This is a genomic window from Psychromonas sp. L1A2 (assembly GCF_009828855.1).
In the GTDB taxonomy this organism is placed as follows: Bacteria; Pseudomonadota; Gammaproteobacteria; order Enterobacterales; family Psychromonadaceae; genus Psychromonas.
Genome location: NZ_WUAG01000002.1, coordinates 980414 through 1211099, shown reverse-complemented (window position 1 = coordinate 1211099; position 230686 = coordinate 980414). Strand labels below are relative to the sequence as shown.

Genomic DNA, 230686 nt, shown 5'->3' with positions numbered 1-230686 from the left:
GAATAGAGCTTACATCAGTGCATTACTCACCATTTTAATGTGGTCTTCTTTAGCGGTATTAACCGTAACGATCACACATATCCCATCATTGCTTTCAGTAGGGTTAGTGCTGATTTTCGCCTCAATCCCTGGTTTGAAATATTGGCGTCAATGGAAGTTACCGTGGAAAGTGTGGTTAAGTGCGGTTATTGGTATGTTTGGTTACCACTTTTTATTGTTTGATGCTTTTTCTCGCTCACCGGCGATGAGCGTTAATATGATTCAATACCTGTGGCCGCTATTTATTGTGTTGGGGACGCCATTATTTAGCAAATCTCGCCTTAATTTTGGTCATGTTATTGGCGCGATTTTAGGATTTGGCGGGGTATTGCTGACGCTTGCTCAAGAACCGATTGCCTTTAATGTTGCTGACCTGTTTGGTTATGGCGAAGCCTTTATTGCGGCATTGTTATGGGCTTTTTATACATTATCTAATCGTCGTTATACTAAAATGCCAATGTCAGCGGTGGCTGGGTTTTGTTTATTCTCGGGCATTTTAGCGTTAAGCAGTTATGCATTAACAGCAGACATTCAAGCGGTGATCCCGTCAGGCAGTGACTTATTAGTCATTGGTTTGTTAGGGCTTGGGCCAATGGGGCTAAGTTTCTATACTTGGGATTATGCTATTCGTCATGGTGATACACGTGTGATTGGCGCGCTTGCCTATTTAGCGCCTTTATTGTCGGTTATTTGGATGGCGATGTTTATTCCAGAAGTCACCTTAAAGCCTGTTCACCTTGTTACCTTAATCTTAATTATTGGTGGCGCATCACTAGGTCAGTATGTTGAGAAGCGTAAACTAGCTGCTTTATTGGTGGTTAATAGCGGTGAGCCTGCTGTTAAAGGTTAAAGGTTAAATAATAGAAAAACAGTAAGATCATTTCATCACGTTATCGTTTATGCTCGCATAAATTGGTTAGCGCAAATAAATGTCGGGTTTATTTAAGCTGTTATTTATTTTTTATTTAATCTAAAACGCTTAATTTTTTTACAGGAATTGCCTCTAAATGGTTAGAGGTAAACGGAGGGGAAGCACAGCCTTAGTGCACAAAATATAACCAGTGCACTTTTGTCGATCATAAATATTGTATGCTTTCTAAGTAATTTTGATGTTTTACTCGGTTTAAATAATCCAATGGAGTGGCATTAACAAGCTTTTTAAACTCTCTTAAAAAATGCGATTGATCGCTAAAACCTAAATCACAAGCTAAGTCAGAAAAGGTGACTTTTTCACGATGATTAAGTCCATAAACAGCAGACTGACAACGAACAATTCGACAAAAAGCTTTGGGAGACATGCCCATATCAGCCCCAAACTGTCGCTGTAAAGTACGCGCACTGTATCCCGTTTTATCTTCTAATTCATTAATACGAACCGATCCCTCACTATCATAAATATTACGTAAGACTTGCGCGGTTAACATTGACGGTTTTCGTTCATTTTGCCTTTCAATAAATTTTCCAAAAACAGCTGACTGTTCAGAGAAATCAGTACTATTAACAATTTCATTAAATAATTGATTTGCTTGAGGAACAACATCTAAAAGATCGTAATGACGCCCTATTAATTCAGCGGCAGATAAATCTAAAAAATCTGGCATCACACCAGATACAAATCGCGCGCCAAAATATCGATGATCCTTATTTAATTCAATGGTTATTGCTTCTAACGGAGTTCCAAAAACGGCTGCATTGGGGTTGCTGCCATCACAATCAAAGAGTATATCGACACAACCATCTGGAATCGCAAAAGTCTGTTCTACGGACGCTTTCGGTTGAAAACTATAGAAATGAGAAATCGATTGGTGATTAGACCCTGATATCGAAAATTTCTCCGCTGCATTCATCACTAACCAAGGTTGTTTAGAGCGAATTCGAGCGAGATGACTAACAAGTGAATTAGTTGACATGTATAAATTCCATTTATCAAAAATGCCTAAGATATATTCCTCATCTGCAAACCTAATGCCAATTAATTTCACTCCTAGTAACAACAGAACGATTATTAATCCCATAAAAAACCGTGTCGTAAAAGTTCAATACGCACAAATTTTAGAGGTCTAGGATAAAAATCACCTACTGCTCATCAAGCGTTAATCCACTGATAAAGATATGTCATTGGATGTAATCAACGTAATTAGACAGACGTAAAAAAAAATTTTGTAAGTAATCCTATTCCAAGAAATTAAGGTGATGTTATGTCAGAAAATACTCAAATCGATTTTATATATCTTTCAGAACCAGACATGATTAAAGCAGGTGTTAAGAATATGCCTGGCTGTGTTGATGCAATGGAAGAGATGTTCGCACTACTTCATAAAGGCGATTATCGTATGGCTGGCGCAAATAATGATTCTCATGGCGCCATGGTTACTTTCCCTGAAAATCCAGAAATAGCGACGATGCCTCGTCACACTCCAGACCGTCGTTTAATGGCAATGCCAGCTTACCTTGGCGGTGATTACCAAACCTGTGGCGTGAAATGGTATGGCTCTAACATTGCTAACCGTGAAAAAGGACTGCCGCGTTCAATCTTAATGTTCACACTTAACGATACTGATACTGGTGCTCCGTTAGCACACATGTCTGCAAACTTACTTTCTGCCTATCGCACTGGCGCTGTCCCTGGGGTGGGGGCTCGTCATTTAGCGCGTAAAGACTCAAAGGTGGTTGGTCTTCTAGGACCTGGTGTTATGGGTAAAACATCAATTGCTGCTTTCATGGCTGTATGCCCACAAATCGACACGCTTAAAATTAAAGGCCGAGGTCAAAAAAGTTTAGATAGTTTTCTTAGCTGGGTGAAAGAGAGTTTCCCTCAAATCGCTAATGTACAAGTTGTCGATACCTTGGAAGATGTTGTACGAGATGCGGATATCGTTACTTACTGTAATTCAGGAGAAACCGGTGATATTTCTTCATATCCAGTCATAAAACGTGAATGGGTGAAACCTGGCGCTTTCATTTCAATGCCTGCTTACTGTCGATTAGATCAAGGCTTAGAAGAAAGTGATGTGAGAAAAGTCATGGACAACATCGGGCTTTATGAAGCTTGGCATGAAGAAGTACCAAAACCTGCACACATGTACATTCCAATTATTGGCTGTCGTTTCATGGACATGATTGACGAAGGTTTAATGACCAAAGATCAACTTGAAGATCTTGGTTCGATTGTCACAGCGACAAGTCCTGGGCGACAAAACGATCAAGAAATTATTGTGTTATCGGTAGGCGGTTTACCTACTGAAGATGTCGCTTGGGCAACCAAAATTTACCACAACGCAATGAAACATAATATCGGTATAAAACTCAACCTCTGGGAAACGCCAGAGCTGAGCTAGTCGTTATAACCATCATTATAAAAAAGCGTGAACACCGATAAAGGTCAATTCACGCAAGCTTTACTTTAACGTGGAAAACTAACATGACACAAACTCAAATAGAAAAAACTCATATAGAAAAAACTCATATAGCAAAGATAGTAAAAGTAAAAACAGGTTCAAAATTTGAAGAGATAGGTAGTTATTCTCGTTTGGTTTCTGTTGATAACTGGATTTACGTTTCAAATACAGCTGGGCGAAACCCTGAAACCAAAGTGATACCTGAAGATGCTTTAGAGCAAACAGAGCAAGTCTTTAGCAATATTAAAGCCGCATTAGAAGCCGTTGGCTCAAGTTTAGCTGACGTCGTTTTTTCTCGTGTATTTATTCAAGATCCTGAAGACGTTCATGCTGTTATGCAATTAATCGGCGAAAAATTCAAAGGTATTAACCCTGCGACAACAGTCACTTGTCCGCCATTAGGCTCAACCGTTTATAAAATGGAATTAGAAGTAACCGCTTATCGTGGTGCGGCAACTGCAGATATCCAAGAGATCACTATTTAAAATAGAAATGCTTACAACGTGTAGGAAACAAGCTCATGACAAAAACACTTGATGCAATAAATACAACGGACGTTCTTCCAGAGTCCACAACGGTTGTCATTATTGGTGGAGGCATTATAGGCGTGACAGCCGCACTGACATTAGCTGAACGTAATATCAAAGTGGTGCTGCTAGAAAAAGGCCATATTGCTGGAGAGCAGTCTTCACGTAATTTAGGTTGGATCCGCAAAACAAGTCGACATGCTGAGGATGTTCCACTCGCAATGGCTGCAGATCGCTTATGGGCTGAAATGCCACAGCGCATTGGCCAAAGTGTTGGTTACAAACAGGCGGGCATTATCTTTTTAGCCAAAACAGAGCAGCAATTGGCAATGCATGAAGCATGGTTGAAATCAGTTAGTGCGTTGTCTTTAGATTCAAAAATGATGACGGCTCAAGAAATTGATCAAACGGCACCCGGCGGTAAAGGTGATTGGAAAGGCGGCATTTATACGCCTTCCGATGGTCGAGCTGAACCGGCTATCGCAGCAACGAATATTGCTAAAGCGGCGATGGAAAAAGGCGCCATCATGTTACAAAACTGCGCAGTACGTACGCTTTCAACATCAGGTGGAAAAGTATGTGGTGTGGTGACAGAACAAGGAGAGATTCGTTGTGATCAAGTCTTACTGGCTGGTGGTGCTTGGTCGAGACGCTTTCTAAGTAACGTAGGGGTTTCATTACCGACACTGCCACTTAAATGTTCTGTACTTCGTACTAAACCGATGGAAGGACCAACTGATATTGCGGTAGGTGGTCCTGATTTTTCTTTCAGAAAGCATCAAGATGGCGGTTTCATTATCACGCAGCGTTCAGCATTAGATGCGCCACTTACCTTAGATCATCTATTAATTGGGTGGCGTTATTTTGAACAACTACGTACACAACATCGTTTTTTACGTCCTGCTTTAGGGCGAGAATTCTTAAAAGATCTTTCATTGGGCCGTCGCTGGAAAAGCGATAGACGTTCTCCTTTTGAAGAAGTTCGCACCAACGATCCTGAACATTCGTCAGCTATCAATCAAGAAGCACTCGCTAACTTAAGTGCAGCTTGGCCAGTTTTTAATAAAGCAGAAATTGAAGAAGAGTGGGCTGGCATTATCGATGTCACGCCCGATTCAAATCCAGTCATTGACCGTATCAAAGCTATTCCTGGTTTAACCATTGCAACAGGGTTTTCAGGCCATGGTTTTGGTACTGGGCCCGCGGCTGGTCAGTTAGCGGCAGATATTGTTTGTAATACCCCTCCACTCGTTGATCCAAGCCCTTATCGCTTCGACCGACTTTAACATCATAAAAACGTTTTACTCAAAAGAGGAACAGAAACATGATAACTATAACAGATTCAGATAACGTCAATATGGCTGCGAAACCGGCTGCTAATAAAATGACAAAATTAGGATTACCAACAATGATGGCCATATGTATAGGCTTAGTCATTGTTCAAGGTGCTATGATCTCCGCACTTCAAGGCTTAGGCATTGGTGGGATGGGGTTTATTGCCGCAATGGTTGTTGCACTTATTTTAGCGCAATTTAATGCGATGAGTTTCTCTGAATTATCGCTGATGTTTCCTCAGGCTGGGACTTTAGCGACTTATACACAAAAAGCTATTGGTCACTTTCCTGCTATCGTGGCTGTGTTTGCTGGCTATGTTGTTGTAGCTGTCTTAGCCTTACCCGTTGAGATGTTTTTAGTTGATGCAATGTTAGGCGAATTACTGCCAGGTGTATTACCTGAAAAAGTAGTACCAATGATTATTTTAGTTATTTTCACTGTCACTAATCTGATTGGGACAGATGTTTTTGCTAAAGCGCAAAATTTCTTGGCATTTGTATTAGTGAGTGCATTAGTACTGACTGGGTTTGTGGCTATTACTGGTGCGAGTCAACCTCATCCTGAGTTAGTTGGGGCCACTGTCGATTGGGGTTTTGCAGGTATAATGGATGGTAGCTTTATTGGGTTAGTTGGCTTGGCATTATGGACAATGGTTGGCGTGGAATATATCTGCCCAATGATCAATGAAGTTAAGAATCCTCATAAAAACATTCCACGAGCAATGCACCTGTCATTATTTATGATCTTTTGTATTTTCTTAGCGTTTATCTATGGTGCAAGTTTATTTTTAAATGTTGAAAGTTTAGTGAGTTCACCACTTCCATTTTTAGATTATGCAAATGCGGTATTCGGCAAAAGTGGTTTAGTCATTGCGACTATTATGGCCTTAGCTGCAACTTGCAGTACTATGAATACGATATTAGCGGCAGTACCAAGAATGTTACAAGGCATGGCAGAGCAGAAACAAGCTTTCCCTCAACTTAAAGCAACCAATAAACACAACGCACCTTGGGTAGGTATCCTGATGATCGCTGTACTAACGACAATCCCTTTCCTATCATTAGGTATTGATTCTTTAATAGTGTTAATTATTGCTGCAACAACCAGTTTTTTATTAGCTTATAGCGTAGCGCATATCAATGTCATGGTATTACGTAAACGCATGCCAAATCACCCTCGACCATACCGCACACCTTTCTTTCCTGTGCCACAAATATTAGGTTTAATCGCAATGTTATTTGTCGCTTTAAACAACTCACCAAGCCCAGAAATGACACAACTTGTGTACAGCATCACTGGTGGAATACTAGTAGTCTTAAGTATTATTGGTGCGTTATGGGTGAAGTTTTATATGAAACGTAACTTATTTGAACCAGATATGGATTAATGCAACAAGTTAACATAAATAATAATAAAGCCGTTTATGTTTCAAATGCCAACATTCAGAAATGATGTTGGTATTTTATGTTTATGATTTTTTTAATTGTTTAACTAACCCACCAAGTATAGCCAACCCTTCTAATATCTTATCGATATTGATCGCTGAAAATCCCAGTCTAATATAATTTTTAGGGCCATCTTTTTGCATGAATAAAGTATCACCAGACTCGATTAAAATACCTTCTTGTGCTGCTTCTTTACGTAATTGATGACTAGTAATGCCTGCGGGTAAACCTATCCAAAAACAAAAACTGCCAGCCGTAGAGTGAACCTCACAATCAGACAGGTGTTGCTCAATACCTTGTTGCATCTGTAGCCATTTTTTTTCATAGGTACGGCGCATACGGCGTACATGACTATCGTAATAACCTTGGCTAATAAACAAAGCTGCAATTCGTTGATTGTTTGAAGGAGGGTGACGGTAATGTAAAATGCGTAATTGACGCAACTCTGCTACCAATGAACTATCTGCGACTAAATAGCCGATGCGGATACCCGGTGTCAGTGATTTAGATAAACTGCCAACATAGACAACGCGTCCATCTTGATCAAAACTTTTAAGTGCCGGTAAAGGCTCTGCGATAAAGTTAACCTCACTTTCATAGTCATCTTCAATCACTATAAAGTCGTCTTTACAAGCCTGTTCAAGCAAGGCTTTACGTCGTTCAATAGTCATGGTCACAGTTGTTGGATACTGGTGACTGGGTGTTACACAGACATAATCACAATGGCTAAGTTGTTCGCCTATTTGAACACCTTCATTATCAACCTCAAGTGGACTCACTGGACTGTCACATAATGAGATAACGTGACGTAAGTTTGCATAGCCTGGGTTTTCTACACCAAAGGTAATGTCTTTACCTGCCAATAAAGAGGTTAATAAAAATAATGAATTCTGGGTGCCTAGGGTTATTAGAATTTCTTCTGGTTTGGCGCTAATGCCTCGTTTTGAGAGGATCTGTTGGCGGATTTGAGAGACAAGTTGTGGGTCATCAATATCGATGAAACCTTCTACCCATTCATGTAGCTTACCTTTGCTTTCAGCTATTCGAGAGCATTCTCGCCATTGATAAAGTGGAAACTCGTTAACATCGATGTGCCCATAAATAAAAGGATAAGGGTATTTTAACCAATTTTCATCCTTATTTAATGATGATAACTGACTAGGCTGTTTCTGTAATCGTGTAGACCAATTAGGTTGGCGATTAGTACGCGCAGTATCAGGTGTTGATGGTTGCACTGAATTAGGGATGCGTTGCACCATTAATAGATCAGGGTGAACAAAAAAACCACTACGTTTACGTGCAACTAAATAACCTTCATCCACTAAGCTTTCATAGACTAAAACAACCGTGTTTCTTGATACTTTAAGTAGCTGAGCCATCTTTCGACCAGAGGGTAAAGCTTTGGTACCAAAGGCATCTTGTTCAATTAACTCCACTAATTTTTCACGGATCTGCTGTTGATAAGTACTGTTTTGATGCAGTTCCATATTTATTAAAAAATCAACCATGTAACACCTGCTTAAAAGTTGGAGCGAATTTTGTTTATAGCTTTGTAGTTAACTAACAATATTTATGTTTTTTACGCAATTTTTAAGCCAACGTGTCTATGCAGATGATGTTAGCAAAATAATGTGGACCACGAATTTAAAAAACTGGCTCTGTATCTTATTTTTTGCACCGCGTAGTTTAAATAACGAAACCAACATCGCATCAACCGCATCAGTTAAATAAGGAATTTTAATATGAGAAAGTGTAAATCAATCAAATTAATGACAACAATGGCCGCGCTATTTTTTGCATCAACAGTGAGCGCAAAAGATGTCACTATTGGTTATATGGGCATGAATAACCCTTGGAAGCATGCGATTAATGAGAAGTTAATTGAGAAAGAAACAGGTTATAACGTGAAATGGAGACGTTTTGATTCTGGTGCAAAAGTGATCACGGCAATGGCTTCTGGTTCAATTGATATTGCTTCTGCTGGATCTAGCCCTATTGCTGCCGCGGTAAGCCGTGGTATCAACATTGAATTAGTTTGGATTTTAGAAAATATTGCTGATGCTGAAGCATTAGTGGTACGTAATGATAGTGGTATTACTGCACCCTCTGACCTAAAAGGTAAGCGCATTGCAGTACCGTTTGTATCAACTACACACTTTCATGCACTGTTTGCATTAGAGCAATTTGGCTTATCAGATAAAGACGTAAAACTCACTAATATGCAACCTAATACTATTAATGCTGCATGGCAACGAGGTGATATTGATGGAGCGTTCATCTGGGATCCTGTATTAGGCAAGATTAAAAAAGATGGCCATGTACTAATTACTTCAAAAACGCTAAGTTCGTGGGGTAAACCTACTTTTGATGGTTTAGTAGTTGATAAAGAATTCGGTAAAGAAAATGCTGAGTTTATGGCTAAAATCCTAAAAATAGCAGGTGACCTTGACCAGCAATATCGTAGTAGCAAAGACACCTTTGATGCTTCTCATCCCATCGCAAAATCAATTGCAAAAATATCTGGTGGTGACATTAACCAAGTTGCAAGTGTATTAGACCTTTATGAATTCCCTGATTTTACTCAGCAATTATCATGTAATTGGCTTGGTTGTGGTGTCGATGGTGGCGCTGCTAAGTCATTAAAATCAACGTCAGAGTTCTTGAAAAAAGAAAAGAAAATTAACGATTTAATGCCTGATTATAGTGTCTTTGTTAATCCTGAATATGCGTTAGCAGCATCAAAGTTATAATTCGTCATTTACCTAATTAACTTAAGCAAAGCTATCTAGGAGCGTTGTAATGAACACATTGAAAGTTTGTGAAGTATCAGTTGTCTATCCGGGCTCAGACGGCGGTGAATCAGTAACTGCCTTATCTGATGTTAATTTAACAATGGAACAGGGCGATTTAGTGGTTGCTTTAGGAGCCTCTGGTTGTGGCAAAACAACGTTACTGAACCTGATTGCTGGTTTTATTTCTCCAAGCAAAGGTTATTTGACCTTAGGTAGCAGCACAGTAAAAGGTTATCCAAGGGTGTTGTGTGGCAAGGATATTGGCGATGAAGTGACAGGACCAGATGCCGATCGAGGTGTTGTATTTCAAAAACATGCGCTACTACCTTGGTTAAATGTCATCGAAAATACTGAGTTTGGCTTAAAGTTACAAGGTGTCGATAAACACACGCGTCGCGAACGTGCCGCAGAATATTTGAAACTGGTTGGTTTAGAAGACTTCCATCAACATAAAGTGTATCAACTTTCCGGTGGTATGCAGCAACGTGTAGGGATTGCTCGCGCGTTAACTAACGATCCTAAAATGTTGTTGCTGGATGAACCGCTAGGTGCATTGGATGCGCTAACACGTGAATCATTACAAGAATTATTGTTAGATGTTTGGCGTAAAACCAACAAGATGATGTTCTTTATTACCCATAGTGTTGATGAAGCCTTATTGTTGGCAACGCGATTAGTGGTTATGTCACCTAGACCGGGCCGTATCACGCATCAATTTGATTTAAACTTTAATCAACAATTCTTAGATTGCAGGGATGCAAGAAAAGTTAAATCTAGCCCAGAATTTATAGCAATGCGTGAACAAGTGTTAGCAATCATTCATGGCGACGAGTTGGCGGTAGCCTAAGGAACTATTATGACCAGTATGACGAAATCAATGAATGCAAGCTCGACAGGTTCACCTAATAAAAAAGGAACGGATAGTAAACCTGATGCTGAACCGCAAATGGTGGATAGTAAAGAAGAGCGTGAAAGTGCAGCAGCTTCGGTTTCATTGCTAGATAAACTACAACTTAACATTAAGAAAATGACTGCGCCAAGTGCAGTGCAAAGTGGTGAATACTTTGGAACGCCTGGGGCGGGAGATAGCCGTTTAATTGGTGTTTGTTCAACCTTATTCTTTATTGCTCTTTGGGCTATCGCCACTGAAGGTGGATTTATTAAACCTATCTTTTTACCGTCACCTTTGGACGTGGTGCAACGTTTAATCGATATCACGGTTGATGGTTTTGCAGGGGCAACATTAGTAGAACATCTCAATGCGAGTTTAGTGCGTATTTTTGGTGCCTTTATACTTGCTTGTTTGATCGGGATCCCACTGGGGATCACCATTGGCTGTAACCGAGTTTTTCGTGGTATTTTTGATCCTTTAATTGAATTCTATCGCCCACTTCCTCCATTAGCTTATTTACCGCTGATTATCATTTGGTTAGGCATTGATGAATCGAGTAAAGTAACATTGATTTTCTTAGCGATGCTATCGCCGATTGTGTTAAGTGCGCGTGCTGGTGTAACGTCAGTTCGTATTGAACAGATTCAAGTGGCTTACTCAATGGGGGCAACACCTTGGCAAGTGATCACTCAAGTCATCGCTCGAGGTGCAATGCCGGACATTATGACTGGTATGCGTATCGCAATAGGCTTTGGTTGGACAACGTTAGTGGCCGCTGAAATGGTTGCTGCAGAACGTGGTATCGGCTTTATGGTACTTAATGCCTCTGAGTTTTTAGTGACTGATGTGGTGATTGCAGGGATTATTGTGATTGGCATTATCGCTTATTGTTTTGATCTCTTGATGCGTTATTTGGAAGCTAAATTGATTCCTTGGAAGGGTTATAATTAAACGTATATTTTTCAGAAGCGGCCTATCATCTAACAGGTTAAGTCTCGTTATTTAGCCATAAAAAACCGTTATTATATTGTAATAGCGGTTTTTTTATTAGCTGTTACAAATAAAATTAGAGGTGAACTATATGAAGGATCGTTTTTAAAGATCTTCTAAAGTTAAAAGCGCTAGTTAGATGCATTGCTAGCTCAAACCATACATAGAGAGAATTACAGCACGGGCACAAACTATTGTTTACAGGGCTTTAAAGCGTTAATAAAAGGCTCTTTGAATAAGACAATCTGAGGATTTACATCCTGTCGTTTAGACCCTAAATAAGAGACGGTAATAAAAGTTGTGTATGAATTAAGATTGTTTCTATTTCGCCAGATAGCCCTTACTTTTTTAGTTTCTTCACATACATCTTAAAACCCTTACTATTATTAAAATCCTACCTATTAAGCAGTTTAACCATTCAGTAACCCATCAAGAACCAACGTGTAGCCTATTCGCTTAGACCTAGTTCATTGGTTGTTTAACTGCGGTTTAGTATTAAACACTCTTTTAATAAATTTAAAGATTTATCAACAATAGTTTGAATAAGTTTAAATAGCTTAATTCAGTCATTAGTAGGATTAGTAGGATTAGTAGGATTAGTAGGATTAGCAGCATATAACTTCAATTAAGTTGGCTGGTGGCATAAAGGCTATTAAAAGAGTCCATAATATGACGAGTGGTTAATTGAAAGGGGGGCATGATTGGGGGTGAATAAGCTAGGGATAAATAAACTGGGAATGAATAAAAAGGATGACGTTTTGAATAAAGAATTACCCTGAAATATCTAACTGAGATCGCTAGTTAAAAAGTTATGTTAATAAGGTATGCGTTGAGTTTGCGATACCCAGTAAAGCCACTACTACCATAATAGGTAATGCAAAACTTTTTAATGATTGAGGTGGCTTTCGATTAAACAAGTATTGTCCATAATAGACGGCTAATAACGTTGGAATAGTCAATATTAATAAAGCATTAGGTAAAGTTTCATCGACTAACCCACCACTAATAAGCGTGATCACCGCTAGTGCTTCACTTGCGATAAAAAACAAGATCATCGTCGCTCGTTGACTACTCGTTGGTAAATTACTCGATAACATGTAATACACAATCATTGGTCCACCAATTGAGGCACTAGCCGTGCCAGCGCCAGAGGCTAAACCAAAGCCAACCTTAGTGATGCTTTTCTCGGCATCGAAGGGTCTATAACTTGAAAAGAGTAAAGCGGCTAAGGATAAAATACCTAAACATATTAATAACTTTAGTGTCTCTGCTGGAATTAAAAGCAAAAAAACATATCCAATAGGAATGCCTAATATAGAGCCTAGGATTAGTTTCTTTAATGCAGGGAAATGAGCTTGCTTAACTGCTTGTCGCCATAAATTTAAGCTACAAAGAAGATCCAACGATAATACAATGGCAACACTCTGTTGCGGCTCAAAAAAGAAATTTAAACCGACTACCGCGATCACTGCAAAACCAAATCCACTATACCCACGCACCACTGCCGCAAACATGACGACAGGTAATACATACCAAATTTGTTCCACGGATCTTCCTTAGATTTATCGAATATTGACCACACTATTGCAATATTAACAATCAATTTATAGAGCCAAAAACGAGTGATTGTGGTTCCACTGACATTGCAAATTAAGAAATGCTTTAAAAGCGATTACTGGCTCTATCGAATAAAATGGCTGGTGCTAAAGAAGAGGCTAATTTGTAAGTTAGTGTGGGTCATCGAAAATGGATATTTAACATAGGAGAAGAGCATGATGGACTCACAAACAGCGCAATTAATCGAAAAAGATCGTAATCATGTGTGGCATCATTTGAGTCAACACAGTGTTTTAAAGCAACAAGATCCGATGATCATGGTAAAAGGAGAGGGCTCTCATGTTTGGGATGCCAAAGGCAATCGTTACTTTGACGCCTCTTCGGGTGGGGTTTGGTGTGTCAATGTTGGGTATGGTCGCACTGAAATAGCTAATGCAGTACGTGACCAAATAGAGAAGCTTAACTTCTTTGCCAGTACCGCAGGTACAGAGCCTGGAGCAGAGTTTGCTGAAAAGTTATTAGAAAAAATGCCGGGAATGAGTCGTGTGTATTACGCAAGTTCGGGGTCTGAAGCGAATGAAAAAGCGTTTAAAATAGTCCGCCAGATTTCTCAGCAAAAATACGGTGGCCAAAAAAATAAAATTTTATACCGTGAGCGTGATTATCATGGCACAACGATGGGCGCTTTAAGTGCAACAGGCCAAGAAGAGCGCCGTTTACATTACGGGCCGTTCTTATCTGGTTTTGTTGAGTTTCCACATTGTTGTGAGTATCGAAGCCAGTTTGGCGAGGTAAAAGATTACGGTATTTTAGCGGCTAAAGAATTAGAAAAAGTGATTTTACGTGAAGGGCCAGATACCGTTGGCGCAGTTACTTTTGAGCCAATCACTGCTGGTGGAGGCGTGATTACACCACCTGAAGGTTATTGGCCTGCGATAGCGGAAATATGTAATAAATATAATGTATTAATACATATCGATGAAGTGGTTTGCGGCATGGGCAGAACGGGTAAATGGTTTGGTTATCAGCATTACGGTATTAAACCTGATATCGTAACCTTAGCAAAAGGCATTGCATCAAGTTATGCAGCCATCTCTTGTGTTGTCACCACAGAAGACATATTCGATGAATTCCTTGCTGATAGTCGCGACCGTGATGCTTATTTTCGGGATGTGAGTACTTATGCCGGTTGTACTGCAGGACCCGCGGCAGCATTAGCTAATTTAGCAATATTGGAACGAGAAGATCTTATTAATAATAGTGCGATCATGGGCGAATATTTATTAGAAAAATTCCATGATTTAAAAAGCAAACATGACATTATTGGTGATGTTCGTGGACAAGGCTTGTTACTCGGTATTGAATTAGTCAGTGATCGTGAAGCTAAAACACCTGTAGCAGAAACAGAGACAATCAAAGTTGCTGGATTATGCATGAAAAAAGGGTTAATTATTGGGCGTACAAATCGTTCTTTTAAATTATTTAATAACACACTCTGTTTTTGTCCAATGTTAACGTTAACCCATAAAGAAGCCGACTTTATTGTAGAAATATTAGATCAAGTTTTTACAGAGTTAGCTGATTGCTAGCCGACTGTTAGTTGATAATTAGCTAGTGGTTGGAATAGTTATACCAATGGAATTAAATAAGTGATCAGAGATTGCGCAGGAAAAATTAACACTAATAAGGCGTGAGTTGTAGGAGATAGTTGTTCTCACTTCAAAACTCACAACGCAGTTAGGGGGGATTTTAACCAGCAAGAATGATCACCTTATTAATTCTTTTGGTATTAATTAACAGTATTGTTAAGCCTCTTTCAGATTGAGAGAGGTGATTAATTGAATATTATTGTTTCACTACTCCTCAATTCGCACAATAAATGGCATATTAGTAAAACTTACCATATTACTTTCAAAGGAATATTTTATGACAGCTCATCAACACCCTGTAGTTTTAATTACTGGCGCGACATCTGGATTTGGTTTGGCAACGGCGAAAAAGTTTGCTGAGAATGGTTATCCACTGATTTTAACAGGACGAAGAGAAGAGCGTTTACAAGCCTTAAGTAGCGAATTATCACCACTCACTGACGTTCATTATTCTGTGTTAGATGTAAGGGATAGTGAAGCAGTTGTTGAGTTTGCTAATAACCTACCTGAACGCTTTAAGCAGGTTGCTATTTTAGTTAACAATGCAGGGCTTGCACTAGGTGCAGAGTCAGCAGATAAAGCGAAGTTATCAGACTGGCATACGATGATCGACACTAATGTTACCGGCTTAGTTAATGTCACACATAGTTTATTACCTGTATTGAAAGCACAACAGTCTTCAACGATTATCAACCTTGCGAGTATTGCGGGTAACTGGCCTTATCCAGGCAGCCATGTTTATGGCGCAAGTAAAGCGTTTGTTGCACAGTTTTCTAGAAACTTACGTAGTGATTTTGCGGGTACAGGTATTCGTGTAACAAGTTTAGAGCCTGGTTTATCTGAGAGTGAATTTAGTTTGGTGAGATTTAATGGCGATCAAGATAAATACGACTCTATTTACGAAGGTACTAATGCAATACAACCTGAAGATATCGCTAATATTATCTTTTGGATTGCTGAGCAACCTGCACATATCAACATTAATAGTTTAGAAGTCATGCCAACATCTCAAGCGTGGGATAGTTTTAAAATCGTTAAGCAGTAGGATGCACCTAAATAGTAGGTGCAGCTAAACAGTAAAGTGTAGTTAGACTCAAAGTAGAGCACACTGGCTAAACTGACAATGTGAAACAAGGTTAATATTGGATAGGGTTGATATATCGAGTATAGATATATCAACCTAATCAACCTAATTATTGGAGTGTAACGTTAGCGATTAGTTTGGGATGTTTATCGAGGTTAAGTACTTCACTTCTTCCATTACCACGTAGGTTTTAGAGCTTTTTATATCTGGTAGAGAAAGAAACGTTTCGCTAAGTACCTTACGGTATGCCGACATATCCGCTACACGTGTCTTTAATAAATAGTCAAAATCGCCCGAGACAAGGTGACATTCTAATATCGAATCTAACTTTTTTGCCGCTTCATTAAAACGTTCAAATACATCAGCACTAGAGCGTTTAAGTGTGAGCTCAATATAAACTAATAACGACGCATCTAAGTATTGAGGATCAAGTAAGGCGGTATATGATTTAATTATTTTTTGTTTTTCTAAGCGTTTAACTCTTTCTAAACAAGGCGTAGGGCTAAGTCCTACTTTATGAGAAAGCTCAACATTAGAAATCCTGCCATTCTTTTGCAACTCTCGTAATATATTACGATCAATTCTATCTAGTGACATCGACTGCATCCAAACTCTATGCCAGAGTAATTAACTGCTATAAGACTAAAAGTTAGTATTATAATCTATAAATTTTAAAATTAATAAATAAATAGAGTAAATAAAACTATTTATTAATGCATATACTGTTTCCGAAAGCTATTTATTGAACAATAAGTGGTCGATAAGTGAGCGCTTTTATTGTTTGCACAGTAATGCTTTGCAATCAACTTTTTCATATTAATAAATTAGAGAATTTTAACAAGCTTAAATCAACTATAACTCGAATATTACCCAAACATTACCCAAATATTACAAGGAGCAGTATATGATTATTGGTGTACCGAAAGAGATCAAAGTTCATGAGTATCGTGTAGGGATGACCCCAGCAAGCGTTAAAGAATTAACTTCAGCAGGCCATACTGTATATATCGAACAATCAGCTGGTGAAGGTATCGCTTGTAATGATCAAGAGTACATTGAGGCGGGTGCTAGTATTTTAAAAACAGCGGAAGAGATATTTTCAATCGCTGAAATGATTGTAAAAGTAAAAGAGCCGCTTGCTGTAGAACGCGCCTTACTTCGTCCAGACCAACTATTATTTACCTACCTTCATTTAGCACCCGATATGGCACAAACAGAAGACCTAATTAAGAGTAAAGCGGTTTGTATTGCTTACGAAACAGTAACCAATGCCAATGGTGGGTTACCATTATTAGCACCGATGTCTGAAGTGGCTGGTCGTATGTCTATCCAAGCGGGTGCTGCATGTTTAGAAAAATCTAACGGTGGTGTTGGCTTATTGTTAGGTGGTGTAGCAGGCGTTGCTCCTGCAAAAGTGGTTATCATTGGTGGTGGTGTAGTTGGTTGTAATGCGGCGCAAATGGCTATCGGTCTGGGGGCTGATACAACGATTGTTGATAACAATATCGATACATTACGCAAAGTAAACACACAGTTTGGTTCAAGTATTAAAACGGCTTACTCAAATAAATATAACCTTGAATCACTAGTGTTAGATGCTGACTTAGTGATTGGTGGCGTGCTTATTCCTGGTGCTGCTGCACCTAAGTTGGTTAGCGCTGAGATGATTAAAAAAATGCGTCCTGGTTCTGCGGTGGTTGATGTGGCGATTGACCAGGGTGGTTGTTTTGAAACGTCTAAAGCGACTACACATAGCGAGCCGACTTACATTGTTGATGATGTTGTACATTATTGTGTTGCCAACATGCCTGGTGCCGTAGCAAGAACCTCTGCATTTGCACTTAATAACGCAACGTTGCCTTACATTTTACGACTAGCGAACTTAGGTTACAAAAAAGCATTATTAGCAGATGCACACTTGAAAAACGGTTTAAACGTCATCCACGGTAAAGTAACAAATACTAGTGTATCTGAAAGCTTGAACATCCCTTTTGTATGTCCTGATGAAGCATTAGCAACGCCTTACGTCGCAGCCTAAATTTAATATTTTCTTTTTAATAAAACGCCATTTAATGTTTATTAAGTGGCGTTTTTTATGTGTGCAAGACAGGTTTTCTTATGAAGTAGTTTATGCTAATGAGTAAAGCTGCTTCATTTTTTTATTGAGTTGATTTTAGTTGGTTGGTGTTCGATGGTTGGTTAAACCAATGTGGAGTGCGATTAATAATCGCAACTAAGGCAAGCATAATAGGTACTTCAACCAATACTCCGACAACGGTTGCTAAGGCGGCACCTGAATGCAACCCAAACAATGAAATAGCGACAGCAACAGCCAACTCAAAGAAATTTGATGTACCAATTAAACTAGCTGGACCTGCAATGTTATGTGGTAGTTTCATCCACTTAGCGATAGCGTAGGTAATAATAAAAATACCGAAGGTTTGCAATGTGAGTGGAATAGCAATTAAGAAAATAGTTAACGGTTCAGCAATAATAGTGTTCGCTTGAAAGCCAAATAATAAGGTGACTGTCGCTAATAAACCAATCATTGACCAAGGTTTCAACTTCGCCAGTAAAGTCGATAACGACTGACCGCTTTTATTATTGAGTATTTTTCGTGTTATTACTCCTGCAACCAAAGGTAGTAGAACATAGAGAAGTACTGAATATAATAAAGTTTCCCAAGGTACTTGAATATCACTGACACCTAATAAAAATGCAGAAATAGGAGCAAATGCAAAAATCATAATTAAATCATTAACAGACACTTGAACCAAAGTGTAATTAGGATCGCCTTTAGTTAATTGTGACCAGACAAACACCATTGCAGTACAGGGTGCTACCCCTAATAAAATCATCCCTGCAATATATTCCTGTGCTGAAGCAGGATCGACTAAATCGACAAAAAAGATCCGGAAAAATAACCAACCAATAAGGGCCATGGTAAATGGTTTGATAAGCCAATTAATGATGATGGTTAACACAAGTCCTTTAGGATTTTTACCTACATCTTTGATTGAAGTAAAATCAATTTGTACCATCATTGGGTAGATCATTACCCAGATAAAGACTGCAATAACCACGTTGACATGGGCTATCTCAAGGTTGGCTATTTGTTGGAACACCTCAGGCTGCCATAAACCTAAGATCACTCCAGTTATAATACTGATTGCAACCCAAACAGAAAGGTAACGTTCAAAAATACCCATTAGAATTCTCCTTATTAATTAACTTAAATTTTATTAACGTTGTACTTATTAATAAAAGCCCTTTTTAAAAGTCATTAGCAAAAGCTATTAATAAACATTATTAATAAAAATTACTGACAAGCGTTGTTTTTATTAGGTTCCTGCTTCATTTCTTCTAATCGCTGTAATGATTTTATTACTTGCGTCATATTGTTTTCTGCCGTTTTAGCTATAACCGATTTAATCCATAAAGGCAGTTGTTCGTTCACTCGATAAAATACCCATTGCCCTTGTTTACGAGTGCTTAGGATTTTTGATTTTTTTAATACTGCGAGATTGCGAGATACTTTAGGCTGACTTTCTTCCTGTAATGCATACATCAAATCACACACACAAAGTTCACCATAATAATGCGTTAATATGATGGTTTTTAAACGAATCTCGTCGGTTAAGCATTTATAAAAAGAGATCGGATCAACCTGCTCAATTTCTTCACCCTTTGCTAATATTGCAGCTGACTTTTCATTGCATTTTAATAACATGTTGATACGTGAATTAAGTTGCTCAAATAGCGTTATAAAAGAAGATAATTCTGTTTTAGATTGATAATTCGAGATATGCCAAACTAATTGTTGCGACGCACTCAGATTGCCAATATCAGATGCAGTTATTGCTTTATTAAGTAGGATCACATAGTCAAAATGTTGTTCAGAATATTTCGTTATTGATGGCGAGTTGAATTTTGTACTCTCAAGTCCGAAGCTTTTCATTACCTGTAACGTATTACTTTCAATTTCTTTGCAATCGAACTCAGAAGAAGGAATGGTAGAAATACCAATATCGGCATTAAAAACATCAATATTATCAATGTTTTTTAATCGCAATAATGCGGCTGCCACTTGAGAATGCATTGAATTATTGGCACTGATAAAAATAACACGCAATTTATGCTTATTTTTCATGGTTAAGTTTATGTCCATCAAAAGAGAGTATATTAAAAATATTAACACTATATATGAATAAATGTATATATGTTTTTTTGTATATAAGGAGGGCCTTTCTTAATAGACAAATGCTTAATAGGTAAATAGTTAAAAAACATTTAAAAACTGAATAACAGAAGATACAAATAAAAAGGCAGGCAGTACAAAGAAGAAAATAAGAGAGAAGGCAATAAAATAAGTCTGTAAAAAGAAGTAAAATTAAAAGACTAAAGTGTTAGCCTTTCAATTTATTAACGGGCCCGCTTAACTTATTTAATGTGCTGATAGTGTCTGATATGAATATCATAGCTATAAGCACATTAACGTTAACCTTGCGTTTCAGGGGCTGTGCGATTAATGATTGCGAAAGTCCGTATTAATAACAATCACAATAAATAGCTTATCTATTTTACTTGTTAAAACAGCCCACTTCCTCGTTATAAATTTCGTAAAGGGAACAGCCATTAAAGAATTAACATCTTTTGGTTAATTCTCCGATAGACGATTAACGAAGTTAATCTTCGAAAGGCTCAATTTACGCCTTGAATTGAACTGTTTTTCCAGCGCAAAATTTAGATAACATATTTAATGTAATCGGTATAAGCAATAATCACTCAGCAATAATTCGCCAGCAATAGCCTATCCTGCAATATTAACCACAACACGACCACGTACTTTACCTGATATCAGTTTTTCTGCGGTTTCAATCGCTTCATCTAAGGTGATTTCTTTAGCGATATCATCAATAACGGCGGGTTCTAAAATAGTTGCAAGGCGTTCCCATGCTTCAATTCTATCGGCAGTAGGGCGCATAACACTATCAATCCCCGCTAACGTCACACCACGTAAAATGAATGGCATCACTGTTGTTGGTAAATCCATGCCTTGAGCCAAACCACAAGCGGCAACCACGCCACCGTATTTTAAGCTTGCACACACATTAGCCAGTGTATGGCTACCAGCAGAATCAATGGCTGCTGCCCAACGTTCTTTTGCTAACGGACGTCCTGGCTCTGTTAATGTTGATCGGTCAATAACCTCTGCTGCACCTAACTTTTTAAGGTATTCCGATTCTTCAAGGCGACCTGTTGATGCGATAACGTTGTAACCTAATTTAGCTAATATGGTAATAGCAAAACTACCCACGCCGCCATTGGCGCCAGTGACTAAAATGTCGCCTTTATCTGCTGTGATACCATTTTTTTCTAGTGCAATAACACATAACATAGCCGTGTAACCTGCAGTGCCAATAGACATCGCTTGGCGGGCCGAGAATGCCTTAGGTAAAGGGATTAACCATTCGCTTTTTAAACGTGCTTTCTCTGCTAAACCACCACAATGCGTTTCACCAACGCCAAAGCCATTTAATAAAACGTTATCACCAACTTTAAATTGCTCGCTGTCACTTTGTTCAACGGTACCGACTAGGTCAATCCCAGGTACCATTGGAAAGCTACGAACCACGGGGCCTTTACCTGTAATAGCAAGAGCATCTTTATAATTTAACGTGCTATAAGCGACTTTGATGGTGACATCACCTTCTGGCAAAAGACTGTCATCGATGCCTTTCACGGCAGCTCTGTAACCTTGTTCATCTTTCTCGACTAAAATACCTTTGAACATATTGATTCCTTTTAGACCGATCGTCTATTAATGATTTAAAAAGCTTTAATTAAGAATGTTTTAATTAAAGACGTAAAGTTAAAAGTTTAAAAATGAATGTTTTTCATCGAGGTAAACCTGCAATGAAGTTATCTAAATAGTTATCTAATGGTGTGGTGCTTTGCACTAGTCGCGTTCGGCTTACTGCACCTTCCCAACCTATCCAAAAATACTCTGCTAATTGATCACAATCAGCGGTTGTTGATAAGTCACCCTGAGTTTGCGCTAACTTAAAGCATTGGCTTACACGAAGTTGCCAAACGTCGAAGATATCTATTAATATTTGTCTAAAGCTTTCAGGCAATAAATCAACTTCTTGCCCTAAATTCCCTACTAAACAGCCACGTTTAAAGTGATGGCGTGTTAATCCTGCTTTAGCATTATCGGCAAAGTGTTTAATTCGATCTAACGGCGGGTAATTTTCATCTAATAGATAAGTATCTAATTTATTAGCAAAGTAACTTGCGTAGCTTTCAATTACTGCTAAACCAAAAGCTTCTTTACTTGAAAAGTAATGATAAAAAGATCCTTTAGGCACACCGACTCTTTTTAAAATAGGATCGATACCTGAAGAAGCAAAACCACTTTCTGTTAATTGTTCAAGACCACTGCGGATTAATTCAGCCTTAGTGTCACGATTTTCCTGCGCACTTTTTAATGGTCGACCACGTCGTGGTTTTGTTGTTATTGATGTCATAGAACAGCCATAGATAATGTTATATAGATATAATAGACCGATCGTCTAATTAAATGCAAAGGGTTTGTAATAGGCTGATATTAATGAATGGACTTACCATGAGGAAGATCAATTTAAGGCGATAGAGGGAATGAAAAAATGCCACGGTTCAGAGCACATTACAGAACATCAAAGAGCATCAAAGCAGGCAATAGTACTATTCACAAAGTCTCAATCGGTAACCTATTTAGACTATTGTTAGTAGGCTACCGAATAGTTTTAGTTCAAGCTAATTAACAGAAAATTATGCTTCATTGATTTCTTTATAGTGGCTTGAAAAATCAATAAACTGTCCCGCAGGCATCGGCTTACTAAAATAATAACCTTGCACATAATCGCAGTTTAATTCTTTTAATATTGTTAATTGTTCTGTTATCTCAACACCTTCTGCAACCACATCTAAGCCTAAGCTATGTGCAATTGCAATGCTTGCTTTTACTAAATCACGGTCTTCTTTATTTTGAGTAATACCATTAATGAAGCTTCGATCGATTTTTAACACATCAAAATCATATTGGCGTAAATAACTGAGAGAAGAATAGCCCGTACCAAAGTCATCCATTGATAATTTGACGCCTAACCTCTGTAATTCCAGTAATGCATCTGAAATATAAGATTGTCCAGTCATTAACACGCCTTCAGTAATTTCTAGTTCTAAACGTCCTGCTTCAATATTGGCTTCATCAAGTGATTCTTTAATAAAAGGGATCAGATTTTTGTCTCGGAACTGGCGAGGCGATAAATTAACTGCAATAGTATATTGCTCACCTTCACTAGTTTGCCATTGGTGTAAGAAATTAAGCGCTTGTTTAACAACGTATTGGCCAATCACTACAATCAACCCAGTATGTTCTGCAATTGGGATAAATTCATCGGGAGTAATATTGCCTAATGCAGCACTATGCCAACGCAGTAACGCTTCAGCACCAATGACTTTATTGGTTTTTACATCTAATTGAGGTTGATAATAAACTTCAAATTCATCACGTTCTAGTGCGCCGTGCATCTGCTCTTCAATTTCAAAACGACGTATCATTGCAATATTCATTTCTTTAGTAAAAAAGGAATAGGCATTACGCCCTAATGATTTCGCTTGATACATTGCCGTATCAGCATTACGCAATAAATCCGATACCGTATACCCATTTTCAGGTGAGACTGCGATACCTATACTTAAAGTGAGGATTAATTCTCTGCCATCAATTTGGAAAGGTTCTCTAAACACCTTGAGTAAGTTGTCAGCGATTGTTCGCGGATCATTTTCATCGTTTAAACCTTGAGATAACACAATGAACTCATCTCCGCCTAAACGGCCTATTGTGTCTTCTTTACGTATTGCCCTCGTTAACCTAAGCGCTGCCTCTATTAATAATTTATCGCCTACCTCATGGCCTAGCGAGTCATTTACTTTTTTAAAGTCATCTAAATCAAGAAAAAAGACAGCGATATTTTTATGGCTTTTCTCAGAGTCGATTATCATTTGTGATAAACGATCAAGTGCTAAAAAACGGTTTGGTAATAGCGTCAACGTATCGTAGTAAGCGTGTCTACGTATAACCTCTGACGATTTGTGTTGTTCAGTGATATCTCGAACAATCGTTAGTATCTGTTCATATTGCGGTAAGTAGCTCATTCTCGCTTCAAAGTAAGTGAGCCCGTGAGGCAGCGTTAACTCATATTCAAACGTCAATGCACCAGTATGTTGTGTCACTTTTTTAATATATCGATCAAATATTTTAGAAACGTTTGCGGGTAGGGTCTCGGAGATCGATTTACCTACAAATTCATTGGGAGAGACGAAGAGGTTTTTATGATTACTCGCATAGTAATCGATGATTGAACCATTCCTTTCCATCAAGAAAAATAAGTCAGGAGTCGCTTCAAAAATGGTTTCAAGCATATGTTCTTTAAACACAACTTGAGCTTCAGCGTTCCGAACATCAGTTAGATTGATATCAACGCAATACATCTGTCTTTTATTAAACTGATTGGTAAACATCACATGGCTTGAAAACACATTAACGTCGTGGCCATCTTTGTCGCGTAAAATGATTTCTGAGGCAGGAATTTCTATGTCTTTTTTTACCCAGTCATTATGTGCTGCAATAACAAACTCAGACATAGGTGTCGGGATAATCAGTTTCTCTATTTTTTCGCCCAAAGCCTCTTCTTTACTGAAGCCATAAAGCTTTTCACTACCAGCATTCCAATATATAACACGACGTTCTTCATCGTAGCCTTGCACTGAAATAGCATCCACAGCATCGAACAACTGATGTAACGTATCATTAGTCGTATTTTGATTGAATAGATTACTGATTTCTACCGATCTCATATATTGGGCTCATATTAGATTTAATAAAAATGGAAGTTATATACATACTATATCTTAATAGCTATTTTTTCATTAATAAATTATATTTCTATGATCATGAACAAAGCTATTTGATATAAGTTGTGGTTAGTTAAATGCCTAGCTAAATGGTTTGTTGAGGGTAAAGTATTAAACGAGGATCTCGCACTTAGTGGTCGGATCTTTGGGATGTGGTTTTGCTCTGGATGTAGCTTTGTTCTGGATTTAGTTTGTCTGTGCGCGTAGAGGGTTTATTAAAAATTACTGTTCGGTATTTCGCCTTATTGATTATTTTACTTTTTGAACTTCTGAAGCTTTACCCATAACACGCAAAAAACTGCCACAGATCCCTTTCTGTTCCAAATAATCGACTCATTTTTATTGGTCCGTTTAGGATGTGCAAAGGGCATACAGAACTTAGCCCGCTCATAATACTATGCTGTCGTATAAATCGCTCCATGCACTAGCCTCAACTAAGCCAAACATCTTGTTTAGCTTTACTTAAAATAAGTAAATTAATTGGGAAAGCTTAACGGCGGATAGTCATAGCCACATTGAGTATCGAACTTTATTATTAACTGTTTGATATTATTAAGATCAATCATTGGATGCCCCGTACTTTAAGTTAAATTAGTGTGGTTGATATAATCTAAACCTTATATTGAGTCTTGTAATATTAATGTTTAGATGGCCTCTCGTTACTGCTTTAGTTACTTTGACGCGGAAGCTAACGGGTATATATAGACTGCTTAACTATTAAACCTTAAGATATTCCGGAATAGAACAATAAACAAAGATGTATATAATAATTACATTCAAATTCAACTTAGGAAATGAAAAAGTATGATGGAACATCCAACTTGGGAACTCCCGATCAACAACAAAGCAGCGCTAATTTTAACACCTTGTCCTGGTACAAAAGGGGTATCATTGAGTGAAAGTGTTGCACAGCTTAAGTCTCAAGGTGTCACCGCTGTCGTTACGGCTTTAAGCACACAAGAGATGCTTGAAAGTGGTGTAGGCGCGTTGTCTGAAGAGGTTGCGAATGCAGGTTTACAGTGGTTTCATACTCCAATAAAAGACGATTCAGTCCCTAACGTAGCATTCCACTCGCGTTGGAAAGGCATTGTACCCTCAATTCGTAAAGCATTAGATAATGGTAACAAAGTAGCGATACATTGTATGGGAGGATCTGGCCGTACTGGGTTACTTGCTGCGCATATTTTATTAGATCAAGGTTGGGAGTTAGAAGATATCATCACTCAGGTTCAATTCCTAAGACCGGGAGCGTTTACTAAAGATGCACAAGTTGAGTATATTCAAGAGTTTGCGAAGAAGTAAACCTATTTAGTCTTTTAGGTTTTGGTTCTATCTCGTTCCCATGGTCTCCGTGGGAACGCATATTTACTTGAAGAATTAACATAGCTTAGTTCGTCTGCGCTCATCGTGGCGTTTGATTTTTAGTTGCAGTGTTTTCACCCTGTCGGCGACCCCCTTTCTTTTACCTGAAAGGCTTTTTACCCACAACACGCAAAGAAACTGGCCACCGAATCACTTTCTTATCCAATCAATCCATTTATTTTAAACGTACCGTTTCGGACGTGCAAAGGGCATGCAGAGCTTAGTTCGCTCATAATACTATGCTGTCGCATAAATCGCTCCATGCACTAGCCTCAACTAACCCAAATATCCTGTTTGGTTTTACTCAAAATAAGTAAATTAATTGGGAAAGCTTAACGACGGGGAGTTGTAGCCATATTTGCGAATGTCTTAAGCTTAGCTTTTTTGAATAATTGTTAATTGAATAATGTTTTAGTGTTATTGCTTCGTCTGCGCTCCTACTTCCTTTGAACAGCAAAGAAAGTAGGCAAAGAAAGCTGTCACCGATCGCTTTCTTATCCAAGTAATCCACTTATTTTTAACGTACCGTTTCGGACGTGCAAAGGACACGCAGAGCTTAGTCCGCTCATAATACTATGCTGTCGCATAAATCGCTCCATGCACTAGCCTCAACTAATCCAAACATCCTGTTTGGTTTACTCAAAATAAGTAAATTAATTGGGAAAGCTTAACGACGGGGGAGTTGTAGCCATATTGAGCATCGAACTTTATTGTTAACTATTTGAGATTATTAAGCTCAACCATTGGATGTCCCGTACTTTATTAAATAAAACAATAAGTTAAAAACTTTTATTTATCATGAGTTTACAAAAAACGAGTTATTCTACAACCTCAACGCCGCGCTAAGTGCCTTTTGCGAATGATACTGACTCAATTTTTTTAGTAGGAAAATTATAATGGAGCAATATAAAACCATTACTTATTTCATAATCATCAGTATCAAAATGATGTTGATAAGTGAAATCCATAAACTCATTCACGATCTCCGAATAATTAACACCATCAAAGTATTTAGGAACCAATAATCTAAATTTTTTACCGTCATGTGCTTCGGAAATTATTGAGAATGCTATTGAATAAGGATTGTCAGGATTTAGCTTTCCTTCTGTAGCATACAACGTGGGTTCAATTCTTTGTTTAACGAGTACATCTTCTCCCACTTTAGATATCATGTTTTTTAAAGCCGTATAATGATCTTTACCGGCTTCCTTTAAAAAACCATCAAAATACGATTTAGCAATATAAGCAAGAACCAGAGGCGGGATTAACCATTCATAGCAAGCCATTCCATCTTGAAGCGGGTGAGTCTCTCCTTTAACTAAAACTCTTAAATTATCATTTTTTATTTCTGATACAAAACTACTAAATAATTCACTTTCAATGTTACAGTCATGAATTAAAGTGATATGAACATTATTCATAGGTTATCCTTGGCACATAAAGAGGCTGTAGAATTTCTCTTTTTTCAAGAAAAACAGCTATTTTTAAAATTTAATAATCAAATAAAAAAGTTAAAAATAGAAATTTTTTATAAACTTACAAAGCCGAGTTATTCTACAACCTCAACGCCGCTTAGTGCCTTTTTAGGTGGGGATTTCAAGAATTTCTTTAATATCTTCCATTTGCTTCCTCTTTCGTCTATCAGATTTCCCTTGAATTAGTGGCTGAGAATATTTGTATAGCACTTCGTTAGGAATAAGAATGACATCACATTCAATATCACCATCTTGCTCTCTTTTATTTAGCCGGTGATTACCATCAATTACCCAACACTCATTTTGTATGCAAGCGATCAATATTGGTTGAGTTTTTCGAGACTCATTCATCGAGTTAATATGTTCCATTTTAATTTCGTGTGAAGTATTAAACTCCAAAATATCAATCACACTAGCACTAACCAATTTTAGTTCTATGTTCCTTTGAAGCGAAGTAAGGTAGCCGATCAATTCGTGAATGCGTATTTCCAAATGCCATTTTAAAATAATGTACACTTCATCTGGAGCACCTTTATCAATTTTGAATATACTACTAACTCTCCGCAAAGATCAGGAACCTAACGAGGCTGTAGAATTACTCTATTTTTGAGAAAACACAGCTATTCTTGAAATGTATTAATCAAATAAAACAACAAGTTAAAAATTACAATTTCTTATAAATTTACAAAGAACGAGCTATTCTACAACCTCAAAGCCTATTTTAGTTCTGTTTAAAGCTCTTGTTAGCACGTTGTACACGATTATGAAAATGAATCAAATGACCACGAGCAGTAGTAACCGTATTGTGGCTTTTTTGAATATCAGACAATTCAAATTTACGGTAAGTTGATTTATCTTTAGAACAAGCAACCCCTTGAGATGGAGATGCATGTAACCAACTTGCATGAGCAAAATCATTTCGAGAACTGCTACTACTTATTAGTAATTTATTAAGTTCATTTAATGACACCATTAACTCGTTATGATGACTTACTAAACCTTTATAAAGCTTAATAAGCTCTTTTGCTTTGTCACTGTACATCTGACATAATTTTTTGGTATTGATAGCAATATCAGACATTTCATATGCTTCAGTCAAATACATAGATATTTCATCTTCAAGTGCATTGAACTCCATCACGAACAGACCTAATGGAGCACTTATAGCATTCAAATATTGCTGTAGTTCTTCTTCAGTTTCATACACGTCAATGTGCTCAAAAATACAATTATCTCTAATTTTATACGACACACTATGCTCCAGGTGCTAACAGCGTCATTAAGCAGAATAATCCCGTATTTTCGGTGGAAATGCGGAATACATTAATTTAGTAATTTTTTTAAACAATACGCTACTGCAATAGTAAATCAAACATTTAAAGTTATCTTTAACCTTAAATCAAATATTAATCATGTAGATAGGTGAAGCTATTCCGCATTAACAACGGAAAGGCAGAATGAGGTTTATTGTTTATATTTAACAGGGTTTTTTATTTTATTACTGGAATAATAAGAAACTCTATATGGCTGCATTAATTTCCCATTTTCGTTTTTCTGAATCAATCACTGCCTTTAGCAAGCTAAGGCATGGAGCGACTTATGCGGCAGCATAGTTTATGAGCGGGCTAAGCTCTGCGTGCCCTTTGCCGTTGCTAGCTTAGAGCGCGGCAGGGACGCCGCGTATGAGCGGTGCGTAAAGAAGGTAGTGATTTATTCAGATTAAAAAAACGTTATGGGCGAGTTTCTTTTGGTTCTGTTTTCTTTGTTCGTATAAAGAAAATGAACTCGCCGACAGGGCGAAACATCAAGCTGGAGATATCAATGTACCTCGATGAGCGCAGACGAACGATATCACCAAGAAAAAAACAGCCTCAACGAGCGCAGCGAAACATCACTCAATGTGGCTACAACTCCCCGCCGTTGAGCTTTCCCAAGCGATTAAGCTCTTTCTGCAACAGCAAACAGGACGTTTGCTGTAACTTCATTCGGCGCATGGACGCGCCGTATGAAGTGGTGCATAAAGAAAGAGCTTCATTGATTGGATAAGAAAGCGATCCGGTGACAGTCTTTTTGCTTACTTTTTCTGCTGTTCAGAAAAAGTAAAGTCGCCGACAGGGCGAAAAGACAGCTAACAAAGTTCGAATTGATCCGACGAGCGCAGACGAACCCCAAAGCACAAACAAAAAAGGATCACCCTGCATTCCTTTGCTGCCTCACCCTTCTAAGATCCTCAAAGCAATCGCCGCTGCCGACGTGCGGTTATCCACCCCTAACTTCTTATAAATTTGCTCTAAATGCTTATTCACCGTACGTGGGCTCATTTCTAAAATCTGTGAAATTTCCCAACTGGTTTTACCGTAAGATACCCAATACAACACCTCAGATTCACGTTTGGTGATCGGGAGGTTATCTTTCAAATCCTGTGGTGATTTTTGTGTTTTAGTTTGTACGATGCGTAACAAATGCATTTGCTGTTGTTGGCGCTCGTAAGCTATGCTCATTTTCTCGGAAAAGCAGTCTACTTTTAACTCTTTGCTGGTATCACCTAATAACCAACTTTCAATTAAAGTCGCTAAGGTTGCCCACGGGCTGGCGTCGCCTTTGGAAATATCATCGACCAATTCATGTACATGCGGCGTTGCCCAAGATAATCGGCCTAATTGGCTAACACAAAATACCGTTTTGCCGGCGTGGTCTAAGGCATCTTGTGCACTTAATGCGAGTTTGGCGGTTTCAACGTGGCGTTTGATCCGCACAATCACTTCATCTGGCGAAATGGGTTTAGTGACGTAATCCACACCACCTGCTTCAATGCCTTTCACTATATCTTCGACGTCGGTTAATCCAGTCATGAAAATAATAGGGGTGTTAGGTAAGAGTTCTTTTAAACGTCGGCAAGTTTCAAAGCCATCCATCTCTGGCATCATCGCATCTAATAGCACTACATCTGGTGGAACTTTTTCTGCGATGGCGAGTGCTTGTTGTCCGCTTAAGGCGACTAATGCGGTATAACCTTGACTGTTCAGTGCCACATTGAGCATGCCTAATGATTCTGGTGAATCATCGACAACCAATACAACATCACTGCTTTTATGATCCATGGTTTAACTCGTTTAAATATTCAATAATTTTAGGGAAATTACAGACTTCAACATACTCAAGTATCTGCGACGCACTGTCTTCTGGGTAGTGATATTCAGCTTGTATTTCTTCAAATTTATTCTTAAATCCAGACAGATAGCCAATCTCTGCAAGGGCAATTAAGGCTTGATATTGCTCACTGGTGACGCTGGGTTTATTACTCTTATTAGCCTCGTTGGACGTTATGTTATCAGTGTTTTTATACTGCCATTGTAGGTTTAATAATTGTGCTATTTTACCTAATAATGCATCTAAATTAAGAGGTTTGGCAATATAACCATTATGATAACCTTCAGCTTGTAGATTGTACTCCGCATCACGGGCATTGGCTGACACCATTAATACGGGCATTTGATAATGCTGTTCACGTAGATTTTTGACCATTTGCCAGCCGTTAATGTCTGGCATTTGCACATCCATTAACACTAAGTCGATATCATTATCCTGCAGTAATTCAAAACCTTGCTGTGCATGCTCGGCTAATAACACCTTAAAGCCGATCGGCTCTAATAAATTGAACATTAAATCACGTTGGTTTTTATTATCGTCCACCACTAATACGGTTTGCTTCGCGCCGTTATAGCCTACTGCTTCTGATTTAGTCAGTTCTGGCTCTTTAGGATCTTTGTTGAGCTTAAATAACATCAGCTTGAAGTTGAAGGTTGAGCCTTGTCCAACACTACTCGTTAAGCTTATTTCACCCCCCATTAGTTCAGCTAATGAACGTGAGATGGTTAATCCTAATCCCGTTCCACCGATAGATTGAGTATGGGTATTGCGAATTTGCTCAAAGGGTTTAAATATTAAATCTTGATTACTTTTGGCGATACCTGCGCCAGTGTCGATAATACTAAAGTTAGCGACTTCACTGCGGTAGGTGACTTTAAAAGTAACTGAGCCTTTTTCTGTGTATTTAATGGCGTTAGAGATCAAGTTGATCAGTATTTGTCTAAAGCGTTGTTTATCTGTGGCGACATAATCGGGTAGGTTGGCGCTGGCGATATAATGGAATTTAATGCCTTTTTTACTGGCTTGCATTTGGAACATATCCACCAGCTGTTGCAAAATAGCTTTGAGATTAAACTCATCACGTTGCAAGGTCACACGTCCCGCTTCAATCTTGGAGACTTCTAATAAGCTTTCAATTAAGTCGGCTAAATGCTCTCCGTTACGTCTCACAATTGAGATACTTTCACGTTGTTTTGGCGGTAATACTTCATCGCGCATTAACAGTTGTGCATAACCTAACAGTACATTAAGCGGGGTGCGTAACTCATGACTTAACGCGGCAAGATAACGACTTTTAGCTTCATTGGCCGACTCTGCTACTTCTTTTGCGCTTTGTAAGGCTTCTGAGGTTTGTTCGTGAGCATCCACTTCTTTAGCTAAAGCTTTAGTCTGTGAACGTAACTCTTTTAATGCACTGTGATTGCCGTGACGCGCGAGGATAAATAACCAACTGACGATACCAATGATGATAATTAATAGGAAAAATATCTTAATTAAGGTGCTCGCAAAAACCTCTTTCACTTCTACTTCATCGAGTGGAACTTGTAGATATACCAACACTAAGATCCCCGCGCCAACAAAACCAAGACCTAAGGTGAGTGCGATGAATTGCATTAGTGGTGTGGTTAATACTTTAAGTACTTTGGCACTTAAAAAACGCGTGAAAAAATCATGGGCTTGTTGTGAAAGGGTGGCGTCTGGTCGACATTGATCTGCACATCGCACATCTAGGCTACAGCATAAGGAACAAATAGCTTTGCCATAAGCAGGGCAGAAAGTGATGTCTTCATGGTCAAAGCTATTTTCACAAATGTGGCATTGCGTAAAGGTTTTGATTTCAGGTTGTTGGTTGGCCGCTAAATAGTATTTTCCTTTGGTTAACCAGCCAATTAAAGGCACCGTTATAAATGGCAAAAAACACGCAATAAAAGATGCTAACGCTTCAATGGTTTCACCATAAATACCCATGTGAGCGGTAAAGCCTGCTATTGATGCAATCAACATTGAACCAACACCTACGGGGTTAATATCATAAAGGTGAGAGCGTTTAAATTCGATATGACGAGGGCTGATGCCTAAGGGTTTGTTGATGATAAGGTCTGCTACTACTGAGCTTAACCAAGCCAGTACAATCACCGAGTAAACTGACAACATACTGGCGATGGTTTGGTAAATGCCCAGTTCCATCAGCAATAGGGCAATGGCCACATTAAACACCATCCACACTACGCGTCCTGGATGATTGTGTGTGACGCGAGAAAAGAAGTTAGACCATGCTAATGAACCTGCATAGGCATTGGCAACGTTAATTTTTAACTGTGATAACACCACAAACGTACAAGCTACAAAGACACTAATCGACGGGTTATCAAACACATAACTGTAAGCAAGTTGATACATGTGAGCAGGGTCGCTGGCGAGATGTGGTGCAACACCTTGCTTTAATGCAAAGTAGGCTAAGAAAGATCCTAAAAATAGTTTAAGCGCGCCAAATAACATCCAACCTGGACCACCTGCAATCAGTGCTAACCACCAACGCCAAGCGTCTTTTTTTGGTTTTTCAGGTAAGAACCTCAGGAAGTCGACTTGTTCACCGATTTGCGCGACTAACGCTAATAAAACGGCTGAAGCGCCACCAAATAATAATAGATTAAATGAACTGCCTGATTCGCCAGCTTCACCTGTAAAGCTGATCCAATCGCTGAATTGCGTATCGTTGTGAGTAAACACAAAGAACAATGGTAGTAGTTGCAGTGCCACCCAAATCGGTGACGTCCAGACTTGAAAGCGACTGATATAGGTAATGCCGTGGGTCACTAAGGGGATAATTAATAAGGTACTGACGATATACCCTGCGGGTAAGGGCAAGCCAAATAGTATTTTTAATGCCATCGCCATAATCGCAGCTTCAAGCGCAAAAAAGATAAAGGTAAAGGAGGCGTAAATAAGTGAGGCGATACTGGAACCAATATAACCAAAACCAGCACCTCGGCTGAGTAAGTCGATATCGACACCATATTTGGCGGCATAATAACTAATAGGCAGGCCGGTTAAGAATACAATTAAGGTGACCGCTAAAATCGCCCAAGCGGCATTTTCAAAGCCATATTGAAGGGTGATTGCACCGCCAATCGCTTCTAAAACAAGAAACGAAACTATCCCAAGCGCCGTCATTGAAATGCGGTTTAATGACCACTTTCTTGCGCGTTTAGCGGTAAAGCGCAGCGCAAAATCTTCCATCATCTCATTGGCAACAAGCTTGTTATAAGTTCTGCGTGCTTTAATTATTTTTTGGTTTGATTGCATGACCGCTTCTTTCGCTATTTATTGGCTATCCGTACCCGTACTAATAACTACTCAGCTCTTAGCATATCGTGCGCGCGTACCTTACTTCAATAGTTGTTGTTTTTATATGCGCATAATTACGTAGTCCATTGCGCGCTTTTGCGCATTTAATGCTTGCTCTAATTACTGGATACTAATCCCACTTGAAATAGGTTGGGATTGAGATTTTTATTCCGTTAAAAAGATTAATCATTGGATACTAAAAAGGGAAAGGAACTATCTATGAAACTGAAGAAACTAATTGTTGCAAGTTCGATTGTTGCAACTGGCTTAATGACTAACTTTGCTTATGCTGCTGATAGCATCAAAGTCGGTGTTTTACATTCTTTATCAGGCACAATGGCAATTAGTGAAACAACACTAAAAGACACTGTATTGATGATGATTGAAGAGCAAAATGCAAAGGGCGGTTTATTAGGTAAGAAAATTGAGCCTGTGGTGGTTGACCCTGCGTCAAACTGGCCATTATTTGCAGAGAAAGGCCGTGAATTATTAGCAAAAGATAAAGTCGATGTTATTTTTGGTAGCTGGACTTCAGTTTCTCGTAAATCAGTATTGCCTGTGCTTGAAGAGCTTAACGGCTTAATGTTTTACCCAGTTCAGTACGAAGGTGAAGAGTCTTCTAAAAACGTATTCTATACCGGTGCTGCGCCAAACCAACAAGCGATTCCTGCTGTTGATTACTTGATTAATGATCTTGGTGCTGAGCGCTTTGTCTTGTTAGGTACTGATTATGTTTATCCACGTACTACTAACAAAATATTAGAAGCATACTTGATGTCTAAAGGCATAAAGTCTGAAGATATCATGATTAACTACACGCCATTTGGTCATTCAGATTGGCAAAATATTGTAGCTGAAGTAAAACGCTTTGGTTCTGAAGGCAAACAAACAGCTGTAGTTTCAACAGTAAACGGTGATGCAAATATCCCATTCTACAAAGAGTTAGGTAACCAAGGTATTTCTGCTGAAGATATCCCTGTTATTGCGTTCTCTGTTGGTGAAGAAGAGCTATCTGGTTTTGATACTAAACCGTTAGTAGGTCATTTAGCCGCTTGGAACTACTTCCAAAGTGTTGAAACAGAAGAGAATGAAGCGTTTATCGCACAATGGAAAAAATACATTGGTGATGACAAACGTGTAACAAATGACCCAATGGAAGCAACTTACATTGGTTTCAAAATGTGGGTTAAGGCTGTTGAGAAAGCCGGTACTACTGATGTTGATGCAGTTGAGCAAGCAATGATCGGTATCGCTGTACCTAACTTAACGGGCGGTATTGCGGTAATGAATCCTAACCACCATTTATCTAAGCCTGTATTAATTGGTGAAATCCAAGAAGACGGTCAGTTTGAAGTGGTTTGGTCTACGCCTGATACTGTGATTGGTGATGCATGGTCAGATTTCTTACCAAGCTCGAAAAACCTAGTCTCTGATTGGACTGCTCCAATCAAATGCGGCAACTTTGATGTCACTACTGCAAAATGTTCTGGTCAACAATTTTAGTCATAACGTTCTAACTTACTAATTTAAATTATTTAACTTATTTAACTTATTTAATAAATTCATGTAGTTAAATTCATATAGTTAAGTTCATATAGTTAAGTTCATGTAGCTAAATGTAAGAACGATTAGATGGGAGGCTCAGCCCTCCCATTTTTATGCACTGAAGAAATCAATATTAAGGAACAGCTCATGTTGCGTCTATTTCCCCTTTTACTTTTCTTTGTTATGTCATTCAACGCCTCAGCCGCTGTTAGTGAAACACAACAATCAGCTCTTCCTGCATTAGTAGAGCAGTTACCAAATACTAAATTAAACAAAATGGCGTCACTGATTGAACAAATCGCGGCGACATCAACACCACAAGTCAGTAATATTTTACAACCTTTGATGGACGGCGATCTGTATTACCTTAAAGCCGATAAACGCGTTGTCTCTGTCTTTAAAAACCAACAAAAACAATATGAACTGACGGATGTGTTAACTGCTGAAGTGTTACCTGCGGTGAGTAAATCAGCGATTAAAAAAGTAAGAACCAATAACCGTTTACGTGGCCAAATTCGTGACTTATTAGCCAACCTTGATTTAACAAGTACTGATGCTGATACCCGTATTACCGCTTTAAAACAATTATTAGATAACCCAAACCAAACCGGTTTGACTGCGGTTAATAAATTAATCAAAAGCGAGAAAGATGATGATGCTCGTGAATTGATGTCAGTTATCTTATTAGTTGATCAATTAGAAACGGGTTCAACGTCGGAGAAATTGTCTGCGGCTAAACAACTGTCAGATCGTTTAGAACCGACTGTTAAGAATGCCTTAGTTAAAGAGTTAGATAGAGTTAAAGAGTTAGATAGCATCTCTGCCGATTCAGCTTCTACTAGTTCAACATCTACTGACACTGAATCTAGCAGCGTAGAAGCACAAAGTGCAGAAACAAAAGAACTTAAAACAGTATTAACCAATGCCATAAGCAGCATTGAACAACAAGCGAGTGTGTTTAGCTTAGCTGAAAATTTATTTTTTGGGTTAAGTCTTGGATCCGTCTTATTACTGGCGGCGATTGGTCTTGCTATCACCTTTGGTGTGATGGGTGTTATCAATATGGCGCACGGTGAAATGATGATGTTAGGTGCTTATACCACTTATGTTATCCAACAAACTTTCCCTCATTTAATTGAATACTCGTTATTAATGGCTGTACCTGCTGCATTCCTTGTATCTGGTTTTGTTGGTGTATTAATTGAACGTGGTGTGATTCGTTTCTTAAAAGGCCGCCCATTAGAAACCTTACTGGCTACTTTTGGTATTAGCTTAATTTTACAACAACTAGTACGTAGTGTGTTCTCTCCACTTAACCGCCAAGTTGAAGCACCACAATGGATGAGTGGTTCGTTAGAAATTAACCCTATCTTGTCGTTAACCTATAACCGTTTATACATCATCTTATTTGCGTTAATGGTGTTCTTCTCACTGTTAATGATTTTGAAAAATTCTTCATTAGGGTTACACGTTCGCGCTGTTTCTCAAAACCGAGATATGGCAAGAGCATTGAGTGTTAAAAGCTCATGGGTTGATGCGATTACCTTTGGGTTAGGTTCTGGTATTGCGGGGGTTGCAGGTGTGGCATTAAGTCAGTTGACGAATGTTGGACCGAACTTAGGACAGGCTTATATCATCGATTCATTCTTAGTGGTGGTATTCGGTGGTGTAGGTAACTTATGGGGCACGTTAGTAGCAGCAATGACCATGGGAACATTTAACAAAATACTAGAACCATCAATGGGGCCAGTGCTTGCCAATATTATTGTTTTAGTCAGTTTAGTGTTGTTCATTCAAAAGCGACCTAAAGGACTGTTTCCGCAAAAAGGGAGATCTGCAGAATAATGAATACTTTACTGAATTCACCTAGCGTGAAAAACATAACTAAAAAAATGAGTAGTTTGCATTTTGTTATTGCGATCTTATTTGTCTCAACATTGTATGTCAGCGTGTGTAACTTGATGTTTGCCGAGGGCTCACTACTGCATGTGAGTGATTACACGGTGAGTTTATTAGGTAAGTATCTTTGTTATGCCTTACTCGCCTTAGCGGTTGATTTGGTATGGGGATATTGCGGTATTTTAAGTTTAGGCCACGGCGCATTCTTTGCCTTAGGTGGCTACGCGATGGGCATGTATTTAATGCGTCAAATTGGTGATCGTGGCGTTTACGGTAACCCTGAACTGCCCGATTTTATGGTGTTCTTGAACTGGACTGAATTACCTTGGTATTGGGCGGGATCTGATAACGCCTTGGTGATGATTTTATTAGTCTTTGCTGGTCCTGGTTTATTAGCTTTCATCTTTGGTACGTTAGCATTCCGTTCACGTGTAAGTGGTGTGTACTTATCCATCATGACACAAGCGATGACTTATGCATTGCTACTGTCTTTTTTCCGTAATGAAATGGGATTTGGTGGTAACAATGGTTTAACGGATTTTAAAGAAATCTTTGGATTCTCATTACAGTCACCGAATACTAAGTTGGCTTTATTTGTGGCGACAGCAGTAATGTTAGCCATTGGTTATGCGCTCAGTCACTTTATTGTTAATTCAAAAATGGGCCGTGTGGTCACTGCGATTCGTGATTCAGAAGATCGTGTGCGTTTTGTAGGTTATAAACCGCAACATTATAAAGTATGGATCTTCGTAGTATCAGCAATGTTAGCGGGTGTAGCAGGTGCGCTTTATGTACCACAAGTGGGCATTATTAATCCGGGTGAATTCTCTCCATTAAATTCCATTGAGATTGTTATTTGGGTGGCAATTGGTGGACGAGGTACTTTATACGGCGCATTAGTGGGCGCGATTGTGGTGAGTTATGCCAAGACGCGTTTTACTGCGATTATGCCAGAAGCATGGTTATTTGGATTAGGTGGTTTGTTTGTATTGGTTACTTTGTTACTACCAAAAGGCCTTGCAGGGTTAGTGACAAACTTAATGGATAAAATAGATCCACCAGCAACAGAAAAGAAACCGAGCAGCTCTGATAAAAACGACTTTAATAAAAGTAAGTCGGATGATGCAACACTAGCAGTGGAGAATAAATAATGATTGTAGATAAACATGGTTCACCGCTGTCATCAGTTGATAATTTAAAGCCAGATACACGCCACGGTATGATTTTATACGTGGAAGATGTCAGTGTGAGTTTTGATGGTTTTAAAGCGTTAAATGACCTTAATCTTTATATTGGTGATGGTGAGTTACGTTGTTTAATCGGTGCAAACGGCGCAGGTAAAACCACGCTAATGGACGTTATTACTGGTAAAACGCGTCCTGACAAAGGGAAGGTGGATTTTGGTCAGCAAATTGACTTATTAACACTCGATGAATCTGAAATAGCACGTGCAGGTATCGGCCGTAAATTTCAGAAACCAACGGTATTTGAAGCACTCAGTGTCTTTGAAAATATCGAGTTAAGTTTGTCTGGCGATAAAGGTATTTGGAGTGCGTTGTTTCATAAATTGAGTGGCGAACAACAAGATAAAATAGATGAAGTCTTACAAACCATTGGTTTAACAGTCGAGCAGCATTATCCAGCAGGGCGTTTATCTCATGGCCAAAAACAATGGCTAGAAATTGGTATGTTATTAGCCGCTGAGCCGCGTTTATTGTTAGTTGATGAACCTGTTGCTGGTATGACCGCACAGGAAACCGAGCGTACAGCTGAGCTATTAACATCACTTGCAGGCAAGCATTCAGTAGTGGTAGTTGAGCATGATATGGCCTTTGTGCGTTCTATTGCACGTAAAGTGACGGTATTACATCAAGGGAGCGTGTTAGCGGAAGGGTCGATGGATGAAATCCAAGCAAATAAAGATGTACGTGAAGTTTATTTAGGTGAGGAGCAAGCTTAATCATGATTGAATTAACCGCAGTAAATCAAAAATATGGTGGCACACAGATCCTATGGGATCTCGACCTTAAGATTAAGAAAGGCTCTCGTACTTGCATCATGGGGCGTAACGGTGTGGGTAAAACCACGTTATTAAAAACCATTATGGGATTATTGCCTATTAGCTCAGGTAATCTTGTAATTAATGACAAAGATATGAGTAAAAGCAGTGTTGAGCAACGCCCTGAGATTGGCGTTGGGTATGTGCCACAGGGGCGTCATATCTTTCCGCAATTGACGGTTGAAGAAAATCTAAAAATCAGTTTAAATTGCTCAAGACAAAAAAGTAAAACAATTCCAAATCATATCTTTAAGCTTTTTCCTGTACTGGAAGAAATGTTGCATCGCCGTGGTGGTGACCTGTCTGGTGGCCAACAACAGCAGTTAGCGATTGGACGTGCTTTAGTGCTGAATCCGGATATCTTGATATTAGATGAGCCCAATGAAGGTATTCAACCTAATATTGTGCAATTAATTCGAGATGTGTTATTAAAGTTAAATAAAGAACAAGGCATGACCATTATTTTAGTGGAGCAGAAGTTACCTTTTGCTCGCGCAGTGGGAGAAAACTTCCACTTAATGGAAAAAGGTCAAGTAATAGCATCGGGTCCAATGGATGAACTTGATGATGAATTAGTCAGTAAGTATCTCGCCGTTTAAAACGGTGAAGCTGAATCGCTAATGTCAATATAAGTTAAAATAAGGGAACAATGATTACAACCGCGCCACTCTCTTCAGCTGCTACCGTAGCGACGAATATCAACGCTAGCAAGCCAGTGAAAAATCACTGGCTTGCTCATTTGCTCTTAGAATTCAGTAACACTCCCGTCGGAACACAATTGACTCGTACACAACGTAAAGGGCCGCTTTCAGTTCAAAAAGCCTTTTACCCAGAAGGACGAGATTGTGCGCATATTTACTTGTTACATCCACCTGCTGGCATTGTATCTGGTGATGAATTACGTATTAGTGTGGCAGTAAAGGAAGATGCTCATTTACTGTTTACCACACCTGGAGCGGGGCGCTTTTATCGTGCTCGAACCAACCTTGATATCGGCGATACAAAACAAGCACAAATCACTCAGTTAACCTTAGAGGCTAACGCTAAGTGTGAAAACTTCCCGCAGGAAACCATTGTTTACGAAGGAGCCGATGGTTTTAATACTGTTGATATCAAGCTCACTAGCAGCAGTGTTTACCTTGGTTGGGATATTACTTGCCTTGGATTACCTGATTCAGATGAACCCTTTGTAGACGGAAAATACTGTCAATTAAATCGCTTATATTGCGATGACATCTTAATTTACCATGACCGCATTGCGTTATCTCCCGCTAATCAACTTTTAACGCATCCCGCTGGGTTAGCCAACAACAGCGTATTTGCGACTTTTTTAGCTTATGCGCCGCAAACATTAAAACAACCACAGCAACGCGCCGAGTTGGTGGCCTTATTACGTGACACAGTAATGGAGCAAAACGCACAGTCATTGATCAGCATTAGTGATATTGATGGTTTATTAGTAATCCGCTATCTGGGTGCTCATGCACAACAATGCAAACAATTATTCATTAGTTTATGGGAAGTATTACGGCCTTTATTGATCGATAAAATCGCGATACAACCGAGAATCTGGCATACCTAAAAAGACTTTTGTATAAAGAAGAGAGCTTATTAATAGCTTGGCCTAAATTAAAAGAGAAAATGATATGGATTTATTACCAAGAGAAAAAGACAAATTACTGCTTTTTACTGCCGCATTGCTAGCAGAGCGTCGTTTAAAACGTGGTGTAAAACTAAATTATCCTGAAGCGATGGCTTACATCTCTATGGAAATCATGGAAGGTGCACGTGACGGAAAAACCGTGGCTGAAATGATGGATTACGGGCGTACGTTATTAACCCGTGACCAAGTGATGGATGGCATTGCTGAGTTGCTTCCTGAAGTACAAGTTGAAGCAACCTTCCCTGATGGGACGAAGTTAGTCACTATCCATAACCCAATTATTTAATGGAGTAGCTTATGATCCCCGGCGAAATAAAAACGGATAGCGGTAATAGAGAACTCAATGTTGGCCGTGAGCAGTTAAAAGTGACGGTTGCAAATTCAGGTGACAGACCGATTCAAGTTGGCTCGCATTATCACTTTTATGAGGTAAACAGAGCGTTGGTTTTTGATCGTGAAATCACTAAAGGTTATCGTTTAGATATTACCTCAAGTACTGCGGTTCGTTTTGAACCGGGACAAAAGCGAGACGTTACGCTGATACCTTATCGCGGTAAGCGCCGTGTATTTGGTTTCCGTGGTGATATTCAAGGCGACCTCCAAGTCGAGACTAAAAGTAGCATTGAGGGAGAACAATAATCATGGCTAGCATTGATAAACATTCTTACGCACATATGTTCGGTCCAACGGTCGGCGATCGTATTCGTTTAGCTGATACAGACTTATGGATAGAAGTAGAAAAAGATTTTACTGAATACGGTGAAGAGGTCACTTTTGGTGGCGGAAAAGTGATTCGTGATGGAATGGGACAAAGCCAAGCAGCTTGTTCTGAGACCGTTGATCTTGTGATCACTAATGCCTTGATCCTTGATCATTGGGGTATTGTAAAAGCGGATGTGGGTATTAAAGACGGCCGTATCGCTATTATCGGTAAAGCCGGTAACCCTGATATTCAAGACAATATTGATATCGAAATTGGTGCAGGTACAGAAGTCATTGCAGGCGAAGGCCAAATCTTAACGGCTGGTGGCATAGACGCACATATCCATTTTATTTGCCCACAGCAAATTGAAGAAGCACAAATGTCAGGCGTCACGACCATGATCGGTGGTGGAACTGGCCCTGCGACAGGTACCAAAGCGACTACCTGTACTCCTGGCCCTTGGAATATCCATAAAATGCTGCAAGCAACTAATGACTTCGCAATGAATTTTGGGTTCTTAGGCAAAGGTAACGTCAGCTTACCGAAAGCATTAGAAGAACAAATTGAAGCGGGGGTGTGTGGTTTAAAACTGCATGAAGATTGGGGCACAACACCAGCTGCGATTGATAACTGTTTGTCGGTTGCTGAGCGTTATGATGTACAAGTTGCGATTCATACTGATACGTTAAATGAGTCAGGTTTTTTAGAAGATACATTAGGCGCATTTAAAGGTCGCACTATTCATACTTACCATACTGAAGGTGCTGGTGGCGGTCATTCTCCTGATATTATCCGTGCTTGTGGTGAGCCAAATGTATTACCTTCATCAACTAACCCAACGCGCCCGTATACGATTAATACCATTGATGAGCATTTAGATATGTTGATGGTATGTCATCATCTCAACCCATCTATTCCTGAAGATGTTGCCTTTGCCGATTCGCGTATTCGTAAAGAAAGTATTGCCGCAGAGGACATAATGCATGACTTAGGTGCAATCAGTATGATTTCGTCTGACTCACAAGCCATGGGACGTGTTGGTGAAATGATCACACGCACTTGGCAAACTGCCCATAAGATGAAACAACAACGTGGTCCGTTAGCACCTGATACAGAGCGCAATGATAACTTCCGTGCTAAACGTTACATTGCCAAATACACAATTAATCCGGCCATTAGCCATGGTATTAGCCATGAAGTGGGGTCGATTGAAATAGGAAAAATGGCCGATTTAGTGTTATGGAAACCCGCCTTCTTTGGTATTAAACCTTCGATGATTTTAAAATCTGGTTTTATTGCCGCAGCACCAATGGGTGATGCGAATGCATCAATCCCAACACCACAACCAGTTTATTATCGCCCAATGTTTGGTTCATTTGGCAGCGCAGCAGCACAAACGTCAATGACCTTTTTATCGCAAGCGGCGATTGATAAAAATGTACCTGAAATAGCGGGAATGACACGTTTAGTCGGTGTGTGTAAAAACACCCGTAATATTGGCAAAAAAGACATGATCCATAATGATTGGATGCCGAATATTGAAGTGGACTCTCAAACCTATGAAGTGCGTGCAAACGGTGAGTTATTGACGTGTGAGCCGGCGACAGAGCTACCTCTTGCACAGCGATACTGCTTATTCTAACTTTTTACTGCGTAGGAGAACTTTAGTCTGCATTGTCTGCACTTTTATTTGAATCACATATGGAACATATGCTCATAAAATAAAAGTTTGACGGCTTTGCCTAAAGCCCTCCTACTGTGTAAAAAGAGTAAGTAGATTAAAAGTTATTACATTGGTTTTAGCGAAAAAGAAAAAGAGATAAACAATGTTACAAGTATTTGAAAGGTTGGATCATACGCATGATGAGATTAATGATTCGATTACATTGGATCATGATACGCGTAAGAAATCACGTATCAAAGGGGTTACAGACAAAGGTGCAGATATTGGTATTTTTGTAGAGCGTGGACATCCTTTGTTAGTTGGTGAAATATTAAAAACAGAATGTGGTTTATTGATTGAAGTAAAGGGCCAAGCGGAAGCCGTTTCAACTGCGCTTAGCACAGATTGGTTAACCTTTAGCAAAGTCTGCTATCACTTAGGAAATCGCCATACGACATTGCAAGTCGGTGAGTTATGGGTACGTTTTAAACCGGATCACGTGTTAGAAGAACTTGCTGAAAACTATGGCTTAACAATCGATAAAACACCGGCGGTATTTACGCCTGAAAATGGTGCTTACGGTAAGCGTAGTGGGCATTCGCATGGACACTCTCACTCTCATGAACATTCAGATTCAGAGCATCGCCATGAACATTAATATGGCCAGTCCAGTTAAGCTTAATCGGCTGCTGCAATTATGCAGTGCCAATCTACCGGTTGGCGGTTTTTCATTTTCACAAGGGTTGGAATACGCGATTGAAATGAGCTGGATAAACAATCAAAAAACGACTTTTGAGTGGATTGAGTTAAACCTCAATGAATCCATTGCCCGTACTGATTTAGCCTTATTAAAACGATTGTATCTCGCCTTAGAAAATAATGATTTTGACAACTTTAAACTGCATAACCAGCATTTAATTGCTTGTCGTGAGAGTAGTGAATTACGTCTTGCCGATGTCGCAATGGGCAAAGCATTGATTCGTTTATTAAAGCAATTAGATAGCGTTGATAGCGAACCTTATAGCGAACTATTTCAACAGCCAGAGAGTAGTTTTGTCAGTGTGTTTGCGATTGCAGCGTACCTTTTTAAATTAGATTTAATCTCAGCGCAAAGTGGTTATTGCTGGACGTACCTTGATAACCAAGTAGCAGCTGCAACAAAGCTGGTGCCATTAGGGCAAACTCAAGCACAAAATTTACTGTTTGAATTAAGCGATAAAGTGGAAGGGGCTATCAATGTTGCCAACCAGATTGAAGATGATGATATCGGCGCAAGCTTACCGCGATTGGCGATGGCAAGTGCTTGGCATGAAACACAATATACGCGACTGTTCCGTTCTTAAAGTAACAGCTTAGGCTTAAGCAGTTATCTGTTTTAAGTGTTTAAAGTAATTTTAGAAATATGAGAGACATATAATGAGAAAAAAACAATTATTACGTATCGGTGTTGGTGGTCCAGTCGGTTCAGGTAAAACCGCTTTATTAAGCCAATTGTGTTTAGCACTGCGCGACAAATATGAAATGGCTGTCGTCACGAACGATATTTACACACATGAAGATGCACAATTTTTAACACGTAATGATGCGTTAACGGCTGACCGTATTATTGGCGTAGAAACAGGTGGTTGTCCGCATACGGCAATCCGTGAAGATGCCTCAATGAACCTAGCTGCTATTGATGAATTACATGAACGTCACCCTGATTTAGATTTTGTATTAGTGGAAAGCGGCGGCGATAATTTGAGTGCAACATTCAGCCCTGAACTATCAGACTTAACTTTATACGTGATTGATGTGTCTGCAGGTGATAAAATTCCACGTAAGGGTGGCCCAGGTATTACTAAGTCTGATTTGTTGATCATTAATAAAATTGATGTTGCTGATTTGGTTGGTGCGTCATTGGAAGTAATGGATCGAGACGCGAAGAAGATGCGCGGTGATAAACCATTTATTTTCAGTAACATGAAAACACAACAAGGGTTAGCTGAGATCATCGAGTTTATTGAAACGCAAGGTATGCTCAAATAAGCACCATTTTATATCTATTATTTTGGAAAGGAATAACCATGAAATTTTTTACTTTAATTTTTACCTTGTTACTAAGCACTCAAGCTTTTGCTCATACAGACCATGCACTAGGCGAAGGTGCAATACATTTACTTTACCATGCTGTTTTTTGGGGATTATTTGCTGTTGTAGCAGTGAAAGGTGTGCTTTATTTTAAAAACAAGAAAAAGTCTAAGCAATAAAAAATTGTTTAATTAGTCTTTTGTTGACGAGGCAATGTCGTCATTCTTGATGTTGCCTCGCCTACTTATCGATGAGTTATTTTCTATTATTCACTTTAGGGGCTTTTAGTATTGGCTTGTCTGCGCTTATTACGCTTCTTTAAACCACCCACAGTCCGTGTATTTTCTACCGTGTTTATAAAAAAATAACGTAAATCCTAAGAATATAAAGAGAATGAAAGCTGGCTTCTTACCTTTGGTGTAGTTGGTGTAGTTGGTGTAGTTGGTAATAGTTGACTAAATTAGTACTTTGACATTGCGTGCAGTGTTCTGGTGTTTCTTCGAAAGCAGAATCTACATCCTCTGAAAAGTTTAATGCTAAGATAGCCTTTGCTCCAACTTCAAACTCCTCAGGCACGTATAACCTAAGTCCCCCTATAGCATCAGAATAAAGCCATTGCATATTAACCGTGTGTTCATCAGCTAGATGCGCAGGTTACCTTCACTCTCTAAACTTGCTTTAGTTATATGTGCATCCAAAAGAAATGAATAGTTAGATATGACTACAAACCGACTCATAACGCACCATCACTTTATTGAGAGTGAGGTGACTAGCTTAGTTGAAATAGTCAGGAGATAAAGCAACTTATATAAATCGAGTTTATATCTGATATTTAATGCTTTTTATCCTAATGATCTGTTGACTTAATCTAGGAATTCTATACTATTGAACTCAGCAGAAATAAAGCCTATTGTTTACATTCTCCATTACGTTGTCTTATTAATAATACCTCGTCTGAAGTTTTTAAGTTCCAGTCTAATTTTACGCTATTCAAGCCTATTGAAGGCAATTTTTATTAAATTTTACAGGATATTATTATGTCTAAAGTTCAAGGTACGGTTAAGTGGTTTAACGAGTCTAAAGGTTTTGGTTTCATCGAGCAAGCGTCTGGTCCAGACGTATTCGCACACTTCAGTGCAATTGCAAGCGAAGGTTTCAAAACTTTAGCTGAAGGCCAAAAAGTAGAATTCACTGTAAGCCAAGGTCCTAAAGGCCCGCAAGCAGAAAATATCGTAGCTCTATAAGCTCTGATATTTTAGTGCATTAAAGCACTAATAATTCTAAGAGAATGGTGAATCTGAAAAGATTCGCCATTTTTTTTGCTTTAAAAAAAGTGAACATATAGATCACCAATCAATCGCTGTTAACCGTTTAAACTAACTTCTGAATATATTGAGGTAGAGCGCATATGGATGGTGTTTTCTAGGTGATATTAATCATCAACATGAAGAGCTGTTCAATTTATAGATTTTAGATTTAGAAGGTCTAGAAGATCTAGAAGGTTTATAGGTTTAGAAGATTTAGGACTTTAGAAAGCTGGAGGTTTTATATGTTTTAAACAACGCTAATACTAATTCCAGTCAGTATACGATAGAGGATTAACCTGTAAGGTATTGAGTGGAATTATTATTGTAATAATACCAAAAGAATTAATAAGGTGATCATCCTTGCTGGTTAAAATTACCTCTAACTGCGTTGTGAGTTTTGAAGTGAGAACAACTATCTCCTGCAACTCACGCCTTATTAGTGTTAATTTTTCCTGCGCAATCCCTGATCACTTATTTAATTCCATTGGTATAAATAGTTATAAAGCATGTTAATCGTGCTACTTATGAAGCAGCACATTTAATCTCGCACCTTAATGGTAGTGCGAGTTCTATGAAGATTGAATCGTGATAAGTCTTTCTGAGAAAGGTAATAAGGTTAGAGGGACCTTATTTTATTTACATATATAAAAATATTTATTCAGCACTGATATTGTCTATTCAGCCTGATTGTTAACCGAGCGGGGCTATTCTGCTCTCGTTAAAAGCGTTGATATACTTCTACTATTTTTCTGATGTATCTTTCTGTTCATTTACTTGTTGCTGATCTTCGTCTTTGTTCTGTTGGAACCAAAATCTTTTTCTACCTGTAGAGCGAGCCATATATTTCCTTATGGAGTTAATACCAATTACCTAAAATAGAATGTCTAATGTTCGGTGTTGGCAATTTCCGTTGTAACCGTCATATTATTACGCGGTATTTTAGTAACGGAATAGTTATAAATATTATTGTGCAAAAATTGCGTGCGCTGAAGTTGGAATTATTGAATGGTTTGAGAAGTTAAAGATAATACTAAGGACAACGGTGACGATGTAACTGAGGATAACTTGGACTTTATTTGACATTAATAACTCTGATTTTCCAGAGCGAAATGAATAATAATGGATTACTTTTTAAATAGCTAGTTTTATTTGTTTTATTTTCAAACAATATGTTTATAAAAAAGATATTTAGTTGTTAAGCTTGATTTTGATGAGACCATTTTTTGCTAGCGAAATTCTTAATGTTAATAATAGGCTAATGGTAAGAGAGATGCTTAACATGATTAACATCGCGATAAATATAAGCAGTTGATACTTAATTGCTACCATTGGCGTTACGCCACCGAGTATTTGCCCTGTCATCATACCTGGTAAAGAAACAATTCCCGTCGTTGCAATTGTTGCTAAGATTGGGGCTTGTGCTTTTTTTAATGATTGTTGTAAAAAAGGAAAAGCGGCCTGATAAGGAGACGCGCCTAAAGCAAGTGCTCCTTCATATTCATCTTGCTGTTGTTTAAAAGCGCCAAATAGATGTTGTAATGCCACGATGTTAGCGCTCAAACTATTCCCTAATAACATGCCTGCTAATGGGATCATATATTGAGCGCTGTACCAAGGTGCTGGTTGGATAATGAGTAAGGATAACACTAATAAAATAGGGAGTACTGCACAGCTAAGCGCAATACTATTCGCAATAAATAAGTAGCGGTTATTTAAGCCGCTTTTGGTGATAATGCTGTAGCTACCGACTGTGATCATGACAATCAGCCAGCCAGTATTTAATAGAATACTATCGAGTTCAAATATATATTCGAGGTAAAAGCCAACCAACAATAGCTGTAAAAATAGTCGTACTAATGCAATGACGGTACTTTTGTTAATACCGAGTTTGAAGTGAGCATTAATAACAATAGGGATAAACAGTAATAAGCTAAATAGCCCGAGTTGTAACCAACTTATATCGATACTTGTTTGCATATTAAATGCATTACCTCATCAGGTGAGCTTATCGAACAGTCGCTCAATCTTAAACGACTGTTATGTTAGTTATTATTGGTCTTCTAGCGGCAGCCAATCTACGGTCACGCCTGATTGAGTAAACATCTCTTCACTGAGTTTAATTTTGTCTCCCCAACGTGATAAAAAGTCTTCACTTTGTGCTGGGCAATGCACTGCTTTAATCCCTGTTTGTATTATTTTTGCTGCGCAATTTGGACATGGAAAATGCGTAACCCAAATTTCACAGCCGCTTAAATCTCGTTTGGCATAGAGTATTGCGTTTTCTTCCGCGTGTAAGGTTTTGAGTAACTTAATTTCTCGATTATCAGTTTCAGCACTATCTGAAATACCTTGTGGGTAACCATTAAAACCTAGTGAAACAATACGGTTATGTTCGGTGATCACTGCACCAACTTGAGTCGATGGATCTTTACTCCATGATGCAACAAGTTCTGCCATTTGAATGAATCGTAGTGCCCATTTAGAAATCATATGCAATTTAACCTTTTATCATTAGTGTGTCGTTATGTCGCATTGCTTTGTCTTGCTCTGCTATGTGCGGATCGGTGTCTATGCATTTTGCATAAACTATACCGGTTAAATCTTTACCTTTATGCCTAGAATCTGTTTACCTCACGACTTGCTGATTTTTTGCACCTTGAACGGTAACGGGTATATATTACATTTTTGCTATTAGCTCGCGTAGTTAGTTTGAACTTTATGTTAAGTTTTTCTTAACGACTAATTAAATTCTTTCGAATATATTTAATCTTAGTGTTTTTATATTATCTGATCATGAAAATGAGGAGGTAATATATGATAGCTGATATTAGCAAAATACAATTTAATAAACACTTTATTCTATTTAGTGTATTAGCAACTTTATGTTTATTTCCTGTTATCTCCTCGCCTATTGCATTAGTACTTGGATTCACTGTTGCGACTCTTGGTTTAGTCCCTTCACAAATCGATATTGGTCAGTTGACTAAAAAACTATTGGCGCTATCAATCGTTGGTTTAGGATTTGGTATTAATGTTGACCAAGCGATTGAAGCTAGCTCTGCTAATATTGGTTTAATTGTTGGTTCTATTTTTAGTACGCTATTAATCGGCATGCTATTAACTAAGTTATTTAAAATAGATGCTAAGACAGGGCACTTAGTTGCTTCTGGTACGGCTATTTGTGGTGGTAGTGCGATTGCTGCTGTTGCACCAGCTATTCAAGCTAATAATGAACAAACATCACATGCTTTGGCAACGGTGTTTATTCTTAATAGTATCGCTTTATTTGTATTTCCATTGGTTGGACATGCGCTAGGAATGAGCCAATATAATTTTGGTTTATGGAGTGCGATTGCGATTCATGATACTTCTTCCGTTGTTGGTGCTGCCTCAGCTTACGGTGATGAAGCACTACAAATTGCAACAACGGTAAAATTAGCTCGCGCGTTATGGATAATTCCAGTCGCTTTTATTAGTGCACTTATTTTCAAAGGTGATAGCAAGAAGATTACTGTGCCGATGTTTATTATCTATTATTGTGTGGCGATTGCAGTGGCACATTTTTTACCGCAGTTTGATGGTTTATACCAAAACCTATTTTTTGCTAGTAAACGTTTGCTTGTGCTTTGCTTATTTTTAATTGGTTGTGGAATCACGATAAAAACCATTAAAAGTGCAGGTTACAAACCGATGTTATTAGGTATTTTATTATGGGTAACGGTAGCAACAGTCGTTCTGGCTTATATTCAATTTAACCCGTCATAATATGTCTAGACACTGACTAGGATTCATTTTATGCTAGCCCTAATTATCATTTAGGGTACTAGCATCATGACAAAAATAGAAAAAAGCAACGATAAACAAAATAACGAACTAAAGCCAGAATCAGGTTTGAGTAACTTAGAACGTCGCTTTTATGAAATTCGCAATAACAAAGTTTTTGAACTGTTTGTTATTGGAATTATTATTTTCTCTGCATTGATGATTGGCGCAAATAGCTACGAAGTTTCCTCTACTACACTACAGTTTTTATCGGTATTAGATGTCGCCATTACGGTTATATTTTTAGTCGAAATCATTATTCGTTTCATCGGAGAACCTAATAAAAAACGTTTCTTCCATAATGCTTGGAATGTCTTTGATACTTTCATTGTTTTAGTCAGTTTGATTCCAATTGAAGATAGTGAGTTGGCTATATTAGGTCGATTAGTCCGTATCTTCCGTGTGTTACGTATGGTTTCTATCATTCCTGAACTACGTATTTTGATTAACTCTTTGATCAAAGCCTTGCCGCAATTAGGTTATGTGATGTTACTGATGTTCATCATTTTTTATATTTACGCGGCTATCGGCACAACTTTCTTTGCTAACATCAACCCTACTTTATGGGGCGATATTGCAGTTAGTTTATTAACGTTATTTCGAGTCATGACCTTTGAGGATTGGACTGATGTTATGTATGAAACCATGGCGGTTTATCCGTTATCGTGGAGCTTTTATTTGAGCTTCATCTTCTTTACTGCTTTTGCTTTCTTGAATATGGTGATTGGTATTGTGGTAAATGTATTGGAGCAAGAACGTCAATTAGAAGCCGATATAGAAAATAAAGTCTCTGAACAACCTACACTACTTGAATTGAAAGAAGAGCTTGCTGAAATCAAAGCGCTATTGAAAAAGCAGTAAGTTAAAGTCATCAGTAGAGATAGAAGCAGCAGAAAAAGTTACAACAGCGTTCATTAAAGGGCGCTGTTTCTGTTTGGTTATTCGTGTGGTGATTGATCACTTTTCTGTGTGCTGACAAAATAAAATAACAGTGAAAAAGCCAGTAATGAAAATGCAGCGGCAATAATGCCATGGCTTAAAATAGCGACGATGATCGATATGATCACCAAAGTAATGATAAGTTGTGCTTTAAACATAAATACTTCTATCGGTTGTGTTAAATGCTGTTGTTAGTATGTTGCTTACGAATGCCGCCTTACTATGTAGTTTAAGTATGTAGTTTGAACATATAACTTTACTACGCAACTTAGCGAACGGTGTCTATTATTAACAAGCTGAGTGGAAAGCGATAATACAAAATTGTTCTAACTAATATCAATCTGCTGTAATTAACCGTTATCATTGGTTTATCTATTATTCATTCCTATTTTAAACCACTCATTTTAGGGTGTAATTTTGTTTTGGTGCGAAGTAAATTACTTGCAGTTAACCTCAGTAACGAACAAGCTAATGAAAGATAAGGCAGAATATCTACATTATTTAATATCATTCTTTATGAGTGATAAAACAGGATAAACATGAGAAAGACAGATAAAAAAATCGACAACAAATTACGTGGTGTATTAACCGATGTCTGTGATATTGCTTTGGAGACGATACCAGGTTACCAATGGATAACCCATACGGTGAAATACGATGCCTTTCCGGCTTCTTTGCAAGTCAGTTGTGGATTTACATCAGATGATGCAATCGAGCAGTTACAGCGTGAACAACAAGACACGGTATTAAAGAAACTGATCTTTAATAAGCTAGCAGCAGTGGACATTAATTTAAAAGATATGAATAAACAGGTGAAGCTCGTCGTAGCAAAGTGATGTTGTTTAAATCGTCTTGTGAAAAGTTGTTAAGTAATGAGGTTTGTATATTACTACTAAGCCACCGTGGCTTAAGCAATGCTATTAGTAAATAGCCGCTAAGCATAAGCACTTATTAATAATGAAATAAACCACTAGCTCAGTACGTAAAAACATACTAAGTTAGTGGCAATGTTAATGATTAACTAACCTTTGTAGATTTTTGGATTAAATACATCACGTAACCAATCCCCTAATAGGTTAATCACCAAGACTAGGCTGATTAATACAATACCTGGGAAGATGGTTATCCACCATGCACCAGAGAATATGTATTTAAAGCCGATGCTGATCAGCGCACCTAATGAAGGTTGGTCTACTGGTAAACCAAGACCTAAAAAGGATAGCGCCGCTTCTGACATGATAGCATTCGCCACTTGTACTGTTGATATCACTAGAATCGGTGATAGACAGTTAGGTAGGATATGGCGGAACATAATACGCATCGACCTAAAACCCATTACTTGTGCAGCTTCAACATATTCCTTTTTCTTTTCAGCTAACACTGAGGCTCTTATAGTACGTGCGTATTGAGGCCATTCAGCAACCCCAATAATCACCACCAACATGATCACTGCGTAATCAGCAAAAAATTCTGCACCGAAACTGGCTTTAAAAATAGCGGTAATAATGATCGCGACCATCATGGTTGAAAATGATAACTGCACATCGGCAAAACGCATTAAGAAGCTATCAATACGTCCACCGAAATAACCTGCTGATAAACCAATCACAATACCTAATGTTAGCTGTACTGCCACGGCTAAAAAGCCAATCGTTAAAGACAATCTTGAACCATATAAAATGGTCGACAAGATATCGCGACCTTGGTCATCAGTCCCTAATAAGAATCGCTCTTCGCCGCCCTCTAACCATGATGGTGGTAACTCTGAGTCCATCAGGTCGATGGACATTAAATCATAGGGATTAGTTGGTGCAATGATTGGTGCAAACAACGCAGCAAGAAAAAAAGTTAAGAATAATGCAAAGCTAAACATCGCGACTTTGTCACGCTTAAAGTGATAAATGAAATCTGAATCTTTTAATCGTTTCCAGCGTGAAGGCACTCTGTTCTCTTGAGTTAAGCTAGTCATATTATGCTCCTTTACCAGTGATGTTGACGGTTGGGTTAACCACGCCGTATAACAAATCAACGATAGTATTAGTAACCACAAAAAGAAGCCCAACAAAAATAACGTAAGCTGTAATAAGGGGCGTATCAACACGGTTAATCGCTTCTAAAAATAAGAAACCGGTACCTGGCCATTGAAAAACGGTTTCCGTTAAAATGGTATAAGCGACCATCGTTCCAATTTGTACACCGCCAACCGTTAATACCGGTAACATGGTGTTCTTTAAGGCATGCTGATAATAAATTTTATTCATTGCTAACCCTTTAGCGGTCGCAAATTTCACGTACTCTGAGCTTAATGCTTCTAACATTTCTGAACGCACTAAACGAATAAACAACGGCAACATAATAGAAGCCAATGAAATACAAGGTAACACTAAATGCAATAAACCATCGGTTGTTAAAAAGCCTGTTTCCCAGCCAAGTATTGAAACAGTTTCGCCTCGACCATAGGAAGGTAACCACTGTAATTCAATTGCAAATATATACATTAAAATGATTGCAGTTAAAAAAACCGGAATGGAAATACCGACACTACTGAGTGCCATGATCATTTTTGTCCACACGCTTTTGGGATGGATCGCAGAATAAACACCGAGCGGAATAGATACTACAACAATGATAATAGCTGCACCCAAAACCAGCTCTAATGTGGCTTGTAATTTATCTAAAATAACATCAACAGCAGGACGTTTAAAGAAATATGAGTTGCCTAAATCTCCTTGTAATGCGCTGGTAATGAAACGGGTATATTTTGTTATGTATGGGTCATTTAACCCAAGATCATCTCGTAAAACTTGTCGCTCTGCTTCTGATACGGATTGGCCTACCATTTCTCGAAGTGGATCGCCTAGGTTATCTTGGATTGAAAATGCGACTAGGCTGATCACAAACATTACTATTAATGCTTGGAAAAGTCGCTGGACCAAAAAGGTAAACATTAGTTGTTTCCTATAAAATGATTAACGGCCCAAACATTGGGCCGTTTTGTATTGATTAACATTGATTGAAAAGAAGTTGTTTATGTAGAGGCCTTTATTCAACGACCTCTATTTAACCCTCTTTATTGAACAACCCTTACTTAATAACTCTTATTTAACAACTAAGTCACCAAGGTATGGGAAGTTCATTGAGTTAACGATAGGTGTAATATTTACGTTAGATTTTGCACCCCATGCAAGGTTCTGCCAATGAAGCGGAACAAATGCTGCTTCGTTATAAAGAATTTTTTCAACTTCTTGTAACATCGCTCCACGTTTTGCAGGATCGGTTTCAACATTTGCTTTCTCTACTAACTCATCTACTTTAGCATTTGAGTAATGGCCACAGTTATATGCACCTTTACCTGTTTCTGTATTACGAGTCATAGTTAAGAATTCTGAAAAGTTTGCTGAATCTTCAGTATCAGCATGCCAACCGAGCATCATCATATCTGCAGAACATTTATCAAACTCAGGCCAGTATTGTGCTTTAGGCATGGTTTTTAAATCAACAGTAATACCGATTTTAGCTAACATAGACGCTGCTGCTTGAGCAATTTGAGCATCGTTAACGTAACGGTTATTAGGTGCCATCATTGATAATTTAAAGCCTTTCTCGTAACCCGCTTCTTTCATCAATTGTTTTGCTTTTTTCAAGTCGTAACGCGGTACTAAACTTGCGTCGTAACCAGCATAACCTTCAGGGCCTTGTTGACCAGCCGTTGTTGCAAAACCTTTCATTATTTTTTTAACGATAGCGTCATTGTTAATTGCGTAAACAATTGCTTGGCGAACGCGTACATCTTTTAATGCTTCATTTGAGTTTTGGTTCATCTGTAGCGAGATAATACGTGTTCCTGGTAGCGTTACTAAATCGATGTTTTTAGTTTGCTCTACTCGTTTTTGATCATTCGGTGCGACTGGATAAATCATATCTACATCGCCCGATAATAAGGCTGCAACACGGGTTGCGTTTTCCTTAATTGGCATTAATGTTAAATTATCAACGTTACCTGGTGAGTTTGTATCCCAGTATTTATCAAAACGTTTGAATTCTACTTTCACACCTTGCTCACGAGAAGTCACGATAAACGGACCTGTACCTGACACATGTGTTGATGAAAAAGAATTACCGTGTTTAACAATGATTGATTTATCGATACCATCGACTTTACCTGAATAGAATTTACTATCCATTGGGAATAAATAAGTTGCAGTATGTAAAACTAGCGGGAATGGTTCATAAGACACTAAGTCGAAAGTGTAATCGTCAATTTTAGCTACTTTTTCAAATGGTTCGAAGATAGCTTTAAAATCTGCAGACGTTTTTAAACGGTTAAATGTCCATACAACATCATCTGTTGTAAGTTTATTTCCTGAATGGAAAGTCACGCCTTTACGTAAAGTAAAACGAAATGTCTTTTCATCAATACGTTCCCATTTTTCAGCTAAACGAGGTTCAAATTTAAGCTCTTGAGTGAAACGGAGTAGCGGATCAAATAACATGTGTGACATTTGCAACACACCCTCTGAAAGCTGTTCATGTGGATCAAGTGTTACTGGATCTGAACTGTAGGCAATGGTGATATCAGCTGCAGCGGCTGAAAAGCTCAAACCTGTAGCAAGTAATGCAATCGCTAATTTTGTTTTTAAAAACTTCATTTATAACTCCTTTTATGAAAAACAATGTTCGATATTTAATTTTTAATTAATGCTGTTTTAATTAGTTTTGTTAATTTTAAATAACGCTTCTTAATCCTTTAAACTCAGGCATTAATGAAATTAAATGCTTGCTATAAGGGTGTTGAGGCTGTGTAAATAATTGCTCACTTTCATTTACTTCTAATAACTTACCCTGTTGCATAACACCGATACGGTCACATACTTGACGTATTACTGGTAAATCGTGGCTAATAAACAACATGGTAAGGTTTAGCTCATCTTGCAAATCTTTTAGTAAGTTAAGGATTTGCGCTTGTACTGATACATCTAATGCAGACGTTGGCTCATCACAAATCAATAAGCGTGGACGCGTTGCTAAAGCACGTGCAATAGAAATACGTTGACGTTGTCCGCCAGAAAATTCGTGAGGGTATTTAACACCGGCCATTCTTCCTAACCCAACATGGTCTAATAGATCGAATACAATGCTTTGTATTTGGGATTCATTGGCTGCTAGTTTATGAAAGCGAATTGGCTCGGCGATAATGTCGTAAATCTTCATACGAGGATTCATTGAGGTGTATGGATTTTGAAATACCATTTGCATTTGGCGTCGGAAAGGTCGTCGTTCGCGTTCTGATTTTATAGCGGTTAAATCTATTCCTTCAAAGGTTATTTTACCTTCGTTAGGCGGATATAAACCAGTAATGACTCGTGCAATTGTTGATTTACCTGATCCTGATTCACCGACTAAACCAAAGGTCTCACCTTCATTAATGCTAAAGCTAACATTTTTGTTGGCTTGCACGTATTCACGCTTACTTTCAAAGAACGAGTCTTTAGTGATAAAACGCAAACTGACATCTTCAACATTTAATAGGGGGCCATCGTAACTGCGCTGTTCTTCGCTTTGCCCTAACCAATGGTTTTTAATATCTAACGCTTGATGCTCTTTTGCTTCTTCGATGTAGCTTACTAATGGAAAGCGGTCTAGCTTCCTATCTGAGCGTGGTACAGCAGAAATCAAGCTTCGTGTATATTCATGATCTGGATCACCGAGTACTTTAGCTGTTTCACCAAACTCAACCAGATCACCGCGATACATTACCGCCACTTTATCCGTTACATTTGAAACAACGCCCATGTCGTGGGTTACCAACATACAACCTACATTTTTTTCGATACAAAGATTACGAATCAAGGTGAGGATTTGATCTTGAATTGAAACGTCTAATGCGGTGGTTGGTTCATCAGCAATAATTAAATCAGGTTCACCTGATAATGCGATCGCAATAACAACTCGTTGGCGCATACCGCCAGAAAACTGATGTGGATATTGTTTGATGCGTACTTCTGCTTCTGGAATGCCGACTTGTTGCATTAAATTAATGGCACGTTTTAAGGCTTCTTCATTACTGACATTAAGATTTGCATGGATAGTTTCAAGTAATTGATGCTCAACAGTGAAGAGGGGATTTAGCGATGTCATTGGATCTTGAAAAATAAAGCCAATTTTATTACCACGGACTTTACGCATTTGCTCTAACGTTAAGCCTGAAATTTTTTCACCGTCTAAAAACACTTCACCACCAGCGATAATACCTGGTGGGCTTAGTAAATCGATGATGGCGTTGCCTACGGTAGATTTACCTGCGCCAGATTCGCCAACAACACCGACTATTTCTCCTCGGTTAATAGAGAAAGAAAGTGACTTTACGGCTATATGTGTACCAAAGCGTGATGGATATTCTATGCGTAAGTCTTTAACTTCTAATAATGCCATGTTAGTAATCCCTTACTATGTGAAAGGACTTTTGTTTGATAAAGCCTTGCATATTTATATTTTTTTGTGATTTGAAACACATTTCTCACGCCCTTTATCTAACTAAGTGTCATAATTTTCAATCGATCACCTTAATTTATGTGATCCACATCTACAATTATTAAATACTATTTTTGACTACTTGGTCAAAAATAAAAGTAATAAATTATCTTTTTTGTTCGTAATTATGATTTTAATTGCTAATAGTTGACTGAATGGTTAGTTAATTCATCTTTGATACTATTTATTTACTTAATTTTTAAGCTGTCATTTTTTATGTTCGACTTGCAAAATTTGATTGCTTAATTAGATTCAAAACCTATAACACTTCGATTCATTCCTATTCAATGTTATATTCACCCTTTGCTTTTAATTATTTTTATTTAGGCTCGTTATGAAACACCAACAAGCAGTTTTTTTACAAGAAATGGGTATTACCCACTGGCAAGTAAGAAAACCAACATTATTTAAAACAGAGGAAATGCTTAAGCAATTAAACCTTTCTGTTTGTAAATTACTTGTGGTGTGTACAGAGGCAGATAAAAGTCATGAATTGATGCCTGCTATTCTCAATGCCTTTAATATTAACGCTGATAGTGTTGTGTATTGTTCTCTTGCTCAATTTGAAAGCCAACAAGGGACATTGCCCAATTTAATTTGGTCAACCATCGGTGAAATTGAAACTTCAGTAGCACATCAGTTGTTACATTCTCCCTCTTTAGCGACGCTAGCAGTTAATGGTAATGCTAAAAAAGTACTTTGGAAGCAATTCTGTGCCTATCAACAGTAATCAATCTATTATCGCGATGGCGGTGACAGATATACCGGCAGTATTTGCTATCGAATCTTCTGCGCATAGTCATCCATGGTCAGAAAAGCTGTTTTTAAGTAACTTTGGTAAACGTTATATCAACCATGTAATGATGCTCGATCAAGAAATTGTTGGTTATTTCATTGCGAGTTATGTTGCTGGTGAAGTGACGTTATTAAATATTGCTGTTTCTCCTTCTCATCAAGGGCAAGGTGTTGGGCGTGCTTTATTATCTTATTTAAAAACATTTGCTAGTACGTTATCGCAAGAAGAAATCTGGCTTGAGGTCAGAGCCTCAAATCAAACTGCCATTAAACTTTATGAAAATTTAGATTTCGTTGAAGTTGATGTACGAGCTGCTTATTACCCCACACATAACGGCCGTGAAGATGCCCTTATTATGTGTTGTTACTTATAAACGCTATGTGTTGTTACTTATAACAAACATGTGTTGCTACTTAAAACAGCTATGTGTTGTGCTTATAATAAGCATGTGTTGTAACTTATAAACAGCCATGCGCTGTTATTTATAATTGGAAATTTCATGATATCTAAAAATCAGTTAAAGCTTATTCACTCATTAGAGCAAAAAAAACAACGTAAAAAGTCTGGCCTATTTTTAGTACAAGGCGAGAAAAATGTGGGTGAGTTATTTAATTCTGATTTTGAAATAGTGAATATATTTGCAACAACGGAATATATTAATAAATATGCCGCGTCATTAAGTGCTCAACAATTGGTTAGTTTAACTGTTGAAAGTACAGTAGAAGAATTACAGAAAGCAGGCACGTTGAAAACTAATAATAGCGTTATAGCCATTGTTAAGTGTAAAGCTTATGAAACGCCAACGATTAATAATGATGAGTTAATTTTGGTGTTAGATCAGGTCGGTGATCCAGGTAATTTAGGGACTATTATTCGCGTCGCTGATTGGTACGGTATTAAACATATTATTTGTAGTGCTGACTGTGCAGACCTTTATAATCCTAAAGTGATTGCGGCGACAATGGGATCTTTCGTACGCGTGCAGGTTAGTCATGCTGACTTGTGTGAATATCTATCGTCACAAGATAAACCTGTCTACGGTGCATTTTTAGAGGGAGAAAACCTCCATAAAAGCCAATTACCTAATAGTGCATTTATTGTGATGGGTAGTGAGTCTCATGGTATTTCTGAAAGTGTTAGTAGATTTATTACGGATAAAATAACTATCCCTAATTTTGGTCAAGCTGAGTCATTAAATGTAGCGATGGCCACTGGCATTATTTTAGATAACTTTATGCGATAAACAATAGGCGTTAAAAAATAGATGCTAAAAAGCAGTCATTAAAAAACCGTTATTAAAAAGCAGATATGAAAAAGATACTTTCAGAGTACAGACGGTAAATTAAAAAATGTTAAATCAAAGGCCTTAAATATTAATTTCTAAAAATCTATTATCAACCATGCACATGTCTTTTTATTGAAAGTGAAGTTTTTATCGCTAACGTCATTAATAAATACTCATATTAAAATCCGATCTCAAGTGTCGGATTTTTTTCGTTTTAAATCCGTATATTCAATGCTTTATGACTATTTTATCTGGATTTTTGATCATTGTTTGTTCACTTTATTTATCATTTATTAAAAAAACTTTATCTAAAATGTTGACATGTGATAATGATATCTATTATCATTAAGTTGTTGGCAGAGAGACACACTTTCTTGTTTATTATTGTTCAGTCATTTTATATTTCTTTCGTCCAGAAGAAGTGAAAATGAATATAGTTCAGTGTTGAATAAACAAGATTAAGTATTCTTTGTCCGTGGTAATGATAGGAATCGTCCTATTCTTTTTTCATTATCAGAAACCATCATTATTCATTTCGGTTTCTATTGCCGTTGATAATGGATGATGAGACTGACTTTCATCGCACAGTGAAAGCTTGGTCATTAAGGTAGGCTTTTGATGATGAAAAAGCGTATCTACACCGCAGGTTAAAAGCCACCTGTTGGTGAGTAGTAAAAAGTAAAAAAGTAAAATGGTAAATTAATATTGCAGCTATAAAGGCGGGGGGTTGGAGTAGTTGCAATATTAATCCCATATTCATGTTTAACATCGCTAACTATCTTCTATATTTCCTATAACTTAACTTCTTTCTATATTTATTTTCGTTACAGCTTACTTTGAATACTACTAACTTCTATCCGGTTACTTTACCTCGTTTGACTTTTACCTTTTTAAGCTCGTCTTCTAAGGCAGCAACTAAAGTTTTAATACATTTCATTCGTTAGAAGGGGTAAGAGGGGATTTGCATTTCCTGCACAGGTAGCTTGTACCTTTTTTAATATTATTGTGTCGACGTATGGTCAATTGATGTTCTGAGCATAAGCAACGATAGGGAAATAATTGTCCTTGTACATCGCTAATATCTAACTGATGGGTAGTATTCGCAGGTAATTTAAATACTTGAGTCATAATATTTTGCCATTCTTTACCGTGAGGTCGGACTCTTCCAAATAGCTGATACGTGATTAGATGGGCAATTTCATGTGCCACTACGTGCTCTATAAAAATAGTTTTATTTTGCAGGTACAAGATAGGGTTAAATTTGATCAGGTTTTTTTGTAGATGAGCGGAGCCAGCACTACGACCTCGTTGGTTAAATAAATAACTAGGACGGGGAAAAGCGCGATCAAAAAAGCACTCGGCTAAAATGAAACAATCTTCACCTTTCACTGCGAGTGCTTTTTTATCTTCAAACGTAAGCATAATTAAACATTAAATCGTTTTTATAAAACGGTTAATTAAAATGCTGCTGCTTTTAGCGCTTCAACTTTGTCTAGCGCTTCCCAAGGGAAATGCTCACGACCAAAGTGACCGTATGCAGCCGTTTCTTTATAGATAGGTTTGATCAAATCTAACATTTCAATTAAGCCGTAAGGACGTAAGTCAAAATGTTCGCTTACTAAGCTAACGATTAAACCTTTTGCTACTTTTTCAGTACCGAATGTTTCAACACTGATTGATGTAGGCTCTGCAACACCAATTGCGTAAGATACTTGAATCTCACAACGATCTGCTAAACCAGCAGCAACAATATTTTTTGCTACGTAACGAGCTGCATAAGCGGCACTACGGTCAACTTTTGATGGATCTTTACCTGAGAATGCACCACCACCGTGACGTGCTGTACCACCGTAAGTATCTACGATAATTTTACGGCCTGTTAAACCACAGTCACCTACTGGACCACCGATCACGAAACGACCTGTTGGATTAATGTGGAATTTAGTACGTTCAGTTAACCATTCAGCAGGTAAAACTGGCTTAATGATTTCTTCCATTACTGCTTCAACTAAATCTGATTGCTTAATATCTTCACGGTGTTGTGTTGAAAGTACAACAGCATCGATACCAACAATTTTACCTTGGTCATAAGCAAATGTTACTTGGCTTTTTGCATCAGGGCGTAACCAATCTAGTTGACCACTTTTACGTACTTCAGCTTGTTTTTTAACAAGACGGTGAGCGTAAGTAATAGGAGCAGGCATGAATACTTCTGTTTCATTGGTTGCATAACCAAACATTAAACCTTGGTCACCAGCACCTTGCTCACGAGGATCAGAACGGTCTACACCTTGATTAATATCAGGAGATTGTTTACCTACTACATTCAAAACGGCACAAGAATCTGCATCAAAACCCATTTCTGAGCTTGTGTAACCAATTTCACGTACGGTATCACGTGTGATTTGTTCAATATCAACCCATGCATCAGTAGTGATTTCACCACCAACCATAACCATTCCGGTTTTTACGTAGGTTTCACAAGCAACACGTGCTTTAGTATCTTGTTTTAAAATGGCATCAAGTACGGCATCAGAAATTTGATCGGCAATTTTATCTGGATGACCTTCAGAAACAGATTCTGAGGTAAATAAGTCACGTGACATGTGAACTCCTATTCGGGCTATTTAATTAAATTATTTTAGATGTTTTTACATCTAGACGTCCATCTTACATTTTTTTGTGACGGATAACACCCTATTCTTTTTAAATAAGATAGAACTGATTACCTACATTGATGGTCGAAGTTGCTTAAAATTACTGTTTTATTTTCTTAAAGATACTTTGTCTATGGGTTATACTCGCACTCATTTTAATTTTGCGGTTATGTTTTCCCTGTCTAATCGAGATCCTTTATGCCTTTATTGTTTCAATGTAAAAACATGTTTAGAAAAGCACTTTTTTTTATTAATAATCTTCCTCGCCTACATTTTTGGGCCATTATTGCGCTGTTCTTTTTCTTATTGTTTGTGAGCTTGATACCGCCTAGCGATCATAGTAATAAAAACATTAAGAGGGAGCTAACCTTACCAATTAGCGATTCATTGAAAGGTGGGTATGCTATCGCAGAACCTCAGAATGTAATTCGAGATAATAGCGATAAATTATTTCCTGATTTCTCTGGTAATCGTGAAGTTGAAATAACCATTTCCTCTGGCGATACGTTAAGTGAGATCTTTTCTAATGAAAGTATTTCAGCAGCCGTTTTACAAGAGTTATTAGAAGCGGATACTGAATATTTACGTCTTGCTAATTTAATACCCGGTCAAGTCGTACAATTATTGGTTAGTCCCGATAATCAATTACTCGCATTAAAAATCATTATTGACCGTGCTAATACCTTAAGTTTTGTTTTGAAGGATGGTGTCTACACTTCCAACCTAGAAATAAAGGAAGGCGAATGGCGTAATAGCTATTATCAGGGTAGTGTAACTGGTAGCTTTTATGTCAGTGCTAAAAAAAGTGGTCTATCGGCTAGCCAAATTCAACAAATATCAAGTGCATTATCAGAGCAGTTCGATTTTAATCGTCAGTTACGTGTTGGTGATACTTTCCACGTGTTAGTTGCAAAGCAATATATTGAAGGCGCTTATAGTTTTGATAGTGAAGTATTAGCTATTATTATTAAAACTCGTTCACGCAATTACACGGCATTTTTAAATGAAGATGGTCGTTATTATGATAAAAAGGGCAGGGGTTTAAGTAAAGCTTACCGCCGTTACCCAGTGAATGGTAAACCTCGTATTAGTTCTCGTTTTAATCCTAAGCGACTACACCCTATAACAAAACGTGTTAGTCCACATAATGGAACTGACTTTGCTGTGCCTGTAGGTACAAATGTATATGCTACTGGTGATGGGGTTGTACTTCGTGCTGGTTATCACCCTGCAGCAGGTAACTATATTGTGATTAAACATGGCCGTAAATATACGACTCGTTTCTTGCATTTAAGTAAAATATTAGTGCATAAAGGGCAGCGTGTTGCGATAGACCAATTAATTGCTAAGTCCGGTAATACAGGACGCTCGACAGGTGCGCATCTGCACTATGAGTTCCATGTCTATAATAAACCGGTTAATGCGATGACAGTTGATCTACCATTGTCACAAGAAGTGCCTAAAAAAGAGTTAAAAGCATTTAATGCTCGTAGAGATCTTTCTTTACGTGAAATGGGTGAACTTTAACGAATACATGACAATGCTTAATGATGAATATTAAGCATTGTTTATTAATGGTTTATAACAGATAGAGCTTAGTAGTTATGTTATTAAAAAGTGAAGCATACGAATCTTGTATAGGTTATTTTGCTGATAATTTAAATATCTTCGAAGGGGCTGCAAGCTCTGGGAATGGGCAAGTTATTGCCGATATCGTATTAGATGAAGTAGCGAATTTATTGATGACATTTTGTCAGCAACAACCTCAGTTGAGTAATGAAACGCGCTTAGTAGTCGTTGCTGAAGGCGATAGAATTGTTGATGATATGGAACAAATACTAGGTAAATGCTGGGAAAATTGTGCTTCAGAGGAACAAGCGCTTTTTATTAAAGAATATTTTTTATTAGTTAAAAATAGCTTAGATTCTCAAGTACCACACTTGTAAGAAGAACACTTGTTTTTTGTGGTATAAGCCTTTAGCTTATTACTTGAATTCAAATACTAAAAAACAATCTGCATAGATTGTTTTTTAGTTTCAATTCATTACTTTTTAAATCTCAGCTTCATCATGAAAACAAAATTATTCGATTTACTATGCAAGAGTATGGTTTAGGTGTACGACTTCCAATAATTGATCTTCTCGTTCGAATCGACTTTCCATTATTTGACCCAGCTCAGATAAATCTCTATCAAAGTTTAATAGCGTTTTATCAGATGCATTTTCTGCATAAGTATCATTAAAATTTAAAGCTGTATCAGTTGTTGTGGTGATTCTAGAGTATAGCTCTTGTGCTATTTTTAAATTCTCTTCGCCACTTAATTTAGATTTTTCAATGATTTGTTCATAAACTTCAAAGTGGCCTGTTGAAGCATAATCTAATAAACCTTGGCAGAATTCAGTGATTAAGGCTTGATTTGGTAAGCCTTGTTTTTCTTTTTGATATGGCGGTAGCCCTGCTAGTTTACAGTATAAAATAACCAATTTTTGGCGCTCATCTAGCCAGTTATCTAAAACAGCAAGTGTGCCACCCCATTCTTCTTTTGCTTGCTTTATTTTTTTAAGCATAAAAACCTCTTTTAAATGAACTAGCTATAAAATTAACTAGGTAAAAATTAAGTCAAATAGCGGCATCCGTCAATATAAATTTAGTTTATATAGGTAACCACATCATTACTGTGAGCTTATACCCAATGTAATAGCTTGAAATACACATATTTTACATTAATCGTTGTTATGACTTTTAATTTGTAAGATTAATGTGTTGTTACCTTGATAAGATAAAAATAACGCTTGTTCAATAGCGGCTTGATATTGCACTATATTATTTATCACTCCCGAAAATGAGTATTCAGAATGTCAGAGTTAAAAACCGCGTTACACGACAGCGCATGGTGGTTTGTTTTATCAGAAGGAAAATTAGTTGCCTTAGATAAAGGAGAGCTGATCCCTTTTGGGTGTATTGAAGAATTACCTTTTCCTGATCACGTTACAGATAATAAGCGTTTATTAGGAACCTATAATAGTTACTCGTGTTATTTAGTAGAAGTCGATAATCATTTAGATATGGGGTTAGGCGAATATGTTAGCTTACGTTCATTATTAGGAAAAGTTCAGGATTTGTTATTTGAGATGGCAGGGCGTGCATTTCAAGTTGCTTTATTTTATAAAACCCATCGTTTTTGCGGCCAATGTGGCAATCCAATGCAAGAGATTGATTGGGAAGTTGCGATGAAATGTTATCACTGTCAACATCGTGCTTATCCGCGAGTGTCTCCTTGTATTATTGTGGCGATTCGTAAGCAAAAAAAGATCCTTTTGGCTTTACATAACCGCCATCAAAAAGACAATTACCCTGTTTACACAACCTTAGCTGGATTTACTGAAGCAGGTGAAACCTTAGAAGCTTGTGTAGCGCGTGAAGTTTTTGAAGAGGTCGGCCTTAAGGTTAAAAATATTCAATATGTTACCAGTCAACCTTGGCCATTTCCTCATTCGTTAATGATGGGATTTACCGCTGATTACGCATCAGGCGAAATAAAAATTCAGCCCGAAGAGTTAATTGAAGCAAATTGGTACGATATCGATGATTTACCTCTAGTACCAAAACATGGGACAATCGCGCGAAAATTAATTGAAAAAACAGTAAAGCGATGCCGTTAAATTTAATTTTAGGTATCGAAGCGATAGGTAATACCAAATTTATTTATGCGAAGAGATAAGGTATATTCTATCAATAGATGGAAATGATTACTCGATAGGCTATCAATAGCTAAAACAGGATAAGGTTACAAATGACAGAATTAAAAAATGATCGTTATATTCGCGCTTTGCTAAACAAAGAAGTAGATAAAACTCCCGTGTGGATGATGCGTCAAGCAGGTCGTTATTTACCAGAATATAAAGCAACACGTGCTCAAGCAGGTGATTTCATGTCTTTATGTCGTAATGCTGATTTAGCTTGTGAAGTGACTTTACAACCTTTACGTCGTTTTGATTTAGATGCAGCGATTCTATTTTCTGATATTTTAACAATCCCCGATGCAATGGGCTTAGGTTTATATTTCTCTGAAGGTGAAGGCCCTCGATTTGAGCGTCCTATTAGCTGTAAGAAAGATGTTGATAATCTAATCATGCCAGATCCTGAAGGTGAACTTCAGTATGTAATGAATGCGGTTCGTACCATTCGTCGTGATTTAAAAGGCGAAGTGCCATTAATTGGTTTTTCTGGTAGCCCGTGGACGTTAGCGACTTATATGGTTGAAGGAAGCGGTTCAAAATTCTTCACTAAAATTAAAAAAATGGCATTTGCAGAACCACAAACATTGCATCTTTTATTAGACAAATTAGCCGATTCTGTGATTGATTACTTGAATGCGCAAATTGCCGCAGGTGCTCAGTCTGTAATGGTATTTGATACTTGGGGTGGGATTTTATCGCCACGCGATTATAAAGACTTCTCATTGCAATATATGCATAAAATAGTGGATGGTTTAACGCGTAACTATGATGGTCAAAAAATTCCGGTTACTTTATTTACAAAAAATGGTGGCCAATGGATCGAACAGATCGCCGATACTGGTTGTGATGCAATTGGCTTAGATTGGACAATTGATATTAAAGAAGCGAAAGCACGTGTTGGGTCGCGTGTTGCACTTCAAGGTAACATGGATCCATCAATGCTATATGCATCACCTGAACGTATTCGCCAAGAAGTGGCGACTATCTTAGAAGGTTTTGGAACAGGTAATGGCCATGTGTTTAATTTAGGTCATGGTATTCATTTAGATGTGCCACCTGAAAATGCGAAAGTGTTTGTTGATGCAGTGCATGAGTTAAGTGCGCCTTATCACAAATAAAAACTGTTAATATTTTATTCACTAAAAAAACATACTTCGGTATGTTTTTTTGTTTCTAATCACTGCTTATTCATCATATGGTTATGCACGGCATCCTAATATTGATTGTCGGTTAAGGTATTCTTTTCTTTTGAAAATAGCCGTTTATTCTATTGGAATCATAAGTACCTGCCTGAGTGCTGCTTTATTCTCTCCTTTGATTAAATCAGCTAACGTGTATTGATCTAAACAATCAAAGAAAGATTCCATTGCTTGTGCAAACATTCTTTTTAACTGGCAACTTGACGTGATCACACATTGGTTATCTTTTCCAAAGCATTCAACCAATGTTGAACCTTGTTCTATAGAGCGTACCAACTGGCCTATATTTATATTTTCAGGCGCGGTATTAAGCTTTATTCCTCCATTTTTCCCCCGGGTTGCATTGATATGATTGTTGGCACTAAGTTCCTGCACTACTTTCATCAAATGATTTTTTGATATTTGATATCGCTCAGCGACTTCTTTAATAGTAATAATGTGGGAAGTTTCTTTTGCAGCCGCAAGGTAAATTAATACTCGTAATGAGTAATCGGTAAAACGAGAAATGTTCATATAAAGCACCTATGTGATGATATTTAATAATGGCATTATTTTGTCTTTACCGCCTTAATATCTTAAAGAATTATTTTAAATACATCGATTTAAAAGATACATATAGTTTACATCTTTAATTTTGTATGTAAAATCGCCTCAAATAAGATTCATTTAAAATGCATCTTTAATTTGTAAGTTAAATAAAGGGTTTTTATTTTAGAGGTTTTTGAGTTTAAGGTTGTTAATTAAAGGCTAAATACTCATCAAAAGGAGCATGTTATGGGAGAGTATAAAAAATTGTGGTGGACCCTCTTAGGGGTGCTTGCCATTACCTTTTCATTATTAGGTTACTACGGAACAGAAATTTATCGTACCGCACCACCGATACCAGCATCATTTGTTTCTGAACGTGGTGATATTTTTACAACGGAAGAAAAAATATTAGACGGTCAAACGGCTTGGCAATCAGTCGGTGGGATGCAGCTAGGATCAATATGGGGCCATGGTGCTTATCAAGCGCCCGATTGGACAGCGGATTGGTTACATCGAGAACTTGTTAATTGGTTGGATTTAGCTGCAATGGATGAGTTTGCTAAACCTTTTGATCGATTAACCGGAGAGCAGCAAAACACATTACAATATAAACTTAAAAATGATTACAGAACAAATACCTATGATCATGATAAAAATACAGTCACGTTATCAGTAAGGCGTCTGCAAGCGATTGAGCAAACGGGTGAATATTATAATGCGCTCTTTGGCGGTGCACCTGAATTACAAAAAACGCGTGAAAATTATGCCATGAAAGAGGTGACATTACCAAGTGCAGAGAGAAGGGAGCGTTTAACTGAATTCTTTTTTTGGACCGCTTGGGCTGCCTCAACTGAACGTAGTGACGGTAATGCAACTTATACAAATAATTGGCCGCATGAACCATTAATCGATAATAAACCCACTACTGAAAATATTTTATGGTCTGTTGTGAGTATTGTATTGTTGGTTGCCGGTATTGGTGCTTTAGTATGGGCTTGGGCATTTTTACGAAAAGAAGATGAAAGTGAACCTGTTGCGCCACTCAATGATCCTATCTTATCTTTCGCGTTAACAGCTTCGCAAAAAGCATTAGGCAAATATTTATTTCTGGTTGTGGCTTTATTTACTTTTCAAATTTTTATGGGGGCACTCACCGCGCATTATACCGTTGAAGGTCAAGGCTTTTACGGTATTCAAACTTCAGAATGGTTTCCTTATAGTTTAGTGCGTACTTGGCATATTCAATCTGCTTTATTTTGGATCGCTAGTGGCTTTTTAGCGGCAGGATTATTTTTAGCACCAATCATCAATGGAGGTAAAGATCCTAGATTCCAAAAACTTGGTGTTGATGTGCTTTTTTGGGCACTGGTTCTAGTTGTTGCTGGCTCATTTATAGGCAATTACTTAGCGATTGCGCAAATAATGCCAGCACATTTAAATTTTTGGTTAGGCCATCAAGGTTATGAATATGTTGATTTAGGACGATTATGGCAAATTGGTAAATTTATTGGGCTGGTATTGTGGTTAACGTTGATGATGCGTTGTATTACGCCGACGTTGAAACAGAAAGGTGATAAAAACTTATTAGTTTTATTTATGTTCTCATGTATCGCGATTGGTTTATTTTATGGGGCAGGTTTCTTCTACGGTGAAAGAACACATCTCTCTGTGATGGAATATTGGCGTTGGTGGATTGTACATCTATGGGTTGAAGGTTTCTTTGAAGTTTTTGCTACTACTGCGTTGGCATTTATTTTCTTTAATATGGGATTAGTTTCTCAACGTATGGCGACAGTGGCTTCATTAGCATCTGCCTCATTATTTATGTTAGGGGGGATTCCGGGTACTTTCCATCATTTGTATTTTTCTGGTACAACCACACCTGTTATGGCAGTTGGTGCAACCTTTAGTGCACTCGAAGTTGTGCCACTAATTGTGCTTGGATACGAAGCTTGGGAGCACTATAAGTTGCAAAATCGTGCGCCTTGGATGGACAGTGTGAAATGGCCTATTATGTACTTTGTTGCTGTTGCTTTTTGGAATATGTTAGGTGCTGGCGTATTAGGGTTTATGATTAATCCGCCAATTTCTTTATATTACATTCAAGGTCTTAATACGACGGCAACCCATGCACATGCTGCATTATTTGGTGTGTACGGTTTCTTAGCGCTCGGCTTTACCTTATTGGTATTAAGATACATTCGCCCTCATTTGAAATTTAATGAGCGTTTAATGAAGGTTTCTTTTTGGTGGATGAATATAGGCTTAGCATTGATGTTATTTACTAGTTTACTACCCATTGGCATTATTCAATTTATTGCGAGTGCATCAGAGGGGCTTTGGTATGCGCGTAGTGAAGCCGTTATGCAAAGTGATACATTAGTTACATTGCGTTGGGCACGTACCATCGGTGACATCGTGTTTATGATTGGTGCATTAGCGGTCACTTGGCAAGTGACTAAAGGTGTCTTTTTTTCGCCAGAAAAAATAGTGAAATCGAAATGTTAACTTAAGCCTCTTTGATTGGTGTTGCGACGTTTGTATTGCTTAAAAGTCATGATACCAATTAACGTTATAATGAATAAAAATGACGCTTGTTAGCGTAATGCCGATCAGTTCATGAAAGTTAGTTTATTGTTAGCTGAATAAGATAAAAATCCTATGACTCAAAAGGTCATGGGATTTTTTATGGGGTTTTCAGAAGCACTCGCTCGCACTTAGATTAATTGTTTTACCGAATTTTCTTCTTTGTCAGACATCTTAGAGCCATACATTATTGAATCTTGCCTAAGCGTATAAGCTTATGATCGATATACTTATCGTTAGGGAATTGAATCAGGTTATCGCGAAGTGAAAGCGCATATGCTTGAAAGCCGTTTTACATTACGTACCAATCTACCTGAATTAATTGCTCAAGAGTGATGGGGTGTTTTACTTGCTTATCATTTAATTCGTTACAAAATGATACTGATGGCGAAATTATTTAAAGGTGTTTTTGCTAATCAATTGAGCTTCAGAGATGCGTCTTCCCGTATTATTCATACTCTGACCATGATGCCGATATATACACCAAGAAATGTCCCAAAGATAGTGATTGATATAGAAAGAAATGCCGCCTAGTTTAAGCAGGAGGGAAAGCGAGAACGAAGTTATCCTAGGTGTTTAAAAGCCTCTAAGAATCGATATCCAGTTGCTAAAAGCAAATATGCCGTTCATCTTAAGTGAACGGCATTATGCTTCGGCATGTTTTTTTGTTTCTGACGCTAACGTTACTTTTTTGTATCTTGTTGTTACTTCACTGTTTTAAATATTTAATGGATTTGTACATAAAATGAACGATATACTGATGCCTATTCACCACTTGTAAGTGACAATGTCAGCACTATAAATGGAGGTAAGATGACGATTTTTGTAAAGCATCATCAACTTAGTATTCGACCTTTTGTTGAATCAGATAAAAGTGACTTTATCGATATTTTACAACACCGAGCTTGTATGAAATATAGCATTACTGGTGTGTTATCAAAACAACAGGCCGATGACTGCTTCAATATGTTCATGAGTAATAAAAAACATAAAATGTATGCCATTGAAGATCTAAACAATGGAACAGTCATTGGTTGTACTGGCTTACAGGATTGTTTTATTGATGAAACAGTAGAGCCTTCATTTATTCTTCGTCTTTTACCTGATTTCCATTACCATCAAGATCTACTCCCTGTATTACAACCGTTTATAAAACAATTAATTGTTTTATACCAATTGCCTTATCTACAAGCTGTCGTGGCGAAAAACAATCAATTTAGCACTCAATTAATGGCTGATTTGAACTTTGAAAAAATTAAAGCAATTACTTGTCGAGGCATTGACAGTTATTTACATAAAACTCATTAAACACGTAGTTATCGATTATTTTGCATAAATAGTTCAATTTTTTGTGTTTTTATTCAACAAAACGAATAAAAGTCATTTCAATTCGGGTAGAATGCCGCCCAAGTTTAACTTTATAAAAAAACTCCAGTCATTTGAGTTTTTCACCCATGAAAACATTAACCGAGGAATGTGGAAGATAATGGAAAATAACCGAACAATTAAACGCGCACTGATCAGTGTTTCTGATAAAACTGGTATTGTAGAATTTGCACGTGAATTAGCGGATAAAGGCGTTGAGCTTTTATCAACAGGCGGTACTTGTAAATTATTAGCTGAAAATAATATCAAAGTAACAGAAGTATCTGATTACACTGGATTCCCTGAAATGATGGATGGACGTGTAAAAACATTACATCCTAAAATTCATGGCGGTATTCTTGCACGTCGTGGTATCGATGAAGCAATTATGTCTGCAAACGATATCCAAGCGATTGATATGGTTGTTGTTAACTTATATCCATTTGCTGCAACAGTAGCTAACCCAGATTGTACATTAGAAGATGCGATTGAAAATATCGATATCGGCGGTCCTACAATGGTTCGTGCTGCGGCAAAAAACCATAAAGACGTAGCCATTGTTGTAAATGCATCTGACTATTCACGTATTTTGTCTGAAATGACAGAAAACGACGGTAGCTTAGTTTATAAAACGCGTTTTGATTTAGCGATTGCTGCTTATGAGCATACAGCTCAATATGATGGCATGATTGCTAACTACTTCGGTACGATGGTACCAAGTTACGGTGAAAACAAAGAAGGTGACGAAGAATCAAAATTCCCACGTACTTTCAATGCGCAATTCCAAAAGAAACAAGACATGCGTTACGGTGAAAACTCTCATCAAGCAGCTGCTTTTTATGTTGAAAACAACGTTCAAGAAGCCTCTGTATCAACAGCAACGCAGTTACAAGGTAAAGCATTATCTTACAACAACATTGCTGATACTGATTCTGCATTAGAATGTGTTAAAGAATTTTCAGAGCCAGCTTGTGTGATTGTTAAACATGCAAACCCATGTGGTGTTGCCGTTGCTGGAAACATTCTTGATGCATACGAAGGTGCTTACAAAACAGACCCAACGTCTGCATTTGGCGGTATTATCGCATTCAACCGTGAATTAGACGCTGCAACAGCTGAAGCAATTACATCACGTCAATTTGTTGAAGTGATTATCGCACCATCAGTAAGTGATGAAGCCGTTGCTATTATTGCTGCTAAAAAGAACCTACGCTTATTAGTGTGTGGCGAATGGGCTGACCAAACAACTGAGTTTGATATCAAACGTGTTAACGGTGGTTTATTAGTACAAGATCGTGACCAAGGTATGGTTGATATAGCAGACCTTAAAGTTGTTTCTAAACGTCAACCAACAGAGTCAGAAATGACGGATTTATTATTTAGCTGGAAAGTGGCTAAATTTGTTAAATCAAATGCGATTGTTTACGTTAAAAACAGTGCAACAGTTGGTGTTGGCGCAGGTCAAATGAGCCGTGTTTACAGTGCTAAAATTGCAGGTATTAAAGCTGCAGATGAAAATCTAGTCGTTGAAGGTTCTGTTATGGCATCTGATGCGTTCTTCCCATTCCGTGATGGTATCGATGCAGCAGCAGAAGCTGGCATTAGTTGTGTTATCCAACCAGGTGGTTCAATGCGCGATGATGAAGTTATCGCAGCAGCAGATGAGCACAACATGGCAATGGTATTTACAGGGATGCGCCACTTCCGCCATTAATCTTTATATCTTAGTCTGTAGATTCGATCTCTGCGTCAAAGGTGCTCACTTGCAGTTGCAAGCTCCGTGCCTTTTCCTTGACCTCGAACCAACAGACGTTGATATAACAAATTAATGAGTTAACTGTTCTTATGTTTTAAAGTCCTTTAAAACATAATTAACTTTTAGTCTTTTGAATAATTGCAGTGAGTCAGAACTAAGCTATTTAGTGTTAGTTTAAGGAAAAAGCACGGAGTTTAGCGCGCTAAATGAGTACTTTTGACGCTGAAATAGCATTAAATAGTGACGGACTGTCTTACGTGAGGAAAACGAATGAATGTACTGATTATTGGTAATGGTGGTCGTGAACATGCTTTGGCATGGAAAGTGGCACAAAATGAACAAGTTAAAAATATCTTTGTTGCACCTGGTAATGCGGGTAGCGCGTTAGAAAATAAAGTTAAAAACGTTAATATCGGTGTTGAAGATATCGATGCTTTGGTGGCTTTCGCAAAAGAAAACAATGTTGAATTAACGATTGTAGGGCCAGAAGCACCCTTAGTTATTGGTGTGGTTGATGCGTTCCGTGAAGCTAAGTTAGCTTGTTTCGGTCCAACCAAAGGCGCAGCACAGTTAGAAGGCTCTAAAGCTTTCACTAAAGACTTTTTAGCGCGTCATGACATTCCAACGGCTTGGTACCAAAACTTCACTGAAATTGAGCCTGCGTTGGCTTATGTACGCGAAAAAGGTGCACCAATTGTCATCAAAGCAGATGGTCTTGCCGCTGGTAAAGGCGTGATCGTTGCGATGACCTTACAAGAAGCTGAAGACGCGATTCAAGATATGCTAGCGGGTAATGCTTTTGGTGAAGCTGGGCATCGCGTGGTCGTTGAAGAGTTCTTAGATGGCGAAGAAGCATCATTCATCGTCATGGTTGATGGCAAGAATATTGTACCAATGGCAACAAGCCAAGATCACAAACGTGTTGGTGATGGTGATACAGGTCCAAATACTGGTGGTATGGGCGCTTATTCTCCGGCACCAGTCGTAACACCTGAAATGCATGATCGTATTATGGACTTAGTTATTCGCCCTACGGTTGAAGGTATGGCTGCTGAAGGCAATACGTACACAGGTTTCTTATACGCTGGTCTTATGATCATGGCTGACGGAACACCTAAAGTCATTGAATACAACTGTCGTTTTGGTGACCCTGAAACACAACCAATTATGTTACGTATGAAGTCTGACATCGTTACTTTATGTTTAGCCGGTGTTAATGGCGAACTTGAAGATATGGTTGCTGAGTTTGATCCGCGTGCTGCGATTGGTGTTGTATTAGCGGCTGGCGGTTACCCTGCTGATTACACTAAAGGCCATGTTATTTCAGGTATTCCTGAAGCAACTGAAGGACTTAAAGTGTTTCATGCTGGTACTGCTGAGAAAGACGGTCAAGTCGTGACAAGCGGCGGTCGTGTACTTTGTGCTACTGCATTAGGTAATACCGTGACAGAAGCGCAACAGAAGGCCTATGAGCTAGTTAAAGAGATTAGTTGGGACGGTATGTTCCATCGTAATGATATCGCTTATCGTGCGATTGCACGTGAAAATAACAAGTAAGTTGTTTTCTGTTAAGTCTTTGTTTATAAATGAGCTTTGCAAATAGTCGTTGTGAATAATAGAAAAGCACCTACGGGTGCTTTTTTATTACTTTGTATTTTTGTATTTTTGTATTTTTTAGTGTTTATTTTAAAAAGTCATTTCGAAAATTAACTCTCATAATAATTCCTACAAATAACTCCTACAAATAATTTCAAAAATTAATTAATGCATTATTTAATATACTTTTGAATATGTATTCCACTCCAAATTCCCATTAATATGCCTGCAACAGAAACAAAGCCGGCTGGGGAAAGTGTAGGTATTGCTAATAGTAATTGAACACTATTACCACCTAGTGCTAATGAAGCACCTACGCCCATTAATGTCCCTGCCAGTAGATGTATGACCCAGTATTTGAAACTTGAAGATAAAAATGAAAATTTATTTCGATTCCATGCACCTAAAAACATACCTATAAGTATTGCAATAAAAAATAGATATTGTTCTAGTGAAGGCCAACTGTGTGTTTGGCTATCAAGGAAAGCCTTACTCAAGTTACTTAATAAAGCATTAGGTGACCATTTAGGTTGATAAAGGTAAATAAAACCAGATAGAAGGCCGATACTGAGCATACTGAACCAAAACTTTTTTCTTTTTTTATTACCAAGACTAACCCAAATAATAAGACCAATGGAAATAGAACTAAAGAATAAATAATGGGAGAAGTTGTGGATGGGAAGTTGTGTTAAATTTCTTTCCGGCGACCAAAAAGCAAATAACGTCCAACCAACTAACCAACCCGAAATGGTTGCTAGCATTTTAATATCGCCTTTTGCGAGTTTGCTTAAGGTTGATATACCACAGCCTTTATTAAAAGCAGCACCTAGCCCAAAGAAAAAACCACCACAGAGAAACCACGTATTGATTTCATAAATTCTGAAATGAAAGGGGATATCAGCTAAGTATGCAAATAAGGTAGACACCCAAACTAATACGCCACTAAACAGAATGGCCATTAAGTGTTCTTTATTGCCTTGTTTCCATTCGTTAACACCTTTAAACATACACAAACCAGTCGCTTGGGAAAGGTAACCTAAAGCAACAACTGCTAATAGAACAAGACTTAACAGCATAATGAATCCAATTAATAGGAGTTAAAAAAGAGAGAGCTGTTAAGCTCTCTTTATATGTAAACTAGAACTAATGTTAATAACTACCAAGATGCTGCGTTAGCTTCTTGCATATCATAACGCCAGCTTTCAGGTATCGTGGTCTCATCTAACAACGCGTTCTCTGCTATGGTTGGATAAAGCTGAGCGTAATTTTGAACATCCGTTCCCTGTATTCGACGATTGATATGTTTAGGTTTTAGTTCATGAATACCATTAAGTCCTGTTGCTGCTACTAGCTCAACTAAGTTGGCAACTGTTTCTCGATGGAAGTTAGCCACACGCTGTGCTTTGTTTGTTACAACAATCGCTTTATTACGAGAAGGGTTTTGTGTTGCAATGCCTGTTGGGCAGTTGTCCGTATTACAAGTTCGAGCTTGAATACAACCTAAAGATAACATCATGCCTCGTGCTGAATTAACTGTATCTGCGCCTAAAGCGATTGCTCTTAATATATGAAATGCGGTAAACATTTTCCCAGAAGCAATGATGCGTATATGATCTCTTAATCCAAAACCGATTAGAGTATTGTTTACAAAAATTAACGCATCACGAATAGGCGTTCCTACAGAGTTAGTCATTTCAGTGGGTGCTGCACCTGTTCCACCTTCTCCGCCATCAACAGTAATAAAGTCTGGGTAGATATTGGTTTCTATCATGGCTTTACAAATCGCTAAGAATTCATCATGTCGGCCTATACAAAGTTTGAAGCCAACAGGTTTGCCACCTGATAAATCACGTAATTGTTTGACAAAATGTAATAATTCTATCGGTGTTGAAAATGCACTATGAGCAGGAGGTGAAACCACATCTTGTCCCATTGGTACGTGACGAATGGCTGCTATTTCTTCTGTTAATTTTGCCGCAGGTAAAATACCACCATGACCTGGTTTTGCACCTTGTGACATTTTTATTTCTATCATTTTAACAACGTCATTAGATGCATTCTTTTTAAATGTTTCAGGGTTAAAGTTCCCCATATCATCCCGACATCCAAAATAACCAGTACCAATCTGCCATACGATATCGCCGCCATGTTCTAAATGATACGGACTCATACTTCCTTCACCAGTATTATGGGAAAAACCACCAATCTTAGCGCCTTTATTCAGGGCCATAATTGCGTTTTTACTTAATGCGCCGTAACTCATTGCTGAAATGTTTAAGGGTGATGCCATATACGGCTTAAGACAGTCAGGACCACCAAATTTAACTTTAGGGTCTAAGTCTGTTGGGTGTTTAGGTTGCATTGAATGGTTTACCCACTCATATCCTGCACGGTTTGTATCGAAAATGGTGCCAAAAGGGCGTGTATCTCGGTCTCCTTTTGCACGTTGATAAATTAACGATCTAAATTCTCTTGGAATAGGCGCGCCGCTTGTATCTGATTCTACAAAATATTGCTGTATCTCTGGTCTAACAGATTCTAATAGGTATCTAAATCTGCCGAATATAGGGTATAAGCGACGAATAGATTGTTTGTTTTGAAGCATGTCATATGATCCAATCATGATCACAGGAATTAAGATAATTAATGTCCATAACCAATTAAGAGAGATCATGGATAACCCAATAATTAGAATGAGGGATATAAAAGTAAATCTGACGAAAGCTTGTCGCATTGTCATAATGTAATGTCCTTATTTTTGTATGTATACATTGAGTATAGTAAGTATTTTAAAAATCTTTGTTAATTAAGAGACCTAAAAAATCGAGGGTAAATTTCATCCGCTACATCAAAAATGAATAAATAAAAAGAATTTGTAGATTAATGTCGTTGAATAGTGATGCCGATTACATTAAATAAGTAATCTCAATTTTGCGCAGGAAAAATGACTTAGTTCAAGGCGAAAATTTAGCTAAATGGTTGTTCCCTTTACGAAATTTACAACGAAGAAATAAGTTATTTTAACAAGTAAAATAGATAACTTAATTAGTGTGGTTGGTATGATTATTATCTAAGTTGTTTAGCTTTGAGGCGGAAGATAAGGTTATTTATTTTTGAGGAGTGAATAAATTTATTGATTCTTGGATTAAGTTAATGAATAACGGAAAGTTAAAATAGTTCAGCTTTCCGTATTAAAGACCCTGAATATAATTAATTGTTAACTTATATATCTGCTTACCCATGCCGCAATAACTTCTGCAGCATATTCAGAATCTTTTTTGTCAGTTAATAGGTGATCTGACTTATCTAAACTGACAAAGCTTTTAGGGTGAACGGCTGCTTGATAGATTTTTTCAGCTTCGGAAATATTAACAATACTATCAATAGGTGAGTGCATAACTAATAATGCTTTTTTTAATGTTCTAATATGACTCGTATCGTAGCGATTAATATCTTCTAAGAATTGTTTTTGTATTGTAAATTTCCGCCCTGCTAAGCTAACTTCAGCTTCTCCCTTTTCATTAATATCATCAATATGAGCTGAAAAGTTATGTGCAACGTGAGCAGCATCAGATGGAGAACCAATTGTTACCACTGCCTTAGATTCAGGAACTTTAGCTGCCACGGCTAATACTGCTGCCCCCCCTAAACTATGTCCGATAAGTAATTTTGGTGCGTTATATTCTTGACGAAGAAAATCTGCAGCAGCGTTTAAGTCTTGAATATTTGAAGAAAAGTTAGTATTTGCAAAGTCACCATCGCTGTTACCTAAGCCTGTAAAGTCAAAACGCAACACAGCAATGCCCTTCGCGGTTAATGCTCTGCTAATGCGTGTTGCAGCTGCAACGTCTTTACCGCATGTGAAACAGTGGGCAAATAGTGCGTAACATACAATGTCAGATTCAGGAGTTTCTAATAAACCACTGAGCATATGAGTACCATTAGTGAATTTTACTTTTTGGCGCATGATTTTTCCTTGTTGGATCGTGGGTAAATTGAAACGTTTAATTTCTACATGTCATACCAATCATACTTATACCAAAAGGATTAATAAGGTGATCATTCTTGCTGGTTAAAATCACCCCTAACTGCGTTGTGAGTTTTGAAGTGAGAACAACTATCCCCTACAACTCACGCCTTATTAGTGTTAATTTTTCCTGCGTAATCTTTGATTACTTATTTAATTCCATTGGTATTATTAACTGTTCTATTTTACTGGTTAAAATAACTTGTTTCTTTGTTGTAAGTTACGTAAAGGGAGCAACCATTAAAGCATTATCTTCTTTTAGTTAATTCTCCAACAGAAGAGTAACGAAGTTAATCTTCAAAAGGTCTTAACTTACGCTTTAAACTAAGCTTTTTCCCATCGCAAAATATAGAACATTTATTTAATATAATTGGTATTACGTTAGATAATAAGCTGATAACCATTCAAATGTTAATTGCTTAATTTCTATTAGATCACATTATCGAAGCAATGAATATTATATGAGCGTAGTTTTTATAGAAAATTGACTGAAGGTATATTAGAAAGGGGTCGTTAAAATATGACTTAATACCAATCATTAAGGTTAATGATTAAAACTAAAAGTGAGTATATAAAAAGCCCTCAGAAGAGGGCTTAAACTAACTTTTTAAAAGTTATAAGATTACATGAAACAAATAGTATTATTTGTTTACAGATTCTTTAAGAGCTTTACCAGCAACAAAAGCAGGAACGTTAGCTGCTTTAATTTGAATGTCTGCACCTGTTTGTGGGTTACGACCTGTACGTGCTGCACGATGATTTACTTTGAATGTACCAAAGCCGATTAGTTGAACTGGTTCGCCATCTTTTAGACTGTCAGTCACGCTAGCTAAAATTTGCTCTAGAGCTGCTTTAGCTTGTACTTTAGTTAGGTCAGCTTTTTCTGCGATGTCTGCTACAAGTTGAGTTTTGTTCATTATTTGACTTCCGTTAGTATAAAAAAATGCATAAGAATTTAAACACTTAATTAATGTATTGCATTCATTCCTAGCAAGTAAAGCATAATCCGCTTAAAAATGAAGAAAGTAGCAATTTATTTACTTTATTGTGCCAAAAATCACAAAATTATAACATTTAAAGGCTGATTCTATGATGTTGATATGCCAATATTAGTACTTTCAAGTGATCGTATGTAAGTACGAATTGACTTGATGAGGTCAGGGGTACGCTCATTATCTAGCATTTTTAAGATTGTTTTTTGTACTTCTAACTGCTCAATAAATAACGGTTCTTCCACTAAGGTTGTTTCATCAATTTCTTCATCTGTCTGTAATTCTATAAAACTAGCAATCGTTGCAAAGCTAGTTTGACTTGCATTTAATGCTTCTTCTTTAGACTTACTTGTGAAGGAATTAAAAATACAATTGGTAATAACACAATAATCTACAGCAGGGTAAACACCATAAAATTCATGATCGCTAGTCTCTGGAATAATCGCATCAAAATTTTCTTCTTGGATAGTAAAGTTAATTTTTGCGCCTTTTACCGTCAGCTTTTCCCAAAAAAGCTGTAAGATATTGTCTGCTATAACATCATGTTCACTTTCAATTGCTTGACTGAACATTTTAAAGTGAGTGATATTTTGCTCAGCTAATGCCATACAAAATACGCTTTGTTGCCAAGCCTGTAAGTTTGTAAGTTGATCATTGATGGAAAGAGATAGCATAGTCGTCCTATTTGTACCTTTAAAAGAAGCTAAGATTATAGGCTAATTTAATAACTGTCTTTAGATATTTAATTATTTCTTTTATTTATCAAAAGATAATGGCAGTTAAATTGAATTTTAGAGGGAAACTACAGACTTAAGGGCTTTTAATCTTGAGGCAATATATCGAGTGTAATGAAAGCCGGAACGTTTCACCCTTTCTATTGATAACAAAAGTGATATTCGCATAATGACTTGGTTGTTTATATAAAATGAAGGTATAAAAAAAGCGACTCATTGAGTCGCTTTTTTAGGATCTAAATAGGGTAGGGCTTAGCCCATGCCGTATTTTTTTAATTTTTTGCGTAATGTGCCACGGTTAATACCTAACATGGTTGCTGCACGTGTTTGATTACCACGAGTGTACTGCATAATAATATCTAGCATCGGTGCTTCAACTTCCGCCAATACTAATTCATATAATTCAGTGGTATCTTGACCGTTCAATTTTGCCACATAACCAGATACAGCTTGACGTACTGAGTCACGTAGTGGACGTTGAGTTATTTGCCCTGTAGCTGGAATACTAGTCGTTGTTGTCAGTGCTTCTTGAGAAATATTTTGTTCAAACATGGGTATTAACTCTTTTAATTACAATTGATTTAAATAAGTTTCTAATGCATTTAGTTGCTCGCTAGAGCTTTCTATGGCATTAAATTTTCGCTTAAAATTACCTAACCTGTCTTGCTCCTGTAAATACCACCCGACGTGCTTCCTAGCGATTCGAGGGCCCATTACATCACCATAAAAACCATGTAAAGCTTGTACATGGTTTAACAGTATTTCTGTAATTTCCATTTGTGCTAAACGCTGAGCATATTGCCCGGTGTTTAAGTAATGGTTAATTTCATTGAATATCCAAGGCGCACCTTGTGCGCCTCGTCCAATCATGATGGCATCCGCTCCTGTATGATCCAGCACATACTTGGCTTTTTCAACTGAAGTAATATCACCATTTGCAATCACAGGGATTGATATACTTTCTTTAATTGTTTTTATTGTGTCGTACTCGGCTTCACCTTTAAACAGGCATTGACGTGTACGACCATGCACTGATAGTGCTTGGATACCAGATTGTTCAGCGATCTGTGCAATCTCTAATCCATTTCTATTTTCCGGATCCCAGCCAGTACGGATTTTCAAAGTGACAGGCACATCAACTGCATCAACTACACTTTCTAAAATAGCTCTCACTAATTCAGGGTGCGGAAGTAATGCCGAGCCTGCTTTCTTCTTATTCACCTTTTTGGCGGGACAACCCATATTAATATCAACGATCTGAGCACCTAGCTGTACGGTCAATCGTGCAGCGTTGGCCATTGCTAGCGGTTCTGCGCCAGCAATTTGTACAGAACGAATACCTGATTCATCATGGTAGTCCATTCGTAACTTAGATTTAGTGCTATTCCAAACACGAGGATTCGATGACAGCATCTCTGAAACTGCCAATCCAGCACCTTGCTTACGGCAAAGTTCTCTGAATGGACGATCGGTAACACCTGCCATCGGCGCTAAAATAAGATTATTGTCTAATTGATACTTTCCAATGCGCATATTCTAAGCGTTCTCTAAGTTAAGGCGGCGTAGTCTACGCATTTTTTCAATCAGAATAAAGGTTAATAATTAACCATTTCGAAATTATTTTGCTTGCAAACTGAGCAACACTTTGTTCTCAGTTATTTATAATCATTTTAAGCGTGCTTAATTCCCGATAAACGCGCCCATTCATCTTTGATTTTTGCAGTATCCATATCAAACCATTGACCGTAGACAGTCAGTAATTCATCGGCTTGTTGCTCTAAAATGCCTGATAACGCTAATTTACCATTAGCTTTAACTAAGCATTCAATACTCGTTGATAGTTCACGTAATGGACCCGCCAATATATTAGCAACGACAACATCTGCAATAATATCTTTTGGGGCATCTTCAGGTAAGTACAGTTCAAGCTGGTCTGATACATTATTTCGTTGTGCATTATCACGACTAGCAGTAATCGCTTGTGGGTCAATATCAATACCGATAACACGTTTTGCACCTAATTTAAGCGCAGCAATGGCTAATATACCTGAGCCACAACCAAAATCGATGACCACTTTATCTTGTAGATCTTGTGCATCTAACCAAGCTAAACAAAGTGCTGTTGTTGGGTGAGTGCCTGTACCAAAAGCAAGGCCTGGATCTAACATGACATTAACTGCATTCTCATCTGGGACTGGTTTCCAACTTGGACAAATCCATAGGCGTTCACCAAATTTCATTGGATGGAAATTATCCATCCATTCGCGAACCCAGTCTTTATCTTCTAATTGTTCTATTTTAAAAGCAAAGTCTTCAGATAGTAATTCACTGGTTTTTAATAATGCGATTACCGGTAACATGTCTGTTTCTGCTTCGTACAGCCCCGTGACGTCCGTATCGCCCCATAAACGAGTTTCTCCTGGCATAGGTTCAAAAATAGGCGTGTCTTGCGAATCAGTGAAGGTTGCCGATAGAGCTCCATTATCCATTAGTAATTCGCCAATTTCTTCTGCATTTATGTTATTTGCATTTAATTTAAGCTGGATCCAAGGCATGATTTTCTCTTTTTTATTGGGGTAGATAGATAGGGGGGCAAGAATACAGGGAATTAATAAATTAATATAGCCGTTGGGTAAGTATTCTAGTTAGTGTGTGTAAGTTCAAAAACCTTACTTATAATTGCTGCTCTATAGACAATTCTGCTTCAACGAAACTCTTTTTTGTATTCGTATACCGTAAAATAGCGTTGGTAATAATTTTTATATTAGAAGCTATTTTTATATATCAATTACCTTAATTTACTTAAGGGATTGTTTTATTTTATAAAATTTTAATAAATAGTTTGTTTTAACCCAGTATGATGAAGTAAGTCTTGAATAAGATTAGTATTATCATTAAAAATGACGGCTTGTTACGAAAAGGGTATTTCGATGAACAAAATAGTGATTATTGATGATCACCAGTTATTCTTATATGGCCTAAAATTAACCTTAGAAAATGAAAATAACGTGGTGACAACGTTTGATAACCCAATTAAAGCATTGGCAGAAATAAAAAATATTCAGCCAGATCTGATTTTGATGGATTTATATATGCCAGAAATGAATGGGTTAGCAATAATTGAAGCATTAACAGAAGCTGAGATTGCTTCTCCAGTAGTGGTTTTGTCTGCCTGCGAAGATTATTTGGATGTCCATTATGCTTTACAAAAAGGTGCAATGGGTTTTATTCCAAAATCTTATGCGCCTACAGATATGCTAAATGCTTTACAAACAGTTTTTACAGGTGAAATTTTTGTACCTGAAAATATCCGATTAGAAATTGAAAGCATTGCTTCGTTGGAAGAACAGAATAAAAAATCTTTTCATTTGTCAGAAAGGCAGATACAAATTCTACAATTAATCTATGCAGGGAAAAAGAACCGAGAAATTGCTGATGAACTATGTATTTCGAAAGATACTGTTAAATTCCATCAGAAAGGTTTATATACGGCATTAGAAGTATCAGGTTCTTCGAGCCGATTAAAAGCCGTTGAAAAAGCATTATCAATTGGCCTACTTAAAGTTTAATTAACCGCAATTTTCACCCCGGTTACTAATAGATTTATTCAGTAAACACTTATTAATTATATGTTTTAATATAATATATTTAATGAGTGTTTTTCCTCAAAAATTATTAATAACGAATGTCTTAACAATAGATAATGACTACTTTAATAATTGCTTTAGTAAAAACCTCAATGAGGCAGGCTTCACTGGTTTATTAAGAATTTTATAGTTTATTTCTTTACCTGTTGTTTGTACTTCTTTTAATTTACCAGGGTCAGCTTCGCCTGTTAATAATACTGCTGGTATATCATCTTGCTCTTTAATTTTTTTAATGACATCGAGTCCAGTCTTTTGGTTTGGTAGACGATAATCAGATATTACTAAATCATAATTATTTAAGTAGTATTTTTCTAAGCCCTCTTCAGCGGTATCGGCACATTCTACCGTATATCCCCAATTTTCAAGTAGCATACTTAAGGCATGTAGGATCCCTTGATCATCATCGATTAACAGGATTTTGTAGTCAATAGAATGGTTAGAAAGCTTATTTAAATTTATAGGTTTGTTAGTGTTTTCGGCAATGTTCACTGCGAAGCTAAAACGACTCCCGCGTTGATTGCTGATGACTTCAATTTTTGTATCGCATAATATCGCTTTACGTTGTGCAATGGGTAAGCCTAAACCAATACCTTTACTTTTATTATGCAAAGGGTTATCTGCTAACGATATTTCATCAAATAAATTACCTAAAAGAGAAGTTTCAATTTTTGCTCCTTGGTTCCAAACTTGAATTAATGCTTTGCCTTGATAATGACGAACACTTAATAATATTTGTGTCCCTTTTTTCTGGCTACCGTGGATAATTGCATTATTTAGTAAGGTTTCTATTATCTCTATAAACAGTCGTTTATCGGTTTTAATAGTTAAATTTGGTAAGCGAGTAATAATCTGAATACCGAGTTCAAATGCTTGAAATTGGTATTTTTTGATCGAAGGCAACAATGTTGATGCTAACGTAAATTCACTTATTTGGGGAACGGTGGTATCACTATCCATACGAGCTAAATCTAGTAAGCTAGATAGCCACCTATCCAACTCTTCTGATGCCAGTTTAATATTCTTGGCTAATTGTAATTGAGGCGTACCGGTTAGTTTATTTTCTAATAAATGACCGTATAGAGACAAGCTACTCAATGGCTGCCTTATATCGTGGATAATACGTTTTAAATAATCTCCAGTTTTTTGATTAATTATATTGGGTTGTTCATTTCTTATTTCTACTGGCTGTTTATTTGCTTTTTTATTGCTGCGTAATTGCGTAAAAATGGTGAGGTAACACATTGTTATTAAAAACGTGCTATTGAATAAAAAAGCGAGGGCATCTGTAGTACCAACAATGACTGCAACTATATAGCAGACGACCAAAAATATATTGTTGGTGGCTAAATGTGTTGTGCTGTAAGCAAATAAGTAAGAATAAAAAAGAGGCAGTAATAAGACTAAGTATAAGAAGCTAGTGACGTATAGATGTTCTTGAAAGTGGCTATTTATTGTTACAAAAAAGGTAATTGATAAGCAATTAATTGGCATTAATATTTGTGCTATTTTGTCCTTTTTTAAGATGACACCAATTAGGTTCGCTATACTGAGTAATAGAATGATGACGGGAATAAAAAATGGCATGATAAACGTTGGTGAAGTGTCGAATATAGTATAGCTTTGACCTATTCCAATTAGGAAAAAGAAAACAAAAGAGCATAGTATGATGACATTAAAAGGGCGTAATGATTGCCATCTAAGTTGGCTTTGTGTTGGTATTGCTTCCTGCATTACGATCTCTATTTTCACTATTAGTTAATTAATTTTTATACCTATATTTATTACGATTTCCAAGCTTTAAGATCTCAATATTAGGTATTGCTAAAGGTAATCATTGAATTGATTGATAAATGATAGGTAAAAAAAAGCCTAACAAAGTTAGGCTCGCCTGTAATATGTCTTTTTATTACAAATTTGAATAAAAAATCCATTTAATTGGCATCAAAGTGGGTGTACTACTATGCCTCAATTCCTTAAGACAGTTATACAATGCCTCAAGCCTTATCATAAAGTAACTACCCGATCGGGTAGTTTTTGAATCATATACTATTTTAATGCATTTTTTGATCATTTTGTAAGCATTTTAATCTTTTGATGGAGTAAATTGTGCTGCGCTTTGTAAAGCAAATGAATAACCCTTTGCACCCATTCCACAAATAACTGCACAAGCGATATCAGATAGATATGAGTGATGTCTAAATTTTTCACGTTTATGGATATTAGATAAATGTACTTCTACAAAAGGAATAGCAACACCCAATAAGGCATCACGAAGCGCTACGCTTGTATGAGTAAAAGCAGCAGGATTGATGATAATAAAATCAATTTCTCCAGCACTCTCATGAATTCTCTCAATGAGTTCATATTCACGATTAGATTGAAGGTGTGATAATTGAATATTTAAGTCAGCGGCCTCTAAGTGAAGGGATTCAATAATATCTGTTAAGGTCTGGCTACCGTAAACTTCTGGCTCTCGTTTACCCAGCAAATTAAGGTTAGGTCCATTTAATACTAATACTTTCACTTTCTGCTCCTGCTTAACTTAGACCACATAAAAATTAGGCCACATAAAAAACGCCTCGATAACAGAATCGTTATCGAGGCGTTTAGTATAACCAGAAAAACCACACTTAGTTAATTTCTTGGTTCTCTTTGATCAGTTTATCTACAACGCTTGGATCCGCGAGCGTTGATGTATCACCAAGCTGATCACTTTCACCCGTTGCAATTTTACGTAATATACGGCGCATAATTTTACCTGAGCGCGTTTTAGGTAGGCCTTCTGCCCAATGTAAAATATCAGGGGTGGCAATGGCTCCAATTTCCTTACGGACCCATTGCTTTACTTCTGCATATAATTCAGGTGAAGAATATTCACCTGAATTTAGTGTGACATAAGCATAAATACCTTGTCCTTTAATCGCATGTGGCACACCGACGACAGCAGCTTCAGCAATTTTAGGATGTGAAACTAGCGCACTTTCTATTTCAGCTGTTCCCATACGGTGTCCAGACACATTTAATACGTCATCTACACGTCCAGTGATCCAGTAATATCCATCTTCATCACGACGGGCACCATCACCTGTAAAGTACATATTTTGGAAAGTAGAGAAATAAGTTTGTTCAAAACGATCATGATTGCCATAAAGCGTACGCATTTGACCCGGCCAGCTATCCAACATGACTAAGTTGCCTTCAATCGCACCTTCTAGGATGACACCTTCATTATCAACTAATGCAGGCTGCACACCAAAAAATGGACGTGTTGCTGAACCAGGTTTGAGATCAGTTGCACCGGGTAGCGGAGTAATTAATATACCGCCAGTTTCTGTTTGCCACCATGTATCAACAATTGGGCATTGTTTATTACCAATTTTATCGTAGTACCACTGCCATGCTTCAGGGTTAATTGGTTCACCTACTGAACCTAAGATACGTAATGATTTACGACTTGTGCCTTGTATTGCTTCGTCACCTTTAGCCATTAATGCTCGGATTGCTGTTGGCGCGGTATATAGCAAAGTCACTTGATGTTTATCAACCACTTCACTCATGCGTGCTGGCGTTGGATAATTTGGTACGCCTTCAAATAATAACGTGGTCGCGCCATTCGCTAATGGTCCGTAAACTAAATAACTATGCCCTGTTATCCAACCTACATCGGCAGTACACCAGTAAATATCACCTTCTTGGTAATCAAATACATATTTGAAGGTCATTGCGGCATACACTAAATACCCACCTGTCGTATGTAATACACCTTTTGGTGTACCAGTAGAGCCTGAGGTGTAAAGAATGAACAGTGGATCTTCAGCATTCATTGCTTCTGGTTCGCAATCTGTTGGTTGTGATTGTGTTACTGCTGTCCAATCTAAATCTCGACCTTCAATCCAATTAACGTCACCACCCGTATTTTTAAATACAATGACATGCTCAACGCAATCAGTACCATCACGAGTTAATGCTTCATCAACATTCGCCTTTAATGGCACTGTTCGACCACCACGTCGACCTTCATCAGCAGTGATCACTAACTTAGCGCTACTATCAACAACTCGACCAGCAATTGCATCAGGTGAGAAACCTCCAAAAACAATTGAATGTACTGCGCCTATACGTGTACAAGCTAGCATTGCGATAGCCGCTTCCGGTGTCATCGGCATGTATAAACAAACCACATCACCTTTTTTAATACCTAATTCTTTTAAAGCATTGGCAAACTGACATACTTGGGTATATAGCTCTTGATAAGTGATTTTTGCATCTTGGTCTGGAGAGTCACCTTCCCATAATAAGGCTACCTGATTCCCTTTACTGGCTAAGTGGCGATCGATACAGTTAACAGAAACATTTAACTCCCCATCTTCAAACCATTTAATATTGACATTACCAGGAGCGTAAGAACTGTTTTTCACTTTAGTGTAAGGTTTTATCCAATCTAAAATTTTACCTTTCTCACCCCAAAATGCCTCTGGATCTTCGATAGATGCTTTATATTCAGATAAGTATTGGTCATTAGTTAGCAAGCTATTTGCTGCTAGTTCTGGTGAAACAGGGTAAATATTATTTCCGCTCATTGTTCGCTCCGTTATTACATATTAATCAAATACTCATATTTTTATTATTTGTGTCGTTGTTAACGTTGTTACTCATACTGTTACTCGTGTTGCTATTGGTACTGTTTAATAAATCATCATTTTATTCTAATTGAGAGATTAAACCGTTATTGTGAGGAATGCCTCTGTTGTTAAATAAATGTTAAAACTCACCTGCTTAGCTGTAATTTTGAGATCAATATCAATAAAAAGTTAACGATAGCTAAATATATTATTTTGTTTTTTACTAACGTTTTTAATTTTTACAACTAAGCTGTAATGACACCTTTAGTTGCTTTAAAGTTGTTTTAGCGGAGAAACCTAAGGGCGTTAGTTTATATGATTAAACTAAAGTGTTAGGGGGGCTGGCGAATGAGAAAGCAACAACAGGGTTTTGCAGTATTAACGACCGTCGTTATATTAAGTATCGCAGGGATTGCCTACACGACTCATATGGCTTATTTGCAATTAATTGATAATAAAGTGTTGGCTAATTACTATCGAAATAACGAAGCTTTTGCAAACGCTGAGTCAGGTATCAATTTAATTTTGAGTAAATTAAATACAGTGACCATTGCTATCGACATGCTCGATAACCTTCCTTTTACTTATCCAGCCCAAGTAACGCCTACGACACTTTATCAAGTCTCTGTTACTGCGCTAACAACCAATAAATTACACGTATCCTCTATTGGATATTCGGTGGATGGTTCTGCATTACGTAACATTTCAGTAGATGTTTATTACTATATTGATTTTGAAACACCCATTGCACCGCTCCTTAGTAACGGAAACTTAAAAATTAACGGTTTTGATTCTATCAACGATGGGTGTGATGGTTTATCTATATCGGAATGTCGTTCCCCTGGAAATATGGCCAAAAAAGTAATTATTAGCCAACCTATTTCTAACGAACCAATGACTAATCAAGCAAATATAAATATTGATAATCAAATCGAGTCAGATATTACTGAAATATCTACTCTTTGTTCAGACGGTCTTACCGTGACAGGGAGTAGTATCGATTTAGATGCAATTAATGGTCAACTTATTGATCAAGAAGGCGCAACTCGATTTCAAGAAGTGATTAGCAATCAATGGGGGGCTGCTGCTTCAATAACCAGTCCTATTTTTGATGGAATAACTTCAATTGAAGATGTTACTAGTGCAAGTTCTTTGTTTGAAAGTACTTTTGGTGTGACATGGGAGAATGCAAAAGCACAATTTATTCATTCAGAATCAGTTGAATATATTGATATGACCGATATCAATACTGTGAGTTGCTCAGAGGAGCTACAATATATTGATGAGGATATTAATATTATTTATATCCAAGGTGATTGCATTGTAGATCCTTTAGATACTTCGTTTAGCAACACATCAGGTACTGCACTCAATAGTCATCATTTTACGATTGGCTCAACTGACAATCCTAAAATGGTGTTTATTGAAGGCGGAACGTTTATTGCCGCTGCTAATACCACTAGCTCAGTGGTAGGTATGTTGTATCTGATACCGGCCAAACATGAAGTGTTGGATACCAATGGTAATGCTGTTTATATCGATGGCATTAAACAAACTCTAGTAGAACAAGATGTTGATATTGCAGGTATACAAGTTAGTGGCTCTATATTGAGTGAATACAATTGCACTGCAAGTGTTGCTGGAGACCATAATAATGCCTCAAAACACTTTTCAACTCGCTATGATAAAAATGTATTAAATTTATTATATAAACGATTAGGCATGATCCCCTCCGAAAGTCATTACCAATTAGTGGCTGGCACATGGAGGGACTTCTAATGCGTTTAAAAGTAAAAGGGTTTACATTTATAGAGATTTTAATGTCATTAATAGTGGTGAGTTTAACTGCAGTGAGTATTAGTGGCTTACAAATAAAAGTAGCTGAGCAACAAGGTAATAATATTGCTCATGCTTCAGCGATTTCAATGGCGACTGCGAAGGTAGAGGAAATGATTAGTCTCCTTGATCCCGATGATTTAATCGCATTACATAATTCATCAGAAGCCAACGTGCAGGTGGCTAATACTGAGTTTTCTATATTATGGAACATTAGCAACGTAGCAAGCGAATACAATGCGGGAGATGACTTTAAGCAAATTAAAATGGATATTTCTTGGGTTAATAACGAAGGAAACGTGCAATATTATAAGCACTTACAGCAAATCAATTTAGGTTCATTATTATCAAGCGCTGATACGCTATTCCCTACGATCGTAACAACCAACATATCATCTAATCAAATCATTTATTTTGACCCTAATATAGAATATAAAGAAGGAGCGTTTACCATCTATGATAGTTATTTATATCAAGCTACATCTGATTATTCGATTGGTAGTGATGCTCCTCAGGCAACTATAGATCCTGATACAGGTCTTTTTATTAGTCGCAACGGTTGGCAAAGCTATGGGCAAATAGATAATGCTAATCTACTAAATAACAGTAACTTAGCTTCGTTGTTTTAGAAATAATAACAATGTTATGATTTTGTGATAAATAAGCTATTATCAGTGTGTTATTATTGAACTATTAAAGAATAATAATGCCCATAATTTACATATCTTATTTAAGGAATGTTTGGCCAATGATTGAAAGCCAACTGATTATATTACAGCAAGCTAAGACTTACTTAACCTCTGTCTCAGAGTCGCAATATACACAAGTTATTACGCCAACTTTTATGAGTTCTGCTGGTGCGCATATGCGTCATATTTTAGACCATTATTATTCGGTGATAAATGGTTTTCCAGAAGGCTTAATTGACTACGACAAACGTAGTCGTGGTGGGGTCGTTGAAAGCTGTCCGAAAGCGGCACAAAAGGCAATTGAAGAAATATCTACTTTTCTAAAGTCATTAACGACAGAGCAACTTCAAAAGACGGTTAAATTATCAACCGAAATATCAGTGGTAGATAAGCAAGTAGCGATTGTAGATACAACACTTGGACGAGAAGTCATTTTTGTTGGAAGCCATGCCGTTCACCATTTAGCTACGATTAAGCATATTGCCCAAGCGCAAGAAGTGAAAGTAGAAGGCGATTTAGGTATTGCACCTGCAACAGCGACTTTTTTACGTACAGGTTAAATAACCTCAGTTCTGGATAAGCAAAACGATATAACACCGCATTTTCGCGGATTTCTGCGTTAAATTATCTCGTAATAACTCGCCTTGAACTACGTAAAATTAACGGAATTATATTTAAAATAATAAAAAATAGTATCTTATGATTTTAAATATAATTCTGCTTTCGTTAACCAGAATTGAGGTTAAAGCACTATGTGTACATTAACTTATCGTTTAACCGAACAGGGTTACCAACTCTTTTTTAATCGAGATGAACAACGTACTCGCCCACAAGCTATCCAGCCTACCAAAAATACATTGTTGAAATCTGTTTATCCTATTGATCCTACTGGTGGTGGAACATGGATTGCGGTTCATGAAAATGGTGTAAGTTTAGCATTATTAAATTATTACCAAGCTCAAATTGATCCATCCTTCAAAAATTTTGTTAGCCGTGGCGTTATCATTCCTCATTTGTTATCTCATATTGATGATATTCATCAGCAATTATTAACTATGGATTTAAGTGTATACCAAGCGTTTCAATTATGTGTTTTCAATAGTGATTTATCTATTCAAGATAATAAAAGAGAAAAAGCTTATCAATATATTTGGGATGGGCAACAACTTACTTTCGCAGCATTATCCGCTGAAACGTCATTACCGATCACTTCATCAGGAGTGGATTTTGAAACAGTTTCAGTTTATCGACAACAACAATTCAATCATTTAATTAGTACAAAACAAGCAACAGCTGCTGACTATATCAATTACCATCAGCATCAAGGTGAATCAGGGAAGTGTTCAGTTAAAATGTATCGAGAAGATGCAAAAACAGTGAGTTTTACACAGATAGAAGTAAACCAAGAAAAAAGTTTAGGTAATAAAATAAATGTTGAATACGTCGATTATCTAATGCCGCTTTCTGATAACGTATTATCACTTACTCTCTAAATATGGTTAACAAAGAGAGCAAGTTATTAGGGAAGCATAGAGCCAGTTGAAATGAACGGTTAACGGTTCATTTTTAGCCATTAGATTTAATAATGAGGTGGGCGCATCTCTTCTTTTTCAGAGGCTAGTTGGTTCGGTTCACTCTCTTTTAATTTAACAGCCAATAAAGCAACTTGTTCAATAAGTTGTTGTGTACGTCGTTGTTGTTCAAAGATTTCTTTATTTAATGTATCGATATTATCTTCTTGAAAAGCCACTTTCATTTCCAATTGTTCGATACGATCTTCTAATTCTATTTGTGTGCTATTCATGGTCTCTCTTATAAAGGCGCTAGTGGCCAAATTTCTAATAATCCTGCAGAACTCTCAGTTACAATAGCTGAATCGCTCCATAATGTTGCAGAGTATACTACAGCTGTTTTAGGGCGTGTTTCTTTTCTTGGGGTCACAGTCCAGTCTTGTACTTTTAAACCTGTATTGGTATCCCATAGCACAACAGACTTAGTCGCATTTCCTGTTAATAAATATTGCCCGTCTTTGACAAAACGTACCGATGAAAATATTGACTGGCGTGCATGATAAATAAGTGTGCTTTTTAGCTTACCCGTTTTTAAATCCCATATTTGCGATGCTTTTTGCGTGTCAGCGATAAAAGCAAAGCGTCCATTTTTTTCTAATCTCACCCTACTAATACGTTGGTCAAATTGAAATTGTTGTATTACCTGTGCTGTTTCTGTATCCCATAAAAACGCTTGATGATCATTACCGCCAGATAAGACATAACGACCATTGCTCGACATATCAATACTATTTATTTTTTCTCGATGTAAAGGTACTTCTAAACGTCGCCCGTTACGTAGGTTTATATGAACTAACTTACCGTTAACCTGTCCATATACTACATATTGGCCGTTCTCAGATAATTGGATATCTCGGATTGGTGAGTCTGAGACTTTATAAAAACCCAACGATTTCCCTGTTTTGGTATCCCAAAGGGCAAATTCATTGCGGCTTGCAGACAAGGCAACGCTATTATTTGAAGATAAACGTACAATAAAAACATCATTATTTTGATTGTTATGGTGATACCAATTAAATAGTAGTTTATTGTTACGGTTATCCCACAGACTGATACCGTGGTGAATGGAAGAAATAAGCGAATAATCTCCATTTTGAGAGATATCCGTACTAAACGCGCCCTGTACAGCATGTTCAAATTGCTGTGAGGGTTGTGAGTATTGCTCACAAGCAGATAATAATAGGGTGCTTAAGAGTAAAAGGGATTTAAAAGTATTAGCTATTTGCATGATTAAATTGTCTTTGTTGATAAACAGCTTTAAGGTTAGTATAAGTTAACTGTTTTAGATACTTGCTTTACAATTTTTTGAAGTGAAATCAAAGCTATTTGTTTTAATTTAATATTTGGAGTAACAATGAAAAACATTTTTAAAGTTTCTTTATTAGCAGCAGCTGTTGCATTAACCGTTGGTTGTAATGAAAAAGAAGAGCAAGCGGCACCGACTCAAGAAGCTGCTGCTGCAACATTTAAAGATGCTAACGAAAAAGCAGCCTATGCAATTGGTGCTTCATTTTCTCGTTACGTTTCGACTACATTAGAGAAACAAGCTGAATTCGGTATGGCATTAGATAAAGAAATTATCCTACAAGGTATTACAGATACTTTACGTGATAACTCTAAATTAACTGATGAAGAGATGATCGAAACATTAAAAGCTTACGATACAGAAGTAAAAGCAGCTGCTGCAAAGCAACAGCTTGAATTAACTGAAAAATCAGCTGCAGAAGCAAAAGCATTTTTAGAAGAAAATGCGAAAGCAGAAGGCGTAACAGTCACTGATTCTGGTTTACAGTACTCAGTGATCACTAAAGCTGAAGGTCAAAAACCTGCTGCAGAAGATACTGTCACTGTACATTACGTAGGTACACTACTTGATGGTACTGAGTTTGATAGTTCAGTTGCACGTGGTGAACCAGCTAAATTTCCACTTAACCGCGTCATTCCTGGTTGGACTGAAGGTGTTCAATTAATGAGTGTTGGTGAGAAGTATAAATTTGTTATTCCTGCTGACTTAGCATACGGAGAGCAAGGTGCTGGTTCAATTCCACCAGATGCTACACTTATTTTTGAAGTTGAATTACTAGGTATCGAGCCAAAAGCCGATGCTGACACTAAAGAAGAAGCTGCTAAATAATTAATAGCTAAATGAATCTTCTATTATCAAGGCCACTTTTGTGGCCTTTTTTATATCTCATTTATGTTTAACATTAAATGGATAAGAATAATTTTTTTGAAAAGCTAAATAAATCTATCTGTATTAACCTATTACTATTAAGAAAGATCATTACGTTCGATACTTTGTAATACCCACTTTCCAGATTTAAATGATAAATGACAGACACTGGCATTATGAATATTAAATTGACGAGGAGCATCTACCGGAATATGTAGGATCTTTTTAATTAACATCACAATTGATAAGCCATGTGTTATCACCGCAATAGATTGACCTGAATGTGCCGCTTCAATTTCATTGATCTTCTTAAATAAACGCATTTGCACTTCTGCTAATGTTTCGCCTTTACCAATCCGATAATTTAATTCAGCTGAAAATAAACGTGTTAACTTATGTTTATCTTCTTCTGTTAATTGTCGTTTAGCTTGACCATCTAAATAGTCATAACTAATTTCTCGTAATCTAGGGCAAGTTTGTAGTGGTAGTTTTTTTGCATCTGAAAGCGGTGTTGCAGAGATTATTGCTCTACCTAAGTCACTACAATAAAGTTGCTGCAATGGTATCGCCTTAAAGTAACTCACTAGACTTAAAGCTTGTTGCTGCCCAACCTCTGTTAATGGACTATCTGAATGACCTTGAAAGCAACCAAGTTGATTAAATAAGGTTTCACCGTGGCGAATTAAATATAAATCAGTCATCACTTTCCTTAACATAAATGAGCGCTAATATTAGCACCTAAAAAAAGCAAATAGTGTATCCTATGCGATAATTTTTAGTGCTACGTTTACAAGGTTTTAGGTGGATAATGTGATTGGTTTTGATGTGATTATTATTGGCGCAGGCGCGTCTGGTTTGATGTGTGCAGTTGAAGCGGGTAAACGCGGACGTAAGGTCTTGTTAATTGAGCATGCAAAACGTATTGGCCAAAAAATAATAATGAGTGGAGGAGGGCGTTGTAACTTCACCAACTTATACGTTGAGCCAAGTAACTTCCTATGTAGTAACCCACATTTTGTAAAATCAGCACTAAGCCGTTATACACAATGGGACTTTATTGCGCTGGTGGACAAACATAATATCGCTTGGCATGAGCGAGACCACGGACAATTATTTTGTGATGATAGCGCAAAGCAAATTGTAGGCATGTTATTAGATGAAGCTAAAGCCGCTAACGTCACCATCAAAACACAATGCGAAGTAACGGAACATCAGCAAGTAGCTGATAATCATTTTACCGTGAACACCACGCACGGTGAGTTTGAGTGCCAATCGTTAGTCGTAGCAACCGGTGGGCTTTCTTTACCTAAACTAGGCGCAACGCCTTTTGCTTATCAATTAGCTGAAAAATACAATCTACCCGTTAAACCAACTCGTGCAGGGCTGGTTCCTTTTACATTACAACCTGTACTCAAAGACAAACTCACTGAGCTATCTGGTATAAGCCTTCCTGCAACCGCGACAGCCATCAAGAAGAATGCAACAAAGAAAGACCATCCAATGAGTTTTAGTGAAGCACTTTTATTTACACATCGTGGTTTAAGTGGCCCAGTTATTTTACAAATATCTAACTATTGGCAAGCGGGTGATACGATCTCAATTGACCTTTTACCAGGTGAAGATCTAAACCAGCTACTTAATCAAACACAACAAGATCGTCCTGAAATAGCATTAAAAACCGTCTTGTCACACCATTTACCGAAACGTGTCGTGGAATGTTTACTAGGCTTCGCTGAAATCGAAAGCCGCCCATTAAAACAGTTTAATGAAAAAGAACTCTTACAAGTCGTTGAACTCTTCCACCAATGGCAACCACTGATCAACGGCACCGAAGGCTACAGAACAGCCGAAGTGACATTAGGCGGTATCGATACTGATGTTATCTCTTCTAAAACCATGGAATGTAAATCAGTTAAAGGATTATATTTTGTAGGTGAAGCAATGGATGTAACCGGTTGGCTCGGAGGCTTTAACTTCGCATGGTGTTGGAGCTGCGGCTGGGCGGCTGGGCAAGAGGTTTAGTGTATTCGTGGAATTAAAACGAAGGCACTTGGAATAAAACGAAGACAATCTTTTAGTTAGTAAAATAGCTAAACCATTTTATTTAATAAAAAGGTTTACTTCGTTAATATGGAAAAGAAAATAATGTAAATGAATTAGAATGATAAGCTAACTACTAGAGCTTTGTAGCCTCTATGAAATATTGATCTACTTTATCTAACGAATCTATCGACCTATAATTAAGCTTAATTGCTTTACTGACATCATCCATTGAAATCTCATTTACATCCTTCAAATAAATATTTATTTTTCAATCGTTTGATGCGGAACAGGCATTTCGTGCAATGCTGCATAACCCGTTGTAAGCTTTTGAAACTCTAGAACATTGGTTAACGAAGTGTAATGGTAATCATCTCGATAATTTTATAGGTGACTAAAGTGAGCTGTAATACTTTACACCTAACCACAGTTTCAAAAGGTAACTAACTACTCTTTTTTTGGTTGACGTGATTAAAACAATTGAAGTAAATCTTTATAAGTTTCATGGGTTACAATTGTTCTATTTTCTAACTTTAGATGATGCTGAAGGTAATGATAAATAGAGATATCATTAGCGATTTTGTGAGCTAATTGCAGTGGTGTTTTACCATCAAAATCCTCAATGAAGGCCAACTCTGGAAAGTGTTTTAATAATATCCTTGTAATATTAACTTCACCGAGTCGAACAGATGTATGTAGTGCAGTTGATCCTTCAAAATTAGCTATAGCTCCATCAATACCATTTTCAATCAGAAGGTTCGCTGATTTTGAACATCGACTTGCACAAGCTGCGTGCAGAGCCGTTCTTCCCGTTATGTCTTTTAAATTAGGGTTGGCTTTTGCATTTAATAATACTTCAACTGTTTTGTAATCTTTGTAATTTGCAGCAAGCATAAGAGGTGTTTGCTGCTTGAAATCAGAAAGATCCACAATTTCTGGCCATTCTTGAATTACAGCTCTAATTACGTGGATACTTTTCTTAAAGATTGATTTAGCTTCTAACATGATTTCTTGTTGAATGTTAATTCTAGTTTCGTGCTCCTTAAATTTAGCGAACATATCATAGCTGACTTTCATTAATAAAAAGATAATACTGTCGGATTGAGGGTGTTTAAGTTGTTTGTTTTTTAAATGTTTATGTTTCTTTAATACTTTATCGATAGCCGTGCCAGCCTTGATATGAGGTGCAATATCATTTAAAAACAGTTTAAAGTCATTCTGTGAGTTAGAAAATAATGGAGTGTAATTTGGATAACACTTATATAAGTTATTCCAAAAGTATTCATGAAGTTCGCGTGAAACATCAAAAATTGAAGGAAGACTTGCATTACTTGATTTTGGAGCCTCTAAACCACCCCAAAAAATTATATCTCTGAAATATTTTTCATGGTTATTCGGAATAAGCTTTTGGTTCGATATTGCAATAGCAAAAGCATCTCGTGCCAACTCACCACGGAGGGGGCCAAAGTTAAAGTTTTTACACTCATCCATCGCTTGATTGAAAAGTCTTTCAGCCTCTTTGAAATTGTTTTTCCCAATATGATGGTATGCATTAAATCTCAGTAAGGTGGGGCTCCAAAAATCATACTCTGTATTCGTACTGGCTTGCTCTAGAAGAATTTTCACAGAATTTTCGGTACTGTTATTGAATTTTTTTATTGTAAATATTTCGTTTAATTCAAGAATTATTTTTTTTATTTTATGGGTTTCTGTTAGTGCTAGTTCTGACAATCGTTTTAAAATTAATGGTTTAATGTTTGGGTTGGAATAACTTGCATTAAATGTTTCATAGACTAAATCAAAATCATTTATATTTTTGAGTGTTTTGAATGGTGCTTTATTCTGTTGTAATATATCTGTTAATTCATTGCATTTTTTTTCAAAAAGCACGTCTTGTTTTAAATTTTTTCTGTATGTTTTATTGCTGAGTTCAATGCCTTCTTTAGAAGTAGGAAATATGTCATCAATCCTCTCCTCCTCTCCTTTTTTTGAAAATTTTTTATTTAATAATGGCGCAACTAACGGAATAGTTGGATATTTCTCATAGCTGAAACAAAGTAATAAGTCATATCTTAAAAGTGGAGGCAAATGCTGGGTAAAATATTCATTTTCGGCCTTTTGTCTTAAATGATAATCTTCAATATAAGTTTCAACGTGCGCCTCCATTGTTTTGTTGTAGACCATTTCATATAAATGTATGAGTTGTAAGGTTTTGTTTTTCTCAAAATCTACATTGAATTTATCAATTTTTGGGGTTAAAAATTTTATTAACCGTTGATAACCTTCTTGTACTGCTCTAGCAACTAACAACCTTTGTCGAATCGTTTGTGACGAAGGTTTTTGATATCTTTCCTGTAATTTTAAAGTAAATTCTATTTTATCATGTTCAGAGCATTCTGATTTTAATATTTTTTTTAAATCTTTAAGATTAATGTCTATCTCATGCTGAAGTATTTCTGCGGAAAGGCCTTTATTATTAATAAAATTCAATGCTTGTATAAAATCTGGCTCGGTTCCTTTTAGTATAAAGCTGCCTTTAAATGTTAACTCTACTTCATCTGGAAATGTATTTTTTATTGAAGATATTTCAGGCATGTTTTTAGCTTTTTGCCAATTGTGAAGGTTTCTGAGAACAGTCCCTGAATTACTATATATGCGCAGATCAGATTCAATTTTTTTCGCTACATTTGCTCTTGGTTCTTCAATTAAATCGATTAACCATTCTAATACATGTTGAACAGGCAATTGAATTTTTTTATCGCTATTGATAACAGGTAAGTACCAAAATCGCCCTCCTGGCATACCTGTATCAACCTTTGATTCAATTTGCCAAAAAACAGCATGTCTGGCTATGGTCGGTATGAATATTCTTACAAGGTAGTTCCATAGTATTTTTTGTTTTGAAGCTTTAAAGGTAAAAATCTCGAGTTCAATGATTTTATGAATTTGAAAAGAATGTTCTATATTTACTATTAAATCATCTGCTACTTCTTGATTTAACCCTAAGGCATTTGAAATATCACTTAAAATGCTTTTCCATGTTGAATGCATATTCTCCAGTGACATCTCAGTATTTTTGAATTTTTGTTTCTTCTTGGTCTGTATCCCTTTATTTACCCCTAACGCACTGGCAATTTCAATTAGAACCGATTCGAATGTTGGAAAAGTAGCCATATAATTCCTTGTTTTATAATTTACTTTATCGTTTTAAATAGGGGGGGGACGGCACTTTTCATTTTTTAGTTGGGTCAGGTTATTGATACTTAGGCACCAACTAAAAAGGAGTAAAAAATGACAATTAATAATATTAAAGCAAATAAGATTAAAGAGTTAGTCATAAATTGGCATATAACGGAAGCTTGTAATTATAAATGCAATTATTGTTTTGCTAAGTGGGGAAAACCAAATGAGTTGCATCGTTCGCTTAGTGCTGTTGATAAATTACTCAGTAACTTATCAGAATATTTTATAAGGAGTGATTCTTCTTTAAAGGCAAAGCTAAAATATGATGAAGTGCGAATTAATATTGCTGGAGGAGAACCGATGATGTTAGGTGATACATTTTTAAATATTTTACGATTAGCAAAAAAGAAAGGATTCAAAACATCGGTCATTACTAATGGTCATTATTTGTTAAATAATAAAATTAATCTTCCTGAGAATATATTAGATATGGTCGGAATAAGTTTCGACAGTCAAAACTACGCAACAAGGCAATTGATTGGTAGAGCTGATAGAAAAGGAAATTCATTAGGTGCTGATGATTTAAAAGTTGTTTTAATGGAGCTAACTCGGACACAAAAAGGTATTAAAACTAAAATTAATACAGTGGTAAATATACATAATTGGCAAGAAAATTTTACTGAATTAATTTCTGAAATAAAACCCGATAAGTGGAAAGTGTTACATGTTATGCCCTATGGCTCTGATGAACTTCTTATTTCAGATGAGCAATTTAATTCTTTTATTGAAAAGCATCGTAATGAAAGTTTATCTATTTATGCAGAGTCAAACCTAGCAATGACCGAGTCCTATTTAATGATAGATCCCAAAGGTTGTTTTTATCAAAACGTTTCTAATATTTCTGGTTATAAATACAGTGAAGCTATAAATGATGTAGGGGTTGAAGTTGCTTTAAAACAAGTCAATTTTAATCAAGCCGTTTTTAGTGCTCGTTACTTTCCAATTGAAGCAAGCTTATGCGAAATTTAGGAGAGTATAAATGAAAAGTGATACATGTTTTGGAAAAAAATCTGGGCAACATTTAAATCAATATTATGATGAGTATGAAGCCATTGATGCCGCTAATTATTCAAGGGAGCAATACAATAATTATTTGATTCCTTATCAATGTGCTAAATGTAGTTTTTGGCATTTATCACCTAAAGCAAGAATAACACCCAGTAAAAAGTGCAATAAATGCACTGCTGGAGATGGGACTTTCAAAGATACTTATAGAGTAAAAAAAGAAGCGTATGTTAGGGCTAATATTATTTATAACGAGCATGGAATTGACCTGCAAGTTTATGAATGTAGTTTTGGTAATGGCTGGCATTTAACTAAACGTTTTTAATGCACTTATGTAATTTATTTGGTTATTTAAGACGCATATAGCCAATGATTAAAATGGAATATTATATTATGAATAAATTGAATTTCGCAGTACTTGTCGATGGTGAGAATGCTTCTCATAATGATTATGCTTTAATTTTAGAAGAGGTAGAGAAACATGGATTAGTTGCTATTAAGTGGGTCTATGCTGACTGGACGTCCCCCCAACAAAGTGGTTGGATGAATATCCTTCGTAATACTGCTTCAAGTCCTAAGCAACAGTTTCATTATGGCAAAGATGCAGCTGATCACGCACTCGTTATGGATGCTATAGAATTAATTAATAAAAATTCTAGAATTAATGCTGTTTGTATAGTCTCTAGTGATGGTGGTTTTTATAGTCTAGCGCAGCGAATTCGTGAGCATGGACTTCATGTCATGGCGATAGGACAAGAAAAAACACCTGAACGGTTTCGAAAGGCTTGCCATAATTTTGTGTATACAACAAATCTCTTAGCTCCTGAAGAAGTGCTTGAAAAAGAAGATGATATCGATTCGTTGTTAATTGCTGCATATAAAAAATGTGCACAAGTAAATGAACCGGTGTACTTAGGTGATATGGGAACAATGCTTAAAATACTCGATTCATCATTTGATCCTCGAACTTATCAATGCACTAGTTTAAAAAAATTAATCAAAGATAAGGATGATATTTTTAATATTGTTGATGAACAAATTGACCGATGTTTTATCGAGTTGAAAAAGAAAGATCTAACTTCAGGGTATAAACTGCTACAAGGAAAAGTTCGTAAGTGGGAACGTTTAAAGCAATTTGGCTTTATTGATACTGCAAAAGGAAGTTTCCATTTTAATTCTAATGAACTGCAAATGAATGAAAAGGATATTGCTGTTGGGCTTATTGTTAATTTTAAAGCCGTTGTTGAACAAGGGACTAATAAAAAATCAAATAATAAGTGCCCATCAGCATTTGATATTTCTCTATAAGATGCCAACCCCTCCTGCTTTTATGCATATTTGTTATGGAATCAGTGGGAGCATAACAATGAAGTACGAAATTCTATGCTTATGGTGATTATTTAATTAAATCAGTATTTTGGGATTGTCTTCGTTTTGATTTCATTTATAGGTGTTTTATAACACTATAAGATAAGGGCTTGTGAGGAATCTTTATCTTCGTTTTTATTTAACGAATACAATAATTTGTAAGAAAGTCTTATAAAGCTTTATTCTCAATCAGTATCATGGTTTCAGAAACTGAAAAATAGACGTTGAAACTAACACTCAAAATTTTAAAGAAGAGCTTGAGCATTTAACATCTGGCGTTAGTAATGATGGTGCGCCAGATGATTTAGATTTTTAGCTCAAGCTCCCTTTTGTTTATAGTCGGCTATAGATTAAATCCATCATATTAGTAGCAGTATTGCGAACGTCTTCGATACTCATTTCCATTAATACGTGCATTGGTGGGTTGAAAGTTGTTCTGAATGAGTGTATTTCTTGCGCGACTGCTTCTGAAATTACGTTATTGTCTTTCAGTGTATCAATGCACACAGAAAAGTCCGTTCTCAGAGTTGCTCCATTGGCTCTAAGCTGGTCTTTATATCTATGACGAAGTTCTGTTTCCAAGAATGGTCTTAGCTTGAGAATCTTGTTGTCATTGACTTCATTGTTAACAAACGCTGTAATTTCGTTGTAAGCGTCGTCATGCTCTGTAGCTGTCATCTCTGCTTCTGTGGTGCGCGCAAAGTCCGAACCGTTCGCCACTTTTACTATTTTTAGCGCACTTGTATTTGCGAACTTCTTAATAGCAGTAGCAGCCATTCCACGGTAGTGGGTTGTTATGAAAAGTTGTTTTATTGATGGTGAAATCTCATAAAGTTTATTCAAAATGCTAGAGATTCGTTCATTGTCAAAGCTAGTAACAGGGTCATCCATTACCAGTATAGCTTTGGCTTTGTCTTCATCCGGCAGCTTGTTAATTTTAGCTAGGTAGATGCATAGCGCCAAAGCGCGTCTATCAGACTCACTGAATAAGCAGTTCATTTTGTTTCTTGGAACCGGTGTACCGTTGAAACTGACCTCTAAGTCATAGACAATTTTTCGGCCGTTATTATTTTGCTTTCTGCTAATGTTGAAATTTCTAGAGCCAAGATTTTGGAATAGCAGGTTAATCTCATCAAAGTAGATATCTAGAAATGCTTCTTGAGAATCTTCTAATACTGTCTTGTTGTTATCGTAGGTCTCTTGGTCTTGCTCAACTTGAGTGCTTAGTTGTCGATATGTCGCACATTTTTCTTCTAGGGTATGACGTAGCTTTTTACTATCAAGTGCTTTCTGATTTACGTTCTCTGTTGCTTTGTCAGTAGTTAAAGCATCCGAATCGAGGCCACCTTTAAATTCAGTAAGCTTTTCATTTACCGAGTTGATAACGACCTTATAGGCTTCTTTAGCTTCATTAAACGAGTCAATAGCCAACTGTAGAGGAGAGAAGTCAATTGCTTCAATAGAATTGTATGCTGTTTCGATTTTTACATTTAGAAGCTCTAGAACTTGAGGTTTCAACTCTTCATGCTTTTCGTTCAGTTTTTCAATGGCCGACTTAACCACCTCATGCGTATCATCAATAAGTTGCTTATTATCAGCAGTTTGCTCAACAACAACCTGCTCTAGATATAGCTCAAGCACTCTCTTGTTTTCTTCATGGAGCTGGTTGGTAGCTTGTTCATCAATAGAAATCAATTGCTTCGTAAGCAGTTGTGTAGCACCCGCTTTAGTTTCTTTAATGAAGTTGGCGAAAGCTTCATTGAATGCAACTTTGTAGCTATTAATTAGCTCTAGGGAATCTCCCTCAAACTCTTGACCACAGAATGGACAGTCATCTTCTAAATGAGCTAAGCCGTTAGAGACCCATCCTTTAAAGCCGTTTTGCTCTTTCAGACGTGCCATGTGCTCTTGTACCAGAGCCTGCGCATCGGTGTGAGCTTCTTCCATGCTAGTTTCTAAGCACTCATTAATTTCATTACTTGTATCTGTGATATCAAAAGAAGTAGAAATTTCTTTTAAGTTGCATCGAGCTTTAGATTGAGTGACGTTGCCAATTTGCACGGTTAACGAATCTTGCTCAGCGATAGATTCTGCAATCGCTGTATTCAACTCATCGATAGACTCTGTTGGAAGGTCAGAAACAACATATGTAGCTACGTCGTTAACCCCACTCGCCTCTAGCTCGGTTTTGGCGCTCTTAAGGTTTGCTTTAGTAATAGTTAGAGTTTCTTTTTCAGTTTTAAGGGTCTCAAAAAGCTCAGTGTTGTCTTCGCCTAGAATAAAGTTTGAAATGTTCTCTGAGTTTTCTCGATTGTTGACAGTGCCACTCATTACATTTCGATGAATGAAGTTGTGGTCAAAGATATGTAGCTCACAATCGGCGGGTAATGCAGTCGCCCAAGTTTCGTTTGAAAAAACACAGGTTGGTGCATTAGCGAATTGAAACTCGACTTTCATAGGGTTAGCCGCTGTACCTTGTCTTGGTATCGCCTTGCGGTCTTTGATTAATTCAGGGTTATTAGACGCAAGAGAATAGAAAATGTCACACAGCGTACTTTTACCGTTACGGTTTTCACCATAGATTATATTCACGTCAGAAAATTGCGTGTCACCAGCTCTTGCGCTGTGATAGCTACCGATACCTTCAATTTTTTGTATTCTTCTTAGCATTATGAACCCTATTTAATCGATGATGATTCATGTTACCACAGGCACAGATATGGAATGCGGTGGTTGGTCAATAATAAACGATAAAACAATAACAATCAGTAGGTTGGCTAATTGAAATGAAGCTATAGACAGTTTGGGCATAACGCCACTGTATTTTCAATACAATCAAGTCCACCAGCAGAAAGCATCTTTATATGATGTACTTTAAGGTAAGGGCTGTTGTCTCGCTTACGCGCAAATGGTGCTTTGGCCTTGCAGTTTTCACATACACCTAGTGCTCTGTATAGAGTTTTAGCTACCACGTCGGGATTGCGTCGGTAGAGCTTGGTTCGTGCCTCAATTAAAATAGGTTCTTTAGGTGCAGATTCTAATCTTAATCTTCTGTTTTCTGAACTGTCATTACTTGCAATTTGAACCGTTTTTTCTAAGTCGCTTTGTACCCCCAAGCGCCTTAGTTAATCAATTTCACGCACGTTCAATTCGCGGAGATGTTTAATTGTATTTACTGTTTTTCAATGAGTGATTCTATTCAAGTGTGGTGGGCAACTAATTTTCGCCACTTAGTTAGAGAATAATCACAAACATCATTTTTTAGAAAACAGGCTAATTATGTAAAAAGGTAAAAAGGTAAAAAGGTAAAAAAGGTAAAAAGGTAAAAAGGTAAAATGAAAGGCTCTGTGAAGTTTTTATAATGCCCAAACAAAAAAACGCAGCGTAAGCTGCGTTTTAAGAGGGTTCTTTAATAAAGTAGGTTAATAAAGTAGGTTAATTTTAGTTAATTTCTTCTTCTACTTCATCCGTACTTTCAGGTTCAATCAGTTCAGGCTTTTCATGTAAATCTGCTTTTAATTGACCTTTACGATGTTTTAACACGGTATCTAATTTTTTAGCGGCACTTGTAATAGCAGGGTACATAACTGGGTCATTACCTTTAGCAGCAAGGCTAGTTCCTTCATAATTGGTGCGAATTTCAACATTAAACTCACCATGCTCTTTGGAAATGATAATATCGAGCGAGATAAGTGAGGGAAAGTGAGTAGATACTTTAGCGAATTTTTCTTCTAAGTGCTCTTTAATGCTATCAGTAATATCAACATGGTGACCGGAAGTATTTATTTTCATAGATTGCCCTTAATAGGTTTAACGTACATTACGTTTGTATACTTGCATAAATAAAATCTCTGTACAAATACAAACATATATAATTAGAAATCAAATAAATAGATTGTCTTATCCTACTCTACATCCACGCTATTAACATAGCCCCCATAGCATTAATTAAAAAATAAAAGGGGCAATAGGATCTCAAAATGTCTCAATTGGTAAAAACCAACATGATTTCTTTTCTCAAAAGCAAACCTCACATTGGTAAATTAACTTGGCCACTATATTTATGATTTGTAAGTCGTTACATGCTCGAAATCTACTTAGATTATTTTGAGGCTATAGTTCAATACCAGTTTTATAATGGTTAATTGATTCAGATGGATATCTGGGGTTTCTAAACAGGTGATGGAAGGTCTAGTCTGGTGGAGCTTGTTATCACAGAGAGTAATACCAAAATAATTAATAAGGTGATCATTCTTGCTGGTTAAAATCCCTCCTAACTGCGTTGTGAGTTTTGAAGTGAGAACAACTATCTCCTGCAACTCACGCCTTATTAGTGTTAATTTTTCCTGCACAATCTCTGATCACTTATTTAATTCCATTGGTATAAAAAGGTAGATAGGTTTTAGTGTTCAACAAGTGACATATATGAGTTATCAATCTTTATGGTAGCGGAAAATACACAGAGTTGGTCTTATCCGTTGATGTCATCGATAATTCAAAATAGCTTGCCTAAGCTTAGAAAAGTACCATCGGATTTATGTCAACGTACACTAAATAGGCGAATCTTAGTAAAAATAAAAAGGTAGATTAGCATACGCTTTACACGTAATTATTTACAGGGTCTACCTTAACACCCAACCTATGAAATATGATTAGATAACGACTCGTAATGCATTATTATAATAACGTACCATTAAGCCATTAATCTCTTTGTTTCTTAGCGGCTAAAATAGCCTCTACTAATTGATTTGGAATGTCTGGTTTATCGGTATCATTTGCAAAGATGGATTTACTTAATTGGATACGATATTCATAATTTTTTAAATATACTCTACAAGCAGGGCATTCATTTAAATGCTGTATAAAAATGTGTTTTTGCTCATCTTGTAGGTTACCGTCTATATAATCAACGATAAAGGTCTCGAAGCTTTCGCAACTAATCGAATGATATTTTGATGGATGATTTGATTTATCTTCTATATTCATAATAGCTCAACGTAATTGATGTTCGATCTTTTTCTTTAATAATAATCTCGCACGATGTAAACCCGTTTTAACTGAAGGTAAAGAAATATCCAATAATTCAGCTATTTCTTTTGTGCTATAACCTTCTATGTCCTTTAATAATAAAAGATTTTTCGCCATTTGAGGAAGCTGCGTTATTTGGGTTTTAATATATTCTCGTTGGCTATCGTCAGCCATTAATTCTTCCAGTGATAATGTTATTTCAGTCTCTGTTTCAATTCGTTTACCATTAACATCAAAGAAAGAAGCATTATCATCGATCAACTCAACAAGTTTACGTTTGTTTGAACGTATTTTCATTAAGGAAATATTAATGACAATTCGATGCAACCAACTTTTTAAGCTAGAACGTCCTTCAAAGGTTACAATAGCACTAAACACGTGTAAATAAGTATCTTGTACAGCATCCTGAGCATCTGCTTCACTGGTTAGATATCGTTTTGCAATGATTAATAAATAGCCACCGTATTCTCTTACAATAAATTCAAAGCTGTCAACATTGCCTTTTTTTAGTTGAACTATTAATTCATCTTCACTTAAATACGTATTAATTCTTTTAGACAAATCCATTCGTTTATATAGCCAATTTTAATGATGATAAAAGTTTAAGTTGATTATGGTACACAAAAACTCTAATTATACATTCGATTATTATTGCAAAAATACTCAACTGTCTATTTTTTATAATATTAAGTCACAGAATCAATAATTTTTATCCATTAATCAAACTAACTTTTATGGGAAAACCTAGAAACTAAGGTATACAAGAAAGCGCTGTTGGGAGTGGTGTGACTATATAATCGATGACATTATTAACTTTATGACATTATATTAAGGATAAATATTAAAATTTTAAGTTGTTTTTTAAAGAAACCTAAATTCAAGAAACTAACAAGAGAGGAAGCTAAGCCTTTATTAAAAAGACTTAGCTGAATAACTTTATTTAATTTTAGCTGAACCTAAAGAAACGCTAAATTGGTCACACCAAATAAAAACTTCGTTGAAGTTATTAACATCAACAGATGCAGGAATTAGGTAAGCTGATTGTCCATTGTTAGAAATTAACTTTCCTAATAGTGCTTTTGGATCATATTGACCATTTTTACCTAAACCAACTTTAGGATCTGGAGCACCATCAAGCGAAAAATCAGAACCTAAAACAACCGCATAACCCTCAGGTGTTTGCACAATACTTACTTGGCCAGTGGTAATATGGTCGTTAGCGCCACTAAATTCACCGGTTTTTACAGCAGTTGCTGCATTACCCATTAAAGAAAATGTCATTAAAGATAGTGCAACTAAAAAACCTGCGACTGTTTTAATTTTTAATAAAGATTTCATTGATAACTCCAAAGTAATAAATAATTAATTAGCAACTAAAGTGTTGTTATGTATTAGATGCCGCCCGTTAAAATTTGGTTACAATTAATTAGCATTTATTTTGAAATACTCATCACTTTAATTAATCGATCTATTTTACTGGACAAAATAACTCATTTCTTCGTTGTTGATTTTATAAATATAACAATAGCTTAGCTAGATTTCGATTTGCAATAAGTCATTTTTCCTACGTGAAATTTAGAGCTAATTATTTAATGTAATCGACATAATAATGATTAATAAGCGTAAAAAATGAAAGATTTATTCAATGAAATACTAACGTTGTATTGATTGTCCTAAAGCGAACACGTTTTGTTAATTGGCGTTTTGTTAATTGAGGCATTGTTCGATAGAATCAAATTTTTTAGCATTGATGATGTCTACTGGCTATTATTTAAAAATAATAGCAATCACACTAATTAACCGATCTACTTTATTTGTTAAAATAACTTATTTCTTCGTTATAAGCTTCGTAACAGAAACAACCGTTAAAGAGTGAATATCTTTTAATTAATTCTCGAATAGACGATTAACGAAGTGTAGTGGTCAAGTTAATCTTTGAAAGGCTTCAACTCATACCTAAAACTAAGTCATTTTTCTTGCGCAAAATTTAGATCACTTACTTTAATGTCATCGGTATAAATTGTTATAAACATAAAAAATGAACATCAATTTTAAGCTATGTTATAAAAACACCTTATGACTATCTTCGTTCTAATATCATGATTATATTGGTTATAGGGAGGTATTATAAATTTAGAAAAACGACTCGTTTTTCTAAATTTATGGAAAATCACAGAAGTGATTTTAATCGTTTAATTGGTGTAAACAGGGAAGCATATATGGGAGCTTGTTATCTATGATACTTTGCCTCCCAAAATATTTTATATAATAAAGTTGATGCTTATCCTTCCCCTGTTTATCGTAAGTTAGTTTTTAGATTACTTGCTTACGTTTATCAATAATTTGTTGAGCATGCTCGACTACTCCGTCCATAGAAAGCTCAGTAGCTAGATATCTAATACGGTATAGAGATATTAACGGTAAATCTTCAATAGGCTGATCGAGTAATGCTTTAAGTTGGTTTTTGTCACTGTTCGGGTTACTTTCTTGGTTGTTTAAACCTGACATAATAAATTGCTTCCTTGTAGTATTGAAATCGCTCTCTCAAAAGAGGAGTACAATACGTGGCGTTGAATTACTCTTAGATATTAAGAGGTTAAATTAAATATTAAAGTAGGTATAAGCGTCGTATGTAGGAAGCTTTTTATAACCATTTACTTTATTAACTAATTTTATCTTACGACGACCAATAATTATAGTACATAGTTGTTCTATATTTTGATTCAGGGATAAAATAATAGGGTCTCTTGTTTAGATAATGACTTTTTAGCTCTTTTAGGTTCAAACAAAGCGAGTAAGTTAAGTGAATTTAAAGTTCGGCTTATGGAATTGTTGAATAATGAAATAGGTTATTCATATTCTTAGATAAGTCTTACTTTTAAAATATTATTTTATAGTAATAGTATTTTCTTGTTTACATAATCATCGCATAGCTAGTTGTGAAGTTTTCTTTAAGTTATTGTATTTAATGTGATTTTTTGTTTTTATTTAAATGTATATTATTGAGTTTATTTGTGAAATCACTAAGCTATTTTTTAATAAATTAAAGTCAATAAAATGTCATATCAAATAGTTGTGTTTAAAAAATAGTCTATATAAAAATGAGTTAGACTGGTATACGTATATTAAATATAAATTAAGTTCATTTTTTTCTTCGCTTTTTTTAAAATTACCTTTAGTATCATCAAATAACTACCACTATGGTAGTGCTTTTTTGTGGTGCAAGTTATTTGTAAATGAATCAAAGGTGAATGGATGCAATGCGAAGATATTAATTCAAGTAATAACGTTGGCACAACAAAACTTGTAAAGTTAAAAAATATTGCCTTTACGGTTGTATTAGTGATGTTATCTCTTGGCCAGTGGAATGATACTAAAGTCGCATTAGTTGATGCTTACGAAGAAGTTATTTCTCGCTTTACTAACGAAATCGAATATAAGCGTATTAATAAATTACGCATTGGTCTGACTGCACAATACACCGAAGAAATTCTAGGCTCAGCCCAAGTCATCAAGCCATCGCATATTGTTAATGAGTTAAAATATTATTACTACAATAGCAGTAAATTTATGCTTGTTACTTTTATCCAAGAGCATCGATTGGTTGGTTTCACTGTGATCAGCAAAAAGCCTGACTTTTTTGCACCACTTGTTTATATAAATAAACAGCTTAATAGCGCACCAATTGATAAATACCTACCGACACAAGATACTATCCTCACTAATATTGGCAGCCTCGAGTATTTTTCAGAAAGTTACGAGTTAAGCCGTGACCTGATGTTTTATAACTTATTATTGGGCCATGTGAATTATGGAGGTGGTGAATCTCTGTATAGCCAAACTATTATTGATATTAACCAACAGTTAGATCTTGGCGAAGACTTTGATGTCGCTTCTACTTCATTTCCTCTGCCGTTAATCCCTAATTTTTATTCTATTACTGAATTATCAAATGAAGTGATGCAAGAGTCTTTATTAAGCAACTATGAAATGAATGCGCTATTTGGGATGAAATATTAGAGTTTATTGATTGTTAACTTCGTACCGCGCTGTTAATTAACCTGTGTTGGTAGAGCGAGTAAAAACAAAAAAATCATTTTATTTATCTATTTAAAAGGACAAAAAATGTTTAAGAAAACAGCACTAACATTCTCGTTATTAACCGTTTTAAGTGGTTGTCAAAGTACTTCAAGTGTTAATGATGTGCAGTCTTTGGCTTGTTTTTATCCTGATGCACCAACAGAGCAAGCACCCCAATGGATATGTGGTGTAACTCCTACAGGATTAGAAATCAGTGCGACAGGGTATGCAAAGAAAAATGTAGCAGGGGGAAGTATCATGAACGATATTTCAATTAATGATGCTCGCGTTAACTTAGGACGTCAGTTCGAAGTAAATGTTCAAAGCATTCTAAAAACTGCATCGACTGCTTCTACCAATACAACCGCAGACTCTGTGACTGAAAACGTCAATGAGTACTTTGAGAATGTAACAAAAAGTATTTCAAGCACGACTTTAAATAACTCAAGAATTATTACTAAACGTACTAGCCCTGCGGGTGGTTTGTATACGTTAGTGGGGATGGATAAAGCGACTTTCGATATGAACTTTTCCAAAGTTATTCAAAAAGCTGAAGCAAAAGATGCAGAGTTATGGGCTAAGTTTAGTGATAAAAAAACGGCTGATGAGCTTGCTAGTGTTCTTTCTAAATTAAAAAATAAATAATATAAAAAATGATAGGGCCTTAGTTCTATCGTTTTCGAGGTCATATGAAAAAAATTATATCTAGCATATTCATTATTTCTTTAGCATTTAGCCCAATGACTCATTCAGACAATGTTTTTGATGAGTTTGATGCGGAAATGACAGCTTTCGAGTCGCCTGATAACGACAAAATAATGGAAGAATATATTGCTTTCGTTAGTGATTATTTGGCTGAATATGATGCTTGGAGAAAAGATTATTTAAATGGCTTCGATTATCAACAATCTCAAATTATCATGCAATGGGGAGATACTCCTAGCCAAGATATCAATGATGTCACTTATTCAGAGGATTTAAAAACGAGACAGTTAGTTGATTATGATAAAAATGAGGCTGTAATTGAAATCTTAGTCCCTGTCGCTACAACCGAAGCAGAAAGTAAAAGTATATTAACTTCTTATCTTGCTAAGAATAAAACCTCGCCAGTAAAACAACAAACAGTTGATTTAGGCAACATTCAGTTAAATGAAGTTAAATTTAATGAAGAGCAAGAAAGAAATGCCAAAAATATTATTAAAAAACAAACTATTGCATATAAAAATGAAGCTGATTTAAAAGCCGATAAGCTTCAAGATGTACAGCAAGATATCCCTGAAAAAATTATAGAGAAATCTGTAGAACGTCAGAAAATTGCGTTAGAAAAAGAAGAAGATAAACGTATCGCAGCAGTAGAATCTCAATATATTGAGCTCCGAAAAGAACAGAAAGTAACTACCTCTAGTTATAAAATCCTTAAATATACTGCTAAATTACCAGCTAACAGCCTTAGTAAAAGAGCTCAAAAATACAAAAAAATCGCAGAAAAAGAGAGCCAACGTTTTGATATTCCAGTGGCTTTAGTGATGGCTATCATGCATTCAGAATCTGCTTTTCAACCGAAAGCCAAATCAGCTGTTCCGGCTTATGGCTTAATGCAAATTGTCCCTCGTACAGCTGGGCACGACGTCAATAAAATGATTCGTAAAATAGACAAACCAATGGAAGTTGATGATCTGTATGTGCCAGATATAAATGTAGAAACCGGCAGTGCTTATTTGAGTATTTTAGATAAACGTTATTTAAAATCGATAACTGATCCTAAGAGTCGTTTGTATTGCACTATTGCAGCCTATAACACTGGTGCTGGTAATGTTGCGAAGGTATTTAATACAGGTGGTAATAAACGCAATATTAATAAAGCTGCTCGCATTATTAATACATTATCTTCTGACGAGGTTTACCAAGCCTTGATGAGTAAGCTTCCATACGATGAAACGAAACACTATTTGAAAAAAGTATCGAAACGAATTGCGCTATATGAAGTTAAAAACGTAGTTAAAACGACAATTTAATCTTCTAAAAAGAGAATAGTGAATATGAAAAATACTTCTTATATCAAGTGTGTTGTTTTGGCGTTTGTGAGCATTTTGTTTCTAGGTGCTTGCTCATCTAATTCAAGAAATGACAATGTTCCAGAGTGGGTGCTTAATCCAATCCAAGATGACCAAGAATATTTCTACGGTGTCGGTGTGGCTGCAACGTTGGAAGCAGCAAAACAACATGCATTAAAAGAAATTGCGAGTAAATTCTCTGTACGTATTAATAGCGAAACGTTACATAAGCAGACTTTGCATAATGGACAAGCGGATCAGCTTTTCTCACAAAACATTAATACCTATGTTAAAGATATTGAGTTTAATCTTGTAGAGCAGAAAAAGGCTGAAAAAGTTAACCAACAGTATTTTGTACAAGTTGCTCTATCACGCATAGGTTTTATTAAGGATAACAAATCTAAACTAAGCATTATCATCGATGATATCGACGTTAAGCTAAACAATATCAACAGTAAAAGTAAGATTGAGCAGTTATACGCCTATAACCAAATTCAAGAGGAAGTAACAAAAGCAGAACCCTTGTTATATCTGATCGCGGTTGCTGACCCTAGTTTTGATTTGGCGCCTTATGCTCGACGCTTTCAACAGTACTCAATAGCGGAGACACAGTTACTGTCGAGTACTTACTTCTATATCCAATCGAGTCAAAACTTATTACCTATTGCGGAACAATTAAACGACTTATTACAAACGCAGGGGTTACAAATAAGTAGCCGTAATAAGGCAGATGCAATTATTCAGCTGCAAGGAAAGATAAAAAATACTCAAGCTTTCTCTGCTTATAACGTGCGTATCAATGTTAGTTTTTTAGTTAAATCTACTAAAGGGTCGGTATACAGTAAAAAGTCATATTTACTCAACGGATCTTCTGTCACTAGTCACCAACGTGCTTATGAAAGTGCTGTTAGTAAGTTCTTAACTGTAGTTGAGAGCCGTTCTGATATTTATGAATTATTAGGTTTTAATGATTAAAGATAATAAATAATGATTAAAGCATAGGGTGATATTTAATAAAAATCAGATAAATGATCATTATTTAGCTTACGTTTAACTCTGTATCTTAAAAGGAAGTAGTCAATGAAGAAGAAGTTATTAGTTGTCGCAATCTCTGCTACGTTAGGTCTAACTGGATGTATGAGCACAACAGAAAACATTAGGGATTACAGTGATGTTTCAATGCAAAAAGCAGATATTTTACCAACTAAAGAAGTCATTAATGGTGCTAAGCAAAAGATAGTCATTTTTGCTGCTGACACATCAAATTCTCCTTTAGCAGAAACTAGCCATGCAGGGACAACAATCGCAACGAGTTTAGAAACCTATTTGGCTGAAGTTGGCGTCGAAATTGTAGATAGAAATATTGCCAGCAAATTAAGAAAAGAGTTAGCGCTTGCTGAGTCAAAAGGTAAGTCGGAATACAATGGACCCGATATCGCAAATTATGCTATCACTGGCAGTATCTCAAATGCGAATATTTCATATAGTTTTAATGAAAAGCATTCATGGGTTGATAGTGATGGTGACCGACATGTCAATGCTGCATATTGCCGTTTTAAAGCAAATGTTTCTGCTAATTTGAAGTTGTATAAATTACCTGGGCTAGCTTATTCAAAAACTATTACGACAAATGAAACTGTCTCGATGAAAACAGAAACAACAAATAGTCGTTGTCCTATCAGTGAAGCTGCTGCGACTTCTTTAGTGCGAGAAGCTGCTAAAGAAGGTGTTGAAGACAATAAGGCAAAATTTCAAAATTTCTTTTCACCAAAAGCTTATGTTTTGGAGCGTAAAGTAAATGGCAGCAAAAGTCTTTTTAAAATATCTGCCGGCAAAAATTTTGGATTTGTACCTGAATCAAAAATTACTTTTTATAATCTAGAAGTGAAAGCAAACCCATTAACAGGGGATGTTTCAACAGAAGAGTATGCAGTTGTTGAAGGCACTGTAACGGCTAATTTAATTGGTGATAAATTTGCGTGGATTCTAGTTGATGATGAACTAGCTGATCAGGTTAAAATTGGTGATTATGTAAAAGTTAAGTATGAAAGTGGTTTTTTAGCTTCTTTTAGTGAAGGTACTAAAAACTTGGGTAATGGCCTAACAAGCATGTTCAATTAATTGATTAGTGACTTAAAACAGGGTGCTTCAAGCCCTGTTTATCTAACCTTAGATGCTTTCTATTGTCCTTAAATTCTCGTCATCATAATCCGCTTTAATATAGTGATTATAAATTAAAAAGTTTTTTAAATTATATCGTTATAGATTTGGTTATATGATGTCAATATCGCGAATAAAACTGATAAATTGGCGAGTTGCTTTGGTTAAGTATCTGCCTTTTCGTACACATAACACCGTCGTACTGTTTGGAAAAACGCCTTTATTAATGTTAATCACTTTCATACTGTTATCTTGGGATTCGGAGATTAAAGAGTAATCTGGCAAAATGGTGGCACCATTAGTCGATAAAACAAACTGTTTGAGTATGTCGATATTATCGAGTTCGAAAGTAATATTAAAGGCTAAGCCTTTACGGCTACTTAAAGTATCTAATAAATGTCGAGTATGAAAACCTTCGCACAACATGGCTAAAGGAAAGGCAGCGAGTTCTTCAATCTCTAGTGTGTCACGTCCAGCCAGTTCATGATTTGGTGATAATGCGATTTTAAAACCTGTTTCAAATCGTTTAATGACTTCTACTTCATGGGGGATGTCATGTTCTAATGCGATACCAAGATCTGCTTGATCTGTCGTTAATGATTGGTAAACGATGTCAGAAGCATAAATTTTGCCACTAAACTTAATACCGGTATAACGCGTTTGAAACTCTGCAATGGCTGGTAGCATCCAAGCATTTAATACACCTTCGATAGTAGAATAATTAATGGTCCCTGTTAGTAAACCATGTATTTCATCAATCTCTACTTGCGCGATTTCCATTTCTCTCATGGTGCTACGCATGTGTTTTTCTATAATCCGTCCTTCTTCGGTTAGCGCCATGCCTAATGCTTTACGTTCAAAAAGCGTTGATTTGAAATTATGCTCTAAATTTTGAATTTGTCGACTAATCGCAGATGCACTGACGTGTAGGTTCTTTGCTGCTTGGCGAATAGACCCTGTTTCGGCAACTGCTAGAAAATACTTAAATGAAGAAACTTTCAAATCAACCCCTACCTGTTTATAAACAAATGTTCATCATACATGCCTGTTGCATTATTGAGAACACTATGTGCTAATAATTAATATATTCGCAACATAGTAAAGCAAGTAGTATAAAAAATGAATGGAATCACCTTCACTCTATTAACTAACTTACCTTAAGAGGTTTAGCAATGAAGACAATACGAGTACTTATATGGATTATTATGTGCATATGTTTAATCTTAACTTTTATGCCATATTTAAATGTTTTTAACGCACCAGTTATGATCGCTGGTTTACCTATGCCATTAGCTTTAACGCTTGGCTGCAACCTTATTTTAACGTTATGCGTTATCGCTCTCTATCCTTTGTATTTCAAACCCTTTATGAAGGCGTTAAAAAACAAGCCAATCAGTGAGGAGAAATACAATGGGTAATGTCATTACTATTTCAATATTAGCCGTATTCATTGGCGTCTTTATTTTTATTTCCTTCCTCTCTAAACGTAATGCCGAAAAATCTACAAATGATGCTGCGGAAGATTTTGTTATTGGCGGCCGTAGTATGGGAACGGTTGTGTTATTGCTTTCAATGGGGGCAACTTACTTTTCAACGTGGACATTATTAGGCTCTTTCGGTGCTTATTATCGAGAAGGTGTTTGGTTCATTGGATTTGCTGTTTGGACTATTTTTCATGCTGTTTTTATATGGCTCTTTGGCGCAAGAATTTGGTTAGCAGGAAAGCGCTTTGGTTTTATTACCCCAGGGCAAATGGTTGAACATTATTACGAAAGTAAGCGTCTTCGAACCTTAGTGGCAGTGATTGGTATCTTTGCATTAGTGCCGGTAATGTTAATTCAAGTAAGTGGCGGTGCACTTGCTTTAGATACAATGACCGACGGCGCAGTGCCTTATGTGGTAGGTGTTGTTATTACTTCGGTTATGGTTGGTGTCATTGTTTTATGGGCGGGCTTTAAAGGCACCGCATGGACAGACACCTTTATGGGTGTTTTCTTTGCCACTATTTTAATTTGTACTGCTATCTATGTTTGTAATTTAGCAGGTGGGTTTAATATGTTTGCAAATGTTGCAGCCTATAAGCCTGAGCTATTAGTGAATAATGGTAAACCAATGAAAATGGTTGAGATATGGCTTGGACTTGGTTTTGGTGCTTGGGTTTTACCGCATATGTGGCAAAAATTTTACTCTGCTGCTTCACCTGAAGTATTAGGGAAAGTCGCTGTAATGACGCCTTTTTGGAACTCATGGATGATGGCTATCATTCCTTTAGTGATAGGCACTGCTGCCGTTATCCCTGGTATTGCACCGGGTGTCAGTAAAGAAACAAGTGACACAATTTTGCCGTTGGTTTTTGCTGAGCATGCTCCTATATTAGGTGCTTTTGTAGTGGCAGGTATTTTAGCCGCTGCTATTTCAACGATTAACAGCCAACTTTTATCTTCTGCCAGTATTGTCGCTGAAGATGTTGTTAATAGCTTACGCAGTGAGCCACTTTCAAGTGCTCAAAGCACGAAGGTGACGCGTATCGTTGTTGCAAGTTTAACGACATTAATACTGGTATTAGCACTTGCACCTGGTGGTGCTGGTTTATTGGTTCCTATTGCAGCATTAGGCTTTGGTTTAGGTTTACAGTTGGTTCCATCTGCTCTTGGTATGTTGCATTTCCGTTGTGTCACTGAAAAAGGGGCTTTCTTTGGTTTGATCGGAGGCGCTGGTTTAATGGTCTTGATGGCAATATTTAAACCAGATATTCCACTAGGACCTGGTTTTGCAGGTTTTATTTTTAATATTCTTATCACTTTATGTGTTAGTCGTTTTACTTCTTCTGTATCGGCTAAGTCACTTGAAAACTATCACGATATGTTTGATGAATATATGCGAAATAACACTTCTTCTGATAAAAAACCGTCTTTAGTAACGACAAAATAAAAGGAAAGTAACCATGAAATCACAATGTAAAGTAGCTGTTGTTCAAGATAGCAGTATTCCCTTTGATGCAATCGAAACTGCAAAAAAGACCTGTAAATTAGCAGAAGAAGCGGCACTTAACGGAGCTGAATTAGTTGTTTTCCCAGAGGCGTTTCTCGGAACTTACCCTAAAGGTTTGAATTTTGATGCACCTATCGGCAAGCGCTTACCAGAAGGACGTGAAGACTTTATGCGTTATTACGATGGCGCTGTGGATATCGATGGGGAAGAGTTACGTTCAATAGAAGAATGCGCAGCTCAGCATAATATCTTTATTGTGTTAGGCATTATTGAGCGAGGTGGTTCAACGCTTTATTGCTCTGTTGTATTTATAGACCCTATAAAAGGCATTGTTGGTAAGCGTAGAAAATTGATGCCTACTGGTTCAGAGCGTTTAATTTGGGGCTTTGGTGATGGTTCTACTTTAGATGTAGTGGACAGCGAGATTGGTAAAATAGGTGCAGTAATTTGTTGGGAAAATTATATGCCTGCACTACGCTCTGCTATGTATGCTCAACATGTTGAAATATATTGCACACCAACAGCTGATGACCGAGATACTTGGTTATCAACCATTCAACATATTGCGATGGAAGGACGCTGTTATGTGCTTAGTGCTTGTCAGTACATTACAAGAGATGAGTTTAGCGAAGATTATCGCAGTGTGTTACCTGATAATCCTGATGGTGTAATGATGCGTGGTGGTAGTGCGATCATTGGGCCACTTGGTGAGATTATTGTTGGACCTGTTTTTAATGAACGAACGATTGTGTATGCAGAGTTAGATAGAGCGACATTGATTAAAAGTAAAATGGATTTTGATCCTGTTGGCCACTATGCTCGCCCTGATGTGTTTTCAATTTCAGTTGATAAAGAAGCGAAAGAAGCGGTCAAATACTGAAGCTTTAAGAAAGTAATAGAAGCTTTATGAAAGTAATAGTGCAATAAATAGCAAAATTGAATATGTGCTAACGAGTTATAAATAATGCCTTTTAATATATTACTAAGGCTGAATTTTATTGCTTGTTAGTGCATTTTTTTTGCTGAAATTTAAGATATATAATAATAGTAAATTATGTCGTTAATCGATTCAGGCTAGAGGTTATGGTTTATAGGATGTGAGAATAAAATTCTGTTTGGGAGCGTTCATTGAAAAAGTACTTTGATAAAAATCCGGTAAATGAGCTTTAACTGAAATAACGCTCATTTACCGGTAAAAACTTACTGCATTTGTAACTGAAATTGCTTGATAATTTGTTTGTGTTTTTTCGCCAATGCACCCGCTTTAACAGGAGGGATTCGTGTCAAATCCACTTGTTGATTTGTTTTAGAAAACTCACTGGCAAAGTGTGCTGCTAACTCATGTTTACGGCTTTGTTGTGACAAGTCTGCAATCTCTGCAATATCGATAGTCGGATCAAAACGATGAAATCCTTTATAACTGAAATGCTTATCTACTTGTAGATCGCTAAGACGCACAAACTCTTGCATTAAAGCGCGGCTTAGGGTGTTTAAAGATATCTCTTCAAGCATTAAGTAAAGTGTTACATCAGTCATTTCAGATAATGTACTACGCTCAGTCTGATGTACTTTTATGTCAACTAACCATAGGCCATTCGGGCGTTGTTGCACATCATCAAGACTTAAGTGGCTATGATCGTAAGTGATTTTTTCAAGTATATGATTAATTTTTTCTTGAGTGCTTACTTGTATTTCTGCTTTAGGTTCTATTGTGTATTCTTCATTATCATTTTCTTTGCTTTCATAGAACTCAGCCATTAATGGTAAATCAATATGCGTATTGAAAGGGGTTGTAGTGCTGTCATTAAGTGTTAACTTAAATAGTTCTCGGACTTCATGTTCGCGTGATTTTTTAATGGCTAGAAAAACGCTTTGGATGATCTCTGATGTTGGTAATTCTTTTTCTACGCGCCATTTACGACCGAATAATAGTTTTTCTTGGTTTGGTTTCTGTGATGATTTCTTATGGTAATTATCATGGCCCACGACACCGACTTGAATATAAATATCACCTAGGTCTTGTGCAGCGAAAACAACATATCTCGGATCATATTCAATATCACAAATAATCGCTTCCACACTTTGTAAAGTATGGTGATAAGTTAGGTAGTGTTGAGGAATACAGTAATTACCATTACTCAGTAAAACCTTTGGCGCTTCAGGCATTACTTTTTCTCCTAAACGCAACGGAATTTCTTTTACCATCTGAGAAACCTTATTATATTTATTTAAAAATTAATACGTAGTTGAAACCTGTAAGGTTCACTCATTTAGAAAAAAGACCAACGCTATCCATAAATAATTTCATTTTGCTTAAATTTTTTATTAAATAGACGTGCTACTTTTAAATAACGACGAACAGAGTATAAGGTTTCAATATTAAAGGTTTATTACCGTATTCAATAACCGAAGCGTGTAGCCTCAAAACGATTTAATAATTGATGTATTGCCCGACATAAAAATAGGGTTAACACTATCGCGACAGCAATACTACTGATGCGATAAAAAGCACTAAATATTAAATCGTTATTAGGTGTTAAATATTGACCGAAAAGGATGCCTAGTGTTGTCATTGCACCAAAACCAATGCTTGATCCTCCACCTTCTCGTACATGAAATTGACTAAATAATAAAAGGCTTATCCATAATAAAGGGATAACTAACAGCAACATGCTAGACCATTCATAAAGTAAAAATTGTAATGATATTCCAACGGATACTCCGAGTATCGTACCGATAGCACGTTTTCGCGCATAATCAATTACACCATTCCAATGCATAGGGAAAAGAATCAATATAGTACTGGCTTGTGCTGACATCGAATCCTGCAGATCTAACACTTGAAAAACGATGAATGACATGGTGGCGATAGTGGCCCCTAATAATGTTTCATGGCGCATTCTATGTGGTGCTTTAATACCTGGTGTTGGAGGTGTTCTTGGAGCAACATCAGGACAGAGAATCGTCATTAAATAGGCAATAAAGACTGATAATATAGTTGCCCAAAAATTGCTAAACAGTAAGTCATTTAAATTAGTATTAGGGTAACTCGCGTAATGGAGCATGATGCTTAACATCAACACACCATAAGCGCCAAATAGGAAAAGGCTACCTTTTGACATTGCCGCAAAACGATATAAAAACAAACAGAATACAATCGGCAACATCATGCCTGGTGAACCACCCAGTAAACTAGTGAGTAACCCGACCTCTAAGATTGCCATGGTTGATGCTGCTATTATTTGTTTCATTGCCTGCATATTCATTACAGGAACGAAACCAAGTAATAACATCGGCGTAACGGTAAAAAATACACCATAATGCCAATCGAATATTTTACATAAGGTAAACCCGATCGTTGCACCTGTGGTAATACGTATACATTGACGTAAGTCATTTGCGGTTAAGGGGCGTTGGTTTGCTAACATGCTTGTTACCTGCTTACTTTTAAAAAAGATCTGTCATATCCATCGTTATTGGTTCTAAACGATCAATATCAGGCCTTTCTTTGGAATCGTTATTCAATTTTTTTAATATCTATATGTTTGATATTTATATTTTTTAATAACGACATTCTCAATATATGACATTCTAATATATGTAGTGCAGCAGGCTGATTAGCTTAATCTGTGCTGTTGCGAATAAATTAAAAACAATATTATCAGGCAAAAGTTGAACGGTGGCTCTCGCACCTGCAGGTAAGTTATGCATTGCTTTATCGTCTAAAGATAAATGCAGTCTGAGCCTTTGTGCGTCTCTCACCCATCGAGTTGATTCTTGTGGTTCTGCTAAACGCCCATTTGCATCAAATTGACCTGCACTAACACCAGCGTCTACATTACTTACTGTGGCGGAATATAAACTTCCAGGGGTACCATCAAAGGCAATCAATGCTAAAGAGGTTGCATTAACATGTCGTAAACTCTTTTCTCGAAAATCAGCAATAATGTCTACTTTGTTAGAAATTACTGCAAGTAAAGGTTGGCCGACAGTGGCAAAGCTACCGACTTCTAATTGTAAGTTGGTGACTATGCCATCTTGGTCGGCATGTACTTCGGTATACGATAAATTCAGCTTAGCCTGCGCTAGATTATTTTGTGCTCTGCGCAATTTTAAGTTTTGTTCTCCATAACTTCCTCGGCTGACTTGGAGCTTTTTAAAACGAGCATTAGCGGCTAAAAAATTGGCATTTGCGGTAGCTGCATTGCTAGTAGCCTGATCTTTTTGCTGTTGTGATATGCCGTGTGAAACATATAAAGCATCGAAACGTTTGGCTTCACTGCGCTTTTGTTGTGCTGTTGCTCTACTTGCATTGACATCGGCTTTTGCTGCCAATAAAGACGCATCTAATTCTGCATTATCTTGTTTTGCCTGTTCTAAGGCTAATTGCGCTTCTGATACTGCCAATTGATAGGGAGCAGAATCGATTGCAAATAACAAATCACCTTGTTTTACAGTCTGGTTATTAATGACTGCTATCGTCTCAATTTTCCCTGATATCTGTGGTGTTACTTTTGTTACAACACGCGTTGCCATTGCTTGAGGCGTCAAAGGCATAATATTGTCAGCAAGTAGAAAGTATGCAAATAATATAACAAAGCTAAAGGTGGCAATTTTTACGAGGCGAGTGAATTGTTGATCTGGTGTCATTTTTTTTCTCATATAAAGTCTGTTGTTGATATTTCTAGTTTTGCTAATTTCTTATTGGCATTATCACTAATAATTTTCATTACTCGTTCAAGTTCAAAAAGCTCATTCATACTCACGCCAGCCAATAACTCAATACGTACTTCAATAATTCTCGCTTCTATTTTTTTTAATAAAGCTTTACCAGAAGGTGTTAACGTAACAATTCTTGCTCGTTTATCTTTGCTACAAGCATGGCGCTCTATCAGTCCTTGTGATTCTAATTGTCCTAAGGTACGCATCAGAGAAGGTAGTTCAATTTCTAATGCATTGGCTAACACCTTCTGGCTTACGTTGTCACCTAAGCGCAAAAGCTTCCATAGTGCCGTCCAACGAGGGTAGGTTAATTTCAATGGTTCAAGTTCAACATCGACAACATTGCGCCAGATGCGATAGAGGCGTCCGAAATCTTCAGCTAACGATAGTTCCTTTAATTGCTCTATGTCTTTTGGCATTGTTGTTACCTATTGAATTGAGTTTATTGAATTGAGTTTATTAAACATTAGTACAAGTTACTTAGCGCGCTAAGTATTTTACTTGCTTAGCATGCTAAGTAAATAGCTAGCAGAAAGTTAATTATTTAAATGATCTTTTTTAGAAAGAAATAAAGTACTAATAAGCGAATAATTTGATTGAATGGGAGGAGGGTTAGTTAAGTAATTTATCTTTATTATTATTTTATAAAAGAGTTTTATTGGAGGGCTAAGTTGAATTTTTTGAAATGTAACAAATGCGTAAGTTATAAATAAAACAGAGTTAATTTATAACTTACGCAAAAAGTGTTTTTGTTTTTATGCACTGTGCTACTTTAATTTGAAATAGCTGACAGACGTCAGCAATTCTTTACTTAGATCTGATAACGAAGAAGCCGATGCCATCGAGACTTGAGCCCGATTATTGTTTTCTTCTGCTACTTGGTTAACTTCATGCACATTGGTTTGTATTTCGTCTAATGTATTGGTTTGTAATGATGATACTGCCGAGGTTTCTTTAGAAATATCTTTGATCTGCTCAACTGATACATTAATTTCATCTATCACATGGCCAGTATTCGATACATATTCAACACTTTCTAATGATTTACTATGGCTATGATTGATCACCGATACGGCACTTAGCGTACTGCGTTTAAGCGTTTCTAGGGTTAATTGAATTTCACCCGTTGCATCTTGTGTTCGTTTTGCTAAATTCCTCACTTCATCAGCTACAACCGCAAAACCTCGACCTTGTTCGCCTGCTCGAGCGGCTTCAATTGCTGCGTTTAATGCCAGTAGGTTGGTTTGATCGGCGATACTTTTAATGACTTCAACAATATTGGTAATGTTATCGGCTTCGGTATCGAGTTGTTGAATAGCTGTTACTGAGTTTTCAATCTCACCTGCTAATCCTTCAATGGAATTAATAGTGGCATTAACGATTTCTTTGCCTTTTTGTGCCGATTCTATAGCGCCATCTGATTTTGACACCGCATTATCAGCATGTTCAGATAGCTGTGTTGACACTACGTATAGCTCATCTACTGAGTTTGATAGTTTAGCCATTTGTGAACGTTGAAATTCAGCATCATTAATACGTTGTTTATTATCATTGAGTAAACCATCGGTTGATGTATCTAAGTTATTGGCTAATGAAATAACGGATTTGAAGATGCTTTTTAAATTGTTTGTCATACTAAAAACGGATCTTTTTATCTCACTAATTTCATCTTTATTTTCACCGACTTCAATGGTTCTGCTTAAATCGCCTTTGGCTAGAGAGGAGGTCACTGACACGATAGAATATAAGTCTTTTTTGAGTTTTCTAAGCATTAATAAGGAAACAATAATAACAACGATAAATATGCTGGTGGCTAAAATAGTTGATTGAACCACAATTTTATTTTCTTCAGCTATTATTCTTTCTGAGCGTAAAGCAACTAACGTATCATGCATATTATTGATGTTATTAATGCTTTCGTTAATCGGATCAAAAGCTTGGGTAACTGCTTTTTCTGCTTTCTTTCGAACTACAAAAGTAGCTTGGGTTAACCAAGCATTAGTGAGCGAAGATAATGCTTGGTTGAGATGATTTACTTGTTCTACAAGCCGATCTCTAATTTGGATAAGACCTTTATCTTCTTCGATCTCAAGTGCTTTATTCCACTCTTTTTCAAGACCCTCACTAGTGGCAGATAAACTGCTGGAAAAATCATCAATAAGTGTTTTTGTTTGATTGGTGGCGTCTTCTAAGTCTTGCTGTTCTATTGCTCTTGCTGAAAACAACATGCCTATATCTTCAGATAATTGGTAGGACTTGTTAATGTCTTTCCATTTATTATTGACGTTTGTATAAAATGTTCGAATATCGGAGTCTAGCGTGACGTTCTCTACAACGGTTCGGCTATTGGTGACAAGGTGAATGGACATAAATAGCAATGCACACAATAGAAGTATGACAAGGCTGGAGATTTTAAATGATAGCGTTAAGTTTCTAAATAAATTCAAACTAAATCCTTATAGCATAAAAATTATCGTGGAAAGTGGCTCTTCGACTGTAGCACTACTACCTCTAAAGTGTGAGCTATATTTCCTAAAGTGAAGACAAAAAAACAACATATTTATGTATAAAATACATACTATTATTTTGTTTAAACATCGTGTTAATGCTTATAAGTTATGCACTTATGATCTGAATCCAAGTGACTCTGTTTGATTTTCAGCATCTAGGAATGAAAATTTTTAACTGTAAAGTGGAGTCATCGCTTTGTTATTAATGTCATCAAATGATGCACATTAAAAATCTAAAGGAAGTGAAGACAAATACTGCCTTCACTATATCGGCTTTAAAGACAGGAACTTAACTACTTTCTTAACTCTTTTTTATTAAGCCTAAATTATCAGCGTGGAACCGTAGGTGTGATTCAATGAAACTACTGATGAAGTAATAACTGTGGTCATATCCATCACGCATATTAAGTTGAAATGTATTTAGCTTAGTATCGGCTATTGCAGTTAAGCTTTCAGGTTTTAACTGATCTTGTAAAAACGAATCGTTACTACCTTGATCAATTAAAATAGGTTGATGTTTTTCTTGTTGTGCTAATAATTCACAGCTGTCATAAGCTTTCCATTCTTCAACATTATCACCTAAATAAGCGTTAAAGGCCTTTTGACCCCATGCACAATTGATTGGATTACAAATTGGACTGAATGCACTAATTGATTGGTATAAATCAGGGTTACGTAAACCAATGGTTAACGCGCCATGACCGCCCATCGAATGCCCACTAATAACGCGCTCTTTAGTCACGGGGAAGTTAGCTTCTATCAATTGCGGTAATTCGTTAACGATATAATCGTACATTTGATAATGCTTATTCCACGGTGCTTGTGTTGCATTAATATAAAAACCAGCTCCTAAACCAAGGTCGTAAGCTTTGTTGCTATCGTCGGCAACATTTTCACCACGTGGGCTAGTATCTGGTGCCACAATTGCAATGCCTAATTCAGCCGCTAATTTTTGTGCACCGGCTTTTTGCATAAAGTTTTCATCGCTACAGGTTAAACCAGATAACCAGTACATAACTGGAACAGGTTTATTACTGCTTGCTTGTGGTGGTAAATAGATAGCAAAACGCATGTCACAATGAAGCACACTTGATGAATGAGTATATTGTTTATGCCAACCTTCAAATAATTTATTACTGCTGATATTTTCAAGGATCATCGTGTTGTCCATATAGAAGTTGTTCAGTTTGAATGTAAGCCGTTCAGTTCGAGTTATTACTCGTATTGAAAAGGACTCAATTTGAAAAGCAGTCAGATTAAGTTTCTACACCTAATCTGACTAAGCAGGTCAGTCTATTTATGATCGAAGTGAATAACACTACGAATACTTTCACCGCTGTGCATTAAATCAAACGATTTATTGATATCTTCAAGTGGCATAGTATGAGTAATAAAATCGCTTAATTTAAATTCACCCGCTAAGTATTGTTCCACAATAGCAGGTAACTGTGAGCGACCTTTAACGCCACCAAATGCCGTTCCACGCCAAACACGCCCAGTCACTAGTTGGAATGGACGGGTCGAGATTTCTTTACCTGCACCAGCCACACCAACAATCACTGATTCGCCCCAACCTTTATGACAACATTCAAGTGCACTTCGCATCACATCAACATTACCAATACATTCAAACGAGTATTCAACACCGCCATCGGTCATTTCAACAATCACATCTTGGATTGGTTTGTCATGGTCTTTTGGGTTAATACAATCCGTTGCACCGAGTTGTTTTGCTAGTTCAAACTTACTTTCATTGATATCGATACCAATAATCTTATTGGCGCCGGCCATTTTTGCACCGATAATCGCTGACAAGCCAATGCCGCCTAATCCGAAGATCGCAACGTTATCGCCTTTTTCAACTTTAGCTGTATTTAATACCGCGCCCATACCGGTTGTAACACCACAACCTAATAAACACACTTCTTCAAGCGGTGCATCTTTATTAACTTTCGCTAATGAAATTTCTGGTAACACAGTATATTCAGAGAACGTAGAACAACCCATGTAATGGAATATTGGTTGACCGTCTTTGTAGAAACGGCTAGTACCGTCTGGCATGACACCACGGCCTTGTGTTTCACGTACTGCGCTACATAAGTTAGTTTTACCTGAGGTACAGAACTTACATACACCGCATTCAGCAGTGTAAAGTGGAATAACATGGTCGCCAACGCTCACACTAGTGACACCTTCGCCGATTTGCTCAACGATACCGCCACCCTCATGACCTAAAATAACTGGGAATAAACCTTCAGGATCTTGGCCAGATAACGTAAATGCATCGGTATGGCAGACACCAGAGGCAATTACTTTAACTAATACTTCGCCTTTTCTAGGTAGCATTACATCAACTTCTTCAACCACTAATGGTTGATTTGGACCCCACGCTACAGCCGCTTTTGATTTAATAAATTTATCCGTCATATCTACTCCAATTATGTGTGTATGGCATTTTTGTGTGTCTATTATATTTGTTTCTACAATAATGATAATCTACCTAAAATGAAAATTACTTTTACCAGGTGGTAACAATGAAGTGGCAGGGCATCAACGAATTTGTAGCAGTAGCTGAAAATCAAAGCTTTTCATTAGCCGCTAAAAATCTCAAACTTTCTACTGCACAAGTGAGTCGTCAAATCAGTGCACTGGAAAAGCGCCTACAGGTAAAGTTATTTTACCGTACCACACGTAAAGTCTCGCTAACACAGGAGGCACAGTTGTTTTATCAACATTGTCGTCATTTGTTAGATGGGCTAGATACTGCTGAACAAGCCATCACCAACTTACAGAGTAAACCGCAAGGTAAAATAAAGCTAACTGCACCAGTGACTTATGGAGAGCAGAAAATCTTGCCGTTAATCAATGATTTTGTCGCTTTGAATAGCGATATTGAAGTGACGACTGAATTAACCAATAACCGAGTTGATTTAATTGATGGTGGTTTTGATGTCGCTATTCGCTTAGGGCAGTTACAAGATTCAAGCTTGATTGCTAAAAAGCTCAGTCAACGATCTAACTTTGTTTGTGCCTCTGAAAATTATTTGCAAAAGCACGGAGAAGCTCATTCACTATCCGAGCTTAAACATCACAATTGTTTATTGGGCACACGTGATTATTGGCGCTTTACGGAGCAAAATAAAGAGAAGAACATTAGAGTTAAGGGCAACTTGCGTTGTAATAGTGGCGTGGCGTTAGTTGATGCTGCATTAAAAGATATTGGTATCGTGCAATTGCCTGATTATTACGTGCAATCTTATATAGAGTCAGGGCAGTTAGTGACCATTTTAGATCAGTTCAGAGAGCCTGCTGAAGGGATATGGGCTGTGTATCCGCAGAATCGTTATTTGTCACCGAAGATAAGGTTATTGATTGATCACCTTGCGGAGCATTTACAATAATATAGCCATTAAATAAATGGGTTATTATTGATATCTGTAATAGATAAATAGCAGCATTACGTTTTTATTTAATATGGTTAGTTGTATTTTAAAGCTAAAAAAATAGCGACAGTCCAAGGGAAGGGTGCCGCTACAGAACTATTTACAAGCTCTAAATGTTATAATATTTCTACTATAGTTAAGTTATTAGAATTAAAGAGTGAATCTCTCTACTGAGCGGTTTAATGAAGCGGCTGAATCTTTTAAACCCTTAGCCATTGTTGAATTATTTTCGGCATTATCGAATGTATGTTTAGACATATCATTTAAGCTGACAATACTATTATTAATCTCTTCAGCGACGACTGTTTGCTCTTCAGCTGCGGTAGCAATCTGATTATTCATATCTTGGATTTCTTCTACTGAACTATTGATAGCTTCCAGAGCCAAATTAGCTTCATTAGATTTAGTGGCTGTTGCTTCTGCACTTTTTGAGTTTGCTTCCATTAAATGTACTGAACGGCCTGCTTCTGCTTGTAAGTTAGCAATCACTTGTTGAATTTCATCCGTACTTTCTTGTGTTCTATTTGCTAAGTTACGGACTTCATCAGCTACTACCGCGAAGCCTCGACCTTGTTCTCCGGCTCGGGCTGCTTCAATAGCTGCGTTAAGTGCTAAAAGATTAGTTTGATCTGCAACTCCTTTAATAACGTCAAGAATACTACCAATATTATCAGTCTGTTGAGCTAGTTTATTAATAACTACTTGCACGTCTTCAATACCATTTAATAATGAACTGATATCATTATTCATTTCGCTTACGACCGTCATACCATTTTTTGAATGTTGTTTAGCCTCATGTGCTGAAGATGAAGCTTGCTGTGCATTTCTCGCAACTTCTAGTACCGTTACCGTCATTTCATTCATAGCTGAAGCTGTTTGATCTAATTGATGCATTTGTTGTTGCGTAGTTTCTGTCACGCCACTAGATGACTTTTCAATTTGTACAGAAGAGTTAATTACTTCTGTGCTTGTTGCATTAATTTCACTGATTGTATTTTTTAATTGTCCGACCATGGCGAGTACCGCTTTATAAACGCCTGTTTCATTCCCTGTTGTTTCCGCGTTAAGGGAAAGGTCACCATTTGCTATTTTTTGTACGATATCTTCGATTGTTTTAGGCTCTCCACCGATTGGCAAATACATTAGCTTAATAACTAGAGCGTAAGTGATGGTTAGTGCAATGACGATAAAGATGAAAGCAATAATGAGGCTGGTATATAAGTTATTATTAGAGGCTTCATTAATGTTTTCTTGTGAATCCCATGCCCATACATTCCAGTCTAAATTTTTTATTTTTGATGATGCAACAAAATAATTTTTACCATCATAGTGATAATTTAAAGATGCTTCATCTAAGTTTTTAAGAGGTTCATAACTTGGGTGTGAGGCAAAAAGGTTATCACCCAATAGCTTTTCATCTTTAGCAACTAAAACATACCCATCTTCACGAGAGATATATATTTGCGAGTTATCCGATAATTCTTTAACGAAGTTGGTGATTGAGTTAACTTCAATATTAACCGCAAGTAATCCAACGCGTTTACCTTCTCTGATAACAGGGACAGACATCGCGATAGCTGAGTTCCCTTCACCGTTAGTGTAAACCTTGGTCATTACCTCATTTTCACCTTCAAAAATACGGACATACCATTCACGTTTCATTTCTTTTGCATTAACGTTAGGAACAAAGCCATTTGCTAACGAGGCATAGATATCACCATTTTTCATACCTATATGTGCGCCAAGTACATCAAACTTATCTGCAATTGATTTAAGTGATTTTAAAGTTGCTACTTCATCTATTTTCTCATCACTAGTAATGGCAAGTTCTGCTGCAACGGCATGAAGAATATCAAATGTACGACCGATTTTTTGTTCTACCGCTTTGCCTATTACCATCGCATCATTTTTTAAACTACGATCATAAGTGTTCACTGATTCTGACTTGAAATTTATAAATCCAACAATGGATATCACTAAAACAACTATGGTTATTAGTGAGCCCATCAATAACATCATCTTTAATTTAACACTCATTAGGCATTTTCCTTGTAAAAAATTGATAAGAAGTGTCAATACTATAGTCGTGTTTTTGTAGATAAACGAAATAAATATGCTAGTCCGATCAATATTTAGCTATTTATTTATGAGTAATTTACAGCTAAGTTAATAGATAATGTTAACTCTGATATCGTTTAAGTTATTTATACTAATTAACTATCATTTGTCGTTTTAATTATTTTTTGTGGGAATACCTAATACGTTAACCAGATCATAAGTTACGACGATATTGAGTATATTAAATCGTCGTTTAATAGGTCTCTATTTTTGTTGACTTCCCTCTGATGTAGCTCTAACTAATTGTTTTAAAATATGAAAATTATATTTTTATTTTCTAAATAATTAATTAACACCATAAAAACCATAAGCACCATTGATTCATAACGTTTAATCGTCTCGCCTCACATTTCCATTCTTAACCTATCAGTATGCTTACAAAATCAGTTCATTCATTTAACAATTAAAATACATTTATTTAACGCATCAAATGAATATTAGGTTTTTACAAAGGATCTATTCTGAGAATAACAATAAAACGAGGGTAAGAGCTATTCGCTCAATACTTTTTATATTTAGAAAATAAGCTAAGGATGTAAGTTGATGATTAAATTAAAACAGCTTTTAACAAGTGCCGTGATTGCAACCACTACACTTCTCTCGGTTAACTCTGCGATGGCAGCCGATTACCCTCCTCATACTATTAATATGGTTGCGCCTTCAGGTGCTGGTGGCGGTTGGGATTTAACCATTCGTACTGTAGGTAAAGTGTTAAAGGATACAGGTCTTGTTGATGCCAATATGCCTGTAGTAAATCGTCCCGGTGGTGGTGGTGCTGTTAACTTAGCTTACATGCAAACTCAAAAAGGCAAAGGCGATCTTATTTCAGTATATTCTCCGCCTATTTTGCTAACTAACTTAACCGGGCTGACTCAATACAGTTATAAAGATACAACGCCTATTGCTCGTCTTATCACTGACTATGCTGCTTTTGTAGTGCCAGAAAATTCAAAATACAAAACCATTAAAGAAGTTATGGACGCGCTTAAAAAAGATCCTAAATCGGTCAAAATTGGTGGAACATCTGCCGCAGGATCAATGGATCATATTCAATTCTTATTAGTGGCTAAAGCTGCCGGTGTTGAAAATCTTCGTAACATTGATTATATCTCTTTTCAAAACGGTAGCTTAATCGCACAAGCGCTGGGTGGTCATGTTGACCTTATTTCTACTGGTTTAGGTGATGTAGCGGGGCTGGTTGAAAGTGGAAAATTACACGCGTTAGCACAAACGGCAGACAAGCGTATTGGTAGTGGCTTAATCGCGGAAATTCCAACAGTAAAAGAAGAAGGTATTGATGTCACGTTTGAAAACTGGCGCGGTTTATTTGGCCCTAAAGATATGCCAGAAGAAGCGGTTGCGTATTGGCGTGATGCTTTACAGAAAATGGTTGAAACAACTGAATGGAAAGAAGCTCTGAAACGGAATGGTTGGGACAATGCTTACCAAAATGACCAAGACTTCACCACGTTCCTAGGCAAAACTAATGAACAATATAAAGGATTGATTAAAGAAGTATTTGGTCGATAAGTCTCGGTATTAATAAGATGAAAGAGATGATTTATTTAAAAAAGTAAGTGCTCTTTCATTAAACAGGTTTGATATCAGTACTGAATTTTTATAAATCAATAACGATTCTATTTTAAAAAATACAATAAAGCTTTGTGTAAAAAGCAAAGCTTACTCCCTTATGATTATGCCAAGAAACAAAGTCGTTATAGCCACCGTTTCCATATTAAAAAAGCATAACTTAATAAACTCGATTATTTGGTAGAGGTGTAACGTGTCAAATATAAAATCAAATTGGGATGGTCTAACAGGACTATTTAGTATCACATTTGGCCTTGCTTACGGAGGGTATGCGTATAGCTTACCTCAGCCAATGTTTGGTAATCCATTAGAGGCTATTTTCTTACCACTTACCGTATCGGCTATCGCTATCTTTATTGGCATTTTACTGATCCTAACTGGTGGAATCACGCCTTCAATAACGGCTATCAAGGCATTATTAAATGAAAGCCCACAACGAAAAGAGGATCGCAGAAAAATAGCCATTACTTGTGTTATTTGTATTTTTTACGCGATGTTATTTGAACATGTTGGTTACGTGATAAGTACCTCTTTATTTATGTTTTCAACGTTGACGGTGACTTGCGGTAAAGGTTTTTGGAAAAAAAGCGCTTTAATTTCAATTATTTTTGCTGGTGGTATTTTTATTACTTTTAATGAATTGCTGTCAGTTAACCTCCCTCCATTCCCATTTTTTAATTAATAGAGCTGAGCATAATGGATATTTTAACGAATTTAATGAATGGCTTTAGCGTTGCTCTTCAGCCTTATTACTTATTTTTAATCTTAGTTGGCGGTATTTTAGGGACTGTGATTGGCATGCTTCCTGGACTTGGCCCTGCAACTGGCGTCGCTATTTTATTACCAATGACGTTTTCAATGGGACCAACCGCTTCACTTATCACCATGATGGGCGTTTATATCGGCGCCATGTTTGGAGGTTCTCGGAGCTCAATTTTAATTAATACCCCTGGTGATGGTGCGGCATTGGCGGCAACCTTTGATGGGTACCCCATGGCAATGAAAGGCAAAGCAGAATCCGCACTCGCAATATCAGCTATTGCATCTTTAATTGGCGGTACTATTGCGGCAATATTAATGACGTTAATGGCGGAGCCGGTTGCTGGTTTAGCTATTAAATTTGGTCCCGCTGAATACTTTTTATTAATGGTCGCCGCACTTTCTATGACGGTCTCTATGTCGAAAGGGAACATGCTGAAAGGCTTTTTATCGATGTGCATTGGACTCGCGATATCGACGGTAGGAATTGACGGACAATCAGGCTTACAACGCTTTACTTTTGGAGTGTTAGAGCTGCAAACGGGTATCGACTTCTTAGTGGTTATTATTGGTATTTATGCTTTAGGTGAGGTCTTTAAAAGTTTCCGAACCTTGAGTGAAGGAGGCAAAAAAGCCCAAACTAAGTTTAAAAGAATTTGGATAAGCAAAGAAGAATGGAAACGTTCAAAGTGGCCTATTCTTCGTAGTGCACCTGTTGGCTTTATTATTGGTGCACTCCCTGGTGCGGGCGGCACGATGGCATCGCTGATGTGTTACAACAACGAAAAGCAATTATCTAAAAATAAAGAAGAATTTGGCCATGGCGCAATTGAAGGATTAGCAGCACCAGAGTCAGCTAACAATGCCGCTTCTATTGGTGCGATGATTCCAATGTTATCGCTGGGTGTTCCGGGATCGGGAACCACTGCGGTAATGATGGGCGCGTTATTAATGCTTGGTATTCAACCTGGGCCACTCTTGTTTGCTCAGCATCCTGATACAGCTTGGGGCTTAATCGCGAGTATGTTTGTTGCTAATGTGATTCTAGCTATTGTGAATATTCCACTTGCTGGTGTATTGGTACGTTTGCTAGCGATTCCGCCAAAAGTACTTTATCCAATCGTACTTAGCTTAGCTTTTGTAGGTTGTTATGCAATCAGTGCTTCTGTTGTCGATTTCTATATCTTAATCATTTTAGGTGTTGCAGGGGTTATCATGGGACGTCTTGATATACCAACTTCTCCAATGATTTTAGCAGCCATTGTCGGTGGACAAATGGAGCAATCATTCCGTCAGGGTTACAGAATATCGAACCAAGACCTAAGTGTTTTTATGAACTCTGGTATCGCTAAAGGATTATTAGTCGTGATATTACTATCGATATTGTTACCTATTATTAGTGCTATTCGAGCGAAAGCCGCTGAAAGAAAGGTAGCAGCTTAAAATATTAGTTGCTCAAGCTGCTAAATTAACCAGTTACCCAAGTTACCCAAATAACGTAAGTTGTCATGACGATGCGTTATTTGGGTTCTTTTTTATGTTTAAAAGCGAACAACTATGTTGTACACATAAAACACTGTTTTTATTAGAAAATATTCATTAATAGGTAAGAGATAAACTCTAAAGCGAGTAAAGCGTCACTGTCTTTATTCTTATTTTAATTTAACATTTACGTTTCAAATCAGTTACAAATTTAACTCACTACTTCTTACTCATTACTCAGCATTCACTTCGGTTAGGCTTTATGAAAAATACTTTTTCTTCTTTCTTTAAATTGACCTTTCGCATCAAAATATTTTTATTATTATTTGGTCTACTTATGCTGCAAATGCCAGTGATGGTATGGCATTTTGAAAGTACATTATATAAATCTATCAAACATCAAGTGGGCACTCGCGCACTTATCCAAGCTAAAGAAATTTCCAGTGACCCCGTGCTCATTAAACAAATTGTGTCAAAAGATCTGGTCGCTCTAAATATTAATATCAATCGATTATCAGCGATTTCAGATGCCAGTTTTATTGTGATTGGTGATGAAAATGGCATTCGCTTATCACATCCGGTAGAGGATCGTATTGGTTTTCCAATGAGAGGTGGTGATAACGCCGGTGCGCTAGAGCGTGGTGAGTCTTATATCTCCTTAAGGGAAGGTAGTTTAGGCTATGGAGTGCGGGGAAAGGCTCCTATTTTTGATAGTGAGCATAATATCATTGGAGTTATTTCTGTTGGTTATTTACTGAACCGTTTTGACCAATGGATTGATGTGTATATGACACCTTTGCTTATCGAGGTGTTTAGTCTTTTTGCGCTCACCTTAGCCGCCGCATGGGGGTTTTCTCATCATATTCAGAAAAAAATGAATATGATGGAGCCAGAAGAAATTGCTCTTGCATTGAACTTACAAAATACAATTTTAAGTTCAGTATATGAAGGTGTCATTGCCATCGATCGAGAAGGTTATTTCCTCACTATGAATAAGTCGGCACGTAAATTATTGAGCGCTGAGTATGATATTAACTACCTAAAAACACGGAAAATTTTTGAATATGTTTCAAACTCAGAATTCTTTTTTCGTCAGCCACTGAATGAAAGCCTAAAAGATGAAATGATCCGTTTGAATGAATACAGTTTAATCGCCAACCGCGTTGCTATTTTTAAAAAAAATGAGCTGATTGGTTGGGTTGTTAGTTTTCGTGAAAAAAGTGATATTGAGTCTCTTACCAACGAGCTTACCCAAGTTCAGCAACACACCGATACGTTACGAGTATTACGACATGAGTTTTCTAATCGTTTGGCTACCATCTCTGGTTTGATTCAAATGGGTAGATTAGATGAAGTACAGCAATTGATTGCACAGGAAAATACCAGTAAACAAAAATTGCTAGATTTCATTCATCAGCATATTCATTTACCACAAGTTGCAGGTTTATTATTAGGAAAATCATTACGCGCAAAAGAATTGAATATTTCATTGATGTTTGACTCTACTTGCCAACTCTATCCACTTAATTCAACATTAAGCGAAACTGAATTGTGTGCAATCCTGGGTAACTTAATCGATAATGCCTTCGATGCTACTCAGAATAACCCTAATAGTAACTGTATTATTAACGTTTTAATCACTGATGCAGGCGATGATTTGGTGATTGAAATAAGTGATAACGGTACTGGTCTAGCGCCTGATTTAATGAATGAAATCTGGAAGAAAGGTGTCTCCAATAAACAAGACCGTTATAATCATGGCATTGGTTTATATTTAGTTCACCGCTATGTCACTCATGCTAATGGTTTTATACTCGTTGATAATGCGGAGCCACAAGGTTGTATCTTTTCTGTCTTTATCCCCAACCATTGTAAAAAAGACCCAATCAATATAGAAGGTAAACTAAATGGATCTCATTGATGTATTAATCGTGGAAGATGATGCAAGAATTGCACAAATTCACAGTCAAATTTTACGTCAAACCCCTCGTTTTAACCCTATAGGGATTGCTGAAAATCTACAAATGGCAAGAACGATGGTAAAAATACATAAACCGAATGTCATTATCTTAGATAACTATTTACCTGACGGTACTGGCATCGATTTATTCCGTGAGATCATTGCCGATAAAACGACTCATAAAACCAGTGTGGTGTTAATTACTGCTTCAGATGATATTGATACGGTTAAAACGGCAATGAAGCTAGGTTGTTTTGATTATTTACTTAAACCAGTGTCATACGAACGCTTGCAAGAAACACTCAATCGCTACTTAACATTAAACACCGCAATGGATGCATACGATAACCTTGAGCAACGTCAAATTGATGAACTCTTCAATATCCAACTGCGTGACAAATATCAACAATTATTACCGAAAGGAATAGAAAGCATTACGTTAGAAACAATCAAACGGGTATTTTCTCAAAATGTTGGCGTAAAATTTACCGTTGAACGCTTAGTTCAAGAAACGGGTATTAGTAAAACCACCGCTCGTCGCTATCTAGAATACTGCTCTGCCAATGGTTTATTAACTGCAGAAAATGAATATGGGAAAGTCGGACGACCAGAAAGAGTGTATTTAAAGCAGAGTAGTTAAAAAATCAGTAGTTAACAATTCAATGATTAAGAGTCGAATCAACAAAGATTAAAAGAGCAGAGCCAAGTCTACTCCTTCAATTTATATCAATTGATATTCTATAAATCCATATTCTTTAAATCTATACTCTATGAAGCATAAGTTTAAACTACAAAATTATGTTTGAATCAGTCTTATTTTAATACGCTTTGAATCCAAGCTGAAATATCGGCTAGCTGTTCTGCTATGACTGAGTGCGGCATGGTATATGACGTCCATTTAGCGGCATAACCTGCATCAATTAATAGCGAGTTAGCCATTTTACCTGCACTAATTGGAACCACTTCATCTTGCTCTCCGTGATGTTGTAAAATCGGCGTTTTTTGATTTTCTGATGATAGATCTGTAGGCAGTGCATCTGGGTTTGGTAGGTAACAAGACATAGCTAAAATACCGGCTAATTTTTGTGGGTACCTTAACCCTGAAAATAAGCTAATTACGCCACCTTGGCTAAAACCGGCTAACACAATTTTGTCCGCTGGAATGCCACTGTCAATTTGCTCTTGAATCAATGCATGTAGTCTTTTTTCTGATGCCATTACACCATTAAGATCTGCGCGATTATGTAGATCCATGCTTTTAATGTCATACCAAGATCGCATCACTGCACCTTGGTTGATGGTTACTGCTTGCTCTGGTGCATGTGGAAAGATAAAACGGATCTGATGATCTTTTGGTAGATTTAATACGGGTACTACAGGTGAAAATCCCGCGCCTGAATCGCCTAAACCGTGTAGCCAAATAACACAGCTTGTTGCGTCTGAAGATGGATTAATAATGATTTTTTCTAATGCTGCTGTCATGTTCTTATCCTTTATAAATTGCTCTGTAAATAAGTTACTTTTTAAGTGAATGAGCCTAATAATTAACTGATCTTACTCTTATTTTATTAATCGAGCGGTAATGCTGTTTTCTTAATGACTTCACGTAAAACAAAACTAGAGTGTACGCCTGTTACACCTTCTAGTTTGGTGATATGACCTAACAGAAATTGTTCATAATGTTGCATATCTCGTACGATCACTTTTAATAAAAAATCAGCCGATTGACCTGTCACAATTAAGCACTCTAATACTTCTGGTAATAGGCTAACTGATGTTTGGAAGTTTTCAAAACGCTCTGGCGTATGCCTGTCCATACTAATACCTATCATTGCTGTTAGGTTTAAACCTAAAGCAGAAGGCTTTAATAGGGTGACATGTTTATCGATAATACCTGATTCTTCTAAGCGTTTAACACGACGAGAGCAGGGTGTTGGTGATAAACCAACACTGTCGGCTAATTCTAAATTACTAATACGCGCGTTAGCTTGCATCAGTTGCAATATTTGCTTGTCTATTCGGTCTAATTTTACGATTGATTGCATGGTTATTTCTCAATGTGTATTTAATCACTACATTTTTTTGTTTTTGTAGTTATTTGTTGCAATATTTTGCAATTATAAGGGTAACTTTGCAACCATTCCCTCATTATAATTCGCTATAGTTTACAGCATGAATAGCGAGCGAAGTTTCTTACCGGAAATGGGTGGCAATAACCTTACCATGCTGAGCCAACTCGCTAATTCGTTTATACTACGCTTTACTGTTGCTTTATCGTTATAATGATAACAATCATATCAAAAAATAGTTTTAGGGAATCTCTTATGCCAGTGAATAGCAATCAACCATCTAGTTTTAATCATAAAAAATATCGTGCTTTTGCGCCTATTCAAAAAACCGATAGACGTTGGCCTAACCGTGTTATTAGTGTTGCACCTGATTGGTGTAGTGTTGATTTAAGAGACGGTAACCAAGCACTTATTGAGCCAATGAGCCCAAGCCAAAAACTAGAAATGTTTAAGCTATTAGTTGATGTAGGTTTTAAAGAAATTGAAGTAGGTTTCCCAGCGGCATCTGCACCTGATTTTGATTTTGTTCGCCAATTGATTGAAGAAGATTTGATTCCTGACGATGTAACGATTCAAGTATTAACACAAGCAAGAGAACCATTGATTGCACGTAGTTTTGAGTCATTGAAAGGCGCTAAGAAAGCGATTGTTCATTTATATAATTCAACGTCTACAGTACAGCGTGAACAAGTTTTCAAAAAATCATGTGAAGAAATTAAAGCCATTGCCATTCAAGGTGCGCAATGGGTAAAAGAGATGGCTTCTCAACAACCTGATACACATTGGTCTTTCCAATATTCCCCTGAAAGTTTTACGGGAACAGAAATGGATTACGCACTAGAAGTGTGTGATGCCGTGATTAACGTATGGCAACCAACGCCTGATAATAAAGTGATCATCAATCTACCTGCAACAGTCGAAGTGTCTACTCCGAACGTTTATGCAGATCAAATTGAATGGATTAATGACAATATCAGTCATCGTGAAGCCGTTAGAATTAGTTTACATACTCATAATGACCGTGGTTGTGGTGTTGCTGCTGCTGAGCTAGGTGTATTAGCAGGCGCTGACCGTATTGAAGGTACATTATTAGGTAACGGTGAACGCACGGGTAATATGGATATCGTGACCATGGCGATGAACATTTACAGCCAAGGTATTGATCCAGAATTAAACTTATCTGATATGGACCGCATTATTTCAACAGTTGAGCGCTGCACTCAGTTAGCGGTTCATCCACGTCATGCTTATGCTGGTGAGTTAGTATTTGCTGCTTTCTCTGGTAGCCATCAAGATGCGATTAACAAATGTATGAGCATTGATGCGGAACAGCGTAAAGAAGACCCTGATGCGCATTGGCAAGTAGCTTACTTACCGATTGATCCTCGTGATTTAGGTCGTAGCTATCAGCAAGTGATTCGTATAAATAGTCAATCAGGTAAAGGCGGTGTCGCTTATGTACTTGAGCAAGATTATGGCATTCAAATGCCACGCTGGATGCAAGTCGACTTTAGTCCACACATTCAAGCATTTGCTGAGAAAAGTGAAGCAGAAGTAGGGCCTCAAGTAATACATGAAATATTCTCAAACACCTACTTAAATCCAGTACATGCAGTTAATATTGAGAGTTACCAACTTAATCGTGAAGGCAGTGTTGATACGTTACAAGCACAGTTGACAACACAGAACCAAACACTTGAATTAAAGGGTGAAGGTAAAGGTGTATTGGATGCCTTTGTGAAAGGCTTAAGTGTCGCTATTGGTCATGACATTGTGTTAATTGATTACACTGAACATGCGTTACCAAGCAAGTTAGGTGCTGAAAATGAACAAGCTGAAGCAATGGCTTATGTGCAAATTAGCATTAAAGGAAGTCGCTATTGTGCAGCATCTAATTGTCACGATATTTTAACGGCTTCTATGCAAGCGGTATTGAATGCATTGGGTCGCAGTAACGTTAATGTGGCATCGTCTATTTCATTATCAGCTTAATAGCGATTAGTCGCTTACAATCATTTTTAATAACTTCATGGATAAGCATATTCATGAAGTTATTTTCATATCTTTACCATTCTATAGCTAATTAATATTACTGCTTAAAATAAATAACTACATCATTAAATTTATATTAAATAACAAGTGTTTACGTTATTTTTTACACTTATTTCCCCTATATAAATAATTAAATAAAGATTCAATGGAACACTATTACTTTTAAATTGAAGATTTTTCATTAGATAAAGCAGAAATAAATAAAAGATTTATCTCTTTGTTACCAAAGAGATATTGATAAAGTAAACCCTTGAAAGTAGAATGCGACTCATTATCGTTTATTGAGGTTGTTATGTCTTATATCGTAGTGGTTAGTAATAATTTGCAAAGCAAAAAATTGTTAACACAAATATTAACTAAAGCGACACATCAAGTGACTTGTTTTGATGATGTTAAAAGTACTTTGGTTCATTTACAGCAGCAAAGTGCTGATGTTGTGATATTAGACAATGAGTTTTCGAATGACTTACTTACCGATAATTTTTCTGCGAATACCTGTGTTGCTAGCAAAGCTATTTTTAGGCAAGAATCCTCTAGTGAGTTATCCTCAACGCTTTCTAATACTCAGTTTTCTGACTGTAATTTATCAAGTCGTGATCTGTCCAGTCGTGATCTGTCCAGTAGTAATCTGTCGAGTAATAAGCAATCTGATACTAGTTTAGTTGCTAAAGAAACTCAGACAGTCATTTCAACCATTTGTAAGCGTTTTGCCGTTCCTATTTTGTTATTGAGCGAAGCTAATGACCAAGCTAATTTGCTTGATAAATTAAAGGCTGGCGCTGATCAATATCTTAATAAACCTTATTCAGAACAAGCTTTGTTAGTGCATATCGAAGTGTTATTACGGCGTGTAGCATTAGAAAAACAACGTGCTGCATTTGATAATTGTTCTGAGCGCTTTTCATTTAAAATATCACGTCTGCCTTTAACTGATACTGAAGTGCAGTTAGTGCAATATTTGAGTAAAAATGACGGAGACATTATTTCTAAAGCAACCTTACAGAAGGAAGTGTTAAAAAGGGAATTATCTGCTTTTGACCGTAATTTAGATGTTCATATTAGTAACATCCGTCGAAAAATGTCTAATGCAGGCCTGTCTAAATTACATATAAAGACAGTGCATGGAAAAGGCTATGCTTTCACTGAAAAAGTTGCACAAATGTCTTGTGTCCTAATGTGTTTTTTATAGTCTGCTAATACCAATCACACTAATTAAGTTATCTATTTTACTTGTTAAAATAACTTATTTCTTCGTTGTAAATTTCGTAAATGGAACAACCATTAATGAATTAACATGTTTTAGTTAATTCACCGATAGACGATTAACGAAGTTAATCTTCGAAAGGCCTCAATTTTCGCCTTGAACTAACTCATTTTTCCTGCGCAAAATTTAGATCACTTATTTAATGTAATCGGTATAACCTCTCATATTCTTTTAAAATAAATTAATCGTGCTTTTATAAATGTGTGGTTAATTTTATTTCTCTGTTTTAAAAAATGCTATTCAGATGATTTACCTACCTATTACTTATTCTATTTAACTTTTATCTAGCAAATGTAAAGAATGTAATTTTGTTGTTATTGATAATTATTATCACGTATTTTTAGCGATTATTTCCATCAGTTAGTGCGATTGAACGCTCAAATGGAATTGATAATAAACAATCATTAATACAAGGGAGAAATAGAAAATGTTTAAAAGAAGTCAGTTGTCTATGTTAATAGGTGCGACGCTCGCCTCATCAGTCATTTATGTCAATGCTGCTGAAAATGCAGGTATTGAAGCCGATCCTGAAAAGTTAATGGTGGTGACTGGTGAGCGCGCTAACTATAAAGCGGACAGCAATACTGGCTCTATGCGCATGGAAATGACTCAGCTTGAAACGCCGGGACAAGTCACGGTGATTGATGAGCAATTAATTGATGAACAACGTGCAACCAAATTAAGCGATGTATTAAAAAATGATTCAAGTGTTTCAGCATTAGGCGATAGTCGTAATCGTGAACGTTTCGCTTTGCGTGGTTTTGAACTTAGTAGTAGCACTGGTTATTTACGAGATGGTAAACAACATTGGTCTCATTACCGTCAACCTGTTGAATTATTACAGTCAGTCGAAGTATTAAAAGGTCCTGCTGGATTGTTATACGGACAATCGGCGCCAGGTGGTCTGATTAACATGGTGTCTAAAAAGCCAACGGCAGAAACACATGTTGTCTTTAGCCAAGACTTAGGTTCAAACAATTCAACTCGAAGCACACTGGACGTTAGTGGTGCTTTGAACAAAGAAAAAACGTTACGTAGTCGTTTGGTGTTATCACAACAAAACTACGACTCATGGCGCAGCTATAGTGATGGTTCATCGCCTTCAACGGATCGTTTTGTTGGCGGTCTATTTATTGATTACGATCTTAATGATGCAGTGACTATTTCTGCACATTACGACCGTACAACAGATAACGGTGGTGTTGACTCTGGTGCTTATGTTGTTGCTGGGAAATCTGTTTTAGGCGATGAATATATTTGGGATACACAATGGTCAAATATCGACAACGAAGTTGAGAATGTCGGTGTTGGTGTTGATGCGCAATTAAATGATAATTGGTCATTAAATGTGAGTTACAACCATCAAGATTTTAAACGTCATGATGTTGAAAGTTATCCTGTTGAAACATCTTATGATGGTACAACTTATACGCAAGCGGGTAGTGATCGTAGTGATAACTGGATCTTCCAAACGGCAAGTGCCGATTTAGTCGGTGAATTTGATACTGGTAGTATTGGCCATAAAGTCTTAATCGGTAGTAACTGGTTAGGTTATAGCTATGAGCGAGAACAGTATTCATTAGTTGGGTCTACAACGACGGTTGGTGAGCCAAACTCATCGGCAACTATTGATACCACCGCCAGCGTTAGAACAACTGATAGTAAGTACAACAGTTATGGTTTTTATATACAAGATATGGTGACTTTTAATGACCAATGGCAAGCACTTGCTGGCCTGCGTTATGATTTGAAAGTAACACCTGGTGATGATGGTGAATCAGATGAAAGATTAGATGTAATTGTGCCTAAAGTCGCTTTAATCTATCACCCAACAAGTGACGGTTCTATTTACTTAACTTACTCTGAAAGCTTTGAACCTCAGTCTGATGTATCAGACAGTAATGCAACGAATGATGGTGCATCACTTGACCCAGTGAACGGTAAACTTTATGAGTTAGGCACTAAATGGGAATTATTTGATAAACAATTATTTGCTTCTGGTGCTGTTTTTCAAATTACTGAAGAAAATTCAACAATTAATGTGGGTAGTGCAGAGTCTTATGAAGTCACACAAACAGGTGAACGTGTTCATCGTGGTGTTGAATTAGCATTCCAAGGTAACATTACTGATGATTTTTCATTAAGTGGTACAGGTACTTATCTTGATGCTGAATACACAACGGATGCTAATTACCAAGGTAATCGTCCTGCTGATGTGCCTAAGTTCGCTGCTAGCCTTTGGTCTCGTTACCAAGTGACTCATAATACAGATCTTAACTTGGGTGCTACTTATGTGGGATCACGTTATGGTGATGCAGCAAATACCTTTAAGAAAGATGGTTATACTCGCTTTGATTTAGGGCTTGCTCATCATTTTCAATACGATCAAAACCTAGAAATGGTATTTCGTTTCAATGTAGAAAATCTGCTTGATACTGATTACTACGCTGGTGGTGGCTCAACAAGTGATGACTACGAAACTAATGGCGCACAAAATGTTGTTGTTGGTGAAGGTCGTAACTTTATGGCAACGGTTCAAGTTCGTTACTAATACCAAAAGAATTAATAAGGTGATCATTCTTACTGGTTAAAATTATCTCTAACTGCGTTGTGAGTTTTGAAGTGAGAACAACTATCTCCTACAACTCACGCCTTATTAGTGTTAATTTTTCCTGCGCAATCCCTGATCACTTATTTAATTCCATTGGTATAAGCGGTTTGAATTGTTAATTACTATTTATAAATAATGTAACGGCTAGGAAACTAGCCGTTTTTTATGCACTAGACTTCCTCTTCTTTTATTATGCCAATCACAATAGATAAGCTATTCATTGTGATTGCTCTCAATTCCATTTTATCTAATTCTCTTTTTATCGTCATTACGTCATTTATTGATTTTCTTTGTTTATCTGAGTGCTTTTCATACTACAAATGTAAAGAATGTAATTTAATTGGTATTGATAACCGTTATCACTAAAATCCTTTTCAGATTTTACACCTCACTTTTTATAAATATTCTAATGAGATTACAAATAAATTATCTGTGAATACTTAAAGCGACAAATATATGTTTGTCGTTTTGGGGGTGTTGAAAATAAATAGCGCTATGTACTTAAGTTTGTTGTGCAAACTTATCTAAAAGGAAATATTAGAAGATGTCTAACCAGTTTTTTAAAAAATCAAAACCAATTACTCACCTAGCGATTGGATCCGCATTAATTACAGCCTTATCTCCTGCTTCATTTGCTGCGGATGCCGATTCTGAAGTGACTAAGTTAGACGTAGTGACGGTGACCGGTCAGTCTGAGCAAGGAATTAATGCCGTCGATAATACCGCAACAAAAATGAACTTATCTTTGAAAGATACAGGTCGCTCTGTTGTAAAAGTAACAAAAGAACAAATCGAGGATATGTCTGCAGAAGATGTTAAGGATATTGCTGAGTATGCCACTAGCATTAATACCAGCAGTTCTGCCGATCGTAATGTGATTATTCGCGGTATATCAACGAACCTTGATAACTTTATGGTCAATGGGTTACGTTCACTTCAAGGTGGTGAAGCTGGTTCTGGTTCTCGTTCTCCTAGTACTTATAACGTAGAGTCAGTGACAATACTTAACGGTTCTGATGCTATTTTATATGGTTCAGGTGTTGGTGGCGGTATGGTTAATGTCATTACTAAAAAACCTCAAGAAGAATCAGAAACGACATTAGGTTTAAAAACAAGATCTTATGTGTCTGGAGATACGGCTAACTTTAAAAGAAACCAAGTCTCAGTCAGTATTGATTCAACTGGTGAGTTGGTTGGCGATAAAGTGTTATATCGAGTTAATGCAGAATTAACACCTGATGGAGAAGAGTACCAAGAAGGGCGCTCAACAGATGAGCAAGCTCTCGATGTTTCTTTGACCTTTAAAATTGGTGATAACACACGTATTACACCACGTTTTGAATATATTAATCGTGAGACGACGGGTGGTAGTAGTTATGGCGATGGTGTTTACACCACTAATCTTGCTAATGGCACATTAGGTGATACAACAGATAGTTTCGGTAGCATTATTAACCGTAGTTTCTATTATGGTAGCCCGTTAGATAAAGGCGCTAATAAATCAACTACTTTTGAATTAAGTGCTGAACATAAACTACAAAACTGGACGTTAAATGCAACCGCTGCGGCGGTCAATACTAAGTCAAGCGCGCAAGATCTCTATGCAAGTAATAGCAGTGGTTTAGGTAATGCCATTGGTGATTCAACATTAGAAAGAAAGTGGGTTTATGCTCAAGGCGAAGACCAATACTTTTTACTTGATACCAATGCTGAAGGGAAATTTGAAACAGGTATTTTTAAACATCATTTATTAACGGGCGTTAATGTCCGTAATAAAAAAGTTAAATTTATGCGTAACTTCCAAGATAATGAAGATGCGATTGGTAATAATACAATCAATGTCTATGACCCAGATGATCAAATTTATACTCAAATACCTGACTCTTTAAAAGACGGTAATTATTCAACAACAATCGATAATGAAATCAACTTATATTTAAAAGATCGTATTAGTCTTGGTGATTTCACATTAGCGTTAGGGTTGGGGTACACAAGGTTCAAAGGTGAAGAAACGAGTTCAGATGATTCAGATTATGATCAAAGTACTTCTAACTTTATCTATGATGCGGGTGTTGTTTATAAGTTAACGCAAGATGTGAATCTATTTGCATCTTACAGCCAAGCTTATGAACCGATTGATACATCGACGTTAGTACAATATGGCCAAGATGGTGTTAGCTACGATCCAGAAGAAAGTGATAACTATGAACTAGGCTTTAAAGGTGACTTTTTCGATGATAAGTTAAGTACTAGTGTGACATTATTTTATATCAATACTAAAAATCAAACAGAGTATGAAACGATTGATGGCGATAGAGCGTTAGTACAACGTTCAGGTGAAGCGTTCAGATCAACAGGTGTTGAAGTTAATGCGTTAGTTCATCTCACTGACCAAATTTCTAGCCGTATAAGTTACGCATACACTGACGCGTCTGATACTTCGGGTGACGATAAAGGTGTACAAGCAGATTACACACCTTATAACTCTCTTTCTATTTGGAATAGTTATAAGATGGATAGCGAGCCAGTTCGTTTTGCATTAGGTATGAGAGCTGAATCAGGTAGTAATGATGGTGATTACAAAGTACCTGGATATGCTGAATTTGACTTCGGAACTTACTATGAACTAGAAAACTGGGATATCTCATTAGTGGTTCGTAATATGTTTGATAAAAGTCGCGTTGCTTCAACACCAAACTGGGTGTTGGCAGAAGGGAATGACCCTCGATCTCTTAACTTAAACTTTAAATACCGTTTATAAGTGTCCTGTTATAAACACACTAAATAGTATTTTTAAATAACGATAAAGCGGACATAGTAGTGTCCGCTTTTTTATAGAAAGGTTATTCGTTAATGATCACTATTCTTGAAAATGTTCTTTCTGAAGATGAACTAAAACAAATACATCAGACTTTGAGCCGTGGGACATTTCACGCAGGTGATGAAACGGCTGGTTGGGCTGCTAAGTCAGTCAAAAAGAATCTTCAATGGTATGCCGATCCTGAGTTAGAAACTGATCTTTCTAACACGATGACCACTAAATTAGTCACACATCCTGATTTTGCAACGACAACTTATGCTAAAAAAATTGCACCTTTCTTATTTAGCGAGAGTAAAGATTCTGGCGGTTATGGAAATCATGTTGATGATGCGCTAATGGGCGCTGATTCTATTATTCGATCTGATATCTCTTGTACGATTTTCCTTTCTGATCCAAAAGATTACAGTGGCGGAGAGTTGGTGTTTTCTATTGGAGCGCAAGCGTTAAGTTATAAATTGTCTGCAGGCCAAGCTATTATTTATCCATCTACCACACTGCACCGCGTAGAACCTGTGACAGAGGGGGTAAGAAGTGTTGCCGTTACTTGGTTAGAAAGCTATGTGCGTGATACCGAGAAACGAGGGATCCTTGGTGACCTTGATTTGGCTCGACGAAATATCATGACAACACAAGGTAAAAATTCAGCCTTCGACCAAGTGAGCCGCTCTCATGCAAACCTGTTACGACTTTGGGCTGAAACCTAATCATTAAGCAATCTTTCTAATTATTAGCCTCGCTATATAAATCTATTCAAGCTAAAGCAAATGTAAAGAATGTAAGTTTCATTATTTTTTAAATGAGAATGAATTACATTTGCATCTTTATTGTCAACCTCGTTATGAATATGTCTAATACCGTTACCAATTCGCTCAAAAATAAGAAAGTACAGTTATGGGCTCGCCGTTTACATATTTATGTTTCGATGGCGTTATTACTGGTGGTGTTGTTCTTTTCACTCACAGGAATCACCTTAAATCGTCCGCATCTTTATGTGAGTGACTCTCCGAATGTTGATCGTAATCTTTTATCAATACCAGGCCGATTCTTTGTATTAGAGCAAGGGAAGTTCAGTGTTGATAAAACACCATTATTAAATTATTTAGCCACTGAAGGAAAGCTGTCAGGAAAACCTTCAGCGATGCAGATGTTCAGTGAAGTTGAAGAAGGCGAGCTAGTCGAAGGAGAGCTTTCCTTAGATTATAAAGGACCAGGTTATAACAGCACTGTTTTCATCGATATGGTAACTCAAGAAGCTGAAATTGAAATAACACATTACGGTGCAATCGCAGTATTAAATGATCTGCATAAAGGGCGAAACAGCGGAGAAGTTTGGGCTTGGTTTATTGATATTAGCGCCTTACTCATGGTGTTTTTTGTCTTAACTGGCGTGTGTTTATTAGTGCCTAAAAAGAAGAGTTTTAGCTTAGGTCTAAAATGGACGGCTTTTGGTTCGATGGTCACGCTACTGATTTACCTGTTTGCTGTGCCTTAGCTTGACCGATTTAAAACAAAAAACAAAAAACAAAAAACGAAAAAAGAATCAAAAAAAGAGCTTAAAAACAAGAACCTAAAAACGAGAGTCTATCAATGAAAGTTAAAAATTTAACGTGTTTACTATTTAGTTTATGTATCGCTTTACCAAGCTGGGCTAAGAGCATTCCAGAAACAGCAACCATGGATATTGAGTTTGTTATACCGAATATCGAAGCGAGTATTTATGCACGCCCTTACGTTGCCGTTTGGATTGAAGACAAGCAACGCAAACCTGTCCGCACCATACAACTGTGGGTTGGCGAAGATGAATGGTTAAAAGACCTTCGCAGCTGGTGGAGAAAGGTGGGTCGTAATGATCGCGCAGTGGTTGATGCTGTTACTTCTGCAACAAGACCTGTCGGACAATATCGCTTTAGTTGGGATGGGTTAGATCAACAAGGTAAACGTGTAGAGCAAGGTGATTACACTTTTTATGTGGAAGTGGTACGAGAGCACGGTGGACGTAATTATATACGTCAAAAAATACAGCTAGCAGAAGAGGGCTTTAACATGCAGTTAGAGCCTACTGAAGAAACAGGACTAATCACCTTAGATTACCACCTGTAGACGTTGCTGAAATACTGTTTTTGAAATGTACGATGAAGTTATTTTGATTACCCAATTTTATTTTTAAATTAGTTATTAAGAGAGAGAGAAATGTTGAATAAAAAAATAAACACACTGGTTGTCCTTTGTTCTGTGCTAGCTGGAAGCATGTTGTCTAGTTTTGCTAACGCACATCCTCGATGGGTATTACCATCACACTTCACTATCTCTAAAGAAGGTGGGGATTGGTTGACCTTTGATGTGACAGCATCTCACGGCACTTTTGTAATGGATAAACCAGCAGGTAGTGAAACTGCACAAATCATCATGCCTGATGGCCGTCAAGAGCGTCCTGATTTTGTATTACGTGGCAAACGCCGATCAGTGTTTGATTTCTTCTTTTCTGAAGAAGGCACGCATCGAGTACAAATCAATAATGTACCAGGTTACGTAACACATTATAAAGCAGGTAAACGAGATACAGTAAAAAGAATACGTGCGAACAAAGTTGACCGAACTAACTTGCTACCTGAAACCTCTCGAGACATCAGTACAACGATTACTTTCACTCGAGCGGAAACGTATATCACAGTGGGTAAACCAAGTGAGAAAGCCTTCCCATTAGAAGGAAAGTTCTTGGAGCTACAACCTATTACTAAACCTGCTGACATTGTGGCAACTGAACCAGTTCGTTTTCAATTGTTCTTTAATGGTAAAGCGCAAGCTGGTGTAAAAGCTGAAATTACACGTGACGGTACTTTATACCGTAACCAACAAGATCAAATTGACGTAGTCAGTGATGAGCAAGGCTTTATTGAATTCACACCTGAAATTGCAGGTCGTTATATCCTAAAAGCGTCTCATACTGCTAAGTTAACTGATAACCCATTAGCCGATAAAATGAATGCAAGTGTACACCTTACTTTCGAAGCAATACTTCCGTAGCGGGGGGCTAAACAATGACCTTTAAAAAGTCTTTTAAAACCTCTTTTAAAACCTTAAGTGGCGCTGCGTTATTATTATCAAGCAGCACAGCCTTCGCTCACTTCCCTTTGATGCATTGCGCATTTATTGGTGAGACTATTGAGTGTGAAGCGGGTTACAGCGATGGTAGTAAAGCGATTGATTCTCGAGTGAGTATGTTTGATTACAATGACAACTTAATTGCTAAAGAAAAAACCGATAAACGCTCTATTGCTACATTTAAAAAAACAGTGGAAGAGTTTTATATTGTCTTTGATTCTGGACATGAAAGCCCTGTGGAAGTTGACAGTGTTGAGATAACAGAGAAATGATAATACAACAGCTCGTTGTAAGTGAAAATAGGGGACATGAAGGCTATTGGATTGCTTTTTTATGTGTCCTTATTTTAATGATTGGTGCGCTGTTATTACCTTATAACAGCGTTAACCACCAACATAATAACCTTCAAGCACATCAAGTGTTGATTACAGAATTAACACCCCCTCCTTTATCAATGATTGCAGAATTACGCCTTGCTTATGAAGAGATACATTACTTTCATGAAGCGAATCAAGCTTGGTTATCGGTACGGCAGTTAGAGGAAGACTGGATTGCACCTTTTGTAAAAGATAAAAGTTGGGCACACCAAGGTGAACATCAATGGTCGCAAATAGCCCCTGGTATTTATCAAAGCAAACCGGCACAGGGTGGTCCTGGTTATTTATTAAATAGCCAAGATCAGGCGCTCGATATTTGGATTGATTTTAAAAACACAACACCACAAGCAAACATCGTTAAAGTAAATGTTACTGCACAAGTTAATAGCGATGTTAAAACACGACCTAACACGCTTGATACAACATCATTAATTAAAGCAGGTTGGACTCAAGTGGTTTTTGAATCAGAACAAAACGCATCCGAACACGGTCATTAACATCATTCGCGAGACTCTCTATCATGTTTAAAACACTCACTTTAGGTTTACTGTTGATGTTAAGTAGCAGCTTAAGCCATGCAGAAAAATTAACCGTTGGTATTACATTACAACCTTATTACAGTTACGTAAAAGCCGTAGTCGGAGACCTCGTTGAGGTATTGCCTTTAGTTGATGAAGGTTTTAATCCTCATAATTATCAACCACAAGCAAATGATTTACGCCGTTTAAATATTATGGATGTCATTGTTATTAATGGTATTGGCCACGATGACTTTGCATTAAAAGTAATTAAAGCGGCTAACCGCGATGATTTAATTATTATAAAAGCCAATAAAGATGTGCCGTTATTACCTGCAATGGGGCAATCAGTTGGCAGTGGCGTAGTGAATCCCCATACCTTTGTTGGTGTTTCAACCACTATTCAGAAGGTTTATACGATTGCTAATGAGATGGCAAAAATTGACCCTGATAACGCCAAGCAATACCGAGCGAATGCCCGCCAATACGCTCTAAAATTTAGGAAAATGAAACACCAAGCCATGTTGGCGTTAAGTGATATTAATACTGCCGGTATGAAGGTTGCGACAACACATAATGCTTATGGTTATATTCTGCAAGAATTTGGTGTTGAAGTCAGTGCGGTTATTGAGCCTGCGCATGGTGTCGAACCGAGCGCTAGCCAACTACAAGAAACCATTGAAAAAATACGAGCATCAGGAATCGATGTGTTGTTTTACGAGCTTAATATGCCGAATCGTTATGTTGATACGATTGAGAAAGAAACAGGTATCAAACTATACCGTTTTTCTCACATGACTCATGGTGCTTACGAGGCAGATAAAGTAGAAGTCGAAATGCGTAATAATTTAAATACTTTGGTGGAAGCGATGAAGTTTACTGCACAACAAAAAGGCGGTGCGTAGTGGGGCCTTCAATTTCATTGAATGATGTTGGTTTACGTTATGAAAATAACATCGTATTACAGGATATTTCAGTTTCACTTGATGCGGGAAAATGTCATGTGATCATGGGGCCCAACGGCGGTGGTAAAACATCATTGTTACGTTCCATCTTAGGGTTAACGCCTTTTAAAGGGGAGATCAATGTTAACTGGACCGATAGTAAAGGCAAGATAGGTTATGTGCCACAAAAGGCGACCTTTGAACCGAGCTTACCGTTAACCGTCCTCGATTTTATTCTACTCAACCAAAGTCGTTCTCCGCTATTTTTTAACTTTAATAAAAAACACAAAGTGAAAGCATTAGCACAATTAGCGCGTTTGGGTATGGCGGATCGCGCTATGTTTCGCATGGGGCAATTGTCAGGTGGTGAACAGCAACGTGTTCTGTTTGCTCAAGCATTATTAGATAACCCCGACTTACTTATTTTAGATGAGCCCACCAATGGCATGGATGATCAAGGAGTACGTTACTTTGAGTCTTTGATCAGTGATTTAGTGAAAGAGCAGAAAACGATTCTTGTGGTACATCATGATATCAGTGCCGTGCGTCGTTTAGAGGCAACTGTGCACGTGGTAAATGGTGTGTTAATTGAAAGTGGTGATGCGAGTGAGGTATTGCAAACCAATAAGATAGAGCAGCTTTTTAATCATTATCGTAGTACGCCAGTGGCTGATGTTGTTAATGATTCAACGGTTAATAGTGAGGTGGCATAGTGGATACCTTACGTTTATTAGCAAGCCAAGGTGCGCAAGCGGGTTGGTTAAGTGAAAGCTTCTCCTATGCATTTATGGTAAATGCATTAGTGGCGGCCTTATTAGTTGGGCCGTTGTTAGGTGGTTTAGGTACATTGGTGATTGCCAAGCGCTTAGCTTTCTTTTCGGAAGCCGTTGGTCATGCGGCTTTAACCGGGATTGCGATTGGAGTGTTATTAGGTGAACCTCCTGAGAATCCGATCATTGGTTTGTTTTGTTTTTGCATGATCTTTGCGTTGTTATTACATTTTGTGCGTAACCGAACAGCGGTACCTTACGATACATTAGTCGGTGTTTTTCTTGCCGTTGCATTAGCTGGTGGGGCGGCGTTGCTGATGTACGTTGCTCGTAAAATCAATATTCACATGTTAGAGAATGTGTTATTTGGTTCTATTTTAACTATTACTGATTTTGATTTATTAGTGTTAGGCATCAGTTGTTTACTGATTATTGTGGGTCTCATGTTTACGTTTAATCGTATTTTATTGGCGTCGATTAGCCCTGATATTGCTAAGGTACGAGGTTATAACACGCATTTTTATGATTACTTATTCGTGATGATGATTACCTTAGTAACCATTGCAGCGGTTAAAATTGTTGGTGCAGTATTGGTTGGCGCATTATTACTTATCCCGGGTGCAACGGCACGTTTAATGACGAAAAGTATGGGCAGTTTTGTGCTGTTATCTTCGTTATTAGCGACTCTGAGTTGCTTGATTGGTACGTTATTGCCAATGGAGTTAAAGCTGCCTATTCCCTCTGGTGCATCGATCATTTTAGTCGCTGCTAGTTTCTTTTTAATCGCGACTATTTATCGCATTGTTGGTGGACGTACATAATGAATAAAGTCTTTAATAAGCTATTTCGCTATTCGGTCATTTTTTCTGTGCTGCTAGCATTGTTGCCAACTCAATTAATGGCAAAAGACATTTTAACCACAACACCTGTTACGTATATGTTAGCCACACAATTAATGAAAGGCTCACCCATCACAACAACTTACCTTGCTCCTAAGCGTTATGGTTTGGAACGATTAAATAATTGGTATGCGACTAAGGGAGAAGCAAAGGCATTAGAGGCTGGTAAAACGGCAACGGTGGCGATTACCCTAAAAGCATTATGGCCACAGGATCCACTATTTGTTTATGCGCGACAGGGTAATATTAATTTAATAGAAATTGATGCTTCACAATCGATATCTCCACGAGCTAAAGGCATCGCCAGTGTACAATTAAGTGATGGTAATAGTTCTATTTATGCTTGGCTTAACCCAAATAATATCGGCACTATGTTAAGTATTGTCAGTGAAGATCTAAAACGACTTTGGCCTGATTACGCTGCTTTAATAGAGAATAATCAGCAGCAGTTGCTGCTTAAAATCCGTTTGCTTGTTAATCAACAACAGCAAACCTTATTTGATGAAGAGATTGATTCGGTGGTGTTATTATCAGATCAATTGGAAGATTTTGCCTCGGCTAACCAATTGTTTGTCGTGCAACGTTTATTCAAAGCAGAGTTAGAATGGACAGATCAAGATAAGTCTGCACTAAAAGCATTATTACAAGAGTCACCGCATTTGTGGTTATTAACAACGAAGAAAGTCTCTCAACAACTCAAGCAATTATTGCCTACTTTCTCAAATATATTAGTAATTGATAGTATCGATCGTTGGGGAGGTTCAGGCATCAAGCTTGAGCAACCATTACAACGTTGGTTGTTTTAAAGTGGCATTTATTCATTAAGAACTTGTTAAAAGCTCCTTTAAAATGCTTTTATTAAATTAAGGACTTATTAACTTAAGTATTTATTAACCTGGCAATGATTAAACAAAAATGCCGTTTAGCTTTAATAAGTTAAACGGCATTTTTATAGGCGCAGAAAAAGCTAAGTATTAAAGACGTCGTTTTATGTGCATTAAAGAGTACAGTTTCGATTGTAATTTTTTATCTGTTTTGTCTTTAATTTTAGCTTCACCCGCTTTTTCTATTTCTATAATACCTGAACGATTTAAAGTGATTCGATAACGTTCAAATTGAGCCTGATATTGACCTTGGTCTAAGGCAACAATCACGTTAATTTGGTAACGCCGTTCAATAGAGGTCGTTTGGATTTTCTCTCTATTTGCTGTCGTATCTAAACGTTCGTAGACTTTACCTGTACCACCTTCTGCATAACGCGTTAGCGGACGTAAACTAAAGAATATATTTTCTTCCATTGTATCGTAACCGGCTTGAAAGCCTTGTTTGCTGACACGAGTTTCAATACGGTAATGCAGTAATTGCGCACTTTGCTTATTTTGTGAATGGCGCTCTGCTAGTAAGTCTTTACTCTGCTGCGGCAGTTTTTTACTGATGCTGTAATCTAACCAGACTTTTTGCTTTGCTATTTCTATTTGGCTTGTTGAGTCGTATAAGGTGCGAGCCCATTTAGGTTTTCCTCGTCTTATCCATCGCCATAATATGTTTTTGAATTCATCTTTAAAGACTTCACGCACCCCGTAAATAATCGCTAATAAGAAGATCATTAAAGTGGTTAACTGGCTAAATGCCCCCTGAGTTTTGATGATTAAGACTAATACAACACTCATCAATAAAGCAGTAGCAACACCGGTCACCATTTTCTTAGTGTGATTGCCGAGTACAAGAGTTTTGCTTTTAAAAATTACACCATATTCAATCAAACGGCGTAATAAACGCATTTTGTTGGCAATACGGTTAGGTTCCTTTAAAGTCGCTTCAGAGTTATAGCCTTTTTTCTTGCGGTATTGATTCTCTTCATCACAAATAGTTAATAATGCTAAACGTGTTTCAGAAAATTCACTTGGACGTGGCTTTTTAACCAGAATACGCATGATGGTTTGTTCGGTATACCACGATAAATAGTTATCTACATTTTCATAGATAGAAGTGAGTTTGGCACTTTTAGGTTGATGGCTACGATGTTTTTTTAGAATATCTAAGCAGTGCTCTATCAATTCAACCGCTGCATCATAAAAGTCAGCTAAACTCTCGCTATCATTAATCGCTAACACTTCATTCGCATCGGTATCTAATGCTGAGATATATTGGTAAGCAAATAAGTTTAAGTTACTTTTATATTCTGATGCAGAGCGTTTCATTCTAGTTGCAAAACGACGATGTAATAAAGGTAAGTGTAAGCCTTTGGTATGGTATGCACGGCGTCCATTGATACCCGCATTGAAATAATCTGTTTCCGATAAGGTGTCTTTATTTATGCCCATCTCTTTTGGTAATGAAAAATATAAATCAATACGTCTAAACGTCCCTTGTTTCATGTGGTGGGTCAGTTTAATTGATAATTTTTCGTCTTGCTTTAAAGTGAAGTTGGGCAATTTTTTCCTCCTTAGTTGGTTGAAGTATATCTGTATTATAAAGCGTTGTAATGATCAAGAACGTAATTTTTTAAAGTTTTCATATACTAATTTATTAGTTTTTTATTATTTTAAATAGAGCTGATAATAAAACCTTTGTCATTGATTTTATTCTCTTTAATCGCCTTACTTTAGCCATTATCTTATTTATCACTTCACTGCATTATATTAGTGCTTGATACACGTTAAACGCACCATTTTCTTGCATACTCCTTAACATAAAATCAATCACCTTGTAATGATCCCTATAGGAAATTAGTACTTTAAGGTTGGCATGATTTTGGCTATATTACCCATGCTTTTGGTGATTTTCGGTTGTTAATAATAAAACACTTGAAACAAGGGCTCAGTTTGCATGAGTCAAAAATCATAGTTGTCATTTAATTTGACGTTATTTAACGCAACCTGAATAAATCTAACTATGGGCATCTCTTATGAATCAACAATCAAATACAGTTATTCGTGCAAGCTTTTTACATTTTATTAACGACCCTGCAAAGGTAGAAAACGTTGATGATGCATATCAATATATTTCTGACGGGTTACTGGTTATTGAAAATGGTAAAGTAAAGTCATTGACACCATTCAATGAAAAAAGTGCAGATTTATATCCTCACCTTGAAGATAAACGTGGCCAGTTAATCATGCCTGGTTTTATCGATACACATATCCACTATCCACAAACAGAAATGATTGCAGCCTACGGTGAGCAACTTTTAGAATGGTTAGAGACTTATACGTTTCCAACCGAGAAACAGTTTAAAGATAAATTATATGCACAAAAAATATCGCAGTTTTTTATTAACGAACTATTAAAAAATGGCACCACTAGCGCATTAGTTTTCGGGACGGTTCATCCTGAATCTGTTGATGCGTTATTTGAAGAAGCTGAAAAAATAGATATGCGCATGATCGCCGGTAAAGTGATGATGGATCGTAATGCACCGGATTACTTATTAGATACGGCACAATCAAGTTATGACCAATCTAAAGCATTGATTGAAAAGTGGCATAATAAAGGTCGTTTACAATACGCTATAACACCACGTTTTGCACCCACCTCAACGCCAGAACAATTAGCATTAGCGGGTAAATTAAAAGCAGAATATCCTGATGTGTATGTTCAGACTCATTTATCTGAAAATGTAGATGAGATTGAATGGGTTAAATCGCTTTTTCCTGAACGTGAAGGTTACTTAGATGTGTATGAGCATTATGGTTTAACGGGTGATAAGTCAGTGTTTGCACATTGTATTCACCTTACCGAGACAGAGTGGGAAACATTAGCTAGAACTAAGTCAGTGATTGCATTTTGTCCTACCTCAAACTTGTTTTTAGGCAGTGGTTTATTTAATTTAGATAAAGCAGATGAGGCTAATGTATCAGTTGGTCTTGCTACTGATGTCGGCGGTGGTACGAGCTTTTCACAATTGCGTTCATTAAGTGAAGCTTACAAAATCATGCAGTTGCAAGGTAAAAAATTATCTGTTTTTAAAGGCTTATATTTAGCAACGCTAGGCAGTGCACAGTCACTTAGCTTGGATCATAAAGTCGGTAATTTTGAAAAAGGAAAAGAAGCAGACTTTATTGTATTAGATTGGGCTGCCACTGAATTACAAACATTACGCCTTGAAAACTCTAACAGCTTACAAGATAAATTATTTGCTTTAATGATGTTAGGTGATGAACGTAATATTCATTCAACTTATGTCGCAGGTAAATTAGTTTATAGCGCGGCTGATTAACTCTATTGGGTCCGCTTTCTTGCCTATAATAGAGTGAATAATTTAGTTATAATCAGATTCAGACGTTATAACTCATTTTATAATCAACTTTGTTACAGGTAGGAAACACCATGAAATTAACTCAATTATCGACTGCTATTTACGAAAAATTGTATGCCGATATTACTCAGTTTAGAGAAACTTTTGATCTAGCTTGTGCTGCGCCAGAAACGTTAGATGATAAAGCTGATGAGTTACATACTTCATTAATTATCGAAGAGTTAACTGAATTAGCCGAAGCCCCTTGTAAGGTTGAGCAAGCAGATGCGATTGTTGATAGTGTTTATGTTTTAATGGGGCGTTTAGTCCATTTAGGTGATACTAAGGTTGAAGATAACCTAGCGATTAGCTATTTGATTGACTTGTTCTTAAACGTGGCGAAACAACGCAAGATTGATTTTATGACTTGTTGGAATGAAGTACATTCAAGCAATATGAGTAAAGTATGTCGTAACCAACAAGAGTATGCGGATACCGTTGAATTTTATGCAAAGCAGGGCGTAACACTAACTGACAGTGTAAAAGGTGAGTTCATCATCGCTAAATGTGCTGAAGACGTACAAATGGAAAGTAAGTTAGTACGCAAAGGTAAGGTTCTAAAATCTGTTTATTATCGCCCTGCCGATTTAGCTCCTTTAGTTGATCTATAAATAGTTCACCTATAGAAACCATCAATATAGTGCATCTAAAAAATAATTCATTGTTTATGTAGATAACGTCCTTGTTTATATTGATAACTAAGTGTTCAGTTAAAGTCTAAACTGCAGTTATGTTTAACACTGCTTAATTACTAACTGAACACTTTTTTGTTAATCGCTACTCCGCTGCGTCTACGCGATAAAACCTGTACTCGAGCAATGAGTTCTTCCATCGCAAAAGGTTTAACTAAGTAATCATCTGCACCTTTGGAGAAGCCTTGTAATTTATCTTCAAGCGTATCTTTTGCAGTTAGTATTAAAATAGGGACATCAATGCCTTGTAACGCAATGTTTCACACACCTCTAAACCATTCATTTTCGGCATGATCGCATTTAATTTTTTCAAGTTCAAAATAATCAATAACAGCAGTCGCTAAGTCATTACCATCTTCAACTAATAGTAACTGCAACTTATCTAAATCCATGGTCAAATCTCGCTTATTGTATAGGTATTTTATTTTAGTGTAATAAATTAACAATAGTTAGGTTAACAAGAGGTTAAGTGCTTTTAGTTATATTTTTATTTGTAGTTTTTAATGTCTGTTGAAATATTTTAGTCGTTGGTCCTTTCTTCTAAATGTAACCACGTTGTTTAATTCGTATTGTGATTAAATTTGCTACTCTAATCGCGAGAGTAAAGTCATACATTTATATGCTATGTTAGAATAAATTGACTACAGAATAACCACATTAGTGATGAGCTATGTGTAAAAAGTAAACTTTAAAGGAGATGACATGATTGATAATGCTACAGATAATGTTTTTGAAGGTATTTTTGAAGATAGCCAAACACAGCAAAAAATTGATGATATTGCTAAAAAATCAGGTATGAGTTCAATCTTAGTTATGAAGTCTCATGATAATGAAATGGAAGTGGTATTAAGTGGTGGCGAGGCGGGTAAAGAAATTTATCATGCACGAGATAAAGGTAAAAAAAGCACTCATTCTGAAGGTCAACACGCGTTATATTGTGAGCGAGTGGTTAATACCAATGAAGTTTTAGAAGTGCAGGATGCAGCTAAAGATCCTAACTGGAAAGATAATGAAGATTTAACTGAGTTCGGGTTAGGAACCTATTTAGGTGTACCTATCGAAAAAGATGGCAAAGTGGTAGGTACCGTATGTGCTTTAAATAATGAATCTATCGATTTTGAAAATGAACAATATAATGTGTTAGCGCAACTACAAAAAGTGAAAGGTGATATTGAAAGTAAAATTTAACTTACTACTCAATATATAGCTTAAAAAGATAGCCTTTAAGTATGACGTTTAAAGATGATTTGTAGCTGTATAAACAAGAAATAAAGAATAAAAAAAAGCGATTCAATGAATCGCTTTTTTAATATATGCAGATTGTTTAAGCTAGTTATAATCTAGCTTTTATTTTTATTAACGTACACCCACTAAGATTAACCCTGGTAATATGAAGAAAGTACCAACAACATAACCTAAAGCTAATAATTTGTTTTTTGTACCTACGTCTGCTAACTTCTCTGCTCCTTTTAACGGTAATTCACGTAAGAATGGAATACCGTAAATAACCACAACAGCAAGGAAGTTAAACAGGAAGTGGACTAAAGCAATGGTTAATGCGGCTTCAGCCATTGGACCTGAAATTGCCGTTGCAGCTAACAATGCTGTTATTGTTGTTCCAATATTTGCACCCAGCGTGAAAGGGTATATTTGACGTGTTGTAAACATACCGCTACCCGCTAATGGAATCATTAAGCTGGTTGTTGTTGATGAAGATTGCACCATCACCGTCATTAATGCACCAGACGTAATACCAGCGATAGGGCCTTTACCTAACGCATTATGTAAGATTGCTTTAGCGCGGCCGACTAATACTTTTTTAAGTACTTTACCTAAGAAAGTCACAGAGAATAAAATAAGCACAACACCGGCTACAACCATCGCAATACCCGCCATTTTACCTGGTATGATCGATGCCATATCAGAAATAATGTTTACGCCCGGCTTAGTTAAAGGTTTCATAAAGTTAAAACCTTTCATCGACATATCAGCACTACCCACAAGTAAGTGCGAAGCCGCGCCAGCCATTTTTTCTAATAAGCCAAACATCAATTCTAATGGTAGGAAAATAAATACCGCAATTAAGTTAAAGAAGTCATGAACTGTTGCAGCACTGAAAGCACGTTTAAAGTCTTCATTGTTACGAACGTGACCAATTGAAACGATCGAGTTTGTAATAGTAGTACCAATGTTTGCGCCCATAATTAATGGAATGGCAATTGAAACAGGTAAACCGCCAGCGACTAAGCCGACTGTTACTGCTGTTACAGTCGAAGAAGATTGTACTAACGCCGTTGCTAATGTACCCAAAATCAATGCAACTAATGGATTACTTGCAAATTGGAATATCTCAGCAGCACCAGCAGCACCACCAGAGAAAAGTTTAAAGCCACTGCTCACACTACTGACAGCAACTAGCATGCAATACACTAAAAAAACGACGGCAGTCCAATTAAAGAACTGATTCATTGTTGTATTGTTATTTTGAGTCTTCATTTTTAAGCCTATTCAATTCAGCGACTATTACGCAATGATGTTAATTATTTAAGTGCGGTGATTAGAACAGAGTTTTGTTACAGAAATATTTCAATTGTCATAAAAGATTCGTTAAATTGAAATATTTATAGTTTATTTACTATATGGACAAAATTTTGCTTAAAAATAAACGGATAAAATGGCATTTTTTTAAATGTAAGTTTTAAAAATGTAGGTTTTATAAAATGCTTAAGAAGTTAACCTCTATCAGCAGGCTAATAGATAAACAGTAGGCGGAAAGATAAAGTGTAGAAATTAAGTATAGGAATAATAATACCAAAAGAATTAATAAGGTGATCATTATTGCTGGTTAAAATCCCCCCTAACTGCGTTGTGAGTTTTGAAGTGAGAACAACTATCTCCTACAACTCACGCCTTATTAGTGTTAATTTTTCCTGCGCAATCTCTGATCACTTATTTAATTCCATTGGTATAAGTATAAAAAAGGGGCTTAAATGCCCCTTACAATAACTCGAATAAACAATGAGTATTTTTATAGCTGTTCTTTTAGTTGATAAAGCATTGCCAGTGCTTGTTTAGGTGTCAATTCATCTGGATCGACTCCTTCAAGTAAAGCGACTGCTTTGTGCTTTTCAGGTTCTGAAAAATCTAGGCTAGCTTGAACTTGAGCCTCGGCCACACTATCTGCTGTTTGCTTATCATTAGTTTGGTTTTCAAAAGATTGAGATTGTTTAGAAGACGCTTCTAATTGTGCTAGTTTTTGCTTGGCATTATCTAAGACTGATTTAGGTACACCTGCTAATGCGGCAACCTGTAATCCATAACTTTTGTTGGCAGCACCTTCTTGTAACGCATGCAAAAAGGCAATAGTATCACCGTGCTCTACTGCATCTAAATGCACATTCACTAGTTCTGGAATCGTTTCAGGTAAACGTGTTAATTCAAAATAGTGTGTTGCAAATAAGGTATAGGCTTGAATTTTTTCTGCTAATTGTTCTGCACAGGCCCAAGCTAACGATAAACCATCAAAAGTACTGGTACCTCGACCTATCTCATCCATTAATACTAATGAGTTTGGCGTTGCATTATGCAATATATTCGCAGTTTCAGTCATTTCTACCATAAAGGTTGAACGACCACTTGCTAGATCATCCGACGCACCGATACGAGTGAAAATTCGATCTATAGGGCCTATTTTTGCACTTTGAGCAGGAATAAAACTACCAATGTGCGCCATCAACACCATCAACGCAACTTGACGCATATAGGTTGATTTACCACCCATGTTAGGGCCAGTAATAATCAACATACGACGTTGGTTATGTAAATTAACAGGATTCGCAATAAAAGGTGTTTTACTTACTTGCTCAACAACAGGGTGTCGGCCTTCTTCAATTTCGATACCGTTTTGTTCTTGTAACACTGGTCGAACATAATTTAGTGTTAATGCGCGCTCGGTTAACGTATTTAATACGTCTAATTCAGCTAATGCTTTGGCTGTGAATTGTAAGCTTTTTAAATGTGGCAATAATAAATCAATCAATTGCTCATAAAGTTTTTTCTCTAGTGCTAAGGCTTTACCTTGGCTAGATAATACTTTTTCTTCGTGTTCTTTTAATTCTGCAATAATGTAACGCTCTGCACCTTTAAGCGTTTGGCGACGTACATAATGCTCCGGTACATGTTCAGATTGATTTCGACTTATCTCAATGAAGTAACCATGCACTCGGTTATAACCAACCTTTAAAGTGCTGATACCAGTACTTTCACGTTCACGTTTTTCTAACGCTTCTAAATAGTCCGTTGCACCTTTTGATAAATTACGCCAATGATCTAGCTCTTCGTTATAACCTGCTTTGATCACGCCGCCATCACGTATTAACACTGGCGGATTATCAATAACTGCCGTTTCTAATAAGGTTAATAGCTCTGGATAGTTACCCATTTCTTGGCTCAATGTAGAAACGAGTTCAGAAGGTAATTCTGCAATTAAATGCTGTAATTCAGGTAATAAAGAAAAAGCGCAACGTAAACGTGTTAAATCCCGAGGGCGTGCAGAACGTAACGCTAAGCGTGCAATCACACGCTCAATATCACCGATCTGTTTAAGTGGGATAGAAAGTGCGTCAGTTAAATCAAAATCCATTAACGTTTGGATCATGGTTTGACGGTAATTTAAGACCGTTAAATTACGAATTGGCTGATGTATCCAACGTTTTAATAAACGGCTACCCATTGGGGTTACCGTAGTATCTAATATTTGCGCTAGCGTATTATCGGTCCCGCCTGCTAAATTAAAGGTTAACTCTAAGTTACGGCGTGTGGCGGCATCTAAAATAACCGTATCAGTGCTTTGTTCTAATGTAATTGATTGAATATGGGTAAGCACTGTACGTTGAGTATCTTTTAAATATTGCAATAACGCACCAGCAGCACAAATTGCAAAGTGGGCTTTTTCAATACCAAACCCGACGAGATCTTTAGTGCCTAACTGTTGGGTTAATAGTTTTTTACAGGTACCTAATTCAAATTCCCATTCAGGGCGACGACGAATCGTAGGTAAATGTTCAATTAACTCCAAACATTCAAAGTTATCGGGATATAAGAGTTCAGCTGGATTTAGACGTTGTATTTCTGCTTGTAAAGATTCAGCTTTATTAAGTTCATTAACAATAAAGCGACCACTACCAATATCTAATGAAGCAATACCAAAGGTGTCACCTTGTTGGTAAACTGAACATAATAAGTTATCTTGTTTATCATCTAATAACGCTTCATCAGTGATCGTGCCAGGGGTAATGATACGTACTATCTTACGTTCAACAGGGCCTTTGCTGGTGGCCGGATCGCCAATTTGCTCACAAATTGCAATCGATTCACCAAGGGCAATCAATTTTGCTAAGTAGCCTTCAACACTATGGTAGGGAACACCGGCCATTGGAATGGCATTGCCGCCAGTTTTTCCACGTTGAGTAAGGGAAATACCTAATAATTGTGATGCTTTACGAGCATCATCAAAAAACAGTTCGTAGAAATCACCCATACGATAAAAGAGTAAGGTGTCTGGCACTTCACTTTTTAAGGTTAAAAATTGTTGCATCATCGGAGTATGCTGTTTTAATTCTTGCGCTGTTGGCTTCATAATGAATACACTTAATAACTATTTCTAAAAAAGGCGGAAAATGATGTTTACTGAAAAAACCGTTAAAGAATTGGCGCAAGTATTAGGCGAAAAACTGACTAATGCTGGCTTGGTTGCTACAACCGCAGAATCCTGTACCGGAGGTGGTGTAGCATACGCTATTACAGAAATTTCTGGAAGTTCGCTGTGGTTTGACCGTAGTTTTGTTACCTATAGTAATGGCGCTAAAACACAGATGCTAGGTGTTGAAGACCTGTTGATTCAAGAGTTTGGGGCGGTCTCCAAAGAAGTGGTTAATGCCATGGCTATTGGCGCCATAAAAAATTCAGATGCCGATATTGCTGTTGCGATAAGCGGGATTGCAGGGCCTGATGGCGGCAGCGAAGAAAAACCAGTGGGTACGGTTTGTATTGCTTGGTATAACGCACATAGTGGACATAAAACTGAAACCTATTTATTTGTAGGTGATCGCTCTGAAGTGAGAACACAAGCAATTCGTTTAGCACTTTTAGGGCTGATAGATAACGTTGATATGCTAAACTAAATAAATATCATCATATTTTTAATAAAAAACTTGATACTGTATAAATGAGCAGTATACTGCATGCATATACAGTAAAACATAAGAAAAACACTGGAGAATACATGAGTCAGGACGCAAATAAAGATAAAGCATTAGCAGCTGCATTAGGCCAAATTGAGAAACAATTTGGTAAAGGTTCAATTATGCGTCTAGGAGACGGTGCTGCAGCAATGGAAATTGAATCTGTTTCAACTGGCTCATTAGGTTTAGATGTTGCTCTTGGAATAGGTGGTTTACCGTACGGTCGTGTTGTTGAAATATACGGTCCAGAAAGTTCTGGTAAAACGACGCTAACATTACAAGTTATTGCTGAAGCACAAAAACAAGGTAAAACTTGTGCGTTTATCGATGCAGAGCATGCGTTAGACCCTAGCTACGCAAAAAAATTAGGTGTTAATGTTGATGATCTTCTTATCTCGCAACCTGATACTGGTGAGCAAGCATTAGAAATCTGTGACATGTTAGTACGTTCAGGTGCTGTTGGTGTAGTGATTGTCGATTCTGTTGCGGCCTTAACGCCAAAAGCGGAAATTGAAGGAGACATGGGTGACTCACACATGGGTCTTCAAGCACGTCTAATGTCTCAAGCATTACGTAAACTAACCGGTAACATTAAACAAACTAATACGATGGTTATCTTTATTAATCAAATCCGTATGAAAATTGGAGTTATGTTTGGTAACCCAGAAACAACTACTGGTGGTAATGCATTAAAATTCTATGCATCAGTTCGTTTAGACATTCGTCGTATTGGCGCTGTTAAAAATGGTGATGAAATCACAGGTAATGAAACACGCGTTAAAGTGGTTAAAAACAAAGTATCACCACCGTTCAAACAAGCTGAGTTCCAAATCTTATACGGCGAAGGTATTAATAACCACGGCGAGTTAATTGATTTAGGTGTTAAACAAGAGTTAGTTGAAAAATCTGGTTCTTGGTACTCATACAACGGTAGCAAAATTGGCCAAGGTAAGAGTAACGCTTGTAAGTTCTTGCAAGAAAATCCAGCTGCTGCTAAAGAGTTAGATGAAAAGCTGCGTGAAATATTATTAACAAAACCAGAAGTTGCACCTGAAACTAAAGATGTAGAAACTGAAGCGCCTGAGTAAGTTAATCTATAAAGCTAAAAGTGCCTTTGTACTAATGGTAATACCAACTATGTTAAAGAAGCTATGTTAACTGAGCTTCTTTAACCAGTAAAATAGAGTCAGTTAATTAGTGCGATTGATATAACTAGCTAAGATAAAAACCGATGCCTACAAAGCATCGGTTTTTTTGTCTGTTTTTTCTGAGTTAGTCTGCACGAAAAATTGAAGTCCTCTTAAGCAATTAATAACTTCAACAGTAAAAAAACTAACATACCAAAGAAGATCGTTTTTAATAAACTCTTAGTCACTAGGCTGATCACCACACTAATAATTGCCGCTAATAAATAAACATTAGTAAAACTTATATCCATATCTCCATAGGGCATAACGACTGCGGGCACTATGATTGCAGTTAATACTGCTGGAGGCACAAATTTTAATGATTGTTGCATCCAGACTGGAAAAGTAATTTTCCCTGCAAAAGCAAACATGACAAAACGAATACCAAATGTAATGATGAACATGCCTAAAATTAACCAGAATTCATTCATATTTTCTTCTCCTTGTTAATAGACATTTTTTGCATACGCATCACTGATAAGCCAGCGGCAACACCTATTAATGCACTAATAATGAGCCCAAGCTTATTAGGTAAATAAGAAAAGGATAAAGAGGCTATTGCAGCACTGCACGTTGCACTTAACATGGCTTTACTATTAATGTAAGGCACCACCATACCGATAAAGGTAACTGACATAGCAAACTCTAGTCCCCAACTTGTCATATCAGGAATAATATTGCCAAGTACTAAACCAAGTGCTGTAGCCGATGACCAAGCGATATAAAAACTTAATAAAGAACCAATATAGAAAAAATGCGCGTACCGATGATCATTACCTAACGGAGAATCAGGCTGATAACGTTGGCTCATGTTAGCAAAGGTTTCATCGGTTAAGCCAAAGGCTAAAAAGGCTCGTAATGCGATTGGTAAATGAGCTACTCGAGGTACTAATGCTGTTGCGTATAACAGATGGCGTAAATTAACGACAAAAGTAGTTAACAAAATGATTTCCAGCGGTGCTTGTACTGCAATTAATGCTAAAACAATAAATTGTGCTGACCCAGCAAAAACAAACAGTGACATAGCCATGGTGGCCCATACCGAAAGTCCACTGGTTGGTGCTAATGTACCGAATAAAATTCCAAAAGGAATACCACCTATTATCAATGGGATTGCTGCTTTACAACCCGCTTTCATTTCGGCTTTTTTTAGCTGTTGATGATTGATAATATTCTCCACGATCAAGTTGATAAAATAATGACAGTATTTGACCATAGCTGAATGATTTAATAAAACTTTTTAAATAAATTATCAATTTAATTCGTTTTCATTAATGATATTGATCTATCGATACTAAGCACTTAACGACACTAAGCACTTAACGATACTAAGTATCGATCTGGAAAATCTTTTCCATTGAAAATTGGTTCAATTGGAATTTTTATATCGGCCTGTTATTAGAGATAAATAATAAGTAGTTAACGAATCTTATTTAAATAATAATTTATGATACTAAATTGAGTCTGCCAATTAAAAAATAAAATAAAATAAAAGAAATTAAATTAGATAGTGGTAGATAGTCTTACACTTTAAAAAGGATCGTAAATGATAAATTTGACGATTGTAGCGAACATTAATGTTAAACAAGATAAGATCGACTTTGTAAAAGCTGAAATGATTAAGTTAATCGATAAAACCTTGATAGAAAAAGGGTGTGTAGAATATCGTTTACACCAAGATAATAACAACCCAGCTCATTTCATATTTTATGAATGTTGGGAATCTCGTGAGTTATGGCAAATACACAGAGAAAATACACATCTAGTAGACTACCGAGTGGCAGTTGAAGGAGCAATTGAATCCTTTGATGTTAGCGAAATGACAGAGCTATTTACAGGGTCAGAATTAACTAAGTTAAGTTAAGTTAAGTTAAGTTAAGTTAAGACCCTTGATCTCAAATTGTATTCTTCTGCGGAGGAATACATTACTATCACTATTGATTAATAAGCCTTCGGCTAAGTATGAACAATCCTTCGACTAAACCTTCGATTAAATATTTAGAACTCTTCTATTAAATAGCAACAAAGATCTTAGTTATCATTTTAAGTCTTTTTTAATCCTCGTTTTCTGCCTTGTTATTTTTTATTGTAGGCTGTCCCACAACGGTTTTTGTGAAAACTTGTCACTAATAAAATCGATCAATAAACGACAGCGTTGTGATAAAAAACGGGTTTGTGGATAAACCGCATAAGCATGAAGGATAGGTAATTGATGATCCGTTAATATCGGCACTAATTGCCCTTCAGTAATAGCTTGATGAATAATAAATAGTGGTAAAGCAACAATACCTTGTCCATTGATCGCAGACATTTTTAAAAAATCGCCGTTGTTGGCTTTAATCTGTGCATTTACATCAAGCTGATGTTGTTTTTGTCGAGGGTCGGTAATATGTAATTTATGATGATCGTTTTGTGTGTATTGTAATAAACGGTGTTGGCTTAATTGTTCGATATTTATTGGCTGACCATGTTGCTTTAAATAATCTGGGCTAGCACATAAAAAGTGACGAATGCTGGTCAGCCGTTTTGCTTTTAATGTAGAGTCTTTTAAGTTAGAAATACGAATAGCCAATTCATAACCTTCTTCTACTAAATCCACATGGCGATCAGAGAAGTCGATATCAATACAAAGGTTTGTGTGTAGTTGGCTAAACTCATCAATAATCGGAGCAAGATGTGTTAAGCCAAAGGACAAAGGCGCAGTCAGTTTTAAAGTACCTTCAATATTCGTTGTAATACCACTTGTTTGCGCATTTAATTCAGCGACATCATTTAAAATAGTTAATGCTTTTTGATAATAAATACGTCCTGCATCAGTAAGGTGAGACTGACGAGTGGTACGAGAAAGCAGCTGAGTATCAAGTTGCTTTTCTAGTTCTACTAAACGCCTGCTAACCGCAGATTTTGCAATATCTAATTGTGCAGCTGCTTTGCCGATACCGCCAGACTCTACTATTCTCACAAAGAGTGCCATATTTTCCATTTGACCCATCTATTGTTCTCTTTTTGACAATTATAAATTCAAATTATTGCTGTTTATGCTCAATAGTTCAACAGTTATGATTTGTTCATCTCAATAACTGAGAGCAATAACTAAGAACAGTAACAGAGGTGAAATATGAACCATATAATAGATGCCACACTACATGGCTCACAGCAAATCTCAATTAAGCAGAGTGAGCGTAGCGTTAAAAAAATCGTTTCTGGTGTTAAAACCTCTGATGGTGATGGCGTTAAGTTAACGCGTATTATTGGTTCATCGCAGCTGGATATGTTGGATCCCTTTTTGTTATTAGACTGTTTTGAAAGTGACCAAGCTGAAGATTATATTGGTGGTTTTCCTACACATCCCCATCGAGGGTTTGAAACCGTAACTTATTTGTTAAATGGAAAGATGCGCCACAGAGATAGCGCTGGTAATGAAGGTATTATTGAACCGGGTGGTGTGCAATGGATGACGGCAGGTAAAGGTATTTTGCATTCAGAAATGCCAGAGCAAGAAGATGGTTTATTAAAAGGTTTTCAGTTATGGGTGAATCTACCGAGTCATGCAAAAATGAAGGAGCCTCAATACCAAGAATTTTTACCACATTCGATGGCGTGCGAACAATTAACGAATGGCGGCCAAATAAATGTTATCGCAGGGACAACCAATCAAGGCACTACTGGTGCAGTAACAAACGTTCATAGCGAGCCTTTGTATCTAGATGTTCATTTACCTGCGCAGCAAGTGTTAACACAATCAATTAAGCTAAATCATAATGCGTTCATTTATGTTATTGAAGGTGAAGTGATTGTTCAAAGTGCAGGAAATACAACTCATATTGAAGCTCAGAAATTAGCTGTTTTAACCAATGGTGAACAAGTTTCTTTGCAAAGCGGATTGCAAGGGAGTCGTTTTTTATTAATTGCAGGTAAACCTTTTAATGAACCTATCGCACGACATGGGCCATTTGTTATGAATACAAGAGATCAATTATTGCAGGCTTTTGATGATTTTAACCAAGGTAAATTTATTTAAATTAGTTCAATAAGAATCTAATTAACTGGCTCCTAATGAACGACGTATAAAGTTCAGCGATCAAATGGATTAAAGGAATAAAAAATTTAAATAATCGCTGAATGATTATGAAAGAACATATGATGAGGAATAAATAATGGGATTATTAGTAGACGGGCAATGGCATAACCAGTGGTACGATACCAAAGCAAACAATGGTAAATTTATTAGAAGTGAGTCGCAATTTAGAAACTGGATCACAGCAGATGGTCAAGCAGGGCCAACCGGTAAAGCTGGATTTAAGGCTGAAGCTGGACGTTATCATTTATATATTTCATTGGCTTGTCCTTGGGCACACCGCACTTTAATTTTTAGGGAGTTAAAAGGGCTACAGTCAATGATTGATATTTCGGTGGTCAATTCATTGATGGCAGAAGAAGGTTGGACGTTTAAGCCTGGAGTGGGTGTTATTGCAGATAGTGTTAATGATGTTTTATTCGCTCATCAATTATATACGTTAGCAGATCCCGCTTACTCAGGGCGTGTTACTGTGCCCATTTTATGGGATAAACAGCAACAAACGATTGTCAGTAACGAGTCGGCAGATATTATTCGCATGTTTAATAGTGCTTTTGATGGTATTGGCGCATCTGAAGGAGATTATTATCCTGAACATGCTCAAGATGCAATTAATGAAGTAAATGATTGGATATACCGAGATATTAATAATGGGGTTTACCGTGCTGGCTTTGCTACCACTCAAGCGGCTTATGAAGATGCTGTTAATACCGTCTTTGAGGCGTTAGATAAAGTAGAGTTACGTTTAAGTACACAACGTTATTTGTTGGGTAAGCAGTTAACAGAAGCTGATTGGCGTTTATTTACTACTTTAATACGTTTTGATGCGGCCTATGTTGGGCATTTTAAATGTAATAAAAAGCGTATTGCTGATTACCCCTCTTTGTCGAATTATGTTCGTGATTTATACCAACATGAAGGCATTGCAAGTACCGTCGATATTGATTATATCAAAGCGCATTATTATGGTTCACATGATACAATTAATCCAACTCGAATCATTCCTGTTGGTCCTGAGGTCGACTTTATGCAAGCGCATGACCGGTCTCGTCTTGCTTAACGCATTGCACTAATCATTAAAACCGTTACTAAATCAGAATAAAATAGTAATGAAATAGTAACGGTCAATTCTTTGAAAATTCATGGAAGTCTAAGAATAGGCCCTTTAGTGAGGGGCCATTACTCCATAAAAATGGTTAACAATTCATTTAAGTATCTATGCCCTAAAGGTGTTACTTGGTAACTATCTTCAGCAACTGTTATTAGGTTTTTATTGATTGCTTGTTGTAACTGTTTTTCTAATACACTGCGTTGTAAACCTGTGTAATCTTCAAATTCTACGAACGGGATTACTTCCATTAAACGTAATCGGTTCATCATATATTCGAAGACAAGTTCATCTTTATCAACAGCATTACAATCATCCATATAAGCTCGTTGTGGTTCTAAATATCCTTTAGGATGTTTTATTTTAGTAGTGCGTAATATTTTATTTTCTAACGGGAATGATATCTTACCGTGTGCACCGCAGCCAATGCCCAAGTAATCACCAAAACGCCAATAATTTAAATTATGCTGACATTGCCAACCTTCTTGGCTATAACCAGATATTTCATATTGTTGATAACCATGCTCAGCTAATAGCTTCAATCCTGTCTCTTGAATATCCCAAAGTGTTTCATCATCAGGTAATGTAGGAGGATGCGAAAAATATTGTGTATTAGGCTCAATAGTCAGTTGATACCATGATAAATGAGTTGGTTTTAAGGCAATTGCTGTTTCTAAATCACTCATCGCATCTTCTAAACTTTGCCCTGGCAAGCCATGCATTAAATCAAGATTGAATGTTTTCATCCCCACATTATGTGCTTGTCTAGCCGCTGTTTTAGCCTCTTCTACACCATGGATTCGGCCTAATTTAGTTAACTTTTCCTGTTGAAAGCTTTGTACTCCAAATGAAAATCGATTAATACCGGCTTCTTTAAAGTCAGCTATTTTTTGATTCTCAATAGCACCTGGGTTTGCTTCTAAGGTTATTTCGATATTGTCACTAAAGGGAATTAAACTCTGAACATTTTCTAATAACCATTTGATCCCCGCAGCAGAGATTAAGCTAGGTGTGCCTCCACCAATAAAAATGCTGAATAAATCACGCCCTTGAACAAAACTAAGGTCTTGTTTTAGGTCATCAATAAGTGCGTTTAAATATTCAGTTTCTGGGATTTCTCCGCGTAACTTATGAGAATTAAAGTCGCAGTAAGGACATTTTTCAATACACCATGGAATATGAATATATAAACTGAGAGGGGGTAGCTGTAACATGATTTATCCAATCTAAAAAGCGACTAAAACAGTCGCTTCAAAATGTAATGCAATTAATAATGTAAACTGCAAAGTGTAAAGAGAAGTGCAATAAAGCTAAGCTGATAATTGCTCTTTTAATAAATCAACTAATTGTGTTAATGCTTTACCGCGATGACTTAATTCACTTTTACGTTGTTTGTCTAATTGTGCTGAAGTGGATTGCTCGCTTTCCACCCAAAATACAGGGTCATAACCAAATCCATTCTTACCTTCAACACTTTCAGTAATACTGCCTTCCCAAGTACCTTGGCATATAATCGGTGTAGGATCTAACGCGTGACGCAGATACACTAAAACACATTGGAAGCGTGCTTTACGTTGTTCTGGGTTAATACCTTCGAGCTTATTAAGTAGCTTATCAATATTATCTCGGTCTGTTGCTGTTTCACCTGCATAACGAGCAGAGTAAATACCTGGTTGCCCATTGAGGAAATCAACCTCTAATCCTGAGTCATCAGCAATGGCTGGTAAGCCTGTTAATTTAGCTGCATGACGAGCTTTGATAATGGCATTTTCTACAAAAGTAGTACCTGTTTCTGGAACATCAGGTACATTAAACTGGCTTTGTGGTAGTACTTCGATTGAAAAACTATTTAATAGCTCACTCATTTCTTTTACTTTGCCTTGATTGCCGGTGGCAAGTACCCATTTTTGTTTCATTTTTTTTCCTTAATCAACATAAAATTTATGTTGAAACTTAAGCGTGTTCGACGCCTTTTCAGTCTTTAGGTTAATTTCAAAATTAACGATTTCTTCATTAGTAAAAGGGTATTCAGCAATATAGTAAATCGCTTTACCTTCTTTTATCTGTGTAAATGTTAATTGCTGAGTTTGACCAATTAAATTCTTTCCTGTGCCTTGCAACGTGGCGGCTACAGCTTGATTATTTTGTTTTGTATCAAGTATCGAAATATTTAATAAGCCATTATTTTTACTTCGTATGATTTTGTATTGTGTTGCAACTTCAGGCTGAATGAAGGTGCTTGGAATCGCTATGTAATGAACCTCAAGGTTACCAAACTTTTTAAATTGTTCAGCGGTTACCGTTGAACTGGTGAATAACAGTAAACTTAAAAACAACGTTTTAAATATAATCATTGAACGAAACATATAATCCCTTATTGTGAAAAAAGTGAAGGTAGTTTTTTAGGCTGTTTAATTCGTACTAATTTGTGTCGACTTTGTAAGCCTTTTTCTACACTAATTGCACTTTTTGCTACGTTAAATTGCTTACTTAAAAACTTTACCAAATGTGCATTGGCTTTACCGTCAACAGGTGGTGCAGTAATCGCAATTTTTAACTCTTCGCCATGTTCGCCAACAAATTGATCTCGGCTAGCTTTAGGTTGTAAATAAAGGCGAAGCAATAAATCTTCGCCTTGATATGAATAATAGCTGCTCATTAAAAAGTGTTCATCATTATTCTTTGCTTGTTAATAGCTGGAATATTAGTACTTAGAGGATTAGTGTTTAGAACATTAATGCTTTGAATATTAATAGTCATTTAACCTAATAACTGAGCAAGTAAATCAGTCACTAGTTTTTCTACAAACTGAAGTCCCAGTAATACAACAAGCATTGATAAGTCTAATCCTCCCATTGAAGGAATAATGCGACGAACAGGACTTAATAATGGTTCTGTTAATTGAATCATCACTGCTTCAATCGGGTTTTGGCCTTTACTGACCCAGCTTAATATTGCGCGTATTACTAATACCCAGAATAATAATTTGAACACCGCTGTGATCAAAATAAACAATGCTGATATCAATATGACCATCGGATTAATCGTGTAATTGAGTACGGCACTTAATACTAATATTTTGGCCGCAGCGACAATAAATGCAAACAATATAGTCGCAATATCTAAACCACCATAACCTGGAATGAAACGACGTAATGGCGCGACAATCGGTTGAGTTGCTTTTACGATAAATTGGCTAAATGGATTATAAAAATCCGCACGAGCTAGTTGTAACCAAACTCGTAACAATACAATCATCAAATACAGGTCAAACACAGTATCGATTAAAAAATTAACAGCATTCATTTATTTACTACCTTTATATACGACTATTAAATATTTGATTTATTAAGTTTCAGATTTTAAATGTAAAGTCATTAAACTCAAACTTTTACACTACTGACTTTAAAATACAGAACCATTGAATATAGCTATTAAAACAATTTTTCCATTTCGGCACCACGATCTGACGCAGCTTGCATTGCTTTTCCTACAATTTCAGGCAAGTTTAATTCGTTAAACGTACGCACAGCTTCTGCCGTTGTACCGCCTTTTGATATTACATTATTGCGAAGCGTTGCTAAATCCAACTGTGGATTTTGTTTTACCATTTCTGCACTACCAATAGCAGCTTGTTGTACTAGTAAGCGTGCATCTTCTTCACTAAAGCCCATTTCTATTGCTTTGGTTTGCATTGCTTCCATAAATAAGAAAAAATATGCTGGAGCCGAACCTGCTGCTGCAATAACAGCATTGATTTGAGCTTCTTCTTCTACCCAAACTATCTCGCCTACCGCTGCCATTAATTCACCAGAAAACGCTTTATCTTCTTTCGATACTTGTTGTGAAGCGAATAAGCCTGTCATTCCTTTTTGCAGTAATGACGGTGTATTTGGCATGGTACGGATCACGGCGGTATTGTCACCTAATATAGACTGTAATCGTGCAACAGAAACACCAGCGGCAATTGAAATAACTAGCTTGTTAGAAAAATCAACGCCTGCATCTACTAAGGTTTGGCAAACTGCTGCCATCATTTGTGGTTTAACACCTAATACAACAACATCAGCCCATTGTGCTGATTGGTTATTATCTTGGCTGTTTAGAATGGAAAGATCGTCTGCTAGTTGTTGTGTATTAGTGAGGCTTGGTGCTGAAGCACAAATTTGCTTTGCTGGGTAACCGCTCTTAACTAAACCATTAATGATGCTACCTGCCATATTACCTGCACCAATGAAGGTGATGTTTTTATGTTGCATTTTATTATTCCTTACTATTAATTTTTATCTTGAACCAAAAATATCAGTACCAATACGAACCATCGTACTGCCGCATTTAATTGCACTTTCTAAATCACCGCTCATACCCATGGATAAGGTATCAATGTCGGGATACTGCTGTTGTAATGTTTGATATATTTTATGTAATGCTAAAAATTGTTGTTCGACAACTTTTGGGTCATCGCTCTTTTGTGGAATCGCCATAATACCACGAAGTTTTAACCGTGAGAGGGCTTGTACTTGTGATGCTAATTCAATTACTTGTGATAAAGTAGTACCCGATTTGCTTTCTTCTCCACTAATATTAACTTGTAAGCAAATATTGAGCTTGGGCATGTTTTCAGGACGTTGTTCATTGAGTCTTTGTGCTATCTTTAAACGGTCTACACTTTGTACCCAATCAAAATTTTCCGCCACTGGGCGAGTTTTATTAGATTGCAGTGGACCAATAAAATACCAATGAATTGGTCTATCAAAATAACTATCTGTTTTGATGTGTTGAATTTTTTCTATACTTTCTTGCACATAGTTTTCTCCAAAGTGAGATAAACCTTGTGCAAATGCTTGTTTAATTGATGAAACCGGTTTGGTTTTACTGACAGCTAATAACCGCACTTTGTCTTGGCGTTGTGCATTTATACTAGCTTGAGCTATTTTTTGTTCAACAGCTACGATATTGTTAGGTATATTAGTCATATTATTAGGATTTTAAATTATGGATATAACGGAATTATTAGCCTTTAGTGTAAAGCATAAAGCATCAGATCTACACCTTTCTGCAGGTGTTCCTCCAATGATTCGTGTAGATGGTGAAGTACGTAAAATAAATATGCCTGCATTAGAACATAAAGAAGTACATAATTTAATATATGACATCATGAATGATAAGCAACGCAAGGATTTTGAAGAGGAGCTTGAAACAGATTTTTCTTTTGAAATTAAAGAGCTAGCTCGTTTTCGTGTTAATGCTTTTAATCAAAACCGTGGTGCAGCTGCTGTATTTCGTACCATCCCTAGTGAAGTCTTAACATTAGATGATATTAATGCTCCTGCTATCTTTAAAGATATCTCAGACTACCCTCGTGGTTTAGTGTTGGTAACTGGACCTACTGGTTCAGGTAAATCGACAACATTAGCAGCAATGGTTGATTACATTAACGAATCTCGAAACGAACATATCTTAACCATTGAAGATCCTATCGAGTTTGTCCACACCACTAAAAAATCACTCATTAACCAACGTGAAATTCATAAAGATACTTTAAGTTTTGATATGGCGTTACGTAGTGCGTTACGTGAAGATCCCGATGTTATTCTAATTGGTGAGATGCGTGACCTTGAAACGATTCGTTTAGCATTAACTGCCGCTGAAACCGGACATTTGGTATTTGGTACTTTGCATACTACCTCTGCTGCTAAAACAATTAGCCGTATTGTCGATGTATTTCCTGCTGCAGAAAAAGCAATGGTACGTTCTATGTTATCAGAGTCATTACGCGCTGTAATTTCACAAACATTATTGAAAAAGAATGGTGGTGGCCGAGTTGCTGCACATGAAATAATGATCGGTATTCCGGCTATTCGTAACTTAATTCGTGAAGACAAAGTGGCACAAATGTACTCTGTTATTCAAACCGGTAAGATACATGGCATGCAAACACTGGATCAATGTCTTCGAGATTTAGTCGCTCAGGGAATTGCATCTTATGAAGATGCAGCATCAAAAGCGATGGATCCTAAAACATTTTAAGAGGTCGTTATGTTAGATAGATTACTAGGTTATCTAGATAAGTATAAAGGTTCTGATTTATATATTTCTGTTGGTCTACCTCCGACGATTAAATTAAATGGCCGATTAGAATCATTATCTGAAGATGATTTGATTGATGAAGATATTTATAGCTTATTAGAAAGTGCGTTGAATGAAGAAAGCTTCATTGAATTTAAACGTAAAAAAGAAGCTAATTTCGCTTTCCACCGTCCAGAAATTGGACGTTTTCGTATTAGTGCTTTCATGCAAAAAGATAGCCCTGGTATGGTTATTCGTCGTATTCAAGAGAAAATACCGACATTTGATGAGTTATTATTACCTGAAAAGCTGAAAGAAGTCTGTATGGCTAAACGTGGTTTAATCTTATTTGTTGGAGCAACAGGTGCAGGTAAATCGACCACTCAGGCTGCAATGATCGGATATCGTAATAATCATGCATCAGGTCATATTTTTACCGTTGAAGATCCTATTGAATTTATACATGAACATGCTCGTTCAGTGATTACACAAAGAGAAGTAGGTTTAGATACCGATTCTTTCGAAGAAGCGTTACGTAATTCATTACGACAAGCACCTGATGTTATTGTACAGGGTGAAATCAGAACGCGTGAAACAATGGAATTTGCATTAAACTTCGCAGGAACAGGGCACCTTTGTATGGCAACTTTACATGCAAATAATGCTAACCAGGCGTTAGACCGTATTTTACATCTTGTGCCTAAAGAACGTCACCGACAGTTTTTATACGATCTGTCTGTTAACTTAAATGCCATTGTTGCTCAACAGTTAATTCCAACACCTGATGGTAAAGGAAGCAGAGCAGCCTTTGAAATTTTGTTTAATACACCGACTATTGCAAATGCAATGCGTAAAGGTGAATTACATGAACTCAAACGAATTATGGCTTCCTCTACAGAGCATGGTATGCAAACCTTCGACCAAGCTTTATTTAAATTATACGCAGATGGTAGAATTAGTTATATTGAAGCATTAGCACATGCAGATTCAGAAAATGATTTACGTTTAATGATTAAATTAGAAATCGGCACTGAATCAAAGCCCAACAGCTTAAGCAATTTAACCATTAACTGATATTGATAGATTAGGAAAACATATGATAGTTGTTATTTCTCCAGCTAAAACGTTAGATTTTGAAACACCGGCGACGACTTCTGAGTTTACAGAAGCCAATTTATTAGAACAAAGTCAGTTATTAATAAACCGTTGCCAAACATTATCAATACAAGATATCGCTTCATTAATGAAAGTTAGTGATAAAATTGCAGGTTTAAATGTAGCTCGTTTTACACAATGGCAAACACCTTTTTCATTAGATAAAGATGCTAAACAATGTTTATTCGCTTTTAAAGGTGATGTTTATACTGGATTAGAAGCTGAAACCTTAAGTGAAACTGCATTGCAATATGCACAACAGAACTTGCGCATTTTATCTGGTTTATATGGTTTATTACGTCCTTTAGACTTAATGTTGGCGTACCGACTTGAGATGGGAACTCGTTTAGATAATGAACGTGGCACAAACCTTTATCAATTCTGGGGTGATTTAATTACCGAACAATTAAATAAACAACTTGTTGCTCAAAGTTCAGCGTATTTAGTTAACCTTGCTTCTAATGAATACTTTAAAGCCGTTAAAACTAAAGCATTAAAAGCGACAGTCATTACACCTATTTTTAAAGACCAAAAGAATGGGCAATATAAAGTGATTAGTTTCTATGCGAAGAAAGCTCGTGGTTTAATGGCGCGTTATATTATGGAAAATGAAATAACTGATATTGAGCGATTAAAAGGCTTCACTATTGGTGGTTATTACTTTGTTGAAGCTGCTTCAACAGCAACTGACTTAGTTTTTCAGCGTGATGAGCAATAAGGCAGATTGATTTTATCGAGGTTACATTGTTATCGAGGTTACATTGTTATCGAGGTTACATTGTTATCGAGGTTACATGTAGTTCTGTATATTTAATTTGTACTCATTTAGGTTTAACGAACATAAAGCCCCATTCTATAATTTATATAAAATGGGGGTTTAATGTTTTAAGTCGGTATTTTCTAAAATTTACTTATTAACTTAATGCCTCGTTCAAAATGGCATCCATTTTAACGGCGACGCCGTGTTCTTGTGAAGATTGGGTGATTTCAGCATCAGGTAATGCGCTTAAAAGATCTTTTTGTGAGTTAGCCATTAATATAGGTTTACCAACGCCGCATAACATCTCAACATCATTCATTCCATCGCCAAAGGCAATCGCTTGTTGCGCAGTTAAGCCCATTATTTTCAATACAGCATCCACTGCCGCACCTTTATTAGTATTGGCTTCCATCACTTCTAAACATCTATCTAATGAGAAAGTGAGATTAACTCTATCGGCAAATCGTTTATCTAGCATTTCATAAATGACATCTAGTTTTTCTCTATCGCCCCAAAAGAAAATCTTAATCGTGTTAGATTTATCAATGACTTTTAAGTCTGTTGTTTGACAATAAAAGTCGGTATCTATACTCATACCGACTAGCTCTTGCATTGAAAAGTTAGCGAACCATTTTTGATCTGTAAATAAGTTTATTTGTACTGATGGATCGAAGCTATTTTCACAGATTGCCGTTGCAATATCAGTCGGTAAGTTTTGCTTTAATATAATATTGCCATGTTGATCATGTACGCGAGCACCGTTTGAGGTAATTAGAAAAATAGACTCCCCTAACTCATCTTGTATTTTTTTTGCTTCTATATAATGACGTCCAGTAGCAATAACGAATTTTCTACCAGTGTTTTTCCATTGTTGAATACTTTCTTTAGTTTTACTTGAAACCTTATGATCAGGTCCAAGTAAGGTTCCATCAAGATCTGAGATGGCTATTTTATACATGACAGTTTACCTTGTTGAGATTGTTGAAAGAAATCGAGTGCTTCGTTTATTGCTGGTATTCTGTATTGGTCTTGCTCTAACAGTAGTTCATGTCGAGCATTTTCTATACGTATCAATTTATTACCCTTGCAATCGTTTGTATTAGCAAAAAATGCATTTTGGCCCTGTTCTGTTACAACAGTATCTCTACCTGCTTTAATAACCATAATGGGAATATTTATTTTCGAAGCCTGTTGAATTGCTTTTTCTGTTGCAAATAAGCTTTTATTTACCCAGCGCATAGTCGGACCACCTAATTGAGTTACAGGGGCATCCTTAAAAGTATTCGAGCTAGATTGGTAGCGCTTAACGCTACTCGTTAAAATATTGTGTTCAAAAGCTGTTTGTATGTAAGGTCCTACGCCTGGTGCATAACAGGCTAAATCACTAAACCAACTACAGACTAAATCACTAATGTAACTGACTGCTTTAGCAATAAAAGGAGGCATGCTTCCTAGGTTAATAGAAAGCATAGGACTAAAAAAAACAGCGGCAGTAAAAGGGTGTGTTTGTTCTTCTAGATACAAAGCACTAATCGCACTGCCCATCGAGTGGCTTAAAATAAAGCGAGACTGGTAATTTTTTTCTAACTGTAGTGAATTAATAAATGTTGTTAAGTCTATTATATAATCATTAAATTCTTGCACATGTCCACGATAAGCATCTCCACCTAAACGGCTAGAATACCCTTGTCCTCGATGATCGATTAAAAAAACGTCATAACCCTGATTACTTAAATCAAAAACTAATTCTTTATACTTTAATACGGACTCGTTACGCCCTTGGCTGATAACAATCGCATTAGTACTACCTGTTTTAATGTGAACGGTATTAATCGTGCCACCAACTTCACTGTCGAATGTTTTTATTTGAGCATGTTTATTCCAAAAAGTATTAATAGCAGGAGAGAAGTTTGCATCAAGATGTACCTCTGTATTGAGTTCATACTTATTATCTAAGCTGCTATTTAATTGACTGTTTGATTTACTCTCTAGCATTGGAATATCGGCCTGACCTGCGATAGGTAATAAAGTGAAAAGAAAAGGCAATAATAAAGCCCTTAAAAAGTATGTCATATAAACCCTGTTGTTTATTAAGTGTTAATGAGGTTTTGTTTAAGAGGGTATTGATACTAATGTAATCTACTATGAAAATAGTTTAATAAAAAGAGTAGGAATGTTTCGGCGTTGCTTTAAGAGAATTTAGTGATAAAAAAACCACGCGATAAAAGCGTGGTTTTAATGAGTCTATACTAAAAGGTTATGCTTTTATTTAAGCAAACTTTGCTTTAATAAATTCAATGACTTCTTCAATTTTCACTTCTTGTTTTTCGCCAGAAGCACGATCTTTATATTCAATAACACCGTTATCAATACTACGATCACCAATCACTAATGTATGCGGAATGCCGATTAGTTCAGCATCTGCAAACATAATACCTGGACGTTCTTTACGATCATCTAATAGTACTTCAATACCAGCTGTTTTTAATTCTGCATAATATTGCTCTGCTAAATCTGCAACACGATGAGATTTTTTCATATTCATTGGTACAATCACGACCGAGAAAGGTGCTAATGTATCATTCCAAATAATACCATTTTGATCGTTGTTTTGTTCAATAGCAGCAGCAACGATACGTGAAATACCAATACCGTAACAACCCATAGTCATTACTTGGTTTTTACCTTGTTGGTTTAATACGGCTGCATTCATTGATTTTGCGTACGTATCACCTAGTTGGAAAATGTGACCTACTTCGATACCGCGTGCAATTGATAGTGTGCCTTTACCACATGGGCTTGGATCACCTTCAACCACTTCACGTAAATCAGCAATTTCATAATCAGTGATATCGCGATCCCAGTTAACACCTGTTAAGTGCTTACCATTTTCGTTAGCGCCACAAATAAAATCTGCTAATTTTTCAGCACTGCGATCCACGATTGTACGAATAGTTAAACCTTTAGGACCGATAGAGCCTGCTTCACAATTTGCAGCATCTAAAATTTGCTGAGCGCCTGCAAAACGTAATGGACTTGCAATCCCTTCAACATGTTCAACTTTAATTTCATTTAAGTTGTGATCGCCGCGTAATACTAATGCGATAACTGGAGCCATTTCGCCTTCTTTGGCGTCACCTTCAACTAATAATGTCTTAACTGTGTTTGATGCTTCAACATTAAGTAAGTTACACACTTCTTCAATAGTGTGTGCATTAGGCGTATCAACGACTGCTAACTCAGCACTTGCTGCTGGGCGATCAAACGCAGGTGATAATGCTTCTGCTTTTTCAATGTTCGCTGCATAATCACTTTGGTCAGAAAATACAATTGCATCTTCACCGCTTTGCGCTAATACGTGGAATTCGTGAGACGCACTTCCGCCAATACTACCTGTATCAGCAATTACTGGGCGATACTCTAAACCTAAACGATCGAAGATTCGGCAGTAGGCATCAAACATATTTTGGTACGTTTTTTCTAAACATTCTTGTTCAAGGTGAAAAGAGTAAGCATCTTTCATAGTGAATTCACGTGCACGCATCACACCAAAGCGAGGGCGAGTTTCATCACGGAATTTAGTTTGAATTTGAAATAAGTTAAGTGGTAACTGTTTGTAACTGTTTACTTCTTTACGTACAAGTTCTGTTACCACTTCTTCATGTGTTGGGCCTAAAACAAAATCACGGTTATTACGGTCTTTAATACGTAATAATTCCCCACCAAACTTGTCCCAACGACCCGTTTCATGCCATAAATCTGCTGGCTGTACGACAGGCATTAAAATTTCAACCACGCCTGCACGTTCCATTTCTTCACGTACAATCTTTTCTACTTTACGTAAAACACGTAAACCTGTTGGTAGCCAAGTATATAAACCTGATGCTAATTTACGGATCATACCTGCGCGTAACATCAGCTGGTGGCTGGCAATTACTGCATCACTTGGAGCTTCTTTTTGAGTGGATAATAAATAATTGGTAGTACGCATGGTGATCCTTGTTGATAGTTCTCTATCGATTTATTGATTGCTTGTATAAAGTTGGCTGATTTTAGCAGTCGATTGCCATCGACTAAAGCATTGTTAACTGATTTAACTAAATAATGTTGTGTTTTTACCTAGAATTTAGTTAGTTTTACATAATGTTCAAGAGGAAACCTTATGCAACGTTATCTAAAGCCAGCAAAACATAGTTTAGCGATTATGCTGTTCTGTACCATTTTACTCATTATTAATAGTATTTTTACTGTTAATCGGTTTGGTATTGCACCGCGAGAAGCGAGCTATTTATCAGGAATACTTTTTGCGCCATTTTTACATGGTGATTGGGCGCATCTCATTAGTAATTTTTTCCCTTTTGTTATTTTCTCAAGCTTGATTGGGTTACATAGCCTCAAACGATTTTGGATAGTCTTTATATTGTCAATATTAGGCACTGGTACTTTAGTGTGGTTATTCGCTCGTGGTGGCAGTATTCATATCGGAATGAGTGGTGTGGTCTATGCCATGTGGGGATATTTGATTGTTTACGGATTTAGGCAAAAACATTTTCGAGATATTGTTATCTCGGTATTGGTTTTAATATTATACGGTGGTTTAGTTTTTGGTGTATTGCCGAGTTCACCAAACATCTCTTATGAAAGCCATTTATTTGGGGCTTTAGCTGGAGGTGCTATCGGTTATCGCTTGTCTAAACCTAAAAAGAAATCTTAAAAAAGAGTCTAAAAGGCAATGACGACTTAACTGTCATAGTGACTATTATAATTAAGTCGTTAAAAGTAATGCCGATTACATTAAATATGTTATCTAAATTTTGCACTGAAAAAACGGTTCAATTCAAGGTGTAAATTGAGCCTTTCGAAGATTAACTTCGTTAATCGTCTATCGAAGAATTAACTAAAAAATGTTAATTCTTTAATGGCGGTTCCCTTTACCAAATTTACAACGAGGAAGTGGGCTGTTTTAACCAATAAAATAGATAAGCTATTTATTGTGATTGGTATAAGCTAAACCCACTTAATAGATAAAACAGTGATCGTCTCTAATGTGCATTGCCACTTAATATTAAAATCAGAAAGGTGCATTGCATAGATTTTTTCATCAGGCTTTAATTTTTTATAAGCAGGTCGAGGATCTTGTTGTAACACTTCAATAATGAATTGTTGTAAATCTTGATATTGTTCAGACAAAGCTTGCAGTTGTAAGTTGGCTTGCTCACTAAAGCTAACGGTTAATGTTCGCTCTGGTGATGTTTGTGCAAACCCGGCTCTAGCGGTTGGTATTGCATCCGCGTAAGGAATATAAGGTTTAATATCGACAATAGGCGTGCCATCTACTAAATCTATATTACTTAATGAAAGAAATAACTTCCCATCGCGTTGAATCAATCCATGAAACTCTACTAATGATAAACCAATTGAATTAGGACGATTTGGACTACGAGTCGCAAATACACCGAGTCGCTTATTACCCCCTAAGCGCGGAGGGCGCACAGTAGGAGACCACCCATTTTCAATATCTGTGGTTGCTATATTTTTATGGAATTCAAAGATTAACCACAAATGACTAAAATCATCTAAACCATTAAAAGCATTAATATCATTGTAGGGAGTTAATATTTCTAACTCCGCTTTTGCACTCGGTACTAAACCTGGTTGCCTTGGTACTGCAAACTTCTCTTTATAAGGAGAATGTAAAGTGCCTATTACATTATATTGAAAACTACTCATTTTCAGGAATTTCTACATCTAATGCACGTCCATAACAGATCACATTACTAATGCAGGTTTCATCTTGTTCAATATTGAGGCAAGAGTGAAATATAATACCGTTAGCATTCATATCAGCGGCATTGAATCTTGCTTTAGTACGCGCTTCTCGTTCACTTGCAGGAACATCTATCTCAGCTTCCTGACAACTACTCCCTTCTACTGCACCTAAGACAGTATATTCAAGATCTAGCAACTGCTTTTTTTCATAAACAACCACATGGGATGGTTTGAAGTAATCATCGAAGTTTTCTTTATCAACATTAGAATGAAATTGATAATTGCTACAGCCAGAAACTAGGGCGATAAAAACGATAATAACAAGTCTATTCATAGTCGGCTCTCTTTATTGATAGTAGGGGATAATAATGGGTGGCATAATAACACCATTAAACAAGCTGAAATAGAGATGTAAAATGAGTAATGCAAAACCCGCAGTATTTTTAGACCGAGATGGTGTCATTAACAAAGATAATGGCTATGTTTCACAGAGAGACGATTTCGAATTTATTGAAGGCACTATTGAAGCCTGTATTGAACTTCAGAAAAAAGGTTACCTATTAGTTGTCATTACAAACCAATCAGGTATTGCACGTGGTTTATTCACTGAAGAGCAATTTAATACATTAACTGAATGGATGGATTGGTCTATGTCTGATCGTGGTGTCGATTTAGATGGTATTTACTATTGTCCTCATCATAGTGAAGAAGGCCAAGGTGAATTTAAAGTTGACTGTGAATGCCGTAAGCCAAAACCTGGGATGTTAAAGAATGCTATTGAAGACCTTAATATAGATATAGAAGCATCAATTTTGGTCGGCGATAAAGTTTCTGACCTACAAGCTGGTATCGCTGCAGGGATTAAAACCAACTATTTAGTACGTTCAGGCAAAGATATCACTGAACAGGGTGAAACATTAGCAACAGCTGTATTCGATGATCTTGCTGCTATTGCTAAAGCCATCTAACAACTCTGTGGATAACTTGGTCATTTTTGTGTGTAAGTTGTGGCCAAAGTAAGTATAAAAATTAATTGTAATTAATCGCAATAAAACGCTTGCGAATAGTTTCGCGATCCCTATAATACGCCGCACAGACAAGGACGGAGGCGCAAGCCACTAACCAAGACTGAGAACAAAAGAAACGCTTTAACGATTCGAGCTTCGGTTTGAAATTAAGTTTTCTAAAGGCAAATTTTCATGTTTTAAAAAGGTTTGTAATCTTTTATAAAACATTAAATATAAGACCTTGACATTGTTCGAAAGGCGCGTAATATACGCCGCCTAGCCGAAAGGCACGCTCTTTAACAATTTAATCAAACAATCTGTGTGAGCACTTGTTGTTGATGTGATTTCAAAAAAATCAAAGTCCTTTCTTGTAAAGGCAACATCAATAATAGTGACACACGAAATAATTCATTATTTCAGAATAATAAATTGTGAGTTTCTTATATTTATATAGGAGATTAGCAGTAAGTTTTAGTCAGTAGTATTGAGTCGCACTTTTAATTAAGTGCAAATTAAACTTTAAATTGAAGAGTTTGATCATGGCTCAGATTGAACGCTGGCGGCAGGCTTAACACATGCAAGTCGAACGGTAACAGAAAGTAGCTTGCTACTTTGCTGACGAGTGGCGGACGGGTGAGTAATGCTTGGGAATATGCCTTATGGTGGGGGACAACAGTTGGAAACGACTGCTAATACCGCATAACATCTCCGGATCAAAGTGGGGGACCTTCGGGCCTCACGCCATAAGAGTAGCCCAAGTGGGATTAGCTAGTTGGTAAGGTAATGGCTTACCAAGGCGACGATCCCTAGTTGGTCTTAGAGGATGACCAGCCACACTGGAACTGAGACACGGTCCAGACTCCTACGGGAGGCAGCAGTGGGGAATATTGCACAATGGGCGCAAGCCTGATGCAGCCATGCCGCGTGTGTGAAGAAGGCTTTCGGGTTGTAAAGCACTTTCAGCGAGGAGGAAAGGGTAAATCTTAATAGGTTTTATCTGTGACGTTACTCGCAGAAGAAGCACCGGCTAACTCCGTGCCAGCAGCCGCGGTAATACGGAGGGTGCGAGCGTTAATCGGAATTACTGGGCGTAAAGCGCGCGTAGGCGGTTAATTAAGTCAGATGTGAAATCCCAGGGCTCAACCTTGGAACTGCATTTGAAACTGGTTAACTAGAGTTTTGTAGAGGGTGGTAGAATTTCAGGTGTAGCGGTGAAATGCGTAGAGATCTGAAGGAATACCAGTGGCGAAGGCGGCCACCTGGACAAAGACTGACGCTGAGGCGCGAAGGCGTGGGGAGCAAACGGGATTAGATACCCCGGTAGTCCACGCAGTAAACGATGTCTATTAGAATTTTGTGGCTATATGCCGTGGGATTCAAAGCTAACGCATTAAATAGACCGCCTGGGGAGTACGGCCGCAAGGTTAAAACTCAAATGAATTGACGGGGGCCCGCACAAGCGGTGGAGCATGTGGTTTAATTCGATGCAACGCGAAGAACCTTACCATCCCTTGACATCCAGAGAATCACCAAGAGATTGATGAGTGCCTTCGGGAACTCTGAGACAGGTGCTGCATGGCTGTCGTCAGCTCGTGTTGTGAAATGTTGGGTTAAGTCCCGCAACGAGCGCAACCCTTATCCTTATTTGCCAGCGGGTTATGCCGGGAACTCTAGGGACACTGCCGGTGATAAACCGGAGGAAGGTGGGGACGACGTCAAGTCATCATGGCCCTTACGGGATGGGCTACACACGTGCTACAATGGCAAATACAAAGGGCTGCTAACCAGCGATGGTATGCGAATCTCCTAAAGTTTGTCGTAGTCCGGATCGGAGTCTGCAACTCGACTCCGTGAAGTTGGAATCGCTAGTAATCGTGGATCAGAATGCCACGGTGAATACGTTCCCGGGCCTTGTACACACCGCCCGTCACACCATGGGAGTGGGCTGCACCAGAAGTCATTAGCTTAACCCTTCGGGGATGGCGATGACCACGGTGTGGTTCATGACTGGGGTGAAGTCGTAACAAGGTAGCCCTAGGGGAACCTGGGGCTGGATCACCTCCTTACGTAAAGAAACACATTAGCAAGCTTCTTATGAAGCCTTTATTTCTACTTGTAGAAATGATGCGAGTGCCCACACAGATTGTTTGATTAGACTGATTAGAAAGCAAAGTAGGTTCCGGGTCCCCATCGTCTAGAGGCCTAGGACACCGCCCTTTCACGGCGGTAACAGGGGTTCAAATCCCCTTGGGGATACCAACTACTACTTTAATAAAAGATACTTAATAACTGTTCTTGCTTAGAATGATTATTAAGTGTTTTTAACACTGCTCTTTAACAATTAGGAAAGCTGATAAATGTTCTTATTTATCACATAATAACAATGACTTAGTTCTGTTTTACAGAGTAAGTTGATTGATGTGATAAATATAAACGAAATTGTTCTCAGTATTTAAAATAACTACTTGTAGTTAAATTAGATACTGTAATCAAGCAAAATAAAAAGCATTATGTAATTCGTTACGTAATGTGAGTACGTATCTACTCAGTTAATTTATTAATTGATAGGTGCACGAAAAACGATTGTTTTTCATATGTAAAATATGAGTCACAAGCGTCTTGGAACAACATACACATCTAGACACTGTTTAGGTGTTGTATGGTTAAGTGAATAAGCGTGCACGGTGGATGCCTAGGCAATTAGAGGCGATGAAGGACGTGGTAATCTGCGATAAGTCCAGGGGAGTTGATAACAAGCGTTATATCCTGGAATTTCCGAATGGGGCAACCCGGCACTTAGTGTCATCGGCTAGTGAATACATAGCTAGTCGAAGCAAACGAGGGGAACTGAAACATCTAAGTACCCTTAGGAAAAGAAATCAACCGAGATTCCGAAAGTAGCGGCGAGCGAAATCGGAACAGCCCTTAAGCTGTTTAAAAGTTAGTGGAAGGCTCTGGAAAGTGCCACGGTACAGGGTGATAGTCCCGTACACAAAAACTTCTTTACAGTGAAAACGAGTAAGACGGGACACGAGAAATCCTGTTTGAATATGGGGGGACCATCCTCCAAGGCTAAATACTCCTAATTGACCGATAGTGAACCAGTACCGTGAGGGAAAGGCGAAAAGAACCCCTGTGAGGGGAGTGAAATAGAACCTGAAACCGTGTACGTACAAGCAGTAGGAGCGGATTTATTCCGTGACTGCGTACCTTTTGTATAATGGGTCAACGACTTAATTTCAGTAGCAAGGTTAACCGTTTAGGGGAGCCGTAGGGAAACCGAGTCTTAACTGGGCGAATAGTTGCTGGGATTAGACCCGAAACTTGGTGATCTAGCCATGAGCAGGTTGAAGGTTGAGTAACATCAACTGGAGGACCGAACCCACTAATGTTGAAAAATTAGGGGATGACTTGTGGCTGGGGGTGAAAGGCCAATCAAACCAAGAGATAGCTGGTTCTCCTCGAAAGCTATTTAGGTAGCGCCTCATGTATCACTGTTGGGGGTAGAGCACTGTTAAGGCTAGGGGGTCATCCCGACTTACCAACCCTTTGCAAACTCCGAATACCAACAAGTGCAATCATGGGAGACACACGGCGGGTGCTAACGTCCGTCGTGGAAAGGGAAACAACCCAGACCGCCAGCTAAGGTCCCAAAGTATATGTTAAGTGGGAAACGATGTGGGAAGGCTTAGACAGCTAGGAAGTTGGCTTAGAAGCAGCCATCTTTTAAAGAAAGCGTAATAGCTCACTAGTCGAGTCGGCCTGCGCGGAAGATTTAACGGGGCTAAACATATCACCGAAGCTGCGGACGCATATTTATATGCGTGGTAGAGGAGCGTTCTGTAAGCCGTCGAAGGGAAAGCTGTAAGGCATCCTGGAGGTATCAGAAGTGCGAATGTTGACATGAGTAACGATAAGGGGGGTGAAAAACCTCCCCGCCGGAAGACCAAGGGTTCCTGTCCAACGTTAATCGGGGCAGGGTGAGTCGACCCCTAAGGCGAGGCCGAAAGGCGTAGTCGATGGGAAACGGGTTAATATTCCCGTACCCTTTATTATTGCGATGGGAGGACGGAGAAGGCTAGGTGGGCCTGGCGATGGTTGTCCAGGTTCAAGTATGTAGGTGGGAGACTTAGGTAAATCCGGGTTTCTACTAACACTGAGATACGATGTCGAGGTACTAAGGTACTGAAGTCATTGATGCCATGCTTCCAGGAAAAGTCTCTAAGCTTCAGATAATAAAGGATCGTACCCCAAACCGACACAGGTGGTCAGGTAGAGAATACCAAGGCGCTTGAGAGAACTCGGGTAAAGGAACTAGGCAAAATGGTACCGTAACTTCGGGAGAAGGTACGCCTTTGGCGGTGATGAGACTTGCTCTCTAAGCTGCTAGAGGCCGAAGATACCAGATGGCTGCAACTGTTTATTAAAAACACAGCACTCTGCTAAATCGTAAGATGACGTATAGGGTGTGACGCCTGCCCGGTGCCGGAAGGTTAATTGATGAGGTTAGACTTAGGTCGAAGCTTTTGATCGAAGCCCCGGTAAACGGCGGCCGTAACTATAACGGTCCTAAGGTAGCGAAATTCCTTGTCGGGTAAGTTCCGACCTGCACGAATGGCGTAATGATGGCCATGCTGTCTCTACCCGAGACTCAGTGAAGTTGAAATCGCAGTGAAGATGCTGTGTACCCGCGGCTAGACGGAAAGACCCCGTGAACCTTTACTATAGCTTAGCAGTGAACTTAGAGCCTACATGTGTAGGATAGGTGGGAGGCTTTGAAGCGTTGTCGCCAGATGACGTGGAGCCAATCTTGAAATACCACCCTTGTATGTTTTGAGTTCTAACCATGGCCCCTGAATCGGGGTTTGGGACACTGTTTGGTGGGTAGTTTGACTGGGGCGGTCTCCTCCTAAAGAGTAACGGAGGAGTACGAAGGTTGGCTAATCACGGTCGGACATCGTGAGGTTAGTACAATGGTATAAGCCAGCTTAACTGCGAGACAGACACGTCGAGCAGGTACGAAAGTAGGTCATAGTGATCCGGTGGTTCTGAATGGAAGGGCCATCGCTCAACGGATAAAAGGTACTCCGGGGATAACAGGCTGATACCGCCCAAGAGTTCATATCGACGGCGGTGTTTGGCACCTCGATGTCGGCTCATCACATCCTGGGGCTGAAGTCGGTCCCAAGGGTATGGCTGTTCGCCATTTAAAGTGGTACGCGAGCTGGGTTTAGAACGTCGTGAGACAGTTCGGTCCCTATCTGCCGTGGGCGTTTGAGAATTGAGAGGGGCTGCTCCTAGTACGAGAGGACCGGAGTGGACGAACCGCTGGTGTTCGGGTTGTATCGCCAGATGCATTGCCCGGTAGCTACGTTCGGAATCGATAACCGCTGAAAGCATCTAAGCGGGAAGCGAGCCTCAAGATGAGTTCTCACTGGAACTTTAAGTTCCCTAAAGGGCCGTTGGAGACTACAACGTTGATAGGCAAGGTGTGTAAGTGCAGTAATGTATTGAGCTAACTTGTACTAATTACCCGTGAGGCTTAACCATACAACACCTAAGTGGTGTTGGTGTTTACCAAGACCAGAGTGGATACTCTTTAAACTAGCGCTTGTGAAGTGTATTTACATATAGAATTTTGTAAGATTAACAATTTCAGAATTAGAACATATCGACTATTAGCTTTTCTAATTTATTTTTTATAGAGATTTAGATTGTTACCTTACGGTGATTAACAAAAAAACGTTAATAACCTACCGGTTAAAACAATGTAAAGCTCAAAGAAGCCTAAGCTTTAAAAAGTTTTTGCTTGGCGATAATAGCGCTGTGGTACCACCTGATCCCATGCCGAACTCAGAAGTGAAACGCAGCTGCGCCGATGATAGTGTGAGGTCTCCTCATGTGAAAGTAGGTCATTGCCAAGCGCCTAATACGAACAATCCCTGTTGACTAACGTCAACAGGGATTTTTTCGTTTTGATGATTTTAAAATTAATGAGTTGAAATATATCCCTTACAGGAAGTTCTATTGATTGGAGGGAAGCCTTGTTTTTGGCTTTGGGGCGCTTGCTTTAGCCTGCGGGGTTTTAGTGTGTTTACTTGGTCATATTTAATATTTAACAATTAAGGTTAATACTTTATTACTACAAAACTTGAATCTAATAATGACCTTTATTGTTAGCTTATCAAATAGGAGCTGATTCTGAATACTCAGATCTTATTTTTTCATCTCTTTTATAAGGCTTTAAGTAAATTATTTTATCTAATACCATTCCGCCTAATTAGTTGATCAGATTCATCCAATCCCTAGTGCACATTTTTATTACTCTTTGACTATCACTTACAAAGTCATTCCATGCATAACAAACCGCATCCACAATTGATTCATAACCATTAAAACAACGATTAGCTAAATGATGTTGACGCAACCAGCTCCACACTTGTTCTATCGGATTTAGTTCTGGTGAGTACGGAGGAAGCTTAATTACGCTAACATTATTAAAGTCTGTCGCAAGATCTTCTGTATGCCAACCAGCCCCATCCATAATAATGACTGCATGCCGATCTTCGGCGGTACTCATGGATATTTGTTTCAGGTGAGCATACATAATGTCTTTATTTACATAAGGCATTACCATCGCTTGTGATTGCCCATTAGTGACACAAACGGAGCCAAATAAATATGCATATTCAAACTGTTGCTGTTTCACAGCTAATGGTCTGCTACCTGTTTTAGCCCATAGCTTTGTTGTTGTATTTTGTTGTCCAAAACGTGCTTCATCTTGTAACCAGATATCGACTCTATCTAATGAGATATGGCCAGGGATCTTAAGGATCATTTTTATTTGGAATTTTTTTAAAATCTTCTTGAACTTCAAGGGACTGTTTTGGGTGCTTAGAGCGAGAGGTTATCCATGAAAAACCTAAACGGTGAAGTAATTTGTAGACACTTGAAAGGTGGTATTGATGGCCAAAATTATCAGCAATAAACAACTGGATATCAGTGCCTACTAATCGGCCACCCTTATCATTTTTTGTATATTCATTAATATATTGAATTAGTTGAAGTGATTGGATTTCAGATAATCGTAAGGGACGTCCAGTTGTCTTTTTATCAATTAATCCATCCAATCCATTTTGATGATATTGAGATATCCATTTATTAACACTAGTACGGCTCACTTTAAGAAATTTAGCTATATCGGTACGAGAGCTGCCTTCTTGAAAGTGCGCTAGAGCAGAATAACGCAGTCTCATACGAACACTTTTATGTGTTTTGGCCAATTCAGAAAAATCATGTTTTTTCATACGTCACCAAGAGAATATAATCAGTTAATAATTAAATACATTAGATCACATAATTAGGCGGAATGGTATTATTTGGAATTTTTTTAAAAGATGCTTGGATTTCTTCTGATTGTTTGGGGTGCTTAGAGCGAGTTGTTATCCAGCTTAGATTTAATTTGTTGAGTAAATGATAAATATTAGTTTTTTGATAAGTGACCCCGAATGTTGTTTCAATATATTCTTTTATATCCTTCCCCTGCAGACAGCCTCCTTCTGATTTTATCGCATTACCAATGACATATTGTTTTATGTTAGCAAGTTGCTCTGGCGTGAGTCGATGAGGCCTCCCGCTACGGGGCTTTACTTCCAGACCTGTTAACCCAGAATGAAGGTATGCTTTAATCCAAATGTTGACACTTCTACGGCTTACCTTTAAAAAAGTCGCAATATCAGTTCTACTTTTCCCTTCTAAGAAATGCGAGACAGCGAGTAATTTTAATCGTTGTCTCGCATTGGTTGTCGCATTAATTAATTCAGCAAAATTTTGACTCATATTAACTCCTTTGTAAGAAGCTTAATTAGATCACATATTTATCGGAAATGGTATTACTACAAAACCTGAATTTAATAATGACCTTTATTGTTAGCTTATCAAATAGGAGCTAATTCTGAATACTCAGATCTTATTTTTTCATCTCTTTTATAAGGCTTTAGGTAAATTATTTTATCTAATATTTTTGCTTATTTGTCGTAATGAAACTTTTAAGGGGTATTGGTTGTCTTATTTTAAATAACGCAAAGTGCTGAATCTTTAAAAAGTATCTTTTAATACCGATTACATTAAATAAGTAAAATAGATCAGTTAATTAGTGTGATTGGTATAGCAGACTATTTTTTTGTGCAAAGTGATTGTGACTCTTTATTCATCAATACCTAGACCCATATAAATAATATCTTTAAATCAATGAACATATCTTTTAAGTGAGCCATAAACTTAACTTCAATAAATCATTATTACATTACTTATAAAATTGGTGAGCATAATGAAAGGAAGTATTACGAAAACATTAATGATTAAAACTCCAATTGCCATTTTTGTATTGATATTGATAGCGCTTCATAATATGGCGATTAGTGCGCCAATCATCAATATTGCTGGCGAAGATTTAACAAAGCCAACCATAGTTAATAAGCTTGAAAACGATGATTTTAAACAAGATGCCGATTTAATTCGTCATACTTACGAAACAAATTTATATACTTTACCTGCCTTCAAATCTGGTCATTATGGATTGAGAATGTATAGGCAGACATTAGATAACAAATATGCTCCTGCAGTATGGTCAGATATGGCGAGGGTCGCTAGCAGACTTAATATGTTTGCCGATCAAGTTCATACAGCTGAACAAATACAAAGTTATTCAGAGAAGCGTATTGAAAATTATCGTGATGATTCTAATCAACGTACAGCATTGCGATATCAAGCAACAAAACTAATGCCAGAGTATCTGTATCTTGGTGTTGGTTTATTAGGTTCAATGGCGCGTGCTAATGAATATGGACTTAAACATCGTGATGATAAAAAGTTACGTGAGGTAATTCGTCGTTATGATTTTGCTAAATATGTCACAGATGAAAGTATGGTAAAAGCGTGGGCTGCTCAGTTAGCTAATCAAGTTTATTGGTTAAGACAACTAGGAGAGCAAGATGTAGTTGATGATTTTATTACTACGTTTAAAAAAGTTTATCCTGATAACAACGACAGTGTTCTTACTAAACAACAGTTCGAGAATAAAGTTTATGGATTAACACACATTATATTTGCAGCATCTCGCTATTATCAACACCCTATTAATGAACAAGATTACCAATGGATATATGATTACTATCGGAATAATATAGATACGATTATCGAACGGGCTAAAGAGGATGTTATTGCTGAAGTTGGAATTAACTTTCTGCTAGCGGGACTCGATGATGATCCTGTTGTTCTCAAAACAAGAAAAGTTATTCAAAAAGCTTTAAACCGCGAACATGGCTTAATACCTTCCGTTACTGGAGAAATGGATTTAAAAAAGGGAGAACATCGAAATGTACTCGCTATTATGTTACTTGATTGGAAAGGTATGAATGCAGCACCGACAGTCACTAATGAACCAAAAGTCTTTAATTCAATACCTTATGGTTTAATTGAAAAGTGATGATGTAGTTATACCCGTCACCCTTTAAAATATAAAAATCAGCAAGTCATAAGTGAAATAGATTCTAGGTATAAGGTTAAAGATCTAACGGGTTAAATTGAGACTTTATAACAACGAAGCTGGTTACCTCACGACTTGCTAACTCGAAAACTAATACTGCGTGTAACATTCGATAAGAACTCACCATTGTCATAATGTTACGCCTTCTTGTCTTTATGTCCGAGTGGACGACTGAATAATGAAACTTGATTGGTAACCGGCATATGTGGCGTTATATAAAATGACAGATCATGTTTTTTTAGTATTTAACCATTAAGACGTAAGCTGATATAAAGGAACAAAGAAGCACTGTCATCTTTCCTTGAAGTAAAGCATGTTTATTACTAGGCCTAACTCATTGATAATAAAGGTTAGAGGAGCATCGAAAACTTAAGAAGAATAGATAATGGATTGTTATTTCCTTTCTATTATTCGGTTTCTTTGTATAGCTAAAGAGTCCTAATTACTTTAAATTCAATGTTATTCGTATAATGCAGTTTATCAATAAAAATATGTACTCTCTGAATTTATGATCTTAATTCTCCTGTTTTTTGTATATTATTAAGTAATATCAATTATATTAAAATAGACAAGTTAATTAGTGTGATTGGTATAAGGCTTAAATAAAAAGTCCGAAAATGTTGAGCTAAATAACCACTAATAGGATTTATATGAAATACAGTTTTAATACTGAAGATGCTGGGCAGATATTTGTAGGTGCATTTGCACTTGCTGTTCCTGTATCATTTTCTGAGGAAGCTTGGAAATTAGGTGAAACGTTACCGACTCAAAACCTACTGTTATTATTAACACTATCTGTTGTGTTTTTAACCTTGTATACCTATCAAAGTGTTTTTCAGAAAGAGATTAAAAGCAGAAAGTTTATTTTTATATTACGTATTGTTATTGCATATTTAATGACGGCTTTTGTCGTTGCATTAGTCTTATTCTGTTTGAATAAGCTACCTTTCGTTGATGACCCACTAACTGCGATAAAGCGTATTATAGTGATCAGTATGCCTGCTTCAATGGGAGCAATTGTAGTTGATAGTTTTGACAAAGAATAAAAGACAAATAATAAATGAGAAACAACTAGGTGTGATGATGTAAAAAATTTTTAACTAAGCGACTTTAACCTTAAAGTCACTTAGTTAAATAAGAAATTACCATGGGATTGTTTTACCTTGCCAATCTAAAAAACTTGCCTCTCCATCAACTTCATTCTCTGACACTATTTGTAGTAGTTGTTTGGCAACAAATTCACTCGTAAATAGTTTACTTTCAGGGACATTTTTTTGAAAAGGTTTAGAAAGAGGGGTATCCGTCGTTCCGGGATGAAAGGAAATAAGTTTAATATTTTTAGCTGTTCTTGATAACTCCACTGCGGCAGATTTCAATAACATATTCACCGCTGCTTTTGATGCACGGTAACTGTACCAACCACCTATTTTATTGTCTGAAATACTGCCAACTCGCGCACTAAATACCACTACTTTACAAGGTTGTTTCCCTTTTAAAATGGGCACTAGATTTTTTAGCCACAAGAGAGGGGTGATAGTATTTGCTGTTAATATTTCAGTGAATGACTCTGCTGAAAATTCTTGTAAACGCTTCTCTGGATTAATATTGTTATTATGTAATAAACCATGACAAATGAAGACTTGGTTTATTGATGTTGTTTTATCTTTACTTATGTCTTGTACAACTGTACTTATCGAAGACTCTTGATAATCTTTGATACTAATGACTTTACTATTATTAAACTGTTCATGTTGATAGAAAGAAGTATCACGAGTGACGACAATGAGCTTAGTATCACTTTCTTTTATTACTTGTAACGCTAAGGCTTTCGCTATCGCGCTATTTGCCCCTATTATTAGTGTTGTTTGGTTTGTCATAACAAGTTCCTTCATTGCATTGTTTTATACCGATTCCAAAACGCTTGTAAATAAATTGAGAAATAGGATAACGATATTTTGCTAGTTGTAGATATACGAGATGTGATAGAGGTTTGATGATTGGCCATTGTAATGGAGCGACCAATATTCCTCGTCCGACTAATGTCCAAGCTCTATGAGTAACATCTAAACCTAATAACAACTTACCTTGGTATTCACCATGTAAAATGGCTAATGCTTTATCAACGTTGATATGAGGATACTGTTCATTGAAGTTAGCTTGGTGTAAATCAATTAACAGAATATTGTTTTTATCGTCTTGCTCTTTTAATCTCTGCATTTCTAAACTGCATAAAGGGCAGTGACCATCATAGAAAATGGTTAGTTGATTATCTGTCATTTTATTTCAACTTATCATTAATTTCGTGTGGATTCATGTTGGGTTTTGCATAGCTTAAGCGAGATAGACGTTCGCTTATATGATAACTATCAAGCCCAGATATGCTAACCGTTTGTAATGATTGTATATCGATATAGCCATCATCTTTGATTGTCTCTTCATCACAAATAACATCGGTTATTTCACCAATGATAAACAAGGTATTATTGAGTGGAATAGGCAGTATTTCTTTTAATGTCACAGCGTACTTCAAACGACTTTCTTTCACAAAGGGAGCATTGACTGAATCCAAATGAAAGGTTGATAAACCAACTTCCTCAAATTCACTTTTTTCTCTTGGGTATCTTGCTGATGTTTGGTGTGCTTTTTCGTAAAACGCTGTAGAAACTTGGTTAATCGTATACTGTTTGCTAATGCTAATATTGTCTAGAGTGTGTCGATCGTTATTATCAGGGCGCATAATGAAACCAACTAAAGCAGGTGAAGCACCTAAATGTACGACTGAACTGAATATCGCAAGATTGGTTTGTCCATTTACATCTTGTGTTCCGATTAAATTCGCACTCTTAAAACCAGATAAGCTATTAATGAAGTGAGCACGTTGCCTAGTTGGCATTGCTTTAACATCATGTTGAGTAAAATGTTTAATAGTAATAATAAACTCCTAGAATTTCACTTCATACTGTTGTGTGTGATGTTTAATACGTCAAGTTCAGTCTTAAAGATCTATATTGTTCAAAAATAACCCCTATTTCATATTTGTTTAGTTTTTATGTTAATTTATGTTTCTATTAAATTGATGATTTAACAATTTTGGTGAGAACAATGAAAAAATTATACTTATTAGGATTATTTATTTCGTTAAGTACAGTAGCAGATGCTAACGCTAAAAGTTATTCGACTTCTCTCGATTATGCACAAGTGCAATATGTAAAGGTAACTCAAAGTCAAAATGGTAGTTGGTGCTTTTCGACACAAGTAAGGCATAACGATCAAAGTTGGGATCATTATGCAGACGCTTGGCAAATAGCTGATTTAGAAGGTAACGTGTTAGGTAAAAGAGTACTTTTACATCCTCATGATAACGAACAACCTTTTACACGTAGTCTTTGTAATGTAGAAATACCGAAAACAATACAAAAAGTAGTCGTGAGTGCAAAGTGCAATATACATGGAGTTGGCGGTGAAAAAGTGATCATAGATTTAAGAAAATCTAAAGGTAAGAGATTTATAGTTAAGAAAGTAAACTGAGTTTGAAATAGTTTAGTAGAGTAGTGCAGAAATAGGTAGAAAGATGGTCTGATAAATACTTCGTTCATAAACTTAAAAAGCCGTGTTAGTAATATTAATGACTAATACGGCTTTTAACATTTCTTAACTATCTCCTTTTAAGGTGATAGTTAGTAGTTCATTATTGTTCTACTGCTTCAATCAGTAATTTACCGATATCAGTATGGTGAGATAATCGAGAAAATTTCTCAGAAAATGTTTTAGGACCGACAGCAACAACCGCTACTGGTGTATTTGTATGTGTTCCTGTTCCCCAAACAATATTTTGTTCCTGACCTAGTTCACGTCCAATTAAGTCACCACGAATATCTTGACCGTATACATAAAAGGCTTCGAAATCGTCAACTTTAGGGAACGTTTTAAGTTTTAGGTAAGTATTATCAGGATCATAAAACTTGTTTTCTTCAGTTTCTAAAATCTTTTTAGCTTGTGCTAAGTCGATTTTAAATTCACTGCTAGCGTTAACAATTTTTAATAATGATTCTGGCGTTTTATCTGTTTTATCGAACTCAGCTAGCATGTCGCCAAAGCTTTCTTTTTGTCCGTATAATCTATCTAAAGTCGGTAATGTACCGAAGTTAAAGTTTGGTTTATAGTCATGATCTTTAAATGTAGAACCGCTTAATTTTTTAGCTTCTGGTACATTAGCGCGTGAATAACTGAATCCAAAACCGCCTGTTTCGTGGTCGGCTGTTACAACTAATAATGTATCGTCACGATCTTTTATCCAATCATAAACATACTGAATTGCTTCATCAAATTTAAGCATTTCATGTAGTGCTGTACCTGCATCATTACTATGAGATGCCCAGTCAATTTGACCACCTTCAACCATTAAAAAGAAACCATCAGGATCTTTAGCAAGCACATCAAGTGCCTTCATCGTCATCTCTTTCAGACTTGGCATAGTACGATCAGCTGAGTCTTTAGTTTGGCTATAAGTAATACCATTTTGCATACCTGAATAAGCAAATAAACCAAGTACTTTATCGCCTTCAACATCAGCTAAACCATCACGAGTATAAGCAAGTGAATAACCTGCATCGCTAGCTTCTGCCAATAAATTTCTTTCATCTTTACGTTTAGATTTTATTTCAATTGTACCGCCAGTTTGCTCCATAAGTTGTTTATATAAAGCACCTTTTTCATTAACTGATTCTGGAATAAAATAGCGAATACCACCTGATAACATGACATCAGGGCCTGTTGCTAACATATCTGCAGCGATTTCATTTTCAAGTGAACGATGTCGTTGATGTGCAGCAAAAGCAGCCGGCGTTGCATGAGTTAAACGAGTATCAGAAACTAAGCCTGTTGCTTTTCCGAGTTTTTTAGCAATTTCTAGTACTGTCTCAGCAGGGTTACCATCTTTATCGATACCAATACCTTCTGAAGGAGAGTCAACACCAGTAGCAAGGTGTGATGCTGAAGCAGCTGAATCTACAACTAGGGCATTAAATGGGCTGTGCATTGACATGCCTAAAGCACCATTATCAATTATCGTTTTCATCGCGGTATCACGACCCTTGTAGATTGAATTCGGTGCCTTAGTTGCATATTCTTCTAATAAGCTCATTTGGCCAGGGCCCATACCATCGCCAATCATTAAAATAACATTTTTTATTTTAGATTCAGCGTAACTAAGATTGCTTACAAGTCCTAGTGATAACGCAATGGCTACTTTTGTAAGTCCTTTATTGCTCTTCATGATCATTTCCTTCTGGTAGGTTAATCGTTTTAATGTGGCTGGCATGCTAATACTGAACTATTACAGTTTTATGACAGCATCTTTTACTTTATGGAAGTTAACAGCTTTTTATATATTCATTTTGCTTAATTAAATTATTTTGTGATCCAGCTAAAAATCAAACTTATAATTTGTGATCTATGTTTAATTGCTAAAATTAATGATTTTTAATTAATTAGATCTACTGCTCACTTTTTGCTTTAAAGTTATTTTTTTAAAGTTTTGACGTGACATAAATCACGTTTTTGTGGTGTTGTATTTTGATTTTTCCATTGTGTAATAAAGTAAAAAATCATGATAATCAATTGCTTGTGTTTAGAAAGAGGCTTGTTAAATAAGTTAATTGAAAGGTAGCTATAAAAGTTAAAATGTGACGAAATTAGTGAGTTATGGTTAAATTTTTGATCTTTATGTTTTAGTGCTTTGACTTTAGTTAGCAGAATGCAGGGATTTGATATTAAAAAGTAGATATTACAAAAGTGACTAACCTGTTACTGCGATTAGCTCTTGTGAATTCGTGTCACTGGCTTCAGCCTGCAGGGTGTTGTGTGTTGATTTGTTCTTTTGATTGTTAACTACAAAGTCAAAATCAACACATGTAAATACTTCAAGCTTTTGAATTTGGGGCGCTGACTTTAGTCTGCAGGGTGTTATGTGTTGTTTTTGTTCTTTTGATTGTTAACTACAAAGTCAAAATCAACACATGTAAACACTTCAAGCTTTTGAACTTGGGGCGCTGGCTTCAGCCTGCAGGGTGTTGTGTGTTGATTTGTTCTTTTGATTGTTAACTCCAAAGTAAAAATCAACACATGTAAACACTTCAAGCTTTTGAACTTGGGGCGCTGGCTTCAGCCTGCAGGGTGTTGTGTGTTGATTTGTTCTTTTGATTGTTAACTACAAAGTCAAAATCAACACATGTAAACACTTCAAGCTTTTGAACTTGGGGCGCTGGCTTCAGCCTGCAGGGGGTTGAGAGTTGTTTTTTATTTTCATTTTAAATTTGATATTTAATGGCTCAAACCTCAACATAAAATAGATCTGCAAGCCAAAAATAGAATTAGCAGATCGCTTAAGCTCATAACACTAGGTTATGTTGCACACACTCCAAATCACAATCTGTAACGTTCGACTGGGCAATTAGTTAAATTTCTTATTTATAGTTCAGATAGTTCAGATAGTTCAGATAGTTCAGATAGTTCAGAGGGCATCAAAAGAAAAAAGCCGTGACAGTTAATCTATCACGGCTTTAGTTTGTTCTGCTTAACTATAAACTTTAGTTATAAAAGTTTATCAAGTTGAGCTTGTTAATGTGTTGCAATAAAAGGTTCTACAATTGCGCCATCTAGACTATAAGCCATATTGATTTTTTTATTTCCATCGACCAAATAAAGGTCTTGAGTTGATGGGGTAATGCGTAATGTACCTGTTATTTTAATTGGCATATAAGGTGAGCCTGTTGCAATTGATTGTTTCGCTTTCACGTATATCAATTGATTTGCAGGCGGTACGGGTTTGTGTGAACAAGCACCAATAGTTGGTACTAATAAGAACTCAGAAACCTCGCCATTATCAAATTCAAGAGCAAGCATATAACCAGACATTTCTATTTCTCTATTTGCTAATAAGTCATTGGTTACTAAAGAAGCTTTTTTACGCTTTTCCATAATGATGTCACGTTGCGCAAACATTTCATCAATATCTACTTTTTCTTTTATCAATTGAGCTTTTGCATCTTCAGCTTCTTTAAGCATTGCATCTGTTAACTTATAAGAAGGAAATACTTTTTTCATTTCCGTTATTCGACCATAAACAGAAAGATTATAAAGTTGATCCTCCGTTAAATCACCAAAAGGGTCTTGGTAAGGTTCAACTTTTCCTTGCAAGTCTTGCCAATCAATTTTCATTGGTTGGGCTTGAGCCTGCATCGCGGACGTTAAACCTAATAATAATATTAATAAGTACTTTTTCATGTTACTCCCTAAAACTTGATGCTCATGCCGTCCGATAATGAGTACTTATAAATTAACCAGCCAGGAATTAATGCTATCAATAATGCACTAATTTGAATAATTGCTAAAATAAGTAAGTCATTAGACGTCAACATATTAATGTCCAAATAAAACCCATAATACGATGCCAACGGTGACTGTAGTATGAGAAGGAGTAGGTAAAGTAATGCAATACCCAATAATATGCCAGCAAAACAAACAAAACCTGCTTCGCCAATAATCAAACTAAAGATATGTCCAGGTCTTGCTCCTACTGAGCGTAAGATTGCCATTTCTCGACGACGTTCATTCAAACTCATTAGAATAATGCTTAACATTCCCAATAAGCCAACTAAGACAACAAATACGGTCACAATACTCAACGCAACTTCAGCAAGGCTAAAGAATTCCCATAATTCCTGAAGAGCGAGGGCAGGAATAATCGCTGATAAAGGCTCTTCTTGAAAATTATTAACATAACTTTGCATGCCTAACACTGCTTGAGGAGAGGTTAAACCAACAAAGATTGCATTAATTTTCTCTGGTTTTACCTTTAATAACCTAGCAACACGTTGATCTTGTGTCTCACGGTGACCTTCATGGGTTGCTTCGTGATCATGTTCATCGTGCGCAGCTTCATCATGGTGTTGCTTATGATTTTCATCTTCGTGATCATGTTCATCGTGCGCAGCTTCATCATGGTGTTGCTCATGATTTTCATCTTCGTGATCATGTTCATCATGTGCTGCTTCGTCATGGTGTTGCTCATGATTTTCATCTTTGTGCTCATGTTCATCGTGAGTGGCTTCGTTATGATGTTGCTCATGATTTGCATCTTCATGATCATGTTCATCGTGCGCAGCTTCATCATGGTGTTGCTCATGCTCAGCATCTTCGTGATCATGTTCATCATGCGCTGCTTCGTCATGGTGTTCTTCATGATTTGCATCTTCATGATCATGTTCATCGTGCGCTGCTTCGTCTTGGTGTTGTTCGTGATCTGCATCTTCGTGATCATGTTCATCGTGCGCAGCTTCATCATGGTGCTGCTCATGATCTGCATCTTCGTGCTCATGTTCATCATGCGCTGCTTCGTCATGGTGCTGCTCATGATCTGCATCTTCGTGCTCATGTTCATCATGCGTTGCTTCGTCATGATGCTGCTCATGATCTGCATCTTCGTGATCATGTTCATCGTGATCTGTGTGATTGGCTGCTAGGGTTGTTTCTCCAGGCAATACACCAAAATGGCCATGATTATCTGTATGCATCGCTTCCATTGCTTCCAATGAAATAATAAGAGATTGGTCTATAGCGGTAAAAGAAGGGGATAGGATTGCACTGATGAAGTAAGGAATATTATCATGATGATGTCCTTCTATTTCACCACCTCCATGCGTTACGATAACCTCATCGCCAATTTTATAATTTAATTTTTTAGCGACTTCTGAACCAATAACAACTGCGAACATATCGTCATCTATTTTTCCTGATTCAACCTTTAAATGTTGTTTATTAGCGTAACTAAAATAATCAAAGAAACTTAAGTCGGTTGCCATCACAGTATAGCCATGATGAGAATCACCTAATGAAATAGGCACAGCCCATTCAACAGCAGGTGATTGACTGATTTTTTGGTAAGTATCATATTTAATGGTATTAGTGGTATTGCCGATATGAAAAACTGAGCTCAATAACAATTGTGAAGAAGCACCACGAGAGCCAATAATTAAATCAGTACCTGAAATACTTTTCATAAAACTATTATTGGTTTCTGTTTTTAACGTTTGAACCCCTAATAATAAAGTTACGCTGATTGCGATAGAAAAAAGAGTAATAAAAAAGGTCAGTTTACGGTTAAGTAAGCTTTTAAATGCTAGTGATAAAATCGCCATTATATCGATTCCTTGAAGTTAACCTGATTAATCTGTTGTAAGTTAATAGAATGAGAAAAATGATGTTTCAAACTAGCATCGTGGCTGACAAAAATAAGGGTGATATCTTCTTTTTTACATTCTTCAAATAGTATTTTAATAAAACCTTGGCGGTGATCACTGTCCAATGCTGAAGTAGGTTCATCGGCAATAATTATTTCAGGACTTCCAAGCATTGCTCTTGCGGCTGCGACCCGTTGTTGTTGACCTACACTCAACTCATTAACACTACGTTGTAGTAATTCTGAATCATTTAACCCGAGTGCAGCTAATAGACGAATCGCCTCTTCATTTAAGCTATTACTTCGTTTTAATGCTTTTGCTTTGCGGGATGTTGAGAAGGTACAAGGCAAGGTAATGTTATCTAACACACTTAAATAAGGGATCAAGTTAAACTGCTGGAATATAAAACCAATATGGTTTGCTCTAAAAGAGTCCTTTTGACTTGAAGATAGGGCATTTAAGGATTGTCCAAGTATTGTTACATTGCCATTTTGTGGTGTTAAAACACCTCCTAATAAATTTAATAATGTACTTTTACCGCTTCCACTCGGGCCTTCAATAAATAAATGTTGACCTTTTTTAATATCTAACGCTTCAATGTTAATAACGTCTTTTTTCTGCCAGGCAAAGCGTAAATTAGTTAGATTAATCATGTTTTTCTCACCGATAAGTTTTAGTATTAAATTATTGCTTTGTTATAACATAACAATACTTTTTTGTTACAACATAACAAAATAAAAATGTTAATACGAACTATAAAATGCAAGTATTAGATATTTTTTATAAGTTTTACTTTATTCAAGTGCCACATTGAATATAAATAATTTGCAGTGCTTTAATATTCTATAACCCAAAATATATAGAATGAAAATGCTTAATCTACTCTATTTATCTGCTTATTTATTACTCTTTTTCTTTATAAACTATTGAATAATAGATCTCAGTCAAAATCATCGTTAAACGACTAATTATCCCTTTGTTTGACGTTACAGGGCGTTTATACTGGTTTTTTAGCGCTCAGGTTTTTATGACTGTAGCCACCATAACCATAAATTTATCAAACAATTGTGAGAGTATTTTATGTCAACTACCCCTTTAACTAGTGAGCAAATCAGCGAACTAGCAAATGCACTGTCTAGTGCGCGAAAAGATGTTCGTATCCTAGATGGTTTTCCTGGTCCTATCCCAAGCACACTAGCTGAAGCTTATGTTGTGCAAGATGGTTCTATTGCAGCTTCTGATCAGCCTATTGTTGGTTGGAAAGTCGGAATGGTACCGCCAGACCTACGTGATGAGCTTGGTGCTGAACGTATTTTAGGACCTGTATTCAAAGATGTATGCATCACTTTGACAGAGCAACAATCAAAGGGACAAGCATTTGAACTACCTGTATTTGCTGGTGGTTTTATTGCGATTGAACCTGAGTTAGTGTTTGAAACAAATCAAGATATTGCACCGGGTAGCATCAACACAGCAGATGGCGTAGAGCATTTAGTTAAAGCCGCGTATGCAGGAATCGAAATCGCAAGTAGTCCTGTTATTGATTTAAATGGCTATGGTCCAACGGCAATTGCTTCAGATATTGGTAATCAATATGGTGTAATTTTAGGCACATCAATTTCCGATTGGAAAACGGCTATTGCAACAATGGAAACAAGCACTACGATTAATGATGAGTTGATCAATACTGCTCCAACAGATGGCATTTTCAATGGTCCATTATCAGCATTTGCTTTCATGATCGATTGTTGTGCAGAACGTGGCATTACATTACCAGCAGGTTCTTTATGTAGTTCTGGTGCTATCACCGGCGTTCATGAAACATTAGTAGGTTCAACTTCAACAGTTAAGTTTGGTGATGTTTGTACAATGAACTTTACGTTAGTTGATAATAAAAAAGCTTAATAATAAAAATCTGACAAAATGTAAGTTATTCAAGACTATTTGAATACTTTAATTCAAGTAAAAAGCGATCAATTGATCGCTTTTTTTGTTTTTAGATTACCACTTTTTGTTCGTCGGTATATACGGTGAATTAGGCGCAACTTAGTGCCATGAAGGAAGGCTCTACGCAAGTCCTGTTTTCAGCTTGTAGTGTTTAATGTTTAAATGTGTTGATTTTGACTTTGTAGTTAACAATCAAATCAACACATAAATCCCTGCAGGCTGAAGCCAGTGTCCCTAAGTCAAAGGCTGATAATCGAGTTTAAAGGCCTCAGTTTTTTTCGGGCGCATGGCGAATTAGGCGATAGCCTAGTGTTATGAGCGGAGGAGCTCTGCGAGTCCTGTTTTTAGCTTGCAGGTTTGTTATTTTCGGGGCGCTTGGCGAATTAGGCGGTAGCCTAGTGTTATGAGCGGAGGAGCTCTGCGAGTCCTGTTTTCAGCTTGCAGATCTTTTTTGTGTTGGTTTTAGGTGTTTTTTTGTTGTGGCTGGAGCCATTAAATATCAAATTTAAGATGAAATTAAAATTCAAAATCAACACATAACCCCCTGCAGGCTGAAGCCAGCGCCCCTAGGTCAAAGGCTGATAATCGTCTGTACAATGCCAGAGGTTTTGAACTAGAGGCGAATTAGGCGATAGCCTAGTATTGTGAGCGGAGGAGCTCTGCGAGTCCTGTTTGTAGTTTTTTGATTTTCGGGGCGCATGCTTAAGCTTGCAGATCTTTTTTGTGTTGCGGTTGGATCCATTAAATATAAAATTTAAGATGAAATTCAAATTCAAAATCAACACATAACCCCCTGCAGGCTGAAGCCAGCGCCCCTAAGTCAAAGGCTGATAATCGAGTTTAAAGGCCTCAGTTTTTTTCGGGGGCATGGAGAATTAGGCGGTAGCTTAATGTTATGAGCGAGGGAGCTCTGCGACTTCTGTTTTCAGTTTGAATGTTTATGATTTTCGGGCGCATGGCGAATTAGGCGGTAGCCTAGTGTTATGAGCGGAGGAGCTCTGCGAGTCCTGTTTTCAGCTTGCAGATCTTTTTTGTGTTGGTTTTAGGTGTTTTTTTGTTGCGGCTGGAGCCATTAAATATCAAATTTAAGATGAAATTAAAATTCAAAATCAACACATAACCCCCTGCAGGCTGAAGCCAGCGCCCCTAGGTCAAAGGCTGATAATCGTCTGTACAATGCCAGAGGTTTTGAACTAGAGGCGAATTAGGCGATAGCCTAGTGTTATGAGCGGAGGAGCTCTGCGAGTCCTGTTTTTAGCTTACAGGTTTGTTATTTTTGGGGCGCATGCTTCAGCTTGCAGTGTTTAATGTTTAAATGTGTTGATTTTGACTTTGTAGTTAACAATCAAATCAACACAAACCCTACAGGCTGAAGCCAGCGCCCCTAGGTCAAAGGCTGATAATCGTCTGTACAATGCCAGAGGTTTTGAACTAGAGGCGAATTAGGCGATAGCCTAGTATTGTGAGCGGAGGAGCTCTGCGAGTCCTGTTTGTAGTTTTTTGATTTTCGGGGCGCATGCTTAAGCTTGCAGATCTTTTTTGTGTTGCGGTTCGAACCATTAAATATCAAATTTAAGATAAAATTCAAATTCAAATTCAAATTCAAATTCAAATTCAAAATCAACACATAACCCCCTGCAGGCTGAAGCCAGCGCCCCTAAGTCAAAGACTCATGCTCGGAGGTATGAGCTAATAAAGTTTTGAACTCCACCTCGAAGTTAAAGCTCGATAATTCAATATTTTGAACTCAGCGAACCTAATTAAAAAGTCGATAGCGCTAGTTCGCATAACATTCCAATTAAAAACTATCCTTTAAACTAGCTCATATAACATGCTAGTTAAAAACTAGCTTAAAAAACTATCCTTTAAACTAGCTCTGATATCATACTAGTTAAAAACTAGCTTAAAAAAACTATCCTTTAAGCTATATCATAAGTTATGTCAGAAAGTTATGGCAAAAACTATCCCAGTAACCTAGTAATAACCTAAGCAACAAATTCTTCGACTTCAATTCTTTGTGGCATATCAGCCATTTTATCAGCGAGTATTGACTCAACTTCAGGTAAACAACTACCACAGCCTGTGCCTGCACTGGTGCATTGTTTGATGCTATCAAGTGTTTGACAACCTTCTTCTAAAATAGCGTCCGTAATAGTATTGATGCCGACTTGTTTACAAGCACAAATGATTTTACCTTGGGCTAATTTCCCTTCAACAATACCTGAAATCAGTGTGAGTTCAATACTACTATCAAGAGGCAGATCCAATACACTTTGCAACCAATCTAATGACTGAGTGGTTAATTGCTCTGAAGTGATATAAGCATTATTAAGCTGTGCATTTTGTACAAAAGCATAACGGTGAATCATCTGTTGAGTTTGATCAGTGCTTGAGAACTGCAGAGTTTTACCTTGTGTATTCTTTAATAAACTCTGTAACGCTTGTGCTAATTCTAAAGGCGAACGGTTATCTGCAATACGGTATAAATAACCTTTTTCTACTTTCTGTTTTACCCAGTAATCAAATGATTCAAGATTTAATGGTTCACGAGTTAATAACATGGCTTCACTATGGTAATGCCATTTTTTAATATTTACTTGAGTCGATTTAAAACCTGGTTGACCGGAAATAGGGTCGTTATCATCACTGACTAAATTACAAATATTAGCACTTTTAGCCGTTTGGCTATTCCAATGAATTGGCGTGAAAATTTGTCCTTTATTTTGCTGCTTAGTGAGTAAAGCTCTCACTAACATCGCACCTTGAGGGCTATTAATCGCCACTAAGTTGTTATCTGTTATCTGACATTTCTCAGCATCATTCGGGTGTATCGCAACAAAAGGTTCAGTAATATGTGCACCTAATCGGCTTGATAAACCTGTTCGAGTCATCGTATGCCAATGGTCTCGAATACGCCCGCTATTTAGAATTAAAGGGTATTGAGATTGTTTAGACTGCTGATCCATTACATTAATGCTGGTTGCTAACTGTGACACCGCAATAAACTGTACTTTCTTAGAAGCGGTGAAAAATTGCTTATCTGCAAATAGACGTTGATGAACATTTTTTGTTTGTAATTCAGTCACTGGCCATTGTTGAGGTGTTAACTGGCTATATCCTTTGGCATCTAACGTTGTTAATCCGATTAAATTCAAGTCGCGAGATAAACCATCTTCATTGTCTAACGTGGTCATTTTTGTAAATTCAGAGAAAACTTCTCCTTCATGAAGAAAGTTAAATGCCTTTGCAAATCCCATACATTTAGCCACTTCACTGATAATCCACCAATCTGGTTTAGCAACACCTGGGCTTGGTAGCAAACGACGTTGTCTTGAAATGCGTCTTTCAGAGTTGGTGACGGTGCCTGATTTTTCACTCCAACCTTGTGCTGGTAGCAATACATCTGCGAACTGTGTTGTCGCTGTTTCAGCCATACAATCAGACACAACCACTGTTGGACATTTTTTTAAGGCTTCAATAATTTTATTAGTATTCGGTAAGCTCACAACCGGGTTCGTTGCCATGATCCAAATTGCTTTTATTTTACCTTCATTCATTGCTTCAAATAGGTCTACTGCTTTTAATCCTGGGCTGGTGGCGAGTTGTTCTGTTTCCCAGAAATCACTGATCAATTGATTGGCTTTTTGATCGCCAAATTCCATGTGCGCTGCCAAGGTATTCGCAAGTCCACCCACTTCGCGGCCTCCCATTGCATTGGGTTGCCCTGTTATTGAGAAAGGACCCATTCCAGGCTTTCCGATTCGACCAGTGGCAATATGGCAGTTAATAATACTGTTGACTTTATTACTACCTTGCGTTGATTGGTTAACACCTTGAGAGTAAATCGTCAGTGTTTTTTCGGTGTTAGCAAAATGCTCGAAAAATGATATTAAGTCTTGCTCATTCAATGCTAAATTTGTAGCTAATTGAGCGATATTGGGCATATCTTGTTGTGCACTTTTTAGCGCTGCTTCAAATCCTTCACTATGTTGTTGAATGTAGTTGTCATCAATTTTTTTATGTTCAACAAGGTAACTGAGTAAACCGTTAAATAATGCAACGTCCGTTTCTGGCTGGATGGCTAAATGTAAATCGGCAATAGAACAGGTATCTGTTTCACGTGGATCGATAACTACAATAAATAAATTGTCTCGTTTGGCTTTTTCAGTTTTTAAGCGCTGAAATAAAACGGGATGACACCATGCAAGGTTAGATCCCGTGATAATAACTAATTCTGCCGTATCAAGATCTTCATAACAACCAGGTACCGTATCACTACCAAAAGCTCGCTTATGACCAACCACACTTGATGACATACAGAGTCGTGAATTGGTGTCGATGTTACCGCTGCCAATAAACCCTTTCATTAGTTTATTCGCAACATAATAATCTTCAGTGAGGAGTTGTCCTGATACATAAAAAGCCACTGAATCTGGGCCATGTTCTTCAATTGCTTGTGAGAATTTTGAAGCAACATGTTGTAATGCATTTGACCAGTCAGTTTCAACACCGTCAATGGAAGGGTGTAATAATCGTCCTTCTTGGCTGACAGTTTCACCTAGTGCTAACCCTTTAGAACAGAGGTTTCCATAATTGGCGGGGTGTGATTGATCACCACGAATGCTTAATTCACCTTTAGCACCGATACTTGCCTCAATGCCACAGCCCACACCACAATATGCGCAGGTTGATTTAGTCCATAAGCTCTTTTCTTGGGTCATGTTGCTCTCTCTATGCTCTTTTATATCCATATCTATACCTATATATAGAGCAAAGAGCACACCAAGTAAGGGGGAATTAGTGAAATAGCCTAAAATATATAAATTTTAACTTTAAAATCAATAAGTAAGATCTTTAATTTTTCTATTTAATGAATAAAATGAAAATATTGAAGTGCACTAAAAGTAAAAATATGCACCAAAATAGTGCGCGATGCACTGTTTGTTTACATTTTTGTAACATTTAAGGTCGTTGATTCGTTTTGTTAAATATAACGCCTTTGATTTATTTTCTGTAACTCTTTGAATTTTTATATGTATTTGTTTTTATTTATTAGTTTGCTGTTATTGGCCTCTGCCTTGCAATAAATACTTTAAGACACTTATTAAGCAAATTTAAGTGAACACTCAAAATAGAAGTTAAAAAGGAAATAACAATTATGAGTAAACAACGCATTGTTGTGGTTGGAAACGGCATGGTAGGCCATAAATTTATCGATACCATTATCGGTAATGATGAAACCAAATACGAGGTGATTACTTTTTCTGAAGAATCTCGCCTTGCCTATGACCGTGTCCAATTAAGTTATTTCTTTTCAGGTAAAACAGCTGAAGACCTCGCATTAACTGATGCTGCATATTACGAAGAGAACGGTATTAAATTTGTTCTTAACGACAAAGTAGTTGATTTAGACTTTGATAATAAAAATGTCATTACAGCTAGCGGTCGTGTTGAAAGCTACGATAAATTAGTGCTTGCTACTGGTTCTTACCCATTTGTTCCGCCTATCCCAGGCAATGACCAAGAACATTGTCATGTCTACCGTACTATTGATGATTTAGAAGATATCACCAAGTCGGGTGAAACTAGCAAAACCGGTGTTGTTATTGGTGGTGGATTACTAGGACTTGAAGCGGGTAATGCACTTGTTAACCTAGGTGTAGAAACGCACATTGTTGAATTTGCACCACGTTTAATGGCTGTTCAGTTAGATGACGGTGGCGGTTCGTTATTAAAACGTAAAATTGAAGACTTAGGTGTGCATGTACACACTGAAAAAGCGACCACAGAAATCGTCGCAGGTAAAACGTCACGTTACAGAATGAATTTTGCTGATGGTTCTCATTTAGAAACTGACATGATCATCTTTTCTGCGGGTATTCGCCCACAAGATGAACTAGCGCGTAAAACCGGTATCCCAATTGGTGAACGTGGCGGTATCGTTATTAACAACCATTGTGAAACAGGCGTTGAAGATGTTTACGCGATTGGTGAATGTGCGTTATGGGAAAACTTTATATTCGGTTTAGTAGCGCCTGGTTACCAAATGGCGAAAGTTGCTGCTGCCCATATGCATGGAGATTCAGAAACTGAATTTACTGGCGCAGATATGAGTACCAAATTGAAATTGTTAGGTATCGACGTAGCCAGTATTGGTGAAGTACACGGTAAAACACCGGGTGCACAGTCATACACTTATCATGATGAAATCGAACAAGTTTACAAACGTCTGATCGTTTCAGCTGACGGTACAAAAATGGTCGGTGCAGTACTAGTAGGTGATGTAGAAGCTTACGGCACGCTATTACAATTAAAGCTCAATGATATGAAATTGCCTGCTAACCCAAGTGTGCTTATTTTACCATCATCTGGTGGCGAAGAAGCGGCAGGAATGGGCGTAGATGCATTACCAGATACAGCGGCAATTTGTTCATGTTTTGATGTATCTAAAGGTGATATTAAAAATGCTGTGGCAGCAGGTTGTTGTAGCATGGGTGAGCTTAAAGCTTCAACTAAAGCAGCGACTGGTTGTGGCGGTTGTAGTGCACTAGCAAAACAAGTGCTTGATAGTGAATTAGCAAGTCTTGGCTTTGAAGTGAAAAAAGATATCTGTGAGCATTTCGCTTATTCACGTCAAGAGTTAGCCGATATTGTCCGCGTTAAGAAAATTAAAACATTCACAGGTCTGTTAGCTGAATGTGGTAATGGCCTAGGGTGTGAAATTTGTAAGCCTGCCGTAGCTAACATTCTTGCTGCTTATTGGAATGAATATGTATTAGAAGATGCCCATGTTGGCCTGCAAGATACTAATGATAACTACCTAGGTAACATGCAAAAAGATGGTACTTACTCAGTGGTTCCACGTATGCCAGGTGGCGAAGTTAGCCCTGATGGTTTAATTGCGATTGGACAAATAGCAAAAGAATTTAACCTTTATACCAAAGTGACGGGCGGAGCTCGTGTGGATCTATTTGGTGCGCAATTACATGAGTTACCTGTCATTTGGAAAAAACTAGTTGATGCAGGTTTTGAAACAGGCCATGCATACGGTAAATCGCTACGTACTGTTAAATCTTGTGTTGGTAATACTTGGTGTCGTTACGGTGTTAAAAATAGTATTGGTTTTGCGATTGACCTTGAAAATCGTTACAAAGGTTTACGCTCTCCGCATAAAGTGAAATTTGGTGTCTCTGGTTGTACGCGTGAGTGTGCAGAAGCCCAAGGTAAAGATTTTGGCTTAATCGCTACCGATGGCGGTTGGAATTTATACTTTGGTGGTAACGGGGGTATGCGTCCTCGTCATGGTGACTTATTTGCTTCTGACTTAACTGATGAACAAGTACGTACTTATGTTGACCGTATTTACATGTTTTATATCCGTACTGCCGATCGTTTACAACGTACTTCAGTATGGTTAGAGAATCTAGAGGGGGGTATTGAATATCTACGTGAGGTCATTATCAATGATTCACTTAACATTAATACAGAGTTAGAAACAGAAATGGAAAGTAACATTGCAAATTACCAATGTGAATGGAAAACAACCATTGAAAGTCCTGAAAAACTGAAACGCTTTAAACACTTTATTAACAGTAAAGAAGCAGATGTCGGTCTTGCGTTTAAAGTAGTAAGGGGCCAACGTTTCCCTTTAGAAAAAGACATTGAAATTACAGAATTAGTTTAATAGGAATAAGAAAATGGACGCTACATCGAACAACACAACTTGGACAGATATCTGCCCGATTAACGACTTAACGCCAGATGCAGGTATTTGTGCGCTATATAATGAGCAACAAGTCGCTATCTTCTTATGCAAACAAACTAACAGTGTTTATGCCGTTGCTAACTTCGACCCATTTGGTAAAGCGAATGTGTTATCTCGCGGCATCATAGGTTCAACAGAAGACATTACTTATGTTGCATCGCCTTTATATAAACAACGTTTTAACTTAGCGACAGGGGAATGTTTAGATTCTGAAGAACATAAAATTAAAACCTTTAACGTTCGTATTGAAAATGAGCAAGTTCAGCTTAAGGAAGCGAGCTAATCATTTAATACAGCAAACACATGACACTAAGCCATTTTACGTACAACAAATTGATAGTTGAAAAAGTGGCTTAATGTTCCCCCCTTAAAACAAGTTATTTCTAACCATGGAATAACTTGTTTGATAAATCAGATAATGATTTGTTAGGTGCTTCGCATCAATAACGTTCGTTAATTTTGTATAAAGACAGATAGGATATATATGAGTAATAATTCTTTTAACATTTTTTCTTTCCAAGGAAAAATGAAAACACTGCATTTAAGTTGGATGGCCTTTTTTATCACGTTTGCAGTTTGGTTTAACTTTGCACCCCTATTACAATCAGTAAAAGAAACATTGGGTTTAAGCACTGAAGAAATTAAAACACTGCTTATTCTTAACGTTGCAATGACAATTCCAGCACGTGTTATTATTGGTTCATTAACCGATAAATATGGCCCGAGACTGGTTTATTCTGCTCTACTTATTCTATGTTCAATCCCATGTTTCACTTTTGCTTTCTCTGAAAACTTCTTGCAAGCAGCTATCTCGCGTTTTGCTTTAGGTTTCATTGGTGCAGGTTTTGTTATTGGTATCCGTTTAGTATCTGAATGGTTCCCACATAACGAGCTAGGAACCGCTGAAGGGATTTACGGTGGTTGGGGTAACTTTGGTAGTGCTGCAGCCGCATTCAGTTTACCAACACTGGCATTACTATTTGGTGGCGAAGACGGATGGCGTTACGCAATGGTCGTAACGGGTCTACTAAGTTTAGTATTTGGTTTTATTTTTTACGCAAACGTAACAGATACACCTAAAGGTTCTACTTACTTCAAACCTGCTAACTTAACAGCAATGGAAGTAACGTCAAAAGGTGACTTCTTCTTACTACTTATTATGAAGATCCCAATGTATGCGGCTTTAGCATTACTAGCGTGGAAACTATCTCCAGATAACGTAGGTATGATTTCTAACACCGTTTGTTATGTTATTTATGCATTACTATTTGCGTTATACCTTTACGAATGGTCACAGGTTTGGAAAGTTAATAAATCAATCTTTACAACACCAGTACCAGAGCTACACCAATATAAATTCAAACAAGTAGCAGTATTAAATGTCCTTTATTTTGCTACGTTTGGTTCTGAATTAGCGGTTGTTTCAATGTTACCTCTATTCTTCTTAGAAACATTTGAATTAACACCGGTTGTTGCGGGTATGGTGGCATCAGCTTATGCCTTCATGAACTTAGTATCTCGCCCAGGTGGCGGTTGGTTATCAGATAAGTTTGGTCGTAAATCTACCTTACTTATTTTAACCGCTGGTTTAGCGCTAGGTTATTTATTAATGGCGCAAATCGAAAGTAGCTGGACATTATGGGTTGCTGTTGTTGCTGCTATGATTTGTTCTTTCTTTGTACAAGCGGGTGAAGGTGCTGTATTTGCAACGGTTCCACTAATCAAACGTCGTATGACAGGACAAATTGCAGGTATGACCGGTGCTTACGGTAACGTTGGCGCAGTAGTTTACCTAACGGTGTTATCTTTTGTTAGTTACCAAGTTTTCTTTTACGTGATTGCAGCAACTGCTTTCTTAGGTCTTTTAACATTATCGTTGATGACTGAACCTAAAGGTAAAATTGCAGAAGTAAACGAAGATGGTAGTGTTACCCTAATCGATGTAGGTGCTCACTAAAACTATATTTTCATCCCTCATCATAAAGTGAGGGATGAAAAATTTAAGGTAAAAAATATCAATGGATAAGAGTCAAGCAAAGCCAACCTTGAAAGTCTGTATTGGTGGGTATTCCACCGCTGGTAAACGTTCGGTCAATCAAGATGCTTTTGCAGTAAAAGACCCTTATTCAGCATCAGAAAAAAAGATGAAAGGGATAGTCGCCTGTGTTGCTGATGGCGTAAGTTGCAGCGATAAAGGACAACAAGCTAGCCACACCAGTGTTACCCAATTCATTGCTGATTATTACAGCACCAACAAAAGCTGGGACGTTAAACAATCCGCCAGCAAAGTCCTCAACTCCCTTAATAGTTGGTTATATCAACATAACCAAGATGATCTTAGACATAATGGCTTAATCACCACTTTCAGTAGTGTCATTATCAAATCTACAACCGCTCATATTTTACATATCGGTGATAGTCGCGTTTATCGTTATCAAGAGGAAGAATTAAAGCAACTCTCACATGATCATAGCCGTGCGGTTTATAAACAAAATCCAGTATTAACCCGTGCATTGGGTATGGATTGCCACCTTGATATCGACTATCAAACCATCCCTCTGCAAGTCGGAGACCTGTTCATGTTAAGTAGTGATGGTGTACATGACTACTTGAGCCAAGAGAACTTAAAGGATTACCTAAGCCAATTAACAGAAGACGCAACAACAAAAGAGTTTGAACAACTTGCTAAAACAATCTGCGACGATGCTTTAACACAAGGGAGTAGCGATAACATAAGTTGCTTGCTTATAAAAGTAACCTCATTACCTAGAGCAGATTTAAGTGAATTATTTTCACATTTAAGCAGTTTGAATATTCCGCCTGCATTACAAGTCGGTAACGAAATTGACTGTTTTAAAATAGATAAATTATTACATGAAGGCTCACGTAGCCATGTTTATCTAGCGACGGATAAAAGCACAAAAAATAAAGTCGTGTTGAAAATGCCATCACTGAACTTTGAAGAAGATGCCAATTATCTCTTAGGCTTTTATAAAGAACAGTGGGTAGGGCAATCAATTAATCACCCGAGTGTCATGTCGATCGCAGACAACATCAAAGGCTCAGTATTTTTATACCATATCTGTGAGTATGTCGAAGGAATGTCCTTAAGATTATGGATGCAGAAAAATCCTAAACCCGAATTAGACCAAGCCTACGACATCATTAAAAAAATAGTGAATACAGTACGTGTATTACAACGTGCAGGCATGGTGCACAGAGACCTTAAACCTGAAAATATCATCATCACAGATCAGGATGAGATTAAATTAATCGACTTCGGCACCGTTAAAGTTAATGGTTTTGAAGAGATAGTAAAAGAGCAACAAGAAGAACCATTAGGCGCAGTAGATTACATCGCACCTGAATACTTAAACGACAACCAAAGCTCATCTTTGTCAGATCTATTCTCCATTGCAGTTATTGCCTATGAACTGTTATCAGGATATTTACCTTATCCAGCGAACCAAGCACAATCGTTAGACAGAGCAAGGCAATACACTTGGATTTACCAACCCATCCAAACTCACCGTTCAGAACTATCAAGCCGACTTGATAACGTATTACAGCGTGCATTAGATCCAAAGCCTAATAAACGCTACAGCACCATGAGCGAATTTATCGCAGAACTAACCGCAGTCCAAAAAAGACAAGCAATCCAAGAACCTAAAAAATCACTCTTAGAACGAGACCCAGTAAAATTCTGGCAATACCTAGCCTTCATCTTCATCGGCATCAGCGCCGCAGAACTATTCATACTAGTAAGCGGTAAAGCGCTTTAGTTTTTTACTGGCTGATATCGAAGTTTGAGCGCATGGCGAATTAGGCGTAGCCTAGTGTCATGAGCGGAGGAGCTCTGCGAGTCCTTTTTTTAGCTTGCAGATTTTTTGTGTTAGGTTTTATCTTTTACAATATTCAATACAAACACACAATCAACACATAACCCCCCTGCAGACTAAAGTCAGCGCCCCAAAGTCAAAAGCGTACAATGGTCTTAGAAATCTACCATGGTTTGATGCATTGATTTTGAACTCGGGGCGCATGATGAATTAGGCGTAGTCTAGTGTCATGAGCGGAGGAGCTCTGCGAGTCCTTTTTTCAGCTTGCAGATCTTTTTGTGTTAGATTTTATTTTTTGAAATATTCAACATAAACTGAAAAATTAACACATAAACTTCTACTGACCAAAGTCGAAGAGGCACAAGAGAGTCCCTCTCATGTGCTTACCACCCCGAAACTAATGTTACTTATAAAGTGTGCAAACTCCCTTACAAACCAAAACTAATCACCAGTAATAACTGTTCTTAACCCGTAGTCTAGTATCTTACCTGTTTGGCTTTTTACGCTTAGGGTGGTGACTTGTACTTTTTCGCCGTTACATAAATCACTGGTGATTTGACGAATACGTTCTGCATCTAGGCGAGGGGAATAAGTGTTGGCAATAATAAAACCACCTTTGGCGCGTAAGGCTAAGGCTGCTTCTATAAGCTCTGGGAATTTGTTTTCAATCTTCCAGCGTTCTTTCTTTGCGCCGATACCAAAAGCGGGAGGATCCATTATCAAACCTTGGTATTGTTTTCCGCGTTTTATTTCACGCTGAGCAAATTTCAATGCATCTTCTAAAACCCAATGCACATCTGTTAAACCAGAGGACTCCATGTTCTCTTTGCCCCATTTAATGATTTGCTTAACAGAATCACAATGTAGCACTTCAGCGCTCTGATCTCTTGCTACTAATGAAGCCACACCTGTATAAGCAAAGAGGTTCAAGAAACGGTCGCCAGATTGAAGGTTATCAGCAATAAAATCCCAATTAGCGCGTTGTTCTGGAAATAACCCAACATGTTTGAATTTAGTCAGATGCAAATTAATTGTGATGTTATTGAACTTAATCTGCCAATCATGTTCCAAATTACCTTGTAGTGTCTTCCATTCACCAGCACTACTGCTACTTTCAATAAACTCAAAGTGTGCTTTAGCTAGCCATTGTTTTTTTGAAAGTACAGGTTCAAAGTAAGCATTCATTTCAGGGCGAATTGTATAAACATTTCCCCAACGCTCAAGCTTTTGGTTATTACCGGCATCAATGAGTTCATAGTCATGCCAAGGAGTAGTAAAAGTGCGTTTGATCATAGGAATGTTAACTTTTATAGAAGGTGAATCGGAGCGATAGACTGTCGAAAATAAACTTTTTTACAAATGTTGTTTTAAAATAAAGTACAAATGAAATTGGTTGATAATATATTTTATATTAATGTGATCATGGTGTCACATTAGTCCTTAAAATATTGTGCTAATTTTGAAAATATTATTGCACCACTTTTATCTTTAAAAAATATTAAGTTTTTTAAAGAGGGGAAAGATGTTTTTTTGTTGTTTGATATTTTACTTAATATTTAGCTTTATTTTAAATTGAAATATGATGAATTGATCGTTAACAGTACAAAAAATAAATATAAAGGTTTATTTTTTAGGATCTTTTGAAAAAGAGAGTATTCCAAGTAAGCTCTTTTAGATTGCTCCAATTGCACCACTTTGTTATGATTCGTTTCTTTTTTTATCAAAATTATCTTTTTTTAGGTATTTTTAGAGTTGTAATTATGATTAATATTTTATCTTCTAAACATTATAAATACTTATTAGTGCCTGTGGTTTTAGCACTAACAGCGTGTACCAGTAAACCGAGAGAAGTGTATGCCTCTATTCCACTCGTTAGTAGTAACGACGCTAAACCTGACCAAAAAGTATTACCTGCAAATTTCTCTGCGACATTAAGTAACCCATCTTCTACACAATTAACACATGGACAATATGACGTTGCTTTGATGCCTACTTATGTATCCGCATTAGGCTACCCATGTCGTCAACTGATATTTTCTGAATCAGGTGCGCAGTCTAAAAAAAGAATTGCTTGTGAAATCACTTACAAAGAAAACGATAAATTAGTTAAATCTTGGTTTCTAGAAAATGCGATTATCGAATCTGACGATAACATTACTTTATAATTAAAGTTATGTATAAAAAGCTATTGATAGCACTAAGACAACTTATAGCGTCACAAACTTATTCAATATTGAGTTAAAAAATGAATTTATTAAAAATGGACTTACTAAAAATAGCCACGGTTGGATTACTTTCAAGCTGTTTTTTATTGCCTAATGCATTTGCCGCTTTTGAGCCAAGCTCTATTGATCTGCAAAGTGGAACAAGCAACGGTATACCGCAAATAGATACGAGCAATACTGAAACAAGTTTAGAAACCGGATCTTACCAAAAGCAAAATCGTTCAGGTGTGTTACTACCTGGTGAAGTCGATGTTCGTGAGTTATTGCCATCATCAGGCGAAGATAACCCGCCGCCATATGGTGCAAATTTATTCGCTGGTGGATATGAAACAGAACGTGTTGATGGCTTAAATGAAAACTACCTGATTGCCGCTGGCGACAAAATAAACATCTGGATATGGGGTGCGGTGACTTACTCTAATATCGTAACCGTGGATAGCCAAGGGAATATCTTTATTCCTAATATAGGCCCAATTAATGTTTTAGATGTACCTGCGAGTAATATCAATAAACTCGTCCAATCAAAAATAAAACAGACCTACACCAATAACGTTGAAGTTTACGTCAACTTATTAACGGCAACACCTGTTAGTGTTTACTTATCAGGAGCAATCATTCGTCCTGGTCAATATGCAGGTATGGCATCGGATAGCGTCTTGTACTTTCTAAAACGCGCAGGTGGCATTGACTCTGATCGAGGAAGTTACCGTAGCATTCAAATTATCCGTAATAATAAAATATTAAAAGAAGTGGATTTATACACCTTTATCCAAACAGGTCGACTACCTAACATTACCTTTAAAGATAAAGACGTTATATTAGTTAAACCACAGAAATCAGCCGTTAATGTTGCCGGTGGTGTTAAAAACCCTTTCCGATTCGAACTAAAAAACATTCAAACTAAAGGCAGTGAGCTGGCTCAATTTGCCTTGCCGCTTGCCAAAATAAGCCATGTGGGTGTGTTTGGTAATCGAGTGACAGGCCCATTCTCTGTCTACCTAGAATACAAAGACTTCTTAAACTACACATTACAAGATGGTGACAGCTTAGTGTTTAACGACGACTCTCACGCTCAAGTCATCGATGTTCAAGTGTCAGGTAGTTATTTAGGCCCATCATACTTTGCCGTCAAAAAAAGCGCGCGTCTGCATGATGTTTTAAACGCCATTCCAATTGTGCCTGCACTTACGGATAACAAGTCTATTTATATCCTGCGTAAAAGCGTGGCTGAACGTCAAAAACAGATCTTAGATGATTCATTAGACAGACTCGAGCGTAGTGTATTTACCGCACCAGCGTCTTCTGACGGTGAAGCTTCTATTCGTGCAAAAGAAGCCGAAATGGTGATGCAATTTGTTGAAAAAGCAAGGCAAGTTAAACCGCTAGGTAAAGTAATTGTTTCTGATAATGGCTCGACCGCTAATATTCTATTAGAAAAAGGCGATCAAATCGTTATTCCGCATTACACGGATTTAATCAATATTGGTGGTGAAGTACTATTGCCACAAGCGGTTGTGTTTAACCCAAATGCAACAGTTGATGATTATATTGCTTGGGCAGGCGGCTTTACCGATAGAGCTGAAGATGAACGTATTTCAATTGTGCGAGCTAATGGCATTGTTATTTTTGTGAAAGAAGGCGAAGAAGCCAAAAATATGAAAATACAACGTGGTGATCAAATTCTAGTGTTACCTAAAGTGGACACTAAAATTGTGCAAGCAGTGAAAGATATTACCCAAATAGTTTATCAAATCGCTATTGCAGCAAACGTGGCTATTCGATAATGAATGCTGATGTAACACACCATTTGATAAGCCAGTTTAAACTTTTATCAATGAGACTGGTTTAATGGCATTAGTTAAAAAACGCTCAACCCTAAAAGTATGGGGTGATGTGATATTTGCTATCTTTTTAAGAGAGATAAAAAGCCAATCAACCGATAAAATTGGTTTAATTTGGGCTGTTGTATCCCCTCTGATTTTAATTGGAGGAATGACTGCTTTAAGAACCTTTGCATCGGGTAATGGAGATACTCATGGAATGCCAACCATGTTCTTTATGGTATATGGTATGATATTAGTTCAATTTTTCTTGGGTGTTTTAGGGGCAAGTAGTGGTGCAATACAAAAAAATAAACCTCTTTATGCTTTTAGACAAGTCCAGCCAATTAGTTCTGTTATTGCAATTAGTTTTTTTGAGTTATTAGTTAAAATATTTGTAGTATTAACTATTGCAGTAATTTGTTTTGTGGCAAGAATCGATATACATGTACATGATGCCATTTCAATTATCTTTAACTTTAGTAAAGTTTGGTTACTTGCTGTTAGTTTAGGGACTATATTTGGTTTATCTTATTGTTATATACCTGAGCTTAAAAAAATTCTTCAATTAATCACTCGTCCGTTATTCTTCATCTCTGGGATCTTCTTTAGCTTACAAGATATCCCTCGGGAATATTGGCATTACCTAGATTGGAATCCTTTATTGCATGCTATTGAACTAACTCGTTATGCCGCTTATCCAAGTTATGGGCATGAAGGGGTGAGTTATTTCTTTTTTGATATGTGTGTATTGGTGAGCATGTTTTTTGCTTTAGCTTGTTATCACGTGAGTTGGAAACAGGCGATAAGCCGGTAAATAATGACTTGAAGACCCTATTGGTTAGAGAGTTTCTTTTTTATAACAAGCCTTTAAGCTCCTAGCTTTGAGCCTTTATGTTAAATTATGATAGAACAACGATTTAAAGCATTGCAGAAGTCACTTAAACCACAAGAGTTTAACAGCGTCGATTTTCTAAAAAATAAAGCTGAAGAATTAGCAAATACTGACCCAGATTTGTCGGCTCGTATTTTAATACGTGTCAAAAAACTGCAGGATAGACCAACACAAGCACCCAATAATAAAGGTGCAACTTCTAATGCGTCTCAAAAAATGAGTAATACCAATACTCCTGTCGCCGCAAAAGGTAAGCAACAAGCTTCTCTGAAAAAAGAACTACCGTCTAAAATATGGTCAAAGTTGTCCGCGCTGTCACCTTATATGCTTTTTGTGATTATTCCTGTGTTAATTTTTTCTGCTTATCAATTGCTTTGGGCAACCAATCGTTTTGAAAGCCAAGCAAAGGTAATAGTACAGCAACCTGATAGTGCTTCTACCTTAGACTCTGGTATGGCCTTATTAACTGGGCTTGGCGGTTCAGGTGGAGGCTCTGATCCAGAGTTAGTCAAAGCCTATATTTATTCTAATGACATGATTGACTATTTAAACAATAAAATTGCATTAAGAGAGCATTATTCTCAATCGTTTATTGATTATTTTAGTGGGATTCATGAATCAGATTCGAGAGAAACGTTAGATCAGTATTATCAAGAACATCTCGACGTAATTATTGATGATAAATCGGGCGTGATCACCATTAGTACACAAGCATTCGATAGTGATTATGCTCAATTACTAACCAATACAGTGGTTGAAAGAGCTGAGTGGTTTATCAACTCCATAGGACATCAATTAGCGAATGCACAACTCGGTTTTATGCAAGGAGAGCATAAATTAATCGAAGAGCGTTTAGCTAATGCACAGAAAGATTTATTAACTTACCAACAAAAATATAACCTACTTGATCCAACGGCGGAGGGGACTGCGAAGCAAGAGATAACCTATACCCTTGAAGGTAAAATCGCGGTTAAACAAACTGAAATAAAAACACTTAAAGCCATCATGAGTGCCAGCTCTCCGCAAGTGAGAGGATTAGAAAATGAATTAAAGGCACTGAATGCGCAATTAGAAATAGAAAGAGATAAATTATCACAGTCTGGGTTAGATGAGATCCCGATTAGTGAACTTTTATCTAAATTTACTGACTATAAAATCAAAATGGATCTTGCATTGCAAGCTTATACCTCTTCACAAATCTCATTAGAGAAGTCAAGAATAGAAGCTTATCGTCAACTTAAATACTTAATTGTTGTAGAACAAGCAACATTAAGTGAAGACAGCAAGTACCCGGATGTTGTTTATAATATTTCGTTGTTTTTACTGTTGTTAAGCCTAGCATTTGGCATAGGAAAAATAATTATCAGTACTATTCGCGAATTAAAATAAGCCTTAATTAATATTAGAGTTTTCAAAGTAAATATGAAAAGGAATCAGCATGAATAAGAACCCATTAAACCGTAAAGGAATTATCTTAGCCGGTGGTTCAGGTACAAGGCTTTATCCGTTAACAAAAGTAGTGAGCAAGCAATTGATGCCTGTTTATGATAAACCTATGATCTATTATCCGATGTCTAATTTATTCATGGCGGGTATCACAGAGATATTAGTTATTTCAACACCGTTAGAGCTGCCTAGATTTAAAGAGTTATTAAAAGATGGTTCACAATGGGGCGTTAAAATTGAATATGTAGTACAACCAAGCCCTGATGGTTTAGCACAAGCTTTCTTATTAGCGGAAGAGTTTTTAGACGGTTGCCCTGCTGCGTTAATCTTAGGTGATAATCTTTTCTATGGTCATGATTTAGCTAAATCATTACAAAAAGCCAATCAACAAGAAAAAGGCGCGACGGTATTTGGTTATTATGTTTCAAATCCAACGTCTTATGGTGTTGTAGAGTTTAATGATGCAGGGCAAGCGATCTCGATTGAAGAGAAACCAGTGGAACCAAAATCATCATACGCAGTACCAGGGTTATACTTTTTCGATGCAGATGTTGTTCAATATGCAAAAAATGTAAAACCATCACCACGCGGTGAATTAGAAATCACAGACGTTATTGAGCAATACCTCACGAACGAAACGCTAAAAGTAGAAGTAATGGGGCGAGGCACCGCATGGCTAGATACAGGGACATTAGATGACCTGCTAGATGCCGCATTATACATCCGCGCTATCGAAAAACGCCAAGGCTTAAAAGTATGTTGCCCAGGTGAAATCGCTTTCCGTATGGGCTACATCGACGAGAAAGGTATCAGAAAGTTAGCAGAGCCATTGAAAAAATCAGGCTACGGCGAATACCTATTAAGCCTTTTAGAACGTAGAATTCTACCAAGTACCTAGCTAACTATAACCTTAATAGTATGTTGATTTTAGTCTTTAGGTTTTGGTGTTGATTTTTGGTATAACGTAATTGACGAGCAGCATTATAAGATACGATACATCTTGTAAGGGGCGCTGGCTTCAGCCTGCTTGTTTTGACCTTAGTCTCTGATTTTTATGTTGTTTTAGTCATTTATGGTTTGGTTCGCTTTGCTCAGCGAAGCTAATCGTTGTATGCGATACATCTTGTAAGGGGCGCATGCTTTAGCTTGCAGATTTTAATGTTTACATGTGTTGATTTTTTGACTTTGTAGTTAACAATCAAAAAACAACACACAAAACCCTGCAGGCTAAAGCCAGCGCCCCGAATATCAAGCTACGCTTGATAGCTATCGCAACTATGTTGAGATGAGCGAGGGTGTTGATTTTTGGTATAACGTAATTGACGAACAACATTGTAAGATGCGATACATCTTGTAAAGGGCGCTGGCTTTAGCCTGCTTGTTTTGACCTTAATCTTTTGACCTTGAAGTTTGAATCTAGTGCCATTTATGGTTCGCTTTGTTCAGCGAAGCTAATCGTTGTATGCGATACATCTTGTAAGGGGCGCATGCTTTAGCTTGCAGATTTTAATGTTTACATGTGTTGATTTTTTGACTTTGTAGTTAACAATCAAAAAACAACACACAAAACCCTGCAGGCTAAAGCCAGCGCCCCGAATATCAAGCTACGCTTGATAGCTATCGCAATTATGTTGAAATGAGTACGGTGTTGATTTTTGATATAACGTAATTGACGAACAACATTGTAAGATACGATACATCTTGTAAGGGGCGCTGGCTTCAGCCTGCTTGTTTTGACCTTAGTCTTTAGGTGTTGGTGTTGATTTTTGATATAACGTAATTGACGAACAACATTGTAAGATACGATACATCTTGTAAGGGGCGCTGGCTTCAGCCTGCTTGTTTTGACCTTAGTCTTTTGAGCTTGAAGTTTGAACCTAGTGCCATTTATGATTCGCTTTGTTCAGCAAAGCTAATCGTTGTATGCGATACATCTTGTAAGGGGCGCATGCTTTAGCTTGCAGATTTTAATGTTTACATGTGTTGATTTTTTGACTTTGTAGTTAACAATCAAAAAACAACACACAAAACCCTGCAGGCTAAAGCCAGCGCCCCGAATATCAAGCTACGCTTGATAGCTATCGCAACTATGTTGAGATGAGCGATGATGTTGAGTTTTGATATAACGTAATTGACGAACAACATTGTAAGGTACGATACATCTTGTAAGGGGCGCATGCTTTAGCTTGCAGATTTTAATGTTTACATGTGTTGATTTTTTGACTTTGTAGTTAACAATCAAAAAACAACACACAAAACCCTGCAGGCTAAAGCCAGCGCCGCGAATATCAAGCTGCGCTTGATAGCTATCGCAATTATGTTGAGATGAGCGAGGGTGTTGATTTTTGATATAACGTAATTGACGAACAACATTGTAAGGTACGATACATCTTGTAAGGGGCGCATGCTTTAGCTTGCAGATTTTAATGTTTACATGTGTTAGTTTTTTGACTTTGTAGTTAACAATCAAAAATCAACACACAAACCCCTGCAGGCTAAAGCCAGCGCCCCGAGTTCAAAAGCTTGAGCGACTTGCACCCTACTCATAATCTTGAGCTAATTGTGTTTGAAGGCTTTAGGATTGATTTTTCAATATTTTTAAGTGTTATCTAATTTATAACTGAGTGTATATATGAAATTTATAGAAACAAATATTCCTGATGTAAAAATTGTTGAACCACAAGTGTTTGGTGACGAACGTGGTTTCTTTATGGAAACATTCCGTACTACGTTATTTAACGAACATTGTGGTGAGCGTGAATTTGTTCAAGAAAATCACAGCAAATCAAGTCACGGCATTTTACGTGGTCTACATTACCAAACTGAAAATACACAGGGTAAATTAGTCCGCGTAACAAAAGGTGAAGTATTTGATGTTGCAGTTGATATGCGTAAAGACTCACCTACATTTGGTCAATGGGCTGGTGTTTTACTCTCAGCAGAAAATAAACGTCAACTTTGGGTACCAGAAGGCTTTGCACACGGCTTTTATGTAACAACCGATGAAGCTGAGTTCGTATACAAATGCACAGATATCTACAACCCAAGTGCAGAAGTTTCAATCAAATGGGATGATCCTGAAATCAATATCGAATGGCCAATCAATCCAGATCAAAAACCATTATTATCTGCAAAAGATGAAAACGGTTTAAGCTTCTCTGACGCACCAAAGCTGTAATTAATGCGCATATTTATCTCAATAGTGTCTCATCGCCACCATGATGTGATCATCAATTTAGGTACCATTAAAACATTATTTAAATACGATGAAATAACCGTTGTATGCAGAGATAACGACCCAGTACATAAACTACAAAAATATTGTGATAAATATGGCGCTCATTATATTGCAAATAGCCACGAACAAGGATTTTCTGCTAATAACAATGCGAATTACATGCATTGTAAATTTGAACTAGGCATGGAAGAAGATGACTACTTCATTCTGTTAAACCCTGATGTGTTTATTACCAAGTCCAATATATTGAAACTGATTGAAAACTTAAAAGAAGGTACTACAAACTTAGGTGCGGCTAACCTATACCTCGATAGAGAAGAGATGGTGCAAGACGATAATATTCGCCTATACCCTAAATTTTCTAGTTTTGTAAAAAC

191 protein-coding genes, 1 tRNA gene, 3 rRNA genes and 3 pseudogenes (2 of these 198 cut by a window edge) are annotated in these 230686 nt (G+C 37.1%); 110 read left to right on the top strand and 88 right to left on the bottom strand.

Features of this window, described 5'->3' with window-relative positions:
* Positions 1 to 889, top strand: partial view of a DMT family transporter gene (locus GQR59_RS15615; protein WP_160064224.1) — the 3' portion only. The gene continues 2 nt to the left of window position 1, outside the view; only the last 889 of its 891 coding nucleotides appear in the window; the start codon is cut by the window's left edge — 1 of its three bases falls inside, at position 1; it ends in the stop codon at positions 887 to 889.
* Between the two features lie 226 nt (positions 890 to 1115).
* Here the strand turns inward: GQR59_RS15615 and GQR59_RS15610 are convergent, their stop codons facing one another.
* Positions 1116 to 1949 carry a helix-turn-helix domain-containing protein gene (locus GQR59_RS15610; RefSeq protein WP_160064222.1) on the bottom strand — a complete coding sequence of 278 codons (834 nt, stop codon included), beginning with the start codon at positions 1947 to 1949 and terminating at the stop codon, positions 1116 to 1118.
* A 288-nt stretch (positions 1950 to 2237) separates the two neighbouring features.
* On the opposite strand from GQR59_RS15610, the gene GQR59_RS15605 reads away from it, so the two are divergent.
* The 4 genes from GQR59_RS15605 (at position 2238) to GQR59_RS15590 (ending at position 6686) form a co-directional block, all read left to right on the top strand.
* Positions 2238 to 3377: a tyramine oxidase subunit B gene (locus GQR59_RS15605; RefSeq protein ID WP_160064220.1), complete on the top strand. Its 1140-nt coding sequence runs from the start codon at positions 2238 to 2240 to the stop codon at positions 3375 to 3377.
* An 83-nt stretch (positions 3378 to 3460) separates the two neighbouring features.
* Complete coding sequence (locus GQR59_RS15600; RefSeq protein WP_201288122.1) at positions 3461 to 3922, top strand: RidA family protein; 462 nt, start codon at positions 3461 to 3463, stop codon at positions 3920 to 3922.
* Between the two features lie 35 nt (positions 3923 to 3957).
* Positions 3958 to 5250 (top strand): NAD(P)/FAD-dependent oxidoreductase, encoded by a 1293-nt coding sequence (locus tag GQR59_RS15595; protein ID WP_160064218.1) that lies wholly within the window; start codon positions 3958 to 3960, stop codon positions 5248 to 5250.
* Between the two features lie 38 nt (positions 5251 to 5288).
* Complete coding sequence (locus GQR59_RS15590; protein WP_160064216.1) at positions 5289 to 6686, top strand: APC family permease; 1398 nt, start codon at positions 5289 to 5291, stop codon at positions 6684 to 6686.
* An 81-nt stretch (positions 6687 to 6767) separates the two neighbouring features.
* Here the strand turns inward: GQR59_RS15590 and pdxR are convergent, their stop codons facing one another.
* Positions 6768 to 8252, bottom strand: coding sequence for a MocR-like pyridoxine biosynthesis transcription factor PdxR (pdxR, locus tag GQR59_RS15585; RefSeq protein WP_160064214.1), 1485 nt, complete (start codon positions 8250 to 8252; stop codon positions 6768 to 6770).
* A 234-nt stretch (positions 8253 to 8486) separates the two neighbouring features.
* Between pdxR and tauA the strand changes: the two genes are divergently transcribed.
* Genes tauA through GQR59_RS15570 form a run of 3 tightly spaced genes read left to right on the top strand, consistent with a single transcriptional unit; the run spans position 8487 to position 11379 of the window.
* Positions 8487 to 9494, top strand: a complete 1008-nt coding sequence (gene tauA / locus GQR59_RS15580) for a taurine ABC transporter substrate-binding protein (protein WP_160064212.1) — start codon at positions 8487 to 8489, stop codon at positions 9492 to 9494.
* A gap of 49 nt (positions 9495 to 9543) precedes the next feature.
* Positions 9544 to 10383, top strand: coding sequence for a taurine ABC transporter ATP-binding protein (locus GQR59_RS15575; protein WP_160064202.1), 840 nt, complete (start codon positions 9544 to 9546; stop codon positions 10381 to 10383).
* A gap of 9 nt (positions 10384 to 10392) precedes the next feature.
* On the top strand, positions 10393 to 11379 hold the full coding sequence (locus GQR59_RS15570; RefSeq protein WP_201288121.1) for an ABC transporter permease subunit: 987 nt from the start codon (positions 10393 to 10395) through the stop codon (positions 11377 to 11379).
* Between the two features lie 848 nt (positions 11380 to 12227).
* Here the strand turns inward: GQR59_RS15570 and GQR59_RS15565 are convergent.
* A complete protein-coding gene (locus GQR59_RS15565; protein WP_160064200.1) occupies positions 12228 to 12965 on the bottom strand; it encodes a sulfite exporter TauE/SafE family protein in 738 nt (245 codons plus the stop codon).
* A gap of 225 nt (positions 12966 to 13190) precedes the next feature.
* Between GQR59_RS15565 and GQR59_RS15560 the strand changes: the two genes are divergently transcribed.
* Both GQR59_RS15560 and GQR59_RS15555 read left to right on the top strand, forming a co-directional pair.
* Positions 13191 to 14564: an aminotransferase family protein gene (locus GQR59_RS15560; RefSeq protein ID WP_236546792.1), complete on the top strand. Its 1374-nt coding sequence runs from the start codon at positions 13191 to 13193 to the stop codon at positions 14562 to 14564.
* Between the two features lie 337 nt (positions 14565 to 14901).
* Positions 14902 to 15669 carry an SDR family NAD(P)-dependent oxidoreductase gene (locus GQR59_RS15555; RefSeq protein WP_160064198.1) on the top strand — a complete coding sequence of 256 codons (768 nt, stop codon included), beginning with the start codon at positions 14902 to 14904 and terminating at the stop codon, positions 15667 to 15669.
* A gap of 171 nt (positions 15670 to 15840) precedes the next feature.
* Here the strand turns inward: GQR59_RS15555 and lrp are convergent, their stop codons facing one another.
* Entirely contained in the window at positions 15841 to 16305 is a 465-nt protein-coding gene (gene lrp, locus GQR59_RS15550) for a leucine-responsive transcriptional regulator Lrp (RefSeq protein ID WP_201288120.1), read from the bottom strand.
* A 307-nt stretch (positions 16306 to 16612) separates the two neighbouring features.
* Here lrp and ald point away from each other — a divergent pair, with 307 nt between their 5' ends.
* A complete protein-coding gene (ald, locus tag GQR59_RS15545; protein WP_160064194.1) occupies positions 16613 to 17746 on the top strand; it encodes an alanine dehydrogenase in 1134 nt (377 codons plus the stop codon).
* Positions 17747 to 17867: 121 nt separating this feature from the next.
* Here the strand turns inward: ald and arsB are convergent, their stop codons facing one another.
* From arsB to GQR59_RS15520, 5 genes are all read right to left on the bottom strand, one after another.
* A complete protein-coding gene (gene arsB / locus GQR59_RS15540) occupies positions 17868 to 18917 on the bottom strand; it encodes an ACR3 family arsenite efflux transporter (RefSeq protein WP_160064192.1) in 1050 nt (349 codons plus the stop codon).
* 110 nt (positions 18918 to 19027) lie between these two features.
* Positions 19028 to 19858 carry a metalloregulator ArsR/SmtB family transcription factor gene (locus GQR59_RS15535; protein ID WP_160064190.1) on the bottom strand — a complete coding sequence of 277 codons (831 nt, stop codon included), beginning with the start codon at positions 19856 to 19858 and terminating at the stop codon, positions 19028 to 19030.
* 660 nt (positions 19859 to 20518) lie between these two features.
* Positions 20519 to 21502 (bottom strand): acrylyl-CoA reductase (NADPH), encoded by a 984-nt coding sequence (gene acuI, locus GQR59_RS15530; RefSeq protein ID WP_160064188.1) that lies wholly within the window; start codon positions 21500 to 21502, stop codon positions 20519 to 20521.
* Between the two features lie 103 nt (positions 21503 to 21605).
* Complete coding sequence (acuR, locus tag GQR59_RS15525) at positions 21606 to 22238, bottom strand: acrylate utilization transcriptional regulator AcuR (RefSeq protein ID WP_160064186.1); 633 nt, start codon at positions 22236 to 22238, stop codon at positions 21606 to 21608.
* A 283-nt stretch (positions 22239 to 22521) separates the two neighbouring features.
* Positions 22522 to 24612, bottom strand: coding sequence for a sensor domain-containing protein (locus GQR59_RS15520; protein WP_160064184.1), 2091 nt, complete (start codon positions 24610 to 24612; stop codon positions 22522 to 22524).
* A gap of 861 nt (positions 24613 to 25473) precedes the next feature.
* Between GQR59_RS15520 and GQR59_RS15515 the strand changes: the two genes are divergently transcribed.
* A complete protein-coding gene (locus tag GQR59_RS15515; RefSeq protein ID WP_201288119.1) occupies positions 25474 to 25971 on the top strand; it encodes a cyclin-dependent kinase inhibitor 3 family protein in 498 nt (165 codons plus the stop codon).
* A gap of 902 nt (positions 25972 to 26873) precedes the next feature.
* Here the strand turns inward: GQR59_RS15515 and GQR59_RS15510 are convergent.
* The 5 genes from GQR59_RS15510 to GQR59_RS15485 form a co-directional block, all read right to left on the bottom strand.
* On the bottom strand, positions 26874 to 27452 hold the full coding sequence (locus GQR59_RS15510; RefSeq protein WP_160064182.1) for a hypothetical protein: 579 nt from the start codon (positions 27450 to 27452) through the stop codon (positions 26874 to 26876).
* 162 nt (positions 27453 to 27614) lie between these two features.
* Complete coding sequence (locus tag GQR59_RS15505) at positions 27615 to 28022, bottom strand: hypothetical protein (protein WP_160064180.1); 408 nt, start codon at positions 28020 to 28022, stop codon at positions 27615 to 27617.
* Between the two features lie 205 nt (positions 28023 to 28227).
* Complete coding sequence (locus GQR59_RS15500) at positions 28228 to 28758, bottom strand: hypothetical protein (RefSeq protein WP_160064178.1); 531 nt, start codon at positions 28756 to 28758, stop codon at positions 28228 to 28230.
* 961 nt (positions 28759 to 29719) lie between these two features.
* Positions 29720 to 30607, bottom strand: coding sequence for a response regulator transcription factor (locus GQR59_RS15490; protein ID WP_160064174.1), 888 nt, complete (start codon positions 30605 to 30607; stop codon positions 29720 to 29722).
* The gene (locus tag GQR59_RS15485) at positions 30597 to 33962 is read right to left on the bottom strand and encodes an ATP-binding protein (RefSeq protein WP_160064172.1); all 3366 of its coding nucleotides are present in this window, start codon (positions 33960 to 33962) and stop codon (positions 30597 to 30599) included. The genes GQR59_RS15490 and GQR59_RS15485 overlap by 11 nt, the downstream gene beginning before the upstream one ends.
* Before the next feature lie 261 nt (positions 33963 to 34223).
* On the opposite strand from GQR59_RS15485, the gene urtA reads away from it, so the two are divergent.
* The 14 genes from urtA (at position 34224) to GQR59_RS15415 (ending at position 46850) form a co-directional block, all read left to right on the top strand.
* Positions 34224 to 35507, top strand: coding sequence for an urea ABC transporter substrate-binding protein (gene urtA, locus GQR59_RS15480; protein ID WP_160064170.1), 1284 nt, complete (start codon positions 34224 to 34226; stop codon positions 35505 to 35507).
* Positions 35508 to 35696: 189 nt separating this feature from the next.
* Entirely contained in the window at positions 35697 to 37394 is a 1698-nt protein-coding gene (urtB, locus tag GQR59_RS15475; protein WP_160064168.1) for an urea ABC transporter permease subunit UrtB, read from the top strand.
* The gene (gene urtC, locus GQR59_RS15470) at positions 37394 to 38599 is read left to right on the top strand and encodes an urea ABC transporter permease subunit UrtC (RefSeq protein WP_201288118.1); all 1206 of its coding nucleotides are present in this window, start codon (positions 37394 to 37396) and stop codon (positions 38597 to 38599) included. Before urtB ends, urtC begins: the two co-directional genes overlap by 1 nt.
* Positions 38599 to 39408 carry an urea ABC transporter ATP-binding protein UrtD gene (gene urtD, locus GQR59_RS15465; protein WP_160064166.1) on the top strand — a complete coding sequence of 270 codons (810 nt, stop codon included), beginning with the start codon at positions 38599 to 38601 and terminating at the stop codon, positions 39406 to 39408. The genes urtC and urtD overlap by 1 nt, the downstream gene beginning before the upstream one ends.
* A gap of 2 nt (positions 39409 to 39410) precedes the next feature.
* Positions 39411 to 40106 (top strand): urea ABC transporter ATP-binding subunit UrtE, encoded by a 696-nt coding sequence (gene urtE / locus GQR59_RS15460; protein WP_025566124.1) that lies wholly within the window; start codon positions 39411 to 39413, stop codon positions 40104 to 40106.
* A 50-nt stretch (positions 40107 to 40156) separates the two neighbouring features.
* Entirely contained in the window at positions 40157 to 41089 is a 933-nt protein-coding gene (locus GQR59_RS15455; protein ID WP_160064164.1) for an urease accessory protein UreD, read from the top strand.
* Between the two features lie 64 nt (positions 41090 to 41153).
* The gene (gene ureA / locus GQR59_RS15450; protein WP_025566126.1) at positions 41154 to 41456 is read left to right on the top strand and encodes an urease subunit gamma; all 303 of its coding nucleotides are present in this window, start codon (positions 41154 to 41156) and stop codon (positions 41454 to 41456) included.
* A gap of 11 nt (positions 41457 to 41467) precedes the next feature.
* Positions 41468 to 41809 carry an urease subunit beta gene (locus GQR59_RS15445; protein WP_025566127.1) on the top strand — a complete coding sequence of 114 codons (342 nt, stop codon included), beginning with the start codon at positions 41468 to 41470 and terminating at the stop codon, positions 41807 to 41809.
* A gap of 2 nt (positions 41810 to 41811) precedes the next feature.
* Complete coding sequence (ureC, locus tag GQR59_RS15440) at positions 41812 to 43515, top strand: urease subunit alpha (protein ID WP_160064162.1); 1704 nt, start codon at positions 41812 to 41814, stop codon at positions 43513 to 43515.
* 184 nt (positions 43516 to 43699) lie between these two features.
* Positions 43700 to 44194 carry an urease accessory protein UreE gene (ureE, locus tag GQR59_RS15435; protein WP_160064160.1) on the top strand — a complete coding sequence of 165 codons (495 nt, stop codon included), beginning with the start codon at positions 43700 to 43702 and terminating at the stop codon, positions 44192 to 44194.
* Entirely contained in the window at positions 44184 to 44879 is a 696-nt protein-coding gene (locus GQR59_RS15430; RefSeq protein ID WP_160064158.1) for an urease accessory protein UreF, read from the top strand. The genes ureE and GQR59_RS15430 overlap by 11 nt, the downstream gene beginning before the upstream one ends.
* 73 nt (positions 44880 to 44952) lie before the next feature.
* Positions 44953 to 45564 carry an urease accessory protein UreG gene (gene ureG / locus GQR59_RS15425; RefSeq protein WP_160064156.1) on the top strand — a complete coding sequence of 204 codons (612 nt, stop codon included), beginning with the start codon at positions 44953 to 44955 and terminating at the stop codon, positions 45562 to 45564.
* A gap of 38 nt (positions 45565 to 45602) precedes the next feature.
* The gene (locus tag GQR59_RS15420; RefSeq protein WP_025566131.1) at positions 45603 to 45785 is read left to right on the top strand and encodes a hypothetical protein; all 183 of its coding nucleotides are present in this window, start codon (positions 45603 to 45605) and stop codon (positions 45783 to 45785) included.
* An 858-nt stretch (positions 45786 to 46643) separates the two neighbouring features.
* Positions 46644 to 46850 (top strand): cold-shock protein, encoded by a 207-nt coding sequence (locus GQR59_RS15415; RefSeq protein ID WP_025566132.1) that lies wholly within the window; start codon positions 46644 to 46646, stop codon positions 46848 to 46850.
* A gap of 1251 nt (positions 46851 to 48101) precedes the next feature.
* On the opposite strand, the gene GQR59_RS15410 is transcribed toward GQR59_RS15415, so the two are convergent.
* Both GQR59_RS15410 and GQR59_RS15405 read right to left on the bottom strand, forming a co-directional pair.
* Positions 48102 to 48890, bottom strand: coding sequence for an ABC transporter permease (locus tag GQR59_RS15410; RefSeq protein WP_160064154.1), 789 nt, complete (start codon positions 48888 to 48890; stop codon positions 48102 to 48104).
* A 72-nt stretch (positions 48891 to 48962) separates the two neighbouring features.
* Positions 48963 to 49403 (bottom strand): dCMP deaminase family protein, encoded by a 441-nt coding sequence (locus GQR59_RS15405; protein ID WP_160064152.1) that lies wholly within the window; start codon positions 49401 to 49403, stop codon positions 48963 to 48965.
* A gap of 324 nt (positions 49404 to 49727) precedes the next feature.
* On the opposite strand from GQR59_RS15405, the gene GQR59_RS15400 reads away from it, so the two are divergent.
* Complete coding sequence (locus GQR59_RS15400; protein ID WP_160064150.1) at positions 49728 to 50678, top strand: YeiH family protein; 951 nt, start codon at positions 49728 to 49730, stop codon at positions 50676 to 50678.
* A gap of 66 nt (positions 50679 to 50744) precedes the next feature.
* Entirely contained in the window at positions 50745 to 51596 is an 852-nt protein-coding gene (locus GQR59_RS15395; RefSeq protein WP_160064148.1) for an ion transporter, read from the top strand.
* Between the two features lie 77 nt (positions 51597 to 51673).
* On the opposite strand, the gene GQR59_RS15390 is transcribed toward GQR59_RS15395, so the two are convergent.
* Positions 51674 to 51832 (bottom strand): hypothetical protein, encoded by a 159-nt coding sequence (locus tag GQR59_RS15390; RefSeq protein ID WP_160064146.1) that lies wholly within the window; start codon positions 51830 to 51832, stop codon positions 51674 to 51676.
* A 381-nt stretch (positions 51833 to 52213) separates the two neighbouring features.
* Between GQR59_RS15390 and GQR59_RS15385 the strand changes: the two genes are divergently transcribed.
* Positions 52214 to 52510 carry a Fis family transcriptional regulator gene (locus GQR59_RS15385; protein WP_160064144.1) on the top strand — a complete coding sequence of 99 codons (297 nt, stop codon included), beginning with the start codon at positions 52214 to 52216 and terminating at the stop codon, positions 52508 to 52510.
* A gap of 185 nt (positions 52511 to 52695) precedes the next feature.
* On the opposite strand, the gene GQR59_RS15380 is transcribed toward GQR59_RS15385, so the two are convergent.
* The 4 genes from GQR59_RS15380 to GQR59_RS15365 all read right to left on the bottom strand — a co-directional run bounded on the left by GQR59_RS15380 (position 52696) and on the right by GQR59_RS15365 (position 58106).
* Positions 52696 to 53643 carry an ABC transporter permease gene (locus tag GQR59_RS15380; protein WP_160064142.1) on the bottom strand — a complete coding sequence of 316 codons (948 nt, stop codon included), beginning with the start codon at positions 53641 to 53643 and terminating at the stop codon, positions 52696 to 52698.
* A gap of 1 nt (position 53644) precedes the next feature.
* Positions 53645 to 54622, bottom strand: coding sequence for an ABC transporter permease (locus tag GQR59_RS15375; protein WP_160064140.1), 978 nt, complete (start codon positions 54620 to 54622; stop codon positions 53645 to 53647).
* Positions 54623 to 54772: 150 nt separating this feature from the next.
* Positions 54773 to 56323, bottom strand: a complete 1551-nt coding sequence (locus tag GQR59_RS15370; protein ID WP_160064138.1) for an ABC transporter substrate-binding protein — start codon at positions 56321 to 56323, stop codon at positions 54773 to 54775.
* A 76-nt stretch (positions 56324 to 56399) separates the two neighbouring features.
* On the bottom strand, positions 56400 to 58106 hold the full coding sequence (locus GQR59_RS15365) for a dipeptide ABC transporter ATP-binding protein (protein ID WP_160064136.1): 1707 nt from the start codon (positions 58104 to 58106) through the stop codon (positions 56400 to 56402).
* A 433-nt stretch (positions 58107 to 58539) separates the two neighbouring features.
* Here GQR59_RS15365 and GQR59_RS15360 point away from each other — a divergent pair, with 433 nt between their 5' ends.
* The 3 genes from GQR59_RS15360 (at position 58540) to GQR59_RS15350 (ending at position 60244) form a co-directional block, all read left to right on the top strand.
* Complete coding sequence (locus tag GQR59_RS15360; RefSeq protein ID WP_160064134.1) at positions 58540 to 58935, top strand: DNA polymerase III subunit psi; 396 nt, start codon at positions 58540 to 58542, stop codon at positions 58933 to 58935.
* Complete coding sequence (rimI, locus tag GQR59_RS15355; protein WP_236546791.1) at positions 58919 to 59374, top strand: ribosomal protein S18-alanine N-acetyltransferase; 456 nt, start codon at positions 58919 to 58921, stop codon at positions 59372 to 59374. Before GQR59_RS15360 ends, rimI begins: the two co-directional genes overlap by 17 nt.
* Positions 59375 to 59500: 126 nt before the next feature.
* Positions 59501 to 60244 (top strand): RNA methyltransferase, encoded by a 744-nt coding sequence (locus tag GQR59_RS15350; protein WP_160064132.1) that lies wholly within the window; start codon positions 59501 to 59503, stop codon positions 60242 to 60244.
* A 975-nt stretch (positions 60245 to 61219) separates the two neighbouring features.
* Here the strand turns inward: GQR59_RS15350 and GQR59_RS15345 are convergent.
* Together GQR59_RS15345 and metK are read right to left on the bottom strand one after the other, a co-directional pair.
* Positions 61220 to 61708 (bottom strand): SprT family zinc-dependent metalloprotease, encoded by a 489-nt coding sequence (locus GQR59_RS15345; RefSeq protein WP_160064130.1) that lies wholly within the window; start codon positions 61706 to 61708, stop codon positions 61220 to 61222.
* Positions 61709 to 61743: 35 nt separating this feature from the next.
* Positions 61744 to 62892, bottom strand: coding sequence for a methionine adenosyltransferase (gene metK, locus GQR59_RS15340; RefSeq protein WP_160064128.1), 1149 nt, complete (start codon positions 62890 to 62892; stop codon positions 61744 to 61746).
* Between the two features lie 276 nt (positions 62893 to 63168).
* Between metK and GQR59_RS15335 the strand changes: the two genes are divergently transcribed.
* Positions 63169 to 64470 (top strand): peptidoglycan DD-metalloendopeptidase family protein, encoded by a 1302-nt coding sequence (locus tag GQR59_RS15335; RefSeq protein WP_160065228.1) that lies wholly within the window; start codon positions 63169 to 63171, stop codon positions 64468 to 64470.
* A gap of 77 nt (positions 64471 to 64547) precedes the next feature.
* Positions 64548 to 64889 (top strand): DUF3802 family protein, encoded by a 342-nt coding sequence (locus GQR59_RS15330; protein WP_160064126.1) that lies wholly within the window; start codon positions 64548 to 64550, stop codon positions 64887 to 64889.
* A gap of 147 nt (positions 64890 to 65036) precedes the next feature.
* Here GQR59_RS15330 and rsd read toward each other — a convergent pair whose 3' ends face one another.
* A complete protein-coding gene (rsd, locus tag GQR59_RS15325) occupies positions 65037 to 65510 on the bottom strand; it encodes a sigma D regulator (RefSeq protein WP_160064124.1) in 474 nt (157 codons plus the stop codon).
* Between the two features lie 288 nt (positions 65511 to 65798).
* Between rsd and nudC the strand changes: the two genes are divergently transcribed.
* Both nudC and hemE read left to right on the top strand, forming a co-directional pair.
* Positions 65799 to 66605 carry an NAD(+) diphosphatase gene (gene nudC / locus GQR59_RS15320; RefSeq protein WP_160064122.1) on the top strand — a complete coding sequence of 269 codons (807 nt, stop codon included), beginning with the start codon at positions 65799 to 65801 and terminating at the stop codon, positions 66603 to 66605.
* 131 nt (positions 66606 to 66736) lie between these two features.
* Entirely contained in the window at positions 66737 to 67801 is a 1065-nt protein-coding gene (gene hemE / locus GQR59_RS15315; protein ID WP_160064120.1) for a uroporphyrinogen decarboxylase, read from the top strand.
* 144 nt (positions 67802 to 67945) lie between these two features.
* Here the strand turns inward: hemE and GQR59_RS15310 are convergent, their stop codons facing one another.
* Positions 67946 to 68395, bottom strand: a complete 450-nt coding sequence (locus GQR59_RS15310; RefSeq protein WP_160064118.1) for an RrF2 family transcriptional regulator — start codon at positions 68393 to 68395, stop codon at positions 67946 to 67948.
* Positions 68396 to 68656: 261 nt separating this feature from the next.
* On the opposite strand from GQR59_RS15310, the gene GQR59_RS15305 reads away from it, so the two are divergent.
* The 5 genes and pseudogenes from GQR59_RS15305 (at position 68657) to purD (ending at position 75674) form a co-directional block, all read left to right on the top strand.
* Positions 68657 to 70918 (top strand): nitric-oxide reductase large subunit, encoded by a 2262-nt coding sequence (locus GQR59_RS15305; RefSeq protein ID WP_160064116.1) that lies wholly within the window; start codon positions 68657 to 68659, stop codon positions 70916 to 70918.
* Positions 70919 to 71239: 321 nt separating this feature from the next.
* Positions 71240 to 71635 (top strand): annotated as a pseudogene (locus GQR59_RS18745) (IS4 family transposase); the annotation flags it as partial.
* A 174-nt stretch (positions 71636 to 71809) separates the two neighbouring features.
* Positions 71810 to 72304: a GNAT family N-acetyltransferase gene (locus GQR59_RS15300; RefSeq protein WP_160064114.1), complete on the top strand. Its 495-nt coding sequence runs from the start codon at positions 71810 to 71812 to the stop codon at positions 72302 to 72304.
* 178 nt (positions 72305 to 72482) lie between these two features.
* Complete coding sequence (purH, locus tag GQR59_RS15295) at positions 72483 to 74075, top strand: bifunctional phosphoribosylaminoimidazolecarboxamide formyltransferase/IMP cyclohydrolase (protein WP_160064112.1); 1593 nt, start codon at positions 72483 to 72485, stop codon at positions 74073 to 74075.
* Between the two features lie 312 nt (positions 74076 to 74387).
* Positions 74388 to 75674 carry a phosphoribosylamine--glycine ligase gene (purD, locus tag GQR59_RS15290; protein ID WP_160064110.1) on the top strand — a complete coding sequence of 429 codons (1287 nt, stop codon included), beginning with the start codon at positions 74388 to 74390 and terminating at the stop codon, positions 75672 to 75674.
* Between the two features lie 212 nt (positions 75675 to 75886).
* Here purD and GQR59_RS15285 read toward each other — a convergent pair whose 3' ends face one another.
* The 8 genes and pseudogenes from GQR59_RS15285 to prmA form a co-directional block, all read right to left on the bottom strand.
* Positions 75887 to 76789, bottom strand: a complete 903-nt coding sequence (locus tag GQR59_RS15285) for a YeeE/YedE thiosulfate transporter family protein (protein WP_160064108.1) — start codon at positions 76787 to 76789, stop codon at positions 75887 to 75889.
* A gap of 80 nt (positions 76790 to 76869) precedes the next feature.
* Positions 76870 to 78447 (bottom strand): FMN-binding glutamate synthase family protein, encoded by a 1578-nt coding sequence (locus GQR59_RS15280; RefSeq protein ID WP_442966205.1) that lies wholly within the window; start codon positions 78445 to 78447, stop codon positions 76870 to 76872.
* Between the two features lie 489 nt (positions 78448 to 78936).
* Positions 78937 to 79680, bottom strand: a pseudogene (locus GQR59_RS15275) (alpha/beta hydrolase family protein); the annotation flags it as partial.
* 701 nt (positions 79681 to 80381) lie between these two features.
* Positions 80382 to 80657 (bottom strand): HU family DNA-binding protein, encoded by a 276-nt coding sequence (locus GQR59_RS15270; RefSeq protein ID WP_025563269.1) that lies wholly within the window; start codon positions 80655 to 80657, stop codon positions 80382 to 80384.
* 170 nt (positions 80658 to 80827) lie between these two features.
* A complete protein-coding gene (locus GQR59_RS15265; protein ID WP_160064102.1) occupies positions 80828 to 81406 on the bottom strand; it encodes a YjaG family protein in 579 nt (192 codons plus the stop codon).
* A gap of 312 nt (positions 81407 to 81718) precedes the next feature.
* Positions 81719 to 82018, bottom strand: coding sequence for a DNA-binding transcriptional regulator Fis (fis, locus tag GQR59_RS15260; protein ID WP_025563271.1), 300 nt, complete (start codon positions 82016 to 82018; stop codon positions 81719 to 81721).
* 18 nt (positions 82019 to 82036) lie between these two features.
* Positions 82037 to 82999, bottom strand: a complete 963-nt coding sequence (gene dusB / locus GQR59_RS15255) for a tRNA dihydrouridine synthase DusB (protein ID WP_160064100.1) — start codon at positions 82997 to 82999, stop codon at positions 82037 to 82039.
* Between the two features lie 137 nt (positions 83000 to 83136).
* Complete coding sequence (gene prmA / locus GQR59_RS15250) at positions 83137 to 84021, bottom strand: 50S ribosomal protein L11 methyltransferase (RefSeq protein ID WP_160064098.1); 885 nt, start codon at positions 84019 to 84021, stop codon at positions 83137 to 83139.
* Positions 84022 to 84396: 375 nt separating this feature from the next.
* Between prmA and GQR59_RS15245 the strand changes: the two genes are divergently transcribed.
* Positions 84397 to 85035 carry a response regulator gene (locus tag GQR59_RS15245; RefSeq protein WP_160064096.1) on the top strand — a complete coding sequence of 213 codons (639 nt, stop codon included), beginning with the start codon at positions 84397 to 84399 and terminating at the stop codon, positions 85033 to 85035.
* Between the two features lie 138 nt (positions 85036 to 85173).
* On the opposite strand, the gene GQR59_RS15240 is transcribed toward GQR59_RS15245, so the two are convergent.
* From GQR59_RS15240 to acs, 3 genes are all read right to left on the bottom strand, one after another.
* Positions 85174 to 86844: a hybrid sensor histidine kinase/response regulator gene (locus tag GQR59_RS15240; protein WP_160064094.1), complete on the bottom strand. Its 1671-nt coding sequence runs from the start codon at positions 86842 to 86844 to the stop codon at positions 85174 to 85176.
* 352 nt (positions 86845 to 87196) lie between these two features.
* Complete coding sequence (gene aroQ, locus GQR59_RS15235) at positions 87197 to 87637, bottom strand: type II 3-dehydroquinate dehydratase (RefSeq protein WP_160064092.1); 441 nt, start codon at positions 87635 to 87637, stop codon at positions 87197 to 87199.
* 106 nt (positions 87638 to 87743) lie between these two features.
* On the bottom strand, positions 87744 to 89693 hold the full coding sequence (gene acs, locus GQR59_RS15230) for an acetate--CoA ligase (RefSeq protein WP_160064090.1): 1950 nt from the start codon (positions 89691 to 89693) through the stop codon (positions 87744 to 87746).
* A gap of 390 nt (positions 89694 to 90083) precedes the next feature.
* Here acs and GQR59_RS15225 point away from each other — a divergent pair, with 390 nt between their 5' ends.
* The 4 genes from GQR59_RS15225 to GQR59_RS15210 all read left to right on the top strand — a co-directional run bounded on the left by GQR59_RS15225 (position 90084) and on the right by GQR59_RS15210 (position 93753).
* Positions 90084 to 91514 (top strand): hypothetical protein, encoded by a 1431-nt coding sequence (locus GQR59_RS15225; RefSeq protein WP_160064088.1) that lies wholly within the window; start codon positions 90084 to 90086, stop codon positions 91512 to 91514.
* A complete protein-coding gene (locus GQR59_RS15220) occupies positions 91514 to 92200 on the top strand; it encodes a type IV pilus modification PilV family protein (RefSeq protein WP_160064086.1) in 687 nt (228 codons plus the stop codon). Before GQR59_RS15225 ends, GQR59_RS15220 begins: the two co-directional genes overlap by 1 nt.
* 119 nt (positions 92201 to 92319) lie before the next feature.
* Complete coding sequence (locus GQR59_RS15215) at positions 92320 to 92820, top strand: DinB family protein (RefSeq protein ID WP_160064084.1); 501 nt, start codon at positions 92320 to 92322, stop codon at positions 92818 to 92820.
* A 192-nt stretch (positions 92821 to 93012) separates the two neighbouring features.
* Positions 93013 to 93753, top strand: a complete 741-nt coding sequence (locus tag GQR59_RS15210; protein WP_160064082.1) for an NRDE family protein — start codon at positions 93013 to 93015, stop codon at positions 93751 to 93753.
* 86 nt (positions 93754 to 93839) lie between these two features.
* On the opposite strand, the gene GQR59_RS15205 is transcribed toward GQR59_RS15210, so the two are convergent.
* Positions 93840 to 94064, bottom strand: a complete 225-nt coding sequence (locus GQR59_RS15205; RefSeq protein ID WP_236546790.1) for a SlyX family protein — start codon at positions 94062 to 94064, stop codon at positions 93840 to 93842.
* An 8-nt stretch (positions 94065 to 94072) separates the two neighbouring features.
* A complete protein-coding gene (locus tag GQR59_RS15200; RefSeq protein ID WP_160064080.1) occupies positions 94073 to 95059 on the bottom strand; it encodes a WD40 repeat domain-containing protein in 987 nt (328 codons plus the stop codon).
* Between the two features lie 126 nt (positions 95060 to 95185).
* Here GQR59_RS15200 and fkpA point away from each other — a divergent pair, with 126 nt between their 5' ends.
* A complete protein-coding gene (fkpA, locus tag GQR59_RS15195) occupies positions 95186 to 95965 on the top strand; it encodes an FKBP-type peptidyl-prolyl cis-trans isomerase (RefSeq protein ID WP_160064078.1) in 780 nt (259 codons plus the stop codon).
* A gap of 137 nt (positions 95966 to 96102) precedes the next feature.
* Here fkpA and GQR59_RS15190 read toward each other — a convergent pair whose 3' ends face one another.
* A complete protein-coding gene (locus GQR59_RS15190; protein ID WP_025563285.1) occupies positions 96103 to 96705 on the bottom strand; it encodes a histidine phosphatase family protein in 603 nt (200 codons plus the stop codon).
* Between the two features lie 100 nt (positions 96706 to 96805).
* Between GQR59_RS15190 and GQR59_RS15185 the strand changes: the two genes are divergently transcribed.
* Entirely contained in the window at positions 96806 to 98026 is a 1221-nt protein-coding gene (locus tag GQR59_RS15185; protein WP_442966196.1) for an NAD(P)/FAD-dependent oxidoreductase, read from the top strand.
* 489 nt (positions 98027 to 98515) lie between these two features.
* On the opposite strand, the gene GQR59_RS15180 is transcribed toward GQR59_RS15185, so the two are convergent.
* Positions 98516 to 101218, bottom strand: a complete 2703-nt coding sequence (locus GQR59_RS15180) for an ankyrin repeat domain-containing protein (protein ID WP_025563287.1) — start codon at positions 101216 to 101218, stop codon at positions 98516 to 98518.
* Between the two features lie 117 nt (positions 101219 to 101335).
* Here GQR59_RS15180 and GQR59_RS15175 point away from each other — a divergent pair, with 117 nt between their 5' ends.
* The 3 genes from GQR59_RS15175 to GQR59_RS15165 all read left to right on the top strand — a co-directional run bounded on the left by GQR59_RS15175 (position 101336) and on the right by GQR59_RS15165 (position 103600).
* Positions 101336 to 102256: a viperin family antiviral radical SAM protein gene (locus GQR59_RS15175; protein WP_025563288.1), complete on the top strand. Its 921-nt coding sequence runs from the start codon at positions 101336 to 101338 to the stop codon at positions 102254 to 102256.
* A gap of 10 nt (positions 102257 to 102266) precedes the next feature.
* A complete protein-coding gene (locus GQR59_RS15170) occupies positions 102267 to 102617 on the top strand; it encodes a hypothetical protein (protein ID WP_025563289.1) in 351 nt (116 codons plus the stop codon).
* Positions 102618 to 102685: 68 nt separating this feature from the next.
* The gene (locus GQR59_RS15165; protein WP_236546789.1) at positions 102686 to 103600 is read left to right on the top strand and encodes an NYN domain-containing protein; all 915 of its coding nucleotides are present in this window, start codon (positions 102686 to 102688) and stop codon (positions 103598 to 103600) included.
* A 393-nt stretch (positions 103601 to 103993) separates the two neighbouring features.
* Here GQR59_RS15165 and GQR59_RS15160 read toward each other — a convergent pair whose 3' ends face one another.
* The 7 genes from GQR59_RS15160 to GQR59_RS15130 all read right to left on the bottom strand — a co-directional run bounded on the left by GQR59_RS15160 (position 103994) and on the right by GQR59_RS15130 (position 111196).
* Positions 103994 to 106330 (bottom strand): AAA family ATPase, encoded by a 2337-nt coding sequence (locus GQR59_RS15160; RefSeq protein ID WP_160064076.1) that lies wholly within the window; start codon positions 106328 to 106330, stop codon positions 103994 to 103996.
* A 122-nt stretch (positions 106331 to 106452) separates the two neighbouring features.
* Entirely contained in the window at positions 106453 to 106632 is a 180-nt protein-coding gene (locus GQR59_RS18740) for an HNH endonuclease signature motif containing protein (RefSeq protein WP_236546788.1), read from the bottom strand.
* A 469-nt stretch (positions 106633 to 107101) separates the two neighbouring features.
* A complete protein-coding gene (gene hpf / locus GQR59_RS15150) occupies positions 107102 to 107452 on the bottom strand; it encodes a ribosome hibernation-promoting factor, HPF/YfiA family (RefSeq protein ID WP_037048215.1) in 351 nt (116 codons plus the stop codon).
* Between the two features lie 909 nt (positions 107453 to 108361).
* Positions 108362 to 108646, bottom strand: coding sequence for an anti-sigma factor family protein (locus tag GQR59_RS15145; RefSeq protein ID WP_160064074.1), 285 nt, complete (start codon positions 108644 to 108646; stop codon positions 108362 to 108364).
* A gap of 6 nt (positions 108647 to 108652) precedes the next feature.
* Positions 108653 to 109249: an RNA polymerase sigma factor gene (locus GQR59_RS15140; protein ID WP_236546787.1), complete on the bottom strand. Its 597-nt coding sequence runs from the start codon at positions 109247 to 109249 to the stop codon at positions 108653 to 108655.
* Between the two features lie 375 nt (positions 109250 to 109624).
* A complete protein-coding gene (locus GQR59_RS15135) occupies positions 109625 to 110026 on the bottom strand; it encodes a DM13 domain-containing protein (RefSeq protein WP_160064070.1) in 402 nt (133 codons plus the stop codon).
* Between the two features lie 975 nt (positions 110027 to 111001).
* Positions 111002 to 111196 carry a hypothetical protein gene (locus GQR59_RS15130; protein ID WP_160064068.1) on the bottom strand — a complete coding sequence of 65 codons (195 nt, stop codon included), beginning with the start codon at positions 111194 to 111196 and terminating at the stop codon, positions 111002 to 111004.
* A gap of 747 nt (positions 111197 to 111943) precedes the next feature.
* Here GQR59_RS15130 and GQR59_RS15125 point away from each other — a divergent pair.
* From GQR59_RS15125 to GQR59_RS15105, 5 genes are all read left to right on the top strand, one after another.
* Entirely contained in the window at positions 111944 to 112708 is a 765-nt protein-coding gene (locus tag GQR59_RS15125; RefSeq protein ID WP_160064066.1) for an ETEC_3214 domain-containing protein, read from the top strand.
* Positions 112709 to 112813: 105 nt separating this feature from the next.
* Positions 112814 to 113413 (top strand): LPP20 family lipoprotein, encoded by a 600-nt coding sequence (locus GQR59_RS15120; RefSeq protein WP_160064064.1) that lies wholly within the window; start codon positions 112814 to 112816, stop codon positions 113411 to 113413.
* Between the two features lie 44 nt (positions 113414 to 113457).
* Complete coding sequence (locus tag GQR59_RS15115; protein WP_160064062.1) at positions 113458 to 114783, top strand: transglycosylase SLT domain-containing protein; 1326 nt, start codon at positions 113458 to 113460, stop codon at positions 114781 to 114783.
* Positions 114784 to 114807: 24 nt separating this feature from the next.
* On the top strand, positions 114808 to 115797 hold the full coding sequence (locus tag GQR59_RS15110) for an LPP20 family lipoprotein (RefSeq protein ID WP_160064060.1): 990 nt from the start codon (positions 114808 to 114810) through the stop codon (positions 115795 to 115797).
* A 105-nt stretch (positions 115798 to 115902) separates the two neighbouring features.
* Positions 115903 to 116943: a hypothetical protein gene (locus tag GQR59_RS15105; RefSeq protein WP_160064058.1), complete on the top strand. Its 1041-nt coding sequence runs from the start codon at positions 115903 to 115905 to the stop codon at positions 116941 to 116943.
* A 150-nt stretch (positions 116944 to 117093) separates the two neighbouring features.
* On the opposite strand, the gene GQR59_RS15100 is transcribed toward GQR59_RS15105, so the two are convergent.
* Positions 117094 to 117984, bottom strand: coding sequence for a LysR family transcriptional regulator (locus GQR59_RS15100; protein WP_160064056.1), 891 nt, complete (start codon positions 117982 to 117984; stop codon positions 117094 to 117096).
* Between the two features lie 408 nt (positions 117985 to 118392).
* Here GQR59_RS15100 and GQR59_RS15095 point away from each other — a divergent pair, with 408 nt between their 5' ends.
* Both GQR59_RS15095 and GQR59_RS15090 read left to right on the top strand, forming a co-directional pair.
* Positions 118393 to 119913, top strand: a complete 1521-nt coding sequence (locus GQR59_RS15095) for a sodium:solute symporter family protein (protein ID WP_160064054.1) — start codon at positions 118393 to 118395, stop codon at positions 119911 to 119913.
* 13 nt (positions 119914 to 119926) lie between these two features.
* Positions 119927 to 120853 carry a carbon-nitrogen hydrolase family protein gene (locus tag GQR59_RS15090; RefSeq protein WP_160064052.1) on the top strand — a complete coding sequence of 309 codons (927 nt, stop codon included), beginning with the start codon at positions 119927 to 119929 and terminating at the stop codon, positions 120851 to 120853.
* A gap of 320 nt (positions 120854 to 121173) precedes the next feature.
* Here the strand turns inward: GQR59_RS15090 and GQR59_RS15085 are convergent, their stop codons facing one another.
* The 7 genes from GQR59_RS15085 to GQR59_RS15055 form a co-directional block, all read right to left on the bottom strand.
* Entirely contained in the window at positions 121174 to 122178 is a 1005-nt protein-coding gene (locus tag GQR59_RS15085) for a hypothetical protein (RefSeq protein ID WP_160064050.1), read from the bottom strand.
* 194 nt (positions 122179 to 122372) lie between these two features.
* Positions 122373 to 123401 carry a DUF2955 domain-containing protein gene (locus GQR59_RS15080; RefSeq protein ID WP_160064048.1) on the bottom strand — a complete coding sequence of 343 codons (1029 nt, stop codon included), beginning with the start codon at positions 123399 to 123401 and terminating at the stop codon, positions 122373 to 122375.
* A 163-nt stretch (positions 123402 to 123564) separates the two neighbouring features.
* On the bottom strand, positions 123565 to 124623 hold the full coding sequence (locus GQR59_RS15075) for an HlyD family secretion protein (RefSeq protein WP_160065220.1): 1059 nt from the start codon (positions 124621 to 124623) through the stop codon (positions 123565 to 123567).
* Positions 124624 to 124631: 8 nt separating this feature from the next.
* A complete protein-coding gene (gene slyA / locus GQR59_RS15070) occupies positions 124632 to 125114 on the bottom strand; it encodes a transcriptional regulator SlyA (RefSeq protein WP_160064046.1) in 483 nt (160 codons plus the stop codon).
* Between the two features lie 348 nt (positions 125115 to 125462).
* Positions 125463 to 127064 carry a methyl-accepting chemotaxis protein gene (locus GQR59_RS15065; protein ID WP_236546786.1) on the bottom strand — a complete coding sequence of 534 codons (1602 nt, stop codon included), beginning with the start codon at positions 127062 to 127064 and terminating at the stop codon, positions 125463 to 125465.
* Between the two features lie 442 nt (positions 127065 to 127506).
* On the bottom strand, positions 127507 to 128364 hold the full coding sequence (gene fghA, locus GQR59_RS15060; protein WP_160064042.1) for an S-formylglutathione hydrolase: 858 nt from the start codon (positions 128362 to 128364) through the stop codon (positions 127507 to 127509).
* A 134-nt stretch (positions 128365 to 128498) separates the two neighbouring features.
* On the bottom strand, positions 128499 to 129632 hold the full coding sequence (locus GQR59_RS15055; RefSeq protein WP_137297534.1) for an S-(hydroxymethyl)glutathione dehydrogenase/class III alcohol dehydrogenase: 1134 nt from the start codon (positions 129630 to 129632) through the stop codon (positions 128499 to 128501).
* 107 nt (positions 129633 to 129739) lie between these two features.
* Here GQR59_RS15055 and GQR59_RS15050 point away from each other — a divergent pair, with 107 nt between their 5' ends.
* Positions 129740 to 130606, top strand: coding sequence for a LysR family transcriptional regulator (locus GQR59_RS15050; RefSeq protein ID WP_160064040.1), 867 nt, complete (start codon positions 129740 to 129742; stop codon positions 130604 to 130606).
* A 192-nt stretch (positions 130607 to 130798) separates the two neighbouring features.
* Here GQR59_RS15050 and GQR59_RS15045 read toward each other — a convergent pair whose 3' ends face one another.
* Positions 130799 to 132685 (bottom strand): methyl-accepting chemotaxis protein, encoded by a 1887-nt coding sequence (locus GQR59_RS15045; RefSeq protein ID WP_160064038.1) that lies wholly within the window; start codon positions 132683 to 132685, stop codon positions 130799 to 130801.
* 624 nt (positions 132686 to 133309) lie between these two features.
* Here GQR59_RS15045 and GQR59_RS15040 point away from each other — a divergent pair.
* From GQR59_RS15040 to GQR59_RS15020, 5 genes are all read left to right on the top strand, one after another.
* Positions 133310 to 134296 (top strand): Bug family tripartite tricarboxylate transporter substrate binding protein, encoded by a 987-nt coding sequence (locus GQR59_RS15040; RefSeq protein ID WP_160064036.1) that lies wholly within the window; start codon positions 133310 to 133312, stop codon positions 134294 to 134296.
* A gap of 253 nt (positions 134297 to 134549) precedes the next feature.
* Positions 134550 to 135038, top strand: coding sequence for a tripartite tricarboxylate transporter TctB family protein (locus tag GQR59_RS15035; protein WP_160064034.1), 489 nt, complete (start codon positions 134550 to 134552; stop codon positions 135036 to 135038).
* Between the two features lie 14 nt (positions 135039 to 135052).
* Positions 135053 to 136558, top strand: a complete 1506-nt coding sequence (locus GQR59_RS15030) for a tripartite tricarboxylate transporter permease (RefSeq protein WP_201288116.1) — start codon at positions 135053 to 135055, stop codon at positions 136556 to 136558.
* 301 nt (positions 136559 to 136859) lie between these two features.
* Positions 136860 to 138518 carry an ATP-binding protein gene (locus GQR59_RS15025; RefSeq protein WP_160064032.1) on the top strand — a complete coding sequence of 553 codons (1659 nt, stop codon included), beginning with the start codon at positions 136860 to 136862 and terminating at the stop codon, positions 138516 to 138518.
* The gene (locus tag GQR59_RS15020) at positions 138505 to 139197 is read left to right on the top strand and encodes a response regulator (RefSeq protein ID WP_160064030.1); all 693 of its coding nucleotides are present in this window, start codon (positions 138505 to 138507) and stop codon (positions 139195 to 139197) included. The genes GQR59_RS15025 and GQR59_RS15020 overlap by 14 nt, the downstream gene beginning before the upstream one ends.
* A 173-nt stretch (positions 139198 to 139370) precedes the next feature.
* Here GQR59_RS15020 and GQR59_RS15015 read toward each other — a convergent pair whose 3' ends face one another.
* Both GQR59_RS15015 and GQR59_RS15010 read right to left on the bottom strand, forming a co-directional pair.
* Positions 139371 to 140039: an alpha/beta hydrolase gene (locus GQR59_RS15015; protein ID WP_160064028.1), complete on the bottom strand. Its 669-nt coding sequence runs from the start codon at positions 140037 to 140039 to the stop codon at positions 139371 to 139373.
* Positions 140040 to 140125: 86 nt separating this feature from the next.
* Positions 140126 to 140602 (bottom strand): Lrp/AsnC family transcriptional regulator, encoded by a 477-nt coding sequence (locus GQR59_RS15010; protein WP_137297527.1) that lies wholly within the window; start codon positions 140600 to 140602, stop codon positions 140126 to 140128.
* Positions 140603 to 140881: 279 nt separating this feature from the next.
* Here GQR59_RS15010 and leuA point away from each other — a divergent pair, with 279 nt between their 5' ends.
* The 14 genes from leuA (at position 140882) to GQR59_RS14940 (ending at position 156790) form a co-directional block, all read left to right on the top strand.
* Positions 140882 to 142618, top strand: a complete 1737-nt coding sequence (gene leuA / locus GQR59_RS15005) for a 2-isopropylmalate synthase (protein WP_160064026.1) — start codon at positions 140882 to 140884, stop codon at positions 142616 to 142618.
* A gap of 310 nt (positions 142619 to 142928) precedes the next feature.
* Positions 142929 to 143867 (top strand): response regulator transcription factor, encoded by a 939-nt coding sequence (locus GQR59_RS15000; protein WP_236546785.1) that lies wholly within the window; start codon positions 142929 to 142931, stop codon positions 143865 to 143867.
* Between the two features lie 502 nt (positions 143868 to 144369).
* Positions 144370 to 146493, top strand: coding sequence for a TonB-dependent siderophore receptor (locus tag GQR59_RS14995; protein WP_160064022.1), 2124 nt, complete (start codon positions 144370 to 144372; stop codon positions 146491 to 146493).
* A gap of 604 nt (positions 146494 to 147097) precedes the next feature.
* On the top strand, positions 147098 to 149314 hold the full coding sequence (locus tag GQR59_RS14990; RefSeq protein WP_160064020.1) for a TonB-dependent siderophore receptor: 2217 nt from the start codon (positions 147098 to 147100) through the stop codon (positions 149312 to 149314).
* 92 nt (positions 149315 to 149406) lie between these two features.
* A complete protein-coding gene (locus GQR59_RS14985; RefSeq protein WP_160064018.1) occupies positions 149407 to 150078 on the top strand; it encodes a Fe2+-dependent dioxygenase in 672 nt (223 codons plus the stop codon).
* Positions 150079 to 150218: 140 nt separating this feature from the next.
* A complete protein-coding gene (locus GQR59_RS14980) occupies positions 150219 to 150866 on the top strand; it encodes a PepSY-associated TM helix domain-containing protein (RefSeq protein WP_160064016.1) in 648 nt (215 codons plus the stop codon).
* A gap of 95 nt (positions 150867 to 150961) precedes the next feature.
* Positions 150962 to 151474, top strand: coding sequence for a DUF2271 domain-containing protein (locus GQR59_RS14975; RefSeq protein WP_025564830.1), 513 nt, complete (start codon positions 150962 to 150964; stop codon positions 151472 to 151474).
* A gap of 90 nt (positions 151475 to 151564) precedes the next feature.
* Positions 151565 to 152398 carry a DUF4198 domain-containing protein gene (locus GQR59_RS14970; RefSeq protein WP_160064014.1) on the top strand — a complete coding sequence of 278 codons (834 nt, stop codon included), beginning with the start codon at positions 151565 to 151567 and terminating at the stop codon, positions 152396 to 152398.
* 14 nt (positions 152399 to 152412) lie between these two features.
* The gene (locus tag GQR59_RS14965) at positions 152413 to 152748 is read left to right on the top strand and encodes a hypothetical protein (protein ID WP_160064012.1); all 336 of its coding nucleotides are present in this window, start codon (positions 152413 to 152415) and stop codon (positions 152746 to 152748) included.
* Complete coding sequence (locus GQR59_RS14960; RefSeq protein WP_160064010.1) at positions 152745 to 153350, top strand: DUF6162 family protein; 606 nt, start codon at positions 152745 to 152747, stop codon at positions 153348 to 153350. The genes GQR59_RS14965 and GQR59_RS14960 overlap by 4 nt, the downstream gene beginning before the upstream one ends.
* Before the next feature lie 23 nt (positions 153351 to 153373).
* Entirely contained in the window at positions 153374 to 154276 is a 903-nt protein-coding gene (locus tag GQR59_RS14955; protein WP_160064008.1) for a metal ABC transporter solute-binding protein, Zn/Mn family, read from the top strand.
* Positions 154276 to 155028, top strand: coding sequence for a metal ABC transporter ATP-binding protein (locus GQR59_RS14950; RefSeq protein ID WP_025564836.1), 753 nt, complete (start codon positions 154276 to 154278; stop codon positions 155026 to 155028). Before GQR59_RS14955 ends, GQR59_RS14950 begins: the two co-directional genes overlap by 1 nt.
* A complete protein-coding gene (locus GQR59_RS14945; protein WP_236546784.1) occupies positions 155028 to 155906 on the top strand; it encodes a metal ABC transporter permease in 879 nt (292 codons plus the stop codon). The genes GQR59_RS14950 and GQR59_RS14945 overlap by 1 nt, the downstream gene beginning before the upstream one ends.
* Positions 155906 to 156790 carry an ABC transporter substrate-binding protein gene (locus GQR59_RS14940; RefSeq protein WP_160064006.1) on the top strand — a complete coding sequence of 295 codons (885 nt, stop codon included), beginning with the start codon at positions 155906 to 155908 and terminating at the stop codon, positions 156788 to 156790. Before GQR59_RS14945 ends, GQR59_RS14940 begins: the two co-directional genes overlap by 1 nt.
* Positions 156791 to 156958: 168 nt before the next feature.
* On the opposite strand, the gene GQR59_RS14935 is transcribed toward GQR59_RS14940, so the two are convergent.
* Complete coding sequence (locus tag GQR59_RS14935) at positions 156959 to 158419, bottom strand: hypothetical protein (protein ID WP_236546783.1); 1461 nt, start codon at positions 158417 to 158419, stop codon at positions 156959 to 156961.
* Positions 158420 to 158892: 473 nt separating this feature from the next.
* Between GQR59_RS14935 and guaD the strand changes: the two genes are divergently transcribed.
* Together guaD and GQR59_RS14925 are read left to right on the top strand one after the other, a co-directional pair.
* Entirely contained in the window at positions 158893 to 160203 is a 1311-nt protein-coding gene (gene guaD, locus GQR59_RS14930) for a guanine deaminase (protein ID WP_160064004.1), read from the top strand.
* A gap of 110 nt (positions 160204 to 160313) precedes the next feature.
* Positions 160314 to 160892, top strand: coding sequence for a nucleoside triphosphate pyrophosphohydrolase family protein (locus GQR59_RS14925; RefSeq protein ID WP_160064002.1), 579 nt, complete (start codon positions 160314 to 160316; stop codon positions 160890 to 160892).
* A 170-nt stretch (positions 160893 to 161062) separates the two neighbouring features.
* On the opposite strand, the pseudogene GQR59_RS18950 reads toward GQR59_RS14925, so the two are convergent.
* Positions 161063 to 161365 (bottom strand): annotated as a pseudogene (locus GQR59_RS18950) (response regulator); the annotation flags it as partial.
* Between the two features lie 310 nt (positions 161366 to 161675).
* Here GQR59_RS18950 and GQR59_RS14915 point away from each other — a divergent pair.
* Positions 161676 to 162161 carry a GAF domain-containing protein gene (locus GQR59_RS14915; protein ID WP_160064000.1) on the top strand — a complete coding sequence of 162 codons (486 nt, stop codon included), beginning with the start codon at positions 161676 to 161678 and terminating at the stop codon, positions 162159 to 162161.
* A 168-nt stretch (positions 162162 to 162329) separates the two neighbouring features.
* Here the strand turns inward: GQR59_RS14915 and GQR59_RS14910 are convergent, their stop codons facing one another.
* Together GQR59_RS14910 and mutS are read right to left on the bottom strand one after the other, a co-directional pair.
* Positions 162330 to 163469: a Na/Pi cotransporter family protein gene (locus GQR59_RS14910; protein ID WP_160063998.1), complete on the bottom strand. Its 1140-nt coding sequence runs from the start codon at positions 163467 to 163469 to the stop codon at positions 162330 to 162332.
* A 532-nt stretch (positions 163470 to 164001) separates the two neighbouring features.
* Positions 164002 to 166611, bottom strand: a complete 2610-nt coding sequence (gene mutS / locus GQR59_RS14905; RefSeq protein WP_160063996.1) for a DNA mismatch repair protein MutS — start codon at positions 166609 to 166611, stop codon at positions 164002 to 164004.
* A 43-nt stretch (positions 166612 to 166654) separates the two neighbouring features.
* On the opposite strand from mutS, the gene GQR59_RS14900 reads away from it, so the two are divergent.
* Together GQR59_RS14900 and recA are read left to right on the top strand one after the other, a co-directional pair.
* Complete coding sequence (locus GQR59_RS14900) at positions 166655 to 167155, top strand: CinA family protein (RefSeq protein ID WP_025564848.1); 501 nt, start codon at positions 166655 to 166657, stop codon at positions 167153 to 167155.
* Between the two features lie 101 nt (positions 167156 to 167256).
* Positions 167257 to 168303, top strand: coding sequence for a recombinase RecA (gene recA / locus GQR59_RS14895; RefSeq protein WP_160063994.1), 1047 nt, complete (start codon positions 167257 to 167259; stop codon positions 168301 to 168303).
* 212 nt (positions 168304 to 168515) lie between these two features.
* On the opposite strand, the gene GQR59_RS14890 is transcribed toward recA, so the two are convergent.
* Entirely contained in the window at positions 168516 to 168833 is a 318-nt protein-coding gene (locus GQR59_RS14890; protein ID WP_160063992.1) for an AzlD domain-containing protein, read from the bottom strand.
* The gene (locus tag GQR59_RS14885) at positions 168830 to 169582 is read right to left on the bottom strand and encodes an AzlC family ABC transporter permease (protein ID WP_236546782.1); all 753 of its coding nucleotides are present in this window, start codon (positions 169580 to 169582) and stop codon (positions 168830 to 168832) included. Before GQR59_RS14885 ends, GQR59_RS14890 begins: the two co-directional genes overlap by 4 nt.
* A gap of 366 nt (positions 169583 to 169948) precedes the next feature.
* Between GQR59_RS14885 and GQR59_RS14880 the strand changes: the two genes are divergently transcribed.
* Positions 169949 to 170266: a putative quinol monooxygenase gene (locus GQR59_RS14880; protein WP_160063988.1), complete on the top strand. Its 318-nt coding sequence runs from the start codon at positions 169949 to 169951 to the stop codon at positions 170264 to 170266.
* A 219-nt stretch (positions 170267 to 170485) separates the two neighbouring features.
* Here the strand turns inward: GQR59_RS14880 and GQR59_RS14875 are convergent, their stop codons facing one another.
* On the bottom strand, positions 170486 to 171394 hold the full coding sequence (locus GQR59_RS14875; RefSeq protein WP_160063986.1) for a LysR family transcriptional regulator: 909 nt from the start codon (positions 171392 to 171394) through the stop codon (positions 170486 to 170488).
* A gap of 126 nt (positions 171395 to 171520) precedes the next feature.
* Here GQR59_RS14875 and GQR59_RS14870 point away from each other — a divergent pair, with 126 nt between their 5' ends.
* Both GQR59_RS14870 and GQR59_RS14865 read left to right on the top strand, forming a co-directional pair.
* Positions 171521 to 172423: a pirin family protein gene (locus GQR59_RS14870; protein WP_160063984.1), complete on the top strand. Its 903-nt coding sequence runs from the start codon at positions 171521 to 171523 to the stop codon at positions 172421 to 172423.
* A 136-nt stretch (positions 172424 to 172559) separates the two neighbouring features.
* Positions 172560 to 173540 carry a glutathione S-transferase family protein gene (locus GQR59_RS14865; RefSeq protein ID WP_160063982.1) on the top strand — a complete coding sequence of 327 codons (981 nt, stop codon included), beginning with the start codon at positions 172560 to 172562 and terminating at the stop codon, positions 173538 to 173540.
* A 119-nt stretch (positions 173541 to 173659) separates the two neighbouring features.
* On the opposite strand, the gene hemW is transcribed toward GQR59_RS14865, so the two are convergent.
* The 7 genes from hemW to GQR59_RS14830 all read right to left on the bottom strand — a co-directional run bounded on the left by hemW (position 173660) and on the right by GQR59_RS14830 (position 178564).
* Positions 173660 to 174802 carry a radical SAM family heme chaperone HemW gene (hemW, locus tag GQR59_RS14860; protein WP_160063980.1) on the bottom strand — a complete coding sequence of 381 codons (1143 nt, stop codon included), beginning with the start codon at positions 174800 to 174802 and terminating at the stop codon, positions 173660 to 173662.
* Between the two features lie 96 nt (positions 174803 to 174898).
* Positions 174899 to 175504 carry an XTP/dITP diphosphatase gene (locus GQR59_RS14855; RefSeq protein WP_160063978.1) on the bottom strand — a complete coding sequence of 202 codons (606 nt, stop codon included), beginning with the start codon at positions 175502 to 175504 and terminating at the stop codon, positions 174899 to 174901.
* 9 nt (positions 175505 to 175513) lie between these two features.
* The gene (locus GQR59_RS14850) at positions 175514 to 175954 is read right to left on the bottom strand and encodes a DUF4426 domain-containing protein (RefSeq protein WP_160063976.1); all 441 of its coding nucleotides are present in this window, start codon (positions 175952 to 175954) and stop codon (positions 175514 to 175516) included.
* 8 nt (positions 175955 to 175962) lie between these two features.
* Entirely contained in the window at positions 175963 to 176247 is a 285-nt protein-coding gene (yggU, locus tag GQR59_RS14845; RefSeq protein ID WP_160063974.1) for a DUF167 family protein YggU, read from the bottom strand.
* Between the two features lie 101 nt (positions 176248 to 176348).
* Positions 176349 to 176894, bottom strand: coding sequence for a YggT family protein (locus GQR59_RS14840; RefSeq protein ID WP_160063972.1), 546 nt, complete (start codon positions 176892 to 176894; stop codon positions 176349 to 176351).
* Positions 176895 to 177022: 128 nt separating this feature from the next.
* Positions 177023 to 177847 (bottom strand): pyrroline-5-carboxylate reductase, encoded by an 825-nt coding sequence (gene proC, locus GQR59_RS14835; protein ID WP_160063970.1) that lies wholly within the window; start codon positions 177845 to 177847, stop codon positions 177023 to 177025.
* A 24-nt stretch (positions 177848 to 177871) separates the two neighbouring features.
* The gene (locus tag GQR59_RS14830; protein ID WP_160063968.1) at positions 177872 to 178564 is read right to left on the bottom strand and encodes a YggS family pyridoxal phosphate-dependent enzyme; all 693 of its coding nucleotides are present in this window, start codon (positions 178562 to 178564) and stop codon (positions 177872 to 177874) included.
* 19 nt (positions 178565 to 178583) lie between these two features.
* On the opposite strand from GQR59_RS14830, the gene GQR59_RS14825 reads away from it, so the two are divergent.
* From GQR59_RS14825 to yaaA, 3 genes are read left to right on the top strand one after another with little or no spacing between them, the layout of a single operon-like run.
* Positions 178584 to 179618: a type IV pilus twitching motility protein PilT gene (locus tag GQR59_RS14825; protein ID WP_160063966.1), complete on the top strand. Its 1035-nt coding sequence runs from the start codon at positions 178584 to 178586 to the stop codon at positions 179616 to 179618.
* A gap of 9 nt (positions 179619 to 179627) precedes the next feature.
* Entirely contained in the window at positions 179628 to 180731 is a 1104-nt protein-coding gene (locus GQR59_RS14820; protein WP_160063964.1) for a PilT/PilU family type 4a pilus ATPase, read from the top strand.
* Between the two features lie 22 nt (positions 180732 to 180753).
* Positions 180754 to 181530 carry a peroxide stress protein YaaA gene (gene yaaA / locus GQR59_RS14815; protein ID WP_160063962.1) on the top strand — a complete coding sequence of 259 codons (777 nt, stop codon included), beginning with the start codon at positions 180754 to 180756 and terminating at the stop codon, positions 181528 to 181530.
* Between the two features lie 196 nt (positions 181531 to 181726).
* Here the strand turns inward: yaaA and GQR59_RS14810 are convergent, their stop codons facing one another.
* The 3 genes from GQR59_RS14810 to GQR59_RS14800 all read right to left on the bottom strand — a co-directional run bounded on the left by GQR59_RS14810 (position 181727) and on the right by GQR59_RS14800 (position 185563).
* A complete protein-coding gene (locus tag GQR59_RS14810; RefSeq protein WP_160063960.1) occupies positions 181727 to 182530 on the bottom strand; it encodes a Cof-type HAD-IIB family hydrolase in 804 nt (267 codons plus the stop codon).
* Complete coding sequence (locus GQR59_RS14805) at positions 182518 to 183645, bottom strand: alpha/beta fold hydrolase (RefSeq protein WP_160063958.1); 1128 nt, start codon at positions 183643 to 183645, stop codon at positions 182518 to 182520. The genes GQR59_RS14810 and GQR59_RS14805 overlap by 13 nt, the downstream gene beginning before the upstream one ends.
* A gap of 196 nt (positions 183646 to 183841) precedes the next feature.
* A complete protein-coding gene (locus GQR59_RS14800; protein ID WP_160063956.1) occupies positions 183842 to 185563 on the bottom strand; it encodes a proline--tRNA ligase in 1722 nt (573 codons plus the stop codon).
* A 171-nt stretch (positions 185564 to 185734) separates the two neighbouring features.
* On the opposite strand from GQR59_RS14800, the gene GQR59_RS14795 reads away from it, so the two are divergent.
* Positions 185735 to 186286 (top strand): rhomboid family intramembrane serine protease, encoded by a 552-nt coding sequence (locus tag GQR59_RS14795; protein ID WP_160063954.1) that lies wholly within the window; start codon positions 185735 to 185737, stop codon positions 186284 to 186286.
* Positions 186287 to 186579: 293 nt separating this feature from the next.
* On the opposite strand, the gene tsaA is transcribed toward GQR59_RS14795, so the two are convergent.
* Positions 186580 to 187302, bottom strand: coding sequence for a tRNA (N6-threonylcarbamoyladenosine(37)-N6)-methyltransferase TrmO (tsaA, locus tag GQR59_RS14790; protein ID WP_160063952.1), 723 nt, complete (start codon positions 187300 to 187302; stop codon positions 186580 to 186582).
* Complete coding sequence (gene rcsF, locus GQR59_RS14785; RefSeq protein WP_160063950.1) at positions 187295 to 187675, bottom strand: Rcs stress response system protein RcsF; 381 nt, start codon at positions 187673 to 187675, stop codon at positions 187295 to 187297. Before rcsF ends, tsaA begins: the two co-directional genes overlap by 8 nt.
* An 82-nt stretch (positions 187676 to 187757) precedes the next feature.
* Between rcsF and gmhB the strand changes: the two genes are divergently transcribed.
* The 5 genes from gmhB (at position 187758) to rrf (ending at position 194272) form a co-directional block, all read left to right on the top strand.
* Positions 187758 to 188309, top strand: coding sequence for a D-glycero-beta-D-manno-heptose 1,7-bisphosphate 7-phosphatase (gmhB, locus tag GQR59_RS14780; protein ID WP_160063948.1), 552 nt, complete (start codon positions 187758 to 187760; stop codon positions 188307 to 188309).
* A 560-nt stretch (positions 188310 to 188869) separates the two neighbouring features.
* Positions 188870 to 190414, top strand: a 16S ribosomal RNA gene (locus GQR59_RS14775).
* Positions 190415 to 190531: 117 nt separating this feature from the next.
* Positions 190532 to 190607 (top strand) — tRNA-Glu (locus GQR59_RS14770).
* 402 nt (positions 190608 to 191009) lie between these two features.
* Positions 191010 to 193898 (top strand): 23S ribosomal RNA (locus tag GQR59_RS14765).
* Between the two features lie 258 nt (positions 193899 to 194156).
* Positions 194157 to 194272, top strand: a 5S ribosomal RNA gene (rrf, locus tag GQR59_RS14760).
* Together the 16S, 23S and 5S rRNA genes with 1 tRNA gene alongside form the textbook arrangement of a ribosomal RNA operon.
* A gap of 356 nt (positions 194273 to 194628) precedes the next feature.
* On the opposite strand, the gene GQR59_RS14755 is transcribed toward rrf, so the two are convergent.
* Both GQR59_RS14755 and GQR59_RS14750 read right to left on the bottom strand, forming a co-directional pair.
* Positions 194629 to 195655 (bottom strand): IS630 family transposase gene (locus tag GQR59_RS14755; RefSeq protein WP_442966195.1). Its coding sequence is split into 2 segments (ribosomal slippage): positions 194629 to 195204 and positions 195206 to 195655, totalling 1026 coding nucleotides; the frame shifts between segments, so codons are not numbered across the junction.
* A gap of 40 nt (positions 195656 to 195695) precedes the next feature.
* Positions 195696 to 196187 carry a helix-turn-helix domain-containing protein gene (locus GQR59_RS14750; RefSeq protein ID WP_160063946.1) on the bottom strand — a complete coding sequence of 164 codons (492 nt, stop codon included), beginning with the start codon at positions 196185 to 196187 and terminating at the stop codon, positions 195696 to 195698.
* 490 nt (positions 196188 to 196677) lie between these two features.
* Here GQR59_RS14750 and GQR59_RS14745 point away from each other — a divergent pair, with 490 nt between their 5' ends.
* Together GQR59_RS14745 and GQR59_RS14740 are read left to right on the top strand one after the other, a co-directional pair.
* A complete protein-coding gene (locus tag GQR59_RS14745) occupies positions 196678 to 197835 on the top strand; it encodes a DUF3541 domain-containing protein (protein WP_160063944.1) in 1158 nt (385 codons plus the stop codon).
* Between the two features lie 710 nt (positions 197836 to 198545).
* Positions 198546 to 198941, top strand: coding sequence for a DUF2391 family protein (locus GQR59_RS14740; RefSeq protein ID WP_160063942.1), 396 nt, complete (start codon positions 198546 to 198548; stop codon positions 198939 to 198941).
* Between the two features lie 96 nt (positions 198942 to 199037).
* Here GQR59_RS14740 and GQR59_RS14735 read toward each other — a convergent pair whose 3' ends face one another.
* From GQR59_RS14735 to GQR59_RS14725, 3 genes are read right to left on the bottom strand one after another with little or no spacing between them, the layout of a single operon-like run.
* Positions 199038 to 199772 carry an SDR family NAD(P)-dependent oxidoreductase gene (locus GQR59_RS14735; RefSeq protein ID WP_160063940.1) on the bottom strand — a complete coding sequence of 245 codons (735 nt, stop codon included), beginning with the start codon at positions 199770 to 199772 and terminating at the stop codon, positions 199038 to 199040.
* Positions 199735 to 200172, bottom strand: coding sequence for a thiol-disulfide oxidoreductase DCC family protein (locus GQR59_RS14730; protein ID WP_160063938.1), 438 nt, complete (start codon positions 200170 to 200172; stop codon positions 199735 to 199737). The genes GQR59_RS14735 and GQR59_RS14730 overlap by 38 nt, the downstream gene beginning before the upstream one ends.
* Position 200173: 1 nt before the next feature.
* Positions 200174 to 200788 (bottom strand): flavin reductase family protein, encoded by a 615-nt coding sequence (locus GQR59_RS14725; protein ID WP_160063936.1) that lies wholly within the window; start codon positions 200786 to 200788, stop codon positions 200174 to 200176.
* Between the two features lie 209 nt (positions 200789 to 200997).
* On the opposite strand from GQR59_RS14725, the gene GQR59_RS14720 reads away from it, so the two are divergent.
* The gene (locus GQR59_RS14720; protein ID WP_160063934.1) at positions 200998 to 201423 is read left to right on the top strand and encodes a hypothetical protein; all 426 of its coding nucleotides are present in this window, start codon (positions 200998 to 201000) and stop codon (positions 201421 to 201423) included.
* A 160-nt stretch (positions 201424 to 201583) separates the two neighbouring features.
* Here GQR59_RS14720 and GQR59_RS14715 read toward each other — a convergent pair whose 3' ends face one another.
* The 4 genes from GQR59_RS14715 to GQR59_RS14700 all read right to left on the bottom strand — a co-directional run bounded on the left by GQR59_RS14715 (position 201584) and on the right by GQR59_RS14700 (position 207787).
* The gene (locus tag GQR59_RS14715) at positions 201584 to 203170 is read right to left on the bottom strand and encodes an alkaline phosphatase (RefSeq protein WP_201288115.1); all 1587 of its coding nucleotides are present in this window, start codon (positions 203168 to 203170) and stop codon (positions 201584 to 201586) included.
* 1343 nt (positions 203171 to 204513) lie between these two features.
* Entirely contained in the window at positions 204514 to 205179 is a 666-nt protein-coding gene (locus tag GQR59_RS14710; RefSeq protein ID WP_160063930.1) for a DUF3299 domain-containing protein, read from the bottom strand.
* 8 nt (positions 205180 to 205187) lie between these two features.
* Positions 205188 to 207092, bottom strand: coding sequence for an ABC transporter permease (locus GQR59_RS14705; protein ID WP_160063928.1), 1905 nt, complete (start codon positions 207090 to 207092; stop codon positions 205188 to 205190).
* On the bottom strand, positions 207092 to 207787 hold the full coding sequence (locus GQR59_RS14700; protein WP_160063926.1) for an ABC transporter ATP-binding protein: 696 nt from the start codon (positions 207785 to 207787) through the stop codon (positions 207092 to 207094). Before GQR59_RS14700 ends, GQR59_RS14705 begins: the two co-directional genes overlap by 1 nt.
* Positions 207788 to 208214: 427 nt before the next feature.
* On the opposite strand from GQR59_RS14700, the gene GQR59_RS14695 reads away from it, so the two are divergent.
* Positions 208215 to 209039, top strand: coding sequence for a 2-keto-4-pentenoate hydratase (locus GQR59_RS14695; RefSeq protein ID WP_160063924.1), 825 nt, complete (start codon positions 208215 to 208217; stop codon positions 209037 to 209039).
* Between the two features lie 2027 nt (positions 209040 to 211066).
* Here the strand turns inward: GQR59_RS14695 and GQR59_RS14690 are convergent.
* Positions 211067 to 213802: a nitrate reductase gene (locus GQR59_RS14690; RefSeq protein ID WP_160063922.1), complete on the bottom strand. Its 2736-nt coding sequence runs from the start codon at positions 213800 to 213802 to the stop codon at positions 211067 to 211069.
* 437 nt (positions 213803 to 214239) lie between these two features.
* On the opposite strand from GQR59_RS14690, the gene nirB reads away from it, so the two are divergent.
* From nirB to GQR59_RS14670, 4 genes are all read left to right on the top strand, one after another.
* Positions 214240 to 216765 (top strand): nitrite reductase large subunit NirB, encoded by a 2526-nt coding sequence (nirB, locus tag GQR59_RS14685; RefSeq protein ID WP_160063920.1) that lies wholly within the window; start codon positions 214240 to 214242, stop codon positions 216763 to 216765.
* Positions 216766 to 216778: 13 nt separating this feature from the next.
* Complete coding sequence (gene nirD / locus GQR59_RS14680) at positions 216779 to 217129, top strand: nitrite reductase small subunit NirD (RefSeq protein WP_160063918.1); 351 nt, start codon at positions 216779 to 216781, stop codon at positions 217127 to 217129.
* 201 nt (positions 217130 to 217330) lie between these two features.
* Entirely contained in the window at positions 217331 to 218803 is a 1473-nt protein-coding gene (locus GQR59_RS14675; protein ID WP_160063916.1) for a NarK family nitrate/nitrite MFS transporter, read from the top strand.
* Positions 218804 to 218864: 61 nt separating this feature from the next.
* Positions 218865 to 220628 (top strand): bifunctional protein-serine/threonine kinase/phosphatase, encoded by a 1764-nt coding sequence (locus GQR59_RS14670; RefSeq protein WP_160063914.1) that lies wholly within the window; start codon positions 218865 to 218867, stop codon positions 220626 to 220628.
* Positions 220629 to 221126: 498 nt separating this feature from the next.
* On the opposite strand, the gene GQR59_RS14665 is transcribed toward GQR59_RS14670, so the two are convergent.
* On the bottom strand, positions 221127 to 221978 hold the full coding sequence (locus GQR59_RS14665) for a class I SAM-dependent methyltransferase (protein WP_160063912.1): 852 nt from the start codon (positions 221976 to 221978) through the stop codon (positions 221127 to 221129).
* 467 nt (positions 221979 to 222445) lie between these two features.
* Here GQR59_RS14665 and GQR59_RS14660 point away from each other — a divergent pair, with 467 nt between their 5' ends.
* From GQR59_RS14660 to GQR59_RS14630, 7 genes are all read left to right on the top strand, one after another.
* A complete protein-coding gene (locus GQR59_RS14660) occupies positions 222446 to 222850 on the top strand; it encodes a hypothetical protein (protein ID WP_160063910.1) in 405 nt (134 codons plus the stop codon).
* Between the two features lie 80 nt (positions 222851 to 222930).
* Positions 222931 to 224694: a polysaccharide biosynthesis/export family protein gene (locus tag GQR59_RS14655; RefSeq protein ID WP_236546781.1), complete on the top strand. Its 1764-nt coding sequence runs from the start codon at positions 222931 to 222933 to the stop codon at positions 224692 to 224694.
* 64 nt (positions 224695 to 224758) lie between these two features.
* Positions 224759 to 225547, top strand: coding sequence for an ABC transporter permease (locus GQR59_RS14650; RefSeq protein WP_160063908.1), 789 nt, complete (start codon positions 224759 to 224761; stop codon positions 225545 to 225547).
* An 87-nt stretch (positions 225548 to 225634) separates the two neighbouring features.
* Complete coding sequence (locus GQR59_RS14645) at positions 225635 to 227014, top strand: lipopolysaccharide biosynthesis protein (RefSeq protein WP_160063906.1); 1380 nt, start codon at positions 225635 to 225637, stop codon at positions 227012 to 227014.
* A gap of 49 nt (positions 227015 to 227063) precedes the next feature.
* Positions 227064 to 227969, top strand: coding sequence for a glucose-1-phosphate thymidylyltransferase RfbA (gene rfbA / locus GQR59_RS14640; RefSeq protein WP_160063904.1), 906 nt, complete (start codon positions 227064 to 227066; stop codon positions 227967 to 227969).
* Positions 227970 to 229703: 1734 nt separating this feature from the next.
* Entirely contained in the window at positions 229704 to 230249 is a 546-nt protein-coding gene (rfbC, locus tag GQR59_RS14635; protein ID WP_160063902.1) for a dTDP-4-dehydrorhamnose 3,5-epimerase, read from the top strand.
* Between the two features lie 3 nt (positions 230250 to 230252).
* Positions 230253 to 230686: the 5' portion of a glycosyltransferase gene (locus GQR59_RS14630; RefSeq protein WP_160063900.1), read on the top strand. It continues 370 nt past the right edge of the window; the window shows 434 of its 804 coding nt (coding positions 1–434); the start codon lies at positions 230253 to 230255; the stop codon falls past the right edge of the window.

Bases quoted from the DNA above. Each gene is read 5' to 3' on its own strand.
- GQR59_RS15360 (WP_160064134.1), top strand. From the start codon at position 58,540: ATGAAACACCAACAAGCAGTTTTTTTACAAGAAATGGGTATTACCCAC.
- GQR59_RS15335 (WP_160065228.1), top strand. From the start codon at position 63,169: ATGTTTAGAAAAGCACTTTTTTTTATTAATAATCTTCCTCGCCTACAT.
- GQR59_RS15385 (WP_160064144.1), top strand. From the start codon at position 52,214: ATGAGAAAGACAGATAAAAAAATCGACAACAAATTACGTGGTGTATTA.
- GQR59_RS15010 (WP_137297527.1), bottom strand. From the start codon at position 140,602: ATGCAATCAATCGTAAAATTAGACCGAATAGACAAGCAAATATTGCAA.
- ureA (WP_025566126.1), top strand. From the start codon at position 41,154: ATGGATTTATTACCAAGAGAAAAAGACAAATTACTGCTTTTTACTGCC.
- GQR59_RS15040 (WP_160064036.1), top strand. From the start codon at position 133,310: ATGATTAAATTAAAACAGCTTTTAACAAGTGCCGTGATTGCAACCACT.
- slyA (WP_160064046.1), bottom strand. From the start codon at position 125,114: ATGCCAAAAGACATAGAGCAATTAAAGGAACTATCGTTAGCTGAAGAT.
- GQR59_RS14720 (WP_160063934.1), top strand. From the start codon at position 200,998: ATGAAAAAATTATACTTATTAGGATTATTTATTTCGTTAAGTACAGTA.
- dusB (WP_160064100.1), bottom strand. From the start codon at position 82,999: ATGCGCATTGGAAAGTATCAATTAGACAATAATCTTATTTTAGCGCCG.
- purD (WP_160064110.1), top strand. From the start codon at position 74,388: ATGAATGTACTGATTATTGGTAATGGTGGTCGTGAACATGCTTTGGCA.
- acuR (WP_160064186.1), bottom strand. From the start codon at position 22,238: ATGACATCAATAACAACAAAACCACGACGTGGTCGACCATTAAAAAGT.
- GQR59_RS14995 (WP_160064022.1), top strand. From the start codon at position 144,370: ATGTTTAAAAGAAGTCAGTTGTCTATGTTAATAGGTGCGACGCTCGCC.
- nudC (WP_160064122.1), top strand. From the start codon at position 65,799: ATGTCAGAGTTAAAAACCGCGTTACACGACAGCGCATGGTGGTTTGTT.
- fkpA (WP_160064078.1), top strand. From the start codon at position 95,186: ATGAAAAACATTTTTAAAGTTTCTTTATTAGCAGCAGCTGTTGCATTA.
- GQR59_RS15020 (WP_160064030.1), top strand. From the start codon at position 138,505: ATGGATCTCATTGATGTATTAATCGTGGAAGATGATGCAAGAATTGCA.
- fghA (WP_160064042.1), bottom strand. From the start codon at position 128,364: ATGATCCTTGAAAATATCAGCAGTAATAAATTATTTGAAGGTTGGCAT.
- hemE (WP_160064120.1), top strand. From the start codon at position 66,737: ATGACAGAATTAAAAAATGATCGTTATATTCGCGCTTTGCTAAACAAA.
- GQR59_RS15400 (WP_160064150.1), top strand. From the start codon at position 49,728: ATGATAGCTGATATTAGCAAAATACAATTTAATAAACACTTTATTCTA.
- GQR59_RS14660 (WP_160063910.1), top strand. From the start codon at position 222,446: ATGATTAATATTTTATCTTCTAAACATTATAAATACTTATTAGTGCCT.
- GQR59_RS15345 (WP_160064130.1), bottom strand. From the start codon at position 61,708: ATGCTTACGTTTGAAGATAAAAAAGCACTCGCAGTGAAAGGTGAAGAT.
- GQR59_RS15025 (WP_160064032.1), top strand. From the start codon at position 136,860: ATGAAAAATACTTTTTCTTCTTTCTTTAAATTGACCTTTCGCATCAAA.
- GQR59_RS15055 (WP_137297534.1), bottom strand. From the start codon at position 129,632: ATGACGGATAAATTTATTAAATCAAAAGCGGCTGTAGCGTGGGGTCCA.
- GQR59_RS14870 (WP_160063984.1), top strand. From the start codon at position 171,521: ATGAACCATATAATAGATGCCACACTACATGGCTCACAGCAAATCTCA.
- GQR59_RS15085 (WP_160064050.1), bottom strand. From the start codon at position 122,178: ATGGTAAAAGAAATTCCGTTGCGTTTAGGAGAAAAAGTAATGCCTGAA.
- GQR59_RS14985 (WP_160064018.1), top strand. From the start codon at position 149,407: ATGATCACTATTCTTGAAAATGTTCTTTCTGAAGATGAACTAAAACAA.
- GQR59_RS15610 (WP_160064222.1), bottom strand. From the start codon at position 1,949: ATGTCAACTAATTCACTTGTTAGTCATCTCGCTCGAATTCGCTCTAAA.
- urtC (WP_201288118.1), top strand. From the start codon at position 37,394: ATGAATACTTTACTGAATTCACCTAGCGTGAAAAACATAACTAAAAAA.
- GQR59_RS15570 (WP_201288121.1), top strand. From the start codon at position 10,393: ATGACCAGTATGACGAAATCAATGAATGCAAGCTCGACAGGTTCACCT.
- GQR59_RS15050 (WP_160064040.1), top strand. From the start codon at position 129,740: ATGAAGTGGCAGGGCATCAACGAATTTGTAGCAGTAGCTGAAAATCAA.
- GQR59_RS15095 (WP_160064054.1), top strand. From the start codon at position 118,393: ATGGGTAATGTCATTACTATTTCAATATTAGCCGTATTCATTGGCGTC.
- GQR59_RS15370 (WP_160064138.1), bottom strand. From the start codon at position 56,323: ATGAAGTTTTTAAAAACAAAATTAGCGATTGCATTACTTGCTACAGGT.
- GQR59_RS14740 (WP_160063942.1), top strand. From the start codon at position 198,546: ATGAAATACAGTTTTAATACTGAAGATGCTGGGCAGATATTTGTAGGT.
- GQR59_RS15365 (WP_160064136.1), bottom strand. From the start codon at position 58,106: ATGGCATTATTAGAAGTTAAAGACTTACGCATAGAATATCCATCACGC.
- GQR59_RS14655 (WP_236546781.1), top strand. From the start codon at position 222,931: ATGAATTTATTAAAAATGGACTTACTAAAAATAGCCACGGTTGGATTA.
- GQR59_RS15160 (WP_160064076.1), bottom strand. From the start codon at position 106,330: ATGCTAAGAAGAATACAAAAAATTGAAGGTATCGGTAGCTATCACAGC.
- GQR59_RS15395 (WP_160064148.1), top strand. From the start codon at position 50,745: ATGACAAAAATAGAAAAAAGCAACGATAAACAAAATAACGAACTAAAG.
- proC (WP_160063970.1), bottom strand. From the start codon at position 177,847: ATGCAACATAAAAACATCACCTTCATTGGTGCAGGTAATATGGCAGGT.
- nirB (WP_160063920.1), top strand. From the start codon at position 214,240: ATGAGTAAACAACGCATTGTTGTGGTTGGAAACGGCATGGTAGGCCAT.
- GQR59_RS14875 (WP_160063986.1), bottom strand. From the start codon at position 171,394: ATGGGTCAAATGGAAAATATGGCACTCTTTGTGAGAATAGTAGAGTCT.
- GQR59_RS14840 (WP_160063972.1), bottom strand. From the start codon at position 176,894: ATGAATGCTGTTAATTTTTTAATCGATACTGTGTTTGACCTGTATTTG.
- rfbA (WP_160063904.1), top strand. From the start codon at position 227,064: ATGAATAAGAACCCATTAAACCGTAAAGGAATTATCTTAGCCGGTGGT.
- nirD (WP_160063918.1), top strand. From the start codon at position 216,779: ATGGACGCTACATCGAACAACACAACTTGGACAGATATCTGCCCGATT.
- GQR59_RS14810 (WP_160063960.1), bottom strand. From the start codon at position 182,530: ATGTATAAAATAGCCATCTCAGATCTTGATGGAACCTTACTTGGACCT.
- GQR59_RS14855 (WP_160063978.1), bottom strand. From the start codon at position 175,504: ATGAAACAAAAATGGGTACTTGCCACCGGCAATCAAGGCAAAGTAAAA.
- GQR59_RS14975 (WP_025564830.1), top strand. From the start codon at position 150,962: ATGAAAGTTAAAAATTTAACGTGTTTACTATTTAGTTTATGTATCGCT.
- urtD (WP_160064166.1), top strand. From the start codon at position 38,599: ATGATTGTAGATAAACATGGTTCACCGCTGTCATCAGTTGATAATTTA.
- GQR59_RS15175 (WP_025563288.1), top strand. From the start codon at position 101,336: ATGACAATTAATAATATTAAAGCAAATAAGATTAAAGAGTTAGTCATA.
- GQR59_RS15520 (WP_160064184.1), bottom strand. From the start codon at position 24,612: ATGAGATCGGTAGAAATCAGTAATCTATTCAATCAAAATACGACTAAT.
- mutS (WP_160063996.1), bottom strand. From the start codon at position 166,611: ATGAAGCCAACAGCGCAAGAATTAAAACAGCATACTCCGATGATGCAA.
- GQR59_RS14735 (WP_160063940.1), bottom strand. From the start codon at position 199,772: ATGACAAACCAAACAACACTAATAATAGGGGCAAATAGCGCGATAGCG.
- GQR59_RS15595 (WP_160064218.1), top strand. From the start codon at position 3,958: ATGACAAAAACACTTGATGCAATAAATACAACGGACGTTCTTCCAGAG.
- GQR59_RS15110 (WP_160064060.1), top strand. From the start codon at position 114,808: ATGAAAAATACTTCTTATATCAAGTGTGTTGTTTTGGCGTTTGTGAGC.
- GQR59_RS15165 (WP_236546789.1), top strand. From the start codon at position 102,686: ATGAATAAATTGAATTTCGCAGTACTTGTCGATGGTGAGAATGCTTCT.
- hpf (WP_037048215.1), bottom strand. From the start codon at position 107,452: ATGAAAATAAATACTTCCGGTCACCATGTTGATATTACTGATAGCATT.
- urtB (WP_160064168.1), top strand. From the start codon at position 35,697: ATGTTGCGTCTATTTCCCCTTTTACTTTTCTTTGTTATGTCATTCAAC.
- GQR59_RS15045 (WP_160064038.1), bottom strand. From the start codon at position 132,685: ATGAGTGTTAAATTAAAGATGATGTTATTGATGGGCTCACTAATAACC.
- GQR59_RS15240 (WP_160064094.1), bottom strand. From the start codon at position 86,844: ATGCAGGAAGCAATACCAACACAAAGCCAACTTAGATGGCAATCATTA.
- GQR59_RS15490 (WP_160064174.1), bottom strand. From the start codon at position 30,607: ATGGATCATAAAAGCAGTGATGTTGTATTGGTTGTCGATGATTCACCA.
- GQR59_RS14645 (WP_160063906.1), top strand. From the start codon at position 225,635: ATGATAGAACAACGATTTAAAGCATTGCAGAAGTCACTTAAACCACAA.
- GQR59_RS14745 (WP_160063944.1), top strand. From the start codon at position 196,678: ATGAAAGGAAGTATTACGAAAACATTAATGATTAAAACTCCAATTGCC.
- GQR59_RS14805 (WP_160063958.1), bottom strand. From the start codon at position 183,645: ATGACATACTTTTTAAGGGCTTTATTATTGCCTTTTCTTTTCACTTTA.
- GQR59_RS15170 (WP_025563289.1), top strand. From the start codon at position 102,267: ATGAAAAGTGATACATGTTTTGGAAAAAAATCTGGGCAACATTTAAAT.
- ald (WP_160064194.1), top strand. From the start codon at position 16,613: ATGATTATTGGTGTACCGAAAGAGATCAAAGTTCATGAGTATCGTGTA.
- GQR59_RS15245 (WP_160064096.1), top strand. From the start codon at position 84,397: ATGAACAAAATAGTGATTATTGATGATCACCAGTTATTCTTATATGGC.
- ureE (WP_160064160.1), top strand. From the start codon at position 43,700: ATGTTACAAGTATTTGAAAGGTTGGATCATACGCATGATGAGATTAAT.
- GQR59_RS15515 (WP_201288119.1), top strand. From the start codon at position 25,474: ATGATGGAACATCCAACTTGGGAACTCCCGATCAACAACAAAGCAGCG.
- GQR59_RS15380 (WP_160064142.1), bottom strand. From the start codon at position 53,643: ATGACTAGCTTAACTCAAGAGAACAGAGTGCCTTCACGCTGGAAACGA.
- GQR59_RS14880 (WP_160063988.1), top strand. From the start codon at position 169,949: ATGATAAATTTGACGATTGTAGCGAACATTAATGTTAAACAAGATAAG.
- GQR59_RS15030 (WP_201288116.1), top strand. From the start codon at position 135,053: ATGGATATTTTAACGAATTTAATGAATGGCTTTAGCGTTGCTCTTCAG.
- GQR59_RS15285 (WP_160064108.1), bottom strand. From the start codon at position 76,789: ATGCTGTTAAGTCTTGTTCTATTAGCAGTTGTTGCTTTAGGTTACCTT.
- fis (WP_025563271.1), bottom strand. From the start codon at position 82,018: ATGTTTGAACAAAATATTTCTCAAGAAGCACTGACAACAACGACTAGT.
- GQR59_RS15015 (WP_160064028.1), bottom strand. From the start codon at position 140,039: ATGACAGCAGCATTAGAAAAAATCATTATTAATCCATCTTCAGACGCA.
- GQR59_RS15375 (WP_160064140.1), bottom strand. From the start codon at position 54,622: ATGTTTACCTTTTTGGTCCAGCGACTTTTCCAAGCATTAATAGTAATG.
- metK (WP_160064128.1), bottom strand. From the start codon at position 62,892: ATGTCACGTGACTTATTTACCTCAGAATCTGTTTCTGAAGGTCATCCA.
- ureG (WP_160064156.1), top strand. From the start codon at position 44,953: ATGAGAAAAAAACAATTATTACGTATCGGTGTTGGTGGTCCAGTCGGT.
- GQR59_RS15280 (WP_442966205.1), bottom strand. From the start codon at position 78,447: ATGCGACAAGCTTTCGTCAGATTTACTTTTATATCCCTCATTCTAATT.
- GQR59_RS15590 (WP_160064216.1), top strand. From the start codon at position 5,289: ATGATAACTATAACAGATTCAGATAACGTCAATATGGCTGCGAAACCG.
- GQR59_RS14940 (WP_160064006.1), top strand. From the start codon at position 155,906: ATGAATAAAGTCTTTAATAAGCTATTTCGCTATTCGGTCATTTTTTCT.
- GQR59_RS14695 (WP_160063924.1), top strand. From the start codon at position 208,215: ATGTCAACTACCCCTTTAACTAGTGAGCAAATCAGCGAACTAGCAAAT.
- gmhB (WP_160063948.1), top strand. From the start codon at position 187,758: ATGAGTAATGCAAAACCCGCAGTATTTTTAGACCGAGATGGTGTCATT.
- GQR59_RS15145 (WP_160064074.1), bottom strand. From the start codon at position 108,646: ATGAATATAGAAGATAAATCAAATCATCCATCAAAATATCATTCGATT.
- ureC (WP_160064162.1), top strand. From the start codon at position 41,812: ATGGCTAGCATTGATAAACATTCTTACGCACATATGTTCGGTCCAACG.
- GQR59_RS15330 (WP_160064126.1), top strand. From the start codon at position 64,548: ATGTTATTAAAAAGTGAAGCATACGAATCTTGTATAGGTTATTTTGCT.
- GQR59_RS14980 (WP_160064016.1), top strand. From the start codon at position 150,219: ATGTCTAATACCGTTACCAATTCGCTCAAAAATAAGAAAGTACAGTTA.
- GQR59_RS14915 (WP_160064000.1), top strand. From the start codon at position 161,676: ATGATTGATAATGCTACAGATAATGTTTTTGAAGGTATTTTTGAAGAT.
- yaaA (WP_160063962.1), top strand. From the start codon at position 180,754: ATGATAGTTGTTATTTCTCCAGCTAAAACGTTAGATTTTGAAACACCG.
- GQR59_RS15420 (WP_025566131.1), top strand. From the start codon at position 45,603: ATGAAATTTTTTACTTTAATTTTTACCTTGTTACTAAGCACTCAAGCT.
- GQR59_RS15210 (WP_160064082.1), top strand. From the start codon at position 93,013: ATGTGTACATTAACTTATCGTTTAACCGAACAGGGTTACCAACTCTTT.
- GQR59_RS15075 (WP_160065220.1), bottom strand. From the start codon at position 124,623: ATGACACCAGATCAACAATTCACTCGCCTCGTAAAAATTGCCACCTTT.
- GQR59_RS15510 (WP_160064182.1), bottom strand. From the start codon at position 27,452: ATGAATAATGTTCATATCACTTTAATTCATGACTGTAACATTGAAAGT.
- GQR59_RS14800 (WP_160063956.1), bottom strand. From the start codon at position 185,563: ATGCGTACTACCAATTATTTATTATCCACTCAAAAAGAAGCTCCAAGT.
- GQR59_RS15575 (WP_160064202.1), top strand. From the start codon at position 9,544: ATGAACACATTGAAAGTTTGTGAAGTATCAGTTGTCTATCCGGGCTCA.
- GQR59_RS15130 (WP_160064068.1), bottom strand. From the start codon at position 111,196: ATGTCAGGTTTAAACAACCAAGAAAGTAACCCGAACAGTGACAAAAAC.
- GQR59_RS14990 (WP_160064020.1), top strand. From the start codon at position 147,098: ATGTCTAACCAGTTTTTTAAAAAATCAAAACCAATTACTCACCTAGCG.
- GQR59_RS15560 (WP_236546792.1), top strand. From the start codon at position 13,191: ATGATGGACTCACAAACAGCGCAATTAATCGAAAAAGATCGTAATCAT.
- GQR59_RS15080 (WP_160064048.1), bottom strand. From the start codon at position 123,401: ATGTTAGCAAACCAACGCCCCTTAACCGCAAATGACTTACGTCAATGT.
- GQR59_RS15265 (WP_160064102.1), bottom strand. From the start codon at position 81,406: ATGCTATCTCTTTCCATCAATGATCAACTTACAAACTTACAGGCTTGG.
- GQR59_RS15065 (WP_236546786.1), bottom strand. From the start codon at position 127,064: ATGTCCATTCACCTTGTCACCAATAGCCGAACCGTTGTAGAGAACGTC.
- GQR59_RS14955 (WP_160064008.1), top strand. From the start codon at position 153,374: ATGTTTAAAACACTCACTTTAGGTTTACTGTTGATGTTAAGTAGCAGC.
- GQR59_RS14910 (WP_160063998.1), bottom strand. From the start codon at position 163,469: ATGAAGACTCAAAATAACAATACAACAATGAATCAGTTCTTTAATTGG.
- purH (WP_160064112.1), top strand. From the start codon at position 72,483: ATGGAAAATAACCGAACAATTAAACGCGCACTGATCAGTGTTTCTGAT.
- GQR59_RS15405 (WP_160064152.1), bottom strand. From the start codon at position 49,403: ATGATTTCTAAATGGGCACTACGATTCATTCAAATGGCAGAACTTGTT.
- GQR59_RS14925 (WP_160064002.1), top strand. From the start codon at position 160,314: ATGAAATTAACTCAATTATCGACTGCTATTTACGAAAAATTGTATGCC.
- GQR59_RS14705 (WP_160063928.1), bottom strand. From the start codon at position 207,092: ATGGCGATTTTATCACTAGCATTTAAAAGCTTACTTAACCGTAAACTG.
- GQR59_RS14825 (WP_160063966.1), top strand. From the start codon at position 178,584: ATGGATATAACGGAATTATTAGCCTTTAGTGTAAAGCATAAAGCATCA.
- GQR59_RS15125 (WP_160064066.1), top strand. From the start codon at position 111,944: ATGCAATGCGAAGATATTAATTCAAGTAATAACGTTGGCACAACAAAA.
- GQR59_RS15485 (WP_160064172.1), bottom strand. From the start codon at position 33,962: ATGCAATCAAACCAAAAAATAATTAAAGCACGCAGAACTTATAACAAG.
- GQR59_RS15225 (WP_160064088.1), top strand. From the start codon at position 90,084: ATGAGAAAGCAACAACAGGGTTTTGCAGTATTAACGACCGTCGTTATA.
- GQR59_RS15105 (WP_160064058.1), top strand. From the start codon at position 115,903: ATGAAGAAGAAGTTATTAGTTGTCGCAATCTCTGCTACGTTAGGTCTA.
- GQR59_RS15605 (WP_160064220.1), top strand. From the start codon at position 2,238: ATGTCAGAAAATACTCAAATCGATTTTATATATCTTTCAGAACCAGAC.
- GQR59_RS15120 (WP_160064064.1), top strand. From the start codon at position 112,814: ATGTTTAAGAAAACAGCACTAACATTCTCGTTATTAACCGTTTTAAGT.
- guaD (WP_160064004.1), top strand. From the start codon at position 158,893: ATGAATCAACAATCAAATACAGTTATTCGTGCAAGCTTTTTACATTTT.
- GQR59_RS14715 (WP_201288115.1), bottom strand. From the start codon at position 203,170: ATGAAGAGCAATAAAGGACTTACAAAAGTAGCCATTGCGTTATCACTA.
- GQR59_RS14665 (WP_160063912.1), bottom strand. From the start codon at position 221,978: ATGATCAAACGCACTTTTACTACTCCTTGGCATGACTATGAACTCATT.
- leuA (WP_160064026.1), top strand. From the start codon at position 140,882: ATGCCAGTGAATAGCAATCAACCATCTAGTTTTAATCATAAAAAATAT.
- GQR59_RS15090 (WP_160064052.1), top strand. From the start codon at position 119,927: ATGAAATCACAATGTAAAGTAGCTGTTGTTCAAGATAGCAGTATTCCC.
- hemW (WP_160063980.1), bottom strand. From the start codon at position 174,802: ATGTTACAGCTACCCCCTCTCAGTTTATATATTCATATTCCATGGTGT.
- GQR59_RS15180 (WP_025563287.1), bottom strand. From the start codon at position 101,218: ATGGCTACTTTTCCAACATTCGAATCGGTTCTAATTGAAATTGCCAGT.
- GQR59_RS15445 (WP_025566127.1), top strand. From the start codon at position 41,468: ATGATCCCCGGCGAAATAAAAACGGATAGCGGTAATAGAGAACTCAAT.
- GQR59_RS14700 (WP_160063926.1), bottom strand. From the start codon at position 207,787: ATGATTAATCTAACTAATTTACGCTTTGCCTGGCAGAAAAAAGACGTT.
- GQR59_RS14820 (WP_160063964.1), top strand. From the start codon at position 179,628: ATGTTAGATAGATTACTAGGTTATCTAGATAAGTATAAAGGTTCTGAT.
- GQR59_RS15390 (WP_160064146.1), bottom strand. From the start codon at position 51,832: ATGTTTAAAGCACAACTTATCATTACTTTGGTGATCATATCGATCATC.
- GQR59_RS15430 (WP_160064158.1), top strand. From the start codon at position 44,184: ATGAACATTAATATGGCCAGTCCAGTTAAGCTTAATCGGCTGCTGCAA.
- GQR59_RS15555 (WP_160064198.1), top strand. From the start codon at position 14,902: ATGACAGCTCATCAACACCCTGTAGTTTTAATTACTGGCGCGACATCT.
- GQR59_RS14795 (WP_160063954.1), top strand. From the start codon at position 185,735: ATGCAACGTTATCTAAAGCCAGCAAAACATAGTTTAGCGATTATGCTG.
- acuI (WP_160064188.1), bottom strand. From the start codon at position 21,502: ATGTTCAAAGGTATTTTAGTCGAGAAAGATGAACAAGGTTACAGAGCT.
- GQR59_RS15220 (WP_160064086.1), top strand. From the start codon at position 91,514: ATGCGTTTAAAAGTAAAAGGGTTTACATTTATAGAGATTTTAATGTCA.
- GQR59_RS15455 (WP_160064164.1), top strand. From the start codon at position 40,157: ATGATTACAACCGCGCCACTCTCTTCAGCTGCTACCGTAGCGACGAAT.
- GQR59_RS14970 (WP_160064014.1), top strand. From the start codon at position 151,565: ATGTTGAATAAAAAAATAAACACACTGGTTGTCCTTTGTTCTGTGCTA.
- GQR59_RS14960 (WP_160064010.1), top strand. From the start codon at position 152,745: ATGATAATACAACAGCTCGTTGTAAGTGAAAATAGGGGACATGAAGGC.
- rsd (WP_160064124.1), bottom strand. From the start codon at position 65,510: ATGCTTAAAAAAATAAAGCAAGCAAAAGAAGAATGGGGTGGCACACTT.
- GQR59_RS14710 (WP_160063930.1), bottom strand. From the start codon at position 205,179: ATGAAAAAGTACTTATTAATATTATTATTAGGTTTAACGTCCGCGATG.
- GQR59_RS14850 (WP_160063976.1), bottom strand. From the start codon at position 175,954: ATGTTTCGTTCAATGATTATATTTAAAACGTTGTTTTTAAGTTTACTG.
- GQR59_RS14675 (WP_160063916.1), top strand. From the start codon at position 217,331: ATGAGTAATAATTCTTTTAACATTTTTTCTTTCCAAGGAAAAATGAAA.
- rfbC (WP_160063902.1), top strand. From the start codon at position 229,704: ATGAAATTTATAGAAACAAATATTCCTGATGTAAAAATTGTTGAACCA.
- pdxR (WP_160064214.1), bottom strand. From the start codon at position 8,252: ATGGTTGATTTTTTAATAAATATGGAACTGCATCAAAACAGTACTTAT.
- GQR59_RS15415 (WP_025566132.1), top strand. From the start codon at position 46,644: ATGTCTAAAGTTCAAGGTACGGTTAAGTGGTTTAACGAGTCTAAAGGT.
- tauA (WP_160064212.1), top strand. From the start codon at position 8,487: ATGAGAAAGTGTAAATCAATCAAATTAATGACAACAATGGCCGCGCTA.
- arsB (WP_160064192.1), bottom strand. From the start codon at position 18,917: ATGGGTATTTTTGAACGTTACCTTTCTGTTTGGGTTGCAATCAGTATT.
- GQR59_RS14830 (WP_160063968.1), bottom strand. From the start codon at position 178,564: ATGACTAATATACCTAACAATATCGTAGCTGTTGAACAAAAAATAGCT.
- lrp (WP_201288120.1), bottom strand. From the start codon at position 16,305: ATGTCACTAGATAGAATTGATCGTAATATATTACGAGAGTTGCAAAAG.
- GQR59_RS15535 (WP_160064190.1), bottom strand. From the start codon at position 19,858: ATGAAAAATAAGCATAAATTGCGTGTTATTTTTATCAGTGCCAATAAT.
- GQR59_RS15115 (WP_160064062.1), top strand. From the start codon at position 113,458: ATGAAAAAAATTATATCTAGCATATTCATTATTTCTTTAGCATTTAGC.
- GQR59_RS15305 (WP_160064116.1), top strand. From the start codon at position 68,657: ATGGGAGAGTATAAAAAATTGTGGTGGACCCTCTTAGGGGTGCTTGCC.
- GQR59_RS14690 (WP_160063922.1), bottom strand. From the start codon at position 213,802: ATGACCCAAGAAAAGAGCTTATGGACTAAATCAACCTGCGCATATTGT.
- yggU (WP_160063974.1), bottom strand. From the start codon at position 176,247: ATGAGCAGCTATTATTCATATCAAGGCGAAGATTTATTGCTTCGCCTT.
- GQR59_RS14670 (WP_160063914.1), top strand. From the start codon at position 218,865: ATGGATAAGAGTCAAGCAAAGCCAACCTTGAAAGTCTGTATTGGTGGG.
- GQR59_RS15205 (WP_236546790.1), bottom strand. From the start codon at position 94,064: ATGAATAGCACACAAATAGAATTAGAAGATCGTATCGAACAATTGGAA.
- GQR59_RS14650 (WP_160063908.1), top strand. From the start codon at position 224,759: ATGGCATTAGTTAAAAAACGCTCAACCCTAAAAGTATGGGGTGATGTG.
- urtA (WP_160064170.1), top strand. From the start codon at position 34,224: ATGAAACTGAAGAAACTAATTGTTGCAAGTTCGATTGTTGCAACTGGC.
- GQR59_RS15300 (WP_160064114.1), top strand. From the start codon at position 71,810: ATGACGATTTTTGTAAAGCATCATCAACTTAGTATTCGACCTTTTGTT.
- GQR59_RS15270 (WP_025563269.1), bottom strand. From the start codon at position 80,657: ATGAACAAAACTCAACTTGTAGCAGACATCGCAGAAAAAGCTGACCTA.
- GQR59_RS14890 (WP_160063992.1), bottom strand. From the start codon at position 168,833: ATGAATGAATTCTGGTTAATTTTAGGCATGTTCATCATTACATTTGGT.
- GQR59_RS15310 (WP_160064118.1), bottom strand. From the start codon at position 68,395: ATGAACATTTCTCGTTTTACCGATTACTCATTACGAGTATTAATTTAC.
- tsaA (WP_160063952.1), bottom strand. From the start codon at position 187,302: ATGAGTAGTTTTCAATATAATGTAATAGGCACTTTACATTCTCCTTAT.
- GQR59_RS15215 (WP_160064084.1), top strand. From the start codon at position 92,320: ATGATTGAAAGCCAACTGATTATATTACAGCAAGCTAAGACTTACTTA.
- GQR59_RS15410 (WP_160064154.1), bottom strand. From the start codon at position 48,890: ATGCAAACAAGTATCGATATAAGTTGGTTACAACTCGGGCTATTTAGC.
- prmA (WP_160064098.1), bottom strand. From the start codon at position 84,021: ATGCCTTGGATCCAGCTTAAATTAAATGCAAATAACATAAATGCAGAA.
- GQR59_RS14750 (WP_160063946.1), bottom strand. From the start codon at position 196,187: ATGAGTCAAAATTTTGCTGAATTAATTAATGCGACAACCAATGCGAGA.
- GQR59_RS15200 (WP_160064080.1), bottom strand. From the start codon at position 95,059: ATGCAAATAGCTAATACTTTTAAATCCCTTTTACTCTTAAGCACCCTA.
- GQR59_RS15350 (WP_160064132.1), top strand. From the start codon at position 59,501: ATGATATCTAAAAATCAGTTAAAGCTTATTCACTCATTAGAGCAAAAA.
- acs (WP_160064090.1), bottom strand. From the start codon at position 89,693: ATGAGCGGAAATAATATTTACCCTGTTTCACCAGAACTAGCAGCAAAT.
- recA (WP_160063994.1), top strand. From the start codon at position 167,257: ATGAGTCAGGACGCAAATAAAGATAAAGCATTAGCAGCTGCATTAGGC.
- GQR59_RS14730 (WP_160063938.1), bottom strand. From the start codon at position 200,172: ATGACAGATAATCAACTAACCATTTTCTATGATGGTCACTGCCCTTTA.
- rcsF (WP_160063950.1), bottom strand. From the start codon at position 187,675: ATGAATAGACTTGTTATTATCGTTTTTATCGCCCTAGTTTCTGGCTGT.
- GQR59_RS14900 (WP_025564848.1), top strand. From the start codon at position 166,655: ATGTTTACTGAAAAAACCGTTAAAGAATTGGCGCAAGTATTAGGCGAA.
- urtE (WP_025566124.1), top strand. From the start codon at position 39,411: ATGATTGAATTAACCGCAGTAAATCAAAAATATGGTGGCACACAGATC.
- GQR59_RS15600 (WP_201288122.1), top strand. From the start codon at position 3,461: ATGACACAAACTCAAATAGAAAAAACTCATATAGAAAAAACTCATATA.
- GQR59_RS14725 (WP_160063936.1), bottom strand. From the start codon at position 200,788: ATGCCAACTAGGCAACGTGCTCACTTCATTAATAGCTTATCTGGTTTT.
- GQR59_RS15135 (WP_160064070.1), bottom strand. From the start codon at position 110,026: ATGAAATCTTTATTAAAAATTAAAACAGTCGCAGGTTTTTTAGTTGCA.
- GQR59_RS14865 (WP_160063982.1), top strand. From the start codon at position 172,560: ATGGGATTATTAGTAGACGGGCAATGGCATAACCAGTGGTACGATACC.
- GQR59_RS14965 (WP_160064012.1), top strand. From the start codon at position 152,413: ATGACCTTTAAAAAGTCTTTTAAAACCTCTTTTAAAACCTTAAGTGGC.
- GQR59_RS15190 (WP_025563285.1), bottom strand. From the start codon at position 96,705: ATGACTGATTTATATTTAATTCGCCACGGTGAAACCTTATTTAATCAA.